187 protein-coding genes, 1 tRNA gene and 8 pseudogenes (1 of these 196 running past the window's edge) are annotated in these 192895 nt (G+C 66.0%); 95 read left to right on the plus strand and 101 right to left on the minus strand.

Features of this window, described 5'->3' with window-relative positions:
- The 5 genes from EP28_RS03585 to EP28_RS03605 form a co-directional block, all read right to left on the minus strand.
- Positions 1 to 363, minus strand: the beginning of a protein-coding gene (locus EP28_RS03585; protein WP_080506039.1) for an XdhC family protein. It extends 879 nt beyond the left edge of the window; only the first 363 of its 1242 coding nucleotides appear in the window; its start codon is at positions 361 to 363; the stop codon falls past the left edge of the window.
- A 75-nt stretch (positions 364 to 438) separates the two neighbouring features.
- The gene (locus EP28_RS03590) at positions 439 to 2934 is read right to left on the minus strand and encodes an aerobic carbon-monoxide dehydrogenase large subunit (protein ID WP_049982621.1); all 2496 of its coding nucleotides are present in this window, start codon (positions 2932 to 2934) and stop codon (positions 439 to 441) included.
- Positions 2931 to 3689, minus strand: coding sequence for a (2Fe-2S)-binding protein (locus EP28_RS14695; protein WP_049982622.1), 759 nt, complete (start codon positions 3687 to 3689; stop codon positions 2931 to 2933). Before EP28_RS14695 ends, EP28_RS03590 begins: the two co-directional genes overlap by 4 nt.
- Complete coding sequence (locus tag EP28_RS03600) at positions 3686 to 4579, minus strand: FAD binding domain-containing protein (protein WP_049982623.1); 894 nt, start codon at positions 4577 to 4579, stop codon at positions 3686 to 3688. Before EP28_RS03600 ends, EP28_RS14695 begins: the two co-directional genes overlap by 4 nt.
- On the minus strand, positions 4579 to 5172 hold the full coding sequence (locus tag EP28_RS03605; protein ID WP_196219594.1) for an SRPBCC family protein: 594 nt from the start codon (positions 5170 to 5172) through the stop codon (positions 4579 to 4581). Before EP28_RS03605 ends, EP28_RS03600 begins: the two co-directional genes overlap by 1 nt.
- A 181-nt stretch (positions 5173 to 5353) precedes the next feature.
- Between EP28_RS03605 and EP28_RS03610 the strand changes: the two genes are divergently transcribed.
- Positions 5354 to 6616 carry a molybdopterin molybdotransferase MoeA gene (locus EP28_RS03610; protein WP_049982625.1) on the plus strand — a complete coding sequence of 421 codons (1263 nt, stop codon included), beginning with the start codon at positions 5354 to 5356 and terminating at the stop codon, positions 6614 to 6616.
- The gene (locus EP28_RS03615; protein WP_049982626.1) at positions 6613 to 7284 is read left to right on the plus strand and encodes a nucleotidyltransferase family protein; all 672 of its coding nucleotides are present in this window, start codon (positions 6613 to 6615) and stop codon (positions 7282 to 7284) included. The genes EP28_RS03610 and EP28_RS03615 overlap by 4 nt, the downstream gene beginning before the upstream one ends.
- 65 nt (positions 7285 to 7349) lie before the next feature.
- On the opposite strand, the gene EP28_RS03620 is transcribed toward EP28_RS03615, so the two are convergent.
- The 4 genes from EP28_RS03620 to EP28_RS03635 form a co-directional block, all read right to left on the minus strand.
- Positions 7350 to 7502, minus strand: coding sequence for an AbrB/MazE/SpoVT family DNA-binding domain-containing protein (locus tag EP28_RS03620; protein ID WP_196219595.1), 153 nt, complete (start codon positions 7500 to 7502; stop codon positions 7350 to 7352).
- Between the two features lie 91 nt (positions 7503 to 7593).
- Positions 7594 to 7896 (minus strand): hypothetical protein, encoded by a 303-nt coding sequence (locus EP28_RS03625; protein ID WP_230455248.1) that lies wholly within the window; start codon positions 7894 to 7896, stop codon positions 7594 to 7596.
- A 65-nt stretch (positions 7897 to 7961) separates the two neighbouring features.
- Entirely contained in the window at positions 7962 to 10349 is a 2388-nt protein-coding gene (locus EP28_RS03630) for an ATP-dependent DNA helicase (protein ID WP_049982629.1), read from the minus strand.
- A 201-nt stretch (positions 10350 to 10550) separates the two neighbouring features.
- A complete protein-coding gene (locus EP28_RS03635) occupies positions 10551 to 11207 on the minus strand; it encodes an HAD family hydrolase (RefSeq protein ID WP_049982630.1) in 657 nt (218 codons plus the stop codon).
- Between the two features lie 103 nt (positions 11208 to 11310).
- Between EP28_RS03635 and EP28_RS03640 the strand changes: the two genes are divergently transcribed.
- Positions 11311 to 11748: a TIGR00725 family protein gene (locus EP28_RS03640; RefSeq protein WP_049982631.1), complete on the plus strand. Its 438-nt coding sequence runs from the start codon at positions 11311 to 11313 to the stop codon at positions 11746 to 11748.
- Between the two features lie 73 nt (positions 11749 to 11821).
- Here the strand turns inward: EP28_RS03640 and EP28_RS03645 are convergent, their stop codons facing one another.
- The 3 genes from EP28_RS03645 to dph2 form a co-directional block, all read right to left on the minus strand.
- On the minus strand, positions 11822 to 12889 hold the full coding sequence (locus EP28_RS03645) for a sensor histidine kinase (protein ID WP_049982632.1): 1068 nt from the start codon (positions 12887 to 12889) through the stop codon (positions 11822 to 11824).
- 67 nt (positions 12890 to 12956) lie between these two features.
- Positions 12957 to 13748, minus strand: coding sequence for a DUF8173 domain-containing protein (locus EP28_RS03650; protein WP_049982633.1), 792 nt, complete (start codon positions 13746 to 13748; stop codon positions 12957 to 12959).
- A gap of 139 nt (positions 13749 to 13887) precedes the next feature.
- Positions 13888 to 14931 (minus strand): diphthamide biosynthesis enzyme Dph2, encoded by a 1044-nt coding sequence (dph2, locus tag EP28_RS03655; protein ID WP_049982634.1) that lies wholly within the window; start codon positions 14929 to 14931, stop codon positions 13888 to 13890.
- Between the two features lie 203 nt (positions 14932 to 15134).
- Between dph2 and EP28_RS03660 the strand changes: the two genes are divergently transcribed.
- Both EP28_RS03660 and EP28_RS03665 read left to right on the plus strand, forming a co-directional pair.
- The gene (locus EP28_RS03660) at positions 15135 to 15809 is read left to right on the plus strand and encodes an alpha/beta hydrolase (RefSeq protein WP_049982635.1); all 675 of its coding nucleotides are present in this window, start codon (positions 15135 to 15137) and stop codon (positions 15807 to 15809) included.
- Between the two features lie 181 nt (positions 15810 to 15990).
- Complete coding sequence (locus EP28_RS03665; RefSeq protein ID WP_049982636.1) at positions 15991 to 17055, plus strand: hypothetical protein; 1065 nt, start codon at positions 15991 to 15993, stop codon at positions 17053 to 17055.
- Here the strand turns inward: EP28_RS03665 and EP28_RS03670 are convergent.
- Positions 17052 to 17492, minus strand: a complete 441-nt coding sequence (locus EP28_RS03670) for a DUF5788 family protein (protein WP_049982817.1) — start codon at positions 17490 to 17492, stop codon at positions 17052 to 17054. The two genes, EP28_RS03665 and EP28_RS03670, sit on opposite strands and share 4 nt — an antisense overlap.
- 122 nt (positions 17493 to 17614) lie before the next feature.
- Positions 17615 to 18739, minus strand: a complete 1125-nt coding sequence (locus EP28_RS03675; protein ID WP_049982637.1) for a PAS domain-containing sensor histidine kinase — start codon at positions 18737 to 18739, stop codon at positions 17615 to 17617.
- Positions 18740 to 18891: 152 nt separating this feature from the next.
- On the opposite strand from EP28_RS03675, the gene EP28_RS03680 reads away from it, so the two are divergent.
- Positions 18892 to 19728, plus strand: a complete 837-nt coding sequence (locus tag EP28_RS03680; RefSeq protein WP_049982638.1) for a YkgJ family cysteine cluster protein — start codon at positions 18892 to 18894, stop codon at positions 19726 to 19728.
- 141 nt (positions 19729 to 19869) lie between these two features.
- Positions 19870 to 20004, plus strand: a complete 135-nt coding sequence (locus EP28_RS14055; protein WP_155118424.1) for a rubrerythrin-like domain-containing protein — start codon at positions 19870 to 19872, stop codon at positions 20002 to 20004.
- Positions 20005 to 20025: 21 nt separating this feature from the next.
- On the opposite strand, the gene EP28_RS03685 is transcribed toward EP28_RS14055, so the two are convergent.
- The 3 genes from EP28_RS03685 to proS form a co-directional block, all read right to left on the minus strand.
- Entirely contained in the window at positions 20026 to 21267 is a 1242-nt protein-coding gene (locus EP28_RS03685; RefSeq protein WP_049982639.1) for a DUF4897 domain-containing protein, read from the minus strand.
- A 114-nt stretch (positions 21268 to 21381) separates the two neighbouring features.
- Positions 21382 to 22743: a DUF7096 domain-containing protein gene (locus tag EP28_RS03690; protein WP_230455249.1), complete on the minus strand. Its 1362-nt coding sequence runs from the start codon at positions 22741 to 22743 to the stop codon at positions 21382 to 21384.
- 209 nt (positions 22744 to 22952) lie between these two features.
- Positions 22953 to 24428, minus strand: coding sequence for a proline--tRNA ligase (gene proS / locus EP28_RS03695; protein ID WP_049982641.1), 1476 nt, complete (start codon positions 24426 to 24428; stop codon positions 22953 to 22955).
- A 165-nt stretch (positions 24429 to 24593) separates the two neighbouring features.
- Here proS and EP28_RS03700 point away from each other — a divergent pair, with 165 nt between their 5' ends.
- Positions 24594 to 25190, plus strand: a complete 597-nt coding sequence (locus EP28_RS03700) for an NUDIX hydrolase (protein ID WP_049982642.1) — start codon at positions 24594 to 24596, stop codon at positions 25188 to 25190.
- A 119-nt stretch (positions 25191 to 25309) separates the two neighbouring features.
- Here the strand turns inward: EP28_RS03700 and EP28_RS03705 are convergent, their stop codons facing one another.
- The gene (locus tag EP28_RS03705) at positions 25310 to 26827 is read right to left on the minus strand and encodes a DUF790 family protein (RefSeq protein ID WP_049982643.1); all 1518 of its coding nucleotides are present in this window, start codon (positions 26825 to 26827) and stop codon (positions 25310 to 25312) included.
- 87 nt (positions 26828 to 26914) lie between these two features.
- On the opposite strand from EP28_RS03705, the gene EP28_RS03710 reads away from it, so the two are divergent.
- Together EP28_RS03710 and EP28_RS03715 are read left to right on the plus strand one after the other, a co-directional pair.
- Complete coding sequence (locus tag EP28_RS03710; RefSeq protein ID WP_049982644.1) at positions 26915 to 28663, plus strand: tRNA uridine(34) 5-carboxymethylaminomethyl modification radical SAM/GNAT enzyme Elp3; 1749 nt, start codon at positions 26915 to 26917, stop codon at positions 28661 to 28663.
- Positions 28664 to 28759: 96 nt separating this feature from the next.
- A complete protein-coding gene (locus EP28_RS03715; protein ID WP_049982645.1) occupies positions 28760 to 29269 on the plus strand; it encodes a GDP-mannose mannosyl hydrolase in 510 nt (169 codons plus the stop codon).
- 249 nt (positions 29270 to 29518) lie between these two features.
- On the opposite strand, the gene EP28_RS03720 is transcribed toward EP28_RS03715, so the two are convergent.
- Both EP28_RS03720 and EP28_RS03725 read right to left on the minus strand, forming a co-directional pair.
- Positions 29519 to 30718: an orc1/cdc6 family replication initiation protein gene (locus EP28_RS03720; RefSeq protein ID WP_049982646.1), complete on the minus strand. Its 1200-nt coding sequence runs from the start codon at positions 30716 to 30718 to the stop codon at positions 29519 to 29521.
- Positions 30719 to 31163: 445 nt separating this feature from the next.
- Positions 31164 to 31508: pseudogene (locus EP28_RS03725) on the minus strand (sulfite exporter TauE/SafE family protein); the annotation flags it as partial.
- Positions 31509 to 31587: 79 nt separating this feature from the next.
- Here EP28_RS03725 and EP28_RS03730 point away from each other — a divergent pair.
- Positions 31588 to 31863: a hypothetical protein gene (locus EP28_RS03730; protein ID WP_049982648.1), complete on the plus strand. Its 276-nt coding sequence runs from the start codon at positions 31588 to 31590 to the stop codon at positions 31861 to 31863.
- Complete coding sequence (locus EP28_RS03735; protein ID WP_049982649.1) at positions 31860 to 32291, plus strand: type II toxin-antitoxin system VapC family toxin; 432 nt, start codon at positions 31860 to 31862, stop codon at positions 32289 to 32291. The genes EP28_RS03730 and EP28_RS03735 overlap by 4 nt, the downstream gene beginning before the upstream one ends.
- 130 nt (positions 32292 to 32421) lie before the next feature.
- Here EP28_RS03735 and EP28_RS03740 read toward each other — a convergent pair whose 3' ends face one another.
- Entirely contained in the window at positions 32422 to 33243 is an 822-nt protein-coding gene (locus EP28_RS03740) for an SWIM zinc finger family protein (RefSeq protein ID WP_049982650.1), read from the minus strand.
- 299 nt (positions 33244 to 33542) lie between these two features.
- Positions 33543 to 33921: pseudogene (locus EP28_RS03745) on the minus strand (nucleotidyltransferase family protein); the annotation flags it as partial.
- Positions 33922 to 34027: 106 nt separating this feature from the next.
- On the opposite strand from EP28_RS03745, the gene EP28_RS03750 reads away from it, so the two are divergent.
- Complete coding sequence (locus EP28_RS03750; RefSeq protein WP_049982651.1) at positions 34028 to 35824, plus strand: ABC transporter ATP-binding protein; 1797 nt, start codon at positions 34028 to 34030, stop codon at positions 35822 to 35824.
- Positions 35825 to 35992: 168 nt separating this feature from the next.
- Positions 35993 to 36148 (plus strand): annotated as a pseudogene (locus tag EP28_RS13635) (ISH3 family transposase); the annotation flags it as partial.
- Positions 36149 to 36308: 160 nt separating this feature from the next.
- On the opposite strand, the gene EP28_RS13640 reads toward EP28_RS13635, so the two are convergent.
- Positions 36309 to 37679 (minus strand): sulfatase family protein, encoded by a 1371-nt coding sequence (locus tag EP28_RS13640; protein WP_080506041.1) that lies wholly within the window; start codon positions 37677 to 37679, stop codon positions 36309 to 36311.
- A gap of 117 nt (positions 37680 to 37796) precedes the next feature.
- Positions 37797 to 39035, minus strand: a complete 1239-nt coding sequence (locus tag EP28_RS03755) for a class I SAM-dependent methyltransferase (RefSeq protein ID WP_049982652.1) — start codon at positions 39033 to 39035, stop codon at positions 37797 to 37799.
- A gap of 102 nt (positions 39036 to 39137) precedes the next feature.
- Here EP28_RS03755 and rfbC point away from each other — a divergent pair, with 102 nt between their 5' ends.
- The 5 genes from rfbC to EP28_RS03780 all read left to right on the plus strand — a co-directional run bounded on the left by rfbC (position 39138) and on the right by EP28_RS03780 (position 42986).
- Positions 39138 to 39695 (plus strand): dTDP-4-dehydrorhamnose 3,5-epimerase, encoded by a 558-nt coding sequence (rfbC, locus tag EP28_RS03760; RefSeq protein ID WP_049982653.1) that lies wholly within the window; start codon positions 39138 to 39140, stop codon positions 39693 to 39695.
- A gap of 40 nt (positions 39696 to 39735) precedes the next feature.
- Complete coding sequence (locus tag EP28_RS03765) at positions 39736 to 40692, plus strand: SDR family oxidoreductase (RefSeq protein WP_080506042.1); 957 nt, start codon at positions 39736 to 39738, stop codon at positions 40690 to 40692.
- A gap of 96 nt (positions 40693 to 40788) precedes the next feature.
- Positions 40789 to 41862, plus strand: coding sequence for a glucose-1-phosphate thymidylyltransferase (locus EP28_RS03770; RefSeq protein ID WP_049982655.1), 1074 nt, complete (start codon positions 40789 to 40791; stop codon positions 41860 to 41862).
- The gene (locus EP28_RS03775; protein WP_049982656.1) at positions 41859 to 42041 is read left to right on the plus strand and encodes a hypothetical protein; all 183 of its coding nucleotides are present in this window, start codon (positions 41859 to 41861) and stop codon (positions 42039 to 42041) included. The genes EP28_RS03770 and EP28_RS03775 overlap by 4 nt, the downstream gene beginning before the upstream one ends.
- Positions 42042 to 42056: 15 nt before the next feature.
- Positions 42057 to 42986 carry an NAD-dependent epimerase/dehydratase family protein gene (locus EP28_RS03780; protein WP_049982657.1) on the plus strand — a complete coding sequence of 310 codons (930 nt, stop codon included), beginning with the start codon at positions 42057 to 42059 and terminating at the stop codon, positions 42984 to 42986.
- A 218-nt stretch (positions 42987 to 43204) separates the two neighbouring features.
- Here the strand turns inward: EP28_RS03780 and EP28_RS03785 are convergent, their stop codons facing one another.
- Positions 43205 to 44275, minus strand: coding sequence for a glycosyltransferase family protein (locus EP28_RS03785; protein WP_049982658.1), 1071 nt, complete (start codon positions 44273 to 44275; stop codon positions 43205 to 43207).
- 216 nt (positions 44276 to 44491) lie between these two features.
- The gene (locus EP28_RS03790; protein ID WP_049982659.1) at positions 44492 to 45349 is read right to left on the minus strand and encodes a class I SAM-dependent methyltransferase; all 858 of its coding nucleotides are present in this window, start codon (positions 45347 to 45349) and stop codon (positions 44492 to 44494) included.
- A 628-nt stretch (positions 45350 to 45977) separates the two neighbouring features.
- On the opposite strand from EP28_RS03790, the gene EP28_RS03795 reads away from it, so the two are divergent.
- From EP28_RS03795 to EP28_RS03800, 3 genes and pseudogenes are all read left to right on the plus strand, one after another.
- Entirely contained in the window at positions 45978 to 46913 is a 936-nt protein-coding gene (locus EP28_RS03795) for a glycosyltransferase family 10 domain-containing protein (RefSeq protein WP_196219596.1), read from the plus strand.
- A 252-nt stretch (positions 46914 to 47165) separates the two neighbouring features.
- Positions 47166 to 47300: a hypothetical protein gene (locus tag EP28_RS14640; RefSeq protein WP_255358266.1), complete on the plus strand. Its 135-nt coding sequence runs from the start codon at positions 47166 to 47168 to the stop codon at positions 47298 to 47300.
- 350 nt (positions 47301 to 47650) lie between these two features.
- A pseudogene (locus tag EP28_RS03800) lies at positions 47651 to 48449 on the plus strand (IS5 family transposase).
- A 192-nt stretch (positions 48450 to 48641) separates the two neighbouring features.
- Here the strand turns inward: EP28_RS03800 and EP28_RS14060 are convergent.
- The 3 genes and pseudogenes from EP28_RS14060 to EP28_RS13645 all read right to left on the minus strand — a co-directional run bounded on the left by EP28_RS14060 (position 48642) and on the right by EP28_RS13645 (position 51703).
- Entirely contained in the window at positions 48642 to 48800 is a 159-nt protein-coding gene (locus tag EP28_RS14060) for a hypothetical protein (protein WP_155118426.1), read from the minus strand.
- A gap of 1059 nt (positions 48801 to 49859) precedes the next feature.
- Positions 49860 to 50463 (minus strand): annotated as a pseudogene (locus EP28_RS03805) (transposase).
- Positions 50464 to 50947: 484 nt separating this feature from the next.
- Positions 50948 to 51703 carry a glycosyltransferase family 2 protein gene (locus EP28_RS13645; protein ID WP_080506044.1) on the minus strand — a complete coding sequence of 252 codons (756 nt, stop codon included), beginning with the start codon at positions 51701 to 51703 and terminating at the stop codon, positions 50948 to 50950.
- A gap of 148 nt (positions 51704 to 51851) precedes the next feature.
- Between EP28_RS13645 and EP28_RS13650 the strand changes: the two are divergent.
- A pseudogene (locus EP28_RS13650) lies at positions 51852 to 52615 on the plus strand (IS5 family transposase); the annotation flags it as partial.
- 128 nt (positions 52616 to 52743) lie between these two features.
- On the opposite strand, the gene EP28_RS13655 reads toward EP28_RS13650, so the two are convergent.
- Both EP28_RS13655 and EP28_RS13660 read right to left on the minus strand, forming a co-directional pair.
- Positions 52744 to 53685 carry a glycosyltransferase family 2 protein gene (locus EP28_RS13655; protein WP_080506045.1) on the minus strand — a complete coding sequence of 314 codons (942 nt, stop codon included), beginning with the start codon at positions 53683 to 53685 and terminating at the stop codon, positions 52744 to 52746.
- A gap of 139 nt (positions 53686 to 53824) precedes the next feature.
- Complete coding sequence (locus tag EP28_RS13660) at positions 53825 to 54976, minus strand: sulfatase-like hydrolase/transferase (protein ID WP_080506046.1); 1152 nt, start codon at positions 54974 to 54976, stop codon at positions 53825 to 53827.
- Positions 54977 to 55142: 166 nt separating this feature from the next.
- Here EP28_RS13660 and EP28_RS03815 point away from each other — a divergent pair, with 166 nt between their 5' ends.
- The 5 genes from EP28_RS03815 to EP28_RS03825 all read left to right on the plus strand — a co-directional run bounded on the left by EP28_RS03815 (position 55143) and on the right by EP28_RS03825 (position 60420).
- Positions 55143 to 56204, plus strand: a complete 1062-nt coding sequence (locus EP28_RS03815; protein WP_049982662.1) for a GDP-mannose 4,6-dehydratase — start codon at positions 55143 to 55145, stop codon at positions 56202 to 56204.
- A 5-nt stretch (positions 56205 to 56209) separates the two neighbouring features.
- A complete protein-coding gene (locus tag EP28_RS14065) occupies positions 56210 to 57229 on the plus strand; it encodes an alkaline phosphatase family protein (protein ID WP_155118427.1) in 1020 nt (339 codons plus the stop codon).
- Between the two features lie 38 nt (positions 57230 to 57267).
- On the plus strand, positions 57268 to 58209 hold the full coding sequence (locus tag EP28_RS03820; RefSeq protein ID WP_049982663.1) for a GDP-L-fucose synthase family protein: 942 nt from the start codon (positions 57268 to 57270) through the stop codon (positions 58207 to 58209).
- 100 nt (positions 58210 to 58309) lie between these two features.
- Positions 58310 to 59203: a glycosyltransferase family 2 protein gene (locus EP28_RS13665; protein WP_080506047.1), complete on the plus strand. Its 894-nt coding sequence runs from the start codon at positions 58310 to 58312 to the stop codon at positions 59201 to 59203.
- Between the two features lie 5 nt (positions 59204 to 59208).
- On the plus strand, positions 59209 to 60420 hold the full coding sequence (locus EP28_RS03825) for a glycosyltransferase (RefSeq protein WP_230455251.1): 1212 nt from the start codon (positions 59209 to 59211) through the stop codon (positions 60418 to 60420).
- Positions 60421 to 60492: 72 nt separating this feature from the next.
- Here EP28_RS03825 and EP28_RS03830 read toward each other — a convergent pair whose 3' ends face one another.
- Positions 60493 to 61836 carry a sulfatase-like hydrolase/transferase gene (locus tag EP28_RS03830; RefSeq protein ID WP_080506048.1) on the minus strand — a complete coding sequence of 448 codons (1344 nt, stop codon included), beginning with the start codon at positions 61834 to 61836 and terminating at the stop codon, positions 60493 to 60495.
- Between the two features lie 113 nt (positions 61837 to 61949).
- Here EP28_RS03830 and EP28_RS03835 point away from each other — a divergent pair, with 113 nt between their 5' ends.
- The 5 genes from EP28_RS03835 to EP28_RS14335 all read left to right on the plus strand — a co-directional run bounded on the left by EP28_RS03835 (position 61950) and on the right by EP28_RS14335 (position 68662).
- The gene (locus tag EP28_RS03835; protein WP_049982664.1) at positions 61950 to 65090 is read left to right on the plus strand and encodes an oligosaccharyl transferase, archaeosortase A system-associated; all 3141 of its coding nucleotides are present in this window, start codon (positions 61950 to 61952) and stop codon (positions 65088 to 65090) included.
- A 94-nt stretch (positions 65091 to 65184) separates the two neighbouring features.
- Entirely contained in the window at positions 65185 to 66129 is a 945-nt protein-coding gene (locus tag EP28_RS03840; RefSeq protein ID WP_049982665.1) for a DUF368 domain-containing protein, read from the plus strand.
- A gap of 89 nt (positions 66130 to 66218) precedes the next feature.
- Positions 66219 to 67244, plus strand: a complete 1026-nt coding sequence (locus tag EP28_RS03845) for an NADP-dependent oxidoreductase (protein ID WP_049982666.1) — start codon at positions 66219 to 66221, stop codon at positions 67242 to 67244.
- Between the two features lie 59 nt (positions 67245 to 67303).
- Positions 67304 to 68467, plus strand: a complete 1164-nt coding sequence (locus tag EP28_RS03850) for a CapA family protein (RefSeq protein WP_049982667.1) — start codon at positions 67304 to 67306, stop codon at positions 68465 to 68467.
- A 54-nt stretch (positions 68468 to 68521) separates the two neighbouring features.
- Positions 68522 to 68662, plus strand: a complete 141-nt coding sequence (locus EP28_RS14335; protein WP_196219597.1) for a hypothetical protein — start codon at positions 68522 to 68524, stop codon at positions 68660 to 68662.
- Between the two features lie 82 nt (positions 68663 to 68744).
- Here the strand turns inward: EP28_RS14335 and EP28_RS03855 are convergent, their stop codons facing one another.
- From EP28_RS03855 to EP28_RS03880, 7 genes are all read right to left on the minus strand, one after another.
- Complete coding sequence (locus tag EP28_RS03855; RefSeq protein WP_049982668.1) at positions 68745 to 70052, minus strand: acetamidase/formamidase family protein; 1308 nt, start codon at positions 70050 to 70052, stop codon at positions 68745 to 68747.
- A 64-nt stretch (positions 70053 to 70116) separates the two neighbouring features.
- The gene (gene mtnP, locus EP28_RS03860; protein ID WP_049982669.1) at positions 70117 to 71007 is read right to left on the minus strand and encodes an S-methyl-5'-thioadenosine phosphorylase; all 891 of its coding nucleotides are present in this window, start codon (positions 71005 to 71007) and stop codon (positions 70117 to 70119) included.
- Positions 71008 to 71049: 42 nt separating this feature from the next.
- Positions 71050 to 72057, minus strand: a complete 1008-nt coding sequence (locus tag EP28_RS03865; RefSeq protein WP_049982670.1) for a YeiH family protein — start codon at positions 72055 to 72057, stop codon at positions 71050 to 71052.
- The gene (locus EP28_RS14340) at positions 72057 to 72212 is read right to left on the minus strand and encodes a hypothetical protein (protein ID WP_196219598.1); all 156 of its coding nucleotides are present in this window, start codon (positions 72210 to 72212) and stop codon (positions 72057 to 72059) included. The genes EP28_RS03865 and EP28_RS14340 overlap by 1 nt, the downstream gene beginning before the upstream one ends.
- Before the next feature lie 86 nt (positions 72213 to 72298).
- Positions 72299 to 73720 (minus strand): FAD-dependent oxidoreductase, encoded by a 1422-nt coding sequence (locus EP28_RS03870; protein ID WP_049982671.1) that lies wholly within the window; start codon positions 73718 to 73720, stop codon positions 72299 to 72301.
- A 140-nt stretch (positions 73721 to 73860) separates the two neighbouring features.
- Positions 73861 to 74535 carry an HD domain-containing protein gene (locus tag EP28_RS03875; RefSeq protein ID WP_049982672.1) on the minus strand — a complete coding sequence of 225 codons (675 nt, stop codon included), beginning with the start codon at positions 74533 to 74535 and terminating at the stop codon, positions 73861 to 73863.
- A gap of 13 nt (positions 74536 to 74548) precedes the next feature.
- Positions 74549 to 75244: a phosphoribosyltransferase gene (locus tag EP28_RS03880; RefSeq protein ID WP_049982673.1), complete on the minus strand. Its 696-nt coding sequence runs from the start codon at positions 75242 to 75244 to the stop codon at positions 74549 to 74551.
- Positions 75245 to 75341: 97 nt separating this feature from the next.
- Here EP28_RS03880 and gatB point away from each other — a divergent pair, with 97 nt between their 5' ends.
- Genes gatB through EP28_RS03895 form a run of 3 tightly spaced genes read left to right on the plus strand, consistent with a single transcriptional unit; the run spans position 75342 to position 77594 of the window.
- Entirely contained in the window at positions 75342 to 76829 is a 1488-nt protein-coding gene (gene gatB / locus EP28_RS03885) for an Asp-tRNA(Asn)/Glu-tRNA(Gln) amidotransferase subunit GatB (RefSeq protein WP_049982674.1), read from the plus strand.
- A 34-nt stretch (positions 76830 to 76863) separates the two neighbouring features.
- Positions 76864 to 77112 carry a ubiquitin-like small modifier protein SAMP2 gene (locus EP28_RS03890; RefSeq protein WP_049982675.1) on the plus strand — a complete coding sequence of 83 codons (249 nt, stop codon included), beginning with the start codon at positions 76864 to 76866 and terminating at the stop codon, positions 77110 to 77112.
- Complete coding sequence (locus tag EP28_RS03895; RefSeq protein WP_049982676.1) at positions 77109 to 77594, plus strand: GNAT family N-acetyltransferase; 486 nt, start codon at positions 77109 to 77111, stop codon at positions 77592 to 77594. Before EP28_RS03890 ends, EP28_RS03895 begins: the two co-directional genes overlap by 4 nt.
- Before the next feature lie 22 nt (positions 77595 to 77616).
- Here EP28_RS03895 and EP28_RS03900 read toward each other — a convergent pair whose 3' ends face one another.
- Genes EP28_RS03900 through cobN form a run of 3 tightly spaced genes read right to left on the minus strand, consistent with a single transcriptional unit; the run spans position 77617 to position 83193 of the window.
- A complete protein-coding gene (locus EP28_RS03900; RefSeq protein ID WP_049982677.1) occupies positions 77617 to 78411 on the minus strand; it encodes a cobalt-precorrin-7 (C(5))-methyltransferase in 795 nt (264 codons plus the stop codon).
- Entirely contained in the window at positions 78408 to 79220 is an 813-nt protein-coding gene (locus tag EP28_RS03905) for a precorrin-8X methylmutase (RefSeq protein ID WP_049982678.1), read from the minus strand. Before EP28_RS03905 ends, EP28_RS03900 begins: the two co-directional genes overlap by 4 nt.
- Before the next feature lie 19 nt (positions 79221 to 79239).
- Positions 79240 to 83193, minus strand: a complete 3954-nt coding sequence (cobN, locus tag EP28_RS03910; protein ID WP_049982679.1) for a cobaltochelatase subunit CobN — start codon at positions 83191 to 83193, stop codon at positions 79240 to 79242.
- A 34-nt stretch (positions 83194 to 83227) separates the two neighbouring features.
- Here cobN and EP28_RS03915 point away from each other — a divergent pair, with 34 nt between their 5' ends.
- Positions 83228 to 85552 carry an ATP-binding protein gene (locus EP28_RS03915; RefSeq protein WP_049982680.1) on the plus strand — a complete coding sequence of 775 codons (2325 nt, stop codon included), beginning with the start codon at positions 83228 to 83230 and terminating at the stop codon, positions 85550 to 85552.
- Between the two features lie 18 nt (positions 85553 to 85570).
- Here EP28_RS03915 and EP28_RS03920 read toward each other — a convergent pair whose 3' ends face one another.
- The 13 genes from EP28_RS03920 to EP28_RS03980 all read right to left on the minus strand — a co-directional run bounded on the left by EP28_RS03920 (position 85571) and on the right by EP28_RS03980 (position 94887).
- Positions 85571 to 85942, minus strand: a complete 372-nt coding sequence (locus tag EP28_RS03920) for a DUF3209 family protein (RefSeq protein ID WP_049982681.1) — start codon at positions 85940 to 85942, stop codon at positions 85571 to 85573.
- A 1-nt stretch (position 85943) separates the two neighbouring features.
- Positions 85944 to 87173 (minus strand): CbiX/SirB N-terminal domain-containing protein, encoded by a 1230-nt coding sequence (locus EP28_RS03925; RefSeq protein WP_049982682.1) that lies wholly within the window; start codon positions 87171 to 87173, stop codon positions 85944 to 85946.
- Complete coding sequence (locus EP28_RS03930) at positions 87170 to 87913, minus strand: hypothetical protein (RefSeq protein WP_049982683.1); 744 nt, start codon at positions 87911 to 87913, stop codon at positions 87170 to 87172. The genes EP28_RS03925 and EP28_RS03930 overlap by 4 nt, the downstream gene beginning before the upstream one ends.
- Positions 87910 to 88164 carry a ferredoxin gene (locus EP28_RS03935; protein ID WP_049982684.1) on the minus strand — a complete coding sequence of 85 codons (255 nt, stop codon included), beginning with the start codon at positions 88162 to 88164 and terminating at the stop codon, positions 87910 to 87912. The genes EP28_RS03930 and EP28_RS03935 overlap by 4 nt, the downstream gene beginning before the upstream one ends.
- A 1-nt stretch (position 88165) precedes the next feature.
- Positions 88166 to 89215 (minus strand): precorrin-3B C(17)-methyltransferase, encoded by a 1050-nt coding sequence (gene cobJ / locus EP28_RS03940; protein WP_049982685.1) that lies wholly within the window; start codon positions 89213 to 89215, stop codon positions 88166 to 88168.
- Between the two features lie 12 nt (positions 89216 to 89227).
- On the minus strand, positions 89228 to 90181 hold the full coding sequence (locus EP28_RS03945; protein ID WP_196219599.1) for a precorrin-3B C(17)-methyltransferase: 954 nt from the start codon (positions 90179 to 90181) through the stop codon (positions 89228 to 89230).
- The gene (gene cbiG / locus EP28_RS03950) at positions 90178 to 91185 is read right to left on the minus strand and encodes a cobalt-precorrin 5A hydrolase (RefSeq protein ID WP_049982686.1); all 1008 of its coding nucleotides are present in this window, start codon (positions 91183 to 91185) and stop codon (positions 90178 to 90180) included. Before cbiG ends, EP28_RS03945 begins: the two co-directional genes overlap by 4 nt.
- The gene (locus tag EP28_RS03955; RefSeq protein ID WP_049982687.1) at positions 91182 to 92087 is read right to left on the minus strand and encodes a cobalt-precorrin-4/precorrin-4 C(11)-methyltransferase; all 906 of its coding nucleotides are present in this window, start codon (positions 92085 to 92087) and stop codon (positions 91182 to 91184) included. The genes cbiG and EP28_RS03955 overlap by 4 nt, the downstream gene beginning before the upstream one ends.
- On the minus strand, positions 92084 to 92782 hold the full coding sequence (locus tag EP28_RS03960) for a cobalt-factor II C(20)-methyltransferase (protein WP_049982688.1): 699 nt from the start codon (positions 92780 to 92782) through the stop codon (positions 92084 to 92086). The genes EP28_RS03955 and EP28_RS03960 overlap by 4 nt, the downstream gene beginning before the upstream one ends.
- Complete coding sequence (cbiT, locus tag EP28_RS03965; protein ID WP_049982689.1) at positions 92779 to 93393, minus strand: precorrin-6Y C5,15-methyltransferase (decarboxylating) subunit CbiT; 615 nt, start codon at positions 93391 to 93393, stop codon at positions 92779 to 92781. Before cbiT ends, EP28_RS03960 begins: the two co-directional genes overlap by 4 nt.
- Before the next feature lie 156 nt (positions 93394 to 93549).
- Positions 93550 to 93909: a (2Fe-2S) ferredoxin domain-containing protein gene (locus EP28_RS03970; protein WP_049982690.1), complete on the minus strand. Its 360-nt coding sequence runs from the start codon at positions 93907 to 93909 to the stop codon at positions 93550 to 93552.
- A complete protein-coding gene (locus EP28_RS03975; RefSeq protein WP_049982691.1) occupies positions 93906 to 94703 on the minus strand; it encodes a CbtA family protein in 798 nt (265 codons plus the stop codon). Before EP28_RS03975 ends, EP28_RS03970 begins: the two co-directional genes overlap by 4 nt.
- Position 94704: 1 nt before the next feature.
- Positions 94705 to 94887, minus strand: a complete 183-nt coding sequence (locus EP28_RS03980; RefSeq protein WP_196219600.1) for a CbtB domain-containing protein — start codon at positions 94885 to 94887, stop codon at positions 94705 to 94707.
- 192 nt (positions 94888 to 95079) lie between these two features.
- On the opposite strand from EP28_RS03980, the gene EP28_RS03985 reads away from it, so the two are divergent.
- Entirely contained in the window at positions 95080 to 95934 is an 855-nt protein-coding gene (locus EP28_RS03985) for an RlmE family RNA methyltransferase (protein WP_049982821.1), read from the plus strand.
- Between the two features lie 6 nt (positions 95935 to 95940).
- Positions 95941 to 96195 carry a hypothetical protein gene (locus tag EP28_RS03990; protein ID WP_049982693.1) on the plus strand — a complete coding sequence of 85 codons (255 nt, stop codon included), beginning with the start codon at positions 95941 to 95943 and terminating at the stop codon, positions 96193 to 96195.
- A 3-nt stretch (positions 96196 to 96198) separates the two neighbouring features.
- Here EP28_RS03990 and EP28_RS03995 read toward each other — a convergent pair whose 3' ends face one another.
- Together EP28_RS03995 and EP28_RS04000 are read right to left on the minus strand one after the other, a co-directional pair.
- Positions 96199 to 96870 (minus strand): dihydrofolate reductase, encoded by a 672-nt coding sequence (locus EP28_RS03995; RefSeq protein ID WP_049982694.1) that lies wholly within the window; start codon positions 96868 to 96870, stop codon positions 96199 to 96201.
- Positions 96871 to 96983: 113 nt separating this feature from the next.
- Positions 96984 to 98087 (minus strand): ornithine cyclodeaminase family protein, encoded by a 1104-nt coding sequence (locus EP28_RS04000; protein WP_049982695.1) that lies wholly within the window; start codon positions 98085 to 98087, stop codon positions 96984 to 96986.
- 123 nt (positions 98088 to 98210) lie between these two features.
- Between EP28_RS04000 and EP28_RS04005 the strand changes: the two genes are divergently transcribed.
- Positions 98211 to 99023 (plus strand): SAMP-activating enzyme E1, encoded by an 813-nt coding sequence (locus EP28_RS04005; protein ID WP_049982696.1) that lies wholly within the window; start codon positions 98211 to 98213, stop codon positions 99021 to 99023.
- A gap of 118 nt (positions 99024 to 99141) precedes the next feature.
- On the opposite strand, the gene EP28_RS04010 is transcribed toward EP28_RS04005, so the two are convergent.
- Positions 99142 to 99513, minus strand: coding sequence for a DUF7577 domain-containing protein (locus tag EP28_RS04010; RefSeq protein ID WP_049982697.1), 372 nt, complete (start codon positions 99511 to 99513; stop codon positions 99142 to 99144).
- A gap of 135 nt (positions 99514 to 99648) precedes the next feature.
- Between EP28_RS04010 and EP28_RS04015 the strand changes: the two genes are divergently transcribed.
- The 5 genes from EP28_RS04015 to thsB all read left to right on the plus strand — a co-directional run bounded on the left by EP28_RS04015 (position 99649) and on the right by thsB (position 102822).
- Entirely contained in the window at positions 99649 to 100029 is a 381-nt protein-coding gene (locus EP28_RS04015) for a Rid family detoxifying hydrolase (RefSeq protein ID WP_049982698.1), read from the plus strand.
- On the plus strand, positions 100030 to 100281 hold the full coding sequence (locus EP28_RS04020; protein ID WP_049982699.1) for a DUF7981 family protein: 252 nt from the start codon (positions 100030 to 100032) through the stop codon (positions 100279 to 100281).
- A 27-nt stretch (positions 100282 to 100308) separates the two neighbouring features.
- A tRNA-Ser gene (locus EP28_RS04025) sits at positions 100309 to 100390 on the plus strand.
- Positions 100391 to 100702: 312 nt separating this feature from the next.
- Positions 100703 to 100870, plus strand: a complete 168-nt coding sequence (locus tag EP28_RS14345) for a hypothetical protein (protein WP_196219601.1) — start codon at positions 100703 to 100705, stop codon at positions 100868 to 100870.
- A 305-nt stretch (positions 100871 to 101175) separates the two neighbouring features.
- The gene (thsB, locus tag EP28_RS04030; protein ID WP_049982822.1) at positions 101176 to 102822 is read left to right on the plus strand and encodes a thermosome subunit beta; all 1647 of its coding nucleotides are present in this window, start codon (positions 101176 to 101178) and stop codon (positions 102820 to 102822) included.
- Between the two features lie 122 nt (positions 102823 to 102944).
- Here thsB and EP28_RS04035 read toward each other — a convergent pair whose 3' ends face one another.
- On the minus strand, positions 102945 to 103343 hold the full coding sequence (locus EP28_RS04035) for a DUF6276 family protein (protein WP_049982700.1): 399 nt from the start codon (positions 103341 to 103343) through the stop codon (positions 102945 to 102947).
- Between the two features lie 112 nt (positions 103344 to 103455).
- Between EP28_RS04035 and EP28_RS04040 the strand changes: the two genes are divergently transcribed.
- The 5 genes from EP28_RS04040 (at position 103456) to EP28_RS04060 (ending at position 108061) form a co-directional block, all read left to right on the plus strand.
- Positions 103456 to 104508: an NAD(P)-dependent glycerol-1-phosphate dehydrogenase gene (locus EP28_RS04040; RefSeq protein ID WP_049982701.1), complete on the plus strand. Its 1053-nt coding sequence runs from the start codon at positions 103456 to 103458 to the stop codon at positions 104506 to 104508.
- Between the two features lie 105 nt (positions 104509 to 104613).
- The gene (locus EP28_RS04045) at positions 104614 to 105249 is read left to right on the plus strand and encodes a DUF420 domain-containing protein (protein ID WP_049982702.1); all 636 of its coding nucleotides are present in this window, start codon (positions 104614 to 104616) and stop codon (positions 105247 to 105249) included.
- A gap of 84 nt (positions 105250 to 105333) precedes the next feature.
- Positions 105334 to 106686, plus strand: a complete 1353-nt coding sequence (locus EP28_RS04050; RefSeq protein ID WP_049982703.1) for a M28 family peptidase — start codon at positions 105334 to 105336, stop codon at positions 106684 to 106686.
- A 71-nt stretch (positions 106687 to 106757) separates the two neighbouring features.
- The gene (locus EP28_RS04055) at positions 106758 to 107603 is read left to right on the plus strand and encodes an NAD(+)/NADH kinase (RefSeq protein ID WP_049982704.1); all 846 of its coding nucleotides are present in this window, start codon (positions 106758 to 106760) and stop codon (positions 107601 to 107603) included.
- 14 nt (positions 107604 to 107617) lie between these two features.
- Positions 107618 to 108061 carry a DUF7313 family protein gene (locus EP28_RS04060; RefSeq protein ID WP_049982705.1) on the plus strand — a complete coding sequence of 148 codons (444 nt, stop codon included), beginning with the start codon at positions 107618 to 107620 and terminating at the stop codon, positions 108059 to 108061.
- Positions 108062 to 108571: 510 nt separating this feature from the next.
- Here EP28_RS04060 and EP28_RS04070 read toward each other — a convergent pair.
- The 7 genes from EP28_RS04070 to EP28_RS04100 all read right to left on the minus strand — a co-directional run bounded on the left by EP28_RS04070 (position 108572) and on the right by EP28_RS04100 (position 112957).
- Positions 108572 to 108856, minus strand: a complete 285-nt coding sequence (locus tag EP28_RS04070) for a DUF7314 family protein (protein ID WP_049982707.1) — start codon at positions 108854 to 108856, stop codon at positions 108572 to 108574.
- Between the two features lie 4 nt (positions 108857 to 108860).
- Positions 108861 to 109298 carry a DUF7315 family membrane protein gene (locus EP28_RS04075; RefSeq protein ID WP_049982708.1) on the minus strand — a complete coding sequence of 146 codons (438 nt, stop codon included), beginning with the start codon at positions 109296 to 109298 and terminating at the stop codon, positions 108861 to 108863.
- Between the two features lie 32 nt (positions 109299 to 109330).
- A complete protein-coding gene (locus EP28_RS04080; RefSeq protein ID WP_049982709.1) occupies positions 109331 to 110119 on the minus strand; it encodes a cytochrome b family protein in 789 nt (262 codons plus the stop codon).
- A gap of 4 nt (positions 110120 to 110123) precedes the next feature.
- Complete coding sequence (locus EP28_RS04085) at positions 110124 to 110933, minus strand: cytochrome b (RefSeq protein WP_049982710.1); 810 nt, start codon at positions 110931 to 110933, stop codon at positions 110124 to 110126.
- 7 nt (positions 110934 to 110940) lie between these two features.
- Positions 110941 to 111330 (minus strand): DUF7318 family protein, encoded by a 390-nt coding sequence (locus EP28_RS04090; RefSeq protein WP_049982711.1) that lies wholly within the window; start codon positions 111328 to 111330, stop codon positions 110941 to 110943.
- Positions 111327 to 111977: a halocyanin domain-containing protein gene (locus EP28_RS04095; protein WP_049982712.1), complete on the minus strand. Its 651-nt coding sequence runs from the start codon at positions 111975 to 111977 to the stop codon at positions 111327 to 111329. Before EP28_RS04095 ends, EP28_RS04090 begins: the two co-directional genes overlap by 4 nt.
- A 95-nt stretch (positions 111978 to 112072) precedes the next feature.
- Positions 112073 to 112957 carry a DUF7319 domain-containing protein gene (locus tag EP28_RS04100; RefSeq protein WP_049982713.1) on the minus strand — a complete coding sequence of 295 codons (885 nt, stop codon included), beginning with the start codon at positions 112955 to 112957 and terminating at the stop codon, positions 112073 to 112075.
- 155 nt (positions 112958 to 113112) lie between these two features.
- Between EP28_RS04100 and EP28_RS04105 the strand changes: the two genes are divergently transcribed.
- Positions 113113 to 113601 carry a DUF7321 family protein gene (locus tag EP28_RS04105; RefSeq protein ID WP_049982714.1) on the plus strand — a complete coding sequence of 163 codons (489 nt, stop codon included), beginning with the start codon at positions 113113 to 113115 and terminating at the stop codon, positions 113599 to 113601.
- Positions 113602 to 113676: 75 nt separating this feature from the next.
- Positions 113677 to 114297 carry an HAD family hydrolase gene (locus EP28_RS04110; RefSeq protein WP_049982823.1) on the plus strand — a complete coding sequence of 207 codons (621 nt, stop codon included), beginning with the start codon at positions 113677 to 113679 and terminating at the stop codon, positions 114295 to 114297.
- 15 nt (positions 114298 to 114312) lie between these two features.
- Here EP28_RS04110 and EP28_RS04115 read toward each other — a convergent pair whose 3' ends face one another.
- A complete protein-coding gene (locus EP28_RS04115) occupies positions 114313 to 115284 on the minus strand; it encodes an MBL fold metallo-hydrolase (protein ID WP_049982715.1) in 972 nt (323 codons plus the stop codon).
- Positions 115285 to 115286: 2 nt separating this feature from the next.
- Positions 115287 to 117164 carry a radical SAM protein gene (locus EP28_RS04120; protein WP_049982716.1) on the minus strand — a complete coding sequence of 626 codons (1878 nt, stop codon included), beginning with the start codon at positions 117162 to 117164 and terminating at the stop codon, positions 115287 to 115289.
- Between the two features lie 303 nt (positions 117165 to 117467).
- Between EP28_RS04120 and EP28_RS14350 the strand changes: the two genes are divergently transcribed.
- The gene (locus tag EP28_RS14350) at positions 117468 to 117623 is read left to right on the plus strand and encodes a DUF7559 family protein (protein ID WP_196219602.1); all 156 of its coding nucleotides are present in this window, start codon (positions 117468 to 117470) and stop codon (positions 117621 to 117623) included.
- 4 nt (positions 117624 to 117627) lie between these two features.
- On the plus strand, positions 117628 to 118098 hold the full coding sequence (locus EP28_RS04125) for an Hsp20/alpha crystallin family protein (RefSeq protein ID WP_049982717.1): 471 nt from the start codon (positions 117628 to 117630) through the stop codon (positions 118096 to 118098).
- A 76-nt stretch (positions 118099 to 118174) separates the two neighbouring features.
- Here EP28_RS04125 and EP28_RS04130 read toward each other — a convergent pair whose 3' ends face one another.
- The 3 genes from EP28_RS04130 to EP28_RS04140 form a co-directional block, all read right to left on the minus strand.
- The gene (locus EP28_RS04130) at positions 118175 to 119413 is read right to left on the minus strand and encodes an NAD(P)/FAD-dependent oxidoreductase (RefSeq protein WP_049982718.1); all 1239 of its coding nucleotides are present in this window, start codon (positions 119411 to 119413) and stop codon (positions 118175 to 118177) included.
- A 61-nt stretch (positions 119414 to 119474) separates the two neighbouring features.
- Positions 119475 to 120083 carry a 5-(carboxyamino)imidazole ribonucleotide mutase gene (purE, locus tag EP28_RS04135; protein ID WP_049982719.1) on the minus strand — a complete coding sequence of 203 codons (609 nt, stop codon included), beginning with the start codon at positions 120081 to 120083 and terminating at the stop codon, positions 119475 to 119477.
- A 507-nt stretch (positions 120084 to 120590) separates the two neighbouring features.
- Positions 120591 to 121754 (minus strand): 5-(carboxyamino)imidazole ribonucleotide synthase, encoded by a 1164-nt coding sequence (locus EP28_RS04140; RefSeq protein ID WP_049982720.1) that lies wholly within the window; start codon positions 121752 to 121754, stop codon positions 120591 to 120593.
- 155 nt (positions 121755 to 121909) lie between these two features.
- Here EP28_RS04140 and EP28_RS04145 point away from each other — a divergent pair, with 155 nt between their 5' ends.
- Entirely contained in the window at positions 121910 to 122134 is a 225-nt protein-coding gene (locus tag EP28_RS04145) for a hypothetical protein (protein ID WP_049982721.1), read from the plus strand.
- Between the two features lie 29 nt (positions 122135 to 122163).
- Here EP28_RS04145 and EP28_RS04150 read toward each other — a convergent pair whose 3' ends face one another.
- The 4 genes from EP28_RS04150 to aglJ all read right to left on the minus strand — a co-directional run bounded on the left by EP28_RS04150 (position 122164) and on the right by aglJ (position 126412).
- Entirely contained in the window at positions 122164 to 122898 is a 735-nt protein-coding gene (locus EP28_RS04150; RefSeq protein ID WP_049982722.1) for a profilin-fold protein, read from the minus strand.
- A gap of 77 nt (positions 122899 to 122975) precedes the next feature.
- On the minus strand, positions 122976 to 124121 hold the full coding sequence (locus EP28_RS04155; protein WP_049982723.1) for an FtsZ/tubulin family protein: 1146 nt from the start codon (positions 124119 to 124121) through the stop codon (positions 122976 to 122978).
- Between the two features lie 97 nt (positions 124122 to 124218).
- On the minus strand, positions 124219 to 125334 hold the full coding sequence (locus EP28_RS04160; RefSeq protein ID WP_049982724.1) for an AI-2E family transporter: 1116 nt from the start codon (positions 125332 to 125334) through the stop codon (positions 124219 to 124221).
- 73 nt (positions 125335 to 125407) lie between these two features.
- Positions 125408 to 126412 (minus strand): S-layer glycoprotein N-glycosyltransferase AglJ, encoded by a 1005-nt coding sequence (gene aglJ, locus EP28_RS04165; protein ID WP_080506049.1) that lies wholly within the window; start codon positions 126410 to 126412, stop codon positions 125408 to 125410.
- A 186-nt stretch (positions 126413 to 126598) separates the two neighbouring features.
- Here aglJ and EP28_RS04170 point away from each other — a divergent pair, with 186 nt between their 5' ends.
- Positions 126599 to 126979 (plus strand): DUF7522 family protein, encoded by a 381-nt coding sequence (locus EP28_RS04170; protein WP_049982725.1) that lies wholly within the window; start codon positions 126599 to 126601, stop codon positions 126977 to 126979.
- A gap of 14 nt (positions 126980 to 126993) precedes the next feature.
- On the opposite strand, the gene EP28_RS04175 is transcribed toward EP28_RS04170, so the two are convergent.
- Positions 126994 to 127353 (minus strand): response regulator, encoded by a 360-nt coding sequence (locus EP28_RS04175; protein WP_049982824.1) that lies wholly within the window; start codon positions 127351 to 127353, stop codon positions 126994 to 126996.
- A 268-nt stretch (positions 127354 to 127621) separates the two neighbouring features.
- Between EP28_RS04175 and EP28_RS04180 the strand changes: the two genes are divergently transcribed.
- The 9 genes from EP28_RS04180 (at position 127622) to EP28_RS04220 (ending at position 134732) form a co-directional block, all read left to right on the plus strand.
- On the plus strand, positions 127622 to 128653 hold the full coding sequence (locus EP28_RS04180) for a phosphate signaling complex PhoU family protein (RefSeq protein ID WP_049982726.1): 1032 nt from the start codon (positions 127622 to 127624) through the stop codon (positions 128651 to 128653).
- A 50-nt stretch (positions 128654 to 128703) separates the two neighbouring features.
- A complete protein-coding gene (locus tag EP28_RS04185) occupies positions 128704 to 128886 on the plus strand; it encodes a DUF7525 family protein (RefSeq protein ID WP_049982727.1) in 183 nt (60 codons plus the stop codon).
- Between the two features lie 49 nt (positions 128887 to 128935).
- Positions 128936 to 129163 (plus strand): DUF7123 family protein, encoded by a 228-nt coding sequence (locus EP28_RS04190; protein WP_049982728.1) that lies wholly within the window; start codon positions 128936 to 128938, stop codon positions 129161 to 129163.
- Between the two features lie 67 nt (positions 129164 to 129230).
- Positions 129231 to 129659: an SRPBCC family protein gene (locus EP28_RS04195; RefSeq protein ID WP_049982729.1), complete on the plus strand. Its 429-nt coding sequence runs from the start codon at positions 129231 to 129233 to the stop codon at positions 129657 to 129659.
- A complete protein-coding gene (locus EP28_RS04200; protein ID WP_049982730.1) occupies positions 129656 to 130462 on the plus strand; it encodes a carbon-nitrogen family hydrolase in 807 nt (268 codons plus the stop codon). The genes EP28_RS04195 and EP28_RS04200 overlap by 4 nt, the downstream gene beginning before the upstream one ends.
- 750 nt (positions 130463 to 131212) lie before the next feature.
- Positions 131213 to 132226, plus strand: coding sequence for a presenilin family intramembrane aspartyl protease PSH (locus EP28_RS04205; RefSeq protein WP_049982825.1), 1014 nt, complete (start codon positions 131213 to 131215; stop codon positions 132224 to 132226).
- Positions 132227 to 132344: 118 nt separating this feature from the next.
- Complete coding sequence (locus EP28_RS04210) at positions 132345 to 133082, plus strand: type I 3-dehydroquinate dehydratase (RefSeq protein ID WP_049982731.1); 738 nt, start codon at positions 132345 to 132347, stop codon at positions 133080 to 133082.
- Positions 133083 to 133227: 145 nt separating this feature from the next.
- Entirely contained in the window at positions 133228 to 133758 is a 531-nt protein-coding gene (locus tag EP28_RS04215; protein ID WP_049982732.1) for an amino acid-binding protein, read from the plus strand.
- Positions 133755 to 134732 (plus strand): homoserine dehydrogenase, encoded by a 978-nt coding sequence (locus tag EP28_RS04220; protein WP_049982733.1) that lies wholly within the window; start codon positions 133755 to 133757, stop codon positions 134730 to 134732. Before EP28_RS04215 ends, EP28_RS04220 begins: the two co-directional genes overlap by 4 nt.
- Positions 134733 to 134794: 62 nt before the next feature.
- Here EP28_RS04220 and EP28_RS04225 read toward each other — a convergent pair whose 3' ends face one another.
- The 5 genes from EP28_RS04225 to EP28_RS04245 form a co-directional block, all read right to left on the minus strand.
- Positions 134795 to 135682, minus strand: a complete 888-nt coding sequence (locus EP28_RS04225; RefSeq protein ID WP_049982734.1) for a class I SAM-dependent methyltransferase — start codon at positions 135680 to 135682, stop codon at positions 134795 to 134797.
- A 129-nt stretch (positions 135683 to 135811) separates the two neighbouring features.
- On the minus strand, positions 135812 to 136273 hold the full coding sequence (locus EP28_RS04230; RefSeq protein WP_049982735.1) for a hypothetical protein: 462 nt from the start codon (positions 136271 to 136273) through the stop codon (positions 135812 to 135814).
- 66 nt (positions 136274 to 136339) lie between these two features.
- Positions 136340 to 137176, minus strand: coding sequence for a deoxyribonuclease IV (locus EP28_RS04235; protein WP_049982736.1), 837 nt, complete (start codon positions 137174 to 137176; stop codon positions 136340 to 136342).
- A 140-nt stretch (positions 137177 to 137316) separates the two neighbouring features.
- Complete coding sequence (locus tag EP28_RS04240; RefSeq protein ID WP_049982826.1) at positions 137317 to 138240, minus strand: lipoate--protein ligase family protein; 924 nt, start codon at positions 138238 to 138240, stop codon at positions 137317 to 137319.
- Between the two features lie 83 nt (positions 138241 to 138323).
- Positions 138324 to 139688, minus strand: a complete 1365-nt coding sequence (locus EP28_RS04245; protein ID WP_049982737.1) for an MFS transporter — start codon at positions 139686 to 139688, stop codon at positions 138324 to 138326.
- 174 nt (positions 139689 to 139862) lie between these two features.
- On the opposite strand from EP28_RS04245, the gene EP28_RS04250 reads away from it, so the two are divergent.
- Positions 139863 to 140771 (plus strand): serine/threonine-protein kinase RIO2, encoded by a 909-nt coding sequence (locus EP28_RS04250; protein WP_049982738.1) that lies wholly within the window; start codon positions 139863 to 139865, stop codon positions 140769 to 140771.
- A gap of 221 nt (positions 140772 to 140992) precedes the next feature.
- Here the strand turns inward: EP28_RS04250 and EP28_RS04255 are convergent.
- Positions 140993 to 141771 (minus strand): annotated as a pseudogene (locus tag EP28_RS04255) (transposase); the annotation flags it as partial.
- A gap of 145 nt (positions 141772 to 141916) precedes the next feature.
- On the opposite strand from EP28_RS04255, the gene EP28_RS04260 reads away from it, so the two are divergent.
- Positions 141917 to 142546, plus strand: coding sequence for a class I SAM-dependent methyltransferase (locus tag EP28_RS04260; protein ID WP_049982739.1), 630 nt, complete (start codon positions 141917 to 141919; stop codon positions 142544 to 142546).
- Positions 142547 to 142737: 191 nt separating this feature from the next.
- On the opposite strand, the gene EP28_RS04265 is transcribed toward EP28_RS04260, so the two are convergent.
- The 3 genes from EP28_RS04265 to EP28_RS04275 form a co-directional block, all read right to left on the minus strand.
- Complete coding sequence (locus tag EP28_RS04265; RefSeq protein WP_049982740.1) at positions 142738 to 143091, minus strand: ArsR/SmtB family transcription factor; 354 nt, start codon at positions 143089 to 143091, stop codon at positions 142738 to 142740.
- A 204-nt stretch (positions 143092 to 143295) separates the two neighbouring features.
- A complete protein-coding gene (locus EP28_RS04270; RefSeq protein WP_049982741.1) occupies positions 143296 to 144216 on the minus strand; it encodes a sulfurtransferase in 921 nt (306 codons plus the stop codon).
- Entirely contained in the window at positions 144213 to 144932 is a 720-nt protein-coding gene (locus tag EP28_RS04275; protein ID WP_049982742.1) for a helix-turn-helix domain-containing protein, read from the minus strand. The genes EP28_RS04270 and EP28_RS04275 overlap by 4 nt, the downstream gene beginning before the upstream one ends.
- Before the next feature lie 154 nt (positions 144933 to 145086).
- On the opposite strand from EP28_RS04275, the gene EP28_RS04280 reads away from it, so the two are divergent.
- Positions 145087 to 145326, plus strand: coding sequence for a hypothetical protein (locus EP28_RS04280; RefSeq protein WP_049982743.1), 240 nt, complete (start codon positions 145087 to 145089; stop codon positions 145324 to 145326).
- A gap of 158 nt (positions 145327 to 145484) precedes the next feature.
- Here the strand turns inward: EP28_RS04280 and EP28_RS04285 are convergent, their stop codons facing one another.
- The 3 genes from EP28_RS04285 to EP28_RS04295 are packed head-to-tail and all read right to left on the minus strand — an operon-like array spanning position 145485 to position 148156.
- Positions 145485 to 145730 (minus strand): hypothetical protein, encoded by a 246-nt coding sequence (locus EP28_RS04285; RefSeq protein ID WP_049982744.1) that lies wholly within the window; start codon positions 145728 to 145730, stop codon positions 145485 to 145487.
- 1 nt (position 145731) lies between these two features.
- The gene (locus EP28_RS04290; RefSeq protein WP_049982827.1) at positions 145732 to 146739 is read right to left on the minus strand and encodes a cytochrome d ubiquinol oxidase subunit II; all 1008 of its coding nucleotides are present in this window, start codon (positions 146737 to 146739) and stop codon (positions 145732 to 145734) included.
- Positions 146732 to 148156 (minus strand): cytochrome ubiquinol oxidase subunit I, encoded by a 1425-nt coding sequence (locus EP28_RS04295; RefSeq protein WP_049982745.1) that lies wholly within the window; start codon positions 148154 to 148156, stop codon positions 146732 to 146734. The genes EP28_RS04290 and EP28_RS04295 overlap by 8 nt, the downstream gene beginning before the upstream one ends.
- A 258-nt stretch (positions 148157 to 148414) precedes the next feature.
- Here EP28_RS04295 and EP28_RS04300 point away from each other — a divergent pair, with 258 nt between their 5' ends.
- From EP28_RS04300 to EP28_RS04310, 3 genes are all read left to right on the plus strand, one after another.
- Entirely contained in the window at positions 148415 to 148594 is a 180-nt protein-coding gene (locus EP28_RS04300) for a DUF8073 family membrane protein (RefSeq protein WP_049982746.1), read from the plus strand.
- 288 nt (positions 148595 to 148882) lie between these two features.
- Positions 148883 to 150058, plus strand: a complete 1176-nt coding sequence (locus EP28_RS04305) for an NAD(P)/FAD-dependent oxidoreductase (protein ID WP_080506050.1) — start codon at positions 148883 to 148885, stop codon at positions 150056 to 150058.
- Positions 150055 to 150975 carry a DUF1641 domain-containing protein gene (locus tag EP28_RS04310; RefSeq protein WP_049982747.1) on the plus strand — a complete coding sequence of 307 codons (921 nt, stop codon included), beginning with the start codon at positions 150055 to 150057 and terminating at the stop codon, positions 150973 to 150975. The genes EP28_RS04305 and EP28_RS04310 overlap by 4 nt, the downstream gene beginning before the upstream one ends.
- Positions 150976 to 151158: 183 nt before the next feature.
- Here the strand turns inward: EP28_RS04310 and EP28_RS04315 are convergent, their stop codons facing one another.
- Positions 151159 to 151584 (minus strand): Tfx family DNA-binding protein, encoded by a 426-nt coding sequence (locus tag EP28_RS04315; protein ID WP_049982748.1) that lies wholly within the window; start codon positions 151582 to 151584, stop codon positions 151159 to 151161.
- A 58-nt stretch (positions 151585 to 151642) separates the two neighbouring features.
- Here EP28_RS04315 and EP28_RS04320 point away from each other — a divergent pair, with 58 nt between their 5' ends.
- The 5 genes from EP28_RS04320 to EP28_RS04340 all read left to right on the plus strand — a co-directional run bounded on the left by EP28_RS04320 (position 151643) and on the right by EP28_RS04340 (position 157619).
- The gene (locus tag EP28_RS04320) at positions 151643 to 152656 is read left to right on the plus strand and encodes an extracellular solute-binding protein (RefSeq protein WP_080506051.1); all 1014 of its coding nucleotides are present in this window, start codon (positions 151643 to 151645) and stop codon (positions 152654 to 152656) included.
- Positions 152657 to 153472 carry a molybdate ABC transporter permease subunit gene (locus tag EP28_RS04325; protein ID WP_049982749.1) on the plus strand — a complete coding sequence of 272 codons (816 nt, stop codon included), beginning with the start codon at positions 152657 to 152659 and terminating at the stop codon, positions 153470 to 153472.
- Positions 153463 to 154527, plus strand: a complete 1065-nt coding sequence (locus EP28_RS04330) for an ABC transporter ATP-binding protein (protein WP_155118428.1) — start codon at positions 153463 to 153465, stop codon at positions 154525 to 154527. The genes EP28_RS04325 and EP28_RS04330 overlap by 10 nt, the downstream gene beginning before the upstream one ends.
- A 68-nt stretch (positions 154528 to 154595) precedes the next feature.
- Positions 154596 to 155423, plus strand: a complete 828-nt coding sequence (locus EP28_RS04335; protein ID WP_049982750.1) for an FAD-binding protein — start codon at positions 154596 to 154598, stop codon at positions 155421 to 155423.
- A gap of 81 nt (positions 155424 to 155504) precedes the next feature.
- Complete coding sequence (locus EP28_RS04340) at positions 155505 to 157619, plus strand: DUF7997 domain-containing protein (protein ID WP_049982751.1); 2115 nt, start codon at positions 155505 to 155507, stop codon at positions 157617 to 157619.
- A gap of 51 nt (positions 157620 to 157670) precedes the next feature.
- On the opposite strand, the gene EP28_RS04345 is transcribed toward EP28_RS04340, so the two are convergent.
- From EP28_RS04345 to EP28_RS04365, 5 genes are all read right to left on the minus strand, one after another.
- Positions 157671 to 158558, minus strand: coding sequence for a bile acid:sodium symporter (locus EP28_RS04345; RefSeq protein WP_049982752.1), 888 nt, complete (start codon positions 158556 to 158558; stop codon positions 157671 to 157673).
- Positions 158559 to 158729: 171 nt separating this feature from the next.
- Entirely contained in the window at positions 158730 to 159266 is a 537-nt protein-coding gene (gene msrA, locus EP28_RS04350) for a peptide-methionine (S)-S-oxide reductase MsrA (protein ID WP_049982753.1), read from the minus strand.
- Positions 159267 to 159358: 92 nt separating this feature from the next.
- On the minus strand, positions 159359 to 160108 hold the full coding sequence (locus tag EP28_RS04355) for an SIMPL domain-containing protein (protein ID WP_049982754.1): 750 nt from the start codon (positions 160106 to 160108) through the stop codon (positions 159359 to 159361).
- 59 nt (positions 160109 to 160167) lie between these two features.
- The gene (locus EP28_RS04360) at positions 160168 to 162429 is read right to left on the minus strand and encodes a formate/nitrite transporter family protein (RefSeq protein WP_049982755.1); all 2262 of its coding nucleotides are present in this window, start codon (positions 162427 to 162429) and stop codon (positions 160168 to 160170) included.
- Positions 162430 to 162635: 206 nt separating this feature from the next.
- The gene (locus EP28_RS04365) at positions 162636 to 163910 is read right to left on the minus strand and encodes a TIGR00341 family protein (RefSeq protein WP_049982830.1); all 1275 of its coding nucleotides are present in this window, start codon (positions 163908 to 163910) and stop codon (positions 162636 to 162638) included.
- A 148-nt stretch (positions 163911 to 164058) separates the two neighbouring features.
- On the opposite strand from EP28_RS04365, the gene EP28_RS04370 reads away from it, so the two are divergent.
- Both EP28_RS04370 and EP28_RS04375 read left to right on the plus strand, forming a co-directional pair.
- Positions 164059 to 164310 carry a DUF8006 family protein gene (locus EP28_RS04370; protein WP_049982756.1) on the plus strand — a complete coding sequence of 84 codons (252 nt, stop codon included), beginning with the start codon at positions 164059 to 164061 and terminating at the stop codon, positions 164308 to 164310.
- A gap of 108 nt (positions 164311 to 164418) precedes the next feature.
- Complete coding sequence (locus EP28_RS04375) at positions 164419 to 165300, plus strand: homoserine kinase (RefSeq protein ID WP_049982757.1); 882 nt, start codon at positions 164419 to 164421, stop codon at positions 165298 to 165300.
- Between the two features lie 21 nt (positions 165301 to 165321).
- Here EP28_RS04375 and kdgK1 read toward each other — a convergent pair whose 3' ends face one another.
- Positions 165322 to 166287 (minus strand): bifunctional 2-dehydro-3-deoxygluconokinase/2-dehydro-3-deoxygalactonokinase, encoded by a 966-nt coding sequence (gene kdgK1 / locus EP28_RS04380; protein ID WP_303645079.1) that lies wholly within the window; start codon positions 166285 to 166287, stop codon positions 165322 to 165324.
- Positions 166275 to 166427: a hypothetical protein gene (locus EP28_RS14070; RefSeq protein WP_155118429.1), complete on the minus strand. Its 153-nt coding sequence runs from the start codon at positions 166425 to 166427 to the stop codon at positions 166275 to 166277. Before EP28_RS14070 ends, kdgK1 begins: the two co-directional genes overlap by 13 nt.
- 117 nt (positions 166428 to 166544) lie before the next feature.
- On the opposite strand from EP28_RS14070, the gene EP28_RS04385 reads away from it, so the two are divergent.
- From EP28_RS04385 to EP28_RS04395, 3 genes are all read left to right on the plus strand, one after another.
- Entirely contained in the window at positions 166545 to 166922 is a 378-nt protein-coding gene (locus EP28_RS04385) for a hypothetical protein (protein WP_049982759.1), read from the plus strand.
- 172 nt (positions 166923 to 167094) lie between these two features.
- Positions 167095 to 169428 carry a phosphoribosylformylglycinamidine synthase subunit PurL gene (gene purL, locus EP28_RS04390; RefSeq protein WP_049982760.1) on the plus strand — a complete coding sequence of 778 codons (2334 nt, stop codon included), beginning with the start codon at positions 167095 to 167097 and terminating at the stop codon, positions 169426 to 169428.
- Between the two features lie 189 nt (positions 169429 to 169617).
- On the plus strand, positions 169618 to 170775 hold the full coding sequence (locus EP28_RS04395; protein ID WP_049982761.1) for an ABC transporter ATP-binding protein: 1158 nt from the start codon (positions 169618 to 169620) through the stop codon (positions 170773 to 170775).
- 117 nt (positions 170776 to 170892) lie between these two features.
- Here the strand turns inward: EP28_RS04395 and EP28_RS14355 are convergent, their stop codons facing one another.
- A complete protein-coding gene (locus tag EP28_RS14355; RefSeq protein ID WP_196219603.1) occupies positions 170893 to 171039 on the minus strand; it encodes a DUF7550 family protein in 147 nt (48 codons plus the stop codon).
- Between the two features lie 759 nt (positions 171040 to 171798).
- Between EP28_RS14355 and EP28_RS14075 the strand changes: the two genes are divergently transcribed.
- The 5 genes from EP28_RS14075 (at position 171799) to EP28_RS04420 (ending at position 181958) form a co-directional block, all read left to right on the plus strand.
- Positions 171799 to 175053 (plus strand): right-handed parallel beta-helix repeat-containing protein, encoded by a 3255-nt coding sequence (locus tag EP28_RS14075; RefSeq protein ID WP_155118430.1) that lies wholly within the window; start codon positions 171799 to 171801, stop codon positions 175051 to 175053.
- A gap of 4 nt (positions 175054 to 175057) precedes the next feature.
- Positions 175058 to 178996: a CARDB domain-containing protein gene (locus tag EP28_RS14080; RefSeq protein WP_049982763.1), complete on the plus strand. Its 3939-nt coding sequence runs from the start codon at positions 175058 to 175060 to the stop codon at positions 178994 to 178996.
- Between the two features lie 238 nt (positions 178997 to 179234).
- Complete coding sequence (locus EP28_RS04410) at positions 179235 to 180236, plus strand: hypothetical protein (RefSeq protein ID WP_049982764.1); 1002 nt, start codon at positions 179235 to 179237, stop codon at positions 180234 to 180236.
- A gap of 89 nt (positions 180237 to 180325) precedes the next feature.
- Positions 180326 to 180730, plus strand: a complete 405-nt coding sequence (gene ribH, locus EP28_RS04415; RefSeq protein ID WP_049982765.1) for a 6,7-dimethyl-8-ribityllumazine synthase — start codon at positions 180326 to 180328, stop codon at positions 180728 to 180730.
- A 25-nt stretch (positions 180731 to 180755) separates the two neighbouring features.
- Complete coding sequence (locus tag EP28_RS04420; RefSeq protein ID WP_049982766.1) at positions 180756 to 181958, plus strand: pyridoxal phosphate-dependent aminotransferase; 1203 nt, start codon at positions 180756 to 180758, stop codon at positions 181956 to 181958.
- A 52-nt stretch (positions 181959 to 182010) separates the two neighbouring features.
- Here the strand turns inward: EP28_RS04420 and EP28_RS04425 are convergent, their stop codons facing one another.
- Positions 182011 to 183183, minus strand: coding sequence for an MFS transporter (locus EP28_RS04425; protein WP_049982767.1), 1173 nt, complete (start codon positions 183181 to 183183; stop codon positions 182011 to 182013).
- 194 nt (positions 183184 to 183377) lie between these two features.
- Here EP28_RS04425 and gatC point away from each other — a divergent pair, with 194 nt between their 5' ends.
- The 6 genes from gatC (at position 183378) to EP28_RS04455 (ending at position 188669) form a co-directional block, all read left to right on the plus strand.
- On the plus strand, positions 183378 to 183716 hold the full coding sequence (gene gatC, locus EP28_RS04430; RefSeq protein WP_049982768.1) for an Asp-tRNA(Asn)/Glu-tRNA(Gln) amidotransferase subunit GatC: 339 nt from the start codon (positions 183378 to 183380) through the stop codon (positions 183714 to 183716).
- On the plus strand, positions 183716 to 185017 hold the full coding sequence (gene gatA, locus EP28_RS04435) for an Asp-tRNA(Asn)/Glu-tRNA(Gln) amidotransferase subunit GatA (protein WP_049982769.1): 1302 nt from the start codon (positions 183716 to 183718) through the stop codon (positions 185015 to 185017). The genes gatC and gatA overlap by 1 nt, the downstream gene beginning before the upstream one ends.
- Positions 185014 to 185520: a DUF5797 family protein gene (locus EP28_RS04440; RefSeq protein ID WP_049982770.1), complete on the plus strand. Its 507-nt coding sequence runs from the start codon at positions 185014 to 185016 to the stop codon at positions 185518 to 185520. Before gatA ends, EP28_RS04440 begins: the two co-directional genes overlap by 4 nt.
- A 70-nt stretch (positions 185521 to 185590) precedes the next feature.
- Positions 185591 to 187414 carry a helix-hairpin-helix domain-containing protein gene (locus EP28_RS04445; RefSeq protein ID WP_049982771.1) on the plus strand — a complete coding sequence of 608 codons (1824 nt, stop codon included), beginning with the start codon at positions 185591 to 185593 and terminating at the stop codon, positions 187412 to 187414.
- Entirely contained in the window at positions 187415 to 187972 is a 558-nt protein-coding gene (locus EP28_RS04450) for a Mut7-C RNAse domain-containing protein (protein ID WP_049982772.1), read from the plus strand.
- Between the two features lie 52 nt (positions 187973 to 188024).
- On the plus strand, positions 188025 to 188669 hold the full coding sequence (locus EP28_RS04455) for a DUF7095 family protein (protein WP_049982773.1): 645 nt from the start codon (positions 188025 to 188027) through the stop codon (positions 188667 to 188669).
- A 54-nt stretch (positions 188670 to 188723) separates the two neighbouring features.
- Here the strand turns inward: EP28_RS04455 and EP28_RS04460 are convergent, their stop codons facing one another.
- Positions 188724 to 189695 carry a transcription initiation factor IIB gene (locus tag EP28_RS04460; RefSeq protein WP_049982774.1) on the minus strand — a complete coding sequence of 324 codons (972 nt, stop codon included), beginning with the start codon at positions 189693 to 189695 and terminating at the stop codon, positions 188724 to 188726.
- A gap of 210 nt (positions 189696 to 189905) precedes the next feature.
- Between EP28_RS04460 and EP28_RS04465 the strand changes: the two genes are divergently transcribed.
- The 3 genes from EP28_RS04465 to EP28_RS04475 all read left to right on the plus strand — a co-directional run bounded on the left by EP28_RS04465 (position 189906) and on the right by EP28_RS04475 (position 191630).
- Positions 189906 to 190709, plus strand: a complete 804-nt coding sequence (locus EP28_RS04465; protein WP_049982775.1) for a helical backbone metal receptor — start codon at positions 189906 to 189908, stop codon at positions 190707 to 190709.
- A complete protein-coding gene (gene yjjX, locus EP28_RS04470; protein WP_049982776.1) occupies positions 190706 to 191221 on the plus strand; it encodes an inosine/xanthosine triphosphatase in 516 nt (171 codons plus the stop codon). The genes EP28_RS04465 and yjjX overlap by 4 nt, the downstream gene beginning before the upstream one ends.
- A 154-nt stretch (positions 191222 to 191375) precedes the next feature.
- On the plus strand, positions 191376 to 191630 hold the full coding sequence (locus tag EP28_RS04475) for a DUF7123 family protein (RefSeq protein ID WP_049982777.1): 255 nt from the start codon (positions 191376 to 191378) through the stop codon (positions 191628 to 191630).
- On the opposite strand, the gene EP28_RS04480 is transcribed toward EP28_RS04475, so the two are convergent.
- Together EP28_RS04480 and EP28_RS04485 are read right to left on the minus strand one after the other, a co-directional pair.
- Positions 191631 to 192248 (minus strand): winged helix-turn-helix transcriptional regulator, encoded by a 618-nt coding sequence (locus EP28_RS04480; protein WP_049982778.1) that lies wholly within the window; start codon positions 192246 to 192248, stop codon positions 191631 to 191633.
- Positions 192249 to 192322: 74 nt separating this feature from the next.
- Positions 192323 to 192895 (minus strand): annotated as a pseudogene (locus EP28_RS04485) (SPFH/Band 7/PHB domain protein); the annotation flags it as partial.

The raw sequence follows: 192895 nt of genomic DNA on the forward strand, positions 1-192895 counted from the left end.
CTCCTCTATCGCGGCGACTCCCTGCGTCGCCACCACCGACTGCGCGCAGGCGGCACCGCCGACCCACCCGTGGATCTCACCGTCCGCGGTCACGACGGCGCGGTCGCCGACGTTGGCAGACACCGGCGGCTCGCGGCGGACGATCGTCGCCCGCGCGAACGCCTCCCCTCGGTCGGCGAGCGTCGCCTCCAGCGCGGAGACGTCGCCGTCGTCGATCGTCGTCGTTGTCCCTCTCGCTCCGTCCGTGACGGGCCGTCCGACGCCGTCGCGTGTGGACCCGTCGGTCCCGTCGTGTGCGGCCTCGTCGGTCCCGTCGCGGGGAGCCTCGTCGGTCTCGTCGTGTTCGGTCTCGTCGTGTGTCATCTGTGTGGAAACGGTGCCGCCGCCCCGCCAGACGCGTCCGAGGCGGCGGACGGCGCGGAGGTGGTTGGTGCGGGATCAGTCGTCTGCCGGCTCGGCGTCGTCGCCGAGGTCGAACTCGACGTTGTGGGCCGGCTGGTGGGCGAGGCCGGCGTCGTCGAGCGTCTCCCAGACGACGTCCGGCGTCATCGGCATCTCCACGTGGGAGACGCCGGCGTGGCTCATCGCGTCGACGACGGCGTTGACGATCGCCGGCGGCGACCCGACCGTGGGCGACTCGCCGACGCCCTTCGCGCCGATCGGGTGGTGCGGCGACGGCGTGACGGTGTGACCCGTCTCGAAGTTCGGGATCTCGTTCGCCGTGGGCAGCAGGTAGTTCATGAAGTCACCGCCGGTGACGTTGCCGTTGTCGTCGTAGGTGACCTTCTCAAGCATTGCGGTGCCGATCCCCTGGGCGAGTCCGCCGTGGATCTGGCCCTCGATGATCATCGGGTTGATGCGGTTCCCGCAGTCGTCGACCGCGACGAACTTCTCGAACTCCACCTCGCCGGTCTCGCGGTCGACCTCAACTATCACGATGTACGACCCGAACGGGTACGTCATCTCCGGCGGGTCGTAGTAGTTCGTCGCCTCCAGCCCGGGTTCCTCGTCGCCGGGGTGGTTCATGTAGGCTCCCGCCGCGATCTCCGTGATGGTGATCGAGCGGTCCGGCGCGCCGGCGACGTGGAACTCGCCGGACTCCCGGTCCCACTCGATGTCCTCTTCTGCGGCTTCGAGTTCGTTCGCCGCGATCGATTTGGCCTTGTCGCGCACCTTGCGCGCGGCGACGGCCGCGGCCGCGCCCGCGACGGGCGTCGACCGCGAGCCGTAGGTTCCGAGCCCGTACGGCTCGGTATCCGTGTCGCCGTGCTCGACGGAGATGTTGTCGACGTCCATCCCCAGCTCCTCCGCGACGATCTGCGCGAAGGTGGTCTCGTGGCCCTGGCCCTGCGTCTGGACGCCGACGCGCAGGACGGCGTTGCCGGTCGGATTCACGCGTAAGTCCGCGGAGTCGAACATCTCGATCCCGGCGATGTCACACTGCTTGCCGGGTCCGGCCCCGACGACCTCCGTGAACGAGGAGATGCCGATGCCGATGAGCTTGTCAGCGTCCTCGGCGATCCGACGCTGCTGCTCCTCGCGGTAGTGCTCGTAGTCGGCCATCTCCAAGGCCTTGTCGAGCGCCTTCTCGTAGTCGCCGGAGTCGTAGTTCCACCCGGTCGCAGACTCGTACGGGAACGCCTCCGAGGGGATGAAGTTCTTCCGGCGGATCTCGGCCGGGTCCATCTCCAGCTCGTCGGCGAGCACCTTCACCATGCGCTCGATGAGGTACACCGCCTCCGTGACGCGGAACGAGCACCGGTAGGCGACCCCGCCGGGCGCGGTGTTGGTGAACGCGGCTGTAAGCGACCCGTAGGCCGCCTCGATGTCGTACGACCCGGTGAAGATGTTGAAGAAGCCGGCCGGGAACTTCGACGGCTGGGCCGCCGCGTTGTACGCGCCGTGGTTGGCGAGCACGTCGACTTTGACGCCCTCTATCATCCCGTCTTCGGTGGCCGCGAGTTCGCCGGTCATGTCGTAGTCGCGGGCGAACCCGGTCGTCTGGATGTTCTCTGAGCGCTCTTCGATCCATTTCACCGGCTGTTCGAGGACGTACGACGCCGCCGCGGCGACGACGTATCCCGGATAGATCGGCACCTTGTTGCCGAACCCGCCGCCCACGTCGGGGCTCACGATCCGGACCTTGTGCTCCGGGATGCCCGACACCTGCGAGAACAGGGTGCGGTGGGCGTGGGGAGCCTGCGAGGTCATGTGGACCGTCATCTTGTCCATCCCGGGATCCCAGTCGGCGACCGCGCCGCACGTCTCGATCGGGGCGGGATGGAGCCGCTGGTACAGCATGTCCTCCTCGACCGTGACGTCGGCCTCGTCGAACACCGCCTCGGTGGCCTCCTTGTCGCCGGTGTCCCAGTCGAAGATGTGGTTGTCCTCCTGGTCGTCGAGCTCGTCGCGCACGAGCGGGGCGTCCTCTTCTAAGGCCTCCGCGGCGTCGACGACTGGATCGAGCACGTCGTACTCGACTTCGACCTTCTGGGCGCCGTCTTTCGCCGCGTAGCGGTCCGTGGCGATGACGGCCGCGACCTCTTGGGACTGGAACTTCACCTTCTCGTTGACGAGCACGTCCTGCGTGTCGTCCATCAGCGTCGGCATCGTCGCGAGGTCGTGCTCCAGTAAGTCGTCGGCCGTCAACACCGCGACGACATCGTCCATCGCCTCCGCGCGGGAGCCGTCGATGTTCTCGATTCTGGCGTGCGCATGTGGACTCCGGACGATCTCACAGTGGAGCATGCCCGGCTTCTTGATGTCGTCGACGTAGTTACCGCGCCCGGTGATGAAGCGTTTGTCCTCCTTGCGCGTCACCTCCTCACCCATGCCGCCGCGGCCGTGGCCGCAGTGTTTCTCCGGGTCGGGACCGCCGTCCTCGTCGTGTTGATACTCCGTTTCGGCGTCGGGTACGTCTGGTTCGCTGCTCATACGGAATCACCTCGGTCGTCCGCGTCGACGGCGGCGTCGCCGTTTCCGTCCTCCGCGTCGTCGAGGAGCGCCTCGCGGTCGAACGGGTCGGCCCCGCTCGGCCCGCCACAGCAGTCCTCGCGCCCGCAGAACGTGTCTGCGTCGCCGCCGACCGCGGGCGGCTCGTGGCCGCCTTCCGGCGAGGGCGTCTGTGCGGTCCCGCCGTCCGGTCCCGCGTCTGCGGTCGATTCGCCCGTCCGCGCCGCGACGGCGCCGCCGTCGGCCGCCGCTCGGTCCGCGAGTTCGTCGGCCGCGTACTCGATCGACCGGACGATGTTCTGGTAGCCGGTACATCGACAGAGGTTCCCGCTTATCGCGTCGCGGATCGTTTCCTCGTCGGGGTCGGGGTCCTCGTCGAGCAGCGCCTTGCCCGACATGAGCATTCCCGGTGTGCAGTAGCCGCACTGCAGGCCGTGTTCCTCGCGGAACCCCTCCTGAAGCGGGTGGATCCCGTCGGCCTCCGGTAAGTCCTCCATTCCCTCGACGGTGAGTATCTCCGCGCCGTCCGCCTGCGCGGCGAACATGAGACACGACTTGATCGGCTCGCCGTCCTTCAACACGGTACAGGCACCGCAGTTGCCCGTGTCACAGCCGATGTGCGTGCCGGTGAGGTCCAGGTCCTCGCGGATCGCGTGGACGAGCAGCCGCCGCGGCTCGACTTCGACCGTGTGTTCGGTGCCGTTGACCGTCAGCGTGATTTCGCGTTCGTCTGTCACTGTGTGACCCTCCGTTTGACCGTTACCGTGCCGGCGCGCTCGGCTGCGTCACCCAGCGCGCGCTGGGTGAGCACGTCGACCATCCGCGCCTTGTAGTCCGCGCCGCCGTGCTCGTCCGATTCGGGATTCGACTGCTCTGCGGCCAGCTCACCGGCCGCAGCGAACAGGTCGGGACTCGGCCGCTCGCCTTCGAGGTGCTCCTCGGCGTCCGTCGCGCGGGCGTTCGTGATGTCGACGGCGGTCATCCCGATCCCGGCCGACTCGATGGTGCCGTCGTCGTCGAACGTGAGCCGGACGCCGACGCCGGCCATCGCGTAGTCGCCTGTCTTGCGCTTCAGCTTGTGATACGCGCTCCCCTCGTTCGGTGACGGAGTCGGAACGCGGACCTCGGTGATCAGCTCGTCCTCACCGAGCGTCGTGTCGTACGGCAAGAGGAAGAACTCCTCGGCCGGGATCGCTCGCTCGCCGTCGGGGCCGCGCGCGACCACCTCGCCCTCGTGCGCGAGCAGCACCGACCCCCAGTCGCCCTTCGGGTCGGCCTGCGCGACGGAGCCGACGACCGTCCCGCGGTTGCGGATCTGTGGGTCGGCGACGAGCGGCGCGGCGTCGGCGAAGCTCCCGTACTTCTCGTCTATCACGTCGGACTCGGCGATGTCCGCGTGACGCGCGAGCGCGCCGACGCGGAGGTGGCCGTCCGCCTCGCGGAGGTAGTCGAGCGAGTCGATGCCGTTGATGTCGACGACCACGTCGGGGTTCGCGAGCCGGAAGCGCAACATCGGCACGAGGCTCTGTCCCCCGGCGAGGATCGTCGGGTCGTCGAGGCTCTCCAGTAGGCTGACCGCCTCGTCGACCGTCGTCGGTTCGTGATGCTCAAACGGGGCTGACTTCATCAGAACATCCCTCGAATTCGGTCCGTGACCCCCGAGTCGGTCTCCTCGACGTCGGTCATCTGCGACTCGATGGAGGTGAAGAAGTTGTTGACGATCTTGTTCGCCACCGGGTTGATCACGCGCCCGCCGAGCTGGGCGATCCGCCCGGAGATGTCGGCTTCGGTCCACCACTCGATGCGGGAGCCGTCGCCGTCTTCCTGCGGGTGAATCCGCATGCCGGACTCCATGCTGAAGCTGCTCCCGCTCGCGGAGCCCGAGCCGGTGGCCGTCATCTCGAACTCCTCCTCGTCGCGGTCGTCGATGGTGACCGTCGTCTCGAACTTCGGCTTCACGCTGCCGACGCCGACCTGCATCAGCGCCGCGTACGTCTGGCCTGTCCGGAACGCCCGCGCCGCGACGTCGTCGGCCTCCGCCTCCGGCAGCGTCGGAATGTCCTCCTCGGGCTCGAAGGAGTCCCACTCGAAGGAGTCGTCCATCGGTGTGATGTACTGACATCCCTTCAGCGAGTCGCGCACCGCGACCGGGTCCGAGAGCACGACCCACGCCTTCTCCGGCGGAACGCCGTCGAGTTCGAACTCGCCGTCGAACTCCATCAGCGATCCCCCACGTCTACCGTCGTTCGTCCATCTGTCACCGTCATCTTTTATATCCCCCTCCTATGAGCATACTATTACCACGGTCTATGATATGTAGTACCACCCTAATAAACGTTATCGACCATGACAAATCGGCCGTCCGCGGACGGAACGGCCGTGACGGCCTCGTCCGTAGCCGATGAGCGGGGATCCGACCGAGGGCGGCGGCGGTGGGGGCGGAGACGGCGACCACGGCCACGGCGAGATCACGCCGGTACGGACGGCCGCGGAGCGCGTCCGCAACCTCCGCGACGAGTGGCTCGATCGGTGGGGCACAGAGACGGTCGAGATCGACCGGATCGCCGGCCGGACGCTTTCCGAGCCGATCGACGCGCCGGCGGCGGTCCCCGAGCGGAGCCACGCGACGATGGACGGCTACGCGTTCGACGCGAGCGAGGGGTACCCGTACGAGCTACTCGACCGGGAGGTGTTCCCCGAGTCCGAGCCGCCGTCGCTGTCGTCCGGCGAGGCCGTCCGGATCTTCACCGGCGCGCCGCTCCCGACCGGAGCCAACGCCGTCCTCAAACAGGAGGAGGCGAGCGTCGAGGACGGCCGACTCGACGGCACGCCGACCGACCCCGGCACGTACGTCTACGAGCGCGGCAGCAACGTGGCGGACGGTGAGCGGCTGTTCGCGGCGGGCGAGCGGCTCGGCGCGAAAGACGCGATCTTGCTCGGCGACCTCGGGATCGACGAGGTTCCCGTGACGGAGCGTCCCTCCGTGGGGCTTCTGGCGACCGGCACGGAGATCCACGAGGGGCGGCAGGCCGACCTCGACTCGCCGATGCTCGCGGGACTCGTCGACGGGTGGGGCGGCGAGGCGACCTACGAGGGCACCGTCCCGGACGAGTATGACCGCGTCAGAGACCGGATCGCGGGGCTCGCCGACGACCACGACGTGGTGATAACCACCGGCGGCACGAGCGTCGGCGACAAAGACTACGTGGTGCGCGCGCTCCGCGAGCTTGGAACCGTGCTGTTCCACCGCGTCGCGCTGCGGCCCGGCAAACCCATCGCGGTCGCCACGCTCGACGACCGGGACGCCGTCGTCTTCGCAATCCCCGGCAAGCCCGTCGGCGCGCACGCGGTGACCTCCCTCGTCGCGCGGCCCTTCTTCACCGGGGACACCGCGCTTCCGACCGTCGACGCGACGATGACGAGCGACGTCGGGATCGCGGTGCCGGGGTTCACGTACGCCGTCCCGGTGACGCTCGCGGACGGCGATGCGCTGCCGCTCGGCCACGTCGACTCGCCGCTCGCCGTGTACGAGGAGGCGTTCGACCCGAGCGTGCTCTCCTCCAGCACGCGGGCGACGCGCGCCGACGGGTTCGTGCTCACCGAGTCGACGCTGTCGGCCGGCGAGGCGGTCGACGTCGTCCCCTACCCGGCCGTCGAGCGATGAGCGACGACGGACTCCCGGTCGTCTCGCCGCCGTTCGACGCGGACGAACCCGGTCAGGCGGACACAGCCGACGCGCCTCGCGTCGCGGGCGTGCTGCTCGCCGCGGGGACGAGCAGTCGGTTCGGCGACGACAACAAGCTCCTCGCGACCGTCGACGGCGAGCCGGTCGTGCGGCGGGCGGCGCGGACGCTCGTCGACGCCGGAGTCAATCCGGTGGTCGTCGTCGTCGGCTACGAAGCCGACCGCGTCCGCGACGCCGTGGCGGACCTCCCGGTCAGGGTCGCGGTCAACGACGCGTACGAGGCGGGACAGTCGACGTCCGTCCGGACGGGAATCGGTGCGCTCGGCGATACGGACGCATCCGGCGACGTCGACGCCGCGGTGATCGCACTCGGCGACATGCCCCTCGTCGATTCGGCGACCGTCGAGACGCTCATCGCGGCGTACGCCGCCGGCGCGGGCGACGCCCTCGCGGCCGCCTACGACGGCGACCGAGGAAACCCGGTGGTGTTCGACCGGCGGTTCTTCGACCGCCTCGTCGCCGTCGACGGCGACGTGGGAGGGCGCGAGATCCTGTTAGCGGGCGACGCGAGCGCGCTCGTCGCCGTCGACGACCCGGGCGTTCGGCGGGACGTCGATAGACCGGAAGATCTGCCCGAAGGGCGGTGAGTCGCGAAAGGGTGGACGGCCCCCTCGGCCGCGTCGGGCGGGCCGACGGCGGCCCTCGCGGGGAGCTACTCCTCGGGTGCCTTCCGCACCACGATGTTCCCGTCTTCGACGTGCCACTCGACGCGGTCGCCGGCACCGACGTCGAGGAAGTTCCGCACCGGCTTCGGGACCGTCGTCAGGTTCTTTTCGGAGACCTTGGTATCCGTTAGGTTACCCATCGGCTCGCGGTTCGCACGTAGTAGGGACATAGTTTACGCTACGGACACGCGTAGCGGCGAGGCGGCTTGAAAATCGGCCGACCAGCCGCGCTCAGACTGCGGAGTTCCAGCGGTGAGCGCCGCCGTCGGAGGCGTTTCCGAAATCCAGATCGAACCGGTCCGATTCGAGCAACACCGTCCCCGGGACGTACGCGCCGTCGTCGACCGCGGTGAGCAGGTTGCGTTCGCACATCGTCTCCAGTACGTCCTCGACGGTGCGCTCGCGCCCCTCGATCAGGTTCGCCTCCTCGACGACGCCTGCGACCGTCACCCGCCCTTCGAGCATCGCCAAGCGGATCGCCGACACCCACGCAGGCTCTCGTCGCATCTCCCGACACATGACAGTCGTACGCACACTCCCGTCAACCATATACCTTCGCAAGACACTCCCCGTCCGGTGATCGCCTATCGTCGCTCCGGTCAGTCGCCGGCCGTCTCGCGCGTGAACCGATCGAGCGCGAACTCGAGCATGTCCGGGCTCACGGGGCGATACTCCTCGCGTTCGTGGTCGGGGAGATACGCGCGAACGCTGTTCCACGACTCGCGGGCGTACCGCGCGTCGAGGAGGACGCGGACGCCGCGCTCGTCCGGGCCGCGTATCACCCGTCCCACGGCCTGCCGAGCCTTTCGGACCGCGGGGACCGTGAGCGCCGTCTTGAACCCCGACTCGAACCGGCGGTCGTAGGCGGTGATCACCGCTCGCGTCCGCGGCCGCGCCGTGTTGATGATCGGGACGCCGCAGACGACGGCCGCCGAGAGCCGGTCGCCGCGGTAGTCGACGCCCTCCGTGAGCGTTCCCCGCAGGCTCGTCACGAGCACCTTGCCATCGCCCGCGAAGAAGTCGTCTTTCAGCGACTCCGTCGCCCGGTCGCCGGACGACTCGTCGAGGAGGACCGGCTTGTCGAGTCGGTCATCGAGCGCGTCGGCCATCCACGTCGCCTCCGCGTAGCTCGGGGTGCCGACCAGCACGTTCCCCTCGCGGCGCGCGACCGCGGCCGTCGCGTCGAGGTGCGCGAGCCGCGTGTCGTTCCTTTCGCCCGGCGGGCCGCGGTTCTCGTGGGTGAACTTCGGCGCGTCGACCGCGAAGCTCGCGCGGTTCTCCGGAGGAAAGGAGAGTCCGTACGTCCGCTCGACGACCGGTCGCCCCCGCGCTTCGAGGTGGTCGAGGCCCGTCACCTCGCGGAACACGTCCATCGGCTCCAGCGTCGCGCTCATGAGCACGCCGCCGCCGAACTCGGCGAGCCGGTCGCCGATCGGCTCGCTCGGCAGGCAGTTGTACAGCGCGAGGCTCGCGTTGTACGCGCGCCGCCACGAGTCGGGCGGCGCGGTCTCGTCCCACGTCCGCTCTAAGTCGACCGCGCGGAAGAAGTCCTCGTGTCCCTCGCGATACCACGCGTTGAGCGTGCGGCCGACGCCCGGCGCGGCGCGCTTCTTGTCCTCGTCTTCGAGCGAATCGAGGACGCGCTTGACGACCGCGCCCACCTGCTTGGCGCGCGCCCAGACGCGGTCGCCGTACTCCTCCCGTTTCGCCCACGTCGTGATCGCGTCTTCGCCCGGCGCTTCCGGGTCGCGAAGCGGGATCTCGTCGTCGTCGAGCTCGCGCATCGACGCGCGCCAGTCCGGACGCTCGCGGTCGAGCCGCTCGGTCACTCGGCGGTCGAGTTCGCCGCGGAGGTCGGCGTAGAACTCCCGGACGGCCTCGATCTCGTCGACGGTCACGTCCGAATCCTCGATCTCGCCGCGGACCAAGGCGGCGTCTTCGGACTCCGCGCCCGCGGTCTCGAACGACAGCGGCTGGACGACGCGGGTGAGTTCGTTCTCGGCGTCGCGCAGGCTCGCGTCCGCGACGGCGTCGCTCACGAGGTCGCGCACGCGCGGTTCGAGCATGTGCGCCTCGTCGCAGACGACGAACGTCGCGTCGTCGAGCAGCGCGCCGGTGAACGTCCCGGTCGTCACGGGGTCGAACGCGTGATAGTAGTTGCCGATGACGACCTCGACCTCCGGGACGAGCGCGCCCATGACCGAGTGCGGACACGAGCCGTGGCCCGCGGCGAGCCGGACCAGTTCGTCGCTGTCGACGTGGCCGATATCGGTCACGTCGAACGGCACCGCCTCCGCGGGGTCGCCGTCCTCTGGGAGATCGTCGAGGAAGCCGGCGTAAAAGGGGCAGAACTCGGTCCCCTCGAACTCCTCCGTGTCGGGGCGGTACGGGGTGGCCTCGCCGTCGACGCTGAGGTAGTCGGCGTCAGGGGCGGCGGAACCGGGGGCGTCGCCGGTCGCGGGGCCGGCGGCGGTGCCGGACGACCCCGAGTCCAGCAATCCAACCTGCTGGCTCCGCGCCTCGCTGACGAGGTTCGAGGTCGTCGTCGCACCGCCCTCGCCGACGAGGTTGCGGGTGCGTTCGCGGAGCCCCTCGCAGCGCTCGTAGACGGTTTCACGGTCGATTCCGGCGCGGTTCTGTCGGGCGTACGGACAGACGTCCGCCTTCCCGACGAGCGTGAGTCCGGAGACGGGGTCGTACCCCTCCGGGAGGCTCTCGTTTATCGTTTCGAGATCCGTCTCGAACTGGCGGAGCTGCTGTTTGACACTCGTGAGCACGAACACGCGCTCGAACGCGGAGTCGGGGTCGCGCACGCGGTCGAGGCCGGCCGTGAGCGCGAGCATCGTCTTACCGGTCCCGCACGCGCCCTCCAACGCGAGGAACCCGCCCGCCTCGGCGGCGTCGATGGCGGCGTCGATGCCGTCGGCCTGCTCTGGGTAGGGCTCGGGGTGGCCGAAGAGGTCGGCCCACGGCGGCGAGTCGGTCACGGAGACGGGTTACGCGGCATCGGATTTAAACGCTTCATCGGCTGTTGCGAGTATCGCAGATGCAGGCGTTTCCGGTGCGGGCGTCGCGAACGCGGGCGCTGCCGGTGCGGGCGTCGCGAACGCGGGCGCTGCCGGTGCGGGCGTCGCAGCCGCTCGTCGCCGCTCTTGCGGCGAGCGGCGGTCCGCCGGCGACCGGAGGCCTCACCCGACGATATCGTGGAGGTCGGAGAGCTGCTCTATCTCCCACGTCGGCCAGACGTTCAGGTCCCAGTTGCGGCGGTGCGGGCGGCGGATGAACGCCGAGTCGATCCCGGCGTTCTCGGCGGCTCGCACGTCGGACTCGTTATCGCCGACGAACAGCGCGTTGTCGGCGTCGAGGTCGCCGAGCGCCTGCTCGATGTAGTGGGGGTTCGGCTTCCGAAGTTGGAGCGAGTGGATCGTCGGCTCGCGGCCGTAGGCGGCACCGAACCGGTCGAACCCCTCGAAGTGGTCGACGAGGAAGTCGACGGTCGCCTGCTGGTTCGAGGAGACGATCCCCATCTCCACGTCGAGGTCCTCCAGTTCGTTGAGGTCGTCGTACGGGGTCTTTCGTCCCGCGCGCGCCTCGTGCTGTTGGGCCTTCGAGACCACGTCGTCGCGAGTCCGCCAGAACGACCCCGGATCGAGGTCGTACGTCTGACAGACGGTCCCCACGCTGCCGGGGGTCGCGCCGATCGTCATCTGCTCTACGTCGTCCGAATCGGGCTCCTCGACGCCGCACTCGACGAACGCGTCCCGGGTCGCATCCCGGAGCACGTCGAATCGCGTGCGGCCCACGAGGACACCGTCGTTGTCGAACACGACGGTATCGTACGTCATACACCACATCGACGGCCGAGAGGGATAAGCGTTTCAGTCGGATTATCGGCGACGAGACGCGAGACCAGCCGGGTTTACATCGCGTCCCGATATGAAACGAGGCATGCGCGTGAGCGTCATCGGCGGGAGCTCGATCGGGGCGGAGACCGCGGCGGTCGCCGAGGAGCTCGGCGAGCGGCTGGCCGAGCGCGGCCACGTCGTCGTCTGCGGCGGGCTCGGCGGCGTCATGGAAGCGGTCTGTCGCGGCGCTCGCGGGGTCGGCGGCGAGACCATCGGAATCCTCCCGACCGACCGACGCGCGGACGCGAACGACCACGTCACCACGCCGATCGCGACGGGGATGGGTCACGCGCGCAACGCGCTCGTCGTCCTGAACGGCGACGCGGTGATCGCGGTCGACGGCGGTCCGGGGACCCTCTCTGAGATCGGACTCGCGCTCGCGCACGGACGGCCGGTCGCGGGGCTCGACACCCACGATGTCGCGGGCGTGGCGGCGGTCGAGTCGCCGGACGCGGCGGTCGAGCACGTAGAGGGGGCCTAGATTGGTCCAGATCTGCCGCCGAGCGCCGTCGCTAACTCGGTGTCGACTCTCCTGGCGGCGCTGGTCTTGACCGTCACGCGTCGTCGACGCCCGTTATCTCGAATCTGGCCCCGCCGCTCGCGCCCTCTGACACGTCGATATCCCACCCGTGGGCGGTGGCGATGTCGCGAGCGATGTTGAGGCCGAATCCCGTCCCGTCGTCGTTGGTCGTGTACCCGATCTCGAACACGCGCTCCCGGTCGTCGCGGGGAATTCCCGGGCCGTCGTCCTCGACGAAAAAGCCCGACGGCATGACGGCCTCGGCCCGCGTCGTCGTGTACATCGGCGCGATCTCGCCGACGGTGACGGTCACGTCGTCGTCGCCGTTCTCGGTCGCGTTGCGGAACAGGTTCTCGAAGAGCCGCTTCAGTCGGCTCGGATCCGCCAGTATCGTCCGGTCGCCAGCAATGACGAGCGTCGCGCCGCCGGTCTCGACGTTTGCCCAGCACTTGTTGGCGAGCGTTGACAGCTCGACCGGTTCGCGTTCCCGCGGTGTCTCGCCCTGTCTCGCGAGCGTCAGCAGGTCGGCTATCAGTTCGAGCGTGCGGTCGACCGCGGTCGAGGCGTCTTCAAGGTGATCGGAGTCGCAGTCGCGTTCCGCCAGGTCGAGCCGCCCCTGTGCGACGGTGAGGGGATTTCGGAGGTCGTGAGAGACGCCGCGAACAAACTCGTCGAGCCGCTGTCGCTGCCGTTCGACGTCGGCGGCGGCGCGAGCGGACGCCACGACGTTCGATATCCGATGAGCGAGGACGGTCGCGTCCGCGTCGCCGCACGCTCGCACGACGTCGGTGGCCCCCGCGTCGAGCGCCTCGGCGGCGGCGTCCGCGTCGAGCGCCTCGTCGAGACAGCACACGATCGGGAGGTCCGAGCGTCGGTCCCGGACTGTCTCGACGATCGGCGTTGCGGTCGCGTCGACGGGCGTCCCGACGACGAGCAGGCAGTCGATCGCCGAGTCTCGGAGCAGGTCCACGGCCGCGTCGACTCCCGTGACCGGTTCGACGACGAAACGGTCGTCCGCGCGCTCCAGCGACGACGACAGCTCCGTCGCTCTGTCGGAGGTGCCGACGAGGACGACGGCTATCGAGTCGCGAGTCAGTGGCATCGGGCGTGTATGGTGTTCTCGCGGTCACCGATGTATACTTATTGGCCGTGCCGTGTGCCGTCACCACTCAGCGCCACGAGGGGTCGTCGGAACCGTCCGGGTCGTCGCCGGCGGTCGTCTCTCCCGAGCCGCCTGTCGTCTCGTCGTCCGCATCTTGATCGGCGGCGGCGATGTTTCTGAACCGATCGTCGGGCTCGTCTCGATCGTTTCGGGCGCGGTCGTCGCGGGCGCGGTCGTCGCGGGCGCGGTCGTGTTCGCCCCGCCCGATCCGACCCGCGTCGTCCGGCGAGCCGCCGACACCGGAGGCGACGCGGTCGCGGTCGTCGCGCCCGTCGAGAACGTGGGCGACGAGGTAGCCGAATCCCATCGCGTTGAGCGCGCCGGTCACGAGGCCGCCGAGAACCGGGACGACCCCGAGAAGCGCCCACGCGAGCGCGCCGACGACGAGCGCCGTGCCCAATCCGTCACCGACGTCGGTCACGTCGCCGATCCAGCGCCCGAGCGCGACGACGCCGACGGTAGTGGTCGCGACGCCGACGACCGCGAGCGCGAGCAGTCCGGGGATGACGACGAGGAGCCCGACGATCGTGATGGCGAAAAGGACCGCCGCGGCCGCGATCGCGATGTACGCGCCGAACCCGTAGACGAACGCCATGACCGGCTCGCCGCGCACGTACCTGGCTCCCTCGTCGGTGAAATCCGGAGCGACGGCGATCACGATCGCGCCGAGGACGCCGACGACAGCGAGTTCGATCACGAAGGAGAGCCCGGTACTGATGGCGAATCCGAGCGGCTCGGTCGGGTTCGTCGGCCCCGGACCGATCCCGTCTATCGCAGTCGAAAGCAGTGTGGAGGGCATCGTCCACAGTGTGACGGACGGGTTTCAAGAATCTTGTCACAGTGGACGGGAGACGAAGCGCGTCGCGTGCGGCGGCTATGGTGCGTCGCGGGCGACGATCAGCGATCAGACCACCGGCCGGCGTCCCCGGCGACGGTAACTACCAAGTGTCGTGGAACGTGTCGAACTCGATCGAATCGAGCGGCTTCTCGCCGATCGCGGCCTCGTACTCGCCCGGCGTCAGCATGGGCTTGTGGAAGCGCGGGCCGTCGTCGGTCGTGATCCGGGGACAGCCGGTGTTGACGAACGCGTCCATATCGAAGTTGCGCAGGCGGTCCGGCGTCACCTCGTCCATCGTGATCAGGTAGGCGTTGTCGTTGTTCTCGACGATCTCCTGGGCGGTTTCCCACCGACCTTGGCCGATCTTCGTACAGAAGATGACGCCCCACTTCTCGGCGTCCATCGCCTTGTGGACCGAGGCGTAGCGCTGCTTGAGGAACTGGTCGTGTTCGGCGACCTTCACGACGTTGTTGACCGGGTCGGCGATGATCACGCGCTTGTCGGGGTGCTCCATCGCGAGTCCGACCGGATGGAACTTCCCGCCGCCGACGTACAGCACCTGCTCCGCGTCGATGTCGGCGGAGGCGTAGTTACACCCCAAGACCTGTCCCTCCTTCGTGAGCCGGTCGTCGCCGCGGCGGGTGTGGACCTCGTAGCCGCGCTCTTCGAGCCAGTCCGTCATCTCCTCGAAGCGGTTCATGTGCTGGGCCGTCGTGACGAGCCCCACGTCGGCGTCCTCCTCCGGCGGCGACAGCTCCTCGTCGAGGGCGTCCTCCATGATCGGGAACGGGTCGACGTTCGAGAAGAGGGGGACGTAGACGATGCTGTCGGACTCCTTCATCGGCGTGTGTCCGAAGTGGACGAACACGTCGGTCCGGCGCATCAGGTACGTGTCGAGGTCACAGGCACCGTAACAGGGCTGGCCCGACAGCATGAACGTCACGTCGTCGGGGGCGATTTCGCGGAGGTCGTCTGCCACCTTCGGACCGCGGCGCTTGAGTCCCTCGGGGAACTGGAGGCCGACCTTCGAGGCGTCTCGCTCCTCAATCGCCTCCAAGATCCGGTCGAGTTCGTAGTCCCACTCGCGGTCGTGTTTCAGGGCCATCCCGGTCTTCGTGAGGTCGCCCTCCGTGGAGCCGCTCATGTCGAGCGAATTGTGCGGCTGGACGGTTAAACCGCCCGTTCGACACCGTCGACGGCGGTCGATGATGACAGAACGAGGTCGGCGACTCCGCGACCGACGACGAGCCGACCCGCGTCGGTTCCGCGACCGACGACGCGCTCCGGGAGCGAGGAGCCGCTGCCGGGGGCGACAGACCGAAACCCCGAGGCCGCGAAGGCGGGCGTATGTCCGACACCTCGGAGACCGATCTCCCGCTCGAACACGTCCACGTCGCGCCCGACACAGACCCCGCGAACGCCCCGGCCGTCTTCGTCCTGCACGGCCGCGGGGCCGACGAGGAGGACCTGCTGCCGGTGGCACGACACCTCCCCGACGACCTCCACGTCGTGAGCCTGCGGGCACCGGACCCGCTTCAGGGGGGGTACACGTGGTACGAGCTCGACCTGTCCGCGGGCGGCCTCGAATCGAGCCAGCCGGACGCCGAGGACTTCCGACGCAGTCTCGACCTCGTCGTCGAGACGGTCGAGGCCGCGGTCGACGCCTACGACATCGACGCCGACCGGGTCGGCCTGCTCGGATTCAGTCAGGGCGCGATCACGAGCCTCTCGCTCCTCCTCGAAGAGCCGGACCGGTACGCGTGGGCCGTCGCGCTCCACGGCTACCTCGCCGACTCGCACGCCGACCTCGACCCGGCCGGGATCGAGGGCAAACCGGTGTTCGTCGGTGCGGGAGCCGGCGACCGCGTTATCCCCGAGTCGCGCTCGGCGGCCGCGGCCGACCGGTTCGAGGCGCTCGGTGCGGACGTGACCCGCGGCAGCTACCCCGGCGGCCACGGAATCGGCCAGCAGGAGCTGTCCGACGTGGTCGCGTTCGTGGAGTCGCGAGCCGGCGGCGCGTGAGCGGTCCGGCACCATCGTCTCCCGGAGTGGCGCTCGGCGGCGCGGAGTGCGCGCGTCGTTGACCGCGTGTCGCTCGCCGACGCGAGTCGGCGCGAGTCGGCGGCCGGCCGATGGCCTCGGAGACGAAAGCGATCGTTTGCGTCTCGCTGACACATTTATGTGAGGCCGGTGAACGACGTGTGTGCACGAACGAACACCCTCCAGACGACGCGTGCTCGCCGGCGTCGTCGCGGCGGCGATCGGCGCGACCGCGGGCTGTCTCGGCGGATCGCTGCGCGGTGACGACACGGACGACGGCGGCGACGACCGCGTCCTCCGACTGACGCTCGATTCGGTGGGAGAGCGCCTTCGCGACCGCTTCGTCGACGATCCGAACGAGGCCGATCCGACGTGGGACACCGCGGCGTTCGCGGCCGTGCGAGCGGGAGAGACCTACACCACCCAGTACCGGCGGCCGTTCTTTTCGACGACCGACGACCCGCGGTTCGCCGTCCACGACGGGACGTACTACCGACTGGGCTCCGTCGTCGTCGACGAGGCGGAGACGGTTCGGCCGGTCCTCCGGCTGTTCGACACTGACGCCGACGGCAACACAGCCGAGTCGAGATCCGCAGACGGTTCCGGGTCGGGAGCGGAGAGCGGTTCGACGACCGACTCCGACGCCGCGGTCGAGGCAGACGCCCTTCCGTCGGGCGACCGGCGCGCCGTCGAGATCGCGCACTTCGCCGCGCGGGCCCGCGGCACCGAGGGCGGCGTCCCGATTGGACTGGTCGAGCGCGGCGGCTACGTCTACCGCCGCGCGGACGCGGTCGACGCGAGCGCGCTCCTGCCCGACGACGGGCCGGAAAGCGTCCGGTTCCGAGACACGGTCTACCGTGTCGAGGTCTCTCGCGAGCGGTTCTACGAGCCGGTGTATCGCGCCACGGGGACGGTGGTCGCGGAGTCGCCCGAGCGGATGGAGGCGATCCTCAGGGCGCGCGAGGTCGACGCGCGGATCGCCGAGGGCGACCTCTCCGCCGACGCACGGCGGGTGATCGAGACGGCGAGCCACGGCGGATACGAGGAGGCACACCCGTACTCGACAGCGTACCGAGCCGTGTTGCGCGCGCTCCACGAGCGGCCGTACCTCGACGGGAACATCGAGTCGGACGCGATGGGCACCGAGGCGGGATCGGGGATGCTCCGGTACGCGGGGCGGTACTACGAGTACCGGCTCAGGTTCGGTTCTGCGACCGATCCCCGTTAGAATCTAGTCCGTCCGCCGCCGGCGTCCTCGCGGCCGAGCGCCTTCTTTAAGAAGTTCATCCACCGCTTTCGGTCGGCCGTCTCCTGCCGCCTCGCCTCCGTCTCCGGGTCGGCCGCGTCGAGCCCCTCAAGCGCCTCGAGCGCGCGGTCGATCCCGATTATCGAGGCCGCGAGCGCCTCGCCCTCCGCGTAGCTCACCTCGTTGTCTTCGATCGGCTCCAGCCGTTCGAGCCGCTCGCGACGGAGGTTCCGCTTCGCCTGCTCGACTCGCTCGCGCTCTCCCGGCGGGACCGAGTCGCGGCGCTTGATCTCGAAGACGAACGATCGGAGGTCGATCGGTTCGCCCTGAACCTCGATCTCCTCGGGGATGTCCGCACCCACCGTCGCGGCCTCGCGGTTGACGCGTTCGAGGAGCCTCTTTCGCTCGTACTCCTTCACGCCGGACGCGTAGGGGGGCCGGATACTTTCGTCCTTCGTCTCACCGGCTCGAATCGACCCGCCTGTCCGCACCGTCGTTCGGATCGTCTCATCGCCCGTCACCCCACTCGTCGTCCGTCACCTCACTCGTCTCCCGTCACCTCACTCGTCTCGTGCGGGCTGTCTCTGGCGGGGAGGTACAGCCGAACGAGGTTACCCCGCGGTTCTCGGCGCTCGAACGCCAACTCGCCGCCGATCGACTCGATACACCACTTCATCACGAACAGGCCGACGCCGGTTCCGTGGCGCGTGCTCGTCAGGTCGGCGAACTCGTCGAGCGCGTCGATTTCCGTCTGCGGAATGGACGGATTCCGGTCGGCGACGCGTATCTCTACCCGTCCGGTGTTGGGCGAAGGGCCAACAGTCACATCGACGACCGGATCGGAGTCGTCGCTGTGTCGGACGGCGTTCTTGATTGCGTGGCGGAGCGCGTGGTCGAAGGCGGCGTCCACGTGCACCCACATCGGCCGGCGCTCTTCCACCCGGACGGTCGCGTTCGGATACGTCGAGTCGAGTGCGGCGACGACGTCCCTGACGGCCTCGGTCGCCGCCCGGTGTGATCGGTCCGCCTTCGACTGCACCGCCGCCTGCTGGATCTCCTTGACCGACGTCGCGACCGTGCCGAGATCCATCGCGGTCGAGCAGACGGACTCGGCGGCGTCGCGAACGGACCTGCGCGTCTCCTCGTCCGCGATCCGGCGGTCCTCGTCCGTGATTCGACAGCCGTCGATCGCAGTCGCCCGACGTATCTGCTCTGCGTAGCCGACGATTTTGTTCGTCTCGTTGCGGAGGTTGTGACGGAGGATGCGCCAGAACAGCGTCTCCCGGCGGCTCGCGGTGTAGTAGTCGGTGATGTCTCGGATCTCAGCGAGTGCGCGCGCGTCGCCGTCGGGGCCTCGCTGCGTGAGCGACACGCTGGTCCAGACCAGTTCGCCGTCTGCCCGCTTGACCCGCCACGTGAACCGCTGCGGATCGCCCTCGACGGCTGCCCGGAGCCGTTCGGCGAAGTCGTCCGCCGAAAAGCCGTACGTGTTAGCGGTGTATCGCTCGACCGGCATGCCGCGCAAGTCACGGGCCGTGTAGCCGAGAAGCGCCTCCAGCCGGTCGTTCGCGTCTCGGATGGTCGCATTGTCGACATCGTACAGCGCGATCCCGACTCGGAGCCGATCGAACGCCGCGGGCAACGTGGCTGCCGTTTGTGAAACCATGCGGCTATCGGATGTCGCGACAGAGCGAGATATGGCTCTTGCTAAGAGCGATATATATCTCTCCGGACGGCTCTGTTCGGGAAGAGACGAGCCGGGGGCGTCGAGATCCGCGGAGCGCCGACGTTAACTCGACTGCGGCACAACCGAGAGGCATGGAGTCGCTCGAAGCCGAACTCGCGCGAGCCCGCGATCTCGACCCCGCCGAACTCGCCGATTCGATCGAGTCGATCGGCTTCGAGTGCACGCGCTGTGGCGGCTGCTGTACGGGATACGCTCCCACCGAACCGGGCGGCGCGCCGGCGGGCGAAGGAGTTGGCGAGCGCGCGGCCGACGAGGGGGCTGAGGCGGGCGTGAACGACGACAGCGACGGCGACGACCGCCCGACCGGCGAGGCCGACCGCGAACCCCACACGGCGACCGTCTTCCCAGACGAGGTTCGCAGGGTTGCGGACGCAGCCGAGGCGGAGTTCGGCGAGGCGTACGACTGGCGCGACGTCGCGCGGCCGATGCCGTTCGGGCTCTCCGAGGACGGCGACGGCGGACTGAGCGGCGAGACGTTCGAGTGGGCGCTCGCGACGGACGACTGCGGCGATTGCACCTTCTACGAGGAGGTCGACGGACGGGGCGCGTGTGCCGTCCACGACGCGCGCCCGCTGATCTGTCAGACCTACCCGTTCAGCGTCGGAAGCGAAGGCGAGTCACGACGCGACGACGGCGGCGGCCTCGGAGCCACTGAACCGATGGGCGGCGTCGTCGAGCGGGAGGGGCTGGTGCGAGCACACGAGTGTGAGGGTCTGGGGCGTGATATCTCGCGGGAAGACGCGGAGGAACTGGCGGCGGCGCTCAAAGAGCGGGCCGTTCGGGAACTCGAGGAAGCGATCGGCGTCCGCGACGGCTACGAGCCCACCGACGTCGACGGGGTCGTGGTCCATGATTCGGAGGGACAGAAACGCCCCGACGGCAGCCGGGTGACTAAAACAAACACGTAACCACTGCCCGCCTCACTGCTGTCTTCGACCTACGCTAAACGCGACAATCGATCACTCGTCTAGTGAGAATCGCGGAGATCATTATATCTTTTAAAGAATAATAGGGGACAAATCATGTGCCTTGGTAGCATAGCGACGTGTATGCGCCCAGAGTGTGACACTAGTGGTGAAAAAGTGTACGAGTGTTTCAAATGCGGGTCGCGGTGTGAGACCGGTGGGGCCTGTCCGGCCTGTGGCGGCGAACTGCGTCACTTAGGGCGGTCGCGAGACCTGTAGCCCGGGACGGACCGCGTGCGGTCAGTCGCCGTCGCCGGTCGATCCACCGGCAGCGTCCGCTCCGTCACCCGCCGTGTCGTCACCGCCGGCAGCCTCGCCGTCGTCGGTCGCCTCGTAGTCAGGGAGCGACAGGACGTTCTCGCGCCCGAGTCGGAAGCCGTCGAGCTCGTCGTCGTCGCGGAGGCCGGTCACGACCTGGCTGGTCTTGGCCGCCGTCCAGTCGAGTTCCTCTGCGACCAGCTTTTGTTTCATTCGGCCGCCGTTCGACTCGATGAGACGGAGCACCTGCTCTTCGTTGCTCAACAGCTCCTCGTCGACGGATGGGGCGTCGGTGGTCGCGTCGCCGGCGTCGGCCGAACTGTCCGGATCCGCCGAACTATCCGGGTCCGCCGCCTTGACACTCGGGCTCGCGGACTGCGATCCGACCGCGTCGTCCGAGTCGGGTGCCGTGACCGCCGAATCTCCGGTGTCCGTGCCCGGAGAATCGCTGCGTCCGAGGTCGACGTACCCGCCGCGGTGAGCGGCGACCGCCGCCGCACCGAAGAAGACGAGGAGAATGATCGCTCCGAAAAGCGGGAGGCTCACGCCGCTCGCGCCCCCGGTCGGTTCGAGCGAGACGCGTGGTTCGCCCTCGGTGAAGTCAGCCGGCCCCCGCCAGACGACGGAGTCGTCGCGGGTCTCGGTGGGCGCGGGCGTCGTCTCGGCGACTCGGTATGCCTCCGGCCACGAGACGATGAGCGACGTGTCGTCGTCGAGGAACAGCTCGTCGATGGCGTCGCCCACGATGATCCGATCGCCGTCGACCGCGGCGAAGTTCCGCCACTCGAACCGGTAGGTGAGCACGCCGTACGACTGCGGGAGTTCGCGCCGGTCGGCGCTCACGGTGACGTTCGTCACCGTCATGTCGCGGCCGGTCGCGTTCTCGGCGGCGGCGGCGGTCGCGGTCATCCGCTCGCTAAACCGGTCGGTGTACGCCGTCGTGTTCGATTCGACGTCAGTTCGGAGGTCCGTGAACGCCTGCTCTTCCTCCTCGGAGGAGAGTCGGACGCGGTACTGAATCTCCCACGTCGCGCTGCCGTCGGCGTCGACCGCGGTCTCGATCAGGACGTCGTCCGGATCGATCTCCGTCTGCTCGAACCCGACGGGGGCGACGCTGGATTCGGCGGTGGCGTCGCCGGGCGCTCCCGCAGTACCGCCGGTCGCCGCGACGCCGAGGGCGACGAGCACCGCGGCGACGACGAGGAGCGGGGCCGTTCGCTGCACAAAGTCGAGGTCACGCGGAGCGAATAAATCGTTTCTCATCTGGACAGGCTCAGCTGTCGGGCGTGAGCGGATCGAAAAACGGGGTGAGAAGAATGAAACGCGACCACAGAGTGGCTACGCTGGTCCGATCGCAGCGACGCTGCTCCACGCACTCCGGAGGAACCCCCCGGCTGCGTCGAGGGGACCGAACAACGGTCTGTCGCGTCCCGGATTGCTCCCAGCGCCCGAGCCCCGATCAGACGAGCCATCGCCGCCCGAACCAGCACTTCCCGAACCATCACCGCCGGAACCAGAATTTCCTGAACCCTGACCGGCCGAACCATCACCGCTCGTCCTGCCACCGTCCGAACCAGCACTTCCCGAACCGTCACCGCCGGACCCCTGACCAGCCGAACCATCGCCGCTCGAGCTAGCACCGCTCGAACCGCTGCGGTCAGACGGTCCGGCGTCCGATCCGCCGTTTCCCGGGTTCGAGCCTCCAGACGCCCCGTTTCCGGCGGTTCCGTCGCCCGCCGAGCCGCCGTCTCGTGCGGATCCGTTCTGGGGTTGACCGTCCCCGCCGCGCGCGCCCGGTGTGCGGTCGGACGGCGACGCGTTCCCCGGACCGGCACCCCGTACGCCGGTGCCGTTGCCACGACCGGGCGCAGCGCCGCTCTCGTTGGCCGCGTCGGGCGCGGCAGCCGGTCGCTCGGCTCCCGGTCGGCCCGGCGCTTCGGGCTGTCTTCGGTCGGGGCCGGTTCCGTTCGCGATGCCGTCTGACGGACCGCGGCGAGCGGGCGGCCCGCGACGATCCGCGGCGAGCGGGCGGCCCGTCTCGTTGCCGGCGATGCCGCGGGCTATCGCGGCGACCTCCGGACCACTCAGGTCGTTCGCCTGCTGGCGAACCGCGTTCAACCGCTCCTCGTCGAGGCCGCGCTGTGCTCTGGCCGACTCCGGAAGGCGCTCGGCGACGTCGGCGCTCCGGTTGACCTCTCGCCGCGCGCTCTCGGCTCGCGCGCCGATCTCGGCCATCCGCGCGGCGAACGCCCCCTGACTCAACTCGCCGGCGTCACGGCGCTCGCGGAGTTCGCGCTGACGGCGCTCGATCGCACCGAGTTGGTCTTCCGTCCGGTTCAGTCGCTCGGCGACGACCGCGGCCCGCTCCGCGTCGGTGCCGGCGCGGTCGAGCGCGACCTCGAACGACCGGGACGACATCTCGCCGCTGATCTCGGCCTGCTGGACGCCGACCACGCCGGAGAAGCGCGCACCGGGGCTGACGGCTACCTCGCTCTCGGCGCTCGTATCGGCTTCGCCCGTGTCGTTGACGCCGGACTCGCCCGTGTCGTTGACGGCAGTCTCGTTCGTTCCGTTCGCGTCGGGTCCGGTCGTTACCGGATCGTCTTGGGCGACGACCGTGCCGACCGGGCCGGCCGCGGCCACGCCGACCAGTCCGACGACCGCGACGACCGCGAAGACGAGTGCGATCCCTCGGTTCATCATGACGATGGTACGTGACGTATCCATATATAAATGCGACTCCGTTAAGCCGGATTAACCCCGATTAACTCGCCGACTGCGCGGCGACGGACGATTCTTTGACATCGACGACGCGGCGACGAGACTCACCGACATCGCCGGCGCAACGACGGACGTGGCGTCGGCGACCGCGCCGGAACGGTGCTGTGAGCCGCCAGCGGGCCGACTGCTCAGTACGACTTCGCGAAGTACGCCGTCCGCTCGGCGTCGTCGCCGCAGATCGCGCAGGTCTCGCCGTGGTCGCCCGCGACGAGCGGGTCCTCGTCCTCGAAGGGGACCATCACGATCTCGGCGGCCATCGGCTCTTTGATCGGCTCCTCGCACTCCTCGTCGCCGCACCAGGGGGTCTTCACGTACCCGCCGTGCTGGCCGAGCGTACCCAGGATCTCGGCGCGGTCGTCCGCCTCGCGCACCTCGCCGTCGAGCGTCTCCTCGGCGGCCGCGTACAGCTTCGCGTAGATCGTCTCAAAGTGGTCGCGGACGGTCTCGACGATGTCGGTCCGGTCCTCGACCACGCTCTCGCCGTCGGGTCGGTGGACGAGGGTGAGTTCGTCGTCTTCGACCTCGTGGGGGCCGATCTCGATCCGGAGCGGAACGCCGTTCAGTTCGTGCTCGTTGAACTTGAATCCAGGATTGCGCTCGTCACGGTCGTCGAGTTCGACGCGGACGCCGGCGTCGTCGAGGTCGTCGGCGACGCCCTCGGCGTACGCGAGCACCTCGTCTTTGGTGTCCTCCTGCCAGATCGGGACGACGACGACCTGTTCGGGCGCGACCGTCGGCGGGACGACGAGCCCCTGCTCGTCGGAGTGGGTCATGATCAGCGCGCCGAGCGCGCGCCACGAGAGCCCCCACGAGGTGGTGTGGGCGGTTCGCTTCTCTTCGGTCTCGTCCGAGTACGTGATGTCGAACGCCTCCGCGAACGACTGTCCGAGGTGGTGGGAGGTCGCGCCCTGCACCGACTTCCCGTCGGGCATCAGCGCCTCGACGGTCGTGGTCGTGTCCGCGCCGGGGAACTTGTCGTGATCCGGTTTCTGGCCCTTTAGGACCGGAATCGCGAGCAGATCCTCGTAGACGGACTCGTACTGGTCGAGCCGGGTCATCGTCTCCGCCCACGCGTCCTCACGCGTGGCGTGGGCGGTGTGGCCCTCCTGCCAGAGGAACTCCTTCGTGCGGAAGAACGGCTTCGTCTCCGTCGCCTCCCAGCGCACGACCGAGCACCACTGGTTCACGCGCAGCGGGAGGTCGCGGTGGCTCCGAACCCACTGGGAGATGTACGGCGTGATGATCGACTCGGAGGTGGGACGGACGGCGAGCCGCTCTTCGAGCTCGTTCGTTCCCGCCTCGGTCACCCACGCGACCTCGGGGTCGAACCCCTCGACGATGTCCTTCTCGCGTTCGAGGTAGGACTCGGGGATGAACATGGGGAAGTAGGCGTTCTGGACGCCGGTGTCTTTGAACTTCGCGTCGAGGAAGCCCTGCAGTCGCTCCCAGAGGGCGTACGCTCGCGGGCGGGTGACGATGAACCCGCTCATCCCCTCGGGGCCGTAGTCGGCGAGCCCCGCCTTCTGTACGACCTCGGCGTACCACTCGCCGGTGTTGTGTGACTTGGACTCGGTGATTCCGAGCTCCTGGTCGTCGTCGCTCATTACGCACAGAGGGGTCGGTCGCGGGCTTAAAACGTCCGAAGCCGACCCGTCGACGCGACCGCAGCGAGATGCGGCAGACTCGCCACGGACGAGACTGCGGCGACCTCCTTCCAGACCGCCGGAAACGGAGAAACGTTAACCCCGCTCGGCGACCTACCCCTCGGCATGGACCTGTCGGCGCTGCGTGGGTACACGCCGGGGACGATCACCGGAGCGCGCCGCGAGGCGGCCGTGCTGGCTCCCGTCATCGCGCGCGACGAGCCCCACCTGCTTTTCACCAAGCGCGCCGACCACCTCGGCGAGCACCCCGGGCAGATGAGCTTCCCCGGGGGCGGCCGCGAGCCGTTCGACCGCACCCTGACCGACACCGCGCTGCGCGAGGCGAACGAGGAGGTCGGGCTCCGTCCCGAGGAGGTCGACGTGCTGGGACGGATCGACGACACGCGCACGTCGAGCGAGTACCGGATCCGGCCGTTCGTCGGCGTCGCGCCCGACCGCGAGTACGTCCCCGACGAGTCGGAGGTCGCGGAGGTGGTCGTCCTCCCCGTGAGCGGACTGACGGACCCCGCGAACTACGAGTCGGAGCGACGCGACCACCCCACGTACGGCCGCCACCGCATCCACTTCTTCCACGTCGACGGCTACACGGTCTGGGGCGCGACCGGTCGGATGGTCGTCCAGCTGTTAGAGCGGACCACGGACTGGCGCGCGCCGGAGGAGGTCGACCGCGTGGTCGAACCGGACGCCGAACTCCCGGTCTGAGAGCGGACGGGCGTCGCCGTCGCGGTGAGTTCTGCTGTCGCGTGAGCGCTGCCGTCGCGTGAGCGTTTTCGTTCGCAGACCGCCTACGCGTCGTAGACCGCCTACGCGTCTCAGACCGCCTACGCGTCCTTTTCGCGGAGCGTCCCGCCGCCGAGTCCCTCCCACGCGACGCGGTAGCCGAGTCGCGAGAGCGCGGCGCTCGCGTCGTCGATGTCGTGGTCGTCGAGGACCGCCTCCGCGGCCGACAGCGACATTCCCGCGTCGATCTCGTCTGCCAACTCTTCGAGTACCGCGGGACGAACCAGCGTCCGCCCGACGAGTTCGTGGTCAGGAAAGGACTTCTCGGCGATGGCCTCGACGCCGACGCCCCGGTCGGCAGCCAGATCGGCCAGTCGGATCGCGTCGGAGTCGGGCGAGAGCGCGTCTGGGAGGTCGGCGGCGGCGGCGGCGATGAACTCGGCCTCGTACTCGCGGAGCACGTCGACCACGTCTTTCACGCGGACGGTCCCGGAGTAGCTGACGACGCGGTGGTCGCGCGCGGCGATCGCTTCGCCGACGCCGAGGCTCTCGTCGACGGCGACGAGCAGGTCCACGTCCTCGACGTCCGCGAGCTGGCCGAGCTTCTTTTCGACGTACTCGGGCGTCCAAAAGCCCATCACCTCGAAGAACAGTCGGAAGTCGGCGTGGTCGTAGTCGAACGCGAAGTCGGGGATCATGACGCTCGCGCCGGTTTCTAACGGCTCCGGCTCGCGTACGAGCGTCCAGTCGAGATCGAGCGCGCGGAACCGGCCGGCGAAGTCGGCCTCGACGCCGCTGTCGAAGTCGGGCTCCGCGACCGGCTCGACGCCGGGTACGGTCACGTCGCCCGCGTCGAGCCGCAGCGTGCGCTCGCGGCCGCGGTCGTCGATCGTCGCCTCCAGCTTCCACTCTGCCGACTCGGCGACGGTCCGGAGCAGCCGCGCGAACGCGGTGCCGTACCGCCGCGTGCGCGAGAAGAGCGCGTCCGGGCCGGTGACGACCAGTTCGCGGCCCTCGGGCGTGGTCTCCAGTTCGTACATCAGGCGGAGCCGCTTGACCGCCGAGACGAGTCGCTTCGGGTCGTTCGACCGCACGCGGACCTCGGTGGCGTCGAAGAGCGCGGTCTGGGCGAGCGAGAGGTCGTACTGTTCTAGCAAGGAGTCCGGGTCCCAGCGCACGTCGGCGTCGACGAGCACCTCGTTGACGTCGCGGTCGGCGTACAGCGACGCCTCCACGTCGGCGGGATCGATCCCGAGCGCGTCGGCGGCGCGGCTGATCGCCGTCTCGCGTTCCGCCTCGCTCGCGACGCCGACCGCCTCGGCGGCCTCGAACGTCGCCCGCCGGACGCGGCGCGGCGGGACCGGCGCGCGCGTTTCGAAGGTGCAGGCGCGCTCGACGAGCGCCGCGAACCCGCGGACGAGCTTGAAGTCGCCTCCCGTCTCCGCGGCCTCCGCTTCGAGGTCCGCGAGCGCGTCGTCGAGGTCGCCGCGGCGCTCGCCGACGTGCGCCTCGAACGTCCCGAGCACCCGCGCGGCGAGCGGGCGGTGCTGACGGGTGGTAAACCGAGGGCGGTAGCCTCCGCCGGCCCGCGAGACGCGCAGGAGATCCTTCCGAAGCACGCGGGAGGATACACGAGGAGTCGCCTAAAACCGGGCGGTTCTCCCGGTGCGACACCCTTAACTCCGAAACCCGTCGATCGGAGCGTAATGAGTACCGACGCGGCGAGTGAGGGTGACGCCGGTAGCGGGGACGGCGGCGGTGGGGGGGAAAGTTCCGGCAGCGACGAGCCCGAGGCGTTCGTCCGCGCCTGCGAGCACCTCGTCGACCGCATCCTCGCCGGCGAGATCGACCGTGACGATCTGGAGTCCGCGAAACTCGACGCCTGCTCTGAGTTCTCCTCGCCGAAGGTGCCGAAGAACACCGAGATCCTCGACCACGCGCCCCCTGAGGCCCGCGACGACGTGATCGAGGTCGTCCAGCGGAAGCCGGTGCGGACCGCCTCCGGCGTCTCGCCCGTGGCGATCATGACCTCGCCGAAGCTGTGTCCCCACGGGAAGTGTCTCTACTGTCCCGGCGGCCCGGCCTCGGAGTTCTCCTCGGCGCAGTCGTACACCGGTCACGAGCCCGCCGCCGCCCGCGGCGAGCAGAACGACTACGACCCGTACGGGCAGGTCACCCTCCGGCTCGAACAGCTCCGGAAGATCGGCCACCCCGTCGACAAGGTCGAACTCATCCTGATGGGCGGGACGATGACCGCGCGCTCACACGACTACCAGGAGTGGTTCGTGAAGCGCGCCCTGCAGGCGATGAACGACTACGACCTGGAGAAAGAGCCGGAGCCCGCGGAGGGCGAGTCGTTCGCGCCCGACCCCGACGAGACCGAGTTCGAATATCTGGAGGACGTGATCGCGGAGAACGAGACGAACGCGATCCGCAACATCGGCACCACGTTCGAGACGAAGCCCGACTGGTGTGATCCGGAACAGATCGACCGCATGCTCGATCTGGGCGGAACGAAGGTCGAGGTGGGCGTCCAGACGACCTACGAGCGGATCAATCGCGAGATGCACCGCGGCCACGGCAACGAGGCCTCTCGCAACGCGAATCGCCGGCTGCGCGACGCCGCGTTCAAGGTCGGCTTCCACATGATGCCGGGCCAGCCGGGGATGACGAGAGAGATGTGCATCGAGGACTTCCGGCAGATCTTCGAGAATCCGGCGTGGCGGCCCGACTACCTGAAGATCTATCCCACCCTGGTCGTCGAGGGGACCCGCGTGTACGACCGCTGGCGGCGCGACGACTTCGAACCGCTCTCGAACGAGGAGGCCGCGGACGTCGTCGCCGAGGCCATGGACCGCATCCCCAAGTACACCCGGCTCCAGCGCGTCCAGCGCGACATCCCCGCCGACTTCATCGAGGGCGGCGTCTGGAAGTCGAACCTCCGGCAGCTCGCGAGCCAGCGCGCCGAAGAGAAGGGGATCGTCCAGCGGGACATCCGCGCCCGCGAGGTCGGCCACAACGACGCCGACCCCGATCCCGACGACGTCGAACTCGATATCATGACCTACGAGGCCGGCGGCGGCACGGAGCACTTCATCTCCTTCGAAGACCCCGTCCGCGACCTGCTCGTCGGCTTCTGTCGGCTGCGGTTCCCCTCCTTCGCGCCCGATCAGCCCGGCGCGCCCGGCACGGAGAGCGACGCGGTCCGGCCCGAACTGGAGGACGCCGCCCTGATCCGCGAACTGCACGTGTACGGGAGCGAGGTCGCCATCGGCGGCGATGGCGACTGGCAGCACAAGGGGTACGGCAAGCGCCTCCTGGAGCGCGCCGAGGAACTCGCACGCGACGCGGGGTACCGCAAGCTCGCGATCATCTCCGGGATCGGCGCGCGCGAGTACTACCGGAACAAGCTCGGCTACCACCAGGACGGCCCGTACGTCTCGAAGCGGCTGTGACCGCCGGCCTTCCGTCGACGCCCGACGACCAGCCGAGCCGCGGTCCAGCGTGTCCGATGTGACCAGTATTATCTCTCTGTAGCCTCCCGACCGTGCATGGACGACGGCTGGATCCCCGACGAAGACTGGCGGACGATCGTCGCGACCGTCCCGATCGTCTCGGTCGACCTCGTCATTCGACACGAGGGTGGCGTACTGCTCGGTCGGCGGACGAACGAGCCCGCGAAGGGCTACTGGTTCGTGCCGGGCGGCCGCGTGCGGAAAGGCGAGACGCGCCGCGAAGCGGTCCACCGCGTCGCGAGCGAGGAACTCGGGATCGACGTCGAGATCGTCGAGTCGCTCGGGGCGTTCGAACATCAGTACGAGACCGCGGACGTCGACGGCGTCGACTCGAAACACTACCTCGCGAACGGGTACGTGGTCGATGTCGTAGGTGGAGACAGTGACGACAGCGTCGCTGGCGACGACGTCGACGGCGACGAGCAACTGACGGCGGACGACCAACACGACGCGTTCCGCGTGTTCCGGTCGCCGCCGGAGCCGTGTCACGAGTACGTCCGCGACTACGTCGAGGCCGCCGCGACCGTGGACGCGTGGTCGGTGTAACCGTCGTCGAAGCGAGCCCGAGCCTCGGCGCGCGACAGCGGGACAGCGTCGCGACGCGGGGCCACCGAGACAGACGAAACGTACTCCCCCACGTTCGTCCCGATCTCCGCTCGGTGCCACGCGACGGGAGTGGGTGCGGAGAGACAGACGAAACGTACTGTCTGGATCGCGCTATCTTCGTGGAGTGAGAGAGTACGTTTCGTCTGTCTCGGAGGTTAATAGCCGTGGTGTGGCGTCTCGGAGGGGATATCAGGACGTGGGCTCTGATTCGGCCTCTCGTCGAATGTCGAGGACGATCTGCGGGTCGAGGTCGAGTTCGTACTCGTAGTACCTCCCGCCGCCCTCGCCGTGGTTTCGGTCTCGGCGTTGCAGGAATCCGAGCATGTGCAGATCGGAGAGGTGGTTCTGAATGCTCTTGAGCGTCGTGAGGGGGTCCACGGCGTGCGAGTCGGCGACCGACTCGTACCGGTCTTTGATTGTTCGCGACCGGGCGGGCGAGTCGTCCTGTTGTTCGATGTACGCAACGGTTTCGAGCAGGAGCTGTGCGTGCTGCGTCTGGTCTCGAATGCGGTTCCGCAGCCGGCCTCGCTGGACGAGTTCCTGGGCTTTGACGATGTGCGAGTCGTCGACCCTGTCGTCGTCACACCGCGTGGCGACCTCGCCGCCGACGCGGAGGAGATCGATCGCCTGCCGGGCGTTGCCGCGGTCTTTGGCCGCGATCGCCGCCGCTCTCGCGATAGCCGAGTCGTCACACGCGCCCTCGACGAACGCCCGATCGGCGCGGTCGGCGAGGATGGTCCGAAGCTCGCTCGCGTCGTACGGGCTGAACGAGATCTCCGTCTCCATGAGCGTGTCTTTCACCTTCGGCGACAGCGACTGCCTGAAGGTGTAGTTGTTGCTGATACCGATGACTCCGACCTTCGACTCGGTGATGTGGCCGATCGACCGCGCCCGAGGAAGCTCGTACAGGAGCGTGTCGACGTCGTCCAAGTGATCGATCTCATCGAAGACGACGAGATGCGTGCCGCCGATCCGGTCGAGTTGCGCGTAGAGTTCTTCGAACGCGTCGGCCGTTCCGAGTCCTCGTTTCGGGAAGTCGCTCGCGTGATCGGGCAGGAGTTCGTTGACGAGCGTCCGCACGACCGTGTAGAGCGATTTCCCGTTGCAGTTCAACTCGTGAACGTGGAGGTCGTCGGCGTCCGACCGCTTCGTGACTTCCTCTTGAAGCGCCTCCATCATGTACGTCGTGACGGCCGTCTTGCCGAGCCCGGCTTTCCCGTACAGCATGACGTTCTGCGGAGTGCGGCCGAAGAGGACGTCTTGGAGCGCGTGTCGGTACTGATCGATCTCCTCGTCGCGTTCGAGGATCTGATTCGGCTGGTGGTCCTCCGAGAGCACCCCCTTCGAGACGAAGATCGATCGCTCGACGTCGCTGAATGGCCCGGCCATGCGTACGTTCGAGGTTGCTGCATTAACATATAAAACCTGCTTTTGTCTGTCTCGTCTGACTTGCAGTATCCGACGTGCCGCCGGGCTAGTCATTTTTCAATTCACTTGACGACCTCGCCTGACAGAGGCCATTTCAAACCGACCAGCGGCAGAGAGACAGACGAAACGTACTCTCACACTACGTGGTTTCCAGACGATACGGGCGTCCCTCCGTGGGCGTCAACCGAACGCGGCAACCGAGAGGGGACCGACTGCAGTCACCGACTACTTGTAGACGAAAGACAGACGAAACGTACTGTCTCTGTCTCGGTGTGTGCCAGTGATGGATGCGGGTGGTCCCGCCGGTCCCGCTCGACGCGTCCGTGAACAGACAGACGAAACGCACTGTCTCCGTCCCGCGCTGGGACACCAGGGATACAGTCGTTGAGAGGACGCTTTCGGATACTCAGAACCCGCCGACGGCCATGACGAACAGCGCGGCGGCGATGACCGCGAACAGGCCGCCGACGCCGGTCTTGATCGTCGAGGTGTCGAGCGCCGTCGAGACGTACGGCGCGATCTGCCCGCCGAGCGTGGTCGCCGGAACGGTCCAGACGACCATGTTCCACGGCGTCGACGCCAGATTCATCGTGTGGCCGCCGACCAGTCCGCCGCCGAACACGTGCACGAGGGACGCGAGCACGGCCGTCGTCGCGACGACGATGTGGTTCGTCCCGATCGCCACGCGGACGGGGACCTTCGTGCGGAGCATCGAGATGATCCCCAGTTCGCCGATCCCGAAACCGGCGAGTTCGGCTCTTTCGCACTCGCCGGGCGACTGTACCGCATTCGTAGAAACGTTTACCAGGTTTCGGAAGATACTGCGACGTATGACGACTGCAGTGAAAGTCCACGACGATGCGAAATCTCGTCTGGAAGAACTACAGGCAGAAATTCGCCTGCAGACGGGGCGAAACGTCACGCAGCAAGAGCTGTTGTCGCGGCTTATCGACGACGCGTACGAGTCGCGCGAGGCAGTGATCGATTCGTTCCGCGAGTCGTCCGTTCCGCTTTCCGACGAGGAGAAGGCCGCAATGCGTCGCGGTCGGTTTAGTTCGGGCGTAGAGACCGACGACGACGACATCGACGACGTGCTGTATGGATGACCGTCTTTCTCGACACTGGCGTGTTGTATGCGGATCACGACTGTGACGCGTCGCGACACGACGCTGCCAGCACCGCGCTCGAAGCCTTGTACGACGGCGAGTTCGGCCAGCCGTGCGTGAGCGACTACATTTACGACGAAGCCGTAACGCTCACGCTCAAGCGAGGCGGTACATTCGACCCTGCACAGCGGATCGGTGAGAAGATCAGAGGCGTCGATCCCTATCCCCCGGTGTACGAGTTCCTTCGCGTCTCTGCGGCGGTGTTCGACGATGCCGTCGACGTGTTCGAACGATACGATGACCAAGCGTTGAGTTTCACCGATGCGACGACCGTCGCGCTCTGTCGCCGTCATAACATTGACGCTGTCATGAGCTTCGACGACGACTTCGACGGAGTCACAGAGCGGGTCGATCCCCGATCTGTGTGAGATATCGGACCGTCGGCAGACACAGCCGAACTGAGGTGGATGTACACATCGTCATGAACGTGGGTGACGGTGGTCTGGGGCTGGGCCGTATTCGGACCCGAACCCATCGCGGTGGCCGTGTCGCACCCACTCAGCCGTTTGTTCCCTCCGCCAGTTCTTCCCGAAGTTCGGCCGCCGCTCGTTCGAACTGATCGCCGAGATACGGCGTTCCTGACTCCATTCGTTCCTCGAGGAAGGCGACGGCGTCCGTGGCTCCGTCGGCCTCGCCGTCCGCGGCCGCGGCGGACTCGACGTACCCGTCGAGCGCTCGCGTAAACGCCTGCGAGAAGTGGTCGTACACGCCGTCGACGCGCTCCATGTTGTCGTCGAGCGACTCGACGAGCGCTCGGTAGACTGCGGCCGCCGCCGCGTCACGTCCTTGCTCGCGGTACTCGGTCGAGAGGTCGAACCACTCGGAGAAGTCGATCGGCTCGAAGACGACGTAGTACTCGGGGTTCGCCTCCTCGAACCGTCGATCAATCGCGGCGCGCAGTTCGTCGACCGAGCGCGTCGACGACTCGTCGAACCGAGCGAAGAACCGCCCGCGGAGGCCGGCGTCGGTCGCCAACGCGTCGCGAAGGAACGCCCGGAGATCGTCGGGATCTGCGGCGTCGAGCGCGGCGTCGAGCCGATCGCCCTCGTCCGGCGGGAACTCGTCGACACACCGAAGCAGCACGGCGACAGCGTGCTTGCACGCGCCCGGACCGTCGTACGGGCAGGTACACCACGGATCGAACCCGTCGGCCGCGAGATTGACGCGAACGTCGTACTGGTGGCTGCCCATCACGACGGCGGTTACGGTGTCGTCGACGCGGTGGATCTCGCGGATGCGGTTCTCGGTGAAGTAGGCCTGTCCGCGCTCGAAGACTGCATCCGTGCAGACCTCTCGAACCGCGTCTGCGGTCACGCTCATGGTCAAGAGTCGTGTTCCGTCGATATCGAGAAAAATCTCCGCTCGGATCGACCGAAGTCGACGATGACAACGCCGTTTCATTCGTCCTTCGGCGAGCGACTGTTGCGCCCACACCAAGCGAATGTTCCTGCCAGCAGCTATTATGATCGAGATGTTGCACCGGCCGCAGGCTCGGAAGTAGATGATTGCTGTGTCTGTATCGACTGCAGCTTCATCCGTTGCGAAAGCGGCTAAATCCGCTCGCAAATACATCTCCAACAGAGCAGAGTAGGCCTGTTTTCAGCTACTGGTAGGCATCTCTTGACGAGGAACGCGGCGTCGGCGTGTTCCTCCTGCTGGCGGTTGGTGATGTCGGGAAGGGTCCCACGGAAGACGTTGTCGCCGAGCATCAGCATGAAGTCGCCATCGACGTGCGGTTCCACCTGAAGGATGGTGGGCCAAGCCGAGCTGCTCGCGCTGGTGGGTGTAGGTGATGGGGACGTCGCGGTAGGCGTCGCCGTAGCGGTCGATGATCTGTTCGACCTTGTAGCCGACGACGACGATCAGCTCGGTTGCGCCCGCGTCGATCAGGTTGTCGAAGACGTCCTCGACCAGCGGCGTGCCGTTAACCTCGACGAGGACTTTGGGCTTGTCGTCGGTGAGCGGGCGGAGGCGCGTGCCCTTGCCCGCGGCGAGCACGACTGCTTGCGTCCCGTGGAAACACTTTGTGAGCACGCTTTCAAGTGCCCTCGCGCCACCAAACAGCAATCTTATCAGTCGAGCACGGAAAGCATCGCATACTCGAATGACGGACGCCAGCGAGAACATCACATGGAAAGAGAAAGCCCAGGCGTTACGTCGGGTCGCGCAGTTCCGCCCGAGGCTCACGATTGTGATCGTGTTACTCGGCGGGGCAACCGCTTTTTTGGAGGGGATCGGTCTCAGCTTTATCTGGCCCATCCTCGAAGTCGCGCAGGCCGATGAACCGATCACGCAGGCAGAAGGGTTTCTCGGGGTTTTCCTCAGAGCGTACCAGTTCGTCGGGATTCCGTTCCAACTGGAGTACCTGATCATCGGTGTCGGGTTGGCGATGACGGTTCGATTCACGTCATCGTTTCTCGTGGCTTGGCTACGATCCATCGTCCAGATGGCGTACGAGGAGATGCTTCGAACGAAGGCGTTCAATTCAGCGCTCGACGCTAGGGTCAGCTACTTTGATGAAGAGGGGTCCGACGATATCCTGAATGCGATCATTACGGAGACGCGGTACTCGGGACGGGTGATCCAATCTGGTGTGCAGGCGTTGGAAACGACATTTCTCGCGCTCGTCTATCTCTCGGTGATGTTCTACATCGCGCCTCGAATGGCGCTTGGCGCGCTGGTGTTACTTGGCGGAATCACCTACCTGCTCCGAGAGGTTATCGAACCAGCCTACACAGTCGGTTCTCGGGTCGCTACGTCGAACGAGCGCGTCCAAGAAGCGGTGCAAGCAGGGACGCAGGGAATTCGCGACGTGAAGCTATTTGGACTTGCTGGCGAGGTCTTCGAAGTCTTCGACGAGTGGGTCGGAAAGTATCGGGAGTCGTCGATTGATCTGGCGAGAAATAAGGCGGCAATCCAAAATTTTTACGACCTCGCGGCAGCTCTCACGCTTTTTGCACTTATCTACGTCGGATTTACTTATAGTGGTCTCGCGCTCGGTGCGCTCGGTATCTTCTTCCTCGCTATGTTTCGGCTCGCACCGCTTGTGAGTCAGTTAAACAGCAATGTGTACAGTCTCGAAGGTAATCTCTCGCATCTCGTTCGGACGCAGGCGTTCGTTGAGGAACTTGACAGTCAGCGAGAGGCAAACGGTGACGCTGACCCCGGTCGCGTCTCAACGATTAAGTTCGACGACGTTCGATTCTCTTACACCGAGGACGAGCAAGTGCTCGACGAAATATCGTTCTCGGTCAAGCGCGGCGAGTTCATCGCGTTCGTTGGTCAGTCGGGTGCCGGGAAGTCGACGATTGTCTCCCTTCTGGCGCGTTTTTATGATTGTGATAACGGAACAATCACCGCAGATGGGACACCGATCGACGAGTTCGATTTAGAGGCGTGGCGCGACCGCATCGCGGTGGTCCGTCAACAGCCATTCATCTTCAACGATACGCTGGAGGGCAATGTCACGGTCGGGAATCGCGGCGCCTCGCGCGAGGAGGTAGAGCGCGTCTGCGAAATTGCGATGGTGGACGAGTTCGTTGACGAACTGCCGAATAGGTACGACTCGCAGCTGGGCGACGACGGCGTTCGGCTATCGGGCGGACAGCGCCAGCGCGTGGCGCTGGCGCGGGCGTTGTTAACTGACGCCGATTTCCTCGTGTTGGACGAGGCAACGAGCGATCTCGATTCTAGTCTGGAGAAGGAGGTACAGACGTCGATCGAGTCGATGGACCGAGAGTACGGAATGATTGCGATTGCGCATCGGCTGTCAACGGTGCAGAACGCGGATCGGATACATACGGTTGAGAATGGACGAATCGTTGAATCCGGTTCCCATACAGAACTACTCTCGGACAATGGTAAGTATGCACAGTTGCACTCCATCCAATCGGAAAAATGAGATCAATTATCAAAATTTATTAATGAGAAACTCTTTATTTAATAGATTGATGTATGTAAAATTAATAGTATAATATAGATGACTTCTGGTAACACCGTTCTCCTAACAGGGGGCGCCAGGTTTGGTCGGCCGATCTCTTATCCCTCGAATTCAGATATTGTGGAACTGCTTCTCGAGCAGTTGGAGGTCTGTGCAGGCCACCACCTGCGACCCTACAACGGTGACGAAGACGGCGCAGATGGTCTCCACCACTTTGAGGCCAAGCGCGGAACCACTGCGTTCCACGCTTACGCAACACTCTGCGCACGCGTTAGGAACAAGCGCTGCCGCTAGCGGCGGAGATCAGCCGATACCGCGGAAGTACCCTTCGATCAGCGTTCTTCAACCGCTATCGCCGACTCACCCAAACAGAACAAGCGACTCAGGCAAGGTTAACTGTCGAAGCTTTGTGAGGTACTGAGACTACCTACAAGGCTCGACATATTTACAGATAACCCAATCCTTCGAGCCTTTCTTTGGCGGTTGATTTATCTAGATTCATATCAATATCCTCATCTTTTGTTGGATACGGTGAACGCATCGTGCCGAGTTCTGAAGACAGCTGGCCGACAATATCGCTATTTTCTTTAGAAACATCGTGTTTTTCGTCTGGATCCGATTGTGTGTTGTAGAGTTCCTCATTTCCTGTAGTTTCATCAATTATCAACTTCCATTTTTCATTACGTATACTTACAAGATCACTTTCGATACTCGTGATTTGGTCGACCGATTGTTCGTGACGTGTTTCCCCATATAAATATCGTTTATCTAGATTATCAGCATCTGTAACCAAACTTGTACCAGACACAGCTGGAATGTCTATCCCCTCTATGTCGGCAACCGTTGGGAACAAATCAACTAAACCCACAAGTTCATCACACGTTTGTTCCCGGGGTAATACAGCATCTGCAGCTGGTTTAATAATCAACGGAACACGCATGGTAGTATCGTACAAATATTTTCGATGTCCAATCTCGCCATGCTCACCAAAGGAATCCCCGTGATCTGCAAACAAGATAATCGTTGTTTCCTGATAAGTTCCTTCTTTTTTTAATTTTTCTGTGAGACGGCCGATCTCTTTATCAATCCGTTGTACCTGTTGTAGATGATATCGCAACCCAATCGGCTGGTCCTGGGTAAGATTTTGCCAAGAACGATATGCCTTTTTCAATGGAGCGCCCGCGGCATCGTCGAGTGATCGAAGTGAATCCGAGTACAAATATTCTAAAAAGTTGAGACCAAATAATCTGTCTTTAAGACTTTCTTCATTTTTCTCATCAGTAAAATCTCCTGCACCGTCGTGAGCATCGAAATAATGCATGAACAGGAGCGTGTCCGTATCCTGATTTTCAATCCAGTTCAGCGCATTGTCGGTTACTTCATCTCCTGGACGCCGTTGACCGATGATCCAGTTGTCGTACCCGTTTTCGAACTCGGCATCCCACGTCTCAAACCCTCTATTTAATTCATACTGATCACTCAGAGCGTGAGCCCCGATGAACCCAGCAGTGCTGTAGCCCGCGTCACTGAACTGTTCTGCCATGGTACTCACCGTCTCTCGAAGCGTACAACCAAACATGCTCCTAATACCATGCTCGTATGGGTATTTTCCAGTGAACACGGACGCATGTGATGCTGGTGTGAATGGTGCCTGACAGTATGCATTAGTAAATAGTATCCCGTCGCCAGCTACTGTATCGATGTTTGGTGTCTTTGCTTGGTATGGAATACGACGATATGCACTGAATTGGCTCGGAAAACAGCTTATTGCTTCAGGCCGAACGCAGTCCAGAGATAGTATAATTACATCAGACATGATACATGGATATTTACCTTTATTTTTATGTCTTTCGAGACCTCTCGACTCCTTCGAGGACGGAGCTGATTCGGCCAGGACCTGTGGCGGGGACACGGACCGCCCGGTAGCCGTCGGTCACACCATGTCGACGTACGGCTGCGGAACGATGAACTGACCGCCGTCTTCACGGTACCCCCGCTCCTTGTCGAGGATGGCATCCCGGTAGTTCCACGCCAGCAGCAACGTGTAATCGGGCGGGTCCTCGCTGAACGCCTCGGGTGCCCGGACCGGAATCTCCGTTCCCGGAGCGTACGTGCCCTGCTTCTCCGGCGTCGTGTCGACGATGTAGTCGATGATGTCGGGGCCGACGTCACAGTAGTTGAGCAGTACGTTCCCCTTCGCGGGGGCGCCGTAACCGGAGATCGAGGCCCCCTCCTCGGAGAGGGTGGTCAGGATATCGGTCAGGTGCTCGCGGCGCTGCCGGACGAGGCCCGCGAACTCATCGAACCGGTCGGTGTCGTCCAGTCCGGTCGTCTCCTCCAGGGTGATCAGGTCCTTGACGACGTCCCGACGGTCGCGTGGACCGTCCTCCCGCTGGACGTACGCGCGGATGGACCCGCCGTGGATGTCGAGACGGTCGACGTCGAACAGTTCGAGTCCGAACTGGTCGAGCAGTCGCACAAGCGGTCGAACGGCGAAGTAGGAGATGTGCTCGTGATAAATAGTGTCGAACTCGCCACGGTTCAGGAGGTCGACGAGGTAGGGGACCTCCATGACAAACAGGCCGTCCTCGGCCAGCAATGTCTCGACCCCATCGAAGAACCCGTGCAGGTCGTCGATGTGGCCGACCACGTTGTTGGCGAGGACCGCCGCTGCCGAGCCGTGGTCCTCTTGCACGGTCGATGCGACGTCCGCGTCGAAGAACTCTGTGACGACGTCCAGCCCGTGTTCGTCCCGGGCGACGCTCGCGACGTTCTCGGCAGGTTCTACCCCCAGCTTCCGGTAGGTGTCCGGGAACTGTCGCAGCAGGAGGCCGTCGTTGCAGCCGATCTCGACGAGCACGCCGTCGGGGTCGTCAAGCATATCCTCGACGGTCTCGGCGTACTCTGTGAAGTGTTCCTCCAAGGGATCCGAGGCTGAGGAGAAGTACATGTACTCGCCGAACAACAGCGACCGGTTGACCGTGTTCTTCAGCTGGACGTGGTTGCAGTCCTCGCAGAACACCACCTCGAGTGGGTAGGTCACTTGATCGGGGTCGGGCCGGTCTAGAAACTTGTTGACCGCCGGCACCTTCCCGAGGTCTAGGAACATGTAGAGGCGGTCAGACCGACAGATACGGCATCGTGAGATCGCCGTGTACGCGTCAGAAACCATGTATCAACCAGCCGTTCGGAGACTCGTATGCCTTTCGGTTGGTGGGTTTCGACGCGGGAGCGACCACCAGTATAATGATGGTTCGGCCAGAGCGATCGATAGATGCCGTTTTACTTCGAGCGACAGGAGATACCGGACGTAGTGCTCGTCGAGACGGACGTATTCAGCGACCGCCGTGGCTCGCTGTTCGAGATGTACAATCGACCGCTGTTTGAGGATGCCGGAATCGACGGGGAATTCCACTTGGAGCTCGTCTCACGGTCGGCACAGAACGTTCTCCGGGGGTTGCACATCCAGCGACCGCCGTACGCGCAGGCAAAACTCGTCCGGTGTGTCTCCGGGGAGATATTCGACGTCGCCGTCGACCTCAGGGCGTCCTCGGACACGTTCGGCGACCACGTCTCAGTCCGTCTCTCAGAGGACAACGACGACGCCCTGTACATCCCCCCCGGATTCGCGCACGGCTTCCTCGCCCTAGACGAATCGACCGTCCTCTACAAGCTGGACGACGAGTATGCACCGGACCACGAGGGCGGCGTCAGGTGGAACGACCCCCGGCTGGCCATCGATTGGCCGCTCGACGGGGAGCCGGTACTATCGGACGACGACCGCGAGCTGCCGACGCTCAACGAGCTGGAGTCAGCGGGAGATCTGCTGTGATGCCACTCACCGGTCCGCCGGAACTCCCGGGGGGGACGCCATGCGAGTGATGGTCACCGGGGCGGGTGGACTTCTCGGGAGCAACCTCGTGGCCACGGCCACGGAGCGGAGCTGGGAAGTGATTGGCGCGTACCATTCCGCCGACCGTATCGGCGAGGGACCCGCGACAGCGTCGGTCCAGCTCGATGTGACAGATCCCAACCGGGTTGAAGCGGTGATCGACGAGACCGCCCCGGACTACGTCATCAACTGCGTTGCAGTCGCCGATGTGGACGGCTGCGAGCAGGACCCGGAGCACGCATGGGCGGTCAACGCCGATGGGGCAGCAGCCCTGGCGGCCCAGTGCGCCGAGACCGGTGCCGGGTTCTGCCAAATATCGACGGACTACGTGTACGGCGCCGGTCTGGAACTGCCGATCTCGGAGTCCGCCCCGACTGGGCCGATGCAGGTATACGGTCGGACGAAACTCGCCGCGGAGCGCCGGACCCAGGAGAACCACCCCGGGCCGCTAATCGCTCGGCTCTCGTTTCTGTTCGGAATCCATCGAACTAGGGAGGCCGTGGAGGGGTTGCCACGGTGGATACTAGACCGCATCCGTGCCGGCCGCCAGGTGCCGCTGTATACCGACCAGCAGATTACCCCAACGTACGCCGAGGATGCTGCTAGGACGGTGCTGGCTCTGGTCGCGTGCTCCGCCGAGGGCGTCCTCCACACCTCGAATCGGGGCTGTACCACCCCCCACGAGTTCGGCCGGTACCTGGTCGAGCAGGATTCCGCAGCAGGGCGGGCGGACCGCCTGTCGGAGTCCTCGATGGCGGCGGTCGACCGGCTGGCTGATCGCCCCTGGGGGGTCTGTCTCTCGGTCGAGGCCGTCGAGTCGGAACTCGGGCGGCGCCAGCCGACGTGGCGCGATGCGCTCGAACGGATGGTCGAGGAGTTCGAGGATATCAGACTGGCGGACTGGACAGATGAGGGGCCAGCAGACGGTGTGAAATAGAAATCCGACAGTTCCCCGGGAAAAGGGGGTCGATGGATCAGCGACCCGTTCAATCCGAAAAACACTTTTACATGTGGATAGACTGGAAGCAAGATAATGAAAGGTGTCTTGCTATCTGGCGGAACGGGCTCCCGGTTGCGACCGATCACACATACAGGACCCAAACAGCTTGTCCCGATCGCGAACAAGCCGGTCCTCGAATACGCCCTCGATGACCTCATCGAAGCCGGAATCAACGAGGTGGGAATCGTCCTCGGAGACAAGGGCCGGACGGAGATCCAGGAGTACTTCGCGGACGGTTCAGAGTTTGGCGTCGACATCACGTACATTGTTCAGGGGGAACCGCTGGGTCTGGCACACGCAGTGGGCTGTGCGCGTGACTTCGTGGGCGACGACCCGTTCGTGGTTTATCTCGGCGACGACATGATGCGTGAAGGTATTGGAGACCTGGTAGCGGACTTGGACCCAGAGACCTACGCTGCGGGCATAGGCCTGCAGGAGGTCGACGAACCGTCCCGATACGGCGTCGTCGGACGCGACGAGAACGGGGACGTCACGGAGCTCGTCGAGAAGCCCGAGAACCCCCCGTCGAAACTCGCGCTCATCGGTGTCTACGTGTTCACGCCGGAGATCTTCGAGCAAATAGAAACGTTAGAGCCGTCCTGGCGGGGGGAACTCGAGATCACCGAGGCGGTCCAAGGGCTCCTCGACGGCGGCCGGAACGTGCAGTCGACCGTCGTCCACGGCTGGTGGAAAGACACCGGGAAACCTAGCGATGTCCTGCACGCGAATCGCCTAGTTCTCGACGACATCGAGTCAGACATTCGAGGGACAGTAGAAGATGACGCTTCCCTCATGGGCCGCGTCGAGATCGGTGTGGGGACGACCGTCGAGAACGGCGCGGTGGTTCGGGGCCCTGTCTCCATCGGGGAGAACACACGTATCAGGTCGAGCGCGTACATTGGCCCCTATACTAGCATCGGTGATAACTGCGTCATCGACAACGTCCACATCGAAGCAACTGTCACCATGGGCGAGAACACAATCACCGCCGACCGCACGATCGTCGAGAGCCTTATTGGCCGTGAAGCCTCTGTCACGACGAACGAGGACAAACAACCCGCGGGTGACCGCCTTGTCATCGGCCGGAACTCGTCACTCGAACTATGAGGATCATCACAGACACCTGCCCCGAGTGTAGAACAATCGTCGCCGGGAACGTGCTTGAACGCCACCGCGTTATGAAGTGCCCCGGGTTGGACTGTGCGGCGGTTCGCAGGTTCGAGGACCTCCCCGAAGAGGATCAGGAACACATTGTGACCAATCTCGACAAGTATAAATTGGGGTAACCGGGAGACATTAGTGTGGCAATACTCGTCACTGGCGGGCTGGGATACATCGGTTCACGACTCATCCGTGAGATTCCAGACCATCCGGCGTACTCGGGCGAAGATATACGGATACTGGATAACTTCCGACAGCCCCGGTTCCACTCACTCTGGAATCTGCCATCCTACGCGGATTACGATATGGTCCGCGGCGACATCCGGGATGCGGATGACCGTAGGAAGGCCTTAGAGGGCGTCGATACCGTGTTCCACCTGGCTGCGATCACGAATGCATCTGAGACGTTCGATATCCCCGAAGAGACGTGGGAGGTGAACCACGAGGCAGCGGTGGCCTTGTTCAAGGACGCACAAGAGGCCGGCGTCGAGGAGTTCGTAAATGCCGTGACCTGCTCCGTGTACGGACGTACCCATGAGGAGATCACCGAAGCGTTCGACTGTGATCCCGAGTCCCCGTACGGCGAAGCGAAGTTGGCCGCGGAGCAAGAGATGTTCGAGCTGTATGATGGCGACATGGGACTGACCGGTCTCCGGCTCGGAACCGTGTACGGTTGGGCGACCGGGATGCGCTTCGACACTGTCGTGGACAAGTTCGCATTGCTCGCCACGATGGACGAACCACTGACCGTGTACGAGGGAGCGGAAGACCAGCAACGTCCCTATCTGCATGTGCAGGATGCCGTTCGGTCGATGCTGTTCGCCGGAATGGAACTGGGTGACGGTGAGGCGTACAACGTCGTCGGACAGAACGGACGACTTCAGGATGTCGTCGATGCCATCGAGCGTCATTTCCCGGGTGTCCAGATCGGATATACAGAGGCCGAGCAGCTGAACCAGCTTTCCTACATCGTCAGCGACGATAAGATACGAGAGGAGGGATTCGAGACTGCGTACACACTCGACCAGGGTGTCGAGGAGTTGTCGGATGAGTTCAGAGCACTACGCTAAGTACCTGCTGGTTCGACCGCAGTCCCACTGATCCTCCAGGAGTCCGAGCAGGGCGAGATGCAGCGAAGACCGTGTACTGTCGGCCGTGCACTACATAACGGTGGATCGGTCAGCTACCCTGCGGTCACCCCTCGCCGCTGCAGTGTCTCCCTGCCGAGAGCACACCGGCTCGGACCCCGATCGGCCCACCGATACCGCAATGGATCGCGTCGTCCAGTTCAACCCCACCCGAGGAGGGTACCTATCGCCTTCTTCGACGTGGTGACTACCCCATCCTCACGTAACGACTTCATGGCAGCGCGCACCTGCGTGCGGGCGACCCTCCCACCCGACCTCAAAGTCGACACCAAGCCCTTCTCTCGGAGGGACCGCCCTATCGCAATCGCTCTCCGTCGTCCGGTCACGGGCCCACCCAGCGCAGTGAATCCGAGTGTACTCAGTACCCCGGCCTCCCGCATCGACTGTCTGAAGACGGCGAACGAGCGTTCGACCTGTCCGGAATCAAGACTGACCGCAACGGGTCCCCCCTCAGGAAGGCCTTCGTTCGTGTGAATCGGATGGTATATTCGCCGCCCGGTGTCGCTGTTGATCTTCGACGCTATCTCCGGTATGTTGGGGGCTCGGCCGTGGATGATCTTCACCTCGCCGACGACATACTGTGGGAAGGGAATTCTGAACCGGTACTCGGGGGATATCAGTCCCACATTCACGTTCGTCTGGTAGATCGCCTCCCGGAACGCGGGCTGATCGTTGTCCAGCTCGTCCCACTCCGACAGGTGTCTGTCGAATATCTCCTCCCACTTCTCCAGCAGCTCGTCGGTCGTATCGGAACGCTTGAACCCGAATATTCCCGCGTGGAGCATCGGGAAGGCATCGGGCGCTCGGACCTCCGGCAGGGTACTCTCGGACTCCGGCCGATAGATGTCGAGCCTCCTGCCCGTCTCGTCGGGCGCTATCACGTCGAACCGCTCCAGTAGCTCAAACAGGTCGGAGAGGGCATCCTTGTCGACCACCCAGGTGTCGGTGTCGAGATACACAGTCCGCTCGAACGGCGTGCGGTCCAGGTTCTCGAGCCGCACCGACAGCCAGTCCTGACGGTTCTTGACTGTCTTGTCGACGGGGAGCACCTCGTCGAAGCAGTCTTCCTCCTGTTCCTGGTTCGTGATGATGGCAATGGGGTAATCGATTCCCACCTCCCTGAGCCGGTTCGCAGACTCCACAGCTTCCTCGAAGAACTCCTGACCCAACGCGGTATATAGGATGCCTTCCTCTGGGTCATACGAAGCCATACCGGATCTGTCGGGGCCTGTGTATAAAAAGACCCGGAGCTTCGACTGCCCGATGGATCAGTGGGCCCGTTGCAGGGGAACAGCCACATCGCACGTCTCCGTGGCTACCTGCCGTGAGTTTGCCGCTGCACCTGCTGTCCACCACCAATGAAAGGGCGTCTTCGGTCCGGCCCACCACGCTACGAGAATCGCCCAGCGACGTGAGGAATCCAGGCCTCAGAGGTACACAACGCCGATACCGCCCCAAGTTTGGTTCGGATGAGAGATGAACTCTTCCGTCGAATACTCGCCTTTGAGCTCTGCCCAGAACTGATCGACCTCGCAACCCGGATGTGTGTCCGTCCATTTCAGATGGCGGTCTTCCACCTCAGTACTGTCGCGCCGCTCTTCGACCGCCTCGGGGTCGTCTGGGTGGGTTACGATATCGTGGAACGCGACGATGCCGTCGTCGGCCATCAGGTCTGCGTACATCTGGAAGTCCTGCTTGACGCCTTCGTAACTGTGATCGCCGTCTATGAAGAGGAAGTCGATAGACTCCTGGTCGTCCAGGATATCGTCTCTGACCCGATCATACGTCGACTGGTCATGGGAATCCGCCCTGATGAAGCGCAGTTCCTTCCCGGGTGAGAAGCTCTGGAACAGTCCGATCTTTCTCTCGTCGTCCGTGAACAGACCGCCCGGCAGGTCTATACTTATGAACTTCGATGCGGTGTCAAGATGTCGGCACCAGACGTAGAAGGCCCCTCCATTCGCCGTACCTATTTCCATGATGGTTTCGGGGTCGTACTCGTCCACTACCCTCGTCAACTCGGCGAGCTCCTCCCGTAGCTGCAGGGCATGCAACACGTAGTCCCCGTATCCTGGTTCGACATCTAAGACCGTGTCCAGTATCTGTTGTAATCCGTTCTCAGAGGCCATACGCTTCCGTACAGCCCGCTTCGTCAGCGAATATTCAACTGGGTTGACGACCAGAGCGCGTGACAAGCGGATGACTCCGTGATTCCATATCTTCCTCATCAGGGGAAATAGACCCTCTTCCTTGTATACCCGGACCGCCTGCGCGAAGAGATTCATGCATAATCTCAGATGTCGTGTCGGTATTAAGGTTCGGTATCGCTCGACGGAGCGCTCTCGTTGACCGCTCTACCAGCAGCCGAATTTGCCTCGGAGCCGGACCGTTTCTCCCAATTATTCCACTCGGGCGCTCTCCGGCGCTGGCGTGCATGAATCGCCATCCGGAGTTAGGCCGTTCCGGATTAAGGTACTGTGGTACCAGCCGGCAACCGAGCGATCGAGGAACGCGTGACGGTAATCCCACCATCCTTGGGGTCAGGCTCATCTGTGGTCCAGAGAGTGACGGGAAGCGTACTGGCTCAGCCGAGTGCGGGCTCAGTTGGTCACGGAGGTCAATCCGTGTGGCTCTGCGAGAAGATACGGAAGGAATAAGTGTGTCTTTTTCAATTATCAATTATCGAAAGGACCCAGGTGTGTTTCCACGAGTCCGCCGGTGGCCGGTACGCCGTCGAGGGTGCGTTCGAGTCTCTAGAGCGTGCAGTTCCCCGACCAGATCTGGCGGTTCCGAGGACATGACGGAGCCAGTGTACGACCTGTTCGGCGACTGGGTGACATCCGGCGTCGTTGCCGCCACTGTCCGTTCAGAACCAACACGCACAATCACGAGGAAGAACTGCAAATGAGATCGGTGGCTATCCATCCGGATACACGGTGGGGCGTAAGCATCGAGGAGTTCCACGACGACCTGAGGCGGTTCACACCCGACAGGAGCGGCCGCTGGGGCGGTATCGAGGCCGTCAAAGACCCATCAGCTGCTGACTATCATGTGGTGTTGAATAGTGCGCGAGAGGTACCGGACGCCCCGACCGTACTGTACTGCCTTGAGCCTCCCGTCATCCCCCAATGTGAGGACTGGGACAAACTGGACGCCGAGAGCTCGTTCCCCGCAGGCCGTAGTCGTCGACCCCAGCTATGGCACATCGGGAAGGGCACGGAACGCGACTACGACTTCTTCGACCGGCTCTCCCAACCGGAGAAGTCCCGCAGGCTCTCGTGGATAACCACGGACAAGGGCAGGGACATGAATCCGCTTGAACGGGTCGTCAGGGAGGGATTCCAGAAGATCGGCTACAGGATGCACGAACGGAAGCCCCTCTCACGGTTCAACTTCCCGACGGACGGCCACATTCTCCGGATGAAGTTCCTTGATAGGCTCGTCGACACATACCCGGGAATCCTCGACCTGTACGGGAGAGGCGACTTCACATGTGACGCGTACCGAGGACCGCTCGACGACAAATGGGCTGGCTGTGCCTCGTATAAGTACTCCCTCGCAGTCGAGAACTACCAGGGTCCAAACTATTTCAGCGAGAAGGTGGTCGACCCGCTGCTCGCCTGGAGCGTCCCCATCTACTGGGGGTGCACGAACCTTGAGGAGTACCTCCCCGAGGAGAGCTTCATCCGTATCGACATCGAGGCGAACAACGCTCCCGAGCGACTCCGGGAGATACTTGAGAACGACGACTGGGAGCAGCGGCTGGACGCCGTCGCCGAGGCCCGCCGCCGTATCCTGAATGAGTACCAGTTGTTCCCAACCATCGAGTCACACATAGCGGGTCTATGACCGATGGGGGTAGCTGCGATGGTCCGCTATCGCCACGGGTGACTGGGGAACGGACCGTCCCCGAGAGCGTCAGCCCGACGAAACCACCCGGGGAACTGCAGTCACGACCCGTCCAAACGACAACCCCCGGTCGTGTCGCCGTGGCCCCTTGGTGGACGCCGGGACTCGTTCGGTCTTGTCATCCTGAAGGTCGTACGCCACGGCCAATCATCGGATATAATTCTGTGAGCATCATTGGTCGGGGTAGTATCAATGTCCGAGGAGAAGGTTTCGACGAGGGAGAAGTTCGCTTCGATAAAGCAGGTAATCCTCCAGCGGCCGCTGGTCCTGACCTTCATCGCTGTTTTTAGCTTCTTCACGGCCCTGTTCATCAGATATCTTAGTTGACTCTTCTTCTTGCCGGGTCTCCCCTGTCCCCGGAACCGCACGGAATACGTGGCATCACCGAGGCTCGGCCGAATTCGCCCAGTTCGTACGAGATCATGAATGAGGCCCTCGTGTTCGAGGAGGCCTAGTTGCAGCCAGTCTCGCCAAGCACGCGCTCGGGATCATTCACCTCGGCAAAAGCGAGACTATCCTCTGTTTCTTTTACCTCATGAGTGCCACATAGTAGTAGATGGTCTCGGGAACGGGTACAGGCTACGTTGCCTTGTTTTGCCCCCAATTAACGGAAGTTTCAGACGCTCTCGCAGAGAGATTCTGTCAAACTAACCGGGGAATGGACGCCGTCTGGCGATATGGTATCGCTCAGACGGCTGGCACAGTTGTGTCGAGATCTTGCCAAGCAGCACGTTGAGGATCCGGACGTACCCGCCGCGCCGGATGGACGGGTACGCCGAGTGGGTGCAGATCACGTTGATTCTGTACCACGTCGAACTGGAAAAGAGTCTTCGCGAGACCGAAGACTACCTCAACGAAATGCCCGGCGTCCTCACCGTATTTGATCTTACCGAAGCACCGCACTACAGCTCGTTTTGTCGACGAGAAAACGAGTACCGAATACGTGAACCCCGCCGTCTGCTCCGCCGAAATGCGGAGCAGGCGGGCTGGGGTGGTGATGCTGCGATTGACGCGAGTGGTTTCCAGCGCGATCAAACCAGCTACCACTACCGCGACCGCGCAAATTACTCGTTCCACTCGATGAAGACGACGATCTTGATCGACGTGAATTCGCTGGCGATCAAGGACGTTCATTACACGAATCAGAAGGCGTGGGACGGCCACATTGGAATGCAGATCTTCTGCCGGAACGCAGAAGAAATGCGTGTGTTGTCTGCTGACGCGAATTACTCGTGGAGCGACCTCCGTGAGGAGTGTCGCTCCAACTGAACGCGACCGTTGATCAAGCACAGGGAACAAAGACCATTGCAGAAGGCTCACAATGCCCGGATGAACGAGGATTACAACCAGCTCTGGATGAGTGAAACGGGCTTCTTGCAGTTGAATGAAGACGACGGCGAGAAGCTCTGCTCCCGGAACTGGCCGTGCCAGCTCCGGGAGCTCACACGGAAGTGCATCATCCATAACCTGACATAGGTTGGGAGTTAGGGCCCGCCGCCTGCTCCTCTTCTCCGGACTTATTCGAGAGAGGAATCGCCGTCGTCACCTGATCGAGGGAGTAAGATACCATAGTTTTGACCTTTTGATGACCATCGCTAGCGGCAGCTACTGCATTCTCTGAGTTTAAGTACCAGTCTTTGACGCCGTGAAACCGTGAGGTTGTCGACCCTACCCCGACGCAGTCTTGCGTTCAATAATGCAAGATACCTCCAAAAAGTCCTTCGCGTGATCCGAGCACCGGACGCCCTCGCGGACGGCGTCGGTGTTGACGGTGTCGTCGACCACCCGAACGGGCTCGGCGTCGCGGTCGCCCCCGAGGACGTGCAACTCCGGTTACGCCATGCGAACCGGCAGACTACCGACCAAATCTCCAGCCACCTCGTCCTGAGATAACAGCGTTAGAACGAAACTGTCGGCACCGTCAATACTGCTCGACACCTGCCTCACCTATCGCCTGAGCAAACGTCCCGGCGTGGTCGTCGAGGTAGAGCGGGGCGTCGGGACGTTCCAACCCGACCCGGTCGGCGTACTCTTCGCGGATAGCCTGATGCGCTTCTAAGTAATCCTCGTTGAGCGACAGCTGTTTTTACAGAGCTCCTTGTCGACCGCTGGAACACCGGACGGCTCGGCAAAGGGGTCAAGCGGGGAATCGGACGCCTCAGGCGGGCGGATAATGGCTAGAACTGGTCGAGAGTAACATCGAGGTACTTCTCGGCGAAGATACGCCACCCGTGAAAGTGTGGTGTAGAATCCGACGAGCGGTTTCGCGAGGGACATTTCGGCCTTCGCGAGGGCGAAGAGATACGGTGTACCTTCAGATCGTCGAACCCCGAATAGTCTTCGGCATACGCCGTGAAGCCGAGCGCCGCGAGATGAGGGAACACCTCGGTCGTCCTCCTCGACGAGGAGCTCGGCCGGGATGTCCTCCCACAGCTCGCGGTACTTTGTCGCGACGTACGCTATGTCTGACGCCTGTTGCTTACCGTATGCGTACCCGGCATCGTCGCGATCCGGCACGTCGAAATTCTCGGAACTCGTCGGGGTCGAAGCTCCCGCGAGAAAGGCGACTCAGGCTTTCATTCAACAGCAAGAGCGTCATGTACTTGTCGCGGGTCGTTTTGTGCTCGGTGATAGCCTGGTAAAGTGTCTGAAGTTCATCCCTCGCCTAGAGGGAGAGGATCACTTTATCCCGTCGGTGTACTCGAGGTCAGTCGCCTTGTATTGTTTCGCCAGCTCCGTTTCGGTGAGCTACTCAATCTGCTCTTCGCGGTCCTTGGCCGCTTCTTGAATACACACCCATAGAGGCTGTGTTGAATCGTTGTAGGGCGTGGAGATTCACTGTTTGACGAAGTGATTGATGTTAGATACAATACATATCAGAGCGATTTATCGGGACTCACGGAACCACATCTGCGTTCGCACGGCGAAGCCAAGCGAGCGCTTCACAGCCGAGTTCGCGGTTTCGGTCATAGAGCGCTGACTGTAGCGGATATCGTCGATTCTAGCGTTATGTGCGTGGTCGTACGAAGCGAAGATACGGTGTTTAATCAGCGGTCTGATCCCGAGGTCGCGTAATCCTTACCGAAGCGATTGCTTGTCATAGCCTTCATCGGCCGCAAGAGTCCTCAGATCGCCTGCTTTCCGGCGGTCGATCTGTTCAGTAAGGTTTGGGTCGCTTCCTTCTCGATTCTTGAGAAGTGAACGTCAAGGACGGTTTCGTGCAGCTGCGCCGACTGGCGCAGCAGCACTCGACACACGCTCATACTGATCGGTCGAACACCTTACACAACGTTGACAGCGCGGAGAGATCGGCCGGATTGAGGCCGGTCTCTCCGGTTATTTGTGGCATCTCTTTGAGCGGGTCGATCGTCATGCAGTATGATGAATCGAGGTAAATCCGCAGACAATGAAGGGAAACAAGTACATAGTCGACAGTAACTCTTCGAGCAACCGGCGCAACTTCCCCGATGAAGCGGGAGATTTGGGTCATGAACAACTGAAGTCTCCCGCTTCAACTCCTTTGATTTAGCGGCCTACCCCGCTTCAGTATGGCGATTCAACACAGCCGAATCAAACCATCTCTAGCCTCAGATCGTATCGAAGCGCATCATTGAAAACGAATGGGTTTTGTCTAACCATCGAGAGTCAATCGTTCTATTCCTCGATATTTACTGCTCGGCACACTAGCCTCCCGAACCCAAACTGGCAGTAGAGCGCCCTTCGTAACACTGAGAAAATCGAGAGTCTCGCCGGTGATAAGTCATGATGACCACCCCTTCGGGACACACTCCGTTCAGAGGGCGTCCGACTGTTGTTGTGTCATCGGATGGGTACTGCAAGTCGATCCCGATACAAACCGCCTGCTTCACACTCGTCTCTATTGGACAAAAACCAATGCAAACTCCATGATGTGCTCTTCACGCACGCTAGGGATATAGCAGAATTTTATATTATCAGAGCAAGAAATCCGGAAATCAATCGCTATCGAATATATTTACTGTTAGAAATTGTTTTATTCGACCATAATTTCTAGCTAGATTTCCAATTGATTTCACAAATGTTCCTTTAATCGACAATTCTTCATGAATGTATTGTGAGGGTGTAATTAAACTATTTACAATCATCAAACTCTGGTTTGATGGTGATAATTCTTTTTTTTCGAACCAATATATATCAGATATTCCGAGTTGGTATCGTTTTTTCCAGAATTCTCTTATAGAATCTACAAATGTGTGGTAAACCACAAGATCTGGTTCATATATAATCGGATATTCGTACAACGTACGTTCAGCAAATTCAGTCTCTTCATGCCCCCATTGGAAATTCTCATCAAAATATCCAACATTATTAAAAACCTCTCGACGAAAAGCCATATTGGCGCCCACAATTGAAGTAGTGTACTTTGATTCTTCTCCTTGATCATAGTCCGCACCATAGGACGAGAAGATATCATCTTGCGGGTTCACTACCTTCCCTGCTATTATCGGATGTTGTTCCAGAGCTGACGAAACTATAGATAAGTATTCGACAGTTGGCTTCGCATCATCATCAATAAAAACTAATTTATCAGCTGTTGCCTCTTCAACTCCCTTATTTCGAGCTTTGGAGATCCCGTCATCACGACGAATAACTATCTCGTAATCGTCAAAATTACTTTTATTAAATATCGGTATACAATCTATCTCTGACTTTGGTCGGAGAGTGACCACAATAACACTAATCTCTACCATCTTATCTGCAGCTAATTTGGAGAAGTTAATAAACTATTGATATGAGTGGGCTAACTGTCGATTAGGATGGACAAAGTGAATTATAAAGTAGTTACTGGCTCTGTCGAAATCCTCATAGATTTACATGTTTACCGTGTAATCCTACGCGGTGAAGGGCCTCTTGAAGTCGCAGCTACTCCGGTTTACTGAAAAGGCGATCCATCTGGCACGCCGAGCGGTCTCCCAATACTCCTCAAAACACCGCTTTACACTCCCACAACATGTTGTTCCACTCTGTTTCAAAGTTCGGAAGAACACGACCCATCGTGGGCTGCTTGACGAATTAATCGAGATGCCACGTATCCGTCGTGTTCCTGAGTTAGCCGAATTCCTACGTCATCAACACTTTGTAAGGCGTTCAACGGGCTTGATATAGCTGTATAGCGTGTTATATTGACTCTCTCAGCGACGCTGCTTCCGACGAGTGGAGTTGTTGGTGTTGACGCGTCAGGAATCTATCACAGCCACGCCTCAAAACACTACACAAAACGAGCCGAGATCACGATTCAGCAGCTCAAAGTGACGTTGCTGGTCGATGCGAAGGTAAACGCGAATCTCGATCTACATGTAACTACGACGCAAAAACACGATAGCCAGATCGCTCCGTCGTTGATCAAACGCAACCCCGAGACTATCGATCTCCTGCTCGGAGACAGAGGCTACGACGACCAGAAAATCAGGTGACTTGCCCGTCAATACGAGATTCGGCCACTGATTAAGCATCGTGAATCCACGTCACTTCAAAAGGCATGGAACGCACGCTTAGACACTGATCTCTACGGGCAGCGAAGTCAGTCCGAGACTGTCAACGCAACGCTCAAGCGGAAGCGCAGTGGGTTCGTCCGGTCACGGCGCTGGTGGAAACAGTTACGTATTCCCAATTCAATCGCCCATCGCGAATTTCGATCTCGCTCCACAAACGATAAATTAGTCCACGCAATACGGAGGGGCGGTCGAATTCTGCTACAGATCCGCAGAACTCGTTCGCATCATCCTCTAACTTAACCACTAATCTTATGATATATAGATTTTATATAGTTCGGTAGTAGCAAACTGGCATGACATCCTATATTATATTTGTTTTCTTCGCTTTTATGTAGCCACGAATAATAATCGAGAAGCATTGAAATGTAGTTTCTTTCTTCTCGGTTCATTCGAACAGAATATTCGATGATATACTCTTCCATCGACTGTAAGGTTTTCATTGCTCTTTTACTTGACAAATTGTCAATTATAAGTGGTTTGTTTTTATTATATATATACTGACTAGCGTTGTACTTCTCCTCGTTATTGAGTCGGTTTGAGATACTATCCCTATGGTGTCGATACTCTGTGAGTACCTCTTGGCAATAATCCACTTTTGTTTCTGCTGCTGCTCGAATTTTTAGGTCCCAGTCTTCATATACGGTCAAATTTTCGTCATACATACCAATCTTACGTATTATATTGGTGGATATTAATTCATTCCGATAGAGTGATCTAGTTGGCCAGTCACGGCTGGCGTTCTCTGCCAAGATTTTCCCTGTTGGTGGTTGCGAATTGTTAAACCATATATCTTTACTATTCCCACCTGAATCTATATTTCTAATGTTAGAGTAAACAATTCCCACATCAGGGTTTTTAATGTATTTCTGGTGCTCTATTTTTAATTTATTTGGTCTAAAACGATCGTCACCATCAAGAAAAGTCACAAGATCACAGTTGACGTTTTCCAGAGCAATGTTGCGCATCTCTGGAATATTAATGCTAGCGGGAATGTACACTGATTTCGCGTGTTGGTACTTTTGTTCATAGGAGTCGATAATTGAACGAGTACCATCTGTGGATCCCGCATCAACAAGTATTATCTCGTCTGGCTCTTTATTTTGATTGAGTACACTTTCGATTGCGTCAGATATGTATTTGGCTTCATTGTGAGACGTGATGATTACAGAGATGTTCATATTCTATCTGACTATTCCAGTATCTTTTAGATTACGCTATTCCAGAGCGGTGTTTAGATACACTGTCCATATAGCGACAGAGTCTGAGCTACTCGTCGGCATTGATTCAACAGTGTTCCTAAGTACACAACCAAGATTTTTACATATAACCGAGGGATTCTAGCTGATCAACTGTTTCTTGATCTACCTTCTCTTCTCCCGTGTTCTGTCTTTTTTGAAATTGTTCGAATATTTTCTCACATTCATCTAGTGAAATTGAAGGGTTACCATACTTTTTCATCCCCGGTGAAAATTCACTGAACGTTGATCGGAACCCGTCACCACCGATGAATCTATTCGGGCTCATATTCCAACGAAGATATCCATAGATTATTAGAGCTTTTAAATATCCGCCCTTTGTCTTCACGAATCCGCCATCATGATCCCAATAGCTCTGAATCATTCTTCGAGAGTCTAAGCGAGTGCTCGAATAAAATACGGATTCATACTGATTATATCCTGGACGATAAACTTCCTCACCTATCTTAATAGAATCCCCGTCCATCTTTTTCGTCTGTATTCCTAGTAGCTCACAGACTGTTGGCGCAATATCGATATGGCGAATACACCCATCCCGTCTACCAGGGTCGATATCCTTGTGGTAGAATAGTGTTGGCACATACACACTCTCTGGCCGGGCTAAGTGATTGTGTCCCACGTATCCATATTCTCCAACACGCTCGCCGTGGTCTCCTAAATAAACAAATAGTGTGTTATCAGTCACATTATAATCTTTCGCTTGCTGAATGAGGTTCTGAAATCGATCGATTGAGCCACTAACTGCATTTTGATAATCTTCGCGCATCTGCTGAATGGAGGATACCGAATCAAAGTATTCCTCGGAAGTCTGTTGTCGAGTAAATTCCTCCCAGTCAAACTGGTTGTACGGGGCATGGCCAGCAGGATCTCGAATTAAATAGACATACGGGCTATTAATTCTCTCAAGATCTTTACTCGGTGGGTTCCGCAAAACATCTGTAACAGGATGGTGCTCCATTGACGGCGATATCGCACAGTCTGTTTTAGGCAAGTTAAGAAGTGTCTGTGTATCAGGACAAAGTTGATGCTGGAATCCTTCAACTCCGTGGGATGGGGGGTACAGTCCAGACACAATCGAAGCGAAAGAGGTAGGCGTATGTAGTGAAGAAGCGATCGTCTTGTAGACAGCACCAATCTCACTGATGTCTTGTTCTACCGCAGTATCGTATCTTACAGCATCAGCAACATATATCACGACGTTATCAATGTCCATACTCTGCTAGACGATGTAGAATGTAATAAGCTTCAACAATTCGATTCTCAATTGGTGGCATGCAAGCAGGCAAGAATTCACAGGTACAGCATAGATTGTAGTTTGTATATCATAGTACCAGACCGAATGATACACGTTTATTTGTGAGTCCAACGCTAAACCAGTTATGAACCTTGCATCGGAATTTGAGAATCGTCCTGTATTCGTGACCGGAGCTGACGGCTTCGTCGGCTCACATCTCACCGAACAACTAGTCAAATTTGGAGCGGACGTTCGCGTGTTCGTACGCGCCACTTCAAGTGGAGAATTGCGCAATATTCGACACCTCCGCGATGATATAACTGTCCACAGAGGAGATCTCCGTGATAAACACTCTATCGAGCAGGCAATGCGGCCGTTGAAAGAATATTCGGATACAATCATATTTCATCTTGCTGCACAAGCTCACGTTGGTGAATCGTGGGATCGGCCTTACGAAACAATTGATACGAACGTTGTTGGAACACTCAATCTCCTTCAAACTGTTATCGATCTCGATCTAGATATTTCGAAATTCGACACGGCTGGAACATCAGAAGAGTATGGCAACATTGATGATCAAATGGCGACAAAGCACGATTTTGACGATGATGGCCGTGTACTACTTAGTGAAAGATCGCCTGTTAATCCGACATCAGTCTATGCGACATCAAAACTTGCGGCCGATTTCCTCACAATGAATTATCACGATGCGTACGGTCTCCCAGGAGTCACGACTCGGATGTTCAATAATTATGGCCCGAGACAAAATCCGAGATATATTACCGGGACAATTATTACGCAAGCCTTGGAACGAGATATTGTTGAACTAGGGAATCTAAGCCCCAAACGTGACATGTGCTACGTATCAGACGGCGTTCGTGGTCATATGCATGTGGCATTAGAAGGAAGCCCAGGTGAAGAATACGTATATGGCTATGGGGAAAATATATCTATGCAGGAGTGGGCTAGTCTGCTGCTAGAAGTTGGGAAAAAAGAGGGGTACTGGGATGATCCGAAAATCGTACAGCGTGATGATCGCTATCGCCCTGGAGATAGTGATGTTGAAGAGTTGCTAGTCGGATATGAGAAGTTGAACAAAGAAACCGGCTGGGAGCCTGAAATATCTTGGAAAGATGGGGCAAAGAAAACGATAGAATGGTACGCAAACAATCACGAAGCGTGGTATGGACGGGTTGATTGGAAATGACTCACATGGAGGATAAATTCAAGAAACTAAAAACCATTTACGATGAAGAAGGGACCCTAGCATTACTTCAAAAATCAAAAAAGCATATACTTAATAAATATCATCCAAAGCCAGCGGTAGCAAATAACTCTACCCGGAACTCGGTATGGTTTACTAAATATTTATACAGCATGTATTTTGATCTTAAATATGGATCTGGAACAGATGTCATGGACGAAGAATGGGATACACTAATTTTGTTAGACGCTTGTCGGTTTGATGATTTTTCCGAGGTTAATACAATTGAAGGTGATCTGCAGTCGAGAATTTCAAAAGGTGTCGACAGTAACGAATTCATTCGTGAAAATTTTCTCGGAAATGAGTTTGCAGATACGGTATATGTCACGGCAAACCCACATGTGAGTATTCTTGACAAGTCGGTTTTTCATGATATTATAACTGAACCGATCTCTGATTGGGATTTCGAATATCAATGTGTTAAGCCAGAAACGGTGACTAAATTTGCGAAAAAAGCTCATCAGATGTATCCCCACAAACGGATTATCGTGCACTACATGCAGCCACATGATCCCCCATTAGGTCCTATTGCAGACGATTTGCGGAGTCAGCATCAAATTGGAGGAACTGATCCGAATTCTAACCAATCAACTGATATGAGGATCATGGAACTAGTTGCAGATGGAAAAATAGATGAAAAAAGAGCACATCTAGCATACCGCGAAACTCTTCAGATCGTGTTGTCTGAAGTAACTGACCTATTAGAAGACGTATCCGGAAAAGTGGTGATTAGCTCAGATCATGGCGAAATGTTTGGTGAAGATCCATATCCCTTTTTAGGAAAGCTGTATGAACATTATAAGAATCCAAAAACAATTGAGTTGTGCAAAGTGCCGTGGTTAGTCGTAGAGAACAATCACGATCGGAGAGAGATCAACAAAAAAAGTATAGATGAGTCGAAACAATCCAGTAGTACAATCTCATCATCTGAGATTGAAGAGCAGTTGGAGGCGCTCGGTTACAAATAATTAAAGTACAAGCCCATATTCCCTTATTATAAGCTTAAATGATAGACACAAACGATTCAATTGTTGTTACGGGTGGTGCTGGTTTTCTCGGTTCGCACCTTACTGAGGAACTCCAGTCCAGAGGGTATGAAGAGGTTTTTGTTCCCCGTAGCTCAGAGTATGATCTTCGGAATCCAGGTGCGATAAAACAGCTGTACGAGGATATCGAGCCAGATGGAGTCATTCATGCCGCGGCAACTGTTGGTGGAATAGGCGCAAATCGTGAACGGCCAGGAGAATTCTTTTATGATAATGCGATCATGGGCATTGAACTTATTGAACAAGCTCGGAGATACGATATTAAAAAATTTGTCACACTTGGAACAATCTGCTCATACCCGAAGCATACCCCCGTTCCATTCTCTGAGGAAGATCTGTGGGATGGATACCCCGAAGAAACAAACGCTCCCTACGGAATCGCCAAGAAGGCGCTTCTTACCCAAGGACGTGCATATCGGAGACAGTATGGGTTTAACTCAATCCACTTACTTCCAGTCAATCTTTATGGCCCTCGAGATGATTTCGATCCTAAAACATCACATGTTATTCCGGCAATCATTAAAAAGTGTATAGATGCGAAAAAGCAGGGAAATGATTCAATCACTGCGTGGGGTACTGGGGAGCCGACACGAGAGTTCCTGTACGTAACTGATGCAGCTCGTGGTATTGTTGATGCAATGGAAGATTACAACTCACCAGAACCAATGAACCTCGGATCTGGGCATGAAATATCTATCAAAGAGTTAATAAGAACAATCGTTGAAGTGACAGAATATGAAGGTGAAATCATATGGGATCGTTCCAAACCAGATGGTCAACCGCGCCGGTGTTTGGATATATCAAGAGCAAATAAAAATCTTGACTGGGAACCAAAAATTGAACTTAGAGAAGGAATCAGAAGTGTTGTTGATTGGTACCTGGATCAGAGATCAGATGTCTAGATGAATAATTAAGACTATTCTGGGCAGATAGCGCGTTTTTTATTCTGGCTATACACTCTCTTCAACAAATCTTATCACATCAGTTGTCGTTCTCTCTGATATGGATCGCCCACTCGTTTCAATCGTTACGCCCTCATACAACCAATCAGAGTATATAGAGGACACACTACAATCCGTTCAAAATCAAACTTACAAGAATATTGAACATCTCGTGATTGATGGTGGCTCAAATGATGGGACCCAAGATATACTTCGAAAGTACGAGAGTGAATACAATTTGCAGTGGGTATCAGAATCTGATGAAGGTCAGTGTGATGCGATAAATAAAGGCTTTAGCCGAGCAAACGGCGATATTATCGCTTGGTTGAATTCAGATGATGTTTATTTTGATACGAAAGTGTTCGAACGTGTCGTTGATTATTTCCACACACATAATGAAGATGTTATATATGGGGACGAGGTTCTTATTGATAAAGCCTCTACAATCACGTCTGTGGATGCGCGCCCTAAGTTCGATGCATCAAAATTGTCGTATAGGATACTACTCGCACAAGCAGCCTCGTTTTTTCGGCGAGAAGTTATTGAGCAAGAAAAACTCAGGGTTGATTTGCACTACTGTCTTGATCACGAGTACTGGCTACGACTCTCACAAAAATTCTCATTCAGACATGTTCCAGATATATTAGCCGGATTTAGAGTATATGATGAACAAAAGTCTCAAACGTATGACCAGATATCCAAAGAATTTGACGATGTGATTCAGGGGTATGATAGCTCTACACCGGGGATATTCTATTCGTTGTTTGATAATAGTCGAATAGAACTATCACGGTGGAGACGAGCAGCAATTTACACGTACCGGCTTCATCAAAATCCACCAGAATTTGCGTTTGATGGTGATTTAGCACCTCTGTTCAGGATGCTCACAAATATTCCACCTGGAAAAGATGACGCAGTAAAAGTGTGGAGACGTTATTGGAATAGTACTGGTTGATACATATGAACGCCGCGCAAGTCGTCCCCTACGTCACGTACCCTCCCAGAATGGGGGGCGATCATCGCACACATGGACTGATGAAGGAGTTCCCGGAACTTAGCGACTCCGTCATCCGGTACTGTCAGGGCGGGACGCCAGCGATGTACCGGTCGCTCGATCTCCGTCGGCACGTCACGATCGCGGATGGGTACGAGGAGAGACGTCATCTCCACCCGATTCACGAATTTCCGAAAGCGCCGATGCTGCTCGGCTATCCGAATCTCTTTGCCAGCACCTCACTCCGTTTAGCGAGCGACGGTCTAGACACTATACTCAACGACGCCGATGTCGTCGTCGTGCGCGAACCGTGGCAGTTGCCGTACGTGCTCGATCACGCGAAACCGGACGCCCCAGTCGTGTACTCAAGTCACAACGTCGAGACTGAACGGTTTGGCGACATCGATCAGCCGATGTGTGCCGATCGAGTAGCAAAACGCGTCGACACATTGGAGCGACGCGCAGTCGAAGAAACCGACGCGGTGATCTGCACGGGCAACAGAGACGCCGACGTGTATCGCGACCGGTACGATCCCGGCGGACCGATGATCGTCGCCCCGAACGGGGCGTACGAAGACGACGTTCGAGAACACCGTCCGGATTCCGACGGTGCACGTCGAGTCCGACGCAAATACGACATCGCCGACGACGCCACCGTCTCACTGTTTATGGGGAGTAACTACCGCCCGAACGTCGAGGCCGCTGAAGCGGTCGTCGACATCGCTCGAAACATGACCGAGAGAGACGCGGATTTCGAGTTTCTGATCCTCGGCGATGTCGGTAGCGCTCTCGATGACCGTCATCTCCCGCAAAACGTCACGACGACCGGATACGTCGAGGAAGATTTCGAGTCGCACTTCGATGCGGCCGATGTCGCACTGAATCCGATGGTGTCCGGTGGTGGAACCAACATCAAACTCATCGAGTATTTCGCACGGAGTTTGCCGGTGATCTCCACGCCGTTCGGTGTCCGCGGGATCGAGGTACGTGATCACGAACACGTTGTGGTCGCAGAGAGAGAGACGACTGCAGACGAGATAGAAGAGCTCGGAACAGATACCGACCGCCGAAAGAGACTCGGGAACGCTGCTCGCCTGCTCACCGAAGAGCAATACACGTGGGAAGCGTCATCACGAACCGTTCGCTCGCGTCTTCACGAGCTGTTTGGTCCGTTCTAAGCAGATCTCCACTGTCGTACGTGGTACACACGTTCGGCTCACAGATTAATCAAAGTGGTCTGAATGGAGTGACTACTTGTATCCTAGTTCCTCCAGCCGACCTTCAACAACACTCGAGACTTCGGTTTCAGAGTCGTTTTCATCGGGCCACGGTGGAAGGTTCTCACACAGTATGTGATAAATATCGTCAGGCAGTTCGGCAGTTTCCTCTTCGGGAAGTGTGTATCCTACCTTGACCTCGTGACCCTTGGAAACGAGCAGCTTGTAGTCGCGATAGTAGATCGCTTTCTTTTCGTGTCCGCTGAGGCTCCCCTCAATGAGGACAGTTCGATCATCAGAGTGTTCCTCACACAACGATCGACCGGACGATTCTGGGAAGTCGCTCCCGGTCACGTCCGCGAACGTGACAGGGAGATCGATCAACGACGTACTGCCATTCATCGGCCAGTCGGCGTTCGTGAGTAGCGGGACGCGTGCCACCTCTTCGTAGGGAGCACCGCCGTGATCGACGCAGCCGGATCCGCCGAAGTGTTCGAGATCGAATTCGAGGTGCTCCCAGTGGGCCTCACCGTGATCTGACGTGATGACGAGCAGCGGATCGTCGAGGCGTTCGTTCACCTGGGTTTCAAACGATTCGAGAGCCTCATCCACGTAGTCGACGGAGGCCCGGTACAGTCGACGCCGGTGCTCCCGATAGTCCTGACATCTCCGATCACAATCGAGATCCGTCTGAAATCGCCAGTTCTCCAGGTCATCTATCGAGTCGTCGACCTCGTGTCTGTGCTTGTATTTTTCCGGTGGGGTAACGGGTGCGTGTGGATCCGCTAAGTGGAGAAACGCGAATGTCTGTTCTCGCCCCTCCACCCAAGTGAGATAGTCGTCGAGTATCTCGGCGGCATCGGCAGTGATCGTGTGATACAGTTTGTGTGTCTGGAATCGCCCGGACAGTGCGACGAACGGCGTGTCGTGACCGAACCCACCGTACGTTTCGTACCCGGCACCTGCGAGGGCTTCTGTGATGGTGATTTGCTCCTCGTCCATGCGCGGTGGAAGTCGGATGCCGTCCGTATCGTCGAGATCGTCCGTTTGTCGCATTGCCCCGTGCTCGTGAGGATACTGTCCTGAAAGAAGAGAGGAGACGGCCGGGAACGTCCACGTTCCGGGGGAGACCGCTGTTGTTCCGTTCAGACTGGATAGATACGGAGTCAGCTCTGCGTTGACGTGGTCAGCTCGCAACGCATCGACGACGATACAGACGATGTGATCTGGAGCGGATTCCGCGCGGTGACCCGAGGGGAGCGATTTACTCCCAAACTGTCTATTTGCCTTTGAGGTTTGATAATAGTCATACGGAACCGCAAGCCCCCGCTTGACCGAAGGTGGAAGCGACGTGATGAGCTTCCGTTTGAGATCCATACGGAGGGACACACACGACCGTACTTTGACTCTTCGGGAATGCAGGAGCTACAAGCATATACTAGGACAGAGATGACAAGCCTTATGCGCGTTTTGACAGTCGTCTTCACGTAATGAGTCAGTCGAACGAGCCACCAGACGGATCGGGTTCTTCCGTCCTCGAAATGCTCAAACGGTGGTATCACGTGCCAGTCCTCCTCGGTGTGTTGGCCTTCATGCTCTGGACGCGGGTCCAGTCGTACGGTAGCTTCGTCGTTGACGGCGAAGTGTACTTCCGTGGGAACGATCCGTGGTATCACCTTCGGGAGACGAACTACCTCCTTGAAAACTGGCCGAGTACGATCACGTTTGATCCGTGGACGGGCTTCCCATTCGGCAATGAGGCGGGACAGTTCGGAACGCTCTGGGATCACATCATGGCCGTCGGGATCTTCATCGCCCAGCCGATAATGGGCGGCCCCGAAGAGGTCATGCTCGTGATGTCCCCCATCGTCGGCGCGCTCGTGGCGATCCCCACGTATCTCATAGCGCGGCGCTTCGTCGGCCGGTTCGCGGCGCTCACTGGCGCGGGTACCCTTGCACTCCTTCCCGGCACCTTCTTCAGCTACTCGCTCGTCGGGTTCCCGGACCACAGTGCAGTCGAGGTTCTCTTCCAGAGTATCGCGGTGTTTGCGTTCCTCGTCGCATTCTCGGTCGCCGAGCGGGAGGCACCGGTCTGGGAACTCTTCGTCGATCGCGACTGGGATGCACTTCGGCGGCCAATGAAGTATGCCGCTGCGGCTGGCCTCGCACTTGGCCTCTACATCTGGACGTGGCAACCGGCCGTTCTCATGGTCGGTTTCACGGGCGTGTATCTCGCGATCAAGATCACCAGTGACACCTACCACGGGAAGAGCCCGGAACCGATCGCGTTCACCGGGGCGATCGCGATGGGTGTTACCGGGTTGATGCAAGTGATTCCCTTGGACAACTTCGGGTTCGTTCCAGGCGGATATTCGCTTCTCCAAGTCGTTCTCCCTCTCGGCGTCGCTGTCGGCGCAGTGTTCCTCGCGTGGCTCGCCCGCCAGTGGGAATCGCGCGACCTTGACACCGTGACCTACCCGCTCGCGGTCGGTGGACTTATTGCTGTCTCCGCCGCCGTCGTCTGGGTCGCAATTCCTTCTCTTTGGTCGACGATAACCAATAGCCTCCTCAACTTCGTCGGCTTCAGCGCCCGCGCCACCTTCCGCACCATCGGCGAGGGCCAACCCCCGCTCCAGAACGCTTCCTTCGCGAACTTCGTTCTCTCCCAGTACGGCCTCGCCTTTTTCCTCGCGCTCGCTGCCGTTCTCTACATAATCGCCCGGCCCCTCTACCGCTCTGAGGACACCAACCACACGCTCTACATCCCGGCCGCGCTCGCGGTCGTCGGCTCCGTCTACGCGGTCCCCCAACTGTACGACACCATCGGCGGCGTCGTCGGCGTGAGCTGGCAGGTGGTCGGCCTCGCGCTCGCCGCCGCCCTGCTGGTCGGCGCGACGTTCCTCGTCGAGTACGACGCCGAAGAGCTATATTTCGTCGTGTGGGCGGCGTTCATCGGGAGCGCGGCGTTCACGCAGACCCGCTTCAACTACTACCTCGCCGTCATCGTCGCGGTCGGTGCGGCGTACTTCCTGCAGGTCACGCTCGACGCGATCGATCTCACCTCGCTCGCGGCGCTCCGCGACATCGAGGGGTGGCAGGTGATGACCGCGCTCGCGGTGATCGCGATCCTCGTCGTGCCGCTCGTCGGCGTCGCCACCCCGGTCTGGACCGCGGGCAACTCCACCGGGCCCGGCAGCGTCACGCAGTGGGACGGGAGCCTCCAGTGGATGAACGACGAGACGCCCACGCCGGGCGAACTCGAAGGCGCGGACAACGCGATGGAGTACTACGGCACCTACGAGCGGCCCGAAGACGGCGACTTCGAGTACCCCGACGGGGCGTACGGCGTGCAGTCGTGGTGGGACTACGGCCACTGGATCACCACGCGCGCAGAGCGCATCCCGAACGCCAATCCGTTCCAGCAGAACGCCGACGCGGCGGCGAACTACCTCCTCGCACCAAGTGAGGAAGAGGCCCGCGAGGTGCTCGCGAGTCAGAGCACCGAGGGCGAGCACACCCGCTACGTGATGGTCGACCGGCAGATGGCGTCGCCGAACTCCAAGTTCAACGCCCCGGTCACCTTCTACGAGGGCAACGAGACGACGAGCGACTTCAACCGCGTCCTCTACCAGCAGACCGAGCAGGGCGGGTTCCGGACGCTGATGCAGGTGAACACTCAGCGCTACCACGAGAGCCAGATGATCCGCTTGTACGAACACCACGGCAGTGCGGTCGAGCCGCGGCCGGTCGTCGTCGACTGGAACCAGCAGGCCGCCCAGACCGCGAACGGCGACCGGATCGACGTCGCCGTCGCGCCGCAAAACACGAGCGCCGTGGTCCGGCAGTTCGACACGATGGAGGAGGCGCGCGCGTTCGTCGAGGAGGACGGCAGCGCCCAAGTGGGCGGCGTCGGCGGCCTCCCGTCCGAGCGCGTCGAGGCCTTAGAGCATCATCGGCTCGTGCACGCCAGCCAGTCGCAGGGGCAGTCGCCCTCGGCGCTGCAGGTGAGCGTCCTCCAGCAGCTCGGCATCAACGTTCAGAGCGCCCTCGGCGAGAACGCGCTGCGGGCGTTCCAAGACGACTGGGTGAAGACGTTCGAACGCGTCCCCGGCGCGACGATCGAAGGCTCGGGCGCAGAACCCGGCCAGGAGGTCACGGCGACCGTCGAGATGGAGAAACCTTCCGGGCGGACGTTCACGTACACGCAGTACGCGACCGCCGACGACAGCGGGAACTTCGAGCTGACGGTGCCGTACTCGACGACGGGCTACGACGAGTTCGGCCCCGAGAACGGCTACACGAACACGAGCGTTCGCGCGACCGGCCCGTATCAGCTCTCGACCGGCCTCTCGATCGACAACGGCACCGCGAGCGTGCTCACGGGCACGGTGAACGTGACCGAAGGGCAGGTCGTCGGCGCAGATGATGCGGCCGCCACGGTCGAACTCGAAGAGACGACGCTCGGCGGCGGAAGCGACGGTGGCGACGGAAGCGACGGAAGCGACACCACCGACGGATCGGGCGATGGCACTGGGGACACCGGCGACGACACGAACACGACGAGCGTGGTGGCTCCGGCCGAGACGCTCTCCGTCGGCGCGTCTCCCGATCCCGCTCTCGCGAACGCGTAGTGCCGAGGTCACGGTTCGCTCGTTTTATCACATGTCGCCTGTTCTGTGCGATTATCTCGTCGTCCGACCGTGTCCCACGAAACCGTGAGAGTCCATGAGTGACCGCCGCGACTGGGCGGTGCTGTACCTGAAGGGGGTCGCAATGGGCAGTGCCGACGCCGTTCCCGGCGTCTCCGGGGGCACCATCGCGCTGATCGTCGGGATCTACGAGCGGCTGATCGCGGCGGTCACCGCGGTCGATCCGGACCGCATCCGACGCGTGCTCGCCGGCGTGCGTCCCGCGAACCTCCCCGACGCGCGCGCCGCATTTCGGGAAGTCGACGGCGCGTTCCTGCTGGTCCTCGGTGCCGGTATCGCCACCGCGGTCGTGGTCGTGTTGAGCGGCGTCGACTACCTGCTCGTGACGCGCCCGGTCGCCACCTACGGGTTCTTCTTCGGGCTGATCGCGGCGTCGGCGGCGGTCTTGCTCGGCGACGTCGCGCTCGACACGCCGCGCCGGAAGGCGGCCGCGCTGGCGGGCTTTACGCTCGCCTTCCTCGCCTCCGGGGCGGCCGCGACGTCGCTCGGGAACCCCCTCCCGCTCGTCTTTGTCGCCGGCGCGGTCGCGGTCAGCGCGATGGTGCTCCCGGGGATCTCTGGGTCGCTCCTGTTGGTCGTCCTCGGCCAGTACGAGTACATGTCCGGGACGGTGGGCCGAGCGATCGACGGGCTCGCCGCGCTCGCGCTCGGCAACGGGAGCGACGCGCTTGTCGAGACGCTGCCGCCGGTCGCGACGTTCCTCTGCGGCGGCGTCGTCGGACTCTTCACGATCGCACACGCCGTGCGCTACGCCCTCGAACGCGCCCGCGCGGCGACGCTCGCCTTCCTCGTCAGCCTCGTGGTCGGCGCGCTGCGCGCCCCGCTCGTGGAAGTGGCAGTTCGATTGGCCGAAAGCGGCGAGTCGTGGCGGGCCGCCGCGCCGCGGTTCGGGCTCGCCGCGCTCGCGGGTGCGACGCTGGTACTTGTGCTGGACCGGTACTCCGCGACCATCGAGTACTGAGCGTCGGGAGCCACTCCGGTTGCCGGCGAGAACGACCCGCGTGCTGCTGGTGTCCAAACGCTATTTTCCCACCCTATCCAACCGGAACCGTGACCACCACCAACCGCGAGTGGATTCTCGCCGAGCGACCGGACGGCGAGCCCGACTTGGACTGTTTCGAACTGCGCGAGACGGACGTGCCCGCTCCCGACCCCGGCGAACTCCTCGTCCGAACCCGGTACCTCTCCGTCGATCCGTACATGCGCGGCCGGATGCGCGACGCGGAGTCGTACGCGGAACCGTGGGGTGTGGGCGACGCCCTCCGTGGTGGCGTCGTCGCCGAAGTGATCGAGAGCGACAGCGACGCCTACGACGCTGGAGACCTCGTCACTGGCGAGGGGACGTGGAGCGACTACGCCACGCTCGACGCCGCCGACGTCGCGCCCGTCAACCCGAGCGTCGCCGACCCCGAGGCGTACCTCGGCGTGCTCGGTATGCCCGGCCGGACGGCGTACTTCGGCCTGCTGGAGGTCGGCGAGCCCAAGCCCGGCGACACCGTCGTCGTGTCGGGCGCGGCGGGCGCGGTCGGTTCCGTCGTCGGGCAGATAGCCAAACGCAACGGCTGTCGCGTGGTCGGCTTCGCGGGCACGGACGAGAAGACCGACTGGCTCACCGATGATCTCGGCTTCGACGCGGCGATCAACCACACAACGACGGACGACTACCGAGCCGCGCTCGATTCGGCCGCGCCCGAGGGCGTCGACGTCTACTTCGACAACGTCGGCGGCCCGATCACCGACGCCGTCTTCACGCGACTGAACCTCGATGCGCGCGTCGCCGTCTGCGGGCAGATCTCCCACTACAACGACGAGGAGGTGCCGACGGGGCCGCGGAAGCTCCCGCAGATCATCGCGCCGCGCGCGAAAGTCCAAGGGCTCCTCGTGAGCGACTTCGCGACCCGGTTCGAGGAGGCGGGAGAACGGCTCGGCGAGTGGGTCGCAACCGGAGAGTTGGCGCATCGCGAGACGGTCGTCGACGGCTTGGAGAACGCGCCCGACGCCTTCCTCGGACTCTTCGCGGGCGACAACATCGGCAAGCAGGTGGTGCGGGTGGCCGGTGGCTCAGGCGAGGAGTAACGCCGCTGTACCCGACCGCTCCGGTGGGTTGAAATCTGCGCCCGGCGAACGGCCGGTCGATGCAGACGCGCAGGAGCCTGCTGGCCGCGGGCGGTACCGGAGCCGCGGGACTTGTCGGACTCGCCGGATGTTCGGCCGCCCCCTCGGGATCGAGCGGGACCCGTGCCAGCGAGGCGGATGAGACCGGAGACGACACCGCCGGCGGCGACGCCGATGACGACACCCGCATCGGGTTCGTCGGCGACCTGATGCTCGGCCGGAGCGTCACCGACCGCTGGGTCACCGACGAAAATATCCACACGACGGGCGTGTGGGGGTCGACGCTCTCGCGGCTGGAGGCGCTCGACGGGCTCGTCGCGAATCTTGAGGGGTGCATCTCCGATCGCGGCGAGCGATGGCCCGAGAAGACGTACTACTTCCGCGCGCCGCCCGCGTTCGCGGTGCCCGCCTTGGAGGCCGCCGGCGCGTCGTTCGTCTCGCTCGCGAACAACCACATTCTCGACTATCGCGAGCAGGGACTGCGGGATACGAAAACACACCTGTCGAACGCGGACATCGCTCACGCCGGCGCAGGGACAGAGCGAGAGTCAGCGCTCGAACCTGCGGTGTTCGAGGCGGGGGACGTGCGGGTCGCGGCGTTCGGCCTCACCGACCAGTCCGCGGCGTTCGCGGCGACGGACGACGATCCCGGGACTGCGTATGCGACGCTCGATCCCGGACGCCCGGAGACGCGCGCGCTCGTCGAGGACGTGCTCGACAGCGTCGAGTCTCTGGAGCCGGATCTGGTCGTCGCCTCGCTGCACTGGGGACCGAACTGGGAGACTGAGCCGCGGGCCGTCCACGAGCGGTTCGGTCGGTTCCTCGTCGACCGCGGCGTCGACGTCGTCCACGGCCACAGCGCCCACATGCTGCAGGGCGTCGAGGTGTACGACGGGTCGCCGATCATCTACGACGCCGGCGACTTCGTCGACGACTACGTCGACTACATCGATCGTCAGGGCGTCCACAACAAACGCAGCGCGCTGTTCGAACTGACCGTTCGCGACGGCGACCTCCACGAGATCGAGGTCGTGCCCGTCCATATCGTCGACGAGTCGGCGACGCTCGCCGAGGGCGAGGTCGCGACGTGGGTCCGCGAAACCGTCGCCGAGCGGTCGCGGCCCTACGGGACACCCGTCGAGCGCGACGACGTTCGGCTGACGATCCCGCTCGGGGGCGAGTGACCGGTGACTCGTCGGACCCGAGCGATTAACGGCGCTCGGGACGACAGGTGAGATATGGCGACCGAGGACAGAGTGGAATCCAGCTCACCGCTCGACGAAGTGATGGAAGATATCCGACAGGAACTAGTCCGCCGAGTCGCGGCGGGCGATCGAGACGCGAACCGAGACATCTACGACGCGCTCGAAAACGAGTGAGGTCAACGGCTTCAGCTTTCTAGCTGTCGGGCGTTGAATAGTCTGTTTCCTCGATGGCAAGTGCTGGCTACACTCTCTGTATTCAGAGCCCGTACTGCTCGCGGACGACGCCGTCGAGTCCGCGCTCTTCGAGCAGGTCGAGCGGCGCGAGCATGTCGAGTTGGACGACGCCCGGCAGCCGACCGATCTGGACGCCGCCGGTGAACGTACACCGCGCTCGGATCTCGCCCTCGCTCATGTCCAGCAGTTGGCCGGCACGGTCGAAGGCGTTCTGCGTCGCGTCGTTGACGGTCGCCCCCGAGCCGACCACCTGAATCGGGGCCATCTCCGACTCCACGTCGACGCCGTGTTCCGCCCCGAGGTCGCGACCGGCCGCCACCTCGTCGTCGCTGTACGGCTTGCTGATGAAGGGGAGATCCTCCTCGTTCGGCAACAGGATGGGGCCGTCGAGTTCGAGTCCCTCGATCACCTCGACGTCGAAGGTGACGGTCCCGCTCACGTCCGTGGTGTGCAAAGAGAGTTCGCCGTCGCCCTGGTTCGCGTGGAGGTCGCCGACGTACACCCCGCCGCCGTCGACGTCGACCGGACAGATCAGCGTCGCGCCAGCGCGCACCTCGGGGATGTCCATGTGGCCGTCGGTCCGCTTTTCTAAGTCTTCCTCGGTCTCGACGCCGTAGTCGTGGTCCGCGCCGATCAGGCTCTGTCCGAAGTCGCCCGCGTTGTGCGAGTCGGGCATCGTCACCGACGGCGTCGTGCCGATGTTGCCGATGAACGGCCGGAGGCGACCGAGCGTGCCGGGCATCCCGTCGGGCTCGTACAGCAGGATCGGGTGCTGGCGGGCGTTCTCGGGGATGTCCATCACGCGCTCGGCGTCGAGCGCCAGCTCGTGGGCTCCCTCCTTGTCGAGGGTGATCCCGACGGCGTTCTCGTGGTCGAACGCGACGGTGTAGCCGTATTCGAAACCGAACGAGGAGGCGTTCGCACCGCACTCCGCACAGCGGATCGCGTCCTCGCCGGTGCCCTCGACGACTGAGTCGGGCCACGTCGTCCCGCACTCCGGACAGCGGTGGTCGACGAACGGGTCGTCTTTGAACGCGCCCTCGCGTTCCGCCATCGACCCCGTGCTCGTCGCCATGCTCGTCACCTCCACGTCGCGGATGTGGATGGCGACGGCGTCGCCGACCGACGCGCCCTCGACGCGGATCGGCCGCGTCACCTCGTGGCCGCCGCGGAACGACGGCGTGACCATCGGCCCCCAACACCCTGGCGGGGTGTACGTCGTGACCGTGCCCCCGTCCGCGACCGTCCCGGCCCATTCCTGATCGGGCCCGACCAGCCCGAGCGTGTACTGGTCGACGTACAGCTCCTCTTGAACGCCTTGCTGTGACATACCACGTTGTCGTACGTGGCTCACCGGAATAACGCTAGTGTTCGCGGAACCGGCCGCAGCGGAGTTACAGATACTCGCCGAGCAGGGGTTCGACGCGCTCGCGAGTCTCCTCGGGAATCGCCTCGGTCGGCGTGTTGACGGTCCCGTCGAGGGCGGTGTGCGCCTCGCACTCCAGGTCCTCAGGGAGCGTCCGGACCGCCTCCTCGACGGCGGCTTTGATCGCCGCCTGATTCTGCTCGGCATTTTCGAGGACCTCCGCGAGCGTCACCTCGCTGTCCTCCTTCCAGACATCGTAGTCGGTGACGCCCGCGATCGTCGCGTACGCGATCTCCGCCTCGCGCGCGAGCTTCGCCTCCGGGATCGCGGTCATCCCCACGAGGTCCCAGCCCTGCGACTTGTAGAACGCCGACTCCGCACGCGTGGAGTACTGCGGTCCCTCGATACAGACGTAGGTGCCGCCCTTCACGACGGGCGTGGCGTCGCCGTCGTCAGCATCGCTGTCGCCGCCAACCGCCGATTCCGCGGCCGTAGTGAGGTGCTCGACCAACTCTGGGCTGTAGGGGTCCGCGAACGGCTGGTGGACGACGACGCCGTCGCCGTAGAAGGAGAGGTCGCGGTGTTTGGTCCGGTCGTAGATCTGGTCGGGGACGACGAGCGTGCCGGGTTCGAGCTCGTCTTTCAGGCTGCCCACCGCGTTCGACGCGAAGATGTGGGTGACGCCCGCCTGTTTTAACGCGTACATGTTCGCGCGGTACGGCAGGTCCGTGGGCGAGACGCCGTGGTCGGAGCCGTGCCGCGGGAGGAAGGCGACCTCGCGGCCGGTGTCGCCGAACTCGCCGATCGTGATCGCGTCGCTCGGCTCGCCGTAGGGCGTGTCGTACTCGACCTCGCGCACGTCGGAGAGCGGGAGCGCCTCGTATATGCCGCTGCCGCCGATGAAGCCGATTGTGCTCATGCGCGGAGTGCGGTCGCTCGGTACTTATATAGAATGACTCGCTTAGAGCAACCACCGGACCGCCACGAGCGCGAGCGCGCTCACGACGAGCAGGTGGAGTAAGACGGCCCCGACCGCCGCACCGCCGACCTCGCGCATCTCCCGGAGCCGGATCGAGAGGCCGAGGCCGACGAACGCCAGCGTGAACAGTGCGTCCGAGACGCGGCCGATGGAGTCGAGCGCGGCGGGCGAGAGCACGCCGCTGTTGGCGATCGCGGCGACGAGGAGAAAGCCGAGGAGGAACTTCGGGAACTCCGACCACAGCCGACGCACGCCCGGATCGGTCGCCGACCGGGCCGTGTACGCGAGCGAGTACGCGATCGCGACGCCGCCGAGAAGCGAGTTGCGCGCGAGCTTCGTCACCGTCGCCCACTGGCCCGCCTCCGGGGAGTGCGCGAAGCCCGCGGCCGCGACGGGGCCGGTCGAGAACATGCTCACGCCGGCCCAGACGCCGAACTGGCGGCTCGTCAGGCCGAGCCACTCGCCGGCGAGCGGGAACGCGACGAGCGTGGCGGCGTCGAAGAGGAGGACGGTCGCGGCCGCGAAGGTGATAGCCGAGCCGCGCGCGTCGAGGACGCGACCGATCGCGACGACGGCGGAGACGCCACAGATGCTCGCGCCGGCGGCCAGAAGCGACGGCGTCGCGCCGTCGAGTCGGAACAGCAGCCGAGCGATCGCCTCGGCGAGCAGGAGCCCGCCCGCGACCGCGAGGACGACGAGACCGAGGACGGTCGGTCCGGCCGCGACGAACTCCTCGATCACGACCGCCGCGCCGAGGAGGACGATCCCGGTCTCTAAGAAGAGCTTGTCGACGCTGACGCCCGGCTCTACGGCCGCGGGCGTGCCGACCGTGTTGCCGACGAGCGCGCCGACGCCGACGGCGACGACGAGCGGCTGTAAGCCGTCGACCGCGCCGGCGACGCCGTTCGCGAGCACCGCGCCGGCGACGAGCAGCGCGAACCCGGGAAGGTAGGGTCGGATCACGCTGACGGCGGTCGCCACGCGCCGCATCACAGCGAGCCAACCGCGAACTGGATCGCGAGGTGAACGGCGACGATACCTAATCCGAGGACGAGCGCCTGCCAGCCCCGATCGAGCGCGGTCCAGCGATCGACGAGCGGTGACGCGGGTCGGTCGGCGGCGGACGGTCCGGCGTCCGAGGTCATTGTGTGTCCGTCATCACGGCACTACTTACCGATATCGCTCGCGGCACGAATCTGGGAACAAACGCAGAGAACTAGGGCGTCCGGTGTCAGTCGTCGGCTTCAGCCGGGATGGGATCGTCGTCGGCGGGCGATCCGTCGACCTGGGAACCAGCAACATTATCCGACTCGTCGTCGAGCCGAGGGAAGTTCTCGATCGTCGCGTCGCGGAAGGCGGCCTCGTCGAACGCGTACTCGCCGTCGAAGAAGTCAAGCACGGTCTGGACGTCGGTCATCGCGTTTTTCAGCGCCGTCGACGCGCCCGGAGAGGGCGTGATGTTGAACAGGATGCCGTCGCCTTCGATCTTCGCTTCGCCCATGTCGAGCGTCTTATTCTCGGTGTCGACGATCTGCGGGCGCACGCCGCCGTACCCCTTCGCGCGCTGGATGTCGTCGGCCTCGACGGTCGGCACGACCTTCTGGACGTGCGGGAGGAACGCGCGCTTGCCGAGCGCGGGGATGTCGTACGCGAGGTTCCGCACGACGAACGGGAAGAGGATGGGGTCGGCGAGGATGTTGGCGTAGCTCAGGACCGAGGAGACGTTGAGCCCGAACACGTCGGCGAAGTCGCTCACGGTCGAGATCTCGCCGCGTTCGAGCGCGGGCACGACCTTCGCGGTCGGACCGAACCGCGTGACGCCGTCGTCGTGGACGTCGGCGTCGCCGTGGACCGCGGCGAAGGGGAGTTTTTTCATCTGGAGGGTGTACACCTTTCCGTTCAACAGGTCGCCGGCGAGGAAGAAGCTGCCCGCGACGGGGAGAAGCGACATGTCCTCGCCGTAGCCCATCTCCTTTGCGAACTGGAGGCTGTGAGACCCGGCGGCGACGACGACGGCGTCGGCCGCGAAGTCGCCGTCGTCGGTCTCGACGGTGAACCCCTCGCCGCTCTCGTCGACGTTCGTTACCTCGGTGCCGAGGTGGACGGAGACGCCGTCTTCCGCGCGGGCGTCGTCGACGAACGACTGCGCGACCGCGCCGTAGTCGACGACGTAGCCGTCCGGCGTCTGGAGCGCCTTGAGTTCGGTTCCGGGGTCGCGCCCCTCGACGACCTTCGGCTCTAACTCCGCGATCTCCTCGCGACCGATCTCGCGGAGCTTCGGGAAGAGGTCGCCGAACCCCTCGTCGCGGTACCGCTGTTCCAGCTTGTCGACCTCCTCGTCGCCGACGCCGAGCACCATCTTGCTCCGCTTGCTGTGCATCTCGCGGTCCGGATCCGTGCCTTCGAGGTAGCCTGCGAGCAGCTCCGCGCCCTCTTTGACCTCCTCGGCCTTTTCGAGGGTGTAGTTCGTCTCGATGTCGCCGAAGTGCAGCGTCTGGGAGTTGTTCGTCCGGTGGGAGTTGACCGCCGCGATCTCCCGCTCCTTCTCGATCAGCGTCACGTCGTCGACGTCGGTGAACTTCGCCACCGTGTACAGAAGCGACGCCCCGCTAATCCCCCCGCCGACGATGATAAGGTCAGTGTTCTCGGACATGCGTGGTGAAAGCTCTCACGTCTCGTGACGAACTCCCCCGTTAACCATTTTACCATATCCGCGCGGAATCTGGCCGTAGAAGCCCTACAAACGTCGTTTAGATCATACGACGATCGTCGAACGTTCGTGGCCGCGGCGACTCATTGGTCCCGAGCGATCCGGTACCGCTCCCGGAGCCGCTCGAACAGGTCGCGGCCGGTCTCGGTCTGGAGACGGGGCTCGGTCGTCGCGAAAAACTCGTCGAGGTCGTCGTACTCGCGGAACGCGTTCGGGTCGCCGGCGGCGGGGTCGTACCGGTCGTCGCGCTCGTAGATCACGGCCTGTAGACAGACGTCGAGCAGATCGCACTCTTTAACGAGGACAGCCTCCGGCGACTCGCGGACCTCGTACTCTTCCCACACGTCGCGGACGCGATCGGGGAGCGGTCCGGCGAGGACGACCATCGCCTCGCGTTCCGCCGCCTCCTTGGCGTCCGAGTCCGGCGGCTCGGCCGTCGAGTCTGCACGGGTCGCCACGTCACCCGTCTCCGCCTCGGCGACGTCGTGAACGACCGCGAGCCGGAGCGCGCGGTCGAGGTCGACGCCCGGGAGGTCCGCACGGAAGCGGTCGCCGAGCGCCATCACGAGATAGGCGATGCCCCACGAGTGAGCCGCGACAGACTCCGGGTCGTCGACGCCGCGGAGCTGCCACCCCGTGCGCCGCTCGTCTTTGAGCGCGTAGGCGTCACAGAGAGCGTCGAGTGCGGGGTCGCTGTCGGCGTCCGGAGCAGACACCTCGTCGCCGGCGTCGTCTGCGACGGAGTCGTCCGAGTCCATCGTCGAGTGCGGGCTACTCGGTGAGCGTCCAGCTATCCTCGCCTGCGGGCTCTGCGACGTCTCGCCGGACCATCTCCTCGATCACCTCGCCGAGCCGGTCGGGCTGGGCGACCTCCATCTCGATGCGGCCGATGCCGTGGTACTCCTCTAGGTAGTGCCGGATGGTTTCCCGGTCGAAGACGGTCTCGTCGGCGCGCTCCATCGCCCCCTCGGTGAGGTCGATCATGTCCTCGACGAAGTTCCACGGGTAGACGACCCACGTCCACTGTTCGAGCCGCTCGCCGACGAAGTCCGGCTGGAACTCGGAGGTGCCGAGAAGCTGGAGCGTGGCGGTGCGCACGTCGCCCGCGTCGCGGTCTTCAACGTACTCTTCGGCCCGGCGGATCGACCCGCCCGTGTCCGCGATGTCGTCGATGATCAGGACGTTCTTCCCTTTGACCGAGCCCTCCGGCATCGGGTAGCGGATCTGCGGCTCGTCGGTCTTCTCCGCGGCTCCGACGTAGTGTTCCATCTTGAGGCTCGTCAGGTCGTCGAGCCCGAGGAAGTCGCAGATACACCGGCCCGCGAACCAGCCGCCGCGCGCCAGCGCGACGACCACGTCCGGCTCGAAGTCCGCGCGCTTCACCGCGTTCGAGACGTCGCGACAGAGCCCATAGATGTACTCCCAGTTGGTGAGGGTGCAGTCGAAGTCGTCCGGGAGGTCGCTCATACGCCCGTTCGTCCCACCCGCGCGCTGATAAGGGTTTAGCAACGTCCCCAGAGCGGTCCCGACACGATTTAGGTGGCCCGCTCACAACGGGTCGGTAATGAGTACGCAGGCCGCGACGGCGGAGCGAACCGTCGTGATCGGGCTGGAGGTCCACGTCCAGCTCGAGACCGACACGAAGATCTTCTGCGGCTGCTCGACGGAGCCCGGAGACGACGAGGAACCGAACACGCGCACCTGTCCGACCTGTCTGGGGCTGCCGGGCGCGCTGCCGGTCCTCAACGAGGGGGCCGTCGAGGCCGCGGTGAAGATCGGGAAGGCGATCGACGCCGACATTCCCGAGACGACGACGTTCCACCGGAAGAACTACTACTACCCCGATCTGCCGAAGAACTTCCAGCTCACCCAGTACGACGCGCCGATCTGTCAGGCCGGCGAGCTAGAGGTCCGCGCCGACGACGAGACGCGCACCATCGGGATCACCCGCGCGCACCTGGAGGAGGACCCCGGCAGCATCCAGCACGCGGGCGGCTCCATCGAGAACGCAACCCACACGCTCGTCAACTACAACCGCGCGGGCACCCCGCTCATGGAGATCGTCACCGAGCCGGACTTCCGGTCGCCGGCCGAGACGCGAGCCTTCCTCGCCAAGCTGGAGGAAGTACTGGAGTATCTCGGCGTCTTCGACCCCACCCGTGACGGGAGCCTGCGCGTCGACGCCAACGTCTCGCTCGTACCGGAGGAGGACGTCGCCGACGACGGGAGCATCACCGACGACGCCCTCGCCGACGCCAACCGTGCCGAGGTGAAGAACATCTCCAGTCACAAGGGCGCAGAGCAGGCGCTCGCGTACGAGGTCACCCGCCAAGAGAACGTCCTCCGGCGCGGCCGCGAGATCGAACAGGAGACCCGACACTGGGACGAGGCGCGCGGCGTCACCGTCTCGATGCGCTCGAAGGAGGCCGAGAAGGACTACCGCTACTTCCGCGAGGCGGACCTGCCCGCGCTGGAGGTGGCGGACTGGAAGGACCGGATCGCGATCCCGGAGCTTCCCGACGCCCGCCGCGAGCGCTTCCGCGAGGAGTACGGGCTCGACCGCGAGGCCGCCTCGAAGCTCACTTCCACGAAGGCGGTCGCGGACTTCTTCGAGGACATCGCGGGCGAGTTCGACCCCGACCTCGCCGCGACGTGGGTCGCCGACAACCTCCTCGGCGAACTCAACTACCGCGAGATGCAGATTACGGACGTCGAGGGTCGGCTCGACGAGTTCACGCGCCTGATCGAACTGGTCGCGGCGGAGGAGCTGACGGTGAAGAACGCCGAGGAAGTCGTCCTCCGCGAGATGCTCGACGAGGACGACGACCCCGAGACCGTCATCGAGCGCGAGGGGCTCGGCAAGGCCGAAAGCGACGAAGTCGAGAGCGCGGTCGAAGCCGCCATCGAGGAGAACCCCGACGCGGTCGCCGACTACCACGACGGCGACGAGGGCGCGATCAACTTCCTCGTCGGGCAGGTGATGCAGGCGACCGGCGGCAGCGCCGACCCCGGCGACGTGAACGGGCTGCTCCGCGAGGATCTGGACGGGTAATCGCCGTGTGTCGGAGCGTCGAGGCGCGCGGCCGATGAACGTGCGCGTACGGGTCGTCGGCGGGGAGACGGAGCACATCGATCTTCCCGACGACGCCACCTACGACGACCTGATCCGCGCCGCGGGCTACCATCCCCAAGAGGCGTCCGCGCTCGTCGACGGCTCGCCCGTCCCCGGCGACCGCGTCGTCGACGCCGACGAAGTCAAACTCCTGCGGCTGATCAAGGGCGGCTCAACCGACCGACCGGCCGAGTCACACGCCGCGACCGGCGACGACGCGTGAGCGGAGAGCGCAGTCCGGGCGGTCGCCCGCGAGATCCCCCAGACGGCTTCGCGATCGAACCCGCCGCCCCTGACGACCGACTGGACGTCCTCCGGGTCCTCGACGCCGCGATGTTAGAGACGGACGCCGCGGCCCTCGACGACGCAGTCGACCGCGGCGACGCGCTGGTGGCGAGCTTCGATCGGACGGACGCGGTCGTCGGCGCGCTGGTCGCGGTGCGACGGGGGCCGGAACAGCTCCACGTCGACGCCGTCGCGGTCCGTCGGTCGCGTCGCGGTCGCGGGATCGGCTCCGCGCTCGTCGCGACCGCGGTTCGGCGGGCCGAGCGAGACCCGGACATCGGGGTCGTCACCGCCGAGTTCGACGCCGAACTGGAGGAGTTCTATCGCGACCTCGGGTTCGAGGTCGTCTCGGCGGGAGACGGGGAGGAGAGCGGTCGACTACGGGGCAGTCGTCGAGTCGGCGATGGCTCCGGCGGCTGATCGGTCCCCGCTCCGTCGCCGCTCACGCGCGAACGACGAGCACGGAGAGGTCGGAGAATGCGGTGTCGTCGGGGCCGTCGCCGCCGGCCCCGTCGGCGAGCGTTCCGAGGTCGGTCCGCGTGATCTGCTCGTCGGGGTGTGTCAGCCGCTCGCAGACGATTGCTTCGCGGGTCCGGTCGGCTCCGCCGTCGGCGAGATCGGCCGCCACGTCCTCGGGCATCCAGTCGTACGGCCGCGGGATCACGATCAGGTGACGGTCGCCGACGGCCTCCCGGAGGCGCGCGAGCGCTGGCGAGAGGTCGCCTCTGACGTGGAGCGTCTCGAAGACGGACGCTTCGAGCGGCGTGCGGGCGCGGCTCGCGGCCATCTGCACCGAGGAGATTCCGGGGACGACGCGGACCGGCGCGTCGACCGCGGCCTCGACTTTCCCGAGGAACTGGTAGCCGGAGTGGTTCGGGTCGCCCATGAGCACGGCGACGCCGCGCGCTCCGTCGGCGACGCGGGCGGCGAACCGGCCGAGCGCCTCGGGCTCGTCGCGGTACCCGCAGGTGATGAGCTCCGCGTCGGTCTCGTCGGCGACGAACTCGACCACGGTCTCGAAGCCGACGACCACGTCCGCCTCGCGGAGCAGCCGACCCGCGCGCCGGGTCAGGAACTCAGTGTTGCCGGGACCGATCCCGACGGCGTGGACCGGCGGTTCACCGTCGGACTCCGCGTCGGGTCGCGACGACTCGGGCGCTGCGCTCGCCGCCTCGGCCGGGGAGTCGGGGAGGTCGGGGACGGGGTCGTCGGAGCCGTCGGAGTCGTCGCCGGTCACAGGTCGATCTCCCCCTCGCCGTCTCGCGGCTCCGCGCCCTCGCCGCTCGACCGTTCGGAGGTCGCTACGCAGACCTCCCCCTCCCGAGCGTCGCTCGCGACGTGGACGAGTTCGTTCGTCAGCCCGGCGGCGAGGCCGCTGCCGCCGCGCCGGCCCACGTTGGTGACGGCGGGCACGTCGTGGGCGGCACAGACCTCGCGGAGCCGCTCGCGCGAGTCCGCGGCCTTCACGAAGCCGACGGGCGTCGCGACGACGACCGCCGGCCGCGTGCCGTCCTCGATGCAGTCGGCGAGCGCGAGCGCCGCGGTCGGCGCGTTCCCGACGACGGCGATCGCGTCGTCGTAGACGCCCTCGCGGTCGAGTTCGAGCACGGCCGCCGCGGTCCGGGTCATCCCGGTCTCGGCGGCCAGCTCCGCGCCGTTGCCGATCGCCTTGCGCACCGCACAGTCGTGGCCGCGGCCGGTGATCCCGGCTTTCACCATCGTGATGTCCGTCACGATCGGGCGCTCGTCGAGCACCGCGCGTGCCCCGGCGCGGACCGGTTCGCTCTCGTCCGCGCCGGTAAAGCGGACGAGGTGCTGGAACTCCGGGTCGCCGGTCGCGTGGACCGACTTGGCGCGCAGGCGGTCCGCGAGCGTCTCCTGTGGAACCAGCTCGTGGACGCGGTCCATGCTGGTCTCGGCGATGTCCATGGCCGCCTCGGTCGTCGCCCCGAGGTCGGCGTACGCCTCGCGGTCGCCGGAGCCGTCGTCATCGGCCGTTTCGGGTGTCGTTGCCGTCGCGTCGGGTGTCTCTGGTGTGTCGCTCATGGTGTTAGCAGATCTGCTCTCAGTCGTCGTCGCCGGCGCGGCCAGCGAGCGCGTCCGCGCCGTCCCGCGACTCGCGCTCCTCGATCGCCCCCTCGGCGCGGAGGTTCAGGTCGCGCAGGCGCTCTTCGGTCTCCGCGTCGGCGTCCCACAGCCCGCGGTTTATCGCCTCTCCTAACGTGTCCGTAATGGAGTCGAGCGCCCACGGGTTCACGTCCGAGAGCCACTCGCGGCGGTCCTCGTCGAAGGCGTACGCGTCCGCGACGGCCTCCCAGAGCGTGTCGCTCACGACACCGGTGGTGGCGTCCCAGCCGAGCACCACGTCGACCGTCGAGGAGAGGTCGCCCGCGCCCTTGTAGCCGTGCTCCTCCATCGAGTCGAGCCAGCGCGGGTTCAGCACGCGCGAGCGCAGCGCCTTGCGGACCTTCTCCTCGTTGGTGTAGACGCGCACGTCGTCGGGGTCCGAGGAGTCGCCGACGTAGGAGGCGGGCTCTTCGCCCGCGTGCTCCGTGACCGCCGTGATGAACCCGCCGTGGAACGCGTACCAGTCGGAGGAGTCGAACTCGTCCTGCTCGTCCGTGTCCTCGATCTTCACGGTCGCCTCGACGCCGGAGAGCCGGCGCTCGAAGGCGTCGTGCGCCTCGGTCACGCGGCCGCGCTTGCCGAGCGCGTAGCCGCCCCACTGAGTGTACACGTCGGCGAGGTCGGAGCGGTCCTCCCACTCGCCCTCGTCGACCGCCTTGTTCGTCCCCGCGCCGTAGCCGCCGGGCGTCGTCGTGAACACCCGGTGCGTCGCGGCCGACTCGGGGTCGTCGACGCCCGCGGCGGCGAGTTCTTCCGTGTCTTCTTCGACGTGTTTCTTCACGTAGTTCAGCTCGTGGGGCTCGTCGAGGTCGACCACGGCGTCGACCGCGTCGTGGATCACGCCCGCGGCCGCGGGGAAGGCGTCGCGGAAGAGCCCGGAGACGCGCGTCGTCACGTCGATCCGGGGCCGATCCAGTTCGTCGAGCGGGATCGGTTCCACGTCCTCGACGCGGCCGGCGTCGGACCACACCGGCTCGACGCCCATCAGCGCGAGCACCTGCGCGATCGTCTCGCCGCGCGTCCGGACCGTCGGCGTCCCCCACGCGACGACGCCGACCTCCTCGGGGTACGCTCCTTCGTTATCCAGATGTCGATCCAACACGCCCTCCGCGACCTCCCGGCCCACGTCCCACGCGGCGCGCGCGGGCACCTTCCGCGGGTCGAGCGTGTAGAAGTTCCGGCCGGAGGGGAGCAGATCGACCCCGCCGCGGGTGGGCGCGCCGCTCCCTCCCGGCGGGACGTACTCGCCGGCGAGCGCGTCGGCGACGTTGCCGACCTCGGCGCGCGCGCCGCCGACGCGCGGGGCGGCCTCCTTGCAAATGTACGCGAGCGCCTCGCGGAGGTCGTCGTGCGCGCCGGACCGCGCTCGCGCGTCGCCGATCGTGTCGACGTCGACGACGAGCAGGTTCATGTTCACCTCGTCGTCCGGCCCCGCCTCCCGCTCGGACTCCGGCACGTCGAAGCCGCGCTCGGCGAGCGTCGCCACGAGGTCGAGGCTCACCTCGTGGACGCGGTCGGCCGCCTCCGCGTACGTCATGCCCAACTGCTCGTCGTACGCGCCGGGGTCGGCGCGCATCCGGTCGTAGTCGACCCCCAGCACCCCGGCGACCGACTCGCGGAGGCTCGGCGCGCCCGGGTTCTCGAGCCGGGTGAGCGCGACGAGGTACTCCACGAGCCGGTCGCCCGCGGGCGGCTCGCCGAGGGTGTGCAGTCCCATCCGGATCTGGGTGGTCTTCACGTCGGTCAGGTACGCGTGGATCCGCTCGATCAGGTCGTCGATGGCGAGGTCTGCGCCCGACACCTCGCCCTCCGCGAGCGTCGAGCCGGCCTCCTCGGGACCGCGCACGTCCGCCTTTTGCGCTATTTCGCCGTCGATCCCCAGCTCGACCGCGAGATCCAGCTCGTCGACCGCCTCTCGGATCCGACGTTCGAGCCGCTCGCCGTCGTCGGGGCGCGCGTCGGTCGTCCCGGCCTCGCGGTACTGGTTCGCCAGCTCCTCCAGCTCCGCGAGGTCGTCGTAGGTGCCGGCGTTCGCCATCGGCGGCGTGAGGTGGTCGACGACGGCGGCGTACGAGCGGCGCTTCGCCTGCGTCCCCTCGCCGGGGTTGTTGATCACGTAGGGGTAGACGTTCGGCAGGTCGGCGATGAGTTGGTCGGGGGCGGACGACGCGTCCAGTCCGACGGTCTTGCCCGGGAGCCACTCCAGCGAGCCGTGCGTGCCCATGTGGACGACCGCGTCGGCCTCGAACGACTCCCGGAGCCAGCCGTAGAAGGCGACGTAGTCGTGCGGGGGCTGAAGGTCGGAGTCGTGGTACACCTTCGAGGGGTCCATCCCGAACCCGCGCGGGGGTTGAACCGTGACGAGCACGTTCCCGAACTCGACGCCCGGGATCGCGAACGGGCGGTCGGGCGGGTCGCCCCACTCGTCGAGGACCGCCTCGCGGAAGCCGTCGTCGAGGCCGTCGAACCAGCTTCGGTAGGTCGCGGGCGAGACGGTGTCGACGCTCAGATCGCGGACGTCTTCGGGCGCGACCCAGCGCTCGTCGAGGGTGAGCTGCGAGGTGAGCGCGTCGATAAGCGCCGCGCCGTCGGTCGGGGGGCCGCTCTCGGCGTCGCCGGCGCCCGCCGCTCCCGTTTCGCCCGCTCCGAGGTCGTACCCCCGCTCGTCAAGCTCTCCGAGCAGGTTCGCGGTGCTCGCGGGCGTGTCGAGGCCGAACGCCGTGCCGATGCCGTCGTCGCTCGGCGGGTAGTTGTGGAGGACGACCGCCACGCGCGTCTCCTCTGGCGGGCGGTGTCGGAGCCGCGCCCAGTTGACCGCCAGCGACGCGACGTGATCGACCCGGTCGTCGATCGGGTAGTGCTGTTTCGGGGCCGAGCCGATCCCCGCCGCGTCGTCCGCGCGCTCCTTTCCGGAGATGGGGTGGGTGATCACGTTGCCGTCGAACTCCGGGAGCGCCACCGACAGCGCGAGTTCGAACCCCATCACGCCGGTGTCGCTGGCCGCGTAGCGCGACCGCGACCGCATCGTCGTCACCGTCTGGAGCACGGGGACGCCGAGCCGGTCCAAGAACACGTCCTCCGCGCTCGCGCCCTCGTCGTCGGCGTCGCGGCCGCGCTCGTCCATCGAGAGCGCGAACATGAACGACGAGCACATCGCGTCGACCACGGGGTCGCCGTCGGCGTCGAGCAGCCACTCGTCGGTGACGCGCTCGGCGTCCCAGCCGTCCTCGTCGCCGGCGGGGTTACAGAAGATCGGGAGCGCGTCGACGCCGCGCGCTTCGAGCGCGCGCACCTGCGCGTCGACGTACCGCGTGTTCTCGTGCGTCCAGTGGGACTCGTAGAACCACACCCCGACGGTCGGCGTATCGGGGTCGAACGTCGCGACCAGCTCCTCGTACCCCGCGCCCGGGTGGTCGGGATGATACACGCCCTCGGACGGGAGCGCGACCGGCTCGTCGTACGCGTACCCCTCGGCCGGCGCGTCGCTTGGAGCGCCGTAGGTGTCGGCCAGATATCGCAGGAGGTTCGCGAGGTTGGCGGTCCCGCCGCGCTCCAGGTACGCGCGGACGCGCTCCGCGACCGCGTCGTCGGCCGTCGTGTCCTCGGCGGCGAAGGCGTCCCCGGTCGCCTTCACGACGACGGGAATCCCCGCCTCGCGGAGCCGGGCCGTCGCCCGCTCGTAGCCCGGCATGCTGTCGGTGCCGCCGTGGAGCCACAGCACGACCGCCGCGGCGTCCGCCTCGACCACCGCCGAGAGGAACGCGTCCACGTCGGCCGGATCGTCGAGGTCGCCCTTCGAGCGCGCGAGCAGGTCGACGTCCGTCTCGCCCGCGGCGGCGGCCACGGACCCGAGTTCGTTCTCCGTCGCCGTGTAGAGTCCGAGTGTCGTCATAACGTTTGTAAACCCTCGTTGCTGTAAGTCAACTGTGCTTGATGAAGGCAGCGACAAAAACCCACCGACGCGAACCGCGGAGTTCGGCGACGTGGTCGGTCAGACCGAACTGAAGCGGGCGCTCTCGGCCGTCGGCGCGAACGACGACCTCTCGGGCGTGCTGGTCCGCGGCGAGAAGGGGACCGGAAAGTCGACGCTCGCCCGCGCGCTCGCGTCGTACCTGCCCGAGCGGCGCGTGGTCGCCGACTGTCGGTACGGCTGTCCTCCCGGCGACCCGAGCCGGCAGTGTCCCTCGTGTCGCCGGCGGGCGAGCCTCCCGGTCGCGACCCGGCCGGCGCCGTTCGCCACGCTGCCGCTCGGCGCGACCCGCGAGGCGGTCGTCGGGTCGCTGTCGGTGGCGGGCGCGCTCGACGGCGAGGCGTCGTTCGATCCGGGGCTGTTGGCGCGGGCGAACCGCGGCGTCCTCTACGTGGACGAGGTGAATCTCCTTGACGACCACCTCGTCGACGTGGTGCTCGACGCGGCTGCCTCCGGCGTGAACACCGTGGAGCGCGACGCGGTCTCGCTGACCCACCCCGCCGAGTTCACGCTTATCGGGACGATGAACCCGGAGGAGGGTGCGCTCAGGCCGCAACTCCGCGACCGGTTCGACCTCGCCGTCGACGTGACCGGACTCGACGCGACCGACGACCGGATGGCGGTCGTCGACCGGGCGCTCGGCCGCGACGCCGGAGCGACTGCCCGGAGCGGCGGTGACGCGACCCGAGAGACCGGCGAGGACGACGCGGCGGGCGGCAAGGGAGACGAGACTGGCGCGACGGCCGGCGATCCGCCGTTCGACGATCCCGCCGCGGCGATCGCGGACGCACGCGGTCGGCTCGGCTCGGTGACGCTCCCAGACTCGTTCCTCCGCGACCTCGTCGAACTGTGTCGCGACGCCGGCGTCGACGGCCACCGGGCGGACATCGCGGCCGCGCGCTGCGCCCGCACCCTCGCCGCGCTCGACGGTCGCAGTCGCGTGATCGAGGGCGACGTGCGCGAGGCCGCGTCGCTGGCGCTGCCCCATCGCCTGCGCACCGACCCGTTCGAGGAGACCGCCGACGCCGACGAGTTGATCGACGACCACCTCGGGGACGACGGCGACGAACCGGACGCGGGCGAAGGAGACGCCGGCGAGGACGCCGACGGAACAACGGACGGCGAGGCCGGAGAGGGCGGCGAAGAGACGGACGGTGAGGGGGAAGGCGACCCGGGCGACCGCAACGGCGAGAGTGAGGGTAAGGGCGGCGGAGGCGGCGAGGAGCGCGGCGGCGACGAAGACGCGCCGGCCGAGACCAGGGGCGACGAAGGCGAGGACAGCGACGGCGACGCGGACGGCGGCGCAGACGACGGACCGAACCGCGACCCAGACGGCGGCCGCGGCCGCGAACCGCCCGAAACGATGGCCAACGAGAGCGGCAGCGAGGCTGACTCCGCGGGCGACGACCCGGATACGGATTCCAGAGACGACCCGGACGAGGAGACCGAAGACGACACCGAGGAGGCGACGCCGCTGGTGCCGGGGTCAGACCGGGTCGGCGTCGGCGACGCGGTCGCGCCCGATGTCGAGACGCCCGACGCCGGAACGCCGGCCGGAGGAGACGGCGACGGGCGGTCGAGCGCGGCCCCCTCGACGCGAGGGACCGGTCCGCGGGTCCGAACGGAGCGCGCGCGCTCCGGCGACCGGGTCGACGCCGGCGCGTCGGTCCGGGCGGCGGCCGAGCGCGGCGGCCGGAGTGTCAAGGAGCGGGACCTCCGGCGGTCCGTCCGCGCCGACGACGCCGAGACGCTCGTCTGTTTCGCCGTCGACGCCTCCGCATCGATGCGCGGGCCGATGCGGGCGGCGAAGGGCGCGGCGATCGACCTCCTCCGCGACTCCTACGAGCACCGCGACGCCGTCGCGCTGGTGGCGTTCGCCGGCGACGACGCCGGCCTCTTGCTCCCGCCGACGGACGACGTGGGGCGGGCGGCGCGTCACCTGAAGGAGCTTCCGACGGGCGACCGGACCCCGCTCGCGGCGGGCGTCGACGCCGCGGCCGACGCGATCGCGCGCGCCGACGCCGACGCGTCGCTCGCGGTTGTCGTCACCGACGGTGGCGCGAACGCCGCTGAGCGGCCGACCGCGGCCGTCCGGGAGGCCGGCGGGCGGCTCCGCGAGGCCGCCGACCGAACGCTCGTCGTCGACGCGGCCGACGCTGAGGGCGTCGTCCCGACGCTCCTCGATGCGACAGGCGGCGAGCGCATCCCGCTGTCGTCGCTGTCGGCGGAGCGGGTCGAGCGAGAACTCGGCGGGACGGCGGACGACCGGTCGGAGCGGTAGCCCGCGCCGCTCGCGGTTTCACTCCTCGACGGGGAAGGCGTCGTGGAGGTCGTGGTGGGTCTCGCCGAGCCCGTCGAGCAGGTCGTCGCCGTGGGTCGCGAGGCGGGCGAGGCTCCGTTCGGCGTCGCGGACGGCGACGAGGCGGCCGCGAACGTAGTCGGACTCGGGGTCGTCGGCGTCGAGCGTCGCGACCTCCTCCTCCAAGTCGACGAGTGCGGCGTCGAGGTGACGACGGAGCGCGTCAAGCGTCTCGGCGGTCGCGAGCCCCTCGATGGGGCCCGAAAGCTCGCCGTCCAGTTCCTTCTCGGCGTGCTCGCGCGCGGCGCGGTCGTCGGTGCCGAGGACGTTCATTAAGCCGAGTCGTAGCGCTTCGAGTTCGTGGCAGCTCATGTTATTGTAACGTGTCGTGGACGAGATCGGAGACGATGCGCTCGCGGTCGAGGTGCGAGGAGACGATGCGGTCCGCGTCGGACTCGCCGACGCCGCCGTACCAGACGCCGTCGGGGTAGACGGCCACCATGGGGCCGTCGCCGCACTGGTCGAGACAGGAGGTCCGCGTGACGCGCGCGTCGCAGGCGTCGGAGTCGCGGACGGCCTGCCGGAGCCGCTCCAACACCGCGGGCGACCCGGCGGCCGCGCAGGTCTGGTTCGTGCAGACCGCGACGTGGTTGGCCGGCGCGTCGTGAGCGTGCGGGTCGTCGTCGACGTCTTCGCGGTCGGCGTGGGCCGCGCTGTGGGTCATCGCGCGCAGCATGGCGCGAGCGCCCCCCTCGTCGGCCTCGTACCCGTCCAGTTCGACCTTGTACTTGCAGGTGTCACAGGACATCTCGACGCTGCCGGTGCGGGCCTCCTGCCAGCGGTCCGCGAGCACGTCGAGCAGCCGCGGGTCCGTCCCGAGGGGCTCGCCCGGGGCCGCGTCGACGTAGGGATACTCGGCGTCGAACGACTCCGCCCCCTCCGTGATCCGGCCCGTGAGCACGCCGTCGCCGAGCATGTAGGGAAGGACGACGACCGCGTCCGGCCGCCCGCGGGCCACGCGGTGAAGCGTCTCGTCGAGCGTCGGGTCGGTGACGCCGATGTACGTGGCGCGCGCATCGGCGAACTCGCGGCCCTCGTACAGCAGCCGCGCGAGCTTGTGCACGTCGGCGTTGGCGTCGGGGTCGGAGGAGCCGCGGGCGCACAGCACGACCACCACCTCGTCGTCGGCGCGGTCGACGCCCAACTCTCGCTCGACGGCCGCAGCGCGGTCGTCGAGCAGGTCGAGCAGCGCGGGGTGCACGCCGAGATGCGAGCCGTTGCGGATCTCTAGGTCGGGGTGGTCGGCCCGCGCCCGTTTCACTGCGAGGGGCACGTCGTTTTTTACGTGGCTCGCCGCGAAAAGCGAGAGATGGACGACCGAGACGCGCGAGACGCTCCTCGCGAGCCCCGCGATCGCCTCGTCGATGGCGGGCGAGGCGAGTTCGAGGAACGCGGCGTCGACCGGGATCCCGAGCCGCGATTCGAGGTCTGCCGCGAGCGTCCGCACCTGCTCGTTCGACTTCTCGCGGCGGGAGCCGTGCCCGACGAGCAGCACCGCTTCGTCCGAGAGCGCGGCCGGGGTCGGGGCGGTCTCGCTGCTCACGCGCGCTCCCCCTCGCGGACGCGCTCGACGCTCTTTTCGGTCTTGGTCCGCCGCTGCGGCGCGAACAACCCGGACTCGCCGCTCCCCTCGTAGAGCCACTCGCCGAGGGCGGGGCCGGCGTCGTCCGCGACGCCGAACCAGTACCCGCCCGACGACGACTCGTTGAGGTCGCCGTAGGGGGCGTGGACCGGCGCGGCGTCGAGGTGCGCCCTGACGGTCGCGAGCAGCGCCTCGTCGTCGTGGACGACCGAGATGCCGACGGCGTTCGCGTCCGACTTGTAACACACCGTCCCGCAGCCCTCGACGAGCCCGCGGAGGAGCTGGCGGCGGTGGTCGGCGAGCGCCGAGAAGCGGTAACCGCCGTTGGGAGTGTTCGAGGCATCGGCGGCGTCACCGCCGGAGTCGACCCCGCCGGTCGGGAGTCCGAACGCCGCGGCCGCCCGCCGGGCAGCGGGCGTCTCGACGACGACGTACTCGTCGCTCGTGCGGGTCACGTCGGTGTCGTGGGCGTACTCGCGTTCGGTCACCTCGCGCTCGCGGTCCACGTCTCGCGCGCCGAACAGCGCCGCGACCCGCTCCGCCGCCGGCGCGCCGCCGACTCGGACGCGAACCTCGTCGCCGTCGACCGCGCCGTCGGCGGCCACGCGGCCCCACAGGTACGCGGCCTCGGGCGTCGAGGCGAGGAGGTCGTCTGGAGCCGTCGGCAGCGGGGCGTCGGTCCAGTCCGCGCGCCCGCTCATTCGCCGTTCCCCTCCGCGACCGTGATCGCGTCGAGCGGGCACGCCGCGGCGGCCTGCTCCGCGTCCGCGATCCGGTCGTCGGCGAACGTCGCCCTCACGCTCGCTGCCGTCCGCTCGACCGACTCGGCGTCGGCGGCGTCGATCCCCGCGAGCCCCTCGTCGTCCTCGACGAACCGCGGGTCGCGGACCAGACACGCGAACACGCCGTCGCAGGCGTCGCGGTCGACCGTCACCGTGTAGCGTTCGCTCATCTCAGTAGTCGTACTTGCTCTCGTAGCCGCGTGGGGTGACCATCCGGCCGTCCCACACGTAGGTGTCCTCGTTGCCGACGACGACGGTCGTCGTCATGTCCACGAGGTCGGTTTCTCCGTACTCCTCCAGTTCGCCGAGCGTCGTGATCTCCGTCGCCTCGTCGTCACGGCCGGCCCCGTGGACGATGCCGACGGGCGTATCGTCGTCGCGATGCTCCCGCAGGATCTCGCAGGCTGTCTCCCAGTTCTCGCGGCGCTTGCGGCTCCACGGGTTGTAGATGGTGATCGTGAACCCCTCGCCGGCGACGGCGTGGAGCCGAGACTCGATCTCTTCCATGGGCGTGAGGTGGTCGGACAGCGACACCGACACGGAGTCGTTCACGAGCGGCGCGCCCAGTCGGGCGCCGCACGACTGCGCCGCGGGAACGCCGGGAACGACCTCGAAGTCGACCATCGAGGCGGTCGCGCCCTTCGATTCGAGGATCTCCAGCGCGAGCCCCGAGAGCGCGTAGACGTTGGGGTCGCCGGAGCCGACGATCGCCACGTCGTTGCCGGCGAGCGCGCGGTCGATCGCCTCCTCGGTCCGTGATACCTCGCCGCACATCGGCGTGTCGTACAGCTCGTCTGCCCCCTCCGTGATCTCGTCCGGGATGAGGTCGATGTAGGTGGTGTAGCCGACGATGTGCTCGGCGTCGGCGAGCGCCGCCGTCGCCCGCGCGGTCATCCCCTCGGCGTGACCGGGACCGAGCCCGACGGCGACGAGCCGCCCGGGGTCGGCGTCGAACTCGTCGACGGTCGCCGTCACTTTCTCTTTCGTGTCGCTCGACGCGCCGCCGCCGCAGGCGCTCGCGCCGCCGGAGTCCGCGGAGTCGCTCGCGGTCGACGACGCGCCGCACGCCGAGCCCGACGAGCCGGCGGAGGAGCCGGCCTCCGCGCTCGCGCCGCCGTCGGTCTGTGCGCCGCAGGCGCTCGTCTCGGTGACGTCCGTGCTGTCCGTCTCTTTCGTGCTGTCCGCCTCGTCCGTCGAACCGCCGCAGGTGGTGTCGCTCATGGTGGTGGTGTCTCAGAAGTCCTCCACGTCACGCCCGCCGCGCGGGGTGACGAGGTAATCGCGGTAGTCGTTCTCCCAGACCTCGGTCTCGTGGGTGCCGACGAGGATGGAGGTGCCCATCCCGCCGACCTCCTCGTCGTGCTCGGTCGCCTCGCCGAGCGTCGTCAGGGTGTACGTCTCGCCGTCGACGTTGCGGCCGGCGTCGCCGCGGCCGGCGTCGTTGACGATGGCGACGGGCACGTCGTCGTGGCGCGCCTCGCGGATCGCCTCGATCGCGCGCTCGTAGTCGCGCCAGCAGTTGTACAAGACGATCACGAAGTCGGCGGTCGCCGCGGCGTGGAGCTTCTCCTCTATCTCTGCCCAGCCGCGCCACTTGTCCGACAGCGAAACCGTACAGAAGTCGTTCGACAGCGGCGCGCCGAGCGTCGCCGCGAGGCTTAGCCCCGCGGTGACGCCGGGAACGATCTCGATCGGCACGTCGGTCGCCGCCTCCGCCTCGGCCATCGTGAACAGCAGGTCCGACTTGCCGTACACGTTCGGGTCGCCGCCAGAGACGTGCGCCACGTCCTGCCCGTCGCGGACGCGCTCGAACGCCTCGCGGGCCAGCTCGACCTGCTTGCCCATCGACGAGCGGACGAGCTCCTGGTCGGCCTCCGCCTGCTCGTCTTCGGGCGGGAGCGTCCCGTCGTCGCGCAGGAACGCCTGATACAGGTTCGAGGCGATCACGCAGTCGGCCGTCTCGATGACGCGCCGGGCTCGGTCAGTCATCTCGCCCGGCAGTCCCGGGCCGATGCCGACGACGTACAGCGTGCCGTACTCCTCCGGCGCGTCGCCGGCGGGGTCGCCGCCGGCGGCCGAACGCGAGTCGGGGAGCGGCCCGCCCGATGACGCGCCGTCATCCGCGGCCGCGTTTTCGTCGCTCGTATCGCCGTCGCCCATATCGCCGTCGTCCGTATCGTCGCTCATCGCCCCACCGCCACGGTGACGCTGTCCTCGTAACCGATCTTCTCGACGACGAGCTCGTGGTCGCGGCCGCCGGCGATCGCCGACGCCTCCGAGATCCCCGGCCAGCCGATCAGCTCCTTCGAGCGCGACGGGGTCGGGCCCTCGTGGGCTTCGAGAGTCTCCTTCTCGAAGCTCACGACGCCGAGGCCGCGCTCTTCCGCGGCCGCAAGCAGCCCCGGCTCCTCCTCCTTGCGGGTGCCGGTGGCGACGAACTCCACGTCGGTCCAGTCGGCGTCGGCCGCGTCGAGCGCGCGCGACCACGCCGCCTCGAACTGCTCGGCGGTCGCGCCCGACACCGATCCCGTCCCGAGGACGACCCCCTCGTCGGCGTCGCTGTTCCGCTTGAGGACCGTCACGTCGTCGCCGACGAGCACCGCGCGCGGCCCGTCGAGGCGCGCGACCGGGCCGAGGTCGTCGTCGAGGACGGCGAGGTTCGTCGCGACCGTCGAGTCGCCGTTGACGACGTGGGCGTCGAGCGCCTTCGCGCGCTCTTCGACGCCCTGCTTGCCCGCCGCCTCGCTCGCGGTCGTCATCGCCGGCACCGCGCCGAGCGACGCGAGGTCGTCCGCGACCTGGTTCGCGCCGTGGTGCCCGCCCGTGAGCGGGATGGCCCACGTCAGCTCCTCGTCGACGACGACGACCGCGGGGTCCTCCCACTTGTCGTCGAGGAGCGGCGCGGTCTTGCGCATCGCGATGCCGCTCGCCATCAGCCCGCAGAACACGTCGTACTCGCCCCAGTGCTCCGCGAACACGTCGCCGTGGTACTCCAAGAGGTCGATCCGCTCGTAGCGGTCGGCGAGCCCGGCCTTGATCTCCTCGGCCGTGTCGCGCTTGCGCTCGAAGGTGACGATCCCGAGCGTCTCCGCCACCTCGCCGTCGGAGTCCGCGGTCGAGCAGTGCCCGCCGCCGGAGTCTGTGTCGTTCGCGTCGCTCGATCCGGTCGCCGTATCGTCGTCGGTGCTCATTGTGCGGATTCCTCCGTGATCGCGTCGGCGTCGGCGTCCGCGGCCGTTCCGCTCGCGTCGCTTCCGTCGCCGCTCGCGTCGCTCCCGTCTCGCTCCTGCTCGCTCTCGCTTCCACGATTAGCCCAGTCGCCGTAGAGGTAGGAGCGCTCGTAGCCGCCGCCGGTGACCGCCTCGCCGATGACCACGAGCGCGGAGGCGCGGTAGCCGGCGTCCTCGACCGCGTCGGCGACGTCGGCGACCGTCCCCGAGATCACGTCCTCGTCGGGCCACGAGGCGTGGTACACGACGGCGACGGGCGTGTCGGGGTCGACGCCGTCGTCCAGCAGGCGGTCCATCGTCTCGCGGACCGCGTGGGTGCCGAGGTAGATGCAGGTCGTCACGTCACCCATCCGGACGAACTCAGAGATGTGGTCGTCTTCGGGGTCGAGCGTCTTCCCCTGCGGCCGGGTGAACGCGACGTGGTTCGACACCTCGTTGAGCGTCAGTTGGGTGTCGAGCGTCGCGCTCGCGGCGAACGCCGACGTGACGCCCGAGACGAAGTACGTTGAGATTCCCTCGGATTCGAGCGCGTCCATCTGCTCTAGGGCGGCCCCGTAGATCGACGGGTCGCCGGAGTGCAGTCGGACCACGGTTCGCCCCGCCTCGTGGGCGTCCCGCATCAGCGGGATCAGCTCTTCGAGGTCCTTCCCGACGGAGTTCACCTGTTCGGCGTGGTCACAGAAGGCGTCCAATAGCTCGCTGTTCACGAGCGACCCCGCGTGGACGACCAAGTCCGCGTCGGCCAGGAGCGCCCGCCCGCGCACCGTCAGCAGTCCGGGGTCGCCGGGCCCGGCACCGACGAAGGGGATCCCCTCGCGGTCGTCCAGCACCTCGGTCGCGGGGTCGGGGAGCGCGTCGCTCACGCGTCGCCCACCTCCGCGAACGCCGCGGTCGCCGGCTCGTCGCCGGCGTCGGGGCGACGGGCGTACGCGAGCGTGTAGTAGTCGCGGTCCGCGATCGCCTCGGGGTCGTCGGTGACGACCGTCTCGCCCTGCTCCATGTACAGCCGGCGGCCGTACGTCACCTCGTAGCCAGCGGCGACGAGTCCCTCGTGGGTCGCCGGCGCGTCGGTCACCTTGAACAGAACCATCCGGTCGGGGCCTGTCGGCGACTTCCCGGCGTCGGCCTCGCGGAGCGCGAGCCCCGCGCCGGCCTCCACCTCGACGCCGAGGGCGGTCGTGAACGCGGTCGTCGCCGAGACGCCCGGCACCGTCTCGACGGACACGTCCGGGTGGAAGGTGTCGAGCGTGCGCCGGAGGTGGCCGAACGTCGAGTAGACGTTCGGGTCGCCGAGGGTGACGAACGCCGCGTCGCCGTCGCGGGCGACGGGCGCGACCGCGTCGGCGGCCTCGCGCCACGCGCGCCGGAGCTCGTCGGGGTCGCGCGTCATCGGGAAGTCGAGGTCGCCGAGCCGCGACTCGGGGACGTGTTCGACGGCGACCGACCGAGAGAGACGACCGGGCGTGTAGACGGTGTCGGCCGACTTCAGGACGCGCTTCCCGCGGAGCGTGATCAGGTCTGCGGCCCCCGGGCCGAGACCGACGCCGTACAGGGTCACGCGTCACCTCCCGCGCCCGGCGCGTCGGCCGCCGATTCGGGCTCGTCGCCCGTGCCGTTCTCGACGCCGCCCGCGATCAGGTACACCGGGTTGTCCGAGTCGAAGCTCGTCGCGCCCGCGAGCTCGTACCCGTGGCTCGCCTGAAACTGGACGACCTCGTCGAGGATCCCCCGGTCGCGGAACGCCTCGACCGCGCGCCCGGCGACCTCCAGCCGCGAGACGTTCATCACGACGCGGGAGACGTCCGTCTCGACCGCGTGATCGAGCACCGCCTCGAAGTTGCGCGACCCCCCGAGAAACAGCGCGTCCGCGTCGTCCGGGAGCCCGTCCGGTGCCTCGGCCTCGACGAGGTCCACGTCCGCGTCGACGGGCGCGTTCGCCGCGAGGTTCTTCTCCGTCACTGCGAGCCGGTCGGGCTTGCGTTCGAGCGCGGTGACGCGGCCCGCGCGGCGGGCCGCTTCGATCGTCACCGCGCCGGTACAGGAGCCGACCTCGACGAAGTGGTCCTCGGGCGTGAGACCCAGTTTCGAGACGGTCACGGCTCTGATTTCGGGCTTCGTCGGGCCCGCTTTCGCGTCGTGGGGAAGGCGTGTCGACGGCGTTCGAGGCATCGGTTCCACGAGAGGAAGCCCGCGTAATAACAATTTGGATTGTTCTAAGGAAATTTATATTGAATTACGGCACACAGACCGGTCGGTACGCGTCCGCAGGGACGGCGGAACTCGGGCCGTGTCGCGTCGACGATCCACGTCGGAGACGTGAGCCGGTCAGTCGGCGTCGGTCGGCGGCGCAGTCGGCCCGCGGCCGAGTTCCGTCGCGTCGGGGCCGAACACGTCCGCCATGAGGTCGGAGACGTCCGCGGGCGTCACCTCGGTGAACCACCGCCCGCGCGGGTGGACCGCGACCGCGGCCCCGTCGGCGCTACACAGTCCGAGACAGCCGGTCTCGGCGACGTACACGCGCGACCAGAACACGTCGCGGTCGCGGAGCCACGACCGAACCGCGTCGGCGACCGCGTCGGCGTCGCCCTCCGCACAGGCGGCGTACTCCGAGTCGCGGGCGTTCGTACAGACCAGCACGTGGTCGGTGAAGCCGGCGTCGCGAACCGCCGCGCTCTCCTCGTTCACGGGCTCCCCGCGGGCGCGTCGTCCGCGAATCCGTGGTCGGTCAGTCCCGCGTCCGCGCCGCCGGGGTCGTGGAACCGCGCGTGCGCCCCGGCCAGCACCAGCCACGTGAGCGCCTGCCCGAACACGACGAGCCCGGCCAGTCCGTTCGCGAGCGCCGTCGACATCCCGCCCGGGACCGGAACGGTCGGCACGCCCGCGAGAGCGACCGCGCCGGCGACGAGAAGCGCCCACGGGAGGACCCCGACGACGACGGCTGCCCCCCCGCCGCGGGCGTCGCGGAGCCGGTCATAGGCGAACATGCCGGCGACGGACGCGACCGCGCCCGCCGCGACGGCCCCGCAGTAGAGCAGCGTCGCGGTGTTCGGGTCGAGCGCCCGCGTCACGCCGGGCGGCGCGGGCGGGAAGACGAGCCACGGCGCGACGGAGGCCGTGAGAAAGCCCGCACCGCCGAAGACGTAGCTCCGGGCCGCGCCGGAGCCGGGGACGATCGGTTCGAGCAGGTAGAAGGCGATGCCGAACCCCGCGACGCCGAGGAACACGCCCCAGAGCACGCCGGAGAGCACGCTCACCCCGTTCGACACGACAGCCGGGAGCCCGCCGCCGTGGTCGTGCCCGCCGGCGTCGGCGCTGCCGTGATCGTGGCCGTCCGCGGTCGCGCCCGCGTCGTGTTCGACCTGCGCGCGCTCCTCCGCGAACGCCACGAGCGGGTTCGCCACGAGCGCCACGAGGAGCCCGAACGCGACGCCGGCGACGACGCCGGCTTTGACGCCGTTCACCACGTAGGCGGCGATCATCTCAGTGACAGACGACGCCCGCCGCGTGCCGGAAGTTGTGCATCGCCTCGTGAGCCGTCGGCTCCTGGAGCATCACGAGCGTGAACCCGAGCGCCGCCACCGCGAGGAGGGCGGACAGCACCTGCGTTGGGGTGAGGGCCGTTCGCGCGAGCGCCAGCCGATCGTGAACCGTGTTCGCCGTCATTGACAATCTGATTTGTACGAGAGAAAGCCCACTTGTAAACCTTTCCGAGTCACGCGGGGTCGGCGAGCCGCTCGCCGATCCGGGCCATCCCTTCGACGTATCTTTCCGGTTCCGCGACGTGTGCTCCCGTATGAATGCGAATTCGCCGGTGACCCGGACTCGGACCGCGGCACGGAGTGGGGTGCGGTGCCGATGAGCGGCAAAGACGACTACTACAACCGATCCAAACAGCAGGGGTATCGGAGCCGAGCGTCCTACAAGCTGAAACAGATCGACGAGGAGGCGGACCTCTTCGAGCGCGGCGACACCGTCGTCGATCTCGGGGCCGCTCCGGGGGGGTGGCTGCAGGTCGCCGCCGAAGAGGTCGGGGAGTCGGGCACGGTCGTCGGCGTCGACCTCCAGCGGATCGACGACCTCGACGGTCACGACGTGGAGACGATCCGCGGCGACATGACCGAGGAGCGCACCCGCCACTACCTGCGCGAGGCGGTCGGCGAGGGCGGCGCGGACGTCGTGGTCTCCGACATGGCACCGAACATGACTGGCGAGTACGGGCTCGACCATGCCCGATCGGTCCACCTCGCGCGACAGGCGTTCGACGTGGCGGAGGAGCTGCTCGCGCCGGGCGGCGACTTCGTGGTCAAGGTGTTCCAGGGCGACGACCTCGACGCGTTTCGCGAGGAGGTGCGCGCGGAGTTCCAGTACCTCAGGACCGTCTCGCCGCCCGCCTCGCGAGACTCGTCGTCCGAGGTGTACCTCGTCGCCAAGGGGCTGAACACGGCCCCCGTCGCGGCCGGCGACAGGCTGGAAGTGACCGTCGAGGAACTCGGCGAGGAGGGCGACGGGATCGCCTACGTCGAGGGGTACTCGCTTTTCGTCCCCGACGCCGCCGTCGGCGAGACGCTGACCGTCGAGGTCGTCGACGCCAAACCGCGGTTCGGGTTCACGGAGCGCGTGGGCGGGACGGCCGAGGGGGAAAGCGACGCGGACGGCGAGACAAAAGGCGACACAGGCGACGCGGACGGCGAGACGCAAAGCGAATCGTAGCGGCCCATGAAACGCGACGTCGACATATTCGGACCGCTGTCGGTCGTCGGCCTGTTGAGCCTCTGTTGTCTCGGCGTCGGCGGCATCGCCGGCGCGGCGGCGATCGCGGGCGGCGGCGCGTCGACGACCGCGATCGCGACCGGGGCAAGCACCGTCCGCGGCGCGGCGATCACGGGGGTCGTCACGTTCGGGACCGTCTTCGTCCTCGGGCTCGTCGCTCGGTGGTGGCTGCGTCGCACCGCGGACGCCGACAGGGAGTGACGCTCAGAGTTCGGTCTCGCGGCGGATCCACTCGCGGAGCGTGAACCGGTCGTAGTCGGTCTCTCCGACCACCGCCCACTCGTCGTCGTCCCACGCGGGGTACGCCGTGTCTCCCTCGTACGCGCCGTCGACGTGGCTCAGGAACATCCGGTCGAGGTGAGGCTGGAACAGGTCGTAGATCGCGCCGCCGCCGAGCACGTAGACGAACTCTGCGGCGGCAGTTCCGCCGGACGCCAGTGACAGCTCCGGCGGCGCGTCGAGGTCGGTGGCGACCGGATCGGCCTCGGCTGCGACCGGATCGGCTTCGGCTGCGACCGGATCGGCTTCGGCTGCGACCGGATCGGCTTCGGCTGCGACCGGATCGGCTTCGAGAGACGATCCGCGACTCCCATCCCCGGCGATGTCGCGAGCAAGTTCGACCGCCTCCTCGACGCCGTTCGCGACGACTGCAGTCGGGACGTCGACCGAGTCGACGCTGCGGCTCACGACGATCTGGCGGCTGCCGGGGAGGTCGTCGCGCATCGAATCGAACGTGCGACGGCCGAGGATGACGGGAGCGTCCGCGACGCGCTCGCGGTACTGCCGCACGTCCGCCTCGATGTGCGGCCACGGAACCTCGCCCGCGCGACCGATAATCCGGTTCTCTGCGAGCGCCGCGACACTGGCGAGTTGCACAGGAAGCCTACGGGGGCGACGGTGAAAAATCCGCGCGTGGCGCGGCAGTCGGCGACGGCGACGGACGGGGCAGTTGGCGACGAGCGGCGGCGGTCGCCGACAGCTAGCGCCCCTCAGTCGTCGAGACCGAGCAGATCGAACGGGTAGCCGTTGTCGGTGTCGTCGGCCTGCGCGTAGACGACGCGGGCGGCCGCCACGTCTTGGATCGCGAGACCGGTCGAGTCGAAGACGGTGACGCCCGTGAGGCTGTCGTCCGCCGAACTCTCGTCCTCGTCGGTCCTCCGGCCTTCGCCGTCGGTCCCCCGGCCTTCGCCGTCGGCCCCGACTCGTCCGGCGAGCCGCCCCACGACGATCGCACCGAGTTCGCCGTAGATGTCGTCGTCGGTGAGGGTGCCGGCGGCGTAGGGGACGTTGATCTCGCCGGAGTGGGTACACTGCTCGCGGTCGTCGATGACGATCGCGGCGTCGGCGAGCAGCTCGTCGGCGAGCTCGTGTTTGCCGGCGGCGTCCGCGCCCATCGCGTTGACGTGCGTGTGCTCGCCCACGTCCTCGGGGCCGACGATCGGCTCCTCGACGGGGGTTACCGTCGACAGCACGTCGCAGTGGCCGGCCTCCGCGACCGAGCCGCCGCGCACGTCGAACCGGTCGTCGAAGGCGTCGACGAAGGCCGCGACGCGCTCCTCGTCAAGGTCGCTCACCACGACTTCCTCGATGTCGCGTACCGCCGCGATCGCCTCCAGTTGGGTGTACGACTGGACACCCGCGCCGACGATCCCGAGCGAGGTCGCGTCGGGTACGGCGAGGTGGTCGGTGGCGACCGCCGCGGCCGCGCCCGTGCGCTTCATCGTGAGCGTCGTGCCGTCGAGGATCGCGAGCGGGAACCCCGTCTCGGGGTCGGAGTAGATCATCGTCCCCATCACGGTCGGAAGGTCGTGGTCGGCGGGGTTGCTCGGGTGGGCGTTCACCCACTTGATACCCGCGGCGTCCCACCCGCCGCCGTCGGCCGTCGACTCCGCGGTATCCGCCTCGCGCACGTCAAGGTACGCGGGCATCGAGCGGAAGTCGCCGTCGTACTCCGGCAGATCGACGTACGACTTCGCCGGCATGATCGCGTCGCCGCGCTCGTAGGCCGCGAACGCGCCGCGGACCGCCTCGATCACCCGATCCATGCGGGCGTTCTCGTCGACGTCGTCGGCGTTGAGAAGCAGCGTCTGCATGTCGCAAGCTTTGCCGGTCCGGTATTTATACTCTTGCGAATCGGCGGGAGGGAGCGAGGAGGGCGTCCGCGCCCGCGGTCGGTCGGGAACACGATTATACCGGCGCACGCTCCACGGTACCTCATGAACCTCTCGCTCGACGCGACGCAGCTCGACCGCTACTCCAGACATATCATCATGGACGAGGTCGGTCCGGAGGGGCAGAAGGCCCTGCTCGACGGGCGCGCGCTCGTGCTGGGCGCGGGCGGGCTCGGCGCACCGGTCATCCAGTACCTCGCGGCCGCGGGGGTCGGGACGCTCGGGATCGTCGACGACGACGTCGTCGAGCGATCGAACCTCCAGCGACAGGTGATTCACGGAGAAAGCGACATCGGCGAGCCCAAAGTCGAGTCGGCCGCCAGATACGTCGACCGGCTCAACCCCGACGTCGACGTGGAAGCGCGCGAGACGCGGCTCGACGAGACGAACGCCCGCGAGCTGATCGGGGAGTACGACGTCGTCGTCGACTGCGCGGACAACTTCCGCACGCGGTACGTCGTCAACGACGCCGCCCGGATCGAGGGGGTGCCCGTGGCTCACGGCGCGATCTACAAGTTCGAGGGACAGGCGACGACGCTCGTCCCAGACGGCCCCTGCTACCGGTGTCTGTTCCCCGAGCCGCCGGAACCGGGGACGGTTCCCGACTGCGCGACGACGGGTGTGCTCGGCGTCCTGCCCGGGACTCTCGGCTGTATCCAGGCGACAGAGGCGGTTAAACTCCTCCTCGCCGCCGGCGAGCCGCTGGCCGGTCGACTCCTGTTTTACGACGCGATGGATATGTCCTTCGAGACGGTGTCGTACCAGCGGAACCCCGACTGTCCGGTGTGCGGCGAGGACGGCATCGAGACGATAGAGGGGATCGACTACGCCGGCGGCTGTCGGATCGACGCCGACTGAGCCGTCCCGAGATGCGCTGTCGGTGTCACGCCGAGGGGTGCGGTTGGTGCCACGCCGAGGGGTGCGGTCGGTGCCACGCCGAGGGGTGCGGCTGCAATGGGTGCGCCGGGCGGTCGAGTCACAGCGACCGTTCGGTCATCGTCGGTCCGGCGGTCGCGTCCGACCCCTCGCCGGCGAAGCCGGAGCGGACGCACCAGCGGCAGTAGCGGAACGTCGGTCGGTTCTCCGCGCCGCAGTGCCGACACGCCACGGTCTCGCCGTCGACGTCGAGCGGCGGCGGCTCGCCTTCCGCCCCCTCCGCGGGAGGAGCCCCGGCACGAGACGCCGACCCGGTCGCCGCTCCGCCGTCGTCGGCCGACTCCGTCGGCGTGCCGCCAAGGACCGCGTCCGACCCGGGTTCGCGCCGGAGCAGGAACCACGCAGACGCGAGGGTGAGCGCGACCGTCCCGGCGAACACCGCGGCGATAGGCAGGAGGAACTCCCCCGTCATGTGATGTGTGTTAGCAGGCCAGAAGTAAATGTGCGTCGGTGAGCCATACCACAGCGATCCGCGCCGATGAGCATAGGGGCGTAGGCGACGGTAGTCCCGGGTACTCTTTGTGGCTCCCGCCGAACTGGCGGACGCATGAAAGAGATCGTTCACACCGACGACGCGCCCGAGGCGGTCGGCGCGTACAGCCAGGCGACGACGACCGGCGAATTGGCGTTCACGGCCGGGCAGATCCCGCTCACGCCGGAGGGAGAACTGCTCGACGACGCGCCGATCGCCACCCAGACCGAACAGGCGCTCGACAACCTCCTCGCCGTGTTGGCGGAGGCGGGCGCGGCGCCCGAGGACGTGCTCAAGACGACTGTCTTTCTCGCCGATATCGAGGACTTCGAGGCGATGAACGAAACGTACGCGACGTACTTCGAGGCGTCGCCCCCGGCCCGGTCGGCGGTACAGGCGGGCGCGCTCCCCAAGGGCGTCGGCGTCGAGATCGAGGCGGTCGCCCTCGTCGAGTAGATGAAGAGCCGCGACGGAGCGGAGGCCGGCGGGACTGCGACCGTCAGCGCTCGCGCGAAATCGGCCGCGCTGTGGGGGCTCGTCGGCGGGTTCTCCTTCCTCGCGCTCGCACAGGGATATCGGCTCGTGGCCGGGGGCGACCTCCCCGTCTCGGTCGCGGGACTGGCCGCCATCGCGGCGGGGATCGCCGTCGCGTCCGGCGGGATCGCGTACGCGACCGAACGCCGGCTCCACGCGAAAAGAAGGACTTAACAGTCCCACCGAAGTATCTCGACACGGGCCAGGATGGCCGAGTGGTAAGGCGCACGCCTGGAAAGCGTGTTCCCATCCGGGATCGGGGGTTCAAATCCCTCTCCTGGCGTTCTGTCGACGCCGACTACGAGCGAGGAGCGGTAGCGATGAGCGAGTCCGGCGTCGGCAAACCCAAAAAAGGGGTTTGAACCAAGGAGTGGAGCGGACGAATCGAGCGGAACGACTGGGGTTCAAATCCCTCTCCTGGCGTTTCGCCGTATCTTTTGTGTCGACAGCGGCGACCGCGAGCAGATCCGGACGGCGAGTCGACCGGTGAGTCGCGTTGACAGGGATCGGGCTACAGACGTGACACGGACAGCGTGAACTGCCCTCCGCACTGACACAAGACTCATATGTATGGGAGATGTTGACACGGGTGACGATGCCAGACACGAAAGCAGGCCGCGAGCGGAAGGGCAAAAACAAGCGCCGACAGTTGGAGAGCCGGCTCAACAGACGCGAACTCGATGCCGACGACGAACCGCCCGAGCCGGTCGTCGACGCGACCGACGCCGAATACCTCGCGACCGACGCCGAGCGGGGTCGGTGATCACGCGGCTGAACACCGCCGATATATTTTCTGTGACGACCGCCGCGCCGTGAGCGTCCCGCTTCGCGTCCGTGCGGGGGTTCCGCACGCATCCGCCAGCAAAAATCACTATATAAATGACGCCCGCTTCGGGGGCTGCGTGCTTTTCAGAGTCGTGCTAACTATACCCATGTGAAGCGTAGGGAGCCGACCGAGTCAGGCGGTTTTCCCCACAACTTACGTCGAGCGTTCGGGGCCATCGAAGGACCGATCAACGACACATTTATATAGAATCACAATCAATCAGACGCTGTATGAGCCAGCGAATGCAGCAGGGTCAGCCGATGATCATCATGGGCGACGACGCCCAGCGCGTCAAGGACAAGGACGCACAGGAGTACAACATCTCCGCGGCGCGGGGCGTCGCCGAGTCCGTACGCTCGACGCTCGGGCCGAAAGGGATGGACAAGATGCTCGTCGACTCGATGGGCGACGTTACCATCACGAACGACGGCGTCACCATCCTGCAGACGATGGACATCGACAACCCGACCGCCGAGATGATCGTCGAGGTCGCCGAAACGCAGGAGGACGAGGCCGGCGACGGCACGACGAGCGCGGTCGCTATCGCGGGTGAGCTTCTGAAAAACGCCGAGGACCTCCTCGAACAGGACATCCACCCGACCGCGGTCATCAAGGGCTTCAACCTCGCGAGCGAGTACGCCCGCGAGCAGGTCGACGAGGTCGCCACGCCGGTCGACGCCGACGACACGACGACACTCAAGAACGTCGCCGAGACGTCGATGACGGGCAAGGGCGCGGAGCTCGACAAAGAGGTACTCGCCGACCTCGTCGTCCGCGCGATCCAGGGCGTCACCGTCGAGGCCGACGACGGCTCGCACGTCGTCGACCTCGCGAACCTCAACATCGAGACGCGCACCGGACGCGCCGCCGGCGAGTCCCGCCTGCTCTCCGGAGCGGTCGTCGACAAGGACCCGGTCCACGAGGACATGCCGACCGACTTCGAGGACGCGAACGTCCTCCTCCTCAACGACCCGATCGAAGTCGAGGAGGCCGACGTGGACACGTCCGTCAACGTCGACTCGCCGGACCAGCTCCAGAAGTTCCTCGACCAGGAGGAGGAACAGCTCCGCGAGAAGGTCGACCAGATCGCCGAGAGCGGCGCGGACGTCGTCTTCTGTCAGAAGGGGATCGACGACCTTGCCCAGCACTACCTCGCGAAGGAGGGTATCTTAGCGGTCCGCCGGACGAAAAAATCCGATCTGTCCTTCCTGAAGAACGTGCTCGACGCGCCCATCGTCACGGACCTCGACTCGCTGTCCGCCGATGACCTCGCCGTCGGCTCGGTCGAACGCGACACCGAAGAAGAGCTGTTCTACGTCGAGGGCGAGGACGCCCACGGCGTCACGCTGCTTCTGTACGGCACCACGGAGCACGTCGTCGACGAGCTCGAACGCGGTATCAACGACGCGATCGACGTGGTCGCGACGACCGTCTCGGACGGGCGCACGCTCCCCGGCGGCGGTGCCATCGAGGTCGAACTCGCCGGACGGCTCCGCGACTACGCTGACTCCGTCGAGGGGCGCGAGCAGCTCGCCGTCGAGGCGTTCGCCGACTCGCTCGAACTGATTCCGCGCGTGCTCGCCGAGAACGCCGGGCTCGACGCGATCGACCTGCTGGTCGACCTGCGCGCAGCCCACGAGGGCGGCGACGCACACGCCGGCTTGAACGTCTTCTCCGGTGAGGTCGAGGACACGGCCGCGGCCGGCGTCGTCGAGACGGCACACGCCAAGGAACAGGCGATCGCCTCCGCAGCCGAGGCCGCGAACCTCGTGTTAAAAATCGACGACATCATCTCGGCGGGCGATCTCTCGACCGCCGGCGACGACGACGAGGGCGGCGCGCCCGGCGGCGGCATGGGCGGCATGGGCGGCATGGGCGGCGCTATGTAAGCGAGGTTCCTGACGAAACCTCGCTTTCGACGGCGAATCGCGATCCGAACACGCACGCTCCATCCCCCTTTTCCACGCGCGCTAGCCGTTCGACAGCCGCCGCACTCGTCGACGGGAGACGGTCACAGCAGGTCGAGGAGCGCCGCGCGTCGACGGTCGAGGTCGAATGCGGCGTCCGCGGCGTCGAGCCGGCCGAGGAACGCGAAGACGTCCGCACCCGCGCGCTCGGCGTGTTCGATCAGCGTCTCGACCGACTCGCGTTCGAGCGCGAGCGACTCCAGATGGCCGCAGACGAGCGCGAGCGCGACCCCGGCCTCGCCGCTCGGGAAGACCGGGTCGACCGCGCTAAAGTCGACCGACTCGGCCGCGGCTGCGTCGCGGGCTGAGACGTCGGTTTCGGCGGCCGGCATCGTCCGCAGGCAGCGCGTGCAGATCGCCGTCTCCGCCGCCGGCGCATGCTCGCGGATGTCGGGCGGAACCGCGAACGCGACGACCGCGGCGTCACAGTGTGGGCAGGTCACTGTCGGCGGTAGGGCGGGGACGTTCATAAGCGGACCGCGGACCCACGCGCGACGCCGATGCGTCCGAGGGCGAATCCGCATCTTCTAGACGCTCCGGTCGCATTCGTGGCCTATGTTCGAGAAGACCACATGGATCAAGCTCCCGCGGAACGTGGTCGTGGGGCACGGCGTCCTCGACGACCTCGGCGAGGCGGTCGGGGAGTTGTACCTCACGGGCCGCCCGCTTATTGTGACGAGCCCCACGCCGAACGACATCGCCGGCGACCGAGTGCGAGCCCAGTTCGACGACCCCGCGACGGCCGTGGTCAGGGACGCCTCCTTCGACGCGGTGGAGGATCTCACCGCGACCGCGGAGGCGGTCGACCCCGGCTACCTGATCGCCTTGGGAGGCGGCAAGCCAATCGACATCGCGAAGATGGCCGCCGACCACCTCGACGTGGGGTTCGTCTCCGTTCCCACCGTCGCCTCCCACGACGGGATCGTCTCCGGGCGCTCCTCCATTCCCGAGGGCGACACGCGCCACTCGGTCGCCGCCGACCCGCCGCTCGCAGTCGTCGCGGACACGACGCTTCTCGCGGAGGCCCCGTGGCGGCTCACCACCGCGGGCTGTGCGGACATCATCTCGAACTACACCGCGGTGAAAGACTGGCGGCTCGCGCGCCGCCTGCGCAACGTCGAGTACAGCGAGTACGCGGGCGCGCTCTCGGAGATGACTGCGGAGTTGCTCGTCGAGAACGCAGACATGATCCGGCCCGGGTTAGAGGAGTCCTCCTGGGTGGTCGTGAAGGCGCTCGTCTCCTCCGGCGTCGCGATGTCGATCGCGGGCTCCTCGCGGCCCGCCTCCGGCGCGGAACACCTCATCTCACACCAGCTCGACCGGATCGCCCCCGGCAAGGCGCTCCACGGCCACCAGGTCGGCGTCGCCTCGATACTCACGGAGTACCTCCACAGCGGCGAAAACGGCCAGTGGGCGGCGATCCGCGACGCGCTCGGTGAGCTCGACGCGCCGACGACCGCCGCTGAACTCGGGGTCGACGACGCGGAGCTGATCGCCGCGTTGACCAGCGCACACGAGATCCGCGATCGCTACACGATCCTCCAAGGCGGGATCAACGAGGAGGCGGCGGTCGAGGTCGCGTCCGCGACGGGCGTCATCGACGGGTGAGATACGCCGCGGACGGGACCCGCGAGAGGCGTTTCCGACCCCCTTCGACTGGGCGCTACCGACCGGCCTCGAAAGCGAGTTAACCGTCCCGCGCCAATCGCGTGTATGTCCACCGCGACCCTCCGCGATCGGGCCAAAGACCGGGCGGGCGCGATCACCCTGCTTCTCACCGTCGTCGGCTACGGCGCGGTCGGCGGGGTCTTTCTCGTTCCGGAGTTTCAAGCGCTGTTCCCGACGCTGACCGAGGGAACCGTCGATCTCCTCGCGCACGCCATCGCCGCGGTCAACACGGTCACCGTGGTCACCCTCTCGCTCGGCTGGTACTGGATCCGCAACGACGAGGTGAAGAAACACGCCGCGGCGATGACCACGTCGTTCGCGCTCATTCTGCTGTTCCTCGGAATGTACCTCCCGAAGGTCGCCGGCGGCGGAACGAAGTACTTCGTCGGTCCCGATCCGGCGTACTACGCGTACCTGATCATGCTCGCGGTTCACATCCTGCTCTCCATCGTCTCCGTGCCCGTCGTCCTCTACGCGCTCGTGCTCGGCCTCACGCACACCGAGCGCGAGCTTCGCAACCAGACGCCGCACCGACGCGTGGGCCGGGTTGCCGCGAGCGCGTGGCTGCTCTCTCTCGTCCTCGGCGTCGTCACGTACCTCCTGTTGAATCACGTGTACGGCTCGACGTTCGAGGCGGCCGAGACCGCCGCGGTGCTTCTCCCAGTCGTTCCGGCGCTGTAGCCGGGTGCGGCGCACGCTGAGCGCCCCGCGCCGACCGCCGCACGCCACCGAAACCCTTGAGCGCTCGCCGACGCACTCACACGCATGACCGACTGGATCGGCGACACGTTCACCAGCGACGTCGGGTGGAACCACCTCGAATCCCTCGTCGACGTCGGGAACCGAATGGCCGGCTCCGACGGCGAGCGGGAGGCGCTCGAACGCACGCGCGACGCGCTCGCCGACGTCGGCGCGCGCGACGCTCGCGTCGAGCCGTTCGACGTGCAGGGCTGGACGCGCGGTGACAGCGCGATTCGTCGGGTAGATGTCGCTGACGACGCCGCTGACGACGGGACCACCACCGTCGCGAGCGGCGCGAACCAGTGTATCGCGCTCCCGCGGAGTCCGGCCGCGGAGGCGTCCGGCGAGCTCGTCGACCTCGGATACGGGATACCGGAGGACTTCGAGACCGCGGATGATCTCGACGGAGCGGTGGTGATGGCCTCCTCGGACACGCCCGACTCGCTCGACCGGTTCGTCCACCGGCGCGAGAAGTACTACCACGCCGTCGAGGCCGGCGCGGCCGCGTTCGTCTTCGCGAACCACATCGAGGGGACGCTTCCGCCGACCGGAAGCGTCGGGACCGCCGACGCGCCGATCGGCGAGATTCCCGCAGTCGGAGTGAGCAAAGAGACCGGCGCTCGCCTCGCGCGCCGATACGAGGGCGACGACCTCATCGTCGACGTCGACTGTACCGCCGCCGAGGCGGAGAGCGGCACCGTCGTCGCCGAGGTCGGCCCCGCGACCGACGAGTACCTGATCGTCTCCGCGCACGTCGACGCCCACGACATCGCCGAGGGCGCGATGGACAACGGCGCTGGGACGGCGACGGTCGTGGAGGTCGCCCGCGCGCTGGCCGCTCGGGAGGGCGACCTCGACACCCGAGTTCGGTTCTGTGCGTTCGGCGCGGAGGAAGTCGGGCTGGTCGGGTCCTCACGGTTCGCTGCCGACGTCGACCCCGACCGAGTCAAAGCCGTCGTCAACGTCGACAGCAACGTGTTCGGCCGCACGCTGCGATTCGATCACCACGGATTCGACGCGCTCGAATCCGCCGCCGAGCGCGTGGGAGATCGGTTCGATCACCCGGTGTCGCTCGGTGCCGAAATCGTCCCGCACAGCGACCACTGGCCGTTCGTCGCGCGCGGGATCCCCGGATACATGGTGTCCGGCGAGACCGCGGACCGAGGCCGCGGCTGGGGACACACCGGCGCGGACACGCTCGACAAACTCGAATCGCGGAACCTCCGCGAACAGGCCATTGTGGTGACCGAACTCGTGGTCGAACTCGCCGACGGAGCCGTGACCACGCAGCGACGCGATCCGGAGGCGATCGCGGCGGCGCTGGAAGCGGAGGGGAAAGCGACCGGCATGAAGGTTACTGGCGACTGGCCGTTTTGACCGCCGTCCGGGCACCGAACCGTCTCGCCGCGAACCGGGAGGTTTTCACACGCCCCGATCACACCCCGAACATGGACGCGTCGGAACGCCGGATCACGGTCGTCGGTACCGACGACCGGACGGCGGAGATTCGGAGGGCGGTCGACGGCGTCGTCGACCGCACCGGGGACGCTCTCCCAACCACGACAGCCACCGCCGTGTCGAACGACGCGGCGGACGCCGCGGTCGTCGTCGCCGTCGGCCGCGAGGCGCTCCGGGACACCGTCGCCGCCGCGCCGAACGGGACGGTAATCCCGGTCGGCCGCGACCGGTTCGCGCTCGACGTCGGCCGCCTGAAGGACGTGCTCAGCCGCGAGTTCTCCGCTGGCCCCGCCACGGCCGAGCCGGCGACTCCCGGCTCGAACGACGCGCGCGACGCGGCGCTCGCGCCGATAGACGGCGTCCGGCGGGCGACGCACCCCGTCCTCGCGGTGGACGGTACGTCGGCGTCGCCGCGAGCCGCGTTCGACGTCGCGTTCGTCACCGATTCGCCCGCGCGGATCTCCGAGTTCGCGATCGAGTTCGCGTACGGAACGCCCGCGACGTTCCGCGCGGACGGCGTCGTGGTCGCGACGCCGCTGGGCAGCGGCGGGTACGCGAACGCCGCCGGCGCACCGATCGTGGAACCCGGCGGGGGTCTCGCGGTGACGCCGATCGCGCCGTTCAGGACGCAGACCGACTCGTGGATCGCCGCGTCGGAACTGACCGTGACGGTCGAACGCGAAGAGGAGCCGGTCGCGCTGGTCGTCGACGGCGCGAAGCGCACGCTCGTCGACCCGAACCGGCCGACCGCGATCGAGGCGGTCGATCGGGTCGACCTCGTGGTGGCGACACCGGGTTCCGAGCGCGACGATCGGAAACACTCTAATAACTCGTAACCGGATGTGTCGGTATGGACCCACTGCAGTTCCTCGTTCCCCTCGGCTGGCTGTCCGCCGTCGGACCGGTGCTGCCGTACGCGATCTTCACCATGGCCGTCGCGAATCTCGTGACGCGCCACCTCGCGCACAGGCGACACGTCGACCAGGGGTCGGACGGCGACAGCGTCGAGTCGTACACGCCACATGTGTTCACGAACGTCGGACTCCTCCTGTTGGGCGTCCTGTTCGCCATCGACTCGCCGGTCAGCGGCGTCATCATCTCCGTGATCGTCATCACGATGCTGATCGCCGACCTGTTCGAACTGGAGGCACGCAACGTCGAAGCCCGTAACGACATGACGATCGAGGCGCCCAAAAGCGCGATCGCCGCCTCGGTCCTGCTCATGGTGTTCGCCTCCTACTACGCGCTGTTCTTCCTCGTCGAGGGAATCTGGAACCAGTTCATCGTCGCGTAGGCGGTTTCAGTCCTCACCGACGACGCGTCGTTCTCCGGCGGCCGGCCACCGTGGCTGTCGGCTGCCCGACTGCAGTGGCACGAATCGTCGCCCACCGTCTCGTTTCCGCGGACACGCTCCGCGCTTTTTCCACACCGCCGTCCGACTGGCGGCGCTGCCGAACGCGATACGCACACCCCCGAGCACGCGCACCGAGCCGCGCTCCGCGTTCGCGACGTCCGGTCGGCCGTCAAGACGGTGGAGCGTCACTACTCTACTACCGACGTCGTCCGGAGACGCGGCCAGTGTCTGCGCGGTGGTGCCGCCAAACGACTGGAGACCGGTAGTCGCAACCGCGCTGTACTCATCACACTCGGTAGCCACAGTCCACCGCTCGACGTCCTCAGGGGTGTCGCGTAAGCGGATACCCGACGACGAGACACGAACACGCTCCCGGCCGAGAGCGCGCACATCCGCTGGTGTCTGCCGAGATCAAAAAGTAGCCGTTCGCTCGAAACGAGGGAGCGTCGCTCAGTTCGCGGCTTCGGCGTCGCCGTCGTCGTTCAGCGACTTTCGAAGCTCGCGGCTCGCAGGGATGAGGACCCAGAACACGATCGGGCCCACGATCATGAGCCAGAAGGCGACGTCGCCCGCGAGGAGGCCGATCTGTCCGTAGGCGGTGTTGACACCCTCTGCAGGGTTAACAAGTTGGACGATATTGTAGTACGACGGTGTCCGGTACCAGCCGCCGAAGGTGAACCAGGCGAGCGCCCCGATCGCGAACAGGGCGAACCCTTTGATGAACTCGTCTGCCATTACCTCATGATTCGTCGGGGCCGTCTTGAGACTTTCCCATCCCGCGCCCACGGAATCGCGTCCCCAAGACGTACACCGCCGTTCCGGCGGCGATGAACCCGATTCCGGCGATCGCGAGCGCCGCGACGAGCACGTCGTCCGGCGGGCGAACGCCGACGCCGTCGAGCACGTAGATGATCACGGTCCGGACGACGCTCAACTGGAGCGTCGCCGCGTCGATGAGGGTGAATCCGACGATGTACGCGAGCGCCGCCGCGAGCGTCGAGAACACCGTGACGGCCTTGTAGAGCCGAAAGGGAACGACGACCTCGCGGCCTGCAGGTCCCTCTCGGGGACCGGTCGGCTCGTTCCGCGGGTCGTCTCGGTCGTCCGCCGCGACGGGATCGCCCGTCTCGTCGAACGCCTGCGGATCGTCATCGGCGGCTGAAGGAGATGAAGACATGAAACGATGATGGGGCCGGCGGGTGGGTGCCGTTACTTCGGCGGCCGCAGCATGTAGTACCGCCGATTCAGGTCGTACATGTACCCTTCACGCATCGTCTTCAACACCGCGTAGGTGATGATGCCGCCGAGCGCCGGCAGCAGGAACGTGAGCGTGAAAAGCAGGTCGAGCCCGATGGGGAAGAAGTTCTGGATCGCGAGGGCGGCGAGCGTGAACGAGAGGACGACGCCCGTGACGCCGACGGCACTCCAGAACGGCTGCTCGACGGGCCGTCGCGCGCTCCCCTTGTTGAGGAAGGGAACGAGGGTGATGGCCGCGAAGATGATACCGTGCGCGATGATCCCGAGGAACTCGTTACCGAGGAGGATGTTCCCGCCGAGCACTTCGAGGCCGGGGTTTATCGGGTTGAGCTTCAGCAGGCCGAACGACCAGTAGAGGTACCAGTCTGGAAGAATGACCGAGGGCGTCGAGCCGGGGTTCGCCGGCGACCCGAAGTGGACCGGCAACACGGCCGCAACGAGCACGATAATTCCGATAAAGAAACTCGTGATAGCGAGGTTCCGGAGCGTCTCGTGTGGCCACGCCGGGAAGCCGAGCACGTCGCGCTCGACGTACGTCGACTCGGTGCGGAGATCCTCGTCCTCGCGGCGCGAGCGCTCGAAGTACTGGTAGGTGAGCTGTGCGAGCCCCTGCGAGCGCTCCTTGCGCTCGGACCAGGTCGGCGTCTCGTCGTCCGGCGGAACCGTCGCCGGCGGACCGCCGTCGGTGCGCGCTTCGCCGTCGGTGCCTCCGTCAGTCATGGGAGTGTGATCGTCGGTCATTGGATTAGTGCGGCTCCGCGATACCCTGCACCCAGACGATGCCGACGTGGAGCGCGATAAGGCCGGTCACCACGAACGGCAACACGAAGACGTGCAGGATGTACATTCTCACGAGCGTCGCTTGGCCGAGCGTGAACCCACCGAAGACGAGCTGTGCGGCCCACTCGCCGATAATGGGCGTCGCGAGGGCCATCTCGACGCCGATCTGTGCCGCCCAGAAGGACAGCTGTTTCCACGGGAGGACGTACCCGGAGAACCCGAAGAACAGCGTCAGCGCGATGAGGACGACGCCGAGCACCCAGTTGACCTCACGCGGCTCCTTGTACGACCCGGTGAAGTACACGCGGAGCATGTGGAGGAACACCGCCGCCGTCATGAACTGGGCGGCCCACTTGTGGATCGACCGGAGCATGTAGCCGAACTGGACGTCGGTCATGATCATCACGAGCGAGTCGTACGCTGCGGTGGGGTCGCCCTGCGCGGCCGCGCCTGCGGTCGACGGGGAGTAGTAGAACCCCAACAGCGCGCCGGTGATCGCCGCGACGAGGTACGCGATGATCGACAGCGAGCCCAGCGAGTAGAGCGGGTACCAGTACCAGAACTTATTGTCCAGATCGTACTGTTCGGTGTGGCTTTTCGGCATCTGGAGGTTCGCACGGTAGTACATCGTCTCCAGCAGTTCGAGGTAGTCGACGATGCGAAGCCGCTTGTCCAGCCAGATGAGCGTGGTCAAAAAGGCAGTCTCGATGACCGTCAGATCCTGCTTTTTGAGCCACGCGTTGTGGTCCATCTCGTCTTGTTTTTTGAGACTCATTGGGGGATCACTTCTTGTAGTAGGGGTACACGGCGCGTTTGAGCGTCTCGACCGCGCTTCCGGTGTCCACCGTCACGCCGTCTTTTTCCTCTTCGCGGACGTACAGATCCTCCCACTTGCGGCGGCGCTTCTTCACAATCATCACGTCGGGGAGGAACTCCTTGCGGTACAACATGAGGACGAACGCGAGGTCGAGGAAGATCATCGCCAGCAGCGCGCCGACGAACATGTTGCCGAACTCCGTCGAGGCCCACGCTGACATGAGTCCGTAGACGAAAAGCGAGACTAACACGACCTCGATGATGGTCAGTAAGACGATCGCGATCGCGGCGGCGGTGCTCTCTCTTGCGGGCTCGTACCGGTGGATGTCGCCGTAGGATGACTCGTTGGAACTCATCTTGCACCCCCGTGTCCGGTGTGTGCGGACTCACCGTACTTCAGCTGGTAGAACGTGAAGACGAACGTGAGCCCGACGCCGAGGATCGCGGCGAGGCCGACCCAGTGCGGGTGGAGCACCACGCCGACGTGCGCGATGTCTTCGGGCCATCCATTCGACCCGCCCCCGCCGGCTTCGACGGTCGGAACGTCCTCGCCGACGGCGAGGCCGGCGTGCATGCCGACGGCCGTGTGCGGAACGCAGTGGTAGTGGGTGATGCCCGCGTCCTCTTCGGTCACCTCGTACTCGTAGGTGTATCCCTCTTCACCGACCGGGTCGCCGCTGTCGAGGCTCGCCGGGCCGCCGCCCTCGACGGTCTGGACGTTGTGTGCGCCCCCGTTGCCCGTCCACTCCCACGTAATCGTCGTGCCCGTGTCGACCCACAGCTTGGTGGGGTCGAACGCGAGGCCGCTGTCGCCAGCGCCGACTTGGACGGTCACTTCGCTCTGGCCGCGGGCGTCGACGTACGACCCGAGGTTCCCACTCGTGACCCCGCTTGGCCACTCCGGTTGCACTTCCTGTGCGGCGGCCGATCCGGTCGCCCCGGCCCCGGCCGCGACCGCGGCGGTCGCACCGCCGGCCGTCCGCACGAATTCCCGCCTTTTCATACAGGTTCACTCAGGACGGGGTGCGCTTAAACCCACCGACTGAACCCGTAGACGCGGAGGGGTTTACAAGGCCTGTAACACCCGATATCGCCGGTTCACACCTCCAACTCGTCCTCGATCACGCCCCCCTCGTCGACCGGGACGAACTCGGGGCGTTCCTTCGCCTCGCGGAGCGCCCGCAACCGGTTGCGATACTCTTCGGATCGGAAGCGATCGGAGAGCCGCGCGTTCGCCACGATCACGAACAGGAACGCACCGACGACGAGGAACAAGATTCCCATCGCCGGGGCGACGATCGTGGAGAGGTCGGTCGCGACGGTGGCGACGAGAAGCGTCGCGCCGGCGAGAACCTGCACGGCCGCGATCACCTGTATCAACAGGTTCCCGAACTCGCCAGTCCCCTCAGGAACACTGTCGGGGTGGGGAAGCGACCAGTCGTCCGGCGGCTCCGGTACCTCGTACGACTCCATCGCCGCGAGTGCGACGATCGGCTCGACGTCTCTGAGGACGGTTCCCTGCCCTATCACCTCGCCGGTCGGACGGATGATCGCGTATCCCTCGTCGGAGTAGACGAGGAGGCGCTCGCCGTCGTCGGCGCGAACGCGTTCTAAGACGCCGAACACGTCTCGACGAGCGATGCGGGATTTCAACTCGTCTGCGGCCCGGTCGAGGAGCCGGTCCCCCGTGATCCATGTGTCGGGGTCGAAGGCGGCGTCCCACTCCTCGGCGCTCATCCGTGCCATGTCCGACGGACCGAAGTCGTCGAAGTCGTACTCGGACTCGACCCGATCGCGGAGTTCGTCGAGGTCGTCGGCGGACTCGGTGGGTCCGTCGGCGGACTCGGTGGGTCCGTCGGCGGACTCGTCGGGTGCCCGGTCTCGCTCCGGCCGAGCGTCGCCCGCCGACCCGGTGTCTCGGTCCGATTGCGCCTCCGGATCTGACCGGGGTGCGGCGTCCGATCCCGTCGAGGTGTCCTCCATCGTCCCGGGGATACGGGCTCCGGACGCTAACTGTTTTCGTCCGCGGCCGAGCGATCGGTGACGAGCGCGGTTGGCCTCCTGTGTGACCGGCGGTCAACAGGAACCTCGCCGGCCGATCGAGGAGTTTTACGCACCGGAGTCCGTACCGATGGACGATGGTAGATTCGTCGGTCGTCGCGGCGGGCGCGGGGCTGTCCGTGACGGCCAGTCTCCCGTTTCTCCTCTACGGGGCGTGGATCATGATCGACGCCGAAACCGTGACGTGGAACGTGCTCACACACCACTTGCGGCACATCGGCGTGGGGCTCGCGTTGACCACGGTTCCGGTGGTCGGATGGATGATCCCCCGGCTCTTCCAGCGGCTGACCGGCCTCGCCGTGATCCACGCGTTCTTCGGCCTGCAGGCGTACGCGCTGCTCGCGTTCGCGCTCACCGGGATCGCCCGTATCCTCCAAGCGAAGCGGAACGCCGACGCCTACGAGAACCCCGACGTCGACATCGACGAGATCCACGAGGACATGGGCCACTGGCGCTCGCGGCTCCGCGTCGGCGTGGCCGGGTTCATGCTGCTCTGGCTCTGCGCGTGGGTCACCGGTCTGTACCGGTTCTACGCGATCCACGTCGCCCCGACGATGGGCGGGTGACCCGGATCGAACGATCCGCGGGCCGGTCGCGGCGACCGACAGCTTCAATCCCGGTTTGCCCCTATGTCTGCCATCGTGGCAGTCACCTTCGATCTGTTCGGGACGCTCGTCGACGTCGCGTACCCGTCCGACCCGGCAGAGGTTGTCGCGCGCGAACTGGAGTCGCGCGGCGTGGACGTGCCCGACGACTGGCACGTCGCGTACGGCGAGCGACACGTGGACGCACCCGCCGGTGCCGAGGTCCCGCTGCCGGCACACGTCGCGCACGCGCTCGAGTCTCGCGGCGTCGACGCCGGCGGCACCGTCGTCCGACACGCCGTGGTCGCGGCGTTCGATCCCGACGTGACCCGACGGGACGGCGCGCTCGACGCCGTCCGCGCCGTGAGCGAACAGGGGCCGGTCGGCCTGCTCTCGAACTGCGCCGTCCCCGAACTGGTTCCGAAGACGCTGATCCGCGCCGGGCTCCGCGGCGAGTTCGACGCGGTCACGACGAGCGTCGGCTGCGGCTGGCGAAAGCCGCACGCGGAGGCGTTCGAGGCCGCCGCCGACGCGCTCGGAACCGCGCCAGAAACCCTGATCCACGTCGGCGACGACCCCGAGACCGACGGGGGGGTCGTCGAGGTCGGCGGCCGCTTCGTCGACGTGACGGAGACGCCTCTGTCGGCAGTCGCGGGCGAGCTCGAAGCACAGCAGTGATCGCCTGAGCGCGGCTCAACGACCGTCCACGCGGGCGATCCGTTCCTCCCACGCCGGGCCAATTCGTCCCTCCGCGAGGAGCTTTTCCAGGTGCGCGACGACGGTCGCCCGGGCGAGGTCTTCGACGCCCGAGAGATCCTTGTCGTAGGCGGCGTCGAGGACGGCGTCGAGGTCGCGTGCGCCCCCCTCGATCGCGGCGAGAACCGACCGTTCTCGGTCTACCCGGTGGTCGATCAGTCGCTGACAGGTAGCCCTCGGATCGTCGATCGGCGGTCCGTGGCCCGGCCACAGTCGGTCGTAATCGTCGTCGCGGACGCGTTCGAGGCTCGCGAGGTACGCGGCGAGGTCCCCGTCCGGAGCGCCGACCACGACGCTCCCCTCCGCGACGGCGAGGTCGCCGCAGATCAGTTCGCGGCGATCGGCTGTGGCGTCCCCGCCACCGGTTCCGCCACCGCTTCTGCCGGCGACCGCGAACGCGAGATGATCGGCGGCGTGACCGGGAGTCTCGATCGCGCGGACGGCGGTGTCGTCGATCCAGTCGCCGTCGCGGACGGTCTCGTCCGGCTCGATCCCCGTCGCGTCCGCGAACCGATTGACGTGGTCGGCGTGGGCCACGACGGTCGCGCCCGTCAGTTCGGCGTACGCCGCGACCGCCCCGACGTGGTCCGGATGCGTGTGGGTGACAGCGATCGCGTCGATCGCGCGTGTCGTCTCTGCGCTGACCGCGCGTGTCGTCTCCGCGTCGTGACCCTCGACACCGGTCCCGACTGTGTCACCGGACCCGGCTGCGTCGCCGACACTGACGGCGTCACCAACCCCGACGCCGACGGCCGCATCCAGCGCGGCCGTGCGGGCCGCGGGGTCGACGAGAACGCCGTCGACGAGGTACGCGTTCGTCGTTCCGCCGGGCGCGCGAGTCTCGACCGGCACCTCGACGCGGGTTATCGAGGGCTCCGACGGCGTCGACCTCTCGCGACTCCCCGTCATCGTCAGTCGCCGCGGCCGACCGAGGAGGAGTCTCGCCGGTCGAGAAGCGACCGCGCGGCCGGACCCGGACCGGACCCCGTCCGCTCGCGGCCGGGGATCGGGACGTCGACGTCGTCGACGACGGTGAACCGTGAGAGGTCTGCGACGCCGGCGTCGACCTCGTCGATCGAGGCGTACGGGCGGCCGACGACGACGTCGCCCGCAGTGTTCCGGTTGATCCCCGGGATCGCGGTCAGCTCGTCCATCGACGCGGCGTTGACGTCGAGCGGGTAGGGGACGCCCGTGACGGACCGGTAGCCGTGGTCCGTGATCGCCACGTCGATCGCGGTCCCCAGCTCGCGCTCACCGGGGACGGCGACGAGCAGCGCGTAGGTGCCGAGCTGGCGACCGAACGTCTTCCCGTCCTGATGGTACTCCAAGTGGACGTCCGGCAGGACGGTTCCCGGCGGGACGACCCGGTCGAGCATCGGGTTGTCTATCGTCTCGCGAACCTCCCGTTTGTACGACTGGAACTGGTCTTTGTGTTCCTGTGCGATCTCGGCTCCCGTCTCGGCCATCTCGGTGCCCGCGAACGCCATCACCTGCCGGACGTTGATCCGGCGCAGCATCAGCCCCTCGTCGTAGACGCGCTGAAGAAACCGCTTGTTGTGCTCGTACGTCTCGGGCCGCTCGCCCGCGAGCCCGTGGACGAGGTTGATCCCGGGAAGGAGCTTCGGCAGCCGCGGCGAGGCGTCCGGCCCCGCGGACGGGCCGACGAGGCGGTCCGGGTCGCCCGGCGTCGACTCGGGCGTGTCCCCCGGCCGCCAGCCGCCCTCCTCGTTGACGACGCGAACCGCCTCCAGACACTCCTCCGCGGTGACGAGCAGGTTGTTCTGCTCCTGAACGACCGGGTCCGCTGACTCCAGCCCGAATGCCGCCGTGTCGCCCGGCGTGTTGTGTGCGGCGATGACCCGGATCGCCTCGCGGGAGGCCTCGGGGTACTCCGTGATCGTCACCGGGTTCATGTTGTCGAGGTGGAGCGTCCGGAGGTCGGGCGCGACCTCGCGGATACCGCCGTACAGCTCCCGCAAGGCGTCCGGGTTCGGTGCCTCGCCGTCGCCGCCGAACGCGAGGATGTCGGCCTGCCGCCCGAGCCGGAAGTGCCTGACGCCCCTCTCGGAGAGCGCGTCGACCTCGCTCACGACGGAGCGGGCGTCGCGGAACGCCGGGTTCCCGTACAGCGGCTCCGTGCAGAACGAACAGCGGTACGCGCAGCCGCGAGAGGTCTCCATCTCGCAGATGAGGTAGTCCGGGTGGTTGGGATGTTGCTCGACGACGAACGCTCCCTTGCGGGCCCAGCGGTCGACCTCCTCGTTTCCTCGCATCCGGTTGCCGTACCCTTCCAACCCCTCGCAGACGAGATCGTACGCGGCCGCCTCCACGTCGCCCATCGCGACGAAGTCGTAGTCGAGGTCGTCGCGCTCGGTCTCGGTCGCGCCGGCGTTCTCCTCGCCGACGCCGAACCGCACGGGCCCGCCGAGCAGGGTGACGCCCTCCGCGGTCCACCCGAGCTCTCGCACCTCGTCCGGCTCGGCCGGGGTGCCGCCGACGTACTTGCCGGGCACCGTCATCCCGCCGACGTAGACGAAGAGATCCGCGTTCGCGACGTCGGCGTGTTTGCTCCGGTCGTCACGAAGCTCGTCGATCGTGTGGTAGGTGATCTGCGAGGCGGGCACGCCGGCGTCGACGAGTGCGCCGGCCGTGTATCGGGGATACGTCGAGATGTACGGCGGCACGCCGAAGTGCGCCGGCTCGTCGACGTACCCGTCGACGATGGTGACGGACAGGTCGGCCGGGTCGGGCGGGAGGGAGCCGCGACCGGCCGCGGGCGAATCGGTCATGTTACCTCGCGTAGGCGGCCGAGACGGGAAAAGCGTGCGGAACGCGCGGAGACTCGGCGCGCCCTGCGAGCGTGCCGTCGTCTCCGACCACTGCCCGTCCGAGTGGGACGGGGTCGGGTTTCCTCGACCGCGTGCGCGAGGCCGGCCCGGACGCGCCGGTCGTCCGCTACACGGCCGACGGCTCCGAGCGGGTCGCCAGCGAGGCGATCGCCGCCGGCGTCACGGCGTCGAGTGGGTCTGACTCGACCACGCCGGTTCCGCCGCCACGCCGTTTAAGCCGCCGCCGGTCCAACGTTGGTGTATATGCCATCGACCATGGAGGTCAAGTGCGAGGCCGGCGACTGCGAACTCGACATGTTCGAGACCCACTACACCTACGACGTTCCCGACGACCACTCGGTCGCGGACCTCTCGTGTCCGTACTGCGGCGGGAGCGACCTCGCGGAAATCGAGGTGTGAGCCCGTGAGCGGACTCGTCGAAGCCGGACGGTCGGCGCTCCGAGAGGCACTCGAACGCGTCGGGCGAGGGTGGAGCAAGATGCAGGAACGTCGCCCGCTCTCGTACGACCTCCTCGAGAGCGACGACGCCTACCTCGTCGTCTTCGACGCGCCGGGCGTCCGCGGCGAGGACCTGAACGTCACGTTTCTCGATCACACGGTCGAGGTCACACTCGATCGGTTCCGCAACTTCTACGACGGCTACGATCTGATCTTTCCCGGGCGAGGCGTCTCGCTGTCCGGAACCGTCGATCTGCCGGCCGACGCGAACGTGACGCCGCAGGGGGCGAACGCGACGCTCGCGCGGAACGGGACGCTTCACGTCGAGATTCCCAAGTCCGACGCGGCGAGCGACGTGGCCGTCGTCGAAGAGCGCGCGGCCGACGACTCGACCGACGACGGCTCGGCAGACGGCGACTCGACGGACGCCGCCTAATCGACCGAACCTCGTTCCGTCGGCGTTCCCGTGTGTGCGATCACACCCTGTCGTGCGATCACGCCCTGTCGTGCGATCACTCTCCGTCTCGCCGTTCCACGGCCATTCCCTCGGCGATCTCGAAGGTCTCGTCGCCGTCGAACCGTCCGGGGTCGAAGGCATCGATCCACGGATCGTCCGTCCCGCCGTCGGTAGAAATCGACGCAAGCACTCCCTCAGCGACGTGCTCGCCGATAGCCGGAGCGCGCATGAACCCGTGACCCTGCCAGCCGGCGGCGACGAAGACGCCGTCGAGGTCGGCGACCGGACCGACGAGCGGGTCGCCGTCCGGCGTCGCCGTACAGAGCCCGGCCCACGCGCGATCCACCGACACCCCGTCATCGGGCACCCCGTCATCGACGGGCGTGTCGGCGAGGCGGTCGCGAAGGGTCACGGACGTCGAGTCGACGAACCAGTCGTCGGCCGTGCGGTCGTAGGCGTCGGGGTCGGCCGCGACCGGTTCGGTCCCGTCGCCGGCGAGGAGCCCCGTCGGATGCGGGCGGAGGTAGACGCCCGCGGTCGCGTCGTAGACCATCGGTCCGTCGTAGGAAACGGGAGCCACGAGCGCCTGCACGCGGTAGGGTATCACCGGCACGTCGACGCCGGCGTCCGCGAGGACGGAGGCGGTGTGTGCGCCGACCGCGACGACGACCGCGTCGAACTCGCGGTCGCGGCGGCCAGACGCCTCTCCTGACCCGCTCGGATCCAGTATCCGGACCGCCGGGCGGTCGCCGCCGCGGGACAGCGACACCGGGGCATCCGTCACGACCGCGACGCCCTCGCGGCGGGCGCGGGCGGCCACGGCGGCGACGTAGCTCGCGGGGTCACAGAAGCCGGCGGTTTCGGCCACCGCCGCGGCGGCGAGGTCGTCCGCGGCGATCGGGAAGCGGTCGGCGAGCGACGCGGGGTCGACGAGCGTCACCGCCCGTCCGTGAGCGCGCATCCGATCGACCATCGCCGGCACGGCGTCGGCGTCCGCGTCGCCCTCGCGGACCGCGATGACGTACGGACACGGAGTGAACTCGAAGCCGGGCAGCGACCGACCGAACGCCCGGAACCGCTCCATGGATCGGGCGGCGATCGCGGCGTCGACGTCCTCGGCGTAGGCGTCGTACAACACGCCGGCGGCGCGTCCGGAACTCTCGGCTCCGAGGTCGCCACGATCGAAGAGCGTCACGGCTGCGCCGCGGGCGGCGAGGTCTGCCGCGGTGGTGACGCCGACCGCGCCGCCGCCGACGACCGCGACCGTGGGCACGGGTTCGTCGCGATCGATCATCGTCGGGGGCGATCGGGTACCGCGGGGGCGGCGGACGCGGACTGGTTGGGGCTGGGTGACACTACCGCTCGCGGAAGCCGTCGATGCCGAGGTCGTGGAGGTCCGCGGAGACGTCGGCGACGCCGCCCTGTAACTCCTCGTGATACTCCACCAGCCGCGCTTCGATCGCGTCGTGCTCGCGTGCGAGCACCTGCGCGGCCGAGAGCCCGGCGTTGAACGACTTGCCGGCGTCGACGGCGACGATGGGCGCACCGGTGGGCATCCCGATGACGGAGTCGACCGACTTCTCTTGAACGGGCACGCCGATCACGGGGATCGGATACGCGATGGAAGCGGTCATGTTCGGGAGGTCGGCCGACTTCCCCCCCGCGCCGGCGATGATCACGTCGAGGCCGCGGGCGGCCGCGGTCTCGCCGTAGGCGGACATGAGTTCGGGAGTGCGGTGCGCGGAGACGACGTAGCTCTCGTAGGTGAACCGGGCGTCCGGCGCGTCGTGGAAGTCGGTCTGTTCCGCGAACCCGAGCGCGTCGAGCGCGTCGTACGCGCCCTCCATCGTCGGGAGGTCGGAGTCGGATCCCATGATGATCCCGATATCGGGCGTGGCCTCCGGGTCGGCGTCGGCGTCCGCTTCCGCGTCGAGCCTGTCGATGAGGTCCTGCACCGTGGTCATGGCGCGTCGTTCGACGGGGGCCGGTAAGGAAGTGCCGAATGCGGCGACTGGGAACCCGGACCTCGACACGACCGACAGAGCACAGAAACCGGACGGTCGTCTCCCGGCACACAAACCGCGTATCTCACGCCGCATCCGACCGGGAACCGCCGTTCAAAACAGGAGCGCGATCAGTTAGGAACGCAGCCACGTCAGCAGTCGGGCGGCCGGGCTGGTCGTCGCCTCGAGGTCTTCGCGTCGCGGGGTGTCTTTCAGTCGTACGGCACTGCGTTCGGGGTTCGTCTTATTGACTCTCATTACAATAGACAATTGTGCCCGTACGTAGATAAGATGTTCGGAATCTCAACAAATTCAGTAGCAAAGTCTATTATATTCAATGTTAATGATCACTATCGTTGCGGAATGAAACGTGCGAACACCACACTCGCTGTGGTCGCGGTAGCTGCGACCGGCTCGTCTCTACAGGCGGGCAGGCCGAGTGCCTCGGAGATTGACCCCGAGGCGGCGTCACGAATCGGTGAAGGTCAGCCCGTCGCGGAGGGTTCGCGCCTCGGAGAGCACCGCGTCGGGGTCGGCCTCGGGACTCTCGCCGGTCACCGTCAGATGTCCCATCTTCCGGAGGGGGCGCACGTCGTCCTTGCCGTACCAGTGGAGGGCGGCGTCGGGCGCAGCGAGGACGTCGTCGACGCCTCGGAGGGTCGCCGGCTGCGTCTCATCCACATCGCCGAGGACGTTCGCCGTGACCGCGGGCGCGACGAGGTCGGTCGGACCGAGCGGCCAGCCGAGGACGGCGCGGACGTGATTCTCGAACTGCGAGGTGCGTGCACCCTCGATCGTCCAATGGCCGGAGTTGTGCGGGCGCGGCGCGATCTCGTTCACCAGCACCTCACCCTCTCGGGTCTCGAACAGCTCGATCCCGTAGACGCCTCGTCCGTCGAGGAAGGACAGGACGTCGGTCGCGACCGACTCCGCCTCGGCGATCACCGGATCGTCGCTGCGGGCGGGCACGACGCTCTCGCGGAGGATCTCCTCGCGGTGGACCGTCTCCGTGACCGGGTACGTCCGCGTCTCGCCGTCCGCTCCCTTCAACCCCATCACGGCGATCTCACGTTCGAAGTCGAGGAGTTCTTCGGCCATCGCGTTGCCTCCAACCTCCTCCAGCGCGTCTTCGGCCTCGGCGGGCGATTCGACCGGGACGTTCCCCCGGCCGTCGTACCCGCCTTCGCGGGCCTTCAGCATCACGCCGCCGAACTCCTCGACGACGCGTTCGAGTCCCTCAGCCGTCGCGACGGCGACGAACTCGGGGACGGGGATTCCGGCGTCCGAAAGCGCCTCCTTCTGGACCAGTTTGTCCTGGATCGTCCGGAGCGTGTCGGGGTCGGGCTGGACGGGCACGTCGTGTTCGGCGCTCGCTTCGGCCAGCACGTCAGGGTCGGCCAGTTCGATCTCGAACGTGAGCGCGTCGACGCGACTCGCGAGCTCGTGGACCGCGTCCGCGTCGTCGAAGTCGGCGACGATCTGGTCGCTGACGACGGGGCTCGCCGGGCAGTCGGGCGTCGGATCCAACACGACGACTTCGACGCCGAGGCGTGCGACCGACTCGCCAATCATCCGACCCAGCTGTCCGCCGCCGACGACGCCGAGCGTCGGTCCCGGCAGAGTGATCGACATACACGCTCGCGTTCCGAACGTCACTGCATAAATATTCCCACATCGGGTGGCGAACTGTACACAGACGTGAATAGATAGGCGGAGTGACCCGACACGCCACCGGCCGCTCCCGCAACTCCGGAACGGGTATCCGTCCGGGCGTGTCTCGGTTAGGTATGGTCACCGGAACGGAACTCTACGACCGCGGCGACGGGTGGGTCCGGGACCTGTCTCGCGGACGCTACGCCGCCCTGCTCGGCGCGTCCGCGGCCGTCGGCGTCCTCGGCGTCGGCGTGCTGGTGGACGGCGAGGTCCTGCTCGCCCGCGCCCTGACGATGGCGCTCGTCATGTTCGGATTAGAGTACACGTTCGGGGCGTTCCGGCCGTCGGACGACGGGTGACTGACCCACGGGAAGGGGACGGACGGTCGCTACAGGTCGACAGACGCGAGGTCGCTTTCGACGTCCGCGACGAACTCGTTGTACGCGTCGACGAACCCGTGGAACGGCTCGGCGTACTCGCGGACGTCGGGTGCCGAGGGAGCCTCGTACTGCGAGATCAGATATAGACCGCCCGACCCGCCGACGCGGAGGTACGACACGGTCCCTTCCTCCCACTTCAGTTCCCACCTGTCGCCGTCGACGCGGGCGGTAAAGGTTCCGTAGTCGTCGGCCTCGTACCGATAGATCTCACCGGCCATCACCGAACAGGCGTCGCGGATCGCACCGAGCACGCGGTCGCGCTCGGCGACGAGGCCGGCGGTGGAGTCGGGCTCGGGGAACTCCGCCGACACGTCGTCGAGCACGCCCGACAGCGACGCGACGTGGTCGTTCCACGCGGCGACGGCGTTCGGGTAGTCGGCGAGCGCGGTCGCGAGGTCTCCGGGGTCCGGCGGCTGTTTCGTCGAGACCACGTACACGTCGGACCCGGAGGTCGGCGAAAAGAGGAGGAACTCGAGCTCGCCGGCCTCGTGTTTGACCGTCCACTCGCCGCCGGACGTCGACAGCGTCTGTCGCCCGTAGTCGCCGCCCTGTAGCCGCGCGAGCTGATAGGCGATCTGACCGGCGTGGTCGCGGACGGCGGCGACGAGTTCGTCGCGCCGGTCGGCGACCGCGTCCGTGTCGCGGATGTCGATATCGAAGCCGAGGTCGGCGTGACTGGTCACGGTGGCGATGTGTGCCGCATCGGGTTAATCGAGTCGGATCGGCGGTCGCCACCCGAAGGTCGAACGTCCCCCGGGATTCACTCGATGGCCGATCGGATTTCGCGCACTCGCCGAGGCTCGTCGATTCCCGATCGGATCACCACCGCGAACACCGACTCGCCGTCCGGGACGGGCGCGTCGCCGCTCAAGATCGCATCCGAACCGGTCTCGTCGGCGAGCCACCGCCGACCGTCGGCGATCGCCTCGCGGTTGAGCCACGGGGGCGGCCCGCCCACCACGAGCAGCGTTCGGTCGGCCCGCCCCTCGCGGACCTCGACCGTGTTCTTCCCGCGGACCGCCTTCCGGATCGTCGTCTCGATCGCCGACACCGCCGCGCTCGCGTCCACCGTCGCCGGCTCCGCGGAGCCGAACAGCCCGAGACCGAATCGGGACTCCGACTCGGCGGGCTCGACCGCCTGCGTCGCGTACCCGATCGCGGCGATCTCGCCGTCGCCGCCGACCGCCCGGGCCACGTCGCTCGCGTCGAGCACCTGCTGTGGCGTCGACTCGGCGTCGTCGGACTCGCCCGCGCCGAAAAGCGCCGCGACGCGCTCGGCGACGACGCCGTTCAGCCGGCTCCGAGCCTCCGTCAGGTCCTCACCGGGGCGGAGCCACGCGTCGTTGTCGAACGGAAACACCGCCGAACACCGTTCGGAGAGTGCTTCGAGCGTCCGGGCCGCGTTCTTCTCGGCCAGCGGCCGCTCGGGCGGTCGCTCCTCGGGTGCCGCCGCTCCGGCCGTCGCCGGATCGACCGCGGTCGGCTTCGACTCCGCCGGCGTCGGGAGGAGCCCGAGCACGTACACCGGCGTGTCGTAGAGCCGCATCAGCTCCGCGGCGAGCGCCGGGCAGACGCCGGCACCCGCGCCGCCGCCGAGCCCGACGACGAGCAGGAACGCCTCCGCCATCGACGGGCGCTGGTCGTCCATCTCCCGGCCGAGTTCGCTGGCGTGCGCGTCCCCGAGCCGCCGAGCCGCGTGGAGGTCGCCGCCGAGCCCGTCGCCGCCCGCGGCGTCACCGAAGCAGTACCGTCGCGACGCGTCGATCTCTCGAAGCGCGTCGAGCGCGGCCGCGTCGGTGTCGAACGCGCTGACGCCGTGAAGGAATCGCTCTCCGTCGTGGTCGGCGACGAGCCGGTCGACGATCCGGCCCCCGGCACCGCCGAGGCCGATGACGTGTACACGCATACGTCACACCGCTCGTCCAGCGGCGGTATAGCTCTTTTCACGGGACGGGAGCGCGGTGGAGAGCGAACAGCGGGCGGCCCCCGACGGCGTCCCGTCCTCAGAACTCGTTCAGGCGGCGCTGTCCGGCCGGCACGGTCCGTCTCGGTTCGTCGTCGTCGTCCGGGTCGCCGCCAAGCAGGCGGATCAGCGCCGTGTCGGCGAACGTGAGCGCCAACACGAGGATGATCGGCGCGAGGAAGAGTCCGTGGAACCCGAACACGACCGGACCGAAGATGTACGCGAGCATGAGCAGCCCCACATGCGTCGTCTTCCCGCTGAAGTACGGACGGAGGACGATGTCGGGGATCGTATCGACCACGACCGCGGCCACGACGAGGAACCCCGCGACGTACACGAGAAGCGAGAGCTCCTCGGATAAGATCGGCTCCATCGCGGTTATCCCCGCGAGCGGGATGTACACGACCTTCATCCCGATCACCGGAACCAAGCTCGCGACTCCCGTGAGCGCACCGGCGAGCGCCGGGTACGGGACCTCGACCGCAGCCGGGACGAGCACGTTGTACCCGGTGTAGGTCACGACCGCGATGATCGAGATCGCGATGACGTTGAGCAGGTTGCCGTACAACACCGCCTCCAGCTCCTCGTCCGCCGCTTCGAGGTACTCGCGGACGACCGCGTCGTCGTCGAACGTGAGCAGCCACTCGTGGAACTTCGAGCCGTCGAGAAGCAGGTAGTACGTGACGACGATCGTGATGAGGAGGTTGAGCGTGAGTCCCGACAGCGTGCTCGCGAGCAGCGGCGCTTGCTCGGAGACGAACTCGATGAGCGGGTCGAACTGTCCCGACCGGTACGCGGCGACGACCCCCTCGACCGTCGGGTCCGACAGCGCGGCGAGGTCGGCGATCCACGAGTTCTCCGGCCCGACCGTCTCGGCGACGGGATACTGTTCGATAAACCGGCGGGCTTCAAGCAGGACCAAGAGCACCGTGTACCCAAGAAGTCCGATCAGCGGGACGCCGATGAGCGACAGCGACGCGACCGCGCGAGCGCGGGACGGTAGCCTGAACCGGGCGAGGTTTCGGTACAGCCGACGGGTCGAGTAGTACAGGAACACCGCGACGGTGAGCGGCGCGACGAAACGGTAGCCGATGAATCCGACGAGGAGGGCGATGACGAGACCGAAGAGCGCGATGACGAACCGCTTTTCGTCCATGACCGCTCGTCTCCGTGAGCCGACATAAACTATGGGGCTCGCGGACGGTGCGGACGCGGTGAGGCCGCGGCGGTCAGTCCGTCGACTCGCCGTCGGTCGCGCCGCGCGTTCTCTCACCGTCGGTCGGGGAGGCCGGGTCGACCGACGACTCCGCCGGTCGGTCCGCCAACGCCCGCTCGTAGCGCGTCACCTGCTCGCGGTGTAAAGACAGGATCATGTCGGCGAGCACGCCGAACACCAGAAGCTGGATCCCGAGGATGGCCGCGCCGACCGCGCCGATGGCGACTATCTGGTGGGCCGCCCCGTGGACGAACCAGCGGTAGAGGACGTACGCGGTCAGCGCCGCGCCGGCACCCGTCGAGACGGCACCGAGGCTGCCGAAGTAGAACAGGGGGTTGTTCGTCTTCGCCTTCCGGTACAGTTCGATGATGATAACCCCGCCATCGCGGATCGGGTGGAGGTTCGTCGCGGAGCCGCCGGGCCGCTCGCGGTAGGTGATCGGGACGACGGTCACTCGGATGCGGTTTTTGACGCACTCGACTGCCATCTCGGTCTCGATCCCGAACCCGTCGGCGGTGAGGTGGAGCCGCAGGAACGACTCGCGCGTGAACGCGCGGTAACCGGAGAGGATGTCGCGGTACCGCTCGCCGTGGATGGCGCGGAACGCGGCGTTGATCAGCCGGTTTCCGATCCGATTCAGCCGCGTCATCGCCCCCGGTCGCATGTCCGCGAATCGGTTCCCGATGACGTGCTCGGCATCGCCGGCGAAAAGCGGGTCGAGCATCGCGTCGACATCGGCGGCGTCGTACGTCGCGTCCGCGTCGGCCATCACGACGTACGAGGCCTCGATGTGGTCGCGAACCGCCTCGCGGACGGCCTGTCCCTTGCCGCGTCCGGACTGTTCGACGACCCGCGCGCCGGCCTCCGTCGCGGCCCTGCGCGTCCCGTCCGTCGACCCGCCGTCGATCACGAGGATCTCGTCGATCCCGGCCTCGCGGAAGTCCTCGACGACGCGCGCGACCGTCTCGACCTCGTCCATCGTGGGCAACAGGAGGCAGACGTCGTCGAAGTCGCTCATTAGCGGGTGGATATCGGGGCAGTCGCTAAACTCTGTCCCTCCGTGACCGTCGGCGGACCCTCGAACGGGAAACGCGGCGAGACGCGGCCTCGAACGCCTTCGCCCGTCGAACACGATTCGGTTCCGGGCGCGGTCGCTTCTGCGGCCACCCATACGCTCATGTACCCGACGACAGATCGGTAATATATGTCACGCCCATCTGACGAACACGTCGACGAGTTGCTCAGCGCGGCGCGAACGGCCACCGGCGACGAGCTTCGAAGCCTGACGTACTTCACCGAAGCCGAGGTCGAACAGCTGTACCTCCGCAGCGACCTGAACCAGACGGCCGACCTCGTGGGCTTCGCGGAGAACGAGCGGCAGGGGTTCCACTCGCAGTCCATGTACGCGAACACCCAACTGGGCGACTACCTGTTCACCGTACGGGTGTTCGAGAACGGATACCTCACGCGGGTGATCGCCGACGATCACGGCGTCTGGGTGACGACCGACTCGATGGAGATCGACCGCTTCGAGGAACTCGCGAGCGCGCTGGCGTCGGTTCTGCGGTCGTTCGATTCGGCCTGACGCCGGGGGGCCGCTCACCCGAGGTGGCTTTCGAACTCGGGAACCAACTCCTCGGCGTCGACCGGTTTCGTCACGTAGCCGTCGGCACCGGCCTTGACTGCCTCCATCATTTTCTCTTGCTGGTCGACGCTCGTACACATCACGATCACGGCGTCGGGCCAGCGGTCCTTGATCGCCGCCGTCGCCTCGATGCCGGTCATCTCCGGCATGACGACGTCCATCGACACTGCGTCGGGCTCGTACGCCTCGAACAGTTCCACCGCCTCCGCGCCGTGTTCCGCCTCACCGACGACCTCGAAGGGACCCTCCAACGCGTCCCGAACCACGGTCCGCTGGAAGGCCGAATCGTCGACGACGAGCACCCGATCGGTCATATCCGTGATCGGCGCGTGTGCGGCATAAAGCGCGCGGATCGGCGTACGGAGCGATCGTTCCGACGCGGAGGCGAACGCGCCGGCATCGGTTCCGCCGACGCCGGTCGGCCGCTCCGACGCTAACTGATCATGTGAGTGCACTTCGGGACCAGCGGGATCGATCGGCCAATAAATATCCGGGCGAAGCCGCACAATACCTTGTATATTCGAGAAAGCGTATAATGAACATAGGAACAACGTTAAGGCATATCCCGCGGTACGGACGGGCATGGAAACGCGGAAGGTCCAACGGCTGGGTCCGTCGACGCTGGCGATGACCCTCCCCGCCGAGTGGGCGAAGGAACACGGCGTCAACAAGGGCGACGAGGTGTCGTTGCGAATGGGTGGCAAAGGAACGCTCACAGTGCTTCCAGAGTCGGTGAGCACCGAGGAGTCGGAAGCCGTCATCAACGCCGACGGGCTCGACGCCCAGTCGCTGGAGCGGGCCATCGTCGCACAGTACGTGCTCGGGCGGCGGGTGATCCACGTCCGGAGCGAGGGGACGCTCGACAGCGAACACATCAACGCGGTGTACAAAGCCGAGACGCAGCTGATGGGGCTCGGCGTCATAGAGGAGACGCCGGAAGACATCTCTATCCGGTGTTCCGTCGACCCCGAGGACTTCACCCTCGACAACCTGCTCGAACGGCTGGAGAACACGGGCTCGACCATGCGCGGCGAGGCCGTCAAGGCGCTCGCGCACGGCAACCCAGACCTCGCACAGCGCGCGCTCAACCGCGAGCGGCAGGCGAACAAGATATTCGTGCTCCTCCTGCGGCTGATCTTCACCGCCTACCAGAACCCGAACCTCGCCCGCGCGGTCGGATTAGAGGAGGGGTTCCCGCTCATCGGTTACCGGTCCGTCGCGAAGAATCTCGAACTCACCGCCGACAACGCCGAAGACATCGCCGACATCGTGATGGAGGCGGACGGCCACACGCTCGACGTCGACAGCGCGACGATGCGACAGATCCGGGATTTCACGGACCAAGTGGACGAACTGACGGCGGTCGCCGTCCGCGCCGTCGTCGAGCGGGACTACGACCTCACCGTGGAGTGCCGCGAGCTGTTCGCTCGGTTGGAAGACCGCGAACAGGATATCCTCGGCGAGCTGCCGGCCGACCTCGACAACGACACGCTCCTCATGACTCGCGAGGTGCTCGTCAGCCTCCAACACACCGCCGAGTACGCGATGCGAAACGCCGAGATCGCCGCGAACCTCGCGCTTAACGAGGCGTCCGACCACGTCGAGATCATCTGACCTGCGCCGGGTTCGCATGAACTAAGTAGTCGCCCGTGAAGCGACACCGTATGAGCGAAGCATCCATCGAGTCTGACAAGGGGATCGGCGTGGCGCTCGCGCTCGGGGCCGTCGCGCTCGTCGGAAGCGTCGCGATGTTCGGCGCACCGTCACAGATCGGCCGCGCGTGGGGGTTCGCCGCGGCGTTCGTGTTCGCGCTCTGTGCGGTCCTCGCCGTGCAAATATACCAGTAGCGACCACAGACGAGAAACGATTAAATCCGTCACGCTCCTACCCCCGTCGATGAGCGAGTACACCGAGGAAGAACAGCGGATCCTCGCGTACCTCACCGACAGCGTCACCCGCGGCGAGCGGTACGTTCGCTCGAAGACGATCGCGGACGCAATCGGACTCACCGCGAAGCAGGTCGGGTCGCGGCTTCCCCGCGTCGCCGAGAAGTCGGACGACGTCGACATCGAGAAGTGGGGTCGATCTCGATCGACGACGTGGCGCGTGACGCCACAGGGGTGATAGGACGCATCGGGGAGCGGGACGGCAGACGCGCGTCTTTTTAACCCCCGTGGTACCAAGGGCAGGTATGACAGTCCGAGTGTCTCGGACGTTCGAGTTCGACGCCCCCGCCGAGGACGTGTGGGCGTTCATCTCGGACGCCGAGAAGCGTGCCGGCGCGATAAGCGTGGTCGACACGTTTGAGGTATACGACGATGGACGAGCGACGTGGCAGGTCGCCCTCCCGATCCCGGTGATCCGGTCGACGATCGCCGTGGAAACCGAGGAAGTCGCGCGCGACCCGCCGAACCGAGTGAAGTTCGTCGGGAAGTCGCGCGCCTTCCGCGTCACCGGCGAACACGAGATCACGGAGACGAACGGTGGGTGTCGGCTGGCCAACGAGTTCGTCGTCGACGGGCGTATCCCCGGCGTCGAATCGTTCTTCGAGCGGAACTTCGACGCGGAGCTGGATAACTTAGAAGACGCGCTCCGCGCGTCGCTCGGATCGTCCGTATGAGGGTCGCGTGCGTGCAACTCGGCGTCGACGGCGGGGCTGTCACGGCCAACGTCGACCGCGCGCTCGATCGCGTCCGGGCGGCCGCGGAGGCGGGCGCGGACGTCGTCGTCCTCCCGGAGCTGTTCGACGTCGGATACTTCGCGTTCGACTCGTACGCGCGCGCTGCAGAGAGCGTCGCCGGCGACCGGCTCTCGCGGTTCTCGGCGGCGGCAGCCGACGAGGATATCCACGTGCTCGCGGGGACGATAGTCGAGGACCTCTCGGCGTCCGCGGCCGACGGCGTCGACGTCCCGACGACCGACGGCCTCGCGAATACCGCCGTCCTGTTCGACCGCACCGGCGACCGACGGCTCGTCTACCGAAAACGCCACCTGTTCGGATACGGCTCGGAGGAGACGGACCGCATGGTTCCCGGAGAATCGACGCCGACAGTCGAGATCGACGGCGTGCGCGTCGGGGTGACCACCTGTTATGACCTCCGCTTTCCGGAGCAGTTCCGGGGGCTGGTCGACGCGGGGGTCGACTGCGCGCTCGTCCCGAGCGCGTGGCCGTATCCGCGGGTGGAACACTGGCGAACGCTCGGCCGAGCGCGCGCCATCGAGAACCTGACCTACGTTGCGACGGTGAACGGGAGCGGCACCTTCGACGAGGACGCGCTCTGCGGGCGGACGACCGTCTACGACCCGTGGGGAACGACGCTTGCGTCCGCGGGCGACGAGCCGACGACGGTGACCGCGAACGTCGACCCGGACCGCGTCGCGGCCGTTCGCGAGGAGTTCCCGGCGCTGCGTGACCGCAGATAGCGGCGGACCGCCCGCGTGTTCGGCGACGGACGCGGGCGGCGGTCGCCCGATCCGGCGGCCGTCGACCGCCTCATTTATAACGGAGAACGCCGTACGTGGACGTGCCGAAGTCCGACGCTTTTCTCGTTGGAGTTCGGTGACAAATCCACGCGCCCGTCCCGACCGCTCGGGCGGCGACGCCGCTGACAGCCCGGGGGTCCGCTGTTCGGCCGCCGCCCGCCCGCCTCCCGCCGCCATCTCTCGCCGTTCGCCGCGTCCATCGCTCTCCTTTCACCCACGCCCTTCATCCGCCAGCGTCGTTCGTCGTTCTCGCGCGTACCGCACGCCAGCCACAGAACCGCGCGCTCTGCCCGTGCTGTGTCCGCTAGTATCAATACGGATAATAGGGGCAGTACATTCTTATATCGGAGCGAGTAGGTGTGAAACGCCGCGGACGAAGCCGGCCGGCCCCATCCCGACGTCGGGCGGGCCGGTCGGACACTCGCTTCCACCGTCCGTCGTCCGCCGGCTTACGGCGTCGGGTCGATCCGCTCCCACACCGTACCCGACCCGTTTCACGGCACCCGATCACAACCCCTGTCATCGACGTGCGTGGTGCCGTACCCCCCACTTTCGGCGCTCGCATCGCTAGCAGCGGCAAGCGGTCGGGGTTCGAACGAATCGCGGTCTGCTGGCAGTCTCTGTTGTCCCGAGGCGTACGGACGGATGAAACGCAAGGACGAAACCGCAGCGCCGCGAACCGACGCTCGAATGTTCCCCCGCGAGTACCGCGGCGTCGCCTTCGTCGTCGGGCTGTTTCTGGTCGTGCAGATCGGAGCGCTCGCGCTCGTTCCCGAGTTCGTCGAGAGCGGCTATCAGGCGGTCGAGAACCCGGACGATCCGACGAACAGCCTCGCGTACATCCTCGCGATCCTCGTCATGACGGGGCTGATGCTCGCGGCGTTTCGATACGACTTCGATCAGGCGATCCGACTGCTGATCGTCGGCGTCTCCGCGTGGCTATCGTGGTACGTCTTCTCCGCCGTCCTCCCGCCCGCAGGGGCCGCCGTGCCCGCGCTCGCGGTCGGCCTCGCGCTGCTCGTCTATCCGGAGTGGTACGTGATAGATACCGCGGGGGTGTTGATGGGCGCGGGCGCGGCGGGTCTGTTCGGCATCTCGTTCGGTCTGTTGCCGGCGCTGGTCTTACTCTCGCTGCTCGCGGTCTACGACGCGATATCGGTGTATGGCACGGAGCACATGCTGTCGCTCGCGGAGGGCGTCATGGACCTGAATATCCCCGTCGTGCTCGTGATCCCGCTGTCGCTGTCGTACTCCCTTCTGGACGCCGACGAGTCGGACGAGGCCGCGGCGTCCGATCCGACGGAAACCTCCGCAGACGCCGACGACGCAGGCGACCCAGGCGCAGACGCCGATCAGGACTCTGCCGGCGGCGACGTCGGCGATCCCACGCCGGTCGAGGACCGCGACGCGTTCTTCATCGGCCTCGGTGACGCCGTGATTCCGACGGTGTTGGTCGCGAGCGCGGCGACGTTCTCGCCGGCCGCGAGCCTCGGAGTGCCGTACGTGGGGCTGAACCTTCCCGCGCTGCTCGCGATGGTCGGACAGATCGCGGGGCTGCTCGTCCTGATGAGCTGGGTGATCAAGGGCCGTCCCCACGCCGGGCTGCCGCTGTTGAACGGCGGTGCCATCGGCGGCTACGTGGTCGGCTCCGTCGCCGCGGGCGTGCCGCTGATCGAGGCCGTCGGCCTCGCCGGCGTCCTCTGAACGGGGCCAACAATGAGGACGACGTGCCGCAACCGGGCGACGAGTACGCTCGCGAACGCTCGCTCGGGAACCGCAGCCGACAGTGAACGTTTTTACTTCTCGGATGATAGCGTGTCGCATGAACTTCGATACGTTCGTTCTTGCGGCCACGACGAACGATCTGACACGGGAGTCGGCGGCGCGCGGGCTCGCCGACGTCGTCGAGTTTCGGATGGACAAGGCGGACGACCCGCTCGAACAGCTCGACGACTACGATGGAGAGTTGCCGCTTCTCGCGACGAACCGGGCGCGCTGGTTCGGCGGCCAAGCGGTCGATACGGGCAGGCTCGACCGGCTTTCGGCCGCCTCACGCTCGGATCACGTCGAGGTCGTCGACGTCGAACTGGAGACCGCGCGGGGAACGGAGTGGGTGCTCGACGAGTTCCGCGACAACGGCGTCGACTGTATCGTCTCGCACCACACGTTCGATGACACGCCCGAACGGGGGGTTCTCGACGCGATATTCCGCCAGTGCGGGGAGTACGGCGACATCGCAAAGGTGGCCACGTTCCCGCAAAAGCACACCGACGTGCTCCGGTTACTTCGCTCGATCGCCGTCGCGACGGAGACGGGCATCGACGTGGCCGGCATTTCGATGGGAGAGATCGGGAGCCACTCCCGCGCGGTCGCACCGATATACGGCTCCAAGCTCGGATACGCCCCACTCGCCGACGACGAGAGCGAGTACGCGCCGGGACAGATACCTCTCGAGCGGCTCCGAACGCTGATCGACGGGCTCACAGAACACAGCGAGATACAGCGGACCGGCACGGCTTCAGGTGAGAACGCCGAACGGCGACAGCCGGCGGAGCACTAAACGGGCGGGCAGGCCTCATGGAGCGGCGGACGCCGACGCGTTCGGGCGGCGATAGGGGCCTGACGAGCCGTTTCGGGATTCTTATGGTCGTACCGCGTAACCCGCCACTAATGAGTACACGTAGCCTGTGCGGGGGCGATCTGCGATGAACGAGGATGAGGACGCGGTCAACGCCTACATGATCCGGCTCGAACTCGTCGACGAGCCGGGAGAACTCCTCCGGGCGCTGGAGCCGATAGGCGAGAACGGCGGCAACCTGCTGTCTATCTTTCACGAGCGCGGGAACATCACGCCGCGCGGACACATCCCCGTCGAGGTCGACATCGAGGCGACCGCCTCACAGTACGAGGCGATAGTCGAGGTGCTCCAAGAGGAGGGGATAAACGTGATCCAGGCGGGCGCAGAGCGATACAGCGAGTCGGTCGTCTGCATCCTTTCCGGGCACATCGTCGACACCGACCTGTCCGACACGCTCTCGCGGATTCAGGAGACGTCGAACGCCACGGTGACCGACCTCTCGCTTTCGGCTCCCGAAGGGACGCGAAACACTTCGAGCGCCAAGCTCCGGCTCGCCGTCGAAGAGGGAGAAATCGGCGAGACGGTCGCGAGCGTCCGCGCGATCGCCGACGAGAAGGACCTCCATCTGATCGAGTCGCTGACGGGGGGGAACGCGTGAGACTCGCGATCGTCGGCGCGGGCGTCGTCGGCCGATCCGTCGCCGACCTCGCGCCCGACCGAGGCCACGAGGTCGTCGCGATGGGCGACTCGACGAGCGCGGTCGTCGCCGACGGCCCGGGCGAGTCGGTCGACGTCGACGCCGCGCTCTCGCGCAAGGTCGAGCGGGGGATCGTCGGCGACGCGGATCCGGCAGACGTGCTCGCGGCGGAGTACGACGCGCTGGTGGAGGCGACGCCGACGACGCTCGGGGACGCCGAGCCGGGGTTCTCGCACGTCACCGCGGCGCTGGAGCGAGACCGCCACGTCGTGCTCGCGAACAAGGGGCCGGTCGCGGAACGGTTCGGCGACCTCCGGGCGGCCGAAGCCGACAGCGCTGGCGAGGTGCGCTTCGAGGCCACCGTCGGCGGCGCGATGCCGGTCCTCTCGACGATTGAGGACCACGGGCCCGCTCACGTCGCCGCCGTCCGGGGCGTGCTCAACGGGACGGCGAACTTCGTCCTCTCGCGGATGGCCGCGGAGGGGCTGGATTACGAGCACGTGCTCGCGGAGGCGCAGGACTTGGGTGTCGCCGAGGCAGACCCCGCCTTCGACGTGGACGGCACGGACGCGGCGCTCAAGTGCGTCATCCTCGCGAACGTCCTCGCCGCCGGCGCGGCCGACGACCCCGCCGACGCCCGCGAGTTCAGCCTCGACGACGCCGATGTCGAGGGGATTCGGAACGTCGCCGGGAGCGCGCTGGACCTCGCCGGCGAGGACGGGCTGACGGTCCGGCTGATCGGCGAGGTCGCCGACGGCTCGGTCCGCGTCGCGCCCCGGTTGGTGAAGCGCAACTCGCCGCTCGCGGTGTCCGGAACGACGAACGCCGCACAGATCGAGACGACGTCGGCCGGAACGCTCACCGTCTCCGGGCGCGGAGCCGGCGGGGAGGAGACCGCGAGCGCGGTGCTGATTGATCTCAACCGGCTTAGCTAACGGCGGTCGAGGCTGGCGTCGGTCTCCCGACGACGCGTGGCGAGTGTCGCCCGCAAAGCCGATCAGTCGACTCGGCCGACGGTGACGTCGAACGGGACGCGCTCGACGCGTTCGTACTCGCCCGCGCGCATGGCGTCCACGACAGCGCGGCCCATCTCCCGCCAGCGGCCGCGGAGGTCGTCGTAGGCGTGCTCCGAGGTCGCCGCCACCAGTTCCTCGCGGTGGTCGGCCAGTCCCGCACCGGAGGCCTTCCTCGCCGCCGACGTCAACGCGGCGTCCGCGTACGGCGGCGCAGTCCGCTTCTCGTGAACGTACCGTCGAGTCCGAACGTCGCGAAGCCCCGCATCCGCGAACGCGTCGCGGACGCGGTCGCCGAGCGCCACGTCGGTCCCGACGCCGGCCACGTACGCCTCCCGTGCCTCGCGCTCTAAGCGCTCTTCGGCCGGGACGGTCGAAGCGACGGTCACGTCCGCGTTGTCCGGTTCGATCGCTGCCACGAGATCGGACGAGACCCGCGTGAACTCCCGGACCGCCGCCGCCGGATCGGGGAGGTTGATCAGGAGCGCCTGACAGACGGCGAGATCCACGGCGTCGTCGGAGATCGGGAGCCGCGTGGCGTCGCCGGCGAGGTAGGTTTGGGTTCCGTCGGTCATCTCGCAGTCGGCCGGCTCGCTCTCGCCCGTCGCGCGATCGATCGTCTCGTCCTCGACCGCCTCGCTCCCATCCGTCTCGCGAGCGACAGCGAGGAGGTCGCGATCGGCGTCGACGCCGATGACGGTCGCGTCTGATGGCGTTTCTGCGGCCAACACACGCGTCAGCTCGCCGGTACCGCAGCCGACGTCGAGGACGCGCCGACGGGTCGGCAACTCGAGGTCCGCGAGCGCCTCGCGGCCGTCGTCCCACATCCCGCGGCGGGTGTGTTCGAGGTACTCGGCGGAGAAGCGTCGCACGGAGACGGGTTCGGTCTGAGACCGAATAAGAGTGCGGGAACGCGGCGCGGTGAGGTACGGGGCGCGGGGCGATGAGGTGCTCTCAGACGGAACACCGGAGAGACACCCCGTCTCAGTCGGTATCGTTCGTCACGCGACGTCGCCGGCGTCGTCACCGACTCCGGCGAGGTCGGCGAGCATGGCGGCGGTGACGCCGGCGCAATACCCGACGAACGCCCCGCTCACGCCGACGAGCGCGAACGAGACCGTGACGCTCCCGAGCGGCGCGTCGGCCGCCCCCACACCGGGAACGCCGAGGACGCTGCCGACGAGGACGAGCGCGGCGAACACGACTGCGGGAACGACCCCCACGGCGAGGCAGGCCGGACCGCCGCAGCGCGCGTAGGCCCCGGCGGCCGCGATCGGAGCCGGCGCATAAAAGACGAGCAGGGGAACGAGCCGGTCGGCCAGTGCGGCCGCCCCCTGCAGATCCGCGAGGTCGGCAGCTATCGCGCTCGCGAGCGCGATCGCCACGACAACGGCGAACCCAGCGACCATCGTGACGGCCAGCCGCCGCCGACGCCCGAGGAGGAGCGCCTCTGTGGTGGTCATACCCACGGTATCGTCACGCAAGCCATATAAAACCGCGTCGGACGCGGGGCTGTCGCCCCGGGCTCGTCACTCTGCCCGCAGTTCGCGGACGCGGTCGATGTTCCACGCGAAGCTCTTGCCGTCCTCCGTCGGTGTTTCGAGCGCGAGCGGCACGTCAAGCAGGTCCGGGTGGTTGAGGAACCGCTCCATGCCGGTCTCGCCGATCTCGCCTTCCCCGATGTGCGCGTGCTCGTCCTTGTGGGTGCCGCAGGCGTGTTTCGAGTCGTTGAGGTGGACGTATCGGAGGTGGTCGAGACCGACCACGTCGTCGAACTCCGCGACCGTCTGATCGACGGCCTCGGGCGTCGAGAGGTCGTAGCCCGCGGCGAAGGCGTGGGCGGTGTCGAGACAGACGTCGATGTCGGTCTCGGTGCGGTCGATGACGCCGGCGAGGTGTTCGAACTCGCCGCCGAGCTTCGTCCCCGCGCCCGCGTCGCTTTCGATCAGGATGGTGACGTCGTCGGGCACGTCGATCTCGTCTATCACCGACGCGGCGTTGTCGAGGCCGCCGTCGACGCCCGCGCCGGTGTGTGCGCCGAGGTGGACGTTGACGTAGGGGATATCGAGCGTCGACGCCGCGTCGACCTCCTTTTGCATCGAATCGAGCGACTTCTCGCGAAGCCCCTCTTTGGGCGTACAGAGGTTCACGAGATACGAGGTGTGGATCACCCACGGGCCCGCTAGTTCGCGTTCGGTCCCCTCGCGGAACCGTTCGGCTTCCTCGTCGCCGATGTTCGGGTCCTGCCACACCTGCGGCGAGTGGGTGAATATCTGTCCGCAGTTCCCGCCGACTTCGATCTGGTTCTCCACGGCGTTGTCCACGCCGCCCGCGATGGAGACGTGCGCGCCGACCTTGAGACTCATACGGATCCCACGCCGCCGTCGGAAAAAGCCCCTTCGGAACTCGGGGAGTCGAACCGGCCGATCCGGCGGATGGTCGAACCGAGCGGGTGGTCGAACCGAGCGGGTGGTCGAACCGAGCGGGTGGTCGATCGACCGATCGCCTACCGCTCTCCGGGGCGCGTCCGAACCCACGCCGGGTCGCGGTACTTCGTCTCGACGAGTTCCGCGGCCCGTTCCAGTTCCGCCTCCGTCCACGAGCCGTCGCAGTCGACGTCGGGAGTCGCGGCCGTCCCGTCAGTCCCCACTGTCGCGTCCTCGGTTACTTCGCCGATCCCGTCTCTCACCCACGCGGCGAGCGCGTCCGCGACCGCGGCCACGGCCTCGTCGCGGTCGGCGTCGGTGAGTTCGTCCATGCCGACGACGCGGTCGCGGAACGCCGCGGGCGTCACGGGCGAGTCCGCGAACGTCCCGAGGTGGCGCTCGGCGTCGACCGAGAACGTGAGCGATCCGTGCTGTATCACGGCGTCGCGCTTCCGGTACTGCGCGTTGCCGGCGATCTTTCGCCTCGCGGGCGCGTCGTCACCGGGTGCGCCGGAATCGGACCGTTCGGCCTCCCCCGCCACCACGTCGTGTGCGGGATGGAGTTCCCTGAGGTAACACGCGGGGTGATACAGCTCCGGCGTCGCCTCGTCGACGTAGTCGGCGTCGATCCCGAGCCGGTCGAACGCGTCGAAGATCGGCTCACAGAGCAGGTGATAACAGTCGAGCAGCTCGCCCGGAACGTGACTCGCCGGGACCGCGATCGAGTAGGCGATGTCGCCGTGTGCGTCGTGGTAGATCCCGCCGCCGCCGGTCTGCCGTCTGGTCACGTCGATCCCCTCGCGTTCGCAGAACGCCCAGTCGACCGTCTCCGGGTCCTGCCGGTAGCCGAGGGTGAGACAGCTCGGCTCCCAGCGGTACGTGCGGACCGTTGCGGGGCCGCCCGCGGCGGCCGTCTCGGCCGCGACCTCGTCGAGCGCCATCTGCATCGCCCCCGGTCGTGCCTCCTCGGCGATCAGCCGCCAGTCGACGGCCGGTGCGGTCATATCGACACTGAATCCGTCCGCTCCGATAGCCGTTTCGTTCACCGCGTGCCGCCCGACGCGGAGAGCGACGTTCCATTTGTCTCTCACCGATACGCGTCGAACTCCTCGCCGAAGACGAGGAAGTAGCCGGTCCCGACGACGCCGATCGCGGCCGCGGTGGTGAACGCGACCTCGGGACTCACGAACTCCCAGAGGTAGCCGCCGAGCGCGGCGCTCGGGATGACGACCGTGTTCCGCAGGAGGTAGTACGTCCCGGTGACGCGCCCGCCGGCACCGCGCTCTGCGGGCCCGACGATAAGCGCCTTATGAGAGGGGAGCCCCGCGAAGCGAAGCCCGGAGAACGCGAACACGAGGACCATCGCCCACGAGAGCGGCAAAAGCGGCGTGAGCACGTCTGGTCCGCCGATGAGCACGAGCGGAAAGAGCGCGTACACGGCGAAGCCCAGCGCGACGATCGGTTTGAGACCCACGCGCTCTGCGGCCTTCGCCGCCGGGACCATAGAGAGGAGCGCGACCAGCATCTCGACGCCGAGCAGGTAGCCGAAGAAGGCCGCAGGCGAGAGGTCGACGGCGCGGGAGACGCTACCCAGCCCGACCGTGGCCTCGAATCCGACCTCGTAAAACTGCGTGACGACCAACACGAAGAAGACGTACACCATCCCGTTCGCGAACCTGACGAGCGTATCGCCCACTAAGAGCGGCCGGAGCGGCTCAGGCATCTCGCGGAGGTCCCGTCTGATCTGCGTTATCCCCGCGAAGGAACTCCCGATCGAGTCTCCGTCCGCGTCGTAGAGGACGTGCTGGGCGACCGTCCCGACGACGCCGAAGACGACCGCCACGGCGAGGACATACCGGAAGCTCACGGTGAACTCCGGGTGGAGACCGATGAGGACGGCCGCGAGCACCGGCCCGACGAGGAAGGCCGTCCGCCGGAACGTCTCGGTGCTGGCGAAGCCGGCGGCCAGCCGCGAGGGGGCGGTCGCCTGCTTGACGACGGCGAACGTCGCGCCGAGCCCGAACGACTTCCAGCCCTGCGCGAACAGGAGGCCGACGAAGACCCAGACCCACGGTTCGACGGTGACGCCCGCGACCGTCATCGCTCCGAGCGCCGGTGCGGCGAACCAGACGGCGAACCCGAGCGTCGAAACAAGCCCGAACAGCGTGAGCGCGTACCGCGATCCGACGCGGTCCGAGATCGCGCCGCCGGGGTACGGAAACACCGCCGAAATGACGTTGCCGGCGGTGCCGAAGAGCCCGACGACGAACCCCGACGCGCCCAGTGCGATCAGGTACTCGGGGAGAAACCGATTCGTCATCTGAAACCCGAGACTGAACGCGAACATCGCGAGCGACAGCACCAGGACGTCCCGTTCGAGCGCGAAGAACTGTCGAAACGCGGCTAACGCCCCCGAATCGTCCTGTCCGTCCGCGGATCGGTCGTGTCCCATATTCGACGAGCGCACTGAGGCCACGCCCTTGCTATCGCGTACGCCGTAAGGGGTATTGAAATTCCGGGAGCGGCCACAGCAGGCCGGCGTGCTGTTTTGATATTGCGATATGCGATATATAGTCATCTCATCGAACGCGCGTCCCTTTTAGGATTCGCCGGAGTACGGGTCCGCATGGTTCGAAACGTCGCCGGCGAGATGGCGGAGCTCGACGCCGAGGACTTCTACCTCCTCTCGGGCGTCGAGCAGGGGATGCGGTTTTCGGAGTGGGTTCGCCGCGACAAGCTCCCCGAGTACGCCAGCCTGACGCGCGAGGAAGTCGACTACCGGATCGATCGGTGTCTCGACCGGGAGCTGATCGAACGGAAGACGATCCAGTACGAGGGGTACCAGCTCACCTTCGAGGGATACGACGCGCTCGCGCTCCGGACGTTCGCCGAGCGCGACACGATAGACGGCGTGGGATCGCCGCTCGGGCTCGGCAAAGAGGGCGACGTGTACGAGGTCCAGTCGTTCAAGCCGCTCGCGTTGAAGTACCACCGGGAGGGCTACACCAATTTCCGAGAGGTGAACCGCGAACGGGAGTACACGGCCGACCGCGATCACGTCTCGTGGCTGTACACCGCGCGCAAGGCGGCCGAACGCGAGTACGAGGCGATGGAGGCGCTGTACCCCGACGTGTCGGTGCCGCGACCGGTCGATCAGAACCGCCACGCCATCGTGATGGACAAGTTCGAAGGCGTCGAACTCGCTCGCGCGACGCTGGATCCCGAACAGGCCGTGGGGGTCTTGGATCTCGTGCTCCGTGAGCTACAGACCGCCTACGACCTCGGGTGGGTTCACGCGGACGCGTCCGAACACAACGTCGCGGTCGCCGAAAGCGGCGTGACGATCTTCGACTGGCCGCAAGCCGTGAGCGTCGATCACGAGAACGCGCGCGAGTTTCTCGAACGCGACGTGGCGAACCTCTGCCGGTACTTCGAACGAAAGTATCCTCACGAGGTCCCAGACGTCGACACCGGCGAGATCGCCGACGCCATCGCCGACGACTCGTTCGAGAGCGTCCGAATATCCAAAGCATAAATCATATAGCGCAATATGAAATAGGATCGTCCGAAGTTGAGACTACAGTGGGTTTAGCGGGTCTGTGATGCGTGAACTTGGCCGATTCAGTCAGCGCAAACCACCCCAAATCACTCCCCAAGCGACCATTCCTGTCATATTCCCAATCGTATGGGCAGATTTTCGCGACTCCCAACAGTGTAGCCACTCAGACGGCGCACTAACCTAGACAGAGTGTCTCTCTACCCGATTCCAGTCTCCTTCTTCAGCAGCGTCAGCGTATTATCGGCCGTCACGATCGGCGAGTGTTCATACTCACCAGTCAATTCGACCTGCACGAGCAGATCGACAGCTCGCCAGATCGAGTACAAGAGACAGGCGAACGCGAAGTAGAAGAATCGAAGCCCGAAATCCTTCGACGTCGTCGCTGCCATGAACCGTTTGATCGACCTGTACCCACTCTCGATCTCCCAGCGATAGCCATACTCCGTGAGGTGCGCCCACTCCCGCAATTCGTCATGAATACCGAGTACTGCCGGTGATCGTCGTACTCGGAGTCTTCATTCCGGCGGTAGACCAGCGTCGTTTCGTGCCACTCGTTCTTGCCCAGATGGAGCCTCCGGTCGGTTTCATACCGGTCTTGGTCCCGCTGGAGTAATCGCTTGGCTTGGGCTTTCTCGGTGGTCTGCATCCGCTTCGGCACGACATACGACAAGCCACGCTGGCTAAGCATCTCCAGGACGTGCTGACTATCGAACTCTCGGTCCATCAGCACGTTATCGATGTGGACGAGTTCTTCAGCCGAATCCAGCAAATCCCCGACGATCTCCTTGCGTGACTCGCCTTTCCGTACCGGGCGGGCATCAAGCACGAGCGGAACGGCGTTGCCGACTAACTGGACCGTCGCCCACTGATAGGCATATTCGTCGGTCTTCTCTTTCGTCCCGATGATCTCGTCCTCGTGACCCGTTCTATCGCCGGTGAACGGGTCAGCTTCGGTAATGTCGATCGCGACGATTCCGGTCTAAGCTGATTCAGCGAGCCATGTGAACTCTTCAATGACACGCTCCTGTCATACAAAAACTACGGGATGTGCTCGTAGCAGGCTATCTCGGCTCCGAACCCCATACCCAACATTGGTAGTGCCACGCAGTCTACGCTCGAATATGCCAAAATCAGAACCATTCGAGACCCATACCGACCGATACGAAGGGTGGTTCGAGCAACACGACGATGCCTACCAGTCGGAACTGGCCGCTCTAGAGCGGCTCGTGCCAGCGACCGGACGCGGGATCGAGATCGGCGTCGGGAGCGCGCGATTCGCTGCACCGCTCGGAGTCGGCGTCGGGATCGACCCGGCCGAAGCGATGCTGGAACATGCTCGCGAGCGAGGAGTCAGCGTGGTCAGAGGTGTCGCCGAACATCTCCCTTTCCGGGACGCCACCTTCGACACCGCGCTGATCGTGACGACGATTTGCTTTGTCGACGACATTACCCGAACGTTGGCCGAAGCCGACCGGATCCTCTCGCAGTCAGGGCAGCTCGTGATCGGCTATATCGACAAGGACAGCCCTGTCGGACGAATCTATCAGGAAAAGAAAGAAGAGAACCCCTTCTACAGGGAGGCGACGTTCGTCTCGACCGAAGAACTCCTCGAGGAACTCGACGCGGCCGGATTCACTGACTTTGAGTTCGTACAAACGATCTATCACTGGATCGATGAGGTAGACGGCATCGAGCCGATCGAAGAGGGCTATGGCGATGGGTCGTTCGTCGGGATCAAGGCTAGTCGGTAGCGGCGGTCGGTGTCCACTCAGTGTGTATTCGTCCTCGAAGTTTCCATGAAGGACTGTTGTAATTCACGCTGTCCGTGGGCCGGTATCAGGATCAACTCGATGCCTGACGGCGTACTATACATTAAGACGGCCAGTCTCAACTACTGGGATCGTCCTCTGTGTTTTCTCTAGATGCCCCCCTTGTTACGCCGTTATTTGTCGATCAGTTCTCCGTCAGTGTTCCCTCTCGGCCGCTCAACTCGGACGTCGAATCCACCATCGTCGCCAACCGAGACAGAAATACGTTCCACGTTCCGTTCGTACACACTGCACCGCCCTCTCTTGGAGTCGACCACCAGATGCTCTTTGATGAGTCCGGTCCTGCGTAGCATGTCCAGCTTCCGGTACGTCGTCGAAGTAGACATGTCACAGGTATCGACCAATTCGGCGGCCGTCATCGGCTCATCGAGTGCCGACAAGATGTCCCGGTTTGCTTCGCCGCCCAGCGCGTTGAGAAGCGGCTCCGCGGGTGGCGATGGTTCAGGCTCAGCGTCGAGACTATTCATTGCGTACGGACGGCGCGCGTATGAGGTGGTTCGGCCCGAATCTCGTTTCGCCGCCTGTCGTTTGATCGACTCGGCACAGAGATCTACTCATCGCCGTACACTTGGAATCTGAAGGCTAGTGTGTCCGGTTGTCGTAGGACAACACACGATTTGAAGCGGACGCAAGAAGAGGGAACCACGATGTCGCGGGGCACTGACTAGAGACTACTCGCCGACTTCGATCGGGACGCCGATCATATTCCCCCACTCGGTCCACGAGCCGTCGTAATTCCGCACGTGTTCGTACCCGAGGAGTTCTTCGAGGACGAACCACGTGACCGATGAGCGTTCCCCGATCCGGCAGTAGACGATCACGTCGTCATCGGGGCTGATCCCGTGCGACTCATATATGTCCCTGAGCTCGTCGGGCGACTTGAATCGGCCGTCGGGGCGGACGTTCTCTGCCCAGAAGACGTTCGTCGCCCCCGGAATGTGGCCGCCGCGCATCGCTCCCTCGTTGCTGCCGGGTGGTTTCGTGGTGTCGCCGCGGAACTCCTCGGGCAGACGCACGTCGATGAACGCCGTCTCAGTGTCGAGTGCGTCTCGCACGTCCTCCCGGTAGGCTCGAACCTCCGGATCGGCCGGTGGATCGAGCGTACGCTCGTACGCCACGGTGGGTGGGTCGACCGGCTCCGTCGTGGTCGGATAGTCGTAGTCCATCCAGTACTCGCGACCGCCGTCCATGATTCGGACGTCGGGGTGCCCGTAGTAGGTGAGTTGCCAGTAGAGGTGTGCCGCGAACCAGTTCGAGTTGTCACCGTAGACGACGACAGTCGTCTCCTCGGTGATTCCGCGTGATCCGAGGAAGGAAGCCATCTCACCGGGACCAAGGATGTCGTGTGACTCCGCCGACCGGAGGTCAGTCTGCCAGTCGACGCCGACGGCACCCGGTACATGGCCCGTGTCGTAAAACGCGGTGTTGACGTCGACTTCGAGCAGCCGGAGGTCGGGGTCGGCGGTAGCAAACTGGTCGAGCCGCGCGTTGGTCCAGTCGGGGCTGACGAGCACGTCTGCGGGGTACTCTGTCCGCGTCGATGCGTCGGATCGCGTCCGCGTACCGTCGTCTGGTGAGTTCTCGCCAGTCATAATTGCCGTTCTGTGAACCGTTTCGCTAGTTCTGCGGTCGCTCGTCGAAGCCGATACGACACGGTCGATCGGGGTAGCTCGAGTTCGTCTGCGATCTCATCGAGCGTCACTTCTCGTGGTGTCTCGAAGTAACCGCGCTCGACGGCCACGTTCAATATCTCACGCTGTTCCGCACGGATGTCTGCTCGCGAGAGGAGTCCGCTTTCCCAGTTGGCGACCTCGGTCAAGTGCTTGAAAGAGAACGAGAGTCCCTCACCGAGCTTTGCGGACAACGTGTCGTACAGGTGCCCGATCTTCGAATCGTCCTGCACCAACACGCGCCATCGAACCCTGTCATCGGTCCGAGTCTGCTCGAGAAGCATCCCGCCGTCGACGTACTTCGCCGCGATGAGCGGGACGGATTCACAGAAGTCCACGTCGGAGATGTACGTGTACGCGACTCGCCGGCGCTGCTCTTCGGTCAGCAGACTCGTCGTTCGGGTCGAGTTGCACGCCCGGGCGTTGATTGAGTCTCGATCGACGGCCTCGTCCAAGAGTAGTTCGTCGACGGCCGCGAGGTCGGTCGGGTCGCCCGTGACCGATTCGAGCGTCCACAGCTCCGTCGGATCGAGACACGAGTAGAGTGCCTTCGATCGGAGGGACTCGCGATCGATGAACAGGTCGACGTACTCGTCGAAACCGGCGTCGTACGTTATTTCGAATGTGAAGTCGTACATCTGGCAGGGAACTGGGTTGGTAGGGGCGGCCTCGGTTCGGGGTGGCTGGGATGTCGCTGACGGAACGGGTACGCTGTGCCGTGTGTCGATGTGCGAGTCGGTTGGCTCTCGACAACGTGATCGGTATGGGCCCGACGTACTTACATTATCTCGTATGGTGCTTTCACGTTCGCCCCCCGAGGTACTGGGTGCGCTTCGAAGCCACCTACTGATCCCGGCGGTTGTCGCACTTCTCGCCGGGCTTGGCGGGATCGCCTTCGGACTCACCCACGACGATATCGTCACTGCGCTCGGGGCGCTGTTGTTCCTCCCGAGCGCGGTGCTGTTGTTCGGAATTGTCGCCAAGCGCCACGGGATCGGACCGTTCGCGTCGTCAGGCGACCGGACGGGCTGACTCCCCTCGGTCCGCTGGTCCGCAGACCGCGAGCTGTTCGGTTCATACCACGCTGAGCGTTCGGTGCTCGCCCGGCGACGGACGCCGGAACGCGGCGGCCGCGTCCCGCCTCGATCACAGACAGATGGCGGTGAGTCTCGGGGCTTCAGTCGTGTCATTCACCTTGCCTCCCGGATCCGAGCGGCGACGAGCCGGTCGACGTTGTACATGACCACCGCGACCGACGCCAAGATCGTCGCGAAATAGACGACGAGCTGTGGTGGGCCGGACGCGGCCCCGCCGACCACCGCTCCGGCGAACCCGACGATGAGCAGTTCCGCCCAAGTGAGTAACACGCGCGAGAGCAGCAGCGTCCCGACCGTCGACGGCCGTGCGGTCGTGTCGGCCTGTGAGTCCTCGCTCATGTCAGTACGCCTCGTCGGCCGTGATCGGTCCGCTGAACGCCGAGTACAAGACGGCAAAGTACGTCGCGATTAGTGGGAGCAGTAGCGCCGCCCCGATCGACATGAGGTTCAGCGGCAGCGTCGAGACGACAGCCGCGCTGACGGTGAGCCCCGCCGCGGGGTCGATACTCGGGTACATGAGGATCGCGACGACCGCGATCAACCCGTAGGTCAGACCTGCGGCCGCCGCGAGCGCGATGGCGTTCGACCCGCGTCGGAGCGCGACGCCGTACCCGACGCCGAGCGCGACGGAGGCGGCGACCAGCGTGAGCACCGGAGCCGACAGCAGCGCGTCGATACCGGCCGGGAGTCGGAACGCCAAGACGCCGAGGGTCCCGACGACCGCGAGGAGATACGCCACGACAGCACCGAGTCCGATCTGCGTCACCGTCTCGGGAAGCGCGTGTCGAGCTTTCAGTCGAAGGAATGCGGCACCGGACACGACGGTCAACGCCGTGACGGTGACCCCGACGACGACGCCGACGAGCGTGAACGATCGGGGGCTTCCGACGAGCCAGTTTCCCGCGAACGCACCGAGGAGAAACGGCGCTAGGACGCTGCCGGCGGCGAACGATCGCCCCCACCACCGCTGCCAGCGTTCGTCGTGGCGCTGTTCGTACATTTCGGGCGCGAGCCCGCGGAGGATGAGCGCACCAAGAATACCGAACATCAGCAGGTAATGTCGGCTGAACAGGCCGGCGTACACCGACGGGAACGCGGCGAAAAGCGCCCCGCCGAAGACGACGAGCCACACCTCGTTGCCGTCCCAAAACGGCCCGATCGCCGACAGCACCGCCTCACGCGCTTCGTCGTCTGTGAGCGTCGCGAAGATCGCGCCGGCACCGAAATCAAACCCGTCGAGGAATAGGAACGTCCCCAACAGGCCGAACACGAGGGCGAACCACAGCTCCGGCAGCGGCAGGCCGAACAGTGGCCCCGCAGCGAGCGCCTCGACGCTCGCGCTAGTCATCGCCGGGCACCCCCGCGGGCGGAGCGTCGGGAGCGCCGACCGACGCAAGTGCGTCCGCGCCGGGCGGGCCACCGCGGATGACGCGTATGACGACGTACGTGTACAGCGCCAAGAGCGTAGCGTAGACGCCGACGAAGCCGACGAGCGTGATCAGCGCCTCGGTCCCGGTGAGGCCGGGCGAGACGCCTTCGCTCGTCTTGAGGACGCCTTGGATGACCCATGGTTGACGACCGACCTCGGTGACGACCCATCCGAGTTCGACTGCGACGAATCCGAGCAGGCTGGAAGCCATCAGCGCCTTGTGAAGCAGTCCGTCTTCGAACAGCTCACCGGTGTACCACCGATAACCGCCCCAGAACGCGAGCAGGATGAACCAAAATCCCATGCCGACCATCGCGCGGAACGACCAGAACACGATGGCGACCGGGGGTGCTTCCGTGTCGAACGTGTTCAGCCCGCGAATCTCCGCGGTCGCGTCTCCTCCGCTGGCGAGCCACGACGCGCCGCCGGGAATACCGATGCCGAACAGTTCTTTTGCACGCGGATCGGTGAGTTGACTCAGGTCCGTCGGGATGGCGAAGATGTATTCGGGAACGTACGACTCGGTGTTCCAGACGGCCTCCATGGCAGCGAATTTCTGCGGCTGTGTCTCGTACACGTGACGCGCGTACAGGTCGCCCTGAAGCACCTGCAGCGGTGCCGTGATCAGCAACGCGATCAGTGCGATCTTGAGCGTCTTGTGCCAGAAGACGATGTTTTCCGTTTCGTTCCCCAAGACGTGGTGCCGGTAGACGTAGTACCCCGCGACGCCGGCCATGAACAGCGCCACGGACTCGACGGCCGCGTTTTGCATGTGGACGTACATGTATCCGAAGCGCGGGTTCAGATACGCCGCGACCGGGTCGACGAGACGGACCACTTCATGGCCGTTCTCGGTGGCGAGCTCGTAGCCTCGGGGCATCTGCATCCACGAGTTCGCAATGAGAATCCACACGGCCGACAGCCACGTTCCGACTCCGACGGCAAGACTGGAGATCAGATACAGCCGGTCAGAGACGCGCTCGCGGCCGAACACGAATATCCCGAGGAACGTCGCCTCCAGCATGAACGCCATCATTCCTTCGATGGCGAGTGGGCCGCCGAACAGCTCTCCGGCAGTCGTCGAGAACGCGGCGAAGTTCGTTCCGAACTCGAACTCAAGCACGATTCCGGTCACTGTCCCGACGACGAACGAGATAGCGAATATCTTGGTCCAGAAGCGACGCAGCTGTTCATACACCGGATCGCCGCCCCGGATGTCCTTCCACGTGAAGTAGATGAGAAAGGGTGCAAGCCCCATACTCATCACCGGGAAGATGATGTGGACGATCGTCGTCAGGGCGAACTGAAACCGGCTCGCGAGTACTGGGTCGATCATGTGGTACGTGATGATGAGTGGTGCGATCTCGGTCGCTTCTCTCGTTCGCTGCTGGGTTCCCGTTCCGCATAACCTCGGAGTTGGCACAGGACAAGCGGAGTCGACGTCTAGCGCCGCCCGATTGCGGACCGATCGGCTCCGTCGCGGTCGTCTACCCGACGCGCCGTTTCGGACACCGCTTTGGTATCGCCGGCACGGACGTGCCGGTTGTCTTGCGCCAACCGACCCCTTTCGTTGACAGGACAGCTGTGGTCACGCATGGAGACGCGTCACGCCGTGCTCGCACTCGTCGCGCTCGTTACGGTCGTGATGACTGCCCGAGCGATCGTCGCCGGTCTCAGCGGTGACATCGGGACGGTCGGTCGGCAGGTCGGGGTCGGCGGGATCGTCTTCGCGTTCGGCGCGGCGTTGTACCGAAACTGGGACGCGGTCGGCTGACGTGCGGCAGTCGGTCGATCTTCTTCCGCGATCCGGACTCCGAAGTTGTCGTGCGACAACTGAACGGCGATGTGGATCATTCGTGAAGACCTGTTGTGGGGTGACACAGAATGGGCGACACACGACTCAAGGCAGAGGTAAGGGGAGCGGGCCCGGCCGATTGGGCCGCCCTGCGCGACTCCGATGTCACGGCAGAATGGACTGTTTCGTCCTCGTTGTCCGTGGTATCGGCACTTCGAGGGCACGTGAACGGACTGAACGACTCATGACGACTACTCTACACGCACGATGACTGCAACACGACCGACCGTCCTCATTCTCGGCAGCGGTGCCGCGGGAACGATGACGGCAAACGCTCTCCGTCGGCGCATCGACGCCGACGTGACCGTGATCGACAAGAGCCGAACGCACAGCTACCAGCCAGCCTACTACCTGATCCCGTTTGGGTACATGGACCTCGACGAGCATCAGCGAGACACGCGAGAGTTGCTCCACGATGACGTCGAGTTCGTTCAAGACGAAGTCGTCGGGGTCGACCCGGACGAACAGACCGTCGACGGGGAGGACGCTACCTATGAGTACGACGTTCTCATCTCTGCGGTCGGGAACGACCTCCGTCCCGATACGGTCCCGGGGATGATCGAGGGATGGAACCAGACGGATTCAGTGTATCCGTTCTATCACGCCTCCGCGGCGCGAGCGTTGGGCGACGCCGTCGATAGGTTCGACGGCGGACGCTTCCTCGTGACGGTCCCGGACACGCCGATCAAGTGCGGCGGCGCGCCGCTGAAACTCACGATGCTGATGGAGGAGTACCTCCGCACGCGCGGTGTTCGCGAGGACGCCGAGATCGTGATGACAAAGCCCGGGTCGGAGGTGTTCGGCACGGGGCCGAAGGCGCCGTATCAAAAGCAGATCGAGCAGATCTGGGACGATCGCGACATCACGTTCGTGTCCGAGTTCACCGTCTCCGAGGTCGACTACGAGCACCAGACGGTTCACTCGGAGGAGGGAGAGGTCTTGGAGTACGACCTGTACGCGCCCGTTCCGCCGCAGTACGGACACGAGTTCGTCGTCGAGAACTCGCCGTTGACCGATGGTGGCGAGTATGTCTCCGTCGACGAACACACGCTCCAACACGAGAGGTATCCGGCCGTGTTCGCGCTCGGCGACAACGCCGATGTGCCGACCTCGCGGACCGCCTCGGCCGCACGCAAACAGTCGCACGTCGTCGTGGACAACGTCGAGCGGTACCTCGACGACCGGTCGCCCGCACCCGACTACGACGGATACACCGCCTGTCCGATTCTCGTCGAGAAGGGAAAGGCGATGATCGCGGAGTTCGATTACGAGGCCCCCATCTCCGCGCCGGTCGTGAGCCGACTCAATTGGATCCTCGACATCAACGTGATCCCATCGCTGTACTGGAACGTTTGGATGCGCGGATACGACCCGGTCCCATGAGTGAGACATCATCCGACGTGGACGCGTTCACGACCGACGCCGACTTGGACGAGCTGGCCGCTCGCGTCGACGCGCAGGCCGACGACCTGATCGCGCTGTTGGACTTACTCGCCGTCGTTCGGGGCCTGAGCGACGATCTCGTGCCGGAGCTGCGAACGGCCGCGGCGGAGAACCGCGAGCCGCTGGCCGACCTGCGAACGGCTCTCGAAAACGAGGAGACCAGACGACTGGTCGAGCGAGTGGGCGATAACGCCGATTCGCTGGCTGACCTCCTTGACCTAGTGGTCGTCGTACAGGACCTCTCGGCGGAACTCGTCCCCGAATTGCGAACCGTCGCCGCCGAGAACCGCGGGGAGATCGCACAGCTACGCATGGCGTTCGAGCGTGAGGAGACGCTGATCCTGTTGCGCCGGATCGGGCACAACACCGACACGTTTCTCGACCTGCTGTCGACGCTCGAAGTCGCGACCGACGCGCTCGCGGACGTTGCTCCCGAAGATGGGGCGGCCGCTGCGGCTGCGCGCGAAGACGTGCGCCGGCTCGCTACGGCGTTCGATCGGGCGGAGTCCGTCGACGCACTCGTCGCGCTCGGCGAGAACATGGAGACCGTCCGCGGACTGCTCGCGCTCGTTGAGGGGTTCGGCGACGCTGCCGACCGCAGTACCGATGAGTACTATCAGCTCGGGACACGGTTGGGACAGGCCGCCGACCTGGCCGAACGCGCGGCCGACCCGCAGATCGTCGAGACGATCGATGCCGGTTCGAGCGCGTTTACCGACGAGACAGCCGACCGCCGAGTCGGCCTGTTCGGATTGCTGTCGGCGCTGCGCAACGACAACGTCCAACGGACGCTCGGCACGCTCATCGAAGCGGCCGAGCGCGTCGGTCAGACGCGGGACACCAGCCGATCGGAGTGAAGCCAGTGGCCCCTCTTTCAGCAGTGGGCGACTCTCTCCACCGGGGAGAACGAGCCCACCACGGGAGCGTGCCTGAGACACCTCGCTACCGGAATCATCGCGACCACCCAGGTTCCGATTTCGGACCGTTCGAGAAGTGCTGCCCGCCCGGAATCGCGACGCCGTCGGGGTCGGTGACCCGGATCAGATCTCTCCGGTGAAGACCCGCACTTCGCCCTCGGTGGTGAGGCCGACGTCGATGGTCGCGTCGAGTTCGTTCTGGTTCGTGCACCCTTCGAGCGCGCCGTAGAGGTGCGTGTAAAGTTCCGGTCGACAGTACGCGATCTTGATGCCGGCCTCGTCTCCGTGTGCGTACACGTCGGCAACCAGATCGTCGAAGCTCGTCCCCGGCGAGACGGAGAACTGGACCGGGGACCGAATCGTCCGAACGAGTTCCAGCGTCCGGCGCGCCTTCTCGACGTTCTGTTCTGCCGCCCGTTCGATGGCGCTGATGTTCGAGTCGGTCGTTCCGAGCCGGTCCGCCACTTCCTGTTGGGTGTGTCCCCGCTCTCGGAGTTCGAGCACCTCGACCTGCCGGTCGGTCAGCGTCGTCGAGTCAGTAGCGACCATGTGGGTCAAACAGATGTGTTTGAGATAAGCTTTTCTCCGAAACGCATGTCCTCCCGATATGGTGACTGACCGGCGCTCGTCGAGACGAGAGTTCCTCGTGACCGGCGGGACGGCCCTCGTCGCCGGGAGCGCCGGCTGTACGGGTGGACGGAGTCGCGACGACGGCCGGTCGGCGACGGTCGCTATCCTCGCGGCCGGCAGCCTCCAGAACGCGATCGCAAACGGGCTCAAACCCGCCGTGGACGTTCCGGTCGAAGTCGAGGCGCACGGCTCGGCGACGGTCGCCCGGATGATCGCCGAGGGACAGCGCGACCCGGACATCGTCTCCGTCGCCGACGTGGCACTGTTCGAACGCCCCCTGTCACCGCCGTGGTACTCGGTGTTCGCAAGCAACTCGGTCGTCGTTGCGTACAATCCGGAGACGGCCGGCGGGGAGCGCGTGGCAGAGGCCGGAGCCGAGCGGTGGTACGAGCCGATGGCCGAGGGGAGCGTGCGGATCGGCCGAACCGACCCCGATCAAGACCCGCTCGGATATCGGACGCTCTTCGCGCTCGAACTCGCCTCGCGGTACTACAACGATGCGTCGGATCTCGGGGCGCAGATCCTCCATCGAGACCAGATCTATCCCGAGACGTCGCTTATCAGCCAGTTCGAGACCGGGTCGATAGACGCGGCGTTCGCCTACCGGAGCATGGCCGTAGAGCGCGGCTACGAGTATGTCGAGTTGCCGACGCAGATCAACTTGAGTGACCCGCGGTACGCCGAGGAGTGGTACTCGAACCCCTCGTACACGCTCCCGAACGGTCAGGAAGTCGAGGGCGGACTCATCAGTTACGGGTCGACTGTTCGACACATGAGCGACGCCGCAGTGTCCGTGTTCGATGCCCTCACGACCGGGGCGTACCTCGAAAACCACGGGTTCCTCCTGCGCGAGCAGTTCCCCGCCTACACGGGCGAGGTTCCTCGGCGCGTCAGCCGGACGACAGGCCTATCCGACGAGAATCGATCCCGGCTCGATCGTCCCGGCGAAGCGCTATCGGCCGCAGTATCGGACATCACCGTTCTGGTTTGAATGACGACAGAGACACACACTGAGCGGTCGGAACCGAGCGCGTTCGGACTCGACTGGCTCGACGTCTCGCTCCTCGGCGGCGGCGTGTTGCTCCTGTACTACGTCGTGCCGTTGGTGTCGCTGTTTCTCTCGGTGCCAGTCGGAGATGTTCTCTCCCGGATGAGCGACCCGACCGTCGTAGATTCGGCGACCACGTCGGTGCTTTCTGCGTCGATCAGCACGGCCCTCGCCACGCTGTTCGGTCTGCCGCTCGCGTACTGGCTCGCGCGCACCGACGGACCGGTGGCGAAGGTCGCCCTCGCGGCCGCGGTCCTTCCGTTGGTGCTCCCACCGACGGTCGGCGGGATCGTGTTACTCACCGTGTTCGGCCCGGGATCACCGATCGGCGAGGCCGCGGCCGCCGCCGGGTTTCCGCTCACGCGGTCGCTCGCCGGGGTGGTGCTCGCCCAGACGTTCGTCGCGTCACCGTTCGTGGTGGTGACGGCGAAGGCGGCGTTCGAGAGCGTGGACCGAACGCTCGAACACGCCTCGCGGTCCCTCGGGAAGAGCCGACTGACGACCGCCCGCAACGTGACGCTACCGCTCGCCGGACCGGGGATTCTCGCCGGAGTGACGCTCGCGTTCGCGCGGGCGATAGGCGAATTCGGCGCGACGATGATGCTGGCGTATTACCCTCGAACGATGCCGGTCCAGATCTGGGTGTCGTTCGTCGAACTCGGACTGGACAACGCCTATCCGGTGGCGATACTGCTGGTACTGATCGCCGCGACGACGCTCGTGTGCCTCAACACCGTCGCCTCGAACCCATGGGACTGACGCTCGAACTCTCGCGGGTGCACAAAGCCTACGACCAGTTCGACTTCGGTCCGCTCGACCTGCGGGTCGACGACGAGGTGCTCGCCGTCCTCGGACCGTCCGGCAGCGGGAAGACGACGCTGCTCTCGGCTGTCGCCGGGATCACGGCTCCGGACGCGGGGTCGATCCGGCTCGACGGACGAGAGCTGGTCGGGCTGCCGCTCGAAGACCGGCGCGTGGGGATGGTCTTTCAGGAGGGGGCGCTCTTCCCGCACATGACCGCCCGGGAGAACATCGAGTACGCGGCGACGGAAGACGGCCGAGCGAGGGAGCTTGCGACGCTCCTCGAAGTGGACGACGTACTCGACAGGACCCCATCGACGCTCTCCGGTGGCGAACGTCAGCGGGTCGCCCTCGCGCGGACGCTCGCGACCGAGCCGGACGCGCTGCTCCTCGACGAGCCGTTGTCGAGTCTCGACGCCCCGATCCGGACCCGGCTTCGGGACGAACTGCACGGGCTGTTCGACTCGCTCGATATCCCCATCTTGTACGTCACACACGATCAGCGGACGGCGACGGCGCTCGGCGATCGAATCGCCATCGTTCGAGACGGCGGGCTCGAACAGGTCGGGACGCCGTCGGCGGTGCTCACTCGTCCGACAAGCCGCTTCGTCGCCAGCTTCACCGGTAACGAAAATCTCCTCGAAGGAACGGTAACTGAGGAAGATCCGGACGGAGCGCGGGTTCGCGTCGGCGACTGCGACTTCCGGACGACCGCGTCGGCCCCCGCCGCGTCGACCGTGACGGTCTGTATCCATCCGTCGCGGATCGTCATCGAACCGTCGAACGACGCGACCGGCGACCGCACGGCAAACGCCGTTGCCGGGACGGTGTGTCGGTGGCTCAACGAGGGGAGCGCGTACCGGCTCGATGTCGACGTCGGGACGGCACAGCCGCTCGCCGTGAACGTGCGTCCGACGACGTTCGAACGCCTGTCGATTGAGACCGGCTCGGACGTCCGGGTATCGGTCCCACGGGAGTCGGTCCATCTGATTCCGGACGGCGCGGAATCATAGCGAGTCGCCCGGTGTGCGGAGCCGGCGGACCGTAAGCGATTACGCTGGCCCGCGCCTGTCGGCGGGGTATGGAGACGGAATCCGAGGCACGGCGGAGCGAGACGGGAGCGAACGAGACGGGAGCCGAGCGGCGCGGACGCGACGTGGTGGTCGTCGGTGGCGGCGTCGCGGGGCTCTCTGCGGCCGTGTTCACGGCGCGACACGGGCTGGACACGCTCGTCGTCGACGCCGGCGGCTCGGTCCTCAGGCGGAACGCCAGACTGGAGAACTTTCCGGGGTTCCCCGTGGGCGTCGACGCCCGCCGACTGCTCGACCTCCTCGGCGAGCAGGCCGACGCGGCCGGAGCCGACCGGATCGAGGGGCGGGTCACGCAGGTCGAACGGCCCGACGCGTCGGCCGCGGACGACGCGCCGCCGGAGAGCGACGGTGACGCGCGTCGGTTCGCGGTCGAGACGGAGGCGGGCGCTCGCGTCGAGACGGCTCGCGTCGTGGCCGCGAGCAAGAACGAGGTCGGGTATCTCGCGGACCTCGCCGGCGTCGAGGTCGTCGACCGCGGGAAGGCGTACCTCGACGTCGACGAGCGGGGACGGACCGGCGTCGAGGGAGTGTACGCCGCCGGTCGAATCGCACGGAAGCCCCACCAGGCGGCGGTGTGTGCCGGCCACGGCGCGGAGGTCGGCGTGACGATCCTCGAAGACGCCGACCGGCCGTTCTATCACGACTGGGTCACGCCGGACGGGTACTTCACCGACCGCGATCGGGGCCTACCGCCGGGCTGCGAGGAGATCGACGCGACAGAGCGACGAGAGCGCGCGGCGGACGCTCGCGAACGGATGCGGTCGGCGTTCGCGGAGCCGCACCCGGACCCGCAGGGGACGCACCCGAGCCTCGAATAGGGACGACGTCACCGTCTCCGTCGCCGCGCGGCAACGGTCCGGTACAAACATTAATACGATTTCGAGTCAATACAGTCACAGATGCAGCTTCGAGACGCCCTCGACGATTACAAGCGCACCACCGGGCACGAGACGCGGTTCCCCGGCGAGCGACGGACCGTCTCCGGTCGGTTCTCCGGCGGCGACGGCCGTCTCGTCCACGTCGACGGCGACGGCGAACTCCGCGACTTCGGCTATCCGCTGACGGGACAGACGGGCCTCGTTCGGGCGCGGTTCGGGCTCTTGGTCGGTGGCGAGGACGTCTGGTTCGACGCGGGCGACACGAGCCAGCGGTACGTCGGCGACGCGCCGCTCGTGGAGACCGTCCACGAGGTCGACGGCGCGACCGTGACCCGCCACGACGCGACGCTCGGCGACGCTCACGTCACGCGCGCGACTCTGGCCGTCGACACCGACGGAGACCTCGCGGCGGAGGACTGTTCGCTCGTCGTGTACGCCCGCTTTGCGCCAGATGGGCGCGACGAGCGCGTCGGTCAGCTCCGGTACGACGACGCGGTCGAGGTGTACCACGCCGACGAACACGACTTCCTCGCGAGCGCCACGGGCGTTACCGACCTGCGAGGACAGCTTCCGGCGACGTTCGCGGAGGTCCTCGACGACGCGCCGACGGAGTTGCCGCGCGACCGCGACGGCACGCACTACGACGAGGAGCGGCTCTCGGGGGAGGTCGTCGTGGATGTTCCCTTCGATGACGGAGTCGCGGCCGTCGGGTCGCTCCTGACGGACCGGACCGAGACGAGCCGCGAGGCGGCACGCGAATGGCTCTCGACGCTCCTCGATGACGCGGTGGCCGTCGACACAGACTCCGGGGACCGGCTCGCCGATGCCGCGCGCGAGACGGTTCCGGACGTGCCGGAGTCAGTCCCCGCCCGCGAGTCGGTGGTCGCGGACCTACGCGTGCTCTCGCTGCTCTCGGCGGAGTCCGGGCTCCGGATCGCCGGCCCCGACTTCGACCCGCACTACCAGCACTCGGGCGGGTACGGCTACACATGGTTCCGCGACGACGCCGAGATCTCGACGTTCGTCGTGGACGCCGCCGACCGGCTCGGACTCGGGCTCGACGACTGGCACGCCCGGTCGGCCGCGATGTACGTCAACGCCCAGCGGCCCGACGGGTCGTGGCCGCACCGCGTGTGGCCCCGGAACGGCGCGCTCGCGCCCGGCTGGGCGAACGCGCGCATCGAGGATGGACCGGACACGGACTATCAGGCCGACCAGACGGGGAGCGTCATCGCGTTCCTCGCGAGAGCGCGCGCCGCCGGCGTCGACGTCGACGGCCTCGACCGGACGCTCGTCGCCGCGCTCGCGGGACTCGACGAGACGCTCGCGCCGGACGGTCTCCCCGTTGTCTGTCAGAACGCGTGGGAGGACTCGATCGGCCGATTCGGGCACACCGCGGCGACGTTTCTGGAGGCGTACAGCGACCTCGCGCGCCACGGCGAGGGGCTCGACGCCGCGGCACTCGACGCGGACTCGTCGGCCACGAGTCGGACGGACACGGATCTGCCGGACGACCTCACCGCCCACGCCCGCGAGCAGGCCGCGCGGGTGTTCGACGCGATAGACGACCTGTGGGTGCCAGAGCGGGAGTGTTACGCCCTTCGCGAGACCGCACAGGGCGAGATCGACGACCGGCTCGACTCGGCGACGCTGGCGCTGGCGAGCGCGCACCGCTCGTTCGACGCCGTCGACGAGGTCGGCGCGGAGAGGCTCGACCGGCTGGTCGCACACGTCGAGCGCGTGGTCGACGGGCTCGCCCGCGAGACTGACGCCGTGTCGGGGCTGATACGCTACGAGGGCGACGGCTGGCGACGCGCGGGCCAGCGCTCGGAGAAGGTGTGGACCGTCTCGACCGCGTGGGGCGCGAACGCCTGCGCCGAACTCGCCGCGCTGCTCGCCGCCCACGACGACCCGCGGGCCGACGAGATGTTCGCCCGCGCCCGCGAGCTGCTCGCGTGCGTTTCTCCGGGCGGCACGCTGTGTGCGCCGACCGGGTATCTCCCAGAGCAGTTCTTCGACGACGGGACGGCCGACAGCGCGACGCCGCTCGGGTGGCCGCACGCGATCCGGCTCGCGACGGTCGCGCTGCTCGCCGACGCCGACCGGCTGTCGTCGCCCCCGACCGTCGCAGAGTGAGACGCGTCGCGGAATCCGCCCCCCCGACCGCGGCGAGCCCGAACTGCCACCTCACGTCGCGTCCGCGAGCACGGCCCCACCGGTCTGCTGGACGACGTAGTAGACGATGATCGCGGCGGTGACGAGCGGGTCCGCGAACGGCAACGTGACGAGAAGCGCGACCCCGAGGTTCTTGAGGTTGGTGGTGAAACACAGCGCGACCCCCTGATCGCGCCCGATACCGAGAGCGCGCTGACAGCCCGCCGTGAGCGCCGCACCCGCGCAAAAGAGGAGCACGGCGACGCCGACGATCGCGAGCAGCGCGCCCCCGTCGATGCCGAAGACGCCGATGCCGGCGACGGCCGTGTAGATCAGGAGGAGTATCGCGACCGTCGAGGCTCGATCGACCGTCTCGGCCGCGAGCGCGTCGGTGGGGACGACGACGGTGAGCAGTACCCCGACGACGACGATCACCGCGAGGTCGGTGAGGATCGAGGCCGTCGGAACGGTGATCCGCGAGCCGACGAGCCGGGTGAGCACGAGGGGGGTCGCCGCGGGCGCGACGAGCAGCGACGCGATAGAGCCGATCGTCGCCAGCTGTGCGTCGCCGCGCGCGAGCCGCGTCCAGATTATCGCGCTTCCGGCGGTCGTCGGGACCGAGAGCGCGACCGCGAACCCGATCACGGCCGCGTCCGAGAGCGCGAGTTCGACGAGCCGCATCCCCGCGAGCGGCAACACGACGTACGAGAGGCCGAGCGAGAGCGCGACGATCGCGGCGTACGACGAGTAGTCGATCGACTCGAACCGGACGCCCCGGAGCGACGTGAACACGAGGAAGACGACGAGCGGCGTGATGAGCGGGTCGAGATACGGCGACAACTGCGGCGCGAGGACCCCGACGCCGGCGGCTCCGAGGACGAGGAGCACGTTCGAGAATCGCGCGAGTGCGGTCCGGATCATGACGAGTGGCTCGGCCAGTCCGATTCACTCTGACGGGGACGAAAATATACCTGCTGGTGACGCGTGCAAATGTCCCAAAACGTCGACGGCTGCGCCGATCGGAACTAGTGCCTCCGCCACCGCTATGCCACCGCCTACTCCACCAACACCACGCCACCGCCACGGGACCGCCTACTCCGCGACCGTCGCGTCGAACTTCTCGCGCACCGTCTCCATCTTCGGTTTCGCGTGGAAGGTACAGTAAGCGTCGTCGGGGTTCTTCGCGAAGTAGTCCTGGTGGTGCTCTTCGGCGCGGTAAAACGTCTCCAGCGGCTCGATCTCGGTGACCACGTCGTCGTCGTACGCCGAGTCGAGCGCGTCGACGTACGCCTCGGCGACCTCCCGCTGCGTCTCGTCGTGATAGAGGACGATCGACCGGTACTGACTGCCCACGTCCGGCCCCTGGCGGTTGAGCTGGGTCGGGTCATGGATCTCGAAGAACGCCTCCAGTACGTCTTCGTAGGCGAGAACGGCCGGATCGAACTCGACTTGCACGACCTCGGCGTGGCCGGTGGAACCCGAACAGACCGCCTCGTAGGTGGGGTCGTCGACGTGGCCGCCGGCGTATCCGGAGGTGACCGACTCGACGCCGGCGAGCTGTTCGAGCGCCGCCTCCGTACACCAGAAGCATCCGCCGCCGAGCGTCGCCGTCTCGCGCGTCTTTGACATGCTCAGTGGTAGGGCGCGGAGACGTATGAATCGTGTGCGTCTGGGAATCTGGTGTCACCCACGCAGGAGCTCGCCCGCGTCCGCGACTGGCGTTACTGGACCGCGTAGACGACGTTGACCGACACCCGCACGCTCACGTCGCCGGTCTCGATGCCCGTCGACGCGCCGCCGGCGTCGCCCTCGGCCACCGCCGCACTATCGGCGACCCGGTACGGCGACACGCCTGACCCGCCGGTCGAGACGGCGTGGACGCCCTCGATCGTCAGGTCGCTCTCGTTCGCGAGGACGTCGGCGTCGTCGCGGGCGTTCGCCATCGCGTTCTGGAGCGCCCGTTCGCGAACCTCGGCCTCGCGGTCGTCGCTCAGGCCGAACTGGATCCGCTGGACTTCGTCCGCGCCGGAGTCGATCGCGACGTCGATGACCTCGCCGACCGCGTCGACATCGTCAAGTTCGATCGCGTACTGGTGGACGCCTCTGTACTGCTCGCGCTCGGGGTTCTCGCGCGACTCGTACGTCTCGCTCACGTCGTAGCGAACGGTCCGAATGGCGTCCTCCGTGAGCCCCCACTCCGTCAGTCCGGCGCGCAGCGAGTCGTCGGCGGCCGCGAGGTCGTCACCGACCGCCTGTGCGTCCGAGCCCGACGCGGTGACCGCCACGCGGATCGTCGCGCGGTCGGGACTCGCCGTCGCCTCGCCGTCTGCGGCCACGTCGATGCGCCCGTCGAGCGTCGCCTGGTCGCCCGGCCCATTCCCGGGGCCGCCGGTCGATCCGGCGAGTCCCGAACAACCCGCCAGCGCGACGAGCAGCGTCACGCCGACGATCGCAGTGAGTCGTCTGTCCATACGAGGAGACACGTCGGATACCGGCAAGAAGCCGCCGGTGAGACAAAGAGCCGTTTGTGTTACCCGTCGCGATCGATGGCGTCCGGATCGTCAGTACCGTCTTCGTCGTCCGCCTCGCTTCCGTCGTCCGCCTCGTCTTCGTCGTCGTGGTCGGTGATAACCGCCGGTTCGGGCGACTCCTCGCCGTCAGCATCCGAACCGTCGGCATTCGCGTCGTCGTCCGCGCCGTCATCGTCGTGATCGGTGATCACCGCCCGCTCCGATGATCGATCTGCGTCGGCATCCGGATCGCGTTCCACATCGAGATCGGCCGTCTCGTCGCTGTCGGGTGCGTCCTCGCGCTCCGCGTCGCCCACCTCGGCGCTCGTGTCGACATCGGACCCGCGGGTGTCCGTCGACTCGTCAAGCCGCGGCTCGGCGTCCGCCTCGCCGAGGTCGGCACCGCTCGACTTCTCGGGGTCGCGCTCGACTCCGTCGAGGACGGGAGTGGTGTCGCGTCGACCGGAGCCGAACAGCCGCTCGCGGATCGACCGCCTGCTCGGGCGCTCGGCGAGAAGCAGCGAGCAGTCGACGTCGTTGGTGATATCGAGGTGCAGCGAGTTCGAGACCAGCCGCGAGAGCATCCCCTTCTCCGTCGCACCGAGTATCACGAGCGTGTTCCCCGTCGCCTCGCGGGTGATCGCCTCCTCGACATCGCCGCTGTCGTCGACGACTCGCTCGGCGTCCGCCAACCCGTTCTCTCTCGCCCACGCGGTGAGGAATCCCTCGCCCTCCTCGCGGTGTTCGGGACCGTCGACGACGTGTAACAGCCGAACCGTCGAGCCGGCGGTCCGCGAGAGGACGCTCGCGACTTCCGCGCCGAGCGTCGAGTCGGGACCGCCGGAGGTGGGGAGGAGTATCCGGGAGGTGTCGAGGTCGTGGTCGTTCAAGATGAGGAAGTCACAGGGGAGCTGGTTCGTGAGTTCGTCGATCGGGCGCTCCGCGCGGGCCGCGCTCCAGAGCTGATCGTCGCCCCAGCCCATCAACACGGCGTCGGGACGGGTGCGGCGGGCCATGTTGAACACCTCCTCGAACGAGCGGTGCGTGACGACCGTCGAGGTGGAGACGTCGATGTCGTACTCCTCCGCCGTCGCTTTGAGTCCCTCCATCCCCTCCTCGGAGACGTCGGCGATCCGCCCGGCCCCCGCCGACAGCGACATCCGCTCCGGCGCTTGCACGACGTGGACGATGTGGACGACTCCGTCCTCGCGGTCGCTCGCGAGCCGGCTCGCCAGCTCGACTATCTGTCCGTCGGTCCGCGGGTTCGTGATCGGTACCATGATCCGGTGGCCTTCGTCGGCGAACAGCGTCGCCTCCGTGGCGTCCAAGATCGGGACGTACGACCGCCCGGCCGCCCGCCCGAGCGCCCACTCCGGCACGGTGAGCCGACGGGTCATCCCCTCGAAGCGCGCCTCTTCGAGCCGCTCTTCGCTCGTCTGGAAGTAGTTCACCAGCGTGACGAGGACGACGCCGCCGATGGTGTTCCCGAGAAGCACGGGGAGCACGAATCCGACGATTCCGCCGTAGAGACTGACGTCGCCAGCGTACAGACCCATATCAGCCGCAAACAACAGATACAGCACTTCGGTAAACGAGACCACGACGTGGTACAGGTCGCCGAGCGGGATCGCGAGGAACGCGAGGTAGACGACGAGCAGCCGCGTGACGGAGTTCGTGGAGGCGAATCCGACCCAGACGACGCCGGCGACGATCAGTCCCGCCATCGCGGCCTTGAAAAAGAGCGGCCAGAAGCCGACCTCGAAGCCCCCGCTGGAGATGTAGATTGCGGCGTCGACCGTCTCGCCCGTGAAGACGCCGCCGTACGAGAGCACGACCGCGCCGAACGCTCCCCCGGTGAAGTTGCCGGCGAGAACGATACTCCAGTGGCGCAGCAGCGTCGGGAGGCTCGCGAGCCGTTCGAGCGTCAGCGCCACCGGCGGCAGGGTGTTCTCCGTGTACAGCTGGTAGCCGCCGATGATGATGTAGACGAAGCCGAGCGGGTACAGGAGGACGCTCAAGATCGGATGCCCGTCGGTGGCGGCCGTGAGCGACGCGTACAGCATGAACGTGATCGTGATCGCGAGCCCCGCCGCGAGCCCGCTGAAGAAGAGTTCGCGGCTCCCGGAGGTCACCTCCTCGTCGGCGGCGGCGATGATCCGCTGGAACACCTCGTCCGACGAGAACCGGTCCCGGACGGCCTCGCCGACCGCCGGCGCGCCGCTACGAGAGCGCTCGACGACCTCGCGCATCGAATCGTCGTCCGGCCGCGTTGAATCGGTCACTGTCCTACCACTGGAGCCGCGGTAAAAAGTAGTTCCTCTTTCGGCATACGCGCCGAAAAACGCCGGTTTTGAACTTTGGCGGGAGATAGTAGCAGATTTTGCAGGGAATCCGATCGTCGCTCACTGATTCGGCATCCGCTACGTCAGGGGGCGGAGGGTGAGAACGGCCGGCGGCCGGGGTGACCGGACCGTCGGCCGTCTCGGCGTCAGGCTCGTGCGACCGTGACGAACCGGACCTCCACGCGAACTTCACCGTCGATCGTCGCCTCGATCCGATCGTCGAGCGCGGCCGCCACGCCGTCGACCGTCCCGCCCGGCGGCGTTCCGACCGTGACGGTCACGCGCTCGGTGTCGAGCGGCGGGAGCATCCCGCCGCGTTCGACGTCCAGTTCGAGCAGCTCCAGTCCGGAATCAAGCGCTGCTAGCTCGTCACCGGTCGCGGACCGGATGTCGGCCTCCGTCGTCGACGCCACGTAGGATTCGTAGGTGACGCCGCCGAGGAACACGGAGAGGACCGCGATGGCGGCGACGAGCACGGCGACGCGCGTAACGAACGCGGCGCGGGCGTCGTCCTCGCGGAACCAGCGCTGCGGCCTGTACCCCTCGTACCAGAGGACGACGAGCGCGGAGAGGTTGATGGAGAGCACGTTGACGGCGACGATCACGCCGGATCCGAGCACGAGCCGCGGAATGCCGAAGGCGATGCCGATCCCGACCGCGGCCGCGGGCGGGATCAACGCGACGGCGATCATGACGCCGACGAGCGTCGCCGAGACGCCGGTCATCAGCGAGACGATGCCCGCGATCCCGGCACCGATCGCCACGACGAGCACGAGGACGTTCGGCGCGACGCGCTCCGACACCTCGGCGAGTTCGAGCGGGTCGAGCCCCGGCGGGACGAAGGCGAGCGAGCGCACGGCGAACGCGAACACCGTCGCGGCGACGACCGCCACAGCGACGCCGAGAATCTGCATTCGCACCCCGCGTCGGAAGGTGTCCTCGTCGTCGACGACGGTTCCGACCGCCGCCGACATCGCGGGACCGATGAGCGGGGCGATCACCATCGACCCGACGACGGTCGCCGGCGAGTCCAACAGGAGTCCGGCGGTCGCGATCACCGCGGAGATCACGGTCATCAACACGTACGTGCTGATCCCGGAGGCGAGGTCGTCGGCCTTGGTCTGTAGCTCCTCGCGCGAGATGCGGTCGCCGCCGTGTTCGGACTCCTCGGCGTACTCCTCCTCTAAGGCCTCGAACCGCCGAGAGATGACCGTCTCGGCGGCGACGATCACGGTGTAGGTTCGCTCGTCGATACCCGCCTCCCGGAGCCGTTCGAGAACGGGCTCGACGGCGGCGGTCGGCAGCGGGAACGTCGCGACCGCGGTGTACTCGCGTCCGCTCGTCTCGTCGGTGACGACGTAGTCCACCCCTTCGTCGTCCAGCGCGCGCACGACGGCCGCGCGCTTTCCCGCCGGGATCATGACCTGAACGAGTCGCACGGTCTGGGTTCTCTCCCGCGGACCATATAAACGGGCGGTGATCACCGGGGCGGATCGGGCGGTACCGTTCCAGGGCACCCCGCGCGAAACGGAACTTTAATGCGCGAATCCCACACACCTTCGGACAAGAATGCTCTCGCCGTTGGCCATCGACACGTTCCTGCTCGACTACCACCTCGGGCACGTCATACTGCTCGGGTTCATCGTCTCGCTTCTGGGAGCCGTGCCGCTGAAGTCGCAGAAGGTGTTCGCGTCGGTCTTCGCCGGGTTCGGGCTGATATTCATGATCGCACCGTTCACCACGATGCCGAAGGTGTACGTTCTCGCCGGCATCCCGCTTATCCTCGTCGGCGCGCTGTTGTGGACGATGAGCGGCCGCTGACCGGGCGGTCGCAGACCGTCATGCGGGCGGTCGGGGCTCGTCGGTCGCGTCGGCGTCTCCCGCCGGTCGATCCCGCTCCTTTTTGCACCCCGAGCGAAACTGGTCGCCATGGTCACGGTACGAGCACCCGCCACGAGCGCGAACCTCGGCAGCGGGTTCGACGTGTTCGGGGCGGCGCTCACGCGACCGGCCGACGTCGTCACCGTCGAGAAGGCGGCCGAGACGACGATAGAGGTCACGGGCGTCGGCGCGCAGTACATCCCGGAAGACCCCGAGAAGAACACCGTCGGCGCGGTCGTCGAAGCGCTCGACGCCCCCGCGCGTATCCACATCGATAAGGGCGTCCGACCGGCGTCCGGACTCGGTTCCTCGGCCGCCAGCGCCGCCGGCGCGGCCGTCGCGCTCAACCGGCTGTACGACTGCGGGCTCTCCCGGTCGGAACTCGTGCCGATCGCCGCGGAGGGCGAGGCAGTCGTCTCCGGCGTCGCGCACTCGGACAACGTCGCGCCCTCGATCCTCGGCGGGTTCACGGTGACTACACGAGAGGGGACCCACGCGGTCGACGCCGCGGTCCCGCTCGTCGTCTGTCTCCCCGACGTCGCGGTCTCGACGCGAGACGCACGCCGGGTCGTTCCCGAGACCGCCTCGATGGACGACCTCGTCGAGACCGTCGGAAACGCCGCCACGCTCGCCGTCGGGATGTGCCGGTCCGACCCCGACCTCGTCGGGGCCGGGATGAGCGATCCGGTGGTCACTCCAGAGCGCGCGCGCCTGATCACGGGGTACGACGACGTGCGGGCCGCCGCCTTCGACGCCGGGGCCGCGGGCGTGACGGTGAGCGGCGCGGGACCGGCGGTCCTCGCTGTCTGTCGAGACGGGGACCGCCGCGGCGTCGCCGCAGCGATGCTCGACGCCTTCGCGGACGCCGGCATCGACGCACGGGCCTATCAGACGCGGATCGGTCGCGGGTCGACGGTGCTCGACGAATAGGGCTTCGGCCGCGGTCCGTGGTTATCGGTCGATTCCGGCCGCGCCGTCGACGACAGCCGCGACGTCCGCGGGCGAGATAACGGCGATGTCGCCGGCGATCGTGCGCTTCAGCGCGGCGGCCGCGGCGGCCCACTCCAGCGCGTCGGCGACGCCGCCGCCGGCGATCCGTTTCGCGAGGTACCCGGCGACGAACGCGTCGCCGGTGCCGATCGCATCGACGGTGTCGGCGTCGAAAACGCCCTGTTCGTGTACTTCTCCGTTACGCAGCGCGACCGCGCCCTCCGTGCCGCGGGTGACGATCACCGTCTCGAAGCCGAAGTCGGCGGCGAGTCCGTTGGCGATGGTAACGGCATCGCCCTCGCGGTCTAGAACCCGTCGGGCGTCGCGCCGCGGGACGAACAGCGTGTCCACGTGCTCGAACAGGTCCTCGTAGGCGGCGCGGGCGGTCTCCGTGTCCCAGAGCTTCGCCCGGTAGTTCAGGTCGAGCGACCGAGTCACGCCGGCGTCGCCCGCGGCGCGGAGCAGGGCGGCCGTCGTCGCGGCGGTGCGCTCTGAGAGCGCCGGCGTGATCCCCGTCGTGTGAAACCGCGAGGCGGACTCCAGCGCGCCGGTCGGTAGCTCCTCGGGCTCGACGGTCGTGATCGCGGCGTCGGCGCGGTCATAGACCACATTGGTCCCGCGGGGCTCGCCGCCGTGTTCGAGGTAGTAGGTCCCGACCCGGCTCGCGTCGGGATCGGCCCACGCGGCGCCGGTACGAACGCCGTGGCTGCGCAGCTCCGAGACGACGCGCCGCCCGAGCGGCGAGTCGGGGAGCTTCGAGAGCCAGACCGCGTCGGCACCGAGCCGCGCCGCGCCGACGGCGACGTTGCTCTCCGCGCCGCCGGCTTGCACGTCGAACGTCTCGGCCGTCTCTAATCGCTCGCCGCGCGGCGGCGACAGGCGGAGCATCGTCTCACCGAACGTCACGAGATCGGTCATGCCGACCACCCGACCTGCGAGGTCGCCGCGGTGTCCCGGGCCGGCGGCGTGACAGTGGTCGGCGGTGTGGAGGCGGTCGGCGCTTCGGTCGCGGCGTCGCCCGTCGTCGAGGCGGTCGCGGCGTCGCCGATCGTCGAGGCGGTGTGCATACCGGAGTCTCCGCGGGCGAGTACAAAAGGGTCAGCGATCGGTCGAGACGGCGGCGACCGCACTCCGGGTGCGTCGGATCCGGACGCGTTTTTGTTCGCGGAGCCCCAGTCGTCGATATGAACTACCAGCCCGGGGTCTGTAACATCGGACCAGCACAGCAGCGGCGGCGGCTCCTGCTCGGGGTCGGGTCGCTCGCTGCCGCCGTCGCTCTCGTCGGTGCCACGCTCGCGCTGTCGTGGCCCCGATGGGTGCTTCTCGCGTCCGTGTTTCCGCTGTACGGGGCGGCGATCGGCGTCATCCAGTACCGCGAGCGGTTCTGTATCGGCTTCGCCGGCATCGGCGTCTTCGACGTCGGCGACGGGACGAGCGAGGTGGCCGACGAGGCGGCGCTGGCGGCCGACCGCGAGAAGGCAGTCCGGCTGAACCTGAAGGCGATCGCCGTCGCGGTCCCGGTCGCCGTCGCGGTGTACGCCGTCGTTGTCCTCGGTGTGTGACGCGCCGGGCGTCGACCACGCTCGACGGACGTATCCGCCGGTGACGCCGCCGCAGCAGGGTCTTTCGCTGGCGGTCTCCCCGCCGCGGTCCGTTTCGCGTCGAACACACAGGAGACCCCACGAACGTGCGCATAGAAAAGCATTAGAACGGGCTCGATAACCACGTAAGTGAATGAGTCTGTCCGATCCGGACCACGAGCTCGTCGTCGCGGAGCTGGGCCGGGAGCCGACGGCGGCCGAGGCCGCGCTGTTCGAGAACCTCTGGAGCGAACACTGCGCGTACCGCTCCTCGCGGCCGCTCCTGTCGGCGTTCGACAGCGAGGGCGACCAGGTCGTCGTCGGCCCCGGCGACGACGCGGCCGTCCTCGCGTTACCCGAACCGGACGCCGCGGACACGCCCGCGTCGGAGCGCGACGCCGACGACTACGGCGACCAGTACGTCACCTTCGGCGTCGAGAGCCACAACCACCCGTCCTTCGTCGACCCCTTCGACGGGGCCGCCACGGGCGTCGGCGGCATCGTCCGCGACACGATGTCGATGGGCGCATACCCGATCGCCCTGCTCGACTCGCTGTACTTCGGCGACTTCGACCGCGAGCGGTCGCGGTACCTCTTCGAGGGCGTCGTCGAGGGGATCTCTCACTACGGCAACTGCATCGGGGTGCCCACGGTCGGCGGCAGCGTCGCCTTCCACGGCGGCTACGAGGGAAACCCCCTCGTCAACGTCGCGTGTGTCGGCCTGACGAACGCGGATCGGCTCGTCACCGCCACGGCCCAAGAGCCGGGGAACAAGCTCGTCTTGGTCGGTAACGGCACCGGCCGCGACGGCCTCGGCGGCGCGTCGTTCGCGAGCGAGGACCTCGCGGAGGACGCCGAGACGGAGGACCGCCCCGCGGTGCAGGTCGGCGACCCCTACGCGGAAAAGCGGCTCATCGAGTGCAACGAGGCCCTCGTGGACGAGGATCTGATCGTCTCCGCGCGCGACCTCGGCGCGGCCGGCCTCGGCGGGGCGTCCTCCGAACTCGTCGCGAAGGGGGGGCTCGGCGCGCGAATCGACCTCGACCGGGTCCACCAGCGCGAGCCGAACATGAACCCGATGGAGATCTTGCTGGCCGAGAGCCAAGAGCGGATGTGCTACGAGGTTTCACCCGACGACGTCGAGCGCGTCGCGGACCTCGCGGAGCGGTTCGACCTCGGCTGTTCGGTCATCGGCGAGGTGACGGACGGGAACTACGTCTGCGAGTTCGCCGGCGACGCCGAGAGCGACGCTGACGACCCCGAGAGCGAGGTCGTCGTCGACGTCGACGCCGAGTTCCTCGCCGACGGCGCGCCGATGAACGACCTTCCGAGCGAAGCGCCAACCCAGCCCGGCCGGGACCTCCCGGACCCGGCTCCCGCGCTCGACGAGGCGGTCGAGTCGGTGCTCGCCGCGCCCTCGACCGCGAGCAAGCGCTGGGTGTACCGTCAGTATGACCACGAGGTCGGGGCGCGAACGGCGCTGAAACCCGGCGACGACGCCGCTATCATGGCGATCCGCGAGACAGAGCGCGACGGCGAAAGCGCGGGCGACGGCGAAAGTTCGGGCGACCGCAAAAGCGCGGGCAGAGAGGAAACCGCTCCCGCAGACGGGGGCGTCGGCCTCGCGCTCTCCTCGGGCGCGAACCCAAACTGGACCGCGGCCGCGCCGTACGAGGGGGCCCGCGCGGTCGCCCTCGAAAACGCCACGAACCTCGCCGCGAAGGGCGCGGTCCCGCTCGCCGCGGTCGACTGTCTCAACGGCGGCAACCCGGAGAAGCCGAGCGTGTACGGTGGGTTCGAGGGGATCGTCGACGGGCTCGCCGACGCCTGCGCCGACCTCGATACCCCGGTCGTCGGCGGGAACGTCTCACTCTACAACGACAGCGTCGAGGGGCCGATCCCGCCGACGCCGACCCTCGCGCTGATCGGCACGAAGCGAGGGTACGACGCGCCGCCCGCGGCGCTCGACGCGGACCACGCGGCCGACTCCGAACTGCTCCTCGTCGGTGCGGGGGGCGACGCGCTCGGCGGGTCGGAGTACCTCGCGCAGACTGGAGGGACAGACCGGTTCCCGTCGCTTCCGGACGAGTCGGGCGACGGCGACAGCGAGCTCGGTGACGACGAGAGGCTCGGTGACCTCGTCGCGTCGCTCGCGGCGGTCGCGCGACACGAGTCGACGCTCGCGGCCCACGACGTGAGCGACGGCGGGCTCGCGGTCGCGCTCGCCGAGCTGGTGACCGACGACGCCGGCGTCGACGCGCGGCTCCCGGACCGCGTCGCGGCCTTCGACGAGACGCCCGGCCGCCTCGTCATCCAGACCACTGATCCCGAGGCGGTCGCCGACCTCGCGGGCGAGACGCCGGTGCTCCGCCTCGGCGACGTGACGACCGACGGGACGCTCTCGCTCGGCGTCGGCGAGGAGTCCGTCGCGCTCACCGCCGACGCGATCCGCGACCACCGCGACGTCATCGACCGCGAACTCGCCTGAGCCGGGCTCCGGTCGCGGCGAATCACGAACCCCGGCGGCGCGTCGCCGAGGCGAGAGCGTCCGCCGGCCGCGGCGAGCCGTCCCGCTGGGCGTTTTCGACGAGAGAAACCGAGCGATATGTTTTTAGGGTTTCCTAAAATACGTAGCGACACTCACGGGACACCGGTCGCTCCGGTGCCCGCCACATCGATGGCTCAAACGCAATCAGTCGGAACGACACAGTCGGACGGGGAACGCGAGGAGGCGAGCGGGTCGTCTGACGCGGCGCGGCCGGCGACCTCTGAGTCGTCCGATCCGGTGTTGTCGCTATCGAACGTGCGGAAGGATTTCGGACCCGAGACCGCCATCGACGGCGTCTCGCTCGACGTCCGCCCCGGGGAACTGCTCACGTTTCTCGGTCCCTCCGGGTGCGGGAAGACGACGACGCTCCGCACGATCGCGGGCTTAGAAGAGCCGACCGACGGCCGCGTCGTCCTCGGCGGCGAGACCGTCGCCGGTAACGGCACGCTCGTGCCGCCCGAAGCGCGCGACGTCGGCATCGTCTTCCAGAACTTCGCGTTGTTCCCGCACCTCACCGTCCGCGAGAACATCGCGTTCGGGCTGGAGGACGCGGACGCGGCAGCAACCGAAGCGCGCGTCGACGAGCTGCTCGAACTCGTCGAGATGACCGACCACGGCGAGAAGACGCCGGACCAGCTCTCCGGTGGGCAAAAACAGCGCGTCGCGCTCGCGCGCTCGCTCGCGCCCGAACCCGAGGTCCTCCTCTTGGACGAACCGTTCTCGAACCTCGACGTGCGCCTGCGCGTGGAGATGCGCGAAGAGGTGCGCCGCATTCTGAAGGAGGCCGGCGTCACCGCCGTCTCGGTCACCCACGACCAGGAGGAGGCGCTGTCCATCTCCGATCGCGTCGCCGTCATGAACGACGGGCAGATCGAGCAGGTCGGTCGTCCCGAGGAGGTCTTCGAGCGACCCGAGTCGAAGTTCGTCGCCTCCTTCCTCGGCCGCGCGTCGTTTCTGCAGGGCCACCTCCGCGACGGGAACGTCGAGACGGAGATCGGTCGGTTCGACGCCGTCACGCTGGAGGGATACGACACGGTCTACGACGGCGCGCCGGTCGACGTCTTGGTCCGCCCGGACGACCTCCGAGCGACCCCCGCGAGCGCAGAACTGGCCGACGGCGTCATCGTCTCCAGACAGTACGTCGGCCCCTCGTTCGTCTATCGCGTCGAACTCGACTCCGGCGACGCGGTCCACTGCCTGCACAACCACGTCGAGGAGTTCGACCTCGACGAGCCCGTGACGCTGGATCTGTCGGCCGACCACCCGCTGGCGTGGTACCCGAGGTAGCGGCGGAGTTCGCCGGACGCACAGAAACGTCAGTCACGATGTTCTACGACTGCCTAAACGGCGGGTTCACAGCGGTGCGCCCGGATCAGAACGTGACCGGAGCAGAATGTGACCGGATCAGAACGTGAACAGGAAGGGGAGCACGTACGCGACCAGGAGTCCGACGAGGGTGACGGCCGCGCCGATACCGACCTCGCGGCTGCCGAACTCCTGCATCGGGGCTGTCACGCGCTTGTCCGGGTCGGGCTCGGAATGATCGTCCATATCGGCGTGTCGGACCGGGGGATACATAAGCGCACCTGAACGCGCTCGGGAAGTCGCCGAGCCATCGACGCCGGCGCACACGACGAGCAGACGGGAGACCAGTTCGCACCCGCCTTCGGGAGGGTGATCGAGACGCGGCGAGGGGGCGACGACCGGACGTGTCGCGTCCGGTATCCGACGCCGACCGGGTGGCGGTCGCTGTGAACTCGATCTGAACGCGGAGCCGAATCGCAACCGATTGCGGTCCGCGCGCGAGCGCGCTGTCGACGGCTTCCGACGAGCGCGGACGGCCGTTCCACATGTCGGGATTGCGCGGTACAACGTGTCATGCGCACGTCTGCCGCACTCCTCGCCGAATTCACACGCTCGGCGGACGGAGAGTCGATTTCGGTCGAACCGCTACGACCGCTCGGTCGACGAGTGTTCCGACACCAAGTATGTTCAGATTAATTTTACACCGAAAATACATGTAAACACATCGAAGCGTGTCTGACACCTGCGATGGCGGTACGAGGCCCGAAACTCTCGATCGCTGTCTCGCGGTCGCCGAAATTCCCCACCTCCGGTAGTTTCATATTATAGTAGCTAACTGACTGTCATGTATCGGCGGCGGACGGTTCGGCTGCACCGGAGATCCGGGGGGATATCCGGTCGTGGTCACGCCGCTGACGAGTCACGATAAACGATGACAGCACGCAATCGGCGGTACGAGACAGGGGTACAGCGACGGCGTTCTCGACGGAACGGGAGTGATGCGCGATGACGGGAGCGTCGCGCCGGAAACGAGCACAGGCAGTGCTGTTCTCGGCGATTATGGTACTGTCCATGGTCGCTGTCGGTGTTGGTGGATTAGCCGGGGGTGTAGCAGCAGACAGCACTACCTACGTTGTTGGTTCTGGGGAAAATGCAGACTACGATACTATTCAGGGCGCAATTGATGGAGATGCATCCCAAGACGACATAATTCTCGTTGAAGATGGTGAGTATGACCCATTTGAATCAAATATAGAGAATGTAACGATCACTGCCGCAGATGGTGCATCACCTAACATCACGGCTTCTGAGAGTCAACTTGACGATGCGACGGACCCGATCGTTTACCTCGGTGGGAACGATGTGACTTTCTCAGACATCGACGTAGAAGGCCCTAGCCGCGGTACTGGCGTTGGTGTTCGAATTGGAACAAGCGCTGCTATCGATGCCAGCAATGCAGAGGTTTCTGGCGTGGATGTGTCGAACGTGTTGACCGGAATTCAGGCTGGCTCAAACGCTGAAGACAGCTTGATTGACAGTAATGACATCTCAAATGCGGTTGTCGGTATCAGCATTATTGGTGACGCTGCAACCGTCTCTGGAAATACAATATCAGATGTCGATTCCACCGGTGATGTCCCCAGTGAGGGGATTGGAATCGCTGGCACTGACCATACCATAGAGGCTAATGAGATATCAGCAGCAAGTGGTGTAGTTGAGGTTCGTGTCTACAATGATGAGCTGCCAACAGTAAACGGCGAAAGTCAAAACGAAACCGCAGTGGCAAACGCGATACTAGAGGCAGAAGGGGTAGATTCTGTTGAATTTGATTCTTCTGAGAATTTATACGATGGATCTATTACTGTCGGTGACGCGTCGTACGCAACGCTCCAGCAGGCCCAAGACGCTGCCAGTGAAGGAGACACTGTAGAGGTAAACCCCGGTACCTATGAGGAGTCTGTCACGATCGACACTCCCGGTCTGACGCTTGAAGGCCCGTACGCTGATACCCCGGGACATGACAGCACACGTGGCGAGAACGAAGCGATAATCGAAGGACAGATTCGCTTCGATGATGCTGCGGATGTAACGGTGACCGGGTTTACTGTTGACGAGCCAGAGGGTGGCTTCGCCGGGACAAAGCACGGTATCGAACTGAACAGCGCACCTGGCGTCGAAATTAGAAACAACATTGTCCGCAAAAACGAGGAATCAGGATTCGGTATTGGGACCAACAATGGTCTCGCTGGTGACGCTACTATCGCGGGCAATTACGTCGAAAATGGCACTGTCGCTGGCGTTGCAGTTCTGTCTGAGAACTCACTTATCGAGGGGGATAGTATCAACATAGATATCATCAATAACAAAGCAGAGAATCCGGCGACAGAAGGTATCTACGTCTTCGAGCAAACTGGATCTGAGTTCTCGGTTCCTGTTGATCTCACTATCGAAGGAAACAGTGTCCAAGATGCGGGTGCATATGATATCAAGCTCGGAAGCAGTAGAAGTGAGTCTCTGAGCGGATTCAGCAGCATCAACGGCATCGGCACTGGGTCGGAGAACGCTCCCGAGGACACCGGAGACAGTATTTTAGAAAGCAACGCTGGGGTCAATTCGGTTGAATATGCTCTGAATGACGTTTCCGAAGTGTTCACCGTGGAGACACTGACCGTTTCTAGTGGTGAATCGATTCAGGAAGCTGTTGATACAGCCACAGAACTGGACATCGGCACCATCGAGATTGAATCAGGTACCTACAACCAGAACGTAACGATCAACGCGCCGAACGTCACCATCGACGGCCACGGTTCGGCAGTCATCGACGGGCGCATTGACATCCCCGTCGACGAGGTTACTGTCACAAACCTCACGGTTCAGAACGGAGCCCGAGCAGGCTCCGAAGCTGAGGGCATCTTCATAGGAAACGCAGACGGCTTCGACAACTTAGACGGCGACGTTACGCTGCGCAACGTGGTCGTCGAGGACGTGCACGGGCACGGCACCGGAAGCACCGTTGAAGGAGTCCACGTCAAGTACTATGACGACGGTGACGAGATAGACGGGATCACGTTCGACAACCTCACCGTCCGAAACGTCACGCAGACCGCAGAAGGTGCAGACGGGGTGAAACTTCAAGCCAAGGTCGATGACGTTTCGATAACCAACTCGACGTTCAGCGACATCGAAGGTGCTTGGGCGTACGGTGTCGTGTCGACGCCGTCCAGCCTCGAAGAGGACGTGCCCGAAGACGTGACGCTCCGCCGGAACACGATCGAGAACGTCACCGCGACGGAATATGACGGTGTCGGGCTCGGCATCGACGGAGGTAACGGAAATGGCTACGCGGACGCGAGCGATGTCAGAGCCACGCAGAACGACTTCCTCAACAACGATGTCGATATCCTGAACAAGGAACCCGACGGAGGTCCGATGTTCGCACCGCTGAACTACTTCGGCGAAGACGGGCCTACTGTCACCGGTAATGTCGTCTACGATCCCGTCTTGACGACGTCCGAGGAGAACGTTGCGGCTGATTCGGCGCGGAACATCACCGAGTACGGTTCCGTTCTCGATCTACAGTCCGACGGATCGCGTGCACTTGCCGTCGGCTTCTCGGCTCGGCCGGACGAGCCCGTCGGAGAGATCTTCGGCGAGATGGATATCACCGGCAACGCGTTCGTGTACGACAACGAGGCCGGTGAATACCAAGATGCCAGCGGAGACTACGTGCCGAGCGTTGGCGAAGTGGTCGTGCTCACCAGCGAGGGTGCGATAGACGAGACGGTGACCGTCCCGGTTGAAACAGACATCGACAACGAGGCCGCGACGCCCGAGTCTGTCTCACTCAGTAACGGCTGGAACCTAGTGGCGACCGGCGGCACCGTCGGCTTCGATTCGAGCACGCTCGACATCGCCGGTGCCGAAGTGCAAAACGACCTGCAGCTACAGGCCCAGCCGAGCCAGCCCGGACTCGCTGAAGGAGAAGAACTCCCGCCGAGTGAGGCGTACACCGGTGCATTCGAAGGAACGTGGCTCTTCGTCGACGACGAACCGGACTCCGACGCGCAACTGGCAACCGGATATGCAGAAGATCAGTCGGCCGAAGAGTATATTTTCGAAGTGGTCTATCCGAACGATCCTCAAGCAGAGTACCCGCCGGTGCCGATAGATCCGAGGTACCCGCCGGAGTTCGCCTACCCGCCAGAACTCATTTACGAGAATCCAGACGCGATTCTCGCAGAAGAGAACACTGACGAATAGACCAATGCACGGACAACGCATCGCAGCGGTGCTGGTCGCGGTCCTCATGGTCACTTCCATGGTGGCCGTTCCGGGGGCCGTGACAGCCCAAGACGAAGACGAGCCGGATGCCGCGGAGCCGGCGTCCTACTACGGGACCGTCGACGTTGACGGTGCCCCTGCACCGCCGGGGACCGTGATCGAGGCGGTCGCGCACGCGCCCGGTGCGGACCCGACCGCCGGTGACGGCGACGTCCGCGATTCGGTCACGGTCGGCGAGGACGCGCTTGGTGAGTTCGGCGGACCTGACCTGTTCGACGAAAAGCTCGTCGTCGATCGAACCACCGACGACCCCGACGACCTGCGGGTGAGCTTCCTCGTCGACGGTCAACTGGCGCGCACGATCGAGTGGCGCGCCGGCGACGTCCGCGAACTCGACCTCGCCGCCACCGACGAGCCGACGCCCGTGTTCGACGTGTCGATCGACGATATCTCGCCAGACACCGGCGACGCGATCGTCGCCGGACAGTCGTTCACGGTGACGGCGACGGTCGAGAACATCGGCACCGCGAGCGGCGAGGAGACGGTCGACCTCCTCGTCGGCGGTGAGGAGACGGACGAGACGACCGTCGACCTCGATCCGACCGAGAACGAGACGGTGGAGTTCACGGTCGAAACCGACGATGGCGACGCGCCCGGAACCGAGGTCACCGTGGCGACCGCCGACCGGAGCGCGAGCCAGACCGTCGTGATCGAGCGACCGGACCCGCCGGCGTTCGACCTGACGGAGTTCGAGATCACGGACGGCGAGAGTCAGATCGACGAGGCCGCACAGGGCGACGAGGTGACGCTCAACGCGACCGTCGAGAACGTCGGCGAGCGCAACGGAAGCGTCACCGTCGACTTCGCGCTCGGCGACGAGGACGTCACGGTCGTCGACGAGTCCGCGGAGGTGTCGGTCGACGCGAGCGCCGACGAGGGGACCAGCAGCGGAACGGTCTCGGTTACCGCGACGATCGAGGACGCGCCGCGGGCGGGCGTGCACACGCTCGACGCGAGCGCGTCGATCCCGGAGGACGCCGCCGGCAGCGAAAGCACGGCGACGCGAGAAGCGACGCTCGACGTCGACTACGAGAGCATTCAGTCCGGCGTCGACGCGGCGGTCGATGGAGACGACACGGTGGCCGTCGCCTCGCCCGACGGCGACGCGTTCACCGAGAACGTCGACGTCACCGAAGGCGTCACCGTGGAAGCCGCTACCGATGGTATTTCGGTCGAGCCGGCTCCCGACGCCGATTCGGTGTTCACGCTGCAGTCCGACGCGACCGTCTCCGGACTGACGGTGTCAGAGAGTGGGAGCGACGATCCGGACACCGCGATCGCGGTCGCTGGTGACGGCGCGGCGGTCGAAGGCGTGACCGTCGACGGATTCACCACTGGCGTCGACGTCGGCGGATCGAACGCCGCGGTCCGCCGGAGTGCGTTCGCCGGCCAGACCACGAGCGTCGACGTCGGTTCGGACGCGACCGGCGCGGCGGTCGAGTACAACGAGTTCACCGTCGACGGCGCGGACACCGTCGTCGACATCGACGCGGCCGGCGTGCAGGTCACGGGGAACGCCCTCGAACCGGATTCGGGGACCGCTGAGGTCGGGATCGCGCTCAACGAGGGCGCTCGGGCGAACGTCCGAGAGAACACGATCCTGACGCGGACTGACGACGCCGACGCCGACACCGCGGGTATCGAACTCAACACCAGCGCGGACTTCGGCGCGAGCCTGGCCGTACGGAACAACTTCAACGGCTCGGGCACGGAGTTCACCGGCGACAACGGCGTCGACATCCGTGTCGTCGGGAACCAGAGTAACGTCGGAGGAAAAACGTTCGACGCGACGCGGAACTGGGCCGGCGGAGATCCGCCGACTGCAGCGGCGGCCGGAAACACCCAGCAGGTGCAGGCTCCGATCTTCGCGTCGGGAGCCGCACAGATCGCTCCGCTGCAGATAGAGACGCAAGCCGTCTCTAGTGTCGACACGAGCAATCAGCTCGACGATCCGGTCGAGCCGGCCAACGTCTCCGTCGGCATCGATTCACCGGCTGCCGACTTCGAGGCCGTCGCCGGCGAGACGCTGACGGTCGACGCGACAGTCGCGAACAACGGTGAAGCCAGCGGACAGCAGACGATCGCACTCGAAGACGGCACGGGAGCCACGCTGGACGAGACGACGCTCGAACTCGACGGGGGGACAAGCGACGCGGTGTCGCTGTCGTACACGCCCGAATCGGCGACGAGCGACCTGGCGCTCAACGTCTCCAGCGAGGATGACGACGCGCAGGTCACGGGAAGCGTGATCGCTCCCGCCGAGTTCGGGGTGTCCGGACTCGACGCGCCGGACCGGGTGCAGTCCGGGAACACCGTCGACGTGTCGGCGACCGTCGAGAACGTCGGCGACGCGTCCGGAAGCGACGAGATAGAGCTTCGCTTCGGCGACGACGTGACCGGAACCGAGGGAGACGACTACGCGGTGCTCGACACGAGCGGAACCGGCACCCTCGACGGTGGAGCGAGTGCCCCCGTGGAGTTCACTGGCGTCCAACTCGCCGAGGACGGCGTCTCCGAGATCGGCGTCGCGAGCGGCGACACGGTCGTCAGACAGGCGATCGTCGTCGAGCCCGCGGCGGCGTTCTTCGACGTCTCGCTCGATGCCGGAGAATCGGACACCACGGTGACCGCCGGCGAAACGGCGACCGTCACCGCGGTCGTCGAGAACGTCGGCGGACAGGAGGCCGCACAGCTCGTCGAAGTCCTCGTCGACGGTGCGGAAGACGCCGACTCGACCGCTGTGCGAGAGCTCGCAGACGGAGGCACGGCTGCCATTCCGGTGTCGGTCGACACGGGAGCAAACGCCACCGGAACGATCGAGGTGGTCGTCTCGACCGACGACGACGAGGTCACGCAGTCGGTCACGATCGAACAGCCGCCTGAGACCGGTGACGGCACTGACGGGGACGACGACGGCACCGACGACACCGGCCCCGTCTCCTCCGGCGGAGGGGGCGGTGGCGGCGGAATCGGGTTCGGTGCGGACCCGGTCGACTCGCTCGAACTCGACGCGGTCGAGACCGAGACGGAGACGCCCTCGGCCGACTTCGAGGCGAACCAGCGGGTCGCGACGTTCGGGTCGGTCCAAAACGTCGAGTCCATCGCCTTCGACGCGACGGACCAGGTCGGTGAGGTCGCGGTCTCGGACGTCGACCCCGCGTCGGCGGACGTGAACCCGCCGGGCGCGGCCGTCACGGTCCAGGAGATATCGGTCCCCGACGACGCGACCGACCGATCGGCGACGATCGAGTTCGACGTCTCGGCGGACCGCCTCGACGCGATCGGAGCCGAGCCGAGCGAACTCACCGCGGTCCGGCTGAACGAGGGGGAGTGGGAGACCCTCGATACGACGGTCACCGCGGAGACCGCGGACGGCGTGACGCTCGAAGCCGAAACCCCCGGATTCTCCGTGTTCGCGGTGAACGCGGTGAGCGAGCCGGAAGCGGCCGCGACGGTCGACCCCGGCACGGTGACCGTCGGTGAGGAAGTCACGCTCGACGGGAGTGAGTCGACCGACGAGTACGGTGAGATCGTCGCGTACGACTGGTCGGTCGCCGGCGAGTCGCTCTCCGGCGAGACCGCGACCGCGACGATCGACGAGACGGGCGAGTACACGATCGAACTCACCGTCACCAACGACGCCGGCGAGACCGACACCGCCACCGCCGACCTCGCCGTCGACCCCGGCACAGACGCCGGCGACGGCACGGACGGGGGAACGGACGAGGGAGAACCGACCGAGGAACCGGCCGGCCTCGGTCTCCCGGCGATCGGCGGAGTGATCGCCCTCGTGATCGTCGCCGCGGCCGCGGTCGCGGTGCGTCGCCGACGGCGGTCGAACGACAAGAACCCGTTCCGCTGAGGACGAAACCGATCGGTTTTCGGGTTGTTTGCTGCGGCGAGTTCCGCGTCGACGTTTAACTGACGTCCGAGTCGATCGCTGGGTCGATAGCTCCAGCACCGACGACGGCTATCATCGAAGCCGCAATTCGGACGGATACGCGGCCGTATCGGTTGGTGAGAGAATCACTGCGACCGCAGAAATCAGCCGGGATAATTTGCGACGAACAGCTAAACCGGTCGCGCGCGTCTCTCCTCATGTGACAGTGACGGATGGCGGGGGACCGGCATACGAGGGGACGAAGACCGGAGGATCCGGGTCGACGACTCGCGCTGGAACGACTCGCGTCGTCGCCGATGCGGCCGCGCTGCTCGTCGTTCCCGCCGTGTTGCTCGCGGTGTTCACACTGCCCGAGTCGACGAAGCGAGCGGCCGCGTTCTCGTACACCGAGCCGACGTTTCTCACGGCGTTCACCGCCCACTACGTCCACCTGACGGTGCCACACCTCGTCGGGAACGTGGTCGGATTCGCGTTGTTGGCGTCCGTCGCGTACGGACTGAGCCTGCTGGCCGGACGGCGGCGGCTCTTCTTTGCCGCGGCGACCACGTTCCTCCTCGCGTTTCCGTTCGTCCTCTCCGGGCTGAACCTCGCGGTCCCGCGGAACGCGATCGGGTACGGCTTTTCGGGCGTCAACATGGCCTTTTTCGGCTACATCGCCGTCATCCTCCCGGTCGCAGTCGACGAGGGGTTCGGCGTCGCGTGGCGTCGGTATGCGCCCGGAGTGTTCTTCGTCTCGATCGCGTACATCGCCCTCATCGCGCTGCCCCTGTCCGTCGTCTCCGCCGGAGTCGGAGTCGCGAGTATCGTGTTCGCGCTGCCGTACGGCCGCGAGGCGGTCCGCGACCGAGCCGAGACGCGGGAGCGAGCCGCCGCCCGTGACCGCGCGGGAGCGCGGGGAGACGGTCGCAGCGACGGCGACGGTCGCAGCGACGGAGACGACCGTAGCGACGGAAGCGAGCCGCCGCGAGTGACGGTTCGGCGGATACTCTCTCGGCCGGGATACGGCGAACTGCTCGCCGTCGCCGTCGTCGTGCTCCTCGCGTACCCGTTCATCGGGTTCCCGACCGTCTCGACCACCGGACCACGGGTCAACGTGTACGTCCACTTCCTCGGTTACGCGCTGGCGTTCATCGTGGTTCACGTCTCGCTGCTCGCGGATCGGGACGCGACGACGTGGCGCGACCTGTCGGGCGCGCCGTGACCGGTCGAGGGTCGGCGGCGGCTCGCGAGCGGGAGTCAGAGACGCCGGTCGAACGGTAGACCTTTGCCGCCTCCCGTGTGACCGGGGATATGGTCTCGTTGGGACTGGTAGTGGCGCGGTTCAACGACTCCGTGACGGAGCCGATGGCCGAGGCGGCCCGCGAGGCGGCGGCCGAACGCGACGCGGTCGTCGTCGACGAGCTGTCGGTGCCGGGCGCGTACGACAGCCCGCTGGCCGCCGACCGGCTCGCTCGCCGCGACGACGTCGACGCGGTCGCCGTCGTCGGAGCCATCGTCACCGGCGACACCGACCACGACCGCGTCATCGCGAACGCGACCGCCGAGACGCTCACGCAGGTGAGCCTCGACCGCGACACACCGGTCACGTTCGGCGTGAGCGGCCCGGGGATGTCCGGCGCGGAAGCGCGCGAGCGGATAGACAAGGGCGCGGACGCGGCCGACGCCGCGATCGACCTCGCGACAGAACTCGACTGACAGACCGACTCCGACACACACGACAATGACTGACGCATACGACTTCTCGGACCGAATCGAACGCGTAGCACCCAGCGCGACGCTGGCGATATCGAACCTCGCCGCCGAAAAGGAGGCCGAAGGGGCCGACATCGTCGATCTGTCCGTCGGCGAGCCCGACTTCGACACGCCAGAGAACATCGTCGAAGCGGGCAAAGACGCCCTCGACGCCGGCCACACCGGCTACACCTCCTCGAACGGGATTCCCCCGCTCAAAGAGGCGATAGCTGAGAAGCTCCGCGGGACCGGAATCGACGCCGATGCCGACGAGGTCATCGTCACGCCGGGCGGCAAGCAGGCGCTCTACGAGACGTTCCAGACGCTTATCGACGAGGGCGACGAGGTCGTCCTCCTCGATCCGGCGTGGGTCTCCTACGAGGCGATGACGAAGCTCGCGGGCGGCGACCTCTCCCGCGTCGATCTGGCCCCGCACGGGTTCCAGTTGGAGCCCGCGCTCGACGAACTCGCCGAGACGGTCTCGGACGACACCGAGCTGCTCGTGGTCAACTCCCCGTCGAACCCCACCGGTGCCGTCTTCTCCGAGACGGCCTTGGAGGGCGTCCGCGACCTCGCCGTCGAACACGACATCGCGGTGATCTCCGATGAGATCTACGAGCGGATCATTTACGACGCAGAGCACGTCTCGCTCGCGAGCCTCGACGGCATGGCCGATCGCACGATCACGGTCAACGGCTTTTCGAAGGCGTACTCGATGACCGGCTGGCGGCTCGGCTACATCCACGCGAAGGGCGACTTCGTCGGCGAGGCCGGCAAGCTCCACTCGCACTCCGTCTCGTGTGCGGTCAATTTCGTCCAGCACGCCGGCGTGGAGGCCTTAGAGAACACTGACGAGGCCGTCGCGGAGATGCGGGAGGCGTTCGCCGACCGGCGCGACCTGCTCGTCGACTTATTCGACAAACACGGGGTCGACGTCGACGTCGGCGACGGCGCGTTCTACATGATGCTCCCCGTCGACGACAGCGAGGTGCAAGGCACCTCGGACGCGAGCGGCGACGCGTCGCGAGCAGACGATCAGGCGTGGTGTGAAGCGGCGATCGAGGAGGCCTCGGTCGCGTGCGTCCCGGGCAGCGCGTTCAACGCGCCCGGCTACGCGCGAATCTCCTACGCCGCCAGCGCGGAGCGGCTCCGCGAGGCGGTCGACCGGCTCGTCGCGAACGACCTGTTGTAAGGTCGACGGGCCGCCACCGAGACGCTGACCGAGACGACGGCGGTTTCTCATTCTAATACCCCGTTCCGAGCGCCTTGTTCCCGGCCAGCACCGCGAGCGCGACCACGAACAGCCCGGAGAGCAGCGCGAAGGAGACGCCCCAGCCGAACAGGTCCGCCGTCAGTCCGACGCCGAAGGATCCGGTCGAGCCGACGACCGTGTAAACGGTGCGGACGAGCCCGAACCCCGCGCCCCGCTCCGTGTCGCTCAGCGCGTCCATGAACCGCGGGTCGATCGCCGAGAAGAAACTGGAGCCGAGGCCGGCACCGACGACGCCGAGCGCGACGCCGGAGACACCGGGGACGGCGACGAATCCGGCGGCCCCGACCGCGCCGGCACCGACCGCGATCCCGATTCCGGTGTCGCGGCCGAACCGGTCTGCCACCCTCCCGGTGGCGACCTGTGCGATCGTCCGGACGACGAAGAACGCGGAGAAGATCGCGGCGGCGGTCCCGGGCTGGAAGTCGCGGAACGCGACGAGAAACGTCGGAAGGAACGACATGATCCCCTGGACGACGTACGTGCCGACCATCGCGACGAAAAGCGGGAGCAGTATCGCGGGCCGCGAGAGCAGTTCGACGAGCGGGGCGAGCCGGAGCCGGTCGCGCATCGGTTGGTCGGGCCGACGGGGCTCGGTCGGGCGGACGCCGCGGACGAACAGCGCGAAGACGGGCACGCCGACGACCGCCGCGAGCGCCACCGCCGGCCGCCAGCCGTACCTGACGCCGACCCACGCGGCGGCGACGGGCGCGGTCAGCCCGGCGAGCGGCCCGCCGACGGAGTGGAGCCCGACGGCGGTGCCGAGCTCGTCGAACGTCCGCGAGAGCAGCGTCGTCGCGACCGCGTAGTGGAGGCCGGCGGCGAGGCCGAGGAGGACCGCCACGAGCACGAAGGCGGGGAACACCGGCGCGAACGCGAGGAGGGCGCTCATCGCCGCCGAGCCGCCGACCGCGACGAGGATCACCCGACGCTCGCCGAACCGGTCCGCGAGGATGCCGCTCGGGAACTGCGAGACGCCGTAGGCGAGCCACATGCCTGACAGCGCCGCTCCGATGGCGGTGTTCGATATCGCGAAGTCGTCGACGATGAAGGGGACGACCGGACTTATCGCCAGTCGGGCGAAGTACGTCACGAAGAAGGCGAGCATACAGAGCGCCAACACGGTGTGGCGGTACTGCCAGTTCATAGACCTCTCCGCCCCGTCGGATCACCGCATCGTTCGCGGACGCCGACGACACGTCGCCTACCCCGATGCATGCACCCGCCTTTCCGATGCGGTGAAATGTACCCTCCGATACCGGCCGGCCCCGCACCGCGCGTCGACGGTCGAGTCGTGCGGCGTTCCGAAACCCTTACTCCCGGTCCGGGACACCTCGACGTATGAGCGATACGTCCGAGTCGACGGACGACGCGGCCGAGGAGACGCCCGCCGAGGGCGACGACGCCGCCGCGGCCGTCGACGCCGACGAGGTCCGTCACGTCGCGGAACTGGCCCGCGTGCGTCTGGACGACGAGGAGGTCGCGGCGTTCACAGACCAGTTCGGCGACATTCTCGACTCCTTCGAGGCTCTCGACGAGGTCCCCGAGACCGACCGCGAGGAGGACCTGATAAACGTGATGCGCGACGACGAGATCGAGGAGGGGCTCACCCAAGAGGAGGCGCTGGCGAACGCCGCGGAGACGGAAGACGGCTTCTTCGTCGGGCCGAAGGTGTCGTGATGGCGGACGACTACAACGCCTTCATCACCGAGGCGACGATCGACGGCGACGCGGACGCAGAGGGGCCGCTCGCGGACGCGACCGTCGCCGTCAAAGACAACATCTCGACCGCCGGAATCAGGACGACCTGCGGCTCCGAGATGCTCGCCGACTACGTCCCGCCGTACTCCGCGACGGTGGTCGAGCGGCTGACGGACGCGGGCGCGACGGTCGTCGGCAAGACGAACATGGACGAGTTCGGGATGGGGACGACGACGGAGACCTCCGCGTTCGGCCCCACGCGAAACCCCGCCGATCCCGAGCGCGTCCCGGGCGGCTCCTCCGGAGGGTCCGCGGCGGCGGTCGCGGCGGGTGAGGCGGACGTGGCGCTCGGCTCTGACACCGGTGGCTCCGTGCGCTGTCCTGCCGCCTTCTGCGGCGTCGTCGGGATCAAGCCCACCTACGGGCTGGTCTCGCGGTACGGGCTGGTCGCGTACGCGAACTCGCTCGAACAGATCGGTCCGATCGCGGGCACGGTCGAAGAGGCCGCCGCCGCGCTCGACGTCATCGCCGGCCCGGACCCCAACGACGGGACGACGCGGGACCTGAGCGAGGTCGACGGCGCTGACGCCGACGCCGGCTACGCCGCGGCCGCCGACGGCGACGTCGACGGGCTCACGATCGGGATCCCGACGGAGCTGTTCGACGGCGCTGACGAACGCGTCGTCGAGACGGTCGAGGCCGCGATCGCGGACCTGGAGGCGCGGGGCGCGGAGACGACGGAGATCTCGCTGCCCTCGGTCGAGCACGCGGTGCAGGCGTACTACGTGATCGCGATGGCGGAGGCCTCCTCGAACCTGGCGCGGTTCGACGGCGTCCGGTACGGCCACCGGAGCGAGAGCGACGGGAACTGGAACGAGTCGTTCGCGGAGACCCGCGAGGCGTTCGGTCCGGAGGTCAAACGCCGCATCCTGCTCGGGACGTACGCGCTTTCGGCGGGCTATCACGACAAGTACTACGAGAAGGCCCAAGACGCCCGCGCGTGGGTCCGACAGGACTTCGACGAGGCTTTCGAGGACGTCGACGTGATCGCCTCGCCGACGATGCCGGTACTCCCCTTCGAGCTTGGCGAGAGCCTCGATGATCCACTCCGGATGTACCTCGCGGACGCGAACACGACGCCCGTCAACCTCGCGAACCTCCCCGCGATCTCGGTGCCCGCGGGCGAGGCGGACGGGCTCCCGGTCGGACTCCAGCTCGTCGGGCGGAAGTTCGGCGAAGAGACGGTGATACGTGCGGCGAGCGCGGTCGAGGAGCGATGAGTCTCACCGACGAGGAGCGGAGCCGGCTCGCCGACGTGGTCCGGCTGCAGCCGACGAAGAACGGCGAGCTACAGGAGGCGTGGGCACTCGAGAGCGGCAGCGAGGTCCACCAGTATCTGGAGAACCACCTCAAGGAGTACTACTACCGCGACGACGACAGCCTGATCCGGTCGACGGCCGAGGCGAACGACCTCGTCGACGTCGAACCGGGTATCGAGGCCGACGCGGTCGCGAAGGGCGGCGTCCCGGAAACGATCCGCGTCCCCGAACTGGAGGCGCAGGTGTTCGAGGTGGTCGCCGGTCCCGAGGAGCGCTCGCAGTCCGTCGTCGCCGTGCTCGACGCCGTCCGCGACGCGTTCGACATCGATCCGGACGTCGACGCGGTGCGGCGCGCGCTCCGCAGCCTCGAACGCAAGAACGTGGTCGAGGTCGTCTACCGGACGGTCCCGACGTTCAAACTCGCCGTGGAGCGCGACGCGGTCACGGTCGAGGTCGCGGAGTGAGCCGGCCGGTGCGGGTACCGACGCCGACTCGCACCGCGGTATAAGTACCGGCCGGCCGAACAGGGAAGCAATGAGCCGGAACGACGAGGTCGCCGACCGCCTCGACGAGTTCGCCGACTTACTCGAAGCGACCGGCGTGGAGTACAAGCCGACGGCGTACCGGCGCGCGGCCGAAAACGTGCGCGACCACCCCACGGCTGTCGACTCACTCGCGGCCGACGGCGAGGACGCGGTCGCGGAGATAGACCGCGTTGGCGACGCCATCGCGGCGAAGATCGTGGAGTACGTCGAGACCGGGTCGATAGAAGAGTTAGAGGAGCGTCGCGAGGAGCTTCCGGTCGATATGGCGGCGCTGACCGCCGTCGAGGGCGTCGGCCCGAAGACGGTCGGGTCGCTGTACGAGGCGCTCGGGGTCACGACGCTCGATGAACTCGAAGCGGCGGCGGAGGCGGGCGAGATTCGAGAGGTGTCGGGATTCGGCGCGACGACGGAACAGAACATCCTCGACAACATCCCGTTCGCGCGCGAGTCGCGCGAACGCACTCGTCTGGGGGACGCTCGCCCCGTCGCCGACGCGGCGCTGTCGTACCTCGACGCGCTCGACGCGGTCGCGGCCGCCGAGGTATGCGGCTCGATCCGTCGCTGGAAGGCGACGATCGGCGATATCGACCTGCTCGTCGCGAGCGACGCGCGCGAGCCGATAATCGAGGCGTTCACCGCGTGGCCCGACGCCGACGCGACGATCGAGGCCGGCACCGGGAAGGCGAGCGTCCGCGCGGACGACACCCGCGTCGACCTCCGGATCGTCGACTCCGACGAGTTCGGCGCGGCGCTGCAGTACTTCACCGGGTCGCGAGCGCACAACGTCTCGCTCCGGAACCGAGCGATCGAGCGCGGACTGAAGCTTAACGAGTACGGCCTGTTCGACGTGAGCGACGTGGCTGAGAGTGACGCGGACGGGGAGAGCAGAGACGACGACGCCGGAGGCGACCCAGCCGAGGCGACCGCCACCCGCGTCGGGGAGCGCGTCGCGGGCGCGACCGAAGACGGCGTCTACGAGGCGCTCGGTCTGGACCCGATACCGCCCGAACTCCGCGAGGACACCGGCGAGGTCGCGGCCGCCGCCGAGGAGGAGCTTCCGGACCTCGTCGCGCCCGGTGATATCCGCGGCGACCTCCACACGCACACCGACTGGTCAGACGGCGGATTCACGATCAAGGAGATGATAACGGCCGCCGCAGAGCGGGGGTACGACTACCACGTCGTCACCGACCACGCGACCGGCCCCGGGATGGTCGGCGGCGTCGGGCTCGACGAGGATGAGATCGCCGAGCAGGCCGACGCACTCACCGAGGCCGCCGACGCGGTCGCGGAGGGGACGGGCGGGAACGAAATCGAGGTGCTTCACGGGATCGAGGCCAACATCGACGCCGACGGCGACCTCTCGACCGACGATGAGACGCTCGCCGCGCTCGATCTGGTCGTCGCCTCGCCGCACTCGGGGCTCAGCCAAGCCGCCGAACGCGCGACCGAGCGACTGGTTCGGGCCGTCGAACACCCGTACGTCGACGTGCTCGGCCATCCGACCGGTCGGCTGATCAACGAGCGGCCGGGGCTCGACCCGGACGTCGAGGCGGTCGCCGAGGCGGCCGCCGCGGCCGGCACCGCGATCGAGGTGAACGCGAACCCCGCCCGGCTCGACGCCGACGACGGGTTCGTACGTGCGGCGATGGAGGCGGGCGCGACGGTCGCCGTCAACACCGACGCGCACGCGCCCCGGGAGCTCGACAACGTCCGGTACGGCGTCCACACGGCTCGCCGCGGGTGGGCCGAGACCGCGGACGTGCTCAACGCGCGCTCGCTCGACGATCTGCTGGCGTTCCTCGACGCGTAGATGCCGCCGCAGCCGCCGACTCCCGCCGGCGAGGGGCCGCCGCGGGTCCTCCTCGACGCGATGTGCGGCTCGCTCGCGACGTACCTCCGGATGTGCGGCTACGACGCGGCGTACGCTCTCGATCGAGGCGTCGAAGCCGACGACCGGCTGCTGGCGCTCGCCGCGGACGAGGACCGGACACTCATCACCCGCGACCGCGACCTCGTCGCCCGCGCGAAACGGGACGGGAAAACGGAGGGCGGAGCGACAGATCAGGGCGCTGATGCGGTCCTCCTCACCGAGCGAGACGTGCTCGATCAGCTCCGCGAGCTGCGCGCCGCGGGGTTCCCCGTCGAACTCGCGGCCGAACCGACGCGCTGTGGGGCGTGCAACGGCCCCGTCGAGCGCGTCGATCGGAGAGTCGACGGCGACTCGACCGCCGGCCCGATCGCCCGTCCCGAATACGTTCCCGACGACGTCGGCGTCGACAGACCGGGGTGGCGCTGTCGAGACTGCGGCCGCTGGTTCTGGAAGGGGAGCCACTGGGCGGACGTGGCCGCTCGGCTCGACACACTCTGATCCTCCGCGCCGAGCGTAACGGGTTTGCCCGGCGACCGCCTACCCGACGGCAATGGAGCGAGAGCGGGCCGTCGACCGACTGGAGGCGCTCGTTGACCGCGTCGAGCGCGAGCCGATGCCCGTGCCCGTTCGCGAGATATGGGCGTTCGGGGACGTGGCGCTCGGGCTCGACCCGATAGAGCGGCTCGACGTCTACCTCACCAAGGACGTGATCATGGGCGGCGACGCCGAGGCGGCCGCCGACTTCGAGGCGGCGTACGGCGTCAAGGGGGTCGGAACCTCCGTCAGCGCCGAATGGGCCGAAGAGCACCCGGACCGCGTGCGCGCGAGCGACAACGGGTACGCGGCCCCCGAGAAGTGTCTCGCGGCCGAGCTCGTTGAGGATGACGAGCCGATCCACCTCGAAGTGTGTAACGCGAGCTTCGAGGACAACGTGCGCCAGCGGCTGAAGGGCGCACTGGCCCGCGACGCCTACGAGGACGTGCTCGACCCCCGCGGCGTCTGTCTGTGGGTCGACGGCACTCGGGACGCGGAGGCGTTCGATCGACTGCGGGCGGCGTCGTTCGCGATGCCGACGCTTTCCGACGCACTGGGTATGCTCGGCGCGGAGGAGGACGTCGCGACCGCGGCCGCGGAGACGCTCGCCGCGCGCCGCGCCGAACAGGAGGGGGCGTCGGTGCGCGGCGACATGGTGTGACGCGAGTTAGACGTGCGACGGGACGCAAGAAAGCGGACTCTCGATCGCGACCGATCAGGCGACGAGACCGTCTTCGGCCTCTAACAGCTCGTGGTACCGGTTCCGGATCGTGACCTCGCTGATGTCGGCGACGTCCGAGACGGCCGCCTGCGTCGTCTTCTCGTTGGTGAGCAGCGCGGCGGCGTAGACGGCGGCCGCGGCGAGACCGACCGGCGACTTCCCTGAGTGGACGCCCTTCTCTTTGGCGTTGCGCAGGAGGCTCTTCGCGCGCATCTCCGACTCCTCGCTCAGTTCGAGGTCCGAGGCGAACCGCGGGACGTACTGCTCGGGGTCTGCCGGCTTCACTTCGAGCTTGAGTTCACGCACGACGTAGCGGTACGTGCGGGCGATCTCGGCCTTCTCCACCCGGGAGACGTCCGCGATCTCGTCGAGCGATCGGGGGACGCCGGCCATTCGCGCGGCGGCGTACACACAGGAGGTGGAGACGCCTTCGATGGAGCGGCCGGGGAGCAGGTCCTCGTCGAGCGCACGGCGGTAGATGACCGACGCGGTCTCGCGGACGTTATCGGGGAGCCCCTGTGCCGAGGCCATCCGATCGATCTCGCCGAGCGCCTGTTTGAGATTGCGCTCTTTCGAGTCGCGCGTGCGGAACCGCTCGTTCCACTTGCGGAGCCGCTGCATCTTCTGGCGCTGGCGCGCGCCGAGCGAGCGCCCGTACGCGTCCTTGTCGCGCCAGTCGATGTTGGTGGAGAGCCCCTTGTCATGCATCGTGTTGGTGGTCGGTGCCCCGACGCGGCTCTTCTCGTCTTTCTCGCGGGAGTCGAACGCGCGCCACTCCGGCCCGCGGTCAACCGAATCGGCCTCGACGACGAGTCCGCAGTCGGCACAGACGCTCTCGCCGTGCTCCTCGTCGTTGATCACGTTGCCGTCGCACTCCGGACAGCTCAGCGTCTCGTCGGTGCGTTCCGATTCGTCTTCCGTCTCCGTTCGGGAGCGACTCCCCCGTGTGTGTAATCGTTCACTCATGGCGTAACCCTCTCCCGGTAACTGAACACTGCCCGAGAGCGATCTTGCCCAATAGACGGCGGAACCGAACTTAAAACGACCGGAACGTGTCGCCGAAAACCCGACGAAAGAACACGATCTATCAGGTGTTACCGGCGATCGCGGGGAAAACGATCCGGACCGAACGCACCGATCGAAACGCTTGGGCCGGTCGCGCTCGGACGCCGAGATATGACGTCACCCCGCGTCGTCTCGCTCGCGCCCAGCGCGACGGCGACCGTCTCGGCTCTGGGTGCCGCAGACCTGCTCGTCGGGGTCACCGCCCACTGCGATCCGCCCGGCGACTCCGGCGGGGCGCACGGCGGAGGCGGCCTGCCCGAACCCGTCGGCGGCTGGCTGAACCCCGACCTCGACCGCGTCGCCGCCCTCGATCCGGACGCGGTCCTCACGAGCGACGAGTTACAGGCCGATCTCGCCGCGGCGTGTCGCGACCGCGGACTCCCGGTATGTCACCGCGAGCCGGCCGACCTCGACGCGGTCGTCGAGACGTTCGCGGCCCGCGGCGACGACGTGGGGCGGTCGGTGGCCGGCGAGCGGCTCGCGTCCGCGGCCCGCGATCGACTCGATCGCGTCGCGGCGGCGGTCGCCGGCCGGCCCCGCCCGACCGTCTACTGTGAGGAGTGGTCTGACCCGCCGATGGCCGCCGGGAACTGGGTCCCCGACGCCGTCCGCGCCGCCGGCGGCAGGTACCCTTTCGTCGACGCCGGCGAGCGCTCGCGCGAGATAGGCCTTGACGCGGTCGCCGCGGCCGACCCGGATCACGTCATCGTCCACGTCTGCGGGCACGGCGATCGGATCGACCCCGCAACCGTCGACGACCGCGACTGGGCGGTGGACGCGCCGACCCACGTGATCGACGACTCGCTTTTGAACCAGCCGAGCCCGGCTCTGATCGACGGGATCGAGCGACTGGCGCGGGTGTTTCACCCCGCGGCGTTCCCGTCGTCCGACCGGGGCGAAGAGGGAGACGCGTGACCGCGTACCAGGTCGGCGTGGGCAGCGGCAATCCGGTGAAGCGGCGCGCCGTCGAACAGGTGCTCGACGCGGACGCGATCGAGTCGGTCCCCGTTCCGTCCGGAGTGAGCGAGCAGCCGGTCGGTCACGCCGAGACGATTGCGGGGGCGGAAAACCGGGCCGCGGCGGTCCTCGGGGAGGGAGCGTACGACATCGGCGTCGGCATCGAAGGCGGCGTGGCGCAGATAGACGGAGCTGACGGCCTGTTTCTCGTCATGTGGGCGGTTATCGACGACGGCGAACGCGTCGGACGAGGTGCCGGCCCGAGCCTCGCGCTCCCCGACCGGATCGCGACCCGGATCCAGGCCGGCGAAGAGCTCGGACCCGTGATGGACGACGTGCTCGATACCGACGGCGTGGCTCGCCGCGGCGGGGCCGCCGGTGCGCTCACTGACGGACGCGTCGACCGCGCCGACGCCCTCGCGACCGCCGTCGCCGGCGCGCTCGGTCCGTTCGTCTCGAAACTGTACTGACGGGCGACGCCGACCGCCGCCACCGTTCACAGATCGTACCAAACGGGCTTCTGGAGCGGTCCGGCGCGAGCGGTAAACCGGGAAAATCGCACGACAGAAGGGTGTTAACTCGCTCTACCAACCGCCTTATGTGACGAGCCGACGAGTGTCAGGTATGAGCACGGCATCCCCAGACGCGGCCGCCGTCGAGCCCACCGGCCTCTCGGCGAAACAGACGCGGATCCTGCGCTACCTTCGCGAGAACGCCGACGACCGGACGTACTTCAAATCGCGACTGATAGCCGACGACCTCGGCCTCTCGGCGAAGGAGGTCGGCGCGAACATGGGTCCCGTCGCGGACGCCGCCGCCGACATCGACGTCGAAAAGTGGGGATACTCCTCGGGAACGACGTGGATGGTCACGAACTGACTACGGGTCGTACGCGACGAGGTCTGCCGCGTCGTCCGCGAGCGCGACCGCGTCCGCGTCGAAGGAATCGGCGTACCTGACCACGAGCGTGAGCAGCCGCTCGGGTTCGGTGAGCGCGTACCCGTCGGTTCGATCGAGGAGGCCGGCGTCGTCGAGCGCGGCCGCGGTCGCGCTCACCGTCGGACGCGACACGTCGAGGGTCGAGGCCAGCTCCACGCCGGTCGCGTCCGGGTCACGCAACAGCGCGAGGACCAGCCCGCGTGCGGTCTCGCGTCGGAGGTAGCCGAGCGCTCGCTTGTCGAGGTCGTCGAAGCGTCCGGCCGGGAAGTACCGCCGGTAGTCGGCGTCTTTCGTCGACTCGATCTCGCCGGCGTCGGCCAGCGTCCGCAGGTGGTACTGCGCCTCGCCGGTACCCAGTTTCAGGTCGTCGCGGAGCTTCGAGAAGTGCGCGCCGGGCGTCGTCGGGACGTATCCGCGGATCGCCTCGCGGGTCGCGTTCGCGTCGCCCTCGTTGTTCCCGGCATCTGCGCTCGCCGTTCCGACGAACGGGGCGGCGGCTCCGATGGCGGCGAACCGCCGGAGCGTCTCTCGCTTCCGTCCGTCGAAGTCGTCCGTCACGGCGTTTGATACTCGTCGACACCGCAAAAACACTTCGTTCGGGGCGAACGGGCTCGAATCGCCCCCTTCGCGTCTCAGGATTCGGGCTCGCGTTCGACCTCGGCGTCCGCGTCCTCCTCGTCCATCTCTTGGATGACCTCGTCTGCCGACCGGATGTTCGCGCCCGCGTCGCCCGCCTTCACCGCCTCCGCCTCCTTCTCTAACTCCTCGACGTCCATCTCCGCGGACTCCTCGATCTGCCCGAGGATCTCGTCGATGTCGTCGAGCCCGAGCATGGTGCGGGTCTCCTCGTCGAACTCCTTGCCGTCGAGGCCCTCCATCTGTTGGACGTCGGAGCCGGAGAGGGCCTTGCCGTAGCGGCCCACCAGGCTGGTGAGTTCCTGCGGGAGGACGAACGTGGTGGACTCGCCTTTCCCGATCTCCTCTAGGGTCTCCATCCCGCGCTCGATGATGGCGCGTTCGCCCATCGACTCCGCGGAGCGAGCCCGGAGGACGGTCGATATCGCGTCACCCTGCGCTTCGAGGATCTGCGACTGCTTTTCGCCCTGCGCCCGGATGATGTTCGACTGCTTGTCACCCTCCGCCTGCTCGACCGCGGAGCGACGCTCTCCCTGCGCCTCCAAGATCATCGCGCGGCGGCGGCGCTC

It is taken from the genome of Halorubrum sp. BV1 (genome assembly GCF_000746205.1).
In the GTDB taxonomy this organism is placed as follows: Archaea; Halobacteriota; Halobacteria; order Halobacteriales; family Haloferacaceae; genus Halorubrum.

Excerpts from the sequence above, each read along its gene's own strand:
- EP28_RS04365 (WP_049982830.1), bottom strand. The coding sequence starts at position 163,910 with ATGATCCCGGCGGGAAAGCGCGCGGCCGTCGTGCGCGCGCTGGACGAC.
- EP28_RS04475 (WP_049982777.1), top strand. The coding sequence starts at position 191,376 with ATGAGCACGGCATCCCCAGACGCGGCCGCCGTCGAGCCCACCGGCCTC.
- EP28_RS04160 (WP_049982724.1), bottom strand. The coding sequence starts at position 125,334 with ATGGACGAAAAGCGGTTCGTCATCGCGCTCTTCGGTCTCGTCATCGCC.
- EP28_RS04320 (WP_080506051.1), top strand. The coding sequence starts at position 151,643 with ATGGTGACTGACCGGCGCTCGTCGAGACGAGAGTTCCTCGTGACCGGC.
- EP28_RS04180 (WP_049982726.1), top strand. The coding sequence starts at position 127,622 with ATGGAAACGCGGAAGGTCCAACGGCTGGGTCCGTCGACGCTGGCGATG.
- EP28_RS03600 (WP_049982623.1), bottom strand. The coding sequence starts at position 4,579 with ATGAAGTCAGCCCCGTTTGAGCATCACGAACCGACGACGGTCGACGAG.
- EP28_RS04460 (WP_049982774.1), bottom strand. The coding sequence starts at position 189,695 with ATGAGTGAACGATTACACACACGGGGGAGTCGCTCCCGAACGGAGACG.
- EP28_RS03640 (WP_049982631.1), top strand. The coding sequence starts at position 11,311 with ATGCGCGTGAGCGTCATCGGCGGGAGCTCGATCGGGGCGGAGACCGCG.
- EP28_RS03660 (WP_049982635.1), top strand. The coding sequence starts at position 15,135 with ATGTCCGACACCTCGGAGACCGATCTCCCGCTCGAACACGTCCACGTC.
- EP28_RS04450 (WP_049982772.1), top strand. The coding sequence starts at position 187,415 with ATGCCGCCGCAGCCGCCGACTCCCGCCGGCGAGGGGCCGCCGCGGGTC.
- EP28_RS04420 (WP_049982766.1), top strand. The coding sequence starts at position 180,756 with ATGACTGACGCATACGACTTCTCGGACCGAATCGAACGCGTAGCACCC.
- EP28_RS04275 (WP_049982742.1), bottom strand. The coding sequence starts at position 144,932 with ATGTACGACTTCACATTCGAAATAACGTACGACGCCGGTTTCGACGAG.
- EP28_RS03945 (WP_196219599.1), bottom strand. The coding sequence starts at position 90,181 with ATGAGCGACGATACGGACGACGGCGATATGGGCGACGGCGATACGAGC.
- EP28_RS03615 (WP_049982626.1), top strand. The coding sequence starts at position 6,613 with ATGAGCGACGACGGACTCCCGGTCGTCTCGCCGCCGTTCGACGCGGAC.
- EP28_RS04155 (WP_049982723.1), bottom strand. The coding sequence starts at position 124,121 with ATGCGTGTACACGTCATCGGCCTCGGCGGTGCCGGGGGCCGGATCGTC.
- EP28_RS03610 (WP_049982625.1), top strand. The coding sequence starts at position 5,354 with ATGAGCGGGGATCCGACCGAGGGCGGCGGCGGTGGGGGCGGAGACGGC.
- EP28_RS04270 (WP_049982741.1), bottom strand. The coding sequence starts at position 144,216 with ATGACTGGCGAGAACTCACCAGACGACGGTACGCGGACGCGATCCGAC.
- EP28_RS13640 (WP_080506041.1), bottom strand. The coding sequence starts at position 37,679 with ATGTCTGATGTAATTATACTATCTCTGGACTGCGTTCGGCCTGAAGCA.
- EP28_RS14350 (WP_196219602.1), top strand. The coding sequence starts at position 117,468 with ATGCCATCGACCATGGAGGTCAAGTGCGAGGCCGGCGACTGCGAACTC.
- EP28_RS04055 (WP_049982704.1), top strand. The coding sequence starts at position 106,758 with ATGGACGCGTCGGAACGCCGGATCACGGTCGTCGGTACCGACGACCGG.
- EP28_RS04115 (WP_049982715.1), bottom strand. The coding sequence starts at position 115,284 with ATGACGGGGAGTCGCGAGAGGTCGACGCCGTCGGAGCCCTCGATAACC.
- EP28_RS03770 (WP_049982655.1), top strand. The coding sequence starts at position 40,789 with ATGAAAGGTGTCTTGCTATCTGGCGGAACGGGCTCCCGGTTGCGACCG.
- EP28_RS03645 (WP_049982632.1), bottom strand. The coding sequence starts at position 12,889 with ATGCCACTGACTCGCGACTCGATAGCCGTCGTCCTCGTCGGCACCTCC.
- cobJ (WP_049982685.1), bottom strand. The coding sequence starts at position 89,215 with ATGAGCGACACCACCTGCGGCGGTTCGACGGACGAGGCGGACAGCACG.
- EP28_RS03790 (WP_049982659.1), bottom strand. The coding sequence starts at position 45,349 with ATGAATCTCTTCGCGCAGGCGGTCCGGGTATACAAGGAAGAGGGTCTA.
- EP28_RS04095 (WP_049982712.1), bottom strand. The coding sequence starts at position 111,977 with ATGAAAAGGCGGGAATTCGTGCGGACGGCCGGCGGTGCGACCGCCGCG.
- EP28_RS04120 (WP_049982716.1), bottom strand. The coding sequence starts at position 117,164 with ATGACCGATTCGCCCGCGGCCGGTCGCGGCTCCCTCCCGCCCGACCCG.
- EP28_RS14345 (WP_196219601.1), top strand. The coding sequence starts at position 100,703 with ATGCCAGACACGAAAGCAGGCCGCGAGCGGAAGGGCAAAAACAAGCGC.
- EP28_RS04335 (WP_049982750.1), top strand. The coding sequence starts at position 154,596 with ATGGAGACGGAATCCGAGGCACGGCGGAGCGAGACGGGAGCGAACGAG.
- EP28_RS03920 (WP_049982681.1), bottom strand. The coding sequence starts at position 85,942 with ATGAGCTGCCACGAACTCGAAGCGCTACGACTCGGCTTAATGAACGTC.
- EP28_RS04325 (WP_049982749.1), top strand. The coding sequence starts at position 152,657 with ATGACGACAGAGACACACACTGAGCGGTCGGAACCGAGCGCGTTCGGA.
- EP28_RS04130 (WP_049982718.1), bottom strand. The coding sequence starts at position 119,413 with ATGATCGATCGCGACGAACCCGTGCCCACGGTCGCGGTCGTCGGCGGC.
- EP28_RS03880 (WP_049982673.1), bottom strand. The coding sequence starts at position 75,244 with ATGAGCGACCTCCCGGACGACTTCGACTGCACCCTCACCAACTGGGAG.
- EP28_RS04195 (WP_049982729.1), top strand. The coding sequence starts at position 129,231 with ATGACAGTCCGAGTGTCTCGGACGTTCGAGTTCGACGCCCCCGCCGAG.
- EP28_RS04100 (WP_049982713.1), bottom strand. The coding sequence starts at position 112,957 with ATGGAGGACACCTCGACGGGATCGGACGCCGCACCCCGGTCAGATCCG.
- EP28_RS03605 (WP_196219594.1), bottom strand. The coding sequence starts at position 5,172 with ATGGAGTTCGACGGCGAGTTCGAACTCGACGGCGTTCCGCCGGAGAAG.
- EP28_RS04295 (WP_049982745.1), bottom strand. The coding sequence starts at position 148,156 with ATGATCGACCCAGTACTCGCGAGCCGGTTTCAGTTCGCCCTGACGACG.
- EP28_RS04265 (WP_049982740.1), bottom strand. The coding sequence starts at position 143,091 with ATGAATAGTCTCGACGCTGAGCCTGAACCATCGCCACCCGCGGAGCCG.
- gatA (WP_049982769.1), top strand. The coding sequence starts at position 183,716 with ATGGCGGACGACTACAACGCCTTCATCACCGAGGCGACGATCGACGGC.
- EP28_RS03730 (WP_049982648.1), top strand. The coding sequence starts at position 31,588 with ATGACGACTGCAGTGAAAGTCCACGACGATGCGAAATCTCGTCTGGAA.
- EP28_RS04085 (WP_049982710.1), bottom strand. The coding sequence starts at position 110,933 with ATGAGTCTCAAAAAACAAGACGAGATGGACCACAACGCGTGGCTCAAA.
- EP28_RS03935 (WP_049982684.1), bottom strand. The coding sequence starts at position 88,164 with ATGAGCGAACGCTACACGGTGACGGTCGACCGCGACGCCTGCGACGGC.
- purL (WP_049982760.1), top strand. The coding sequence starts at position 167,095 with ATGAGTCTGTCCGATCCGGACCACGAGCTCGTCGTCGCGGAGCTGGGC.
- EP28_RS14640 (WP_255358266.1), top strand. The coding sequence starts at position 47,166 with ATGTCCGAGGAGAAGGTTTCGACGAGGGAGAAGTTCGCTTCGATAAAG.
- EP28_RS03775 (WP_049982656.1), top strand. The coding sequence starts at position 41,859 with ATGAGGATCATCACAGACACCTGCCCCGAGTGTAGAACAATCGTCGCC.
- EP28_RS04185 (WP_049982727.1), top strand. The coding sequence starts at position 128,704 with ATGAGCGAAGCATCCATCGAGTCTGACAAGGGGATCGGCGTGGCGCTC.
- EP28_RS03840 (WP_049982665.1), top strand. The coding sequence starts at position 65,185 with ATGAGTGACCGCCGCGACTGGGCGGTGCTGTACCTGAAGGGGGTCGCA.
- EP28_RS04260 (WP_049982739.1), top strand. The coding sequence starts at position 141,917 with ATGCCAAAATCAGAACCATTCGAGACCCATACCGACCGATACGAAGGG.
- EP28_RS04305 (WP_080506050.1), top strand. The coding sequence starts at position 148,883 with ATGACTGCAACACGACCGACCGTCCTCATTCTCGGCAGCGGTGCCGCG.
- EP28_RS04105 (WP_049982714.1), top strand. The coding sequence starts at position 113,113 with ATGGTAGATTCGTCGGTCGTCGCGGCGGGCGCGGGGCTGTCCGTGACG.
- EP28_RS03980 (WP_196219600.1), bottom strand. The coding sequence starts at position 94,887 with ATGACGGCGAACACGGTTCACGATCGGCTGGCGCTCGCGCGAACGGCC.
- EP28_RS04370 (WP_049982756.1), top strand. The coding sequence starts at position 164,059 with ATGCTCTCGCCGTTGGCCATCGACACGTTCCTGCTCGACTACCACCTC.
- EP28_RS04080 (WP_049982709.1), bottom strand. The coding sequence starts at position 110,119 with ATGACCGACGATCACACTCCCATGACTGACGGAGGCACCGACGGCGAA.
- EP28_RS04045 (WP_049982702.1), top strand. The coding sequence starts at position 104,614 with ATGTCCACCGCGACCCTCCGCGATCGGGCCAAAGACCGGGCGGGCGCG.
- EP28_RS13655 (WP_080506045.1), bottom strand. The coding sequence starts at position 53,685 with ATGAACATCTCTGTAATCATCACGTCTCACAATGAAGCCAAATACATA.
- aglJ (WP_080506049.1), bottom strand. The coding sequence starts at position 126,412 with ATGAGCGACTTCGACGACGTCTGCCTCCTGTTGCCCACGATGGACGAG.
- gatC (WP_049982768.1), top strand. The coding sequence starts at position 183,378 with ATGAGCGATACGTCCGAGTCGACGGACGACGCGGCCGAGGAGACGCCC.
- EP28_RS04060 (WP_049982705.1), top strand. The coding sequence starts at position 107,618 with ATGGACCCACTGCAGTTCCTCGTTCCCCTCGGCTGGCTGTCCGCCGTC.
- EP28_RS03905 (WP_049982678.1), bottom strand. The coding sequence starts at position 79,220 with ATGAGCGACACACCAGAGACACCCGACGCGACGGCAACGACACCCGAA.
- EP28_RS04070 (WP_049982707.1), bottom strand. The coding sequence starts at position 108,856 with ATGGCAGACGAGTTCATCAAAGGGTTCGCCCTGTTCGCGATCGGGGCG.
- EP28_RS04290 (WP_049982827.1), bottom strand. The coding sequence starts at position 146,739 with ATGACTAGCGCGAGCGTCGAGGCGCTCGCTGCGGGGCCACTGTTCGGC.
- EP28_RS04015 (WP_049982698.1), top strand. The coding sequence starts at position 99,649 with ATGAAAGAGATCGTTCACACCGACGACGCGCCCGAGGCGGTCGGCGCG.
- EP28_RS04010 (WP_049982697.1), bottom strand. The coding sequence starts at position 99,513 with ATGACGGGGGAGTTCCTCCTGCCTATCGCCGCGGTGTTCGCCGGGACG.
- EP28_RS04315 (WP_049982748.1), bottom strand. The coding sequence starts at position 151,584 with ATGGTCGCTACTGACTCGACGACGCTGACCGACCGGCAGGTCGAGGTG.
- EP28_RS04300 (WP_049982746.1), top strand. The coding sequence starts at position 148,415 with ATGGAGACGCGTCACGCCGTGCTCGCACTCGTCGCGCTCGTTACGGTC.
- EP28_RS04210 (WP_049982731.1), top strand. The coding sequence starts at position 132,345 with ATGAACTTCGATACGTTCGTTCTTGCGGCCACGACGAACGATCTGACA.
- EP28_RS03755 (WP_049982652.1), bottom strand. The coding sequence starts at position 39,035 with ATGGTTTCTGACGCGTACACGGCGATCTCACGATGCCGTATCTGTCGG.
- cbiT (WP_049982689.1), bottom strand. The coding sequence starts at position 93,393 with ATGCCTCGAACGCCGTCGACACGCCTTCCCCACGACGCGAAAGCGGGC.
- EP28_RS04445 (WP_049982771.1), top strand. The coding sequence starts at position 185,591 with ATGAGCCGGAACGACGAGGTCGCCGACCGCCTCGACGAGTTCGCCGAC.
- EP28_RS03690 (WP_230455249.1), bottom strand. The coding sequence starts at position 22,743 with ATGAACCGAGGGATCGCACTCGTCTTCGCGGTCGTCGCGGTCGTCGGA.
- EP28_RS04440 (WP_049982770.1), top strand. The coding sequence starts at position 185,014 with ATGAGTCTCACCGACGAGGAGCGGAGCCGGCTCGCCGACGTGGTCCGG.
- EP28_RS04385 (WP_049982759.1), top strand. The coding sequence starts at position 166,545 with ATGAACTACCAGCCCGGGGTCTGTAACATCGGACCAGCACAGCAGCGG.
- EP28_RS04285 (WP_049982744.1), bottom strand. The coding sequence starts at position 145,730 with ATGAGCGAGGACTCACAGGCCGACACGACCGCACGGCCGTCGACGGTC.
- dph2 (WP_049982634.1), bottom strand. The coding sequence starts at position 14,931 with ATGAGCGGCTCCACGGAGGGCGACCTCACGAAGACCGGGATGGCCCTG.
- EP28_RS03720 (WP_049982646.1), bottom strand. The coding sequence starts at position 30,718 with ATGGCCGGGCCATTCAGCGACGTCGAGCGATCGATCTTCGTCTCGAAG.
- EP28_RS04005 (WP_049982696.1), top strand. The coding sequence starts at position 98,211 with ATGAACCTCTCGCTCGACGCGACGCAGCTCGACCGCTACTCCAGACAT.
- EP28_RS14080 (WP_049982763.1), top strand. The coding sequence starts at position 175,058 with ATGCACGGACAACGCATCGCAGCGGTGCTGGTCGCGGTCCTCATGGTC.
- EP28_RS03850 (WP_049982667.1), top strand. The coding sequence starts at position 67,304 with ATGCAGACGCGCAGGAGCCTGCTGGCCGCGGGCGGTACCGGAGCCGCG.
- EP28_RS04075 (WP_049982708.1), bottom strand. The coding sequence starts at position 109,298 with ATGTCTTCATCTCCTTCAGCCGCCGATGACGATCCGCAGGCGTTCGAC.
- EP28_RS04200 (WP_049982730.1), top strand. The coding sequence starts at position 129,656 with ATGAGGGTCGCGTGCGTGCAACTCGGCGTCGACGGCGGGGCTGTCACG.
- EP28_RS03835 (WP_049982664.1), top strand. The coding sequence starts at position 61,950 with ATGAGTCAGTCGAACGAGCCACCAGACGGATCGGGTTCTTCCGTCCTC.
- ribH (WP_049982765.1), top strand. The coding sequence starts at position 180,326 with ATGGTCTCGTTGGGACTGGTAGTGGCGCGGTTCAACGACTCCGTGACG.
- EP28_RS04310 (WP_049982747.1), top strand. The coding sequence starts at position 150,055 with ATGAGTGAGACATCATCCGACGTGGACGCGTTCACGACCGACGCCGAC.
- EP28_RS04205 (WP_049982825.1), top strand. The coding sequence starts at position 131,213 with ATGTTCCCCCGCGAGTACCGCGGCGTCGCCTTCGTCGTCGGGCTGTTT.
- EP28_RS03820 (WP_049982663.1), top strand. The coding sequence starts at position 57,268 with ATGATAGACACAAACGATTCAATTGTTGTTACGGGTGGTGCTGGTTTT.
- EP28_RS04145 (WP_049982721.1), top strand. The coding sequence starts at position 121,910 with ATGGTCACCGGAACGGAACTCTACGACCGCGGCGACGGGTGGGTCCGG.
- EP28_RS03750 (WP_049982651.1), top strand. The coding sequence starts at position 34,028 with ATGACGGACGCCAGCGAGAACATCACATGGAAAGAGAAAGCCCAGGCG.
- EP28_RS04240 (WP_049982826.1), bottom strand. The coding sequence starts at position 138,240 with ATGACCGCACCGGCCGTCGACTGGCGGCTGATCGCCGAGGAGGCACGA.
- EP28_RS03710 (WP_049982644.1), top strand. The coding sequence starts at position 26,915 with ATGAGTACCGACGCGGCGAGTGAGGGTGACGCCGGTAGCGGGGACGGC.
- EP28_RS14055 (WP_155118424.1), top strand. The coding sequence starts at position 19,870 with ATGCGCCCAGAGTGTGACACTAGTGGTGAAAAAGTGTACGAGTGTTTC.
- EP28_RS03825 (WP_230455251.1), top strand. The coding sequence starts at position 59,209 with ATGAACGCCGCGCAAGTCGTCCCCTACGTCACGTACCCTCCCAGAATG.
- proS (WP_049982641.1), bottom strand. The coding sequence starts at position 24,428 with ATGAGCGACGACGACCAGGAGCTCGGAATCACCGAGTCCAAGTCACAC.
- EP28_RS14075 (WP_155118430.1), top strand. The coding sequence starts at position 171,799 with ATGACGGGAGCGTCGCGCCGGAAACGAGCACAGGCAGTGCTGTTCTCG.
- EP28_RS04140 (WP_049982720.1), bottom strand. The coding sequence starts at position 121,754 with ATGTCGATCACTCTGCCGGGACCGACGCTCGGCGTCGTCGGCGGCGGA.
- EP28_RS04245 (WP_049982737.1), bottom strand. The coding sequence starts at position 139,688 with ATGGGACACGACCGATCCGCGGACGGACAGGACGATTCGGGGGCGTTA.
- EP28_RS03785 (WP_049982658.1), bottom strand. The coding sequence starts at position 44,275 with ATGGCTTCGTATGACCCAGAGGAAGGCATCCTATATACCGCGTTGGGT.
- EP28_RS03865 (WP_049982670.1), bottom strand. The coding sequence starts at position 72,057 with ATGCGGCGCGTGGCGACCGCCGTCAGCGTGATCCGACCCTACCTTCCC.
- EP28_RS03740 (WP_049982650.1), bottom strand. The coding sequence starts at position 33,243 with ATGAGCGTGACCGCAGACGCGGTTCGAGAGGTCTGCACGGATGCAGTC.
- rfbC (WP_049982653.1), top strand. The coding sequence starts at position 39,138 with ATGCCGTTTTACTTCGAGCGACAGGAGATACCGGACGTAGTGCTCGTC.
- EP28_RS03735 (WP_049982649.1), top strand. The coding sequence starts at position 31,860 with ATGACCGTCTTTCTCGACACTGGCGTGTTGTATGCGGATCACGACTGT.
- cbiG (WP_049982686.1), bottom strand. The coding sequence starts at position 91,185 with ATGAGCACCGACGACGATACGGCGACCGGATCGAGCGACGCGAACGAC.
- EP28_RS04455 (WP_049982773.1), top strand. The coding sequence starts at position 188,025 with ATGGAGCGAGAGCGGGCCGTCGACCGACTGGAGGCGCTCGTTGACCGC.
- EP28_RS04020 (WP_049982699.1), top strand. The coding sequence starts at position 100,030 with ATGAAGAGCCGCGACGGAGCGGAGGCCGGCGGGACTGCGACCGTCAGC.
- EP28_RS04090 (WP_049982711.1), bottom strand. The coding sequence starts at position 111,330 with ATGAGTTCCAACGAGTCATCCTACGGCGACATCCACCGGTACGAGCCC.
- EP28_RS03715 (WP_049982645.1), top strand. The coding sequence starts at position 28,760 with ATGGACGACGGCTGGATCCCCGACGAAGACTGGCGGACGATCGTCGCG.
- EP28_RS04330 (WP_155118428.1), top strand. The coding sequence starts at position 153,463 with ATGGGACTGACGCTCGAACTCTCGCGGGTGCACAAAGCCTACGACCAG.
- EP28_RS03870 (WP_049982671.1), bottom strand. The coding sequence starts at position 73,720 with ATGTCCGAGAACACTGACCTTATCATCGTCGGCGGGGGGATTAGCGGG.
- EP28_RS04170 (WP_049982725.1), top strand. The coding sequence starts at position 126,599 with ATGTCACGCCCATCTGACGAACACGTCGACGAGTTGCTCAGCGCGGCG.
- EP28_RS04000 (WP_049982695.1), bottom strand. The coding sequence starts at position 98,087 with ATGCAGACGCTGCTTCTCAACGCCGACGACGTCGACGAGAACGCCCGC.
- EP28_RS03890 (WP_049982675.1), top strand. The coding sequence starts at position 76,864 with ATGAACGTGCGCGTACGGGTCGTCGGCGGGGAGACGGAGCACATCGAT.
- thsB (WP_049982822.1), top strand. The coding sequence starts at position 101,176 with ATGCAGCAGGGTCAGCCGATGATCATCATGGGCGACGACGCCCAGCGC.
- EP28_RS04465 (WP_049982775.1), top strand. The coding sequence starts at position 189,906 with ATGACGTCACCCCGCGTCGTCTCGCTCGCGCCCAGCGCGACGGCGACC.
- EP28_RS14340 (WP_196219598.1), bottom strand. The coding sequence starts at position 72,212 with ATGACCTCGGACGCCGGACCGTCCGCCGCCGACCGACCCGCGTCACCG.
- gatB (WP_049982674.1), top strand. The coding sequence starts at position 75,342 with ATGAGTACGCAGGCCGCGACGGCGGAGCGAACCGTCGTGATCGGGCTG.
- EP28_RS03815 (WP_049982662.1), top strand. The coding sequence starts at position 55,143 with ATGAACCTTGCATCGGAATTTGAGAATCGTCCTGTATTCGTGACCGGA.
- mtnP (WP_049982669.1), bottom strand. The coding sequence starts at position 71,007 with ATGAGCACAATCGGCTTCATCGGCGGCAGCGGCATATACGAGGCGCTC.
- EP28_RS13665 (WP_080506047.1), top strand. The coding sequence starts at position 58,310 with ATGGATCGCCCACTCGTTTCAATCGTTACGCCCTCATACAACCAATCA.
- EP28_RS03635 (WP_049982630.1), bottom strand. The coding sequence starts at position 11,207 with ATGACGTACGATACCGTCGTGTTCGACAACGACGGTGTCCTCGTGGGC.
- EP28_RS04175 (WP_049982824.1), bottom strand. The coding sequence starts at position 127,353 with ATGACCGATCGGGTGCTCGTCGTCGACGATTCGGCCTTCCAGCGGACC.
- EP28_RS03675 (WP_049982637.1), bottom strand. The coding sequence starts at position 18,739 with ATGGTTTCACAAACGGCAGCCACGTTGCCCGCGGCGTTCGATCGGCTC.
- EP28_RS03590 (WP_049982621.1), bottom strand. The coding sequence starts at position 2,934 with ATGAGCAGCGAACCAGACGTACCCGACGCCGAAACGGAGTATCAACAC.
- EP28_RS03620 (WP_196219595.1), bottom strand. The coding sequence starts at position 7,502 with ATGGGTAACCTAACGGATACCAAGGTCTCCGAAAAGAACCTGACGACG.
- EP28_RS13645 (WP_080506044.1), bottom strand. The coding sequence starts at position 51,703 with ATGGTAGAGATTAGTGTTATTGTGGTCACTCTCCGACCAAAGTCAGAG.
- EP28_RS04050 (WP_049982703.1), top strand. The coding sequence starts at position 105,334 with ATGACCGACTGGATCGGCGACACGTTCACCAGCGACGTCGGGTGGAAC.
- EP28_RS04425 (WP_049982767.1), bottom strand. The coding sequence starts at position 183,183 with ATGAACTGGCAGTACCGCCACACCGTGTTGGCGCTCTGTATGCTCGCC.
- EP28_RS03985 (WP_049982821.1), top strand. The coding sequence starts at position 95,080 with ATGAGCGGCAAAGACGACTACTACAACCGATCCAAACAGCAGGGGTAT.
- EP28_RS03650 (WP_049982633.1), bottom strand. The coding sequence starts at position 13,748 with ATGCCCTCCACACTGCTTTCGACTGCGATAGACGGGATCGGTCCGGGG.
- EP28_RS14335 (WP_196219597.1), top strand. The coding sequence starts at position 68,522 with ATGGCGACCGAGGACAGAGTGGAATCCAGCTCACCGCTCGACGAAGTG.
- EP28_RS14065 (WP_155118427.1), top strand. The coding sequence starts at position 56,210 with ATGGAGGATAAATTCAAGAAACTAAAAACCATTTACGATGAAGAAGGG.
- EP28_RS04040 (WP_049982701.1), top strand. The coding sequence starts at position 103,456 with ATGTTCGAGAAGACCACATGGATCAAGCTCCCGCGGAACGTGGTCGTG.
- EP28_RS03830 (WP_080506048.1), bottom strand. The coding sequence starts at position 61,836 with ATGGATCTCAAACGGAAGCTCATCACGTCGCTTCCACCTTCGGTCAAG.
- EP28_RS03680 (WP_049982638.1), top strand. The coding sequence starts at position 18,892 with ATGGAGTCGCTCGAAGCCGAACTCGCGCGAGCCCGCGATCTCGACCCC.
- EP28_RS04340 (WP_049982751.1), top strand. The coding sequence starts at position 155,505 with ATGCAGCTTCGAGACGCCCTCGACGATTACAAGCGCACCACCGGGCAC.
- EP28_RS04395 (WP_049982761.1), top strand. The coding sequence starts at position 169,618 with ATGGCTCAAACGCAATCAGTCGGAACGACACAGTCGGACGGGGAACGC.
- EP28_RS04250 (WP_049982738.1), top strand. The coding sequence starts at position 139,863 with ATGGTTCGAAACGTCGCCGGCGAGATGGCGGAGCTCGACGCCGAGGAC.
- EP28_RS04375 (WP_049982757.1), top strand. The coding sequence starts at position 164,419 with ATGGTCACGGTACGAGCACCCGCCACGAGCGCGAACCTCGGCAGCGGG.
- EP28_RS04190 (WP_049982728.1), top strand. The coding sequence starts at position 128,936 with ATGAGCGAGTACACCGAGGAAGAACAGCGGATCCTCGCGTACCTCACC.
- EP28_RS03990 (WP_049982693.1), top strand. The coding sequence starts at position 95,941 with ATGAAACGCGACGTCGACATATTCGGACCGCTGTCGGTCGTCGGCCTG.
- EP28_RS14070 (WP_155118429.1), bottom strand. The coding sequence starts at position 166,427 with ATGCACACCGCCTCGACGATCGGCGACGCCGCGACCGCCTCGACGACG.
- EP28_RS03875 (WP_049982672.1), bottom strand. The coding sequence starts at position 74,535 with ATGGACTCGGACGACTCCGTCGCAGACGACGCCGGCGACGAGGTGTCT.
- EP28_RS04355 (WP_049982754.1), bottom strand. The coding sequence starts at position 160,108 with ATGGACAGACGACTCACTGCGATCGTCGGCGTGACGCTGCTCGTCGCG.
- EP28_RS04215 (WP_049982732.1), top strand. The coding sequence starts at position 133,228 with ATGAACGAGGATGAGGACGCGGTCAACGCCTACATGATCCGGCTCGAA.
- EP28_RS03975 (WP_049982691.1), bottom strand. The coding sequence starts at position 94,703 with ATGATCGCCGCCTACGTGGTGAACGGCGTCAAAGCCGGCGTCGTCGCC.
- EP28_RS03700 (WP_049982642.1), top strand. The coding sequence starts at position 24,594 with ATGGACCTGTCGGCGCTGCGTGGGTACACGCCGGGGACGATCACCGGA.
- EP28_RS03765 (WP_080506042.1), top strand. The coding sequence starts at position 39,736 with ATGCGAGTGATGGTCACCGGGGCGGGTGGACTTCTCGGGAGCAACCTC.
- EP28_RS03855 (WP_049982668.1), bottom strand. The coding sequence starts at position 70,052 with ATGTCACAGCAAGGCGTTCAAGAGGAGCTGTACGTCGACCAGTACACG.
- EP28_RS13660 (WP_080506046.1), bottom strand. The coding sequence starts at position 54,976 with ATGGACATTGATAACGTCGTGATATATGTTGCTGATGCTGTAAGATAC.
- purE (WP_049982719.1), bottom strand. The coding sequence starts at position 120,083 with ATGACCACGGTGCAGGACCTCATCGACAGGCTCGACGCGGAAGCGGAC.
- EP28_RS04280 (WP_049982743.1), top strand. The coding sequence starts at position 145,087 with ATGGTGCTTTCACGTTCGCCCCCCGAGGTACTGGGTGCGCTTCGAAGC.
- EP28_RS04235 (WP_049982736.1), bottom strand. The coding sequence starts at position 137,176 with ATGAGTCTCAAGGTCGGCGCGCACGTCTCCATCGCGGGCGGCGTGGAC.
- msrA (WP_049982753.1), bottom strand. The coding sequence starts at position 159,266 with ATGTCAAAGACGCGCGAGACGGCGACGCTCGGCGGCGGATGCTTCTGG.
- EP28_RS03930 (WP_049982683.1), bottom strand. The coding sequence starts at position 87,913 with ATGAGCGGGCGCGCGGACTGGACCGACGCCCCGCTGCCGACGGCTCCA.
- EP28_RS04345 (WP_049982752.1), bottom strand. The coding sequence starts at position 158,558 with ATGATCCGGACCGCACTCGCGCGATTCTCGAACGTGCTCCTCGTCCTC.
- EP28_RS14355 (WP_196219603.1), bottom strand. The coding sequence starts at position 171,039 with ATGGACGATCATTCCGAGCCCGACCCGGACAAGCGCGTGACAGCCCCG.
- cobN (WP_049982679.1), bottom strand. The coding sequence starts at position 83,193 with ATGACGACACTCGGACTCTACACGGCGACGGAGAACGAACTCGGGTCC.
- EP28_RS04230 (WP_049982735.1), bottom strand. The coding sequence starts at position 136,273 with ATGACCACCACAGAGGCGCTCCTCCTCGGGCGTCGGCGGCGGCTGGCC.